The organism is Pseudarthrobacter sp. TRD_SC_9 (genome assembly GCF_055361265.1).
Genome location: NZ_CM143956.1, coordinates 1,878,022 through 2,108,707, shown reverse-complemented (window position 1 = coordinate 2,108,707; position 230,686 = coordinate 1,878,022). Strand labels below are relative to the sequence as shown.

General features: G+C 63.2%; 208 protein-coding genes, 1 tRNA gene and 1 pseudogene (2 of these 210 running past the window's edge). 132 read left to right on the top strand and 78 right to left on the bottom strand.

Going from position 1 to position 230,686, the window contains the following annotated elements:
- The 5 genes from ACWA13_RS09815 to pdxS all read left to right on the top strand — a co-directional run.
- Positions 1–1,700, top strand: partial view of a DNA polymerase III subunit alpha gene (locus tag ACWA13_RS09815; protein WP_463933653.1) — the 3' end only. 1,801 nt of this gene lie to the left of the window's left edge; the window shows 1,700 of its 3,501 coding nt (coding positions 1,802–3,501); its start codon lies beyond the left edge, outside the window; the stop codon is at positions 1,698–1,700.
- 75 nt (positions 1,701–1,775) lie between these two features.
- Positions 1,776–3,791, top strand: a complete 2,016-nt coding sequence (gene thrS, locus ACWA13_RS09810) for a threonine--tRNA ligase (protein ID WP_463933651.1) — start codon at positions 1,776–1,778, stop codon at positions 3,789–3,791.
- A 15-nt stretch (positions 3,792–3,806) separates the two neighbouring features.
- Positions 3,807–4,388 carry an HIT family protein gene (locus ACWA13_RS09805; protein WP_463933649.1) on the top strand — a complete coding sequence of 194 codons (582 nt, stop codon included), beginning with the start codon at positions 3,807–3,809 and terminating at the stop codon, positions 4,386–4,388.
- On the top strand, positions 4,378–5,007 hold the full coding sequence (pgsA, locus tag ACWA13_RS09800; protein WP_463933647.1) for a phosphatidylinositol phosphate synthase: 630 nt from the start codon (positions 4,378–4,380) through the stop codon (positions 5,005–5,007). Before ACWA13_RS09805 ends, pgsA begins: the two co-directional genes overlap by 11 nt.
- Positions 5,008–5,143: 136 nt before the next feature.
- Positions 5,144–6,070, top strand: coding sequence for a pyridoxal 5'-phosphate synthase lyase subunit PdxS (pdxS, locus tag ACWA13_RS09795; protein WP_463933646.1), 927 nt, complete (start codon positions 5,144–5,146; stop codon positions 6,068–6,070).
- Between the two features lie 214 nt (positions 6,071–6,284).
- Here the strand turns inward: pdxS and ACWA13_RS09790 are convergent.
- Positions 6,285–8,311, bottom strand: a pseudogene (locus ACWA13_RS09790) (M3 family metallopeptidase).
- 127 nt (positions 8,312–8,438) lie between these two features.
- Entirely contained in the window at positions 8,439–11,114 is a 2,676-nt protein-coding gene (gene asnB / locus ACWA13_RS09785) for an asparagine synthase (glutamine-hydrolyzing) (RefSeq protein ID WP_463933644.1), read from the bottom strand.
- Positions 11,115–11,220: 106 nt separating this feature from the next.
- Between asnB and pdxT the strand changes: the two genes are divergently transcribed.
- From pdxT to ACWA13_RS09740, 9 genes are all read left to right on the top strand, one after another.
- Positions 11,221–11,910, top strand: coding sequence for a pyridoxal 5'-phosphate synthase glutaminase subunit PdxT (pdxT, locus tag ACWA13_RS09780; RefSeq protein ID WP_463933642.1), 690 nt, complete (start codon positions 11,221–11,223; stop codon positions 11,908–11,910).
- Between the two features lie 3 nt (positions 11,911–11,913).
- Positions 11,914–12,669 carry a YebC/PmpR family DNA-binding transcriptional regulator gene (locus tag ACWA13_RS09775; protein WP_463933640.1) on the top strand — a complete coding sequence of 252 codons (756 nt, stop codon included), beginning with the start codon at positions 11,914–11,916 and terminating at the stop codon, positions 12,667–12,669.
- A gap of 31 nt (positions 12,670–12,700) precedes the next feature.
- Positions 12,701–13,279: a crossover junction endodeoxyribonuclease RuvC gene (gene ruvC / locus ACWA13_RS09770; protein ID WP_463933639.1), complete on the top strand. Its 579-nt coding sequence runs from the start codon at positions 12,701–12,703 to the stop codon at positions 13,277–13,279.
- 90 nt (positions 13,280–13,369) lie between these two features.
- A complete protein-coding gene (ruvA, locus tag ACWA13_RS09765) occupies positions 13,370–14,014 on the top strand; it encodes a Holliday junction branch migration protein RuvA (RefSeq protein WP_463933637.1) in 645 nt (214 codons plus the stop codon).
- Positions 14,007–15,092, top strand: coding sequence for a Holliday junction branch migration DNA helicase RuvB (gene ruvB, locus ACWA13_RS09760; RefSeq protein WP_463933635.1), 1,086 nt, complete (start codon positions 14,007–14,009; stop codon positions 15,090–15,092). Before ruvA ends, ruvB begins: the two co-directional genes overlap by 8 nt.
- A 170-nt stretch (positions 15,093–15,262) precedes the next feature.
- Positions 15,263–15,667, top strand: a complete 405-nt coding sequence (gene yajC, locus ACWA13_RS09755) for a preprotein translocase subunit YajC (protein ID WP_463937898.1) — start codon at positions 15,263–15,265, stop codon at positions 15,665–15,667.
- A 46-nt stretch (positions 15,668–15,713) separates the two neighbouring features.
- Positions 15,714–17,468, top strand: coding sequence for a protein translocase subunit SecD (gene secD, locus ACWA13_RS09750; protein WP_463933633.1), 1,755 nt, complete (start codon positions 15,714–15,716; stop codon positions 17,466–17,468).
- Entirely contained in the window at positions 17,469–18,485 is a 1,017-nt protein-coding gene (gene secF, locus ACWA13_RS09745; RefSeq protein ID WP_463933632.1) for a protein translocase subunit SecF, read from the top strand.
- Positions 18,486–18,629: 144 nt separating this feature from the next.
- Positions 18,630–21,020 carry a RelA/SpoT family protein gene (locus ACWA13_RS09740; protein ID WP_463933630.1) on the top strand — a complete coding sequence of 797 codons (2,391 nt, stop codon included), beginning with the start codon at positions 18,630–18,632 and terminating at the stop codon, positions 21,018–21,020.
- Between the two features lie 714 nt (positions 21,021–21,734).
- Here the strand turns inward: ACWA13_RS09740 and ACWA13_RS09735 are convergent.
- Both ACWA13_RS09735 and ACWA13_RS09730 read right to left on the bottom strand, forming a co-directional pair.
- The gene (locus ACWA13_RS09735; RefSeq protein WP_463933629.1) at positions 21,735–23,324 is read right to left on the bottom strand and encodes a DUF349 domain-containing protein; all 1,590 of its coding nucleotides are present in this window, start codon (positions 23,322–23,324) and stop codon (positions 21,735–21,737) included.
- 70 nt (positions 23,325–23,394) lie between these two features.
- Positions 23,395–24,213, bottom strand: a complete 819-nt coding sequence (locus tag ACWA13_RS09730) for a peptidylprolyl isomerase (RefSeq protein ID WP_463933627.1) — start codon at positions 24,211–24,213, stop codon at positions 23,395–23,397.
- 272 nt (positions 24,214–24,485) lie between these two features.
- Between ACWA13_RS09730 and hisS the strand changes: the two genes are divergently transcribed.
- Entirely contained in the window at positions 24,486–25,829 is a 1,344-nt protein-coding gene (gene hisS / locus ACWA13_RS09725) for a histidine--tRNA ligase (RefSeq protein WP_463933625.1), read from the top strand.
- A 137-nt stretch (positions 25,830–25,966) separates the two neighbouring features.
- Here hisS and ACWA13_RS09720 read toward each other — a convergent pair whose 3' ends face one another.
- Positions 25,967–27,226 carry an APC family permease gene (locus tag ACWA13_RS09720; protein WP_463933623.1) on the bottom strand — a complete coding sequence of 420 codons (1,260 nt, stop codon included), beginning with the start codon at positions 27,224–27,226 and terminating at the stop codon, positions 25,967–25,969.
- Between the two features lie 96 nt (positions 27,227–27,322).
- Between ACWA13_RS09720 and aspS the strand changes: the two genes are divergently transcribed.
- Both aspS and ACWA13_RS09710 read left to right on the top strand, forming a co-directional pair.
- Positions 27,323–29,113: an aspartate--tRNA ligase gene (gene aspS / locus ACWA13_RS09715; RefSeq protein WP_463933621.1), complete on the top strand. Its 1,791-nt coding sequence runs from the start codon at positions 27,323–27,325 to the stop codon at positions 29,111–29,113.
- 76 nt (positions 29,114–29,189) lie between these two features.
- The gene (locus ACWA13_RS09710; RefSeq protein WP_463933619.1) at positions 29,190–29,981 is read left to right on the top strand and encodes a GNAT family N-acetyltransferase; all 792 of its coding nucleotides are present in this window, start codon (positions 29,190–29,192) and stop codon (positions 29,979–29,981) included.
- Positions 29,982–30,006: 25 nt separating this feature from the next.
- On the opposite strand, the gene ACWA13_RS09705 is transcribed toward ACWA13_RS09710, so the two are convergent.
- Both ACWA13_RS09705 and ACWA13_RS09700 read right to left on the bottom strand, forming a co-directional pair.
- On the bottom strand, positions 30,007–32,316 hold the full coding sequence (locus ACWA13_RS09705; RefSeq protein WP_463933617.1) for a sialidase family protein: 2,310 nt from the start codon (positions 32,314–32,316) through the stop codon (positions 30,007–30,009).
- 135 nt (positions 32,317–32,451) lie between these two features.
- Positions 32,452–33,099 (bottom strand): acVLRF1 family peptidyl-tRNA hydrolase, encoded by a 648-nt coding sequence (locus tag ACWA13_RS09700; RefSeq protein WP_463933615.1) that lies wholly within the window; start codon positions 33,097–33,099, stop codon positions 32,452–32,454.
- A 42-nt stretch (positions 33,100–33,141) separates the two neighbouring features.
- On the opposite strand from ACWA13_RS09700, the gene ACWA13_RS09695 reads away from it, so the two are divergent.
- From ACWA13_RS09695 to ACWA13_RS09600, 20 genes are all read left to right on the top strand, one after another.
- Positions 33,142–34,575 (top strand): replication-associated recombination protein A, encoded by a 1,434-nt coding sequence (locus ACWA13_RS09695; RefSeq protein WP_463933614.1) that lies wholly within the window; start codon positions 33,142–33,144, stop codon positions 34,573–34,575.
- Positions 34,576–34,765: 190 nt separating this feature from the next.
- On the top strand, positions 34,766–35,392 hold the full coding sequence (rpsD, locus tag ACWA13_RS09690; protein ID WP_463933612.1) for a 30S ribosomal protein S4: 627 nt from the start codon (positions 34,766–34,768) through the stop codon (positions 35,390–35,392).
- Positions 35,393–35,535: 143 nt separating this feature from the next.
- Positions 35,536–35,910 carry a DUF948 domain-containing protein gene (locus tag ACWA13_RS09685; protein ID WP_463933610.1) on the top strand — a complete coding sequence of 125 codons (375 nt, stop codon included), beginning with the start codon at positions 35,536–35,538 and terminating at the stop codon, positions 35,908–35,910.
- 21 nt (positions 35,911–35,931) lie between these two features.
- Positions 35,932–36,162: a hypothetical protein gene (locus ACWA13_RS09680; protein ID WP_463933608.1), complete on the top strand. Its 231-nt coding sequence runs from the start codon at positions 35,932–35,934 to the stop codon at positions 36,160–36,162.
- 99 nt (positions 36,163–36,261) lie between these two features.
- Positions 36,262–38,940, top strand: a complete 2,679-nt coding sequence (alaS, locus tag ACWA13_RS09675; protein ID WP_463933606.1) for an alanine--tRNA ligase — start codon at positions 36,262–36,264, stop codon at positions 38,938–38,940.
- A gap of 10 nt (positions 38,941–38,950) precedes the next feature.
- Complete coding sequence (gene ruvX, locus ACWA13_RS09670; protein WP_463933604.1) at positions 38,951–39,511, top strand: Holliday junction resolvase RuvX; 561 nt, start codon at positions 38,951–38,953, stop codon at positions 39,509–39,511.
- Complete coding sequence (gene mltG / locus ACWA13_RS09665) at positions 39,508–40,980, top strand: endolytic transglycosylase MltG (protein ID WP_463933602.1); 1,473 nt, start codon at positions 39,508–39,510, stop codon at positions 40,978–40,980. Before ruvX ends, mltG begins: the two co-directional genes overlap by 4 nt.
- Positions 40,977–41,837 carry a shikimate dehydrogenase gene (locus ACWA13_RS09660; protein WP_463933601.1) on the top strand — a complete coding sequence of 287 codons (861 nt, stop codon included), beginning with the start codon at positions 40,977–40,979 and terminating at the stop codon, positions 41,835–41,837. Before mltG ends, ACWA13_RS09660 begins: the two co-directional genes overlap by 4 nt.
- Positions 41,838–41,863: 26 nt before the next feature.
- On the top strand, positions 41,864–43,063 hold the full coding sequence (aroC, locus tag ACWA13_RS09655) for a chorismate synthase (RefSeq protein WP_463933599.1): 1,200 nt from the start codon (positions 41,864–41,866) through the stop codon (positions 43,061–43,063).
- Positions 43,064–43,122: 59 nt separating this feature from the next.
- A complete protein-coding gene (locus ACWA13_RS09650; RefSeq protein ID WP_463937897.1) occupies positions 43,123–43,626 on the top strand; it encodes a shikimate kinase in 504 nt (167 codons plus the stop codon).
- Positions 43,623–44,714: a 3-dehydroquinate synthase gene (gene aroB, locus ACWA13_RS09645; protein WP_463933597.1), complete on the top strand. Its 1,092-nt coding sequence runs from the start codon at positions 43,623–43,625 to the stop codon at positions 44,712–44,714. The genes ACWA13_RS09650 and aroB overlap by 4 nt, the downstream gene beginning before the upstream one ends.
- The gene (locus tag ACWA13_RS09640) at positions 44,714–45,232 is read left to right on the top strand and encodes a tetratricopeptide repeat protein (RefSeq protein WP_463933595.1); all 519 of its coding nucleotides are present in this window, start codon (positions 44,714–44,716) and stop codon (positions 45,230–45,232) included. The genes aroB and ACWA13_RS09640 overlap by 1 nt, the downstream gene beginning before the upstream one ends.
- A gap of 131 nt (positions 45,233–45,363) precedes the next feature.
- A complete protein-coding gene (gene efp, locus ACWA13_RS09635) occupies positions 45,364–45,927 on the top strand; it encodes an elongation factor P (protein ID WP_275214236.1) in 564 nt (187 codons plus the stop codon).
- Entirely contained in the window at positions 45,927–46,337 is a 411-nt protein-coding gene (gene nusB, locus ACWA13_RS09630; protein WP_463933593.1) for a transcription antitermination factor NusB, read from the top strand. Before efp ends, nusB begins: the two co-directional genes overlap by 1 nt.
- A 121-nt stretch (positions 46,338–46,458) precedes the next feature.
- Positions 46,459–47,193 carry a GntR family transcriptional regulator gene (locus tag ACWA13_RS09625; RefSeq protein ID WP_463933591.1) on the top strand — a complete coding sequence of 245 codons (735 nt, stop codon included), beginning with the start codon at positions 46,459–46,461 and terminating at the stop codon, positions 47,191–47,193.
- A gap of 149 nt (positions 47,194–47,342) precedes the next feature.
- Complete coding sequence (locus ACWA13_RS09620) at positions 47,343–48,347, top strand: sugar phosphate isomerase/epimerase family protein (protein ID WP_463933589.1); 1,005 nt, start codon at positions 47,343–47,345, stop codon at positions 48,345–48,347.
- A gap of 47 nt (positions 48,348–48,394) precedes the next feature.
- Positions 48,395–50,155 carry a dihydroxyacetone kinase subunit DhaL gene (gene dhaL / locus ACWA13_RS09615; protein ID WP_463933588.1) on the top strand — a complete coding sequence of 587 codons (1,761 nt, stop codon included), beginning with the start codon at positions 48,395–48,397 and terminating at the stop codon, positions 50,153–50,155.
- Complete coding sequence (locus ACWA13_RS09610) at positions 50,152–50,634, top strand: ribose-5-phosphate isomerase (RefSeq protein ID WP_463933586.1); 483 nt, start codon at positions 50,152–50,154, stop codon at positions 50,632–50,634. The genes dhaL and ACWA13_RS09610 overlap by 4 nt, the downstream gene beginning before the upstream one ends.
- Before the next feature lie 2 nt (positions 50,635–50,636).
- Positions 50,637–51,605: a 3-hydroxyacyl-CoA dehydrogenase family protein gene (locus ACWA13_RS09605; RefSeq protein ID WP_463933584.1), complete on the top strand. Its 969-nt coding sequence runs from the start codon at positions 50,637–50,639 to the stop codon at positions 51,603–51,605.
- Between the two features lie 37 nt (positions 51,606–51,642).
- Positions 51,643–52,461 carry a triose-phosphate isomerase family protein gene (locus ACWA13_RS09600; RefSeq protein ID WP_463933582.1) on the top strand — a complete coding sequence of 273 codons (819 nt, stop codon included), beginning with the start codon at positions 51,643–51,645 and terminating at the stop codon, positions 52,459–52,461.
- On the opposite strand, the gene ACWA13_RS09595 is transcribed toward ACWA13_RS09600, so the two are convergent.
- Positions 52,433–53,704 carry a PrsW family intramembrane metalloprotease gene (locus ACWA13_RS09595; RefSeq protein WP_463933580.1) on the bottom strand — a complete coding sequence of 424 codons (1,272 nt, stop codon included), beginning with the start codon at positions 53,702–53,704 and terminating at the stop codon, positions 52,433–52,435. The genes ACWA13_RS09600 and ACWA13_RS09595 overlap by 29 nt on opposite strands.
- A gap of 133 nt (positions 53,705–53,837) precedes the next feature.
- Here ACWA13_RS09595 and pyrR point away from each other — a divergent pair, with 133 nt between their 5' ends.
- The 13 genes from pyrR to ACWA13_RS09530 all read left to right on the top strand — a co-directional run bounded on the left by pyrR (position 53,838) and on the right by ACWA13_RS09530 (position 69,081).
- Positions 53,838–54,422: a bifunctional pyr operon transcriptional regulator/uracil phosphoribosyltransferase PyrR gene (pyrR, locus tag ACWA13_RS09590; RefSeq protein ID WP_463933578.1), complete on the top strand. Its 585-nt coding sequence runs from the start codon at positions 53,838–53,840 to the stop codon at positions 54,420–54,422.
- Complete coding sequence (locus tag ACWA13_RS09585) at positions 54,419–55,489, top strand: aspartate carbamoyltransferase catalytic subunit (RefSeq protein ID WP_463933576.1); 1,071 nt, start codon at positions 54,419–54,421, stop codon at positions 55,487–55,489. Before pyrR ends, ACWA13_RS09585 begins: the two co-directional genes overlap by 4 nt.
- Entirely contained in the window at positions 55,490–56,842 is a 1,353-nt protein-coding gene (locus tag ACWA13_RS09580; protein WP_463933575.1) for a dihydroorotase, read from the top strand.
- Entirely contained in the window at positions 56,842–57,363 is a 522-nt protein-coding gene (locus ACWA13_RS09575) for a PH-like domain-containing protein (RefSeq protein WP_463933574.1), read from the top strand. The genes ACWA13_RS09580 and ACWA13_RS09575 overlap by 1 nt, the downstream gene beginning before the upstream one ends.
- Positions 57,344–58,699 (top strand): glutamine-hydrolyzing carbamoyl-phosphate synthase small subunit, encoded by a 1,356-nt coding sequence (carA, locus tag ACWA13_RS09570; protein WP_463933573.1) that lies wholly within the window; start codon positions 57,344–57,346, stop codon positions 58,697–58,699. The genes ACWA13_RS09575 and carA overlap by 20 nt, the downstream gene beginning before the upstream one ends.
- The gene (gene carB / locus ACWA13_RS09565) at positions 58,699–62,028 is read left to right on the top strand and encodes a carbamoyl-phosphate synthase large subunit (RefSeq protein ID WP_463933572.1); all 3,330 of its coding nucleotides are present in this window, start codon (positions 58,699–58,701) and stop codon (positions 62,026–62,028) included. The genes carA and carB overlap by 1 nt, the downstream gene beginning before the upstream one ends.
- A complete protein-coding gene (gene pyrF, locus ACWA13_RS09560; RefSeq protein ID WP_463933570.1) occupies positions 62,021–62,929 on the top strand; it encodes an orotidine-5'-phosphate decarboxylase in 909 nt (302 codons plus the stop codon). Before carB ends, pyrF begins: the two co-directional genes overlap by 8 nt.
- Positions 62,930–63,016: 87 nt before the next feature.
- A complete protein-coding gene (gene mihF / locus ACWA13_RS09555; protein ID WP_463933569.1) occupies positions 63,017–63,334 on the top strand; it encodes an integration host factor, actinobacterial type in 318 nt (105 codons plus the stop codon).
- A 49-nt stretch (positions 63,335–63,383) separates the two neighbouring features.
- Positions 63,384–63,956 (top strand): guanylate kinase, encoded by a 573-nt coding sequence (gene gmk / locus ACWA13_RS09550; protein ID WP_463933567.1) that lies wholly within the window; start codon positions 63,384–63,386, stop codon positions 63,954–63,956.
- Between the two features lie 39 nt (positions 63,957–63,995).
- Positions 63,996–64,256 carry a DNA-directed RNA polymerase subunit omega gene (gene rpoZ / locus ACWA13_RS09545; RefSeq protein ID WP_463933565.1) on the top strand — a complete coding sequence of 87 codons (261 nt, stop codon included), beginning with the start codon at positions 63,996–63,998 and terminating at the stop codon, positions 64,254–64,256.
- A gap of 10 nt (positions 64,257–64,266) precedes the next feature.
- Positions 64,267–65,520 carry a bifunctional phosphopantothenoylcysteine decarboxylase/phosphopantothenate--cysteine ligase CoaBC gene (coaBC, locus tag ACWA13_RS09540; protein ID WP_463933563.1) on the top strand — a complete coding sequence of 418 codons (1,254 nt, stop codon included), beginning with the start codon at positions 64,267–64,269 and terminating at the stop codon, positions 65,518–65,520.
- A 79-nt stretch (positions 65,521–65,599) separates the two neighbouring features.
- Positions 65,600–66,835 (top strand): methionine adenosyltransferase, encoded by a 1,236-nt coding sequence (gene metK, locus ACWA13_RS09535; protein ID WP_463933561.1) that lies wholly within the window; start codon positions 65,600–65,602, stop codon positions 66,833–66,835.
- 95 nt (positions 66,836–66,930) lie between these two features.
- Positions 66,931–69,081, top strand: coding sequence for a primosomal protein N' (locus ACWA13_RS09530; protein ID WP_463933559.1), 2,151 nt, complete (start codon positions 66,931–66,933; stop codon positions 69,079–69,081).
- 11 nt (positions 69,082–69,092) lie between these two features.
- Here ACWA13_RS09530 and ACWA13_RS09525 read toward each other — a convergent pair whose 3' ends face one another.
- The 4 genes from ACWA13_RS09525 to ACWA13_RS09510 are packed head-to-tail and all read right to left on the bottom strand — an operon-like array spanning position 69,093 to position 72,948.
- Positions 69,093–70,175, bottom strand: coding sequence for a glycosyltransferase family 4 protein (locus ACWA13_RS09525; protein ID WP_463933558.1), 1,083 nt, complete (start codon positions 70,173–70,175; stop codon positions 69,093–69,095).
- A complete protein-coding gene (locus ACWA13_RS09520) occupies positions 70,172–71,080 on the bottom strand; it encodes an alpha/beta fold hydrolase (protein ID WP_463933556.1) in 909 nt (302 codons plus the stop codon). Before ACWA13_RS09520 ends, ACWA13_RS09525 begins: the two co-directional genes overlap by 4 nt.
- A gap of 13 nt (positions 71,081–71,093) precedes the next feature.
- Positions 71,094–71,963 carry an aldo/keto reductase gene (locus ACWA13_RS09515; protein ID WP_463933555.1) on the bottom strand — a complete coding sequence of 290 codons (870 nt, stop codon included), beginning with the start codon at positions 71,961–71,963 and terminating at the stop codon, positions 71,094–71,096.
- A gap of 10 nt (positions 71,964–71,973) precedes the next feature.
- Positions 71,974–72,948, bottom strand: a complete 975-nt coding sequence (locus ACWA13_RS09510) for a sugar-binding transcriptional regulator (RefSeq protein ID WP_463933553.1) — start codon at positions 72,946–72,948, stop codon at positions 71,974–71,976.
- 140 nt (positions 72,949–73,088) lie between these two features.
- Here ACWA13_RS09510 and ACWA13_RS09505 point away from each other — a divergent pair, with 140 nt between their 5' ends.
- The 8 genes from ACWA13_RS09505 (at position 73,089) to holA (ending at position 85,009) form a co-directional block, all read left to right on the top strand.
- On the top strand, positions 73,089–74,837 hold the full coding sequence (locus ACWA13_RS09505) for a glycerol-3-phosphate dehydrogenase/oxidase (RefSeq protein ID WP_463933552.1): 1,749 nt from the start codon (positions 73,089–73,091) through the stop codon (positions 74,835–74,837).
- 97 nt (positions 74,838–74,934) lie between these two features.
- The gene (locus ACWA13_RS09500) at positions 74,935–75,684 is read left to right on the top strand and encodes an MIP/aquaporin family protein (protein WP_463933550.1); all 750 of its coding nucleotides are present in this window, start codon (positions 74,935–74,937) and stop codon (positions 75,682–75,684) included.
- Between the two features lie 53 nt (positions 75,685–75,737).
- Positions 75,738–77,252 (top strand): glycerol kinase GlpK, encoded by a 1,515-nt coding sequence (gene glpK, locus ACWA13_RS09495; RefSeq protein WP_463933548.1) that lies wholly within the window; start codon positions 75,738–75,740, stop codon positions 77,250–77,252.
- 322 nt (positions 77,253–77,574) lie between these two features.
- Positions 77,575–80,097 (top strand): leucine--tRNA ligase, encoded by a 2,523-nt coding sequence (gene leuS, locus ACWA13_RS09490; RefSeq protein ID WP_463933546.1) that lies wholly within the window; start codon positions 77,575–77,577, stop codon positions 80,095–80,097.
- Between the two features lie 57 nt (positions 80,098–80,154).
- Positions 80,155–81,153 (top strand): DegV family protein, encoded by a 999-nt coding sequence (locus ACWA13_RS09485; protein ID WP_463933544.1) that lies wholly within the window; start codon positions 80,155–80,157, stop codon positions 81,151–81,153.
- Between the two features lie 48 nt (positions 81,154–81,201).
- Complete coding sequence (locus tag ACWA13_RS09480) at positions 81,202–82,074, top strand: ComEA family DNA-binding protein (RefSeq protein ID WP_463933542.1); 873 nt, start codon at positions 81,202–81,204, stop codon at positions 82,072–82,074.
- Entirely contained in the window at positions 82,071–84,206 is a 2,136-nt protein-coding gene (locus tag ACWA13_RS09475; RefSeq protein WP_463933540.1) for a ComEC/Rec2 family competence protein, read from the top strand. The genes ACWA13_RS09480 and ACWA13_RS09475 overlap by 4 nt, the downstream gene beginning before the upstream one ends.
- Complete coding sequence (gene holA, locus ACWA13_RS09470; protein ID WP_463933538.1) at positions 84,116–85,009, top strand: DNA polymerase III subunit delta; 894 nt, start codon at positions 84,116–84,118, stop codon at positions 85,007–85,009. The genes ACWA13_RS09475 and holA overlap by 91 nt, the downstream gene beginning before the upstream one ends.
- A gap of 107 nt (positions 85,010–85,116) precedes the next feature.
- Here the strand turns inward: holA and rpsT are convergent, their stop codons facing one another.
- Positions 85,117–85,377, bottom strand: a complete 261-nt coding sequence (gene rpsT, locus ACWA13_RS09465) for a 30S ribosomal protein S20 (protein ID WP_463933537.1) — start codon at positions 85,375–85,377, stop codon at positions 85,117–85,119.
- A gap of 173 nt (positions 85,378–85,550) precedes the next feature.
- Entirely contained in the window at positions 85,551–86,129 is a 579-nt protein-coding gene (locus ACWA13_RS09460; protein ID WP_463933535.1) for a type II toxin-antitoxin system PemK/MazF family toxin, read from the bottom strand.
- 140 nt (positions 86,130–86,269) lie between these two features.
- On the opposite strand from ACWA13_RS09460, the gene lepA reads away from it, so the two are divergent.
- Positions 86,270–88,123, top strand: a complete 1,854-nt coding sequence (lepA, locus tag ACWA13_RS09455) for a translation elongation factor 4 (protein WP_463933533.1) — start codon at positions 86,270–86,272, stop codon at positions 88,121–88,123.
- Positions 88,124–88,168: 45 nt separating this feature from the next.
- Entirely contained in the window at positions 88,169–89,395 is a 1,227-nt protein-coding gene (gene hemW, locus ACWA13_RS09450) for a radical SAM family heme chaperone HemW (RefSeq protein WP_463933531.1), read from the top strand.
- A 34-nt stretch (positions 89,396–89,429) separates the two neighbouring features.
- Here the strand turns inward: hemW and ACWA13_RS09445 are convergent, their stop codons facing one another.
- Positions 89,430–89,849 (bottom strand): DUF4870 domain-containing protein, encoded by a 420-nt coding sequence (locus ACWA13_RS09445; protein WP_463933529.1) that lies wholly within the window; start codon positions 89,847–89,849, stop codon positions 89,430–89,432.
- A 77-nt stretch (positions 89,850–89,926) separates the two neighbouring features.
- On the bottom strand, positions 89,927–90,787 hold the full coding sequence (locus ACWA13_RS09440; RefSeq protein ID WP_463933527.1) for a DUF3097 domain-containing protein: 861 nt from the start codon (positions 90,785–90,787) through the stop codon (positions 89,927–89,929).
- A 170-nt stretch (positions 90,788–90,957) separates the two neighbouring features.
- Between ACWA13_RS09440 and hrcA the strand changes: the two genes are divergently transcribed.
- The 3 genes from hrcA to ACWA13_RS09425 are packed head-to-tail and all read left to right on the top strand — an operon-like array spanning position 90,958 to position 93,920.
- Complete coding sequence (hrcA, locus tag ACWA13_RS09435; RefSeq protein WP_463933526.1) at positions 90,958–91,971, top strand: heat-inducible transcriptional repressor HrcA; 1,014 nt, start codon at positions 90,958–90,960, stop codon at positions 91,969–91,971.
- A gap of 51 nt (positions 91,972–92,022) precedes the next feature.
- A complete protein-coding gene (gene dnaJ, locus ACWA13_RS09430) occupies positions 92,023–93,150 on the top strand; it encodes a molecular chaperone DnaJ (RefSeq protein ID WP_463933524.1) in 1,128 nt (375 codons plus the stop codon).
- Positions 93,151–93,152: 2 nt separating this feature from the next.
- Entirely contained in the window at positions 93,153–93,920 is a 768-nt protein-coding gene (locus ACWA13_RS09425) for a 16S rRNA (uracil(1498)-N(3))-methyltransferase (protein WP_463933522.1), read from the top strand.
- Positions 93,921–93,934: 14 nt separating this feature from the next.
- On the opposite strand, the gene ACWA13_RS09420 is transcribed toward ACWA13_RS09425, so the two are convergent.
- On the bottom strand, positions 93,935–94,885 hold the full coding sequence (locus ACWA13_RS09420) for a GerMN domain-containing protein (protein WP_463933520.1): 951 nt from the start codon (positions 94,883–94,885) through the stop codon (positions 93,935–93,937).
- Positions 94,886–95,228: 343 nt separating this feature from the next.
- Here ACWA13_RS09420 and ACWA13_RS09415 point away from each other — a divergent pair, with 343 nt between their 5' ends.
- The 5 genes from ACWA13_RS09415 to ACWA13_RS09395 all read left to right on the top strand — a co-directional run bounded on the left by ACWA13_RS09415 (position 95,229) and on the right by ACWA13_RS09395 (position 100,735).
- On the top strand, positions 95,229–96,314 hold the full coding sequence (locus tag ACWA13_RS09415; protein WP_463933518.1) for a PhoH family protein: 1,086 nt from the start codon (positions 95,229–95,231) through the stop codon (positions 96,312–96,314).
- On the top strand, positions 96,311–96,784 hold the full coding sequence (ybeY, locus tag ACWA13_RS09410; RefSeq protein WP_463933517.1) for an rRNA maturation RNase YbeY: 474 nt from the start codon (positions 96,311–96,313) through the stop codon (positions 96,782–96,784). Before ACWA13_RS09415 ends, ybeY begins: the two co-directional genes overlap by 4 nt.
- Positions 96,781–98,112 (top strand): hemolysin family protein, encoded by a 1,332-nt coding sequence (locus tag ACWA13_RS09405; protein ID WP_463933515.1) that lies wholly within the window; start codon positions 96,781–96,783, stop codon positions 98,110–98,112. The genes ybeY and ACWA13_RS09405 overlap by 4 nt, the downstream gene beginning before the upstream one ends.
- Positions 98,096–99,055, top strand: a complete 960-nt coding sequence (era, locus tag ACWA13_RS09400) for a GTPase Era (protein ID WP_463933514.1) — start codon at positions 98,096–98,098, stop codon at positions 99,053–99,055. Before ACWA13_RS09405 ends, era begins: the two co-directional genes overlap by 17 nt.
- 213 nt (positions 99,056–99,268) lie before the next feature.
- Positions 99,269–100,735, top strand: a complete 1,467-nt coding sequence (locus ACWA13_RS09395; protein ID WP_463933512.1) for an LCP family protein — start codon at positions 99,269–99,271, stop codon at positions 100,733–100,735.
- Between the two features lie 29 nt (positions 100,736–100,764).
- On the opposite strand, the gene ACWA13_RS09390 is transcribed toward ACWA13_RS09395, so the two are convergent.
- On the bottom strand, positions 100,765–102,717 hold the full coding sequence (locus ACWA13_RS09390; RefSeq protein ID WP_463933510.1) for a M13 family metallopeptidase: 1,953 nt from the start codon (positions 102,715–102,717) through the stop codon (positions 100,765–100,767).
- A gap of 252 nt (positions 102,718–102,969) precedes the next feature.
- Here ACWA13_RS09390 and leuA point away from each other — a divergent pair, with 252 nt between their 5' ends.
- The 3 genes from leuA (at position 102,970) to ACWA13_RS09375 (ending at position 106,423) form a co-directional block, all read left to right on the top strand.
- Positions 102,970–104,712 (top strand): 2-isopropylmalate synthase, encoded by a 1,743-nt coding sequence (leuA, locus tag ACWA13_RS09385; protein WP_463933508.1) that lies wholly within the window; start codon positions 102,970–102,972, stop codon positions 104,710–104,712.
- Between the two features lie 131 nt (positions 104,713–104,843).
- Entirely contained in the window at positions 104,844–105,596 is a 753-nt protein-coding gene (gene recO, locus ACWA13_RS09380; RefSeq protein WP_463933506.1) for a DNA repair protein RecO, read from the top strand.
- A 2-nt stretch (positions 105,597–105,598) separates the two neighbouring features.
- On the top strand, positions 105,599–106,423 hold the full coding sequence (locus tag ACWA13_RS09375) for an isoprenyl transferase (RefSeq protein WP_463933504.1): 825 nt from the start codon (positions 105,599–105,601) through the stop codon (positions 106,421–106,423).
- A 9-nt stretch (positions 106,424–106,432) separates the two neighbouring features.
- Here the strand turns inward: ACWA13_RS09375 and ACWA13_RS09370 are convergent, their stop codons facing one another.
- Entirely contained in the window at positions 106,433–107,416 is a 984-nt protein-coding gene (locus tag ACWA13_RS09370; RefSeq protein WP_463933502.1) for an alpha/beta hydrolase, read from the bottom strand.
- A 52-nt stretch (positions 107,417–107,468) separates the two neighbouring features.
- Here ACWA13_RS09370 and ACWA13_RS09365 point away from each other — a divergent pair, with 52 nt between their 5' ends.
- Positions 107,469–108,545 carry a quinone-dependent dihydroorotate dehydrogenase gene (locus ACWA13_RS09365; RefSeq protein ID WP_463933500.1) on the top strand — a complete coding sequence of 359 codons (1,077 nt, stop codon included), beginning with the start codon at positions 107,469–107,471 and terminating at the stop codon, positions 108,543–108,545.
- A gap of 77 nt (positions 108,546–108,622) precedes the next feature.
- Here ACWA13_RS09365 and ACWA13_RS09360 read toward each other — a convergent pair whose 3' ends face one another.
- On the bottom strand, positions 108,623–109,222 hold the full coding sequence (locus tag ACWA13_RS09360; protein ID WP_463933499.1) for a DUF3043 domain-containing protein: 600 nt from the start codon (positions 109,220–109,222) through the stop codon (positions 108,623–108,625).
- Between the two features lie 61 nt (positions 109,223–109,283).
- On the opposite strand from ACWA13_RS09360, the gene ACWA13_RS09355 reads away from it, so the two are divergent.
- From ACWA13_RS09355 to ACWA13_RS09335, 5 genes are all read left to right on the top strand, one after another.
- Positions 109,284–110,714 (top strand): M20/M25/M40 family metallo-hydrolase, encoded by a 1,431-nt coding sequence (locus tag ACWA13_RS09355; protein ID WP_463933497.1) that lies wholly within the window; start codon positions 109,284–109,286, stop codon positions 110,712–110,714.
- Between the two features lie 151 nt (positions 110,715–110,865).
- On the top strand, positions 110,866–111,252 hold the full coding sequence (locus ACWA13_RS09350; RefSeq protein ID WP_463933495.1) for a HesB/IscA family protein: 387 nt from the start codon (positions 110,866–110,868) through the stop codon (positions 111,250–111,252).
- Positions 111,253–111,438: 186 nt separating this feature from the next.
- Entirely contained in the window at positions 111,439–112,311 is an 873-nt protein-coding gene (gene ctaC / locus ACWA13_RS09345; RefSeq protein WP_463933493.1) for an aa3-type cytochrome oxidase subunit II, read from the top strand.
- 10 nt (positions 112,312–112,321) lie between these two features.
- Positions 112,322–114,040 carry an aa3-type cytochrome oxidase subunit I gene (gene ctaD, locus ACWA13_RS09340; RefSeq protein WP_463933491.1) on the top strand — a complete coding sequence of 573 codons (1,719 nt, stop codon included), beginning with the start codon at positions 112,322–112,324 and terminating at the stop codon, positions 114,038–114,040.
- A complete protein-coding gene (locus ACWA13_RS09335) occupies positions 114,037–114,438 on the top strand; it encodes a cytochrome c oxidase subunit 4 (RefSeq protein ID WP_463933489.1) in 402 nt (133 codons plus the stop codon). Before ctaD ends, ACWA13_RS09335 begins: the two co-directional genes overlap by 4 nt.
- Positions 114,439–114,555: 117 nt before the next feature.
- Here ACWA13_RS09335 and ACWA13_RS09330 read toward each other — a convergent pair whose 3' ends face one another.
- The gene (locus ACWA13_RS09330) at positions 114,556–114,861 is read right to left on the bottom strand and encodes an HPr family phosphocarrier protein (RefSeq protein ID WP_463933487.1); all 306 of its coding nucleotides are present in this window, start codon (positions 114,859–114,861) and stop codon (positions 114,556–114,558) included.
- Positions 114,862–115,020: 159 nt separating this feature from the next.
- Between ACWA13_RS09330 and ACWA13_RS09325 the strand changes: the two genes are divergently transcribed.
- On the top strand, positions 115,021–115,809 hold the full coding sequence (locus ACWA13_RS09325; RefSeq protein WP_463933486.1) for a GntR family transcriptional regulator: 789 nt from the start codon (positions 115,021–115,023) through the stop codon (positions 115,807–115,809).
- A gap of 68 nt (positions 115,810–115,877) precedes the next feature.
- On the opposite strand, the gene qcrB is transcribed toward ACWA13_RS09325, so the two are convergent.
- The 4 genes from qcrB to ctaE form a co-directional block, all read right to left on the bottom strand.
- Positions 115,878–117,548: a cytochrome bc1 complex cytochrome b subunit gene (gene qcrB / locus ACWA13_RS09320; protein ID WP_463933484.1), complete on the bottom strand. Its 1,671-nt coding sequence runs from the start codon at positions 117,546–117,548 to the stop codon at positions 115,878–115,880.
- Complete coding sequence (gene qcrA / locus ACWA13_RS09315; protein WP_463933482.1) at positions 117,526–118,602, bottom strand: cytochrome bc1 complex Rieske iron-sulfur subunit; 1,077 nt, start codon at positions 118,600–118,602, stop codon at positions 117,526–117,528. Before qcrA ends, qcrB begins: the two co-directional genes overlap by 23 nt.
- 99 nt (positions 118,603–118,701) lie before the next feature.
- Entirely contained in the window at positions 118,702–119,490 is a 789-nt protein-coding gene (gene qcrC / locus ACWA13_RS09310; protein WP_463933481.1) for a cytochrome bc1 complex diheme cytochrome c subunit, read from the bottom strand.
- 87 nt (positions 119,491–119,577) lie between these two features.
- Positions 119,578–120,216, bottom strand: a complete 639-nt coding sequence (ctaE, locus tag ACWA13_RS09305) for an aa3-type cytochrome oxidase subunit III (protein WP_463933479.1) — start codon at positions 120,214–120,216, stop codon at positions 119,578–119,580.
- A 172-nt stretch (positions 120,217–120,388) separates the two neighbouring features.
- On the opposite strand from ctaE, the gene trpD reads away from it, so the two are divergent.
- Positions 120,389–121,423 (top strand): anthranilate phosphoribosyltransferase, encoded by a 1,035-nt coding sequence (gene trpD / locus ACWA13_RS09300; RefSeq protein WP_463933478.1) that lies wholly within the window; start codon positions 120,389–120,391, stop codon positions 121,421–121,423.
- 30 nt (positions 121,424–121,453) lie between these two features.
- On the opposite strand, the gene ACWA13_RS09295 is transcribed toward trpD, so the two are convergent.
- Complete coding sequence (locus ACWA13_RS09295) at positions 121,454–121,735, bottom strand: Lrp/AsnC family transcriptional regulator (RefSeq protein ID WP_463933476.1); 282 nt, start codon at positions 121,733–121,735, stop codon at positions 121,454–121,456.
- 69 nt (positions 121,736–121,804) lie between these two features.
- On the bottom strand, positions 121,805–122,218 hold the full coding sequence (locus ACWA13_RS09290) for a DUF3054 domain-containing protein (RefSeq protein ID WP_463933475.1): 414 nt from the start codon (positions 122,216–122,218) through the stop codon (positions 121,805–121,807).
- A gap of 90 nt (positions 122,219–122,308) precedes the next feature.
- On the opposite strand from ACWA13_RS09290, the gene ACWA13_RS09285 reads away from it, so the two are divergent.
- From ACWA13_RS09285 to manD, 7 genes are all read left to right on the top strand, one after another.
- Entirely contained in the window at positions 122,309–122,773 is a 465-nt protein-coding gene (locus tag ACWA13_RS09285; RefSeq protein WP_463933474.1) for a VOC family protein, read from the top strand.
- A gap of 26 nt (positions 122,774–122,799) precedes the next feature.
- Entirely contained in the window at positions 122,800–124,344 is a 1,545-nt protein-coding gene (locus ACWA13_RS09280) for a Re/Si-specific NAD(P)(+) transhydrogenase subunit alpha (RefSeq protein WP_463933473.1), read from the top strand.
- Positions 124,341–125,744: a Re/Si-specific NAD(P)(+) transhydrogenase subunit beta gene (pntB, locus tag ACWA13_RS09275; RefSeq protein ID WP_463933472.1), complete on the top strand. Its 1,404-nt coding sequence runs from the start codon at positions 124,341–124,343 to the stop codon at positions 125,742–125,744. Before ACWA13_RS09280 ends, pntB begins: the two co-directional genes overlap by 4 nt.
- Positions 125,745–125,843: 99 nt before the next feature.
- Entirely contained in the window at positions 125,844–126,947 is a 1,104-nt protein-coding gene (locus ACWA13_RS09270; protein WP_463933470.1) for a LacI family DNA-binding transcriptional regulator, read from the top strand.
- On the top strand, positions 126,937–128,331 hold the full coding sequence (uxaC, locus tag ACWA13_RS09265; protein ID WP_463933468.1) for a glucuronate isomerase: 1,395 nt from the start codon (positions 126,937–126,939) through the stop codon (positions 128,329–128,331). The genes ACWA13_RS09270 and uxaC overlap by 11 nt, the downstream gene beginning before the upstream one ends.
- Positions 128,332–128,333: 2 nt before the next feature.
- Positions 128,334–129,770: a mannitol dehydrogenase family protein gene (locus tag ACWA13_RS09260; RefSeq protein ID WP_463937896.1), complete on the top strand. Its 1,437-nt coding sequence runs from the start codon at positions 128,334–128,336 to the stop codon at positions 129,768–129,770.
- 37 nt (positions 129,771–129,807) lie between these two features.
- The gene (gene manD, locus ACWA13_RS09255; protein WP_463933466.1) at positions 129,808–131,037 is read left to right on the top strand and encodes a D-mannonate dehydratase ManD; all 1,230 of its coding nucleotides are present in this window, start codon (positions 129,808–129,810) and stop codon (positions 131,035–131,037) included.
- A gap of 75 nt (positions 131,038–131,112) precedes the next feature.
- On the opposite strand, the gene ACWA13_RS09250 is transcribed toward manD, so the two are convergent.
- Positions 131,113–132,489: an MFS transporter gene (locus ACWA13_RS09250; RefSeq protein WP_463933464.1), complete on the bottom strand. Its 1,377-nt coding sequence runs from the start codon at positions 132,487–132,489 to the stop codon at positions 131,113–131,115.
- A 192-nt stretch (positions 132,490–132,681) separates the two neighbouring features.
- Here ACWA13_RS09250 and ACWA13_RS09245 point away from each other — a divergent pair, with 192 nt between their 5' ends.
- From ACWA13_RS09245 to ACWA13_RS09220, 6 genes are all read left to right on the top strand, one after another.
- Complete coding sequence (locus ACWA13_RS09245; RefSeq protein ID WP_463933463.1) at positions 132,682–133,083, top strand: RidA family protein; 402 nt, start codon at positions 132,682–132,684, stop codon at positions 133,081–133,083.
- 329 nt (positions 133,084–133,412) lie between these two features.
- Positions 133,413–134,009 carry a hypothetical protein gene (locus ACWA13_RS09240; RefSeq protein WP_463933462.1) on the top strand — a complete coding sequence of 199 codons (597 nt, stop codon included), beginning with the start codon at positions 133,413–133,415 and terminating at the stop codon, positions 134,007–134,009.
- 61 nt (positions 134,010–134,070) lie between these two features.
- Positions 134,071–134,928 (top strand): class I SAM-dependent methyltransferase, encoded by an 858-nt coding sequence (locus ACWA13_RS09235; RefSeq protein ID WP_463933460.1) that lies wholly within the window; start codon positions 134,071–134,073, stop codon positions 134,926–134,928.
- 628 nt (positions 134,929–135,556) lie between these two features.
- Entirely contained in the window at positions 135,557–136,240 is a 684-nt protein-coding gene (locus ACWA13_RS09230; protein ID WP_463933459.1) for a hypothetical protein, read from the top strand.
- Between the two features lie 229 nt (positions 136,241–136,469).
- Complete coding sequence (locus ACWA13_RS09225; protein WP_463933457.1) at positions 136,470–136,907, top strand: hypothetical protein; 438 nt, start codon at positions 136,470–136,472, stop codon at positions 136,905–136,907.
- A 60-nt stretch (positions 136,908–136,967) separates the two neighbouring features.
- Positions 136,968–137,303: a hypothetical protein gene (locus ACWA13_RS09220; RefSeq protein ID WP_463933456.1), complete on the top strand. Its 336-nt coding sequence runs from the start codon at positions 136,968–136,970 to the stop codon at positions 137,301–137,303.
- A gap of 1,317 nt (positions 137,304–138,620) precedes the next feature.
- On the opposite strand, the gene ACWA13_RS09215 is transcribed toward ACWA13_RS09220, so the two are convergent.
- The 4 genes from ACWA13_RS09215 to ACWA13_RS09200 all read right to left on the bottom strand — a co-directional run bounded on the left by ACWA13_RS09215 (position 138,621) and on the right by ACWA13_RS09200 (position 142,263).
- Complete coding sequence (locus ACWA13_RS09215; protein WP_463933455.1) at positions 138,621–138,836, bottom strand: AsnC family protein; 216 nt, start codon at positions 138,834–138,836, stop codon at positions 138,621–138,623.
- A 58-nt stretch (positions 138,837–138,894) separates the two neighbouring features.
- Complete coding sequence (locus tag ACWA13_RS09210) at positions 138,895–141,291, bottom strand: ATP-binding cassette domain-containing protein (RefSeq protein WP_463933454.1); 2,397 nt, start codon at positions 141,289–141,291, stop codon at positions 138,895–138,897.
- 85 nt (positions 141,292–141,376) lie between these two features.
- Entirely contained in the window at positions 141,377–141,787 is a 411-nt protein-coding gene (locus ACWA13_RS09205) for a VOC family protein (RefSeq protein ID WP_463933452.1), read from the bottom strand.
- Positions 141,788–141,792: 5 nt separating this feature from the next.
- On the bottom strand, positions 141,793–142,263 hold the full coding sequence (locus ACWA13_RS09200; protein ID WP_463933451.1) for a helix-turn-helix transcriptional regulator: 471 nt from the start codon (positions 142,261–142,263) through the stop codon (positions 141,793–141,795).
- Between the two features lie 222 nt (positions 142,264–142,485).
- On the opposite strand from ACWA13_RS09200, the gene ACWA13_RS09195 reads away from it, so the two are divergent.
- Genes ACWA13_RS09195 through ACWA13_RS09185 form a run of 3 tightly spaced genes read left to right on the top strand, consistent with a single transcriptional unit; the run spans position 142,486 to position 145,608 of the window.
- The gene (locus tag ACWA13_RS09195; RefSeq protein ID WP_463933450.1) at positions 142,486–143,748 is read left to right on the top strand and encodes a type III polyketide synthase; all 1,263 of its coding nucleotides are present in this window, start codon (positions 142,486–142,488) and stop codon (positions 143,746–143,748) included.
- Positions 143,745–144,452: a class I SAM-dependent methyltransferase gene (locus ACWA13_RS09190; RefSeq protein ID WP_463933448.1), complete on the top strand. Its 708-nt coding sequence runs from the start codon at positions 143,745–143,747 to the stop codon at positions 144,450–144,452. The genes ACWA13_RS09195 and ACWA13_RS09190 overlap by 4 nt, the downstream gene beginning before the upstream one ends.
- Positions 144,445–145,608 (top strand): FAD-dependent oxidoreductase, encoded by a 1,164-nt coding sequence (locus ACWA13_RS09185; RefSeq protein WP_463937812.1) that lies wholly within the window; start codon positions 144,445–144,447, stop codon positions 145,606–145,608. Before ACWA13_RS09190 ends, ACWA13_RS09185 begins: the two co-directional genes overlap by 8 nt.
- A 41-nt stretch (positions 145,609–145,649) precedes the next feature.
- On the opposite strand, the gene ACWA13_RS09180 is transcribed toward ACWA13_RS09185, so the two are convergent.
- Positions 145,650–146,069, bottom strand: coding sequence for a nuclear transport factor 2 family protein (locus ACWA13_RS09180; RefSeq protein WP_463937811.1), 420 nt, complete (start codon positions 146,067–146,069; stop codon positions 145,650–145,652).
- 74 nt (positions 146,070–146,143) lie between these two features.
- Here ACWA13_RS09180 and ACWA13_RS09175 point away from each other — a divergent pair, with 74 nt between their 5' ends.
- The 6 genes from ACWA13_RS09175 to ACWA13_RS09150 all read left to right on the top strand — a co-directional run bounded on the left by ACWA13_RS09175 (position 146,144) and on the right by ACWA13_RS09150 (position 150,882).
- Positions 146,144–147,064, top strand: a complete 921-nt coding sequence (locus ACWA13_RS09175) for a hypothetical protein (protein WP_463937810.1) — start codon at positions 146,144–146,146, stop codon at positions 147,062–147,064.
- 10 nt (positions 147,065–147,074) lie between these two features.
- Positions 147,075–147,749 carry a peptide deformylase gene (locus ACWA13_RS09170; RefSeq protein ID WP_463937809.1) on the top strand — a complete coding sequence of 225 codons (675 nt, stop codon included), beginning with the start codon at positions 147,075–147,077 and terminating at the stop codon, positions 147,747–147,749.
- A 10-nt stretch (positions 147,750–147,759) separates the two neighbouring features.
- Complete coding sequence (locus tag ACWA13_RS09165; RefSeq protein WP_463937808.1) at positions 147,760–148,632, top strand: putative RNA methyltransferase; 873 nt, start codon at positions 147,760–147,762, stop codon at positions 148,630–148,632.
- 148 nt (positions 148,633–148,780) lie between these two features.
- A complete protein-coding gene (locus ACWA13_RS09160; protein WP_463937807.1) occupies positions 148,781–149,242 on the top strand; it encodes an NfeD family protein in 462 nt (153 codons plus the stop codon).
- A gap of 84 nt (positions 149,243–149,326) precedes the next feature.
- Positions 149,327–150,292: an SPFH domain-containing protein gene (locus ACWA13_RS09155; RefSeq protein WP_463937806.1), complete on the top strand. Its 966-nt coding sequence runs from the start codon at positions 149,327–149,329 to the stop codon at positions 150,290–150,292.
- Positions 150,293–150,534: 242 nt separating this feature from the next.
- Positions 150,535–150,882 (top strand): RNA polymerase-binding protein RbpA, encoded by a 348-nt coding sequence (locus ACWA13_RS09150; RefSeq protein ID WP_003802221.1) that lies wholly within the window; start codon positions 150,535–150,537, stop codon positions 150,880–150,882.
- A 105-nt stretch (positions 150,883–150,987) separates the two neighbouring features.
- Here the strand turns inward: ACWA13_RS09150 and ACWA13_RS09145 are convergent, their stop codons facing one another.
- The 18 genes from ACWA13_RS09145 to ACWA13_RS09060 form a co-directional block, all read right to left on the bottom strand.
- Positions 150,988–151,722, bottom strand: a complete 735-nt coding sequence (locus ACWA13_RS09145) for a polyprenol monophosphomannose synthase (protein WP_463937805.1) — start codon at positions 151,720–151,722, stop codon at positions 150,988–150,990.
- Positions 151,723–152,131: 409 nt separating this feature from the next.
- Positions 152,132–153,793, bottom strand: a complete 1,662-nt coding sequence (locus tag ACWA13_RS09140; RefSeq protein ID WP_463937804.1) for an amidohydrolase — start codon at positions 153,791–153,793, stop codon at positions 152,132–152,134.
- A gap of 78 nt (positions 153,794–153,871) precedes the next feature.
- Positions 153,872–156,787 carry a DEAD/DEAH box helicase gene (locus ACWA13_RS09135; protein ID WP_463937803.1) on the bottom strand — a complete coding sequence of 972 codons (2,916 nt, stop codon included), beginning with the start codon at positions 156,785–156,787 and terminating at the stop codon, positions 153,872–153,874.
- Between the two features lie 20 nt (positions 156,788–156,807).
- Entirely contained in the window at positions 156,808–157,602 is a 795-nt protein-coding gene (gene tatC / locus ACWA13_RS09130; RefSeq protein ID WP_463937802.1) for a twin-arginine translocase subunit TatC, read from the bottom strand.
- Positions 157,603–157,649: 47 nt separating this feature from the next.
- Complete coding sequence (gene tatA / locus ACWA13_RS09125) at positions 157,650–157,931, bottom strand: Sec-independent protein translocase subunit TatA (RefSeq protein ID WP_463937801.1); 282 nt, start codon at positions 157,929–157,931, stop codon at positions 157,650–157,652.
- A 31-nt stretch (positions 157,932–157,962) separates the two neighbouring features.
- The gene (locus tag ACWA13_RS09120) at positions 157,963–158,313 is read right to left on the bottom strand and encodes a hypothetical protein (RefSeq protein WP_463937800.1); all 351 of its coding nucleotides are present in this window, start codon (positions 158,311–158,313) and stop codon (positions 157,963–157,965) included.
- A gap of 10 nt (positions 158,314–158,323) precedes the next feature.
- Positions 158,324–160,315, bottom strand: a complete 1,992-nt coding sequence (locus ACWA13_RS09115) for a helix-turn-helix transcriptional regulator (protein WP_463937799.1) — start codon at positions 160,313–160,315, stop codon at positions 158,324–158,326.
- Positions 160,316–160,420: 105 nt separating this feature from the next.
- Positions 160,421–160,816, bottom strand: coding sequence for an FKBP-type peptidyl-prolyl cis-trans isomerase (locus ACWA13_RS09110; protein ID WP_463937798.1), 396 nt, complete (start codon positions 160,814–160,816; stop codon positions 160,421–160,423).
- A gap of 35 nt (positions 160,817–160,851) precedes the next feature.
- Positions 160,852–161,775, bottom strand: coding sequence for an FKBP-type peptidyl-prolyl cis-trans isomerase (locus tag ACWA13_RS09105; RefSeq protein ID WP_463937797.1), 924 nt, complete (start codon positions 161,773–161,775; stop codon positions 160,852–160,854).
- Positions 161,776–161,879: 104 nt separating this feature from the next.
- On the bottom strand, positions 161,880–163,244 hold the full coding sequence (gene pafA, locus ACWA13_RS09100) for a Pup--protein ligase (protein ID WP_463937796.1): 1,365 nt from the start codon (positions 163,242–163,244) through the stop codon (positions 161,880–161,882).
- The gene (gene prcA / locus ACWA13_RS09095; RefSeq protein WP_463937795.1) at positions 163,244–163,951 is read right to left on the bottom strand and encodes a proteasome subunit alpha; all 708 of its coding nucleotides are present in this window, start codon (positions 163,949–163,951) and stop codon (positions 163,244–163,246) included. Before prcA ends, pafA begins: the two co-directional genes overlap by 1 nt.
- A gap of 1 nt (position 163,952) precedes the next feature.
- The gene (gene prcB / locus ACWA13_RS09090; protein ID WP_463937794.1) at positions 163,953–164,771 is read right to left on the bottom strand and encodes a proteasome subunit beta; all 819 of its coding nucleotides are present in this window, start codon (positions 164,769–164,771) and stop codon (positions 163,953–163,955) included.
- 74 nt (positions 164,772–164,845) lie between these two features.
- Positions 164,846–165,049: a ubiquitin-like protein Pup gene (locus tag ACWA13_RS09085; protein ID WP_463937793.1), complete on the bottom strand. Its 204-nt coding sequence runs from the start codon at positions 165,047–165,049 to the stop codon at positions 164,846–164,848.
- 90 nt (positions 165,050–165,139) lie between these two features.
- Complete coding sequence (dop, locus tag ACWA13_RS09080; RefSeq protein ID WP_463937895.1) at positions 165,140–166,753, bottom strand: depupylase/deamidase Dop; 1,614 nt, start codon at positions 166,751–166,753, stop codon at positions 165,140–165,142.
- Between the two features lie 50 nt (positions 166,754–166,803).
- Positions 166,804–168,555 carry a proteasome ATPase gene (gene arc / locus ACWA13_RS09075; protein WP_463937792.1) on the bottom strand — a complete coding sequence of 584 codons (1,752 nt, stop codon included), beginning with the start codon at positions 168,553–168,555 and terminating at the stop codon, positions 166,804–166,806.
- Positions 168,556–168,638: 83 nt separating this feature from the next.
- Positions 168,639–169,694, bottom strand: coding sequence for a tRNA (adenine-N1)-methyltransferase (locus ACWA13_RS09070; protein ID WP_463937791.1), 1,056 nt, complete (start codon positions 169,692–169,694; stop codon positions 168,639–168,641).
- An 80-nt stretch (positions 169,695–169,774) separates the two neighbouring features.
- The gene (locus tag ACWA13_RS09065; protein WP_463937790.1) at positions 169,775–170,929 is read right to left on the bottom strand and encodes a site-2 protease family protein; all 1,155 of its coding nucleotides are present in this window, start codon (positions 170,927–170,929) and stop codon (positions 169,775–169,777) included.
- On the bottom strand, positions 170,922–171,677 hold the full coding sequence (locus tag ACWA13_RS09060; RefSeq protein ID WP_463937789.1) for an HAD family hydrolase: 756 nt from the start codon (positions 171,675–171,677) through the stop codon (positions 170,922–170,924). Before ACWA13_RS09060 ends, ACWA13_RS09065 begins: the two co-directional genes overlap by 8 nt.
- 131 nt (positions 171,678–171,808) lie before the next feature.
- Here ACWA13_RS09060 and ACWA13_RS09055 point away from each other — a divergent pair, with 131 nt between their 5' ends.
- Positions 171,809–172,714 (top strand): PAC2 family protein, encoded by a 906-nt coding sequence (locus ACWA13_RS09055; protein WP_463937788.1) that lies wholly within the window; start codon positions 171,809–171,811, stop codon positions 172,712–172,714.
- A gap of 1 nt (position 172,715) precedes the next feature.
- Here the strand turns inward: ACWA13_RS09055 and mshC are convergent, their stop codons facing one another.
- Entirely contained in the window at positions 172,716–174,038 is a 1,323-nt protein-coding gene (gene mshC, locus ACWA13_RS09050; RefSeq protein ID WP_463937787.1) for a cysteine--1-D-myo-inosityl 2-amino-2-deoxy-alpha-D-glucopyranoside ligase, read from the bottom strand.
- 15 nt (positions 174,039–174,053) lie between these two features.
- Positions 174,054–174,887: an undecaprenyl-diphosphate phosphatase gene (locus tag ACWA13_RS09045; RefSeq protein ID WP_463937786.1), complete on the bottom strand. Its 834-nt coding sequence runs from the start codon at positions 174,885–174,887 to the stop codon at positions 174,054–174,056.
- A 50-nt stretch (positions 174,888–174,937) separates the two neighbouring features.
- On the opposite strand from ACWA13_RS09045, the gene ACWA13_RS09040 reads away from it, so the two are divergent.
- Positions 174,938–175,876, top strand: coding sequence for an aldo/keto reductase (locus tag ACWA13_RS09040; RefSeq protein WP_463937785.1), 939 nt, complete (start codon positions 174,938–174,940; stop codon positions 175,874–175,876).
- Positions 175,877–175,903: 27 nt separating this feature from the next.
- On the opposite strand, the gene ACWA13_RS09035 is transcribed toward ACWA13_RS09040, so the two are convergent.
- Complete coding sequence (locus ACWA13_RS09035) at positions 175,904–176,164, bottom strand: hypothetical protein (RefSeq protein WP_463937784.1); 261 nt, start codon at positions 176,162–176,164, stop codon at positions 175,904–175,906.
- 40 nt (positions 176,165–176,204) lie between these two features.
- On the opposite strand from ACWA13_RS09035, the gene ACWA13_RS09030 reads away from it, so the two are divergent.
- Positions 176,205–176,438, top strand: coding sequence for a DUF5703 family protein (locus ACWA13_RS09030; protein WP_463937783.1), 234 nt, complete (start codon positions 176,205–176,207; stop codon positions 176,436–176,438).
- On the opposite strand, the gene ACWA13_RS09025 is transcribed toward ACWA13_RS09030, so the two are convergent.
- Together ACWA13_RS09025 and ACWA13_RS09020 are read right to left on the bottom strand one after the other, a co-directional pair.
- On the bottom strand, positions 176,435–177,592 hold the full coding sequence (locus tag ACWA13_RS09025) for an acyl-CoA dehydrogenase family protein (RefSeq protein WP_463937782.1): 1,158 nt from the start codon (positions 177,590–177,592) through the stop codon (positions 176,435–176,437). The two genes, ACWA13_RS09030 and ACWA13_RS09025, sit on opposite strands and share 4 nt — an antisense overlap.
- Before the next feature lie 18 nt (positions 177,593–177,610).
- Positions 177,611–178,915: a M20/M25/M40 family metallo-hydrolase gene (locus tag ACWA13_RS09020; protein WP_463937781.1), complete on the bottom strand. Its 1,305-nt coding sequence runs from the start codon at positions 178,913–178,915 to the stop codon at positions 177,611–177,613.
- Positions 178,916–179,110: 195 nt separating this feature from the next.
- Here ACWA13_RS09020 and ACWA13_RS09015 point away from each other — a divergent pair.
- The 9 genes from ACWA13_RS09015 (at position 179,111) to ACWA13_RS08975 (ending at position 185,219) form a co-directional block, all read left to right on the top strand.
- A tRNA-Leu gene (locus ACWA13_RS09015) sits at positions 179,111–179,193 on the top strand.
- Between the two features lie 341 nt (positions 179,194–179,534).
- On the top strand, positions 179,535–179,969 hold the full coding sequence (locus ACWA13_RS09010) for a hypothetical protein (RefSeq protein WP_463937780.1): 435 nt from the start codon (positions 179,535–179,537) through the stop codon (positions 179,967–179,969).
- On the top strand, positions 179,936–180,196 hold the full coding sequence (locus ACWA13_RS09005; protein ID WP_463937779.1) for an HNH endonuclease: 261 nt from the start codon (positions 179,936–179,938) through the stop codon (positions 180,194–180,196). Before ACWA13_RS09010 ends, ACWA13_RS09005 begins: the two co-directional genes overlap by 34 nt.
- Before the next feature lie 155 nt (positions 180,197–180,351).
- A complete protein-coding gene (locus tag ACWA13_RS09000) occupies positions 180,352–180,555 on the top strand; it encodes a cold-shock protein (RefSeq protein WP_463937778.1) in 204 nt (67 codons plus the stop codon).
- 148 nt (positions 180,556–180,703) lie between these two features.
- On the top strand, positions 180,704–181,042 hold the full coding sequence (locus ACWA13_RS08995; protein ID WP_463937777.1) for a hypothetical protein: 339 nt from the start codon (positions 180,704–180,706) through the stop codon (positions 181,040–181,042).
- Positions 181,043–181,125: 83 nt separating this feature from the next.
- Positions 181,126–181,779 (top strand): M50 family metallopeptidase, encoded by a 654-nt coding sequence (locus ACWA13_RS08990; protein WP_463937776.1) that lies wholly within the window; start codon positions 181,126–181,128, stop codon positions 181,777–181,779.
- A gap of 9 nt (positions 181,780–181,788) precedes the next feature.
- A complete protein-coding gene (locus tag ACWA13_RS08985; RefSeq protein ID WP_463937775.1) occupies positions 181,789–182,862 on the top strand; it encodes a glutathione S-transferase family protein in 1,074 nt (357 codons plus the stop codon).
- A 48-nt stretch (positions 182,863–182,910) separates the two neighbouring features.
- Positions 182,911–184,041, top strand: coding sequence for a serine hydrolase domain-containing protein (locus ACWA13_RS08980; protein WP_463937774.1), 1,131 nt, complete (start codon positions 182,911–182,913; stop codon positions 184,039–184,041).
- Between the two features lie 65 nt (positions 184,042–184,106).
- Entirely contained in the window at positions 184,107–185,219 is a 1,113-nt protein-coding gene (locus ACWA13_RS08975) for an FUSC family protein (protein ID WP_463937773.1), read from the top strand.
- Here the strand turns inward: ACWA13_RS08975 and ACWA13_RS08970 are convergent.
- Genes ACWA13_RS08970 through ACWA13_RS08960 form a run of 3 tightly spaced genes read right to left on the bottom strand, consistent with a single transcriptional unit; the run spans position 185,216 to position 188,804 of the window.
- The gene (locus ACWA13_RS08970) at positions 185,216–186,127 is read right to left on the bottom strand and encodes a MaoC family dehydratase (RefSeq protein WP_463937772.1); all 912 of its coding nucleotides are present in this window, start codon (positions 186,125–186,127) and stop codon (positions 185,216–185,218) included. The genes ACWA13_RS08975 and ACWA13_RS08970 overlap by 4 nt on opposite strands.
- A complete protein-coding gene (locus ACWA13_RS08965; RefSeq protein WP_463937771.1) occupies positions 186,124–187,464 on the bottom strand; it encodes a 3-oxoacyl-ACP reductase in 1,341 nt (446 codons plus the stop codon). The genes ACWA13_RS08970 and ACWA13_RS08965 overlap by 4 nt, the downstream gene beginning before the upstream one ends.
- Positions 187,465–187,472: 8 nt before the next feature.
- Entirely contained in the window at positions 187,473–188,804 is a 1,332-nt protein-coding gene (locus ACWA13_RS08960; protein ID WP_463937770.1) for an acetyl-CoA C-acetyltransferase, read from the bottom strand.
- 62 nt (positions 188,805–188,866) lie between these two features.
- Between ACWA13_RS08960 and ACWA13_RS08955 the strand changes: the two genes are divergently transcribed.
- The gene (locus tag ACWA13_RS08955; RefSeq protein ID WP_463937769.1) at positions 188,867–189,538 is read left to right on the top strand and encodes a TetR/AcrR family transcriptional regulator; all 672 of its coding nucleotides are present in this window, start codon (positions 188,867–188,869) and stop codon (positions 189,536–189,538) included.
- A 76-nt stretch (positions 189,539–189,614) separates the two neighbouring features.
- Positions 189,615–191,714 (top strand): acyl-CoA dehydrogenase family protein, encoded by a 2,100-nt coding sequence (locus tag ACWA13_RS08950; RefSeq protein ID WP_463937767.1) that lies wholly within the window; start codon positions 189,615–189,617, stop codon positions 191,712–191,714.
- A gap of 30 nt (positions 191,715–191,744) precedes the next feature.
- On the opposite strand, the gene glgA is transcribed toward ACWA13_RS08950, so the two are convergent.
- Positions 191,745–192,941, bottom strand: coding sequence for a glycogen synthase (gene glgA / locus ACWA13_RS08945; RefSeq protein WP_463937766.1), 1,197 nt, complete (start codon positions 192,939–192,941; stop codon positions 191,745–191,747).
- A gap of 100 nt (positions 192,942–193,041) precedes the next feature.
- Between glgA and glgC the strand changes: the two genes are divergently transcribed.
- Both glgC and ACWA13_RS08935 read left to right on the top strand, forming a co-directional pair.
- Entirely contained in the window at positions 193,042–194,427 is a 1,386-nt protein-coding gene (glgC, locus tag ACWA13_RS08940; protein ID WP_463937765.1) for a glucose-1-phosphate adenylyltransferase, read from the top strand.
- 43 nt (positions 194,428–194,470) lie between these two features.
- Positions 194,471–195,922, top strand: coding sequence for an SDR family NAD(P)-dependent oxidoreductase (locus ACWA13_RS08935; RefSeq protein ID WP_463937764.1), 1,452 nt, complete (start codon positions 194,471–194,473; stop codon positions 195,920–195,922).
- 31 nt (positions 195,923–195,953) lie between these two features.
- Here the strand turns inward: ACWA13_RS08935 and ACWA13_RS08930 are convergent, their stop codons facing one another.
- The 3 genes from ACWA13_RS08930 to ACWA13_RS08920 all read right to left on the bottom strand — a co-directional run bounded on the left by ACWA13_RS08930 (position 195,954) and on the right by ACWA13_RS08920 (position 199,369).
- Positions 195,954–196,805 (bottom strand): transglutaminase family protein, encoded by an 852-nt coding sequence (locus ACWA13_RS08930; RefSeq protein WP_463937763.1) that lies wholly within the window; start codon positions 196,803–196,805, stop codon positions 195,954–195,956.
- Positions 196,802–197,728, bottom strand: coding sequence for an alpha-E domain-containing protein (locus ACWA13_RS08925; RefSeq protein ID WP_463937762.1), 927 nt, complete (start codon positions 197,726–197,728; stop codon positions 196,802–196,804). Before ACWA13_RS08925 ends, ACWA13_RS08930 begins: the two co-directional genes overlap by 4 nt.
- Positions 197,729–197,812: 84 nt before the next feature.
- Complete coding sequence (locus ACWA13_RS08920) at positions 197,813–199,369, bottom strand: circularly permuted type 2 ATP-grasp protein (RefSeq protein WP_463937761.1); 1,557 nt, start codon at positions 199,367–199,369, stop codon at positions 197,813–197,815.
- Positions 199,370–199,482: 113 nt separating this feature from the next.
- Between ACWA13_RS08920 and ACWA13_RS08915 the strand changes: the two genes are divergently transcribed.
- Together ACWA13_RS08915 and pepN are read left to right on the top strand one after the other, a co-directional pair.
- Positions 199,483–200,538 (top strand): YeiH family protein, encoded by a 1,056-nt coding sequence (locus ACWA13_RS08915; RefSeq protein WP_463937760.1) that lies wholly within the window; start codon positions 199,483–199,485, stop codon positions 200,536–200,538.
- A gap of 12 nt (positions 200,539–200,550) precedes the next feature.
- A complete protein-coding gene (gene pepN / locus ACWA13_RS08910) occupies positions 200,551–203,163 on the top strand; it encodes an aminopeptidase N (RefSeq protein WP_463937759.1) in 2,613 nt (870 codons plus the stop codon).
- On the opposite strand, the gene ACWA13_RS08905 is transcribed toward pepN, so the two are convergent.
- Both ACWA13_RS08905 and ACWA13_RS08900 read right to left on the bottom strand, forming a co-directional pair.
- Positions 203,160–204,242 (bottom strand): lipoate--protein ligase family protein, encoded by a 1,083-nt coding sequence (locus ACWA13_RS08905; RefSeq protein WP_463937758.1) that lies wholly within the window; start codon positions 204,240–204,242, stop codon positions 203,160–203,162. The two genes, pepN and ACWA13_RS08905, sit on opposite strands and share 4 nt — an antisense overlap.
- Before the next feature lie 109 nt (positions 204,243–204,351).
- On the bottom strand, positions 204,352–204,609 hold the full coding sequence (locus tag ACWA13_RS08900; RefSeq protein WP_024365679.1) for a type B 50S ribosomal protein L31: 258 nt from the start codon (positions 204,607–204,609) through the stop codon (positions 204,352–204,354).
- A 528-nt stretch (positions 204,610–205,137) separates the two neighbouring features.
- Between ACWA13_RS08900 and ACWA13_RS08895 the strand changes: the two genes are divergently transcribed.
- From ACWA13_RS08895 to ACWA13_RS08885, 3 genes are read left to right on the top strand one after another with little or no spacing between them, the layout of a single operon-like run.
- Positions 205,138–206,538, top strand: coding sequence for an AbfB domain-containing protein (locus ACWA13_RS08895; RefSeq protein ID WP_463937757.1), 1,401 nt, complete (start codon positions 205,138–205,140; stop codon positions 206,536–206,538).
- A 32-nt stretch (positions 206,539–206,570) separates the two neighbouring features.
- Positions 206,571–208,460, top strand: coding sequence for an RICIN domain-containing protein (locus tag ACWA13_RS08890; protein ID WP_463937756.1), 1,890 nt, complete (start codon positions 206,571–206,573; stop codon positions 208,458–208,460).
- Between the two features lie 38 nt (positions 208,461–208,498).
- Entirely contained in the window at positions 208,499–209,977 is a 1,479-nt protein-coding gene (locus ACWA13_RS08885) for a family 43 glycosylhydrolase (protein WP_463937755.1), read from the top strand.
- Between the two features lie 67 nt (positions 209,978–210,044).
- On the opposite strand, the gene ACWA13_RS08880 is transcribed toward ACWA13_RS08885, so the two are convergent.
- The 3 genes from ACWA13_RS08880 to ACWA13_RS08870 are packed head-to-tail and all read right to left on the bottom strand — an operon-like array spanning position 210,045 to position 212,451.
- Positions 210,045–210,860, bottom strand: a complete 816-nt coding sequence (locus ACWA13_RS08880; RefSeq protein WP_463937754.1) for a TrmH family RNA methyltransferase — start codon at positions 210,858–210,860, stop codon at positions 210,045–210,047.
- 7 nt (positions 210,861–210,867) lie between these two features.
- Positions 210,868–211,653, bottom strand: coding sequence for a sulfite exporter TauE/SafE family protein (locus ACWA13_RS08875; RefSeq protein ID WP_463937753.1), 786 nt, complete (start codon positions 211,651–211,653; stop codon positions 210,868–210,870).
- A 12-nt stretch (positions 211,654–211,665) separates the two neighbouring features.
- Positions 211,666–212,451, bottom strand: a complete 786-nt coding sequence (locus tag ACWA13_RS08870; protein WP_463937894.1) for an ABC transporter ATP-binding protein — start codon at positions 212,449–212,451, stop codon at positions 211,666–211,668.
- A gap of 130 nt (positions 212,452–212,581) precedes the next feature.
- Between ACWA13_RS08870 and serB the strand changes: the two genes are divergently transcribed.
- A complete protein-coding gene (serB, locus tag ACWA13_RS08865; protein ID WP_463937752.1) occupies positions 212,582–213,475 on the top strand; it encodes a phosphoserine phosphatase SerB in 894 nt (297 codons plus the stop codon).
- Positions 213,476–213,548: 73 nt separating this feature from the next.
- Here the strand turns inward: serB and ACWA13_RS08860 are convergent, their stop codons facing one another.
- Positions 213,549–214,301 (bottom strand): SDR family oxidoreductase, encoded by a 753-nt coding sequence (locus tag ACWA13_RS08860; protein WP_463937751.1) that lies wholly within the window; start codon positions 214,299–214,301, stop codon positions 213,549–213,551.
- A gap of 115 nt (positions 214,302–214,416) precedes the next feature.
- A complete protein-coding gene (locus ACWA13_RS08855) occupies positions 214,417–215,142 on the bottom strand; it encodes a beta-ketoacyl-ACP reductase (RefSeq protein WP_463937750.1) in 726 nt (241 codons plus the stop codon).
- 140 nt (positions 215,143–215,282) lie between these two features.
- Between ACWA13_RS08855 and ACWA13_RS08850 the strand changes: the two genes are divergently transcribed.
- From ACWA13_RS08850 to ACWA13_RS08840, 3 genes are read left to right on the top strand one after another with little or no spacing between them, the layout of a single operon-like run.
- The gene (locus tag ACWA13_RS08850) at positions 215,283–215,771 is read left to right on the top strand and encodes a DUF3099 domain-containing protein (RefSeq protein WP_463937749.1); all 489 of its coding nucleotides are present in this window, start codon (positions 215,283–215,285) and stop codon (positions 215,769–215,771) included.
- The gene (locus tag ACWA13_RS08845) at positions 215,768–216,061 is read left to right on the top strand and encodes a hypothetical protein (RefSeq protein ID WP_463937748.1); all 294 of its coding nucleotides are present in this window, start codon (positions 215,768–215,770) and stop codon (positions 216,059–216,061) included. The genes ACWA13_RS08850 and ACWA13_RS08845 overlap by 4 nt, the downstream gene beginning before the upstream one ends.
- Positions 216,062–216,925 carry an SURF1 family cytochrome oxidase biogenesis protein gene (locus ACWA13_RS08840; RefSeq protein WP_463937747.1) on the top strand — a complete coding sequence of 288 codons (864 nt, stop codon included), beginning with the start codon at positions 216,062–216,064 and terminating at the stop codon, positions 216,923–216,925.
- A 28-nt stretch (positions 216,926–216,953) separates the two neighbouring features.
- Here the strand turns inward: ACWA13_RS08840 and ACWA13_RS08835 are convergent, their stop codons facing one another.
- Positions 216,954–218,552: an ABC-F family ATP-binding cassette domain-containing protein gene (locus ACWA13_RS08835; protein WP_463937746.1), complete on the bottom strand. Its 1,599-nt coding sequence runs from the start codon at positions 218,550–218,552 to the stop codon at positions 216,954–216,956.
- Between the two features lie 282 nt (positions 218,553–218,834).
- Here ACWA13_RS08835 and ACWA13_RS08830 point away from each other — a divergent pair, with 282 nt between their 5' ends.
- From ACWA13_RS08830 to ACWA13_RS08820, 3 genes are read left to right on the top strand one after another with little or no spacing between them, the layout of a single operon-like run.
- Positions 218,835–219,452 (top strand): biotin transporter BioY, encoded by a 618-nt coding sequence (locus ACWA13_RS08830; protein WP_463937745.1) that lies wholly within the window; start codon positions 218,835–218,837, stop codon positions 219,450–219,452.
- 2 nt (positions 219,453–219,454) lie between these two features.
- A complete protein-coding gene (locus ACWA13_RS08825) occupies positions 219,455–220,171 on the top strand; it encodes an energy-coupling factor ABC transporter ATP-binding protein (RefSeq protein ID WP_463937744.1) in 717 nt (238 codons plus the stop codon).
- Positions 220,168–220,815 carry an energy-coupling factor transporter transmembrane component T family protein gene (locus tag ACWA13_RS08820; protein ID WP_463937743.1) on the top strand — a complete coding sequence of 216 codons (648 nt, stop codon included), beginning with the start codon at positions 220,168–220,170 and terminating at the stop codon, positions 220,813–220,815. Before ACWA13_RS08825 ends, ACWA13_RS08820 begins: the two co-directional genes overlap by 4 nt.
- Positions 220,816–220,848: 33 nt before the next feature.
- On the opposite strand, the gene ACWA13_RS08815 is transcribed toward ACWA13_RS08820, so the two are convergent.
- Complete coding sequence (locus tag ACWA13_RS08815; RefSeq protein ID WP_463937742.1) at positions 220,849–222,027, bottom strand: thiolase family protein; 1,179 nt, start codon at positions 222,025–222,027, stop codon at positions 220,849–220,851.
- Positions 222,020–223,480: a class I adenylate-forming enzyme family protein gene (locus tag ACWA13_RS08810; RefSeq protein ID WP_463937741.1), complete on the bottom strand. Its 1,461-nt coding sequence runs from the start codon at positions 223,478–223,480 to the stop codon at positions 222,020–222,022. The genes ACWA13_RS08815 and ACWA13_RS08810 overlap by 8 nt, the downstream gene beginning before the upstream one ends.
- Positions 223,481–223,541: 61 nt before the next feature.
- Between ACWA13_RS08810 and ypfJ the strand changes: the two genes are divergently transcribed.
- Positions 223,542–224,438, top strand: a complete 897-nt coding sequence (gene ypfJ / locus ACWA13_RS08805) for a KPN_02809 family neutral zinc metallopeptidase (protein WP_463937740.1) — start codon at positions 223,542–223,544, stop codon at positions 224,436–224,438.
- A gap of 87 nt (positions 224,439–224,525) precedes the next feature.
- Here the strand turns inward: ypfJ and ACWA13_RS08800 are convergent, their stop codons facing one another.
- Genes ACWA13_RS08800 through ACWA13_RS08780 form a run of 5 tightly spaced genes read right to left on the bottom strand, consistent with a single transcriptional unit; the run spans position 224,526 to position 229,311 of the window.
- The gene (locus tag ACWA13_RS08800) at positions 224,526–224,858 is read right to left on the bottom strand and encodes a metal-sulfur cluster assembly factor (RefSeq protein ID WP_463937739.1); all 333 of its coding nucleotides are present in this window, start codon (positions 224,856–224,858) and stop codon (positions 224,526–224,528) included.
- 13 nt (positions 224,859–224,871) lie between these two features.
- On the bottom strand, positions 224,872–225,657 hold the full coding sequence (gene sufC, locus ACWA13_RS08795) for a Fe-S cluster assembly ATPase SufC (RefSeq protein WP_463937737.1): 786 nt from the start codon (positions 225,655–225,657) through the stop codon (positions 224,872–224,874).
- 59 nt (positions 225,658–225,716) lie between these two features.
- Entirely contained in the window at positions 225,717–227,003 is a 1,287-nt protein-coding gene (gene sufD, locus ACWA13_RS08790; RefSeq protein WP_463937736.1) for a Fe-S cluster assembly protein SufD, read from the bottom strand.
- A 2-nt stretch (positions 227,004–227,005) separates the two neighbouring features.
- Positions 227,006–228,469 (bottom strand): Fe-S cluster assembly protein SufB, encoded by a 1,464-nt coding sequence (gene sufB / locus ACWA13_RS08785; RefSeq protein WP_463937735.1) that lies wholly within the window; start codon positions 228,467–228,469, stop codon positions 227,006–227,008.
- Positions 228,469–229,311, bottom strand: coding sequence for a helix-turn-helix transcriptional regulator (locus tag ACWA13_RS08780; RefSeq protein ID WP_463937734.1), 843 nt, complete (start codon positions 229,309–229,311; stop codon positions 228,469–228,471). Before ACWA13_RS08780 ends, sufB begins: the two co-directional genes overlap by 1 nt.
- A 267-nt stretch (positions 229,312–229,578) precedes the next feature.
- Between ACWA13_RS08780 and ACWA13_RS08775 the strand changes: the two genes are divergently transcribed.
- On the top strand, positions 229,579–230,550 hold the full coding sequence (locus ACWA13_RS08775) for an ABC transporter ATP-binding protein (protein WP_463937733.1): 972 nt from the start codon (positions 229,579–229,581) through the stop codon (positions 230,548–230,550).
- On the top strand, positions 230,547–230,686 hold the 5' end (the start) of the coding sequence (locus tag ACWA13_RS08770; RefSeq protein WP_463937732.1) for an ABC transporter permease. It continues 616 nt past the right edge of the window; only the first 140 of its 756 coding nucleotides appear in the window; the start codon lies at positions 230,547–230,549; the stop codon falls past the right edge of the window. The genes ACWA13_RS08775 and ACWA13_RS08770 overlap by 4 nt, the downstream gene beginning before the upstream one ends.

The window sequence follows — 230,686 nt, the reverse complement described above, 5'->3', positions numbered from 1 at the left end:
GCGCCATGGCCTTCGCGGTGCGGGAAGTGATCCGCATCCACCCGGGAAAGGCGGAGGTGGTGGCGGCAGGCCGGCATCCCGCCGGCCAGGACGGCCGCGGTCCGGATTATATTGCAGAAGACGGCCACATCGACCTCAACGCCGTGCCGTTGGATGATGAACCCACCTACGAACTGATCCGGAGCACCCACACCCTGGGCTGCTTCCAGATTGAATCGCCCGGGCAGCGTGAACTGATCGGGAAAATGGCTCCGCGGGACTTCAATGACCTCATCATCGACATCTCGCTCTTCCGCCCCGGGCCTATGAAATCGGACATGGTGCGGCCGTTCCTGGAGCACCGCCATGGTTTCGCGCCGGAGGCCTACCCGCATCCGGACCTGAAACCGGTGCTGGAGGAAACCCACGGTGTCACGGTGTTCCACGAACAGATCCTGAAAACCCTTAACATCATGACGGGCTGCGGGCTGGCCCGGGCAGATGAATTCCGGCGTGCTTTGGGGAACGAAGCACTGGAAGGGAAGGTGGAGGAATTCTTCCGGAAGGAAGCCCATGCCAAGGGCTACTCCCCGGAGGTGGTAGACAAAGTCTGGGGCACGCTGAAGTCCTTCGGCAGCTTTGGTTTCTGCAAAGCCCATGGCGCTGCCTTCGCAGTGCCCACCTACCAGTCGGCCTGGCTGAAGACCCACCATCCCGAAGCCTTCCTGGCCGGTCTATGGGAGCACGATCCCGGGATGTACCCCAAGCGGCTCCTGGTCGCTGAGGCACGCTGGCTGGGAATCCCCATCCTGCCGCTGGACATCAACCGCAGCCAGGCGGAATACCGGGTGGAACGGGTTAAAGACGGGCCGGACCGCGGAAAGCTGGGGATCCGGCTGAGCCTGGATGGAATCTTCGGGCTGTCCGGAGCGGAACTTAAACGGATCGTGGCCGGCCAGCCCTACGACTCCCTGGCGGACCTCCGGGCCCGCGCCCGGATCACCAAACCCAGCATCAGCAGGCTTGCCCAGTTGGGCGCCTTCGATTCCCTGCACCGCGGATCCGGCGGGGAGGCCAACCGGGCAGACCTCGTCCAGCACCTGCGGAACCTTCACAACCTCCAGAGCACCTCCAGCAGCCGCAAGGGCGTGGAGGTGGTGGAAGGACAGTTGTCCCTGCCCTTGGGGGACGTTGAACTGCGGAACATCAAACCCGGACTTCCCCAGCCCACCTTGGTGGACCATGTCCGGGCGGAGCTGGACCTGATGGCCGTTGATGCCAGCGGCCACCTGATGGAGAGCCACCGCCCCCTGCTGGACCGGATGGGTGTCACTACCGCAGACAAACTGCTGGGACTGCGCAACGGTACCGAGGTCCTTGTTGCCGGCGTCAGGGTGGCTACCCAGACGCCGCCCATGCGTGGCGGCAGGCGGGTGGTATTCATCAGTATCGACGACGGCACGGGCTGTGTTGATTCGGTGTTCTTCCACGAGGCACAGGAGCAAGCCGGGCCTTTGCTGTTCGGGACCCGGTTGCTCCTGGTCAGGGGGATTACCAGGCGAACCGGGCCCCGTGGCATCAGCCTGAGCGCGTCCATGGCCTGGGACCTCAGCAAGGTGGAGACCCTGCCGTTCCCCGGGCCTGCTCCTGGCGGTCCTGATGTCCAGCATCCTCTGGAGGGCATCCGCCAGACCCTGGCGATCACCGGCTTCAGTGGTTGATAGCATGGACGATGGCTGGCTGTGGTCCCCGTACGCCACAAGCTATGAAGCCTCACCACTGAATAGGAGACACCCGTGTCAGATGCCCAGCAGATCACCCTCATCGTCGATGGCGAAGAGAACAAGGTGACTACCGGGACCACCGGGGCCGAACTCTTTTTTGAACGCCGCGATGTTGTGGTTGCCCGGGTCAACGGTGAACTCAAGGACCTGGACCAGGAGCTGCCTGACGGTGCCGAGGTCGAAGGCGTTACCATCGAGTCCCCCGACGGACTGAACGTCCTTCGCCACTCCACCGCGCACGTGATGGCCCAAGCTGTGCAGCAGTTGCGTCCCGACGCCAAGCTGGGCATTGGCCCGTACATCACCGACGGCTTCTACTTCGACTTCGACGTGGCCGAGCCGTTCACCCCGGAAGACCTGAAGACCCTGGAAAAGATGATGCTCAAGATCGTCAACCAGAACCAGAAGTTTGTCCGCCGGGTGGTCTCCGAGGACCAGGCCCGCGAGGCCATGAAGGACGAGCCCTACAAGCTGGAACTGCTGGGCAAGAAGAACGATGCCGACGCCGTCGACGCCGGTGAAGGAGTCAGCGTTGAGGTTGGCGCCGGGGACATCACCATTTACGACAACATTGACCGCAAGAGCGGCGACGTCATCTGGTGTGACCTCTGCCGCGGCCCGCACCTGCCGAACACCAAACTCATCTCCAATGCGTTCGCTTTGACCCGCTCATCGTCGGCGTACTGGCTGGGCAACCAAAAGAACCAGCAACTGCAGCGCATCTATGGCACAGCCTGGCCCACCAAGGACGCGCTGAAGGCTTATCAGGAACGTATCGCCGAAGCTGAGCGGCGCGACCACCGCAAGCTCGGCGTCGAACTTGACCTTTTCTCCTTCCCGGACGAGCTGGGCTCCGGCCTGCCGGTGTTCCACCCCAAGGGCGGCATCATCCGCAAGGAGATGGAGGACTACTCCCGGCGGCGCCACGTCGAGGCCGGATACGAGTTTGTGTACACCCCGCACATCACCAAGGGCCACCTGTATGAAGTCTCGGGACACCTGGACTGGTACAAGGACGGCATGTTCCCGGCTATGCGCGTGGATGAGGAACTCAACGCAGACGGTACAGTCCGCAAGCCTGCCCAGGACTACTACCTCAAGCCGATGAACTGCCCCATGCACAACCTGATCTTCCGGTCCCGCGGGCGGTCCTACCGTGAACTGCCGCTGCGGCTCTTCGAATTCGGTTCCGTCTACCGGTACGAAAAGTCCGGCGTGGTGCATGGTCTGACGCGCGTCCGTGGCATGACACAGGACGACGCGCACATCTACTGCACCCGGGAGCAGATGAAGGACGAACTGACCAAGACCCTGACGTTCGTGCTTGACCTTCTGAAGGACTACGGCCTGAACGACTTCTACCTGGAACTCTCCACCAAGGATCCGGAGAAGTACGTCGGCGAGGACGCCGCCTGGGAAGAAGCCACCCGGACCCTCGCCGAAGTGGCCGAAGAATCCGGCCTCGAACTGGTCGCTGACCCCGGTGGAGCCGCCTTCTACGGGCCGAAGATTTCGGTCCAGGCGAAGGATGCCCTCGGCCGTACCTGGCAGATGTCCACCATCCAGCTGGACTTCAACCTTCCCGAACGTTTCGAGCTGGAATTTCAGGCAGCCGACGGCACCCGCCAGCGGCCCGTGATGATCCACCGTGCACTCTTCGGTTCCATCGAGCGGTTCATGGGGGTGCTGACTGAGCACTACGCCGGAGCCTTCCCGGCTTGGCTGGCGCCTGTCCAGGTGGTGGGCATTCCGGTGGCGGAGGCCTTCAACGACTACATGTTCGACGTCGTGGATCAGCTTAAGGCTGCCGGTATCCGTGCTGAGGTTGATATCTCCTCGGACCGCTTCCCGAAGAAGATCCGCACCGCGAGCAAGGACAAGGTCCCGTTCGTCCTCATCGCCGGTGGCGAGGATGCCGAGGCCGGGGCTGTTTCCTTCCGGTTCCGCGACGGCAGCCAGGACAACGGCGTGCCCATCGCCGAAGCAGTACAACGGATCAGCGACGCCGTACGGAACCGCGCAAGCTAGCGAAGGATCACACAGGTGCAGGAGAACGCAGGCTATTCCGGGGACGCCGGCGTAACCGACGAATTTGAACTCGCCGGTGTACCGGACGCTTTCCAGCGCCTGTGGACTCCGCACCGGATGGCCTACATCAAGGGCGGCCAGTCACAGTTCCAGAACAAGGATGACTGCCCGTTCTGTGTAGGGCCGGCGCGAAGTGACGAGGAAGCCCTTATCGTGCATAGGGGCAGTACTTGTTACGTGGTGTTGAACCTGTTTCCTTATAATCCGGGTCATCTGCTGGTCTGCCCGTACCGCCATGTGCCGGACTACACGGATCTCACTGCCGAAGAGACCATGGAATTTGCCATGCTGACGCAGACTGCCATGCGCGTACTGCGTAAGGTGGCCAACCCGGGAGGTTTTAATCTCGGGATGAACCAGGGTGTGGTCGGCGGCGCCGGAATCGCCGCCCACCTCCACCAGCACGTGGTGCCGCGGTGGGGCGGAGACGGCAACTTTTTCCCCATCATTGCCCAGACCAAGGCCATCACCCAGACCCTGGACGAGGTCCGTCTCCAGGTCTCCCAGGCCTGGCCGGGGGAAGCCGATGCTGAATAGGTACGCAAGGGCCTTTTTCACGTCCTTGTTTTCACCCCTGGCCCGTTGGCTGCTCCGCATAGGCGTGACGCCCGACGCCGTCACGATTGTGGGTACCGCGGGGGTAATGATTGGGGCCCTGGTGTTTTATCCTCTGGGCCAGCTGTGGTGGGGCACGTTGTTCATCACTGCGTTCATATTCTCGGATGTCATCGACGGCATTATGGCCCGCCTTTCCAACGGCGGCGGACGCTGGGGAAACTTCCTCGATTCGACCCTTGACCGCCTTGCTGACGGCGCCTTGTTTGCCGGGGTTGCCATCTGGTTCTTTACCGGCGGGGCAGACCGTCCTATTGCGATCGCTGCGCTGCTCTGCCTGGTCCTGGGCATGGTGGTGTCCTACGTGCGCGCGAAGGCTGAATCGCTCGGCTTTGACGCCAACGTAGGAATCGCCGAGCGCGCCGAGCGGCTGGTATCGGTGCTTGTTGTCACGGGATTTACCGGCCTGGGCCTGCCCCCGGTAGTGCTCCTGGTGACGCTGGTGGTGCTGGCCGCAGCCAGCCTGGTCACGGTTGTGCAGCGGATGCGGACTGTCCGGCTGCAATACCTGGGCGATTCCGGTGTCGTTCCGGAAACATAAATTCAGCCCTGCCCCTGCTGGGGACTAGTATTGGTTGTGCCCGATCACGTGATCCGGCACACCCGCGGGTATAGCGCAGGCAGCGAATGCCACCTGTTTCCCGCTGACGATTATCTAGCTACCCATAGGGGTTTTTGTGTCTACACCAGATGTAAGCAACGAAGCCGGCGTGCCCGCCGCAAGCGTAACGGGCAGCAACCGTGTCAAGCGCGGCATGGCGGAGATGCTCAAGGGCGGCGTCATCATGGACGTCGTTAACGTCGAGCAGGCCCGCATCGCCGAAGATGCCGGTGCTGTTGCCGTGATGGCGCTGGAACGAGTTCCGGCTGACATCCGTGCCCAGGGCGGTGTCTCGCGTATGTCGGACCCGGACATGATCGACAAGATCATCGACGCCGTGTCCGTGCCCGTCATGGCCAAGGCCCGGATCGGCCACTTCGTCGAAGCCCAGATCCTGCAGTCCCTCGGCGTTGACTACATTGACGAGTCCGAAGTTTTGACACCGGCCGACTACATCAACCACATCGACAAGTGGAACTTCACGGTCCCCTTCGTCTGCGGTGCCACCAACCTTGGGGAAGCCCTGCGTCGCATCAATGAGGGCGCGGCCATGATCCGCTCCAAGGGCGAGGCCGGCACCGGGGACGTCTCCAATGCCACGGGCCACATGCGCAAGATCCGTGCCGAAATCGCCAAGCTCGCGGCCCTGCCCGAGGACGAGCTGTACGTCGCCGCCAAGGAACTCCAGGCTCCGTACGAGCTCGTGAAGGAAATTGCCGCCACCGGCAAGCTTCCTGTGGTGCTGTTCACCGCCGGAGGCATCGCCACCCCGGCGGACGCCGCCATGATGATGCAGCTCGGCGCCGACGGCGTGTTCGTTGGTTCCGGTATCTTCAAGTCCGGCAACCCGGCCCAGCGCGCAGCCGCCGTTGTGAAGGCCACCACCTTCTACGATGACCCGGACGTCATCGCCAAGGCCTCCCGCGGCCTGGGCGAGGCCATGGTGGGCATCAACGTGGACGAGATCCCGCAGCCGCACCGCCTTGCCGAGCGCGGCTGGTAAGTCTTCTTTTAGGGCGCCGGACGGCGTCATCCTGTGCGTGCTATTCCCCGCGCTCTGTTGGCAGCTAACGCTGTGGGCAGGGCGCGGGGCCCCTTTTATGCACGCTGCCGGATGACGCTGTCCATCGCCTTGCGCACTTTAACCGCGACGGCGGCGAGTCACCTGTTCTGGTGACTCGCCGCCGTCGTTGGTGGTTGAGCTTGTCGAAACCCCGTTATTCCAGGCCGCGGCGTTTCAGCAGTGGCTCCAGTTGGGCTTTGCGGCCCCGGAAGGCGCGGAAGGATTCGAGCGGATCGCGGCTGTTGCCCCTGGACAGCAGCTCGGTGCGGAAGTGCTCGCCGTTGGCGCGGGTCAGGCCGCCGTTTTCCTTGAACCATTCAACGCTGTCGGCATCCAGCACCTCACTCCAGATGTAGGAGTAGTAGCCGGCCGAGTAGCCGTCGCCAGCGAAGATGTGTTGAAAATAGCCCGTGCGGTAGCGCGGCGGGATCAGGGCGTGGGCCACGCCGGCCGCCGCCAGCGCCTTCGATTCAAAGGCCACGGCGTCTTCGGGGATCTCGTCCGCCGCAAGGACATGCCAGGCGAGGTCAAGCAACGCGGCCCCAAGGTACTCGGTTGTCCCGAAGCCTTCGCCCCACAGCTGCGACGCTGCCAACCGGTCGATGCTTTCCCGGGGGAGTGTTTCGGCGCTCTGGTAGTGGCGGGCGTAGTTTTCCAAAACTTCCGGCCACATGATCCACATTTCGTTGACCTGGGACGGGTATTCCACAAAGTCACGTGGCACTGCCGTTCCGGAGAACCGCGGATAGGTGACTTTGGAGAGCAGTCCGTGGAGCGCGTGACCGAACTCATGGAATATGGTGCGCACCTCGTCCAGGGTCAACAGCGTGGCCTCACCCGCCGGTGGCTTGGAAATGTTGAGGGTGTTGATCACCACGGGACTGGTGTCCAGGAGGGTTGACTGGTCCACCAACGAGTTCATCCAGGCGCCGCCGCGCTTGGTCTCCCGCGTGTAGTAATCGCCCAGGAAAAGCCCCAGGCCCGTGCCATCACTATCAAACACCTCCCAGACCCGGACGTCAGGGTGGTAGCCCGTAAGGTCTCCGCGCTCACGGAACGTAAGGCCGAAGAGCCGATTTGCGGCAAAAACACTCCGTCCTTTAGAACCCTTTCGAGCTCAAAGTACGGCCTCAGCGCCTGTTCATCGACGGCAAAGCGTTCACGACGCACCTTGGCTGAGTAGAACGCCCAATCCCATGCTTCGAGGGGATGCCCGGCGGCCTCCCCCAAAGCTGCTGCTTCGGCGTCGGCATTCCTGACCGCAGGCGCCACCAAGCGGTGCAACATGGCCTGTACAGTGGCGAAGTCGGGTGCGGTCTGGCGTTCCACGACCAGTTCCGCGTAGTTTGCGAATCCTAACAGCGCGGCCTTTTCGGCGCGGAGCCCGGCCAATGAACTCGCCAGTTTCCTGACATCAAAAGGGCCGCCGTCACTGCCTCGGGCGATGGAGGTGTTGTAAAGGCGCTGCCGGAGTCCGCGGTTCTCCAGCGCGGCCAGGGCCGGCTGGTTGCTGGGCTGGATAAGCGTCAGGAGGTACTTGCCATGGTGCCCGGAGGCACTCGCGGCTTCCGCGGCGCTGGCTATGTCATCTGCGGGCAGGCCGGCCAGTTCGGCGGCATCATCAACCAGAACGCCGGCGGCCTTCATGGCCTCCTTGGTACGCTGGCCGAACTCCGTGCCCAGCCGGGATAGCTCGGCGTTGAGCTGCCTGAGTTTTTCCTGCCCTGCCGGGTCCAGTTGAATTCCGGACTGGTGGAATTCACGAAGGTATTCGGCCACCAGGCGGTGGGATTCGGCATCCAGGCCGGAGGTGTCGATGGCCGCAAACCGTTCGTAGAGCGCACGGTTGAGGTAGATGGCGTCCTGATGCGCAGTAAGTTTGGGCATCACGTCCGTTTCAAGCCTCCGGATTCCTTCGGAGGCGTCCGCTGAAACCAGCGTGAAGAACGCGTTGGCGGTCCGCTCCAGGACCTTGCCGGAACGTTCCATGGCAACCGCGGTGTTCTCGAAATCAGCCGGCTCCGGATTGGATATGATCGCGTCAATATCGTCGAGCTGGTCCTGCAGACCGGCTTCCAGTGCCTCGGCATAGTGGCCTTCCTCAATCCGGGCGAAAGGCGGCAACTGATAGGGCAGGCTGCTGGGAGCAAGCAGCGGATTGATGCTGGGAGTGTTCGTCATGAACCAACACTTTCATGGCCGCGCAGCCTGGTATTGCCCGGTATTGCCTGTTAAAAGAAACCGGGTAGCAGTAACTGCCGTTTTGAAGCCTCAAAAGCGGCAGTTACTGCTACCCGGTTGGGGCAAATCAGGCCTGCTTGAACACGATGGACATCGGGGTGGCCTGCGCGCCCTGACCCTGTGGGTTGTCCTTGAAGATGGCCTGCACGGTTTCCTTGGCCAGGCCGGTGTCGTGGCCCATCGCCACGACACCGAGGTCGTTGGCGTCCATGATGGCCGTGCCGGCAAACGTCGCGGCATATTCGGCCGGCACCGTCTTGCGGACGAGCTCGCTGATCCGCCGCGCCACAGCTTCCGGGTCCTTCGGTGCCAGCTTCACGGAGTTGGCAGAGGAGCCCAAGCTGTAGGGGGTGGCACCATCGATGGCGTTGATGTTGTTTCCCACCACGTCGTAAAATACGCCGCTCTTGCCCCGTAGCTTGCCCACTACGCTCGCGGCGGCGGCCTTGGCGATCAGCGGCAGGCCTACCTCGTTGATGGCGATCTGCATGGACCACGGGCTGCCCAGCCCGATCCCGGCAGGGGTCCGCATCACAAACTTGCTGAGCACGCGGGCGACGGGGGAGACCTTGATCTCCCATACCGGGAAGGACCGGCCTTGGGTAATCGCGACGATCTTTTCGCTCACCAGGAGGTACCAGGGGGTGCCGGCGACGGCCGTCCGGGTTTCGTCATCGGCTGCGGGAAGGCCGTCGAAGAACCGCTTGACGTAGCCAGCCACCTCCGGATCAAGTTCCGTTTCCCGGGTGAAGACGCCTGTCTGGATGGGGTAGCGGCGGAACGTTTCGCCGCCTGCCTCTGCCGGCACGGTGATGTCCAGCTGCTTGCCCGGGTTGGCCTCGTAGTCTCTCTTGTTGAGCTTCACGTCAGCCGGAGTTTCATTCCGGTCGATGAACTCCCGGAACCACAGCTCAACGTTGAGCAGGCGCCAGAAAACCATGGTGTCGGCGTCGTTCTTTCCGTTCAGGTATTCCTCGAACGCGGTCAGGACGGCCTCGCGGTTCCAGTACGGCCGCTCGGCGAAGGAGTTGGACATGAAGATCTGGTAGATCCGCTCCTTCATCAGCGCAAACCACTCGGCTTCCGGAGTGGTGAAGCCGATCTTGTTGCGGCGGTTGCTGATCTTTTCCGGCAGCAGGCCACGGGTGGCGTCCCGCAGGATGCGCTTGTTCCAGCCGCCCTTGATGATGGATTCGTCGGAGAGGCTGAAGAGGAACTTGACCACTTCCTTGTCCAGGAACGGTACGCGGCCTTCCAGGGAGAAGCGCATGGTGTTCTTGTCCTCGTAGCGCAGCAGCGAGGGCAGGGACTTGTGGAAGAGGTCATCAATCAGCCGAAGCTTCATGTTGTCCGGGATGTTGCTGAACTTCTCGCCGCGGTGGGTCCCGGCGAAGTCCTTCTTCAGCAGCGAGGCCATGGTGACGGTCTTCCTGGCCGTCAGCTTGGAACGCAGCCGGAAGCGGCCCAGCCGGTAGAAGATATCCAGCGACTGGCCTGCCTCACGCAGCAGGGTGCTGTAATCACCCTTGGCCTTGAGCTGGCGCAGGTAGGCGAAGTAGTAAGGGATGTAGCCGGCCATCATCTCGTCAGCACCCTGGCCGTCAAGCAGCACCGTGACGTGCTTGGACGCTTCCTTCATCACGCAGTACTGCGCGTAGGGGCCCGAAGAGATAATAGGCTCCTCCATGGTGCGGACGAAGTCTTCCAGGTCCTCCGCGAAGCCCTCCGGGGTGGGGAGGATTTTGTGGGACTCGATGTTGCCGCTGCACGTGGCGATGGCGGCGTCTGCGTAGTGTTCCTCGTCGTTGATCGAGTTCGGGAAAACTGCGCTGAAGGTGTTCTGCTTCGTGCCCAGGGATTCGGTGGCAGCGGCGTTTTCCTGCATCAATTTGTTGATGGTGACCACGACGGCGGACGAGTCCAGGCCGCCGGACAACGCCGAACCAACAGGGACTTCAGACTGGAGACGGAGCCGGACCGCTTCGGTGAAACGCTGCCGGTACTCTTCGGTCACCTCAGGCGTATACGGCCGGTTGACGCTGGAGAGTTCCTCCAGTTCCTCACGCAGCCGGGTGAAGGCGGAGATGCTGTATTGCCCGGTGGCGTTGTCGATTTCCATCATTTCGCCGGGCAGCAGCTTGAAGACGCCGTCAAAGAAGGTCTCGGCTGAGTCGTCGTGGATGCGGTACTGCAGGTAGCGGTACAGAATGCGCTCGTTCGGCTTGCGGTCGATTTTTCCGCTTTCCAGCAGCGGCCGGATCTCAGAGGCGAACATGATTTTGGGGGCTTCGCTGGTGCCGGCATTGGCCCAGTAGAGCGGCTTTATGCCGAAGTGGTCGCGGGCCAGGACCAGGACGTCGCGTTTCCTGTCCAAAATGGCGAAGCCGAACATGCCATTGAACCGGTCAAAGGCGGCGGTGCCCCACTCTTCGTAGGACTGCAGCACGACCTCGGTGTCCGACTGGGTCCGGAACGTACGTCCCAGGGCTTCGAGCTCGGCACGCAGGTCGAGGTAGTTGTAGACCTCGCCGTTGTACACCAGGACGGTGGCAGCATCAGAGCTGATCATCGGTTCCTGGCCGTGCGCGACGTCGATGATGGACAGCCGGCGGTGGGCCAGTCCGGTATTGCCTTCGGTGAAGTAGCCCTCGCCGTCCGGGCCGCGGTGCTCAATGCACGCATTCATTGCCTTCAGCAGGACTTCGTCTTCTCCAAAACCGTGGTATCCGGCGATTCCGCACATACTGCTACCTCTTCAATCGTCTTTCGAGTCCCGGTCAATACTACTTGGGATGTACTGCCGACGGCCCCTGATGCAGCCCTAGCGCCTGTGCCCCTAGACTGTCACAGTGCAGAATCAGCAAGCTTCCTCCCCGATTGTGGGCGTCCTGGCCCTGCAGGGGGACGTCCGTGAACACCTCCACGCCATCGAATCCGTCGGGGCACGAGCAGTAGGAATCCGCCGCCCGTCAGAACTCGACGCCGTCGACGGCCTGGTGATTCCCGGCGGTGAATCCACCACCATGGACAAACTGGCCCGCATGTTTGAACTTGCCGATCCCATCCGGAACCGGATCGCGGACGGCATGCCGGTGTACGGTTCGTGCGCTGGAATGATCCTGCTTGCCAACGACATCGCCGATCCCGCCAAGGACCTCAAGGGCAACCCGCAGCAGACGTTCGGTGGCCTGGACATCACTGTACGGCGCAACGCCTTCGGCCGGCAGCGCGAGTCTTTCGAAACCAGCCTGGACTTCAAGGGCCTGGACTTCAGTGCGGGGGAGACCGGCGTGGAGCCTGTGCATGCAGTATTCATCCGCGCGCCCTGGGTGGAACGAGTGGGGCCCGGTGTCGAAATCCTGGCCCAGGTGGAACCTGCGGATCCCGGGCACGCGTCCCACGCGGCCGCACTGCCGGGGACCGCTAGAATTGTTGCAGTGCGTTCGGGCCAGTTGCTGGCCACCTCCTTCCATCCGGAAGTGACTGGGGAGAAACGCGTACACGAACTTTTTATCCGAATGATCAGAGGAGAAGCGTAAAGCATGTCAGGCCACTCCAAATGGGCGACGACCAAGCACAAGAAGGCCATCCTCGATAGCCGTCGTGCCAAGTCGTTCGCCAAGCTGATCAAGAACATCGAAGTAGCCGCACGCATGGGTGGCCCCGACCTTGCCGGCAACCCCAGCCTGGAACTCGCTGTCACCAAGGCCAAGAAGACTTCCGTTCCCGCAGACAACATCGACCGCGCCATCAAGCGCGGTGCCGGGCTGACCGGCGAAGTGGTTGACTACACCGAAATCATGTACGAGGCACGCGGCCCGCAGGGTTCGGCACTGCTGGTTGAATGTCTGACGGACAACAAGAACCGCGCCGCCTCCGAGGTCCGGCTGGCAATCTCGCGCAACGGCGGCACGATCGCCGATCCCGGTTCCGTCAGCTACCTCTTCACCCGCAAGGGCGTCGTCAACCTGCCCAAGAACGGACTCAGCGAGGACGACATTCTGATGGCAGTCCTCGACGCCGGGGCGGAAGAAGTCAAGGACAACGGCGACAACTGGGAAATTCACTCGGAGCCCACGGACCTCCCCGCCATTCGCGAGGCGCTCACCGCGGCCGGAATTGAGTACGAGACCGACGAAGTCGAGTTCGTGCCGTCCATGCAGGTAGAGCTCGACGTTGATGGCGCCCGCAAGTTCCTCAAGCTCGCTGATGCGCTTGAAGAGCTCGACGACGTCCAGAACGTCTACAGCAACGCCGACCTCAGCAATGACGTCCAGGCAGCCCTGGAAGCTGAGTGAGCCGCTCCACTTTTCAGGCCGAGGCCCGGAATTGACTCTCAGGGTATTGGGGGTTGATCCGGGCCTCACCCGTTGCGGCATCGGCGTGGTGGATGTGGAACGCAACCGGCGGGCAACCCTGGTGGCCGTCGGCGTCGTCGGCACCTCGCCGGACAAGTCCCTGGACCAGCGGCTTTTGGTCATTGCCGAGTCGATCGATGAGTGGCTGGACCGCTACGAACCGGAAGTACTCGCCGTCGAACGCGTCTTTTCGCAGTTGAACGTCAGCACGGTCATGGGTGTTGCCCAGGCCTCCGGGGTAGTGATCGCCGCGGCGGCACGGCGCGGTATCCCGGTGGCGCTGCATACGCCATCGGAGGTAAAAGCGGCCGTCACCGGCAGCGGCTCGTCCAACAAGGAAGCGGTCACCAAGCTGGTGACCAAGATCCTTCGCCTGGACACCCCGCCCCGCCCGGCGGACGCCGCCGACGCCCTCGCCCTGGCAATTACACATGCCTGGCGTGCGGGCAGTGGTGCTGCTGTTGCCACCACCGGGCCCGGGAGCCAATCGCTGACCCCTGCGCAGCGTGCCTGGGCAGACGCGGAAGCCAAGGCGCGCCGCGGACGATGATTGGGCGGAACTCCAGCTGACGCTTGCTAGGGTATTCGTAGATATGTTCGGATAGCCGGTGCGTGCCGGCAGTACAGCAGGAGCGCGGCTTTGATCAGTTTCCTTCGCGGCACAGTGGCGCATGTGGGTTTGTCCTCCGCAGTGATCGACCTCAACGGCGCAGGGATGAGCGTGCATGCCACCCCGCAGACGCTGAGCCGCCTGAAGACAGGGGAGGAGGGCAAACTCTTCACCACCCTGATCGTCCGTGAAGACTCGCTGACCCTCTTCGGCTTCGCTACCGATGATGAACGGGAAGTCTTCGATGTACTGCTCAGCGTGAGCGGGGTCGGACCGCGTCTGGCCCTCGCCGTCCTGGCTGTCCACGAACCCGAGGCCATCAGGGTGGCCGCCCACACCGGAGACACCAAGGTGTTCACCAAGGTCCCCGGTATTGGACCAAAAGTTGCAGGCCGGCTTGTCCTTGAACTTGCCGGCAAGCTGGTGCCGCATGGCACGGCCGTGGCATCGCCGGCCGCCACAGTTACGGAGCTGGTGTGGAAGCCTCAGGTGATGGCCGCCATGACCAGCCTCGGCTGGTCTGAGAAGGATGCTTCGTCCAGCATCGACAAGTCCCTTGCTGACAGCCCGGAAATAGCCGACCGCGGCAACGTGGCGGAAATCCTCCGTGCAACGCTCCGTTGGCTTGGCCAGGACGGAGCCCGCACCGGGGCGAGGGCGGGAAGCCGTGGCTGAACCTTCCATTGTTGCCGGTTCCGAGGAGCCGGAGGAAAGGGCCATCGAGGCCGCGCTGCGCCCACGGAACCTGGACGATTTTGTTGGCCAGCACCGTGTTCGCAAGCAGTTGTCACTGGTCCTGCAGGCATCGCGGATGCGCGGACGCAGCGCAGACCATGTGCTCTTCTCCGGTCCCCCCGGCCTTGGCAAGACCACCCTTGCCATGATCGTCGCTGCTGAAATGAACGCCCCGCTGCGCATCAGCAGTGGTCCGGCGATCCAGCATGCCGGGGACCTTGCTGCCATCCTGTCTTCGCTGTCCGACGGCGAGGTGCTGTTCCTGGACGAGATCCACCGGATGTCGCGGCCCGCCGAGGAAATGCTCTACATGGCCATGGAGGACTTCCGGGTGGACATCGTGGTGGGCAAGGGCGCAGGCGCTACCGCCATCCCGCTTGACCTGCCACCATTCACGCTGGTCGGCGCCACCACCAGGGCCGGGCTGCTGCCGGGACCGCTGCGCGACCGGTTCGGCTTCACCGGCCATCTCGAGTTCTATTCGGTCCCGGAATTGGAGCTCGTGCTTCGGCGCTCCGCCGGCCTCCTTGACCTCAAGGTCAATTCGGCCGGATTCAGTGAGATTGCCGGCCGGTCGCGGGGCACACCGCGTATCGCCAACCGGCTCCTACGCCGCGTCCGTGACTGGGCGCTGGTGCACGGCGTGGAGCAGATCGATGCCCGCACCGCTTCTGCCGCCCTCGATATGTACGAGGTGGACAAACGCGGCCTGGACCGGCTGGACCGGGCGGTCTTGGAAGCTTTGATTATAAAATTCGGCGGCGGGCCGGTAGGCCTGTCCACCCTGGCCATCGCAGTGGGCGAGGAGACCGAAACCGTTGAGACTGTCGCGGAGCCGTTCCTTGTCCGGGAAGGCCTGCTGGGACGCACTCCGCGGGGCCGGATCGCGATGGCTCCGGCGTGGACCCACCTCGGACTGGCAGTCCCCGCCGGAGCCTTCGGCCAGGGGACGCTGGATGTTTTCGCCCCGGAAGAAGATGACGAAGCCGCCGGGGATTGGTCCCCAAACGGTCACTAGCAGCCTTCTGACATGTTTTCCCTTTAGACTGGGATGACGCGCGACACGTTCGGGCCATGTTCCTGTGTGTACTGCCCGGGACGGGCCGGACGGTGCCGTACTACCAGCCGTACACCCCAGCTATGTAACGCAGCTATGAAACCCAGAATGGAACTATCCCTGTGGATCCAATGACAATCCTGCTGTTCTTGATGCTCGGAGTCTTCATCTTCATGATGTTCCGGAAGAACAAGAAGACCCAGCAGGCGCAGGCAGAACTGCAGTCCAAATTTGCTCCGGGCGTAGAAGTAATGACCAGCTTCGGACTCTTCGGCCGCATCGTGTCCATCAATGAAGAGGACAACAAGGTCGAGCTGGAACTGTCCCCGGGCAACGTGGCCACTGTCCACCGCCAGGCTGTCACCAAGGTAGTTGAAACCGTTGAAACGCCTGTTGACGAGTCCGTCGAACAGCCGGAAGCTCCCGCCGTCCCGAACGACGCCTCCTCGCTGACTACGGACCATGCCACTGCCGAGGGTGAAACCCCGGAGGAGACCCTGAGGCGCCTCAACAATGAAGGCAAAAAGGACAACTAGCCCGGGTTTGTCCTGCGCTTTCGGAAGGTTATGAGGAAGATCACCCATGGCACGTAGTGGCCCCAAACATTCAGGCATCCGGGTACTGGTCTGGCTCGGCGTTGTACTCGCCGTCCTGACCGCGGTCTTGGCTGGCGGCACCCTTGCAGGCCAGGCGAGCTGGGCGCCCAAGCTGGCGCTGGACCTTGAAGGCGGCACCCAGATGATTCTGGCGCCAAAGGTCGACGGCGGCTCGGACATCACTGAGGAACAGCTCGACCAGGCGGTGGCCATCATCCGCCAGCGCGTGGATGGTTCCGGTGTTGCCGAAGCGGAAATCAGCACCCAGTCAGGCCGCAACGTCGTGGTGAGCCTTCCCGGCACGCCGACCTCCGCAACCCGTGCCCTCATCCAGGCATCCGCGGACATGGACTTCCGGCCGGTATTGCTTGCCGGTCCCGGCGCTCCGGTTCCGGCCGAGCAGCGGGCACCGGAGGACCAGCTCCCGAAGCCAACGGCGGAACCCGCCAACGGCAGCGACATTAACTGGGTCACTCCTGAGGTCTACCGGGAATTCGAGGCGCTGGATTGCAACAATCCAGCGCAGGACCAGCAGGAGCGTTCGGATCCAGCGGCGCCGCTGGTGACCTGCGAGCCGGCCACTGCGGACACTCCTGGCATGAAGTACATTTTGGGACCCGTGGAGGTGGAAGGCAGCAACATCGTCGATTCCAGCTTCCAGCTCACCCAGGGAGCCCAGGGGGCCGTGACCAACATTTGGGGCGTCCGCATTGAGTTCGACGCGGACGGCACCCAGAAGTTCAAGACGGTCACTGAAAGACTGCACCAGTTTTACCTCGCCGCGGGCGGGGAGACAGGGGCTGACCCCAAGTCGCAGTTCGCCATCGTGCTCGATGACCAGGTCATCTCGGCTCCCCGTGCCCAGGCAGTCATCACGGACGGCCGCCCGGAGATCACCGGAAACTTCACCGAGGCATCGGCCAAGGCGCTGTCTGACCAGCTGAAATTCGGTGCCTTGCCCATCAGCTTCGAAATCCAGAGCGAGCAGCAGATCTCCGCGACCCTGGGTGGTGAGCAGCTGCGCATGGGCTTGCTGGCCGGGATCATCGGCCTGTTGCTGGTGGTGGTGTACTCGCTGTTCCAGTACCGCGCCCTGGGGCTGGTGACCATCGCTTCGCTGGTAGTGGCAGGAGTTCTCACCTATCTGGCTATCGCGATCCTGGGCTGGACTGAAAACTATCGGCTCTCGCTGGCAGGTGTTGCCGGCCTGATTGTCGCCATTGGGCAAACTGCCGACTCGTTCATCGTGTACTTCGAACGGATCAGGGACGAGTTGCGGGAAGGCCGCGGGCTGGTTTCCGCTGTCGAGAACGGCTGGAAGCGAGCCAAGCGCACGGTCCTTGCTTCCAAAGCCGTCAACCTGCTGGCCGCCCTGGTGCTGTACTTCGTGGCCGTCGGCAACGTCCGTGGCTTCGCATTCACACTCGGCCTGACCGCCATCGCTGACCTAATCGTGGTCTTTATGTTCACACATCCCACGCTGCGCCTTTTGGCAAGGACCAAGTTCTTCGGCGAGGGCCACAAGTTCTCGGGGCTGGACCCCGCCCGTCTCGGAGCCGTGCCGCTGTACCGTGGCGCCGGCCGGGTCCGTACGCCGGAAGACAGGTCGGTTGTTCGTGCAAGGAACACCGGTGCAGCCGCGGAAGCAGAACGCCGCATGACCATCGCAGAACGCCGGCTCGCCGAGAAGCAGGAACAACTCGCCGGTTCCTCCAAGAGCACCTCGAAGGAGGGCCAGTAAATGACTACCACCTTCGCCAATTTCGGTAACGAGCTTTACACCGGCAAGCGCTCCTACGATTTCGTCGACACCAAAAAGTTGTGGTTCATCATCGCGGCTGTTGCGGTGGTCCTTTCCATCCTGCTTCCCATCGCCAAGGGCGGGTTCAACCTCGGTATCGAATTCCGGGGTGGTTCTGAGTTCACGGTCTCGAACGTCCAGGCCACTGATCCGGCCCTCGGCGAACAGGCAGTCGAGGAAGTTGTTCCAGGCAGCATTCCCCGTGTCGCCAACGTAGCCGGTACCACCATGCGCATCCAGACGGACAAGCTCACCGATGACGAGACACTGCGGATCAAAGAGTCCCTGACCACTGCTTACGGTGTCACTGACGATGAGGTGACATCTACTTTCATTGGACCGACCTGGGGAGCGGATGTCACCAAGCAGGCACTGATCGGCCTGGTGGTGTTTGTCGTGCTGGCGTCGCTGTTGATGGCGTTGTACTTCCGGACATGGAAGATGTCGCTCTCCGCTATCACCGGCATGGCCGTAACCATGTTCATCACTGCCGGTGTTTACGCACTCAGCGACTTCGAAGTGACCCCTTCGGCGATCATTGGTTTCCTGACGGTCCTGAGCTACTCGCTCTATGACACCGTGGTGGTCTTCGACAAGATCCGGGAGAACACCGCGGAGATCAGCCGTTCGACCCGCCGGACCTTTGCCGAGGAAGTAAACCTTGCCGTGAACCAGACGTTGGTGCGTTCGATCAACACCATGATGGTGGCCATCCTTCCCGTTGGTGCCATCCTGTTCATCGGCGCCGGACTCCTCGGTGCCGGAACGCTTCGCGACCTGTCACTGGCACTCTTCGTGGGTATCCTGATCGGCACCGCCGCAACTATTTTCATCGCGGCGCCCATGTATGCCTGGCTGCGCCAGGGCGAGCCTGACCTCGTCAAGCAGGCCAAGCGTGTGGAACACCGCCGGCGCGAAGAGACCCTGAAGCAGTCTGGCCAGCCGGAAATGGCCTAGGGCCTCCGCCTTCCAGTTATCAACGGGCCGGGCAGCGTCGGGGAACCGGCGTTGCCCGGCCCGTTGGCATATCCGCCCCGGTTATCAAAGTCTCCGCAGGCAGGAATAGACTGGGGTCAGTAAATGCTCGTGAGGGGTGCTTCATTGGAAGAACGTTCGGCGTCGGCGCCAGTGTCAAAGGGGGACAGCACTGCCGTGCCCGGGACCGGGACGGGAGTTGCCGCACCCGGCAGGACGGCGCAGGGACCGGTGGAGAATTCCGGCGCCCGCCCAACGTTTCCCGGACGACGGGAGCGCACCCGTTCACGCCTGGCACGGCTGACCGGGCGGGGTGCCGCCACCTATTCACCCATTCTGGAACCGTTGCTGCGTACGGTCCGCGCCAACAATCCCAAAGAAGACTTTGACCTGATCCAGCGGGCTTTCGAGGTAGCTGAGAAAAGCCACCGGGGGCAGAAGCGCAAGAGCGGCGATCCTTACATCACGCACCCGGTAGCCGTGGCTACGATCCTCGCCGAGCTTGGCCTCAGCGGCACCACGCTGGCGGCTGCGCTGTTGCACGACACTGTGGAGGACACGGCCTACACACTGGAAAACCTGAAGGCTGATTTCGGTCCTGAGGTGGCCATGCTGGTGGATGGCGTCACCAAGCTGGATAAGGTGAGCTTCGGTGAAGCCGCACAGTCCGAGACCGTCCGCAAGATGGTCGTGGCCATGGCCAAGGACATCAGGGTCCTGATGATCAAACTGGCCGACAGACTGCATAATGCGCGTACCTGGCGTTTTGTCTCAGCGGAGTCATCGGCAAGGAAGGCGCGCGAGACGCTGGAGATCTTCGCGCCACTGGCCCACCGGCTTGGCATGAATACCATCAAATGGGAGCTGGAGGACCTGTCCTTCGCGGCCCTGTACCCCAAGGTGTACGAGGAAATCGTCCGGATGGTGGGCGACCGCACTCCGGAGCGTGAGAAGTCCCTGAGCGTCATCCGGGACCAGATCGCCGATGACCTGCGTACCGCCCGGATCAAGGCGACCATTACCGGACGCCCCAAGCATTATTACTCGATCTACCAGAAGATGGTGGTCCGGGACAAAGACTTCGACGACATCAACGACCTCATGGGTGTCCGGGTGCTCGTGGACTCGGTGCGTGACTGTTATGCGGCGCTGGGAACCATGCATTCGAGGTGGAACCCGCTGCCGGGCAGGTTCAAGGACTACATCGCGATGCCAAAGTTCAACATGTATCAGTCGCTGCACACTACAGTGATCGGCCCTGGCGGCAAGCCGGTGGAGATCCAGATCCGAACCCACGAGATGCACCGCAGGGCAGAGTACGGCGTTGCGGCCCACTGGAAGTACAAAGACCAGCCCAACCGGACGGCTGTAGCCCCCGGGAACAGCCGTGATGGCGACATGGGCTGGCTGCGGTCCCTGGTGGACTGGCAGCAGGAAACCTCGGATCCGGGGGAGTTCCTGGATTCGCTTCGTTTTGAGATCAATGCCCGCGAGGTCTTCGTCTTCACTCCCAAGGGCGAGGTCATGGCCCTGCCCGCAGGCTCCACCCCGGTGGACTTCGCCTACGCCGTGCACACCGAAGTTGGCCACCGGACCATCGGCGCCCGCGTAAACGGCAAGCTGGTCCCGCTCAACAGCGAACTGAACCACGGCGACTGGGTGGAGATCTTCACTTCGAAGGCCGAGGGCGCCGGCCCCAGCCAGGATTGGCAGCACTTCGTCAAGAGTGCCCGCGCCCGGAACAAGATCCGGCAATGGTTCAGCAAGGAACGCCGCGAGGAAGCCATCGACCGTGGCAAGGAATTGCTGACCCGCGCCATGCGCAAGCAGAATCTGCCCCTCCAACGCCTGATGACCCACGAAGCCTTGGCCGCCGTGGCCGAAGACCTCAAGTATGTGGACATCTCCGGGCTCTATGCGGGTGTCGGCGACGGCCACACCTCGGCGCAGTCTGTCATGGAGAAGCTGGTTGACCGCCTGGGCATTAACGACAGCCCTGATGACGAACTGAATGAAGTCAGCATCCCCACCCATGTGTCCAAGACCAAGTTTTCGGACTCCGGGGTGGTGGTCCGCGGCGTAGGTGACGTCTGGGTGAAGTTGGCCAGGTGCTGTACACCCGTCCCGCCGGACCCCATTCTTGGCTTTGTCACGCGCGGTTCGGGTGTCTCGGTGCACCGGACGGACTGCACCAACGTGTCGGACCTGAAGGACCAGCCGGACCGGATCGTGGACGTCGAATGGGCGCCTACCCAGTCCAGCGTGTTCCTGGTGGAAATCCAGGTGGAAGCGCTCGACAGGAAGTCGCTGTTGTCAGACGTGACCAGGGTGCTTTCCGAGAACCACGTGAACATCCTCGCCGCGAGCGTGCACACGTCAACTGACCGCGTGGCCATCTCGAGGTTTGCTTTCGAAATGGGCGACCCCAAGTACCTCCATCACGTGCTCAACGCCGTCCGCCGGATCGACGGCGTCTTCGATGTCTATAGAACCACTGGCAACAAGAGGCGCAGTTAGCAGGGCAAGCTTTTCCAGGGCGGCCCTTTTGTGGGGCAACCGTGGGGTGGCCTCGATGGCCAGCGTGAGCAACCTGAGCCGGACATCCTGTTGCGGCCTGGCCAGCAGTCCCCGCAATGCCGGTACTGCGCGCGTGGCATCCACGTGCAGGGCGATGTCCAACGCCGTGCGCAGCGGACTGGACACCATCAGGCCACCGATACTCACCACGTCAAATGGTCCAAGGCGGACCTCATGAAGGGTACACCCGCGGGTGGACCGCAGGCTGGAAATCCGGCGTTTGGAATCAACCAGGAGGGCGAGCCTGTCCGGTTCCGGCGAGCAGCCGTGGATCCAGGCAGCGGTCAACCGGCCGGCCACCACCCGTTGCCGGATCACCGGCGGCACCCCCAGTGCGGCCGAGCGGGCCCGCAGCTGCGGCGTTGCAGCGTGGCCCGGCGGCGCGTAGCCCCGCTGGTAGACCTGCTGCAGAACACCGTCCGTTGCCATGGCCTGGAGCTCGCTCCAGGTGAACAGCTGGCCGGGGGCGTACAGATCCATGAACTGCACTGCCGGCAGCGGTTCCCGGGCAGCTGAAGCCGGTGATGGGGAAGTCATTGCCATTCAGCAATCCTCCCGTGGACGGCAGGGACGGGACAGGCCCCGTGCCGGCTATGTGGATAACCGGCACGGGGCCTGCTCTATGCCGGACGGGAGCCCGGCGGTTGCCTGGACCTAGGAAAGTTCGCTGGCGGAACGCTGAAGCTGGTCCAACCAGGCCTCGCGGGCTTCCAGTGCTTCCTTGGCGGCCTTGGTCTTGCGCTGGTCGCCTGCCTTCTCCGCAGCTGCCAGGTCATCCTTCAGACCGGCAATAGCTGCCTCAAGCTGGGACAGTGCGCTGTTGGTCCGGGCCTTGGTCTCCGGGTTGGAGCGCTGCCACTTTTCGTCTTCAGCCTGACGGACCGCATCTTCGACGCGGCGTAGTCCGGCTTCGATCCGTCCCATGTCGGCGCGGGGTACCTTGCCGGCTTCTTCCCAACGATCCTGGATCGACTGCAGCTGCTTCTTGGCAGCGGCGATGTCCCTGACAGGCAGGATGGCATTGGCCTCCACCAGGAGTGCTTCCTTGACCGTCAGGTTGGCCGAATATTCCTGGTCGATTTCGTCATTGGCTGCCTGGCGCGCAGTGAAGAACGCGTCCTGGGCCGCCCGGAACCGGGACCAAAGGGCGTCGTCGTCCTTGCGGCTGGCGCGCGGTGACGCCTTCCATTCGTCCATCAGGCGCCGATACTCACCAGCGGCATATCCCCAGTCAGTCGATGTGGAGAGCGCCTCAGCCTCAGCGATGAGTTTTTCCTTCGCCGACTTTGCCGCGGCATTGTTGCTGTCCAGCTGTGAGAAGTAGGCCCGCCGGTGCCGGTCAAAGACCGTCCGCGCGGCACGGAACCGCTTCCAAAGTGCTTCTTCGTTGCTGCGGCCGAGCCGGATGCCGCTCTTCTGAGCCGTCTTCCAGGTTTCGAAGAGTTCGTTCATCCGTGCACTGGAGGTTTTCCACTGGACCTGGGCGGGATCAGCGCCGGCAATCGACTCCGCTTCGGCCACGATGGCCTCGCGGGCCTCGAGTTCTGCAGTCCGAATGGCTTCGTGCTCGGCCTTTTCACTGCGTTCCAGTTCAGCGATCTGGCCGCTCAGGGCGTCCAGGCGGGCTTCGGCGGACCGGATATCACCCACCATGTTCTTTTCGGCGAGCTGATCGCGCAGGTGATTGACAGTCTTCTGCATGTCCGCGCTGGGCGCTTTGGAGTTCACACGCTGTTCCAGGAGAACGATCTGGGCCAGGATGTCGTCGAATTTACGGGCAAAGTAGGCAAGAGCCTCATCATCGCTGACGCCGGGATACTGACCGGCAGGGTGCTCCTCGCCATCAATCCTGAGAAACACGTTGCCGTCGCCTTCGACACGGCCCCATTGTGCGGCTTCTGCCAGTGAAGTAGCAGAAAGCATCGGCGCCGGGGCCGCTGCTGGAGCAGCGGCAGCGGGCCTGGGCCGTGAGGCGAAAGCTGCGGGAGACGGGGCAGCCCGGTGCGGATTGGGTGCAGGAGCAGGAACAGCAGCAGGAGCCGCCGTCTCGGGTGCCTGGGTTTCCCCCGCTTCAGCGGCTGGCTCTTCAGCGGCCGCCGGTTCCTGGGCATCGGACGGTTCAGCCGCCGTCGTGTGTTCTTCAGCTGCTGCGGATGCTGCGCTTTCCGGAACAACGGGGGTCTCCACCGTAGTGTCCTGCTTGGCTTCTACTGCCGTTTCGTCGGATTTCTGACTGTCTGTCACCGCTAAAAATCTTTCGCTTGGAGGAAACTGCTTCCAACTGCCTGGGTACCGGCGCCCTGCTGGGCAGCCGTCACTCGTTCAGAGACAACGAGTCTATCGTGACTGCCTGCACCGGTGTGCCGTCGGTCTCGCTGTTCACGGGCGTGACGCCCGCTGCCGCGATTCCCGTGACGGTCTCGAGGCCCGAGGTGATCCTGCCCACCACTGTGTAGCCGCCCGCGGAATCAGCCGGGATGCGGGTGTCCTTGTAGACGATGAAGAACTGGGTGCCGTTGCCGTAGTCGTTGTTTCCGGTGCGCGCCACGGCGATAGTGCCTGCCGGGTACATGTCATCCGCCGGCGTGTTTTCCAGCGGGCCCCAGGTGTAATTGGGATCGCCGCCACCTTTGCCGTCCCCGGACCCGCACTGAAGTACCCCGAATTCGTCGGCGACGGTGAGCCGGTGGCAGCTCTTGCCGGTGTAGAACCCTTCGTCGCTCAGCGTCTTGAAGACGGCGGCCGCCTGGGGAGCGGCGGTGCCGTCCAGTTCCACGCCGAGCGGCGAGCCGTTCAGGACCAGTTCGCCCGTAAACGTCCTTCCGGCGGCGATATCCGCGGACGGGACGGTGGGACTGTTGGTTCCTTCCGATGCCGAAGGTGACGGACTGGCGGACGCCGACGGGCTGGTGAGCCCAGCCTCGGCCGCCGCGAATTCGTCTTCCGTAGGGTTTCCGGCAAAAACTGTCAGTTGGAGGACGACGGCGAGGACGACAGCGGCGGCTCCCGCACCGACGGTGATGAAGTTATCCCGCCTGCGACGCTGATCCTGGTCCCTGCGGAGTTCACGTTTCGCCTCCATCTGCTGGATGCGCCGTTTCGCATCGCGCGAGCTGCGTGGGCTGGCCGCCAAGGGTCCTCCTCTGGTTGGGCCACCGGCACGCCCGTGAGGGGCAAAGCCGGCGGTAGGTTCGAATGGCAGGCGCTGCTCCGGGCCGGAAGCCTGGCCAGGTCCTTGTCCCGCCTGTTGGAGGGCTGCCTGTTAGGGACTGCGGCGGCGAAAGCATAAACTGACTGCCGCACATAGTTTATGCATGACAAGCTGGGCAGCAGCGGTTCCTGAAGCGTTTCGGGCCGAATATTGGCAAAGTTCCAGCAGCCAACACCCTGAGGAGAAATTCCACCATGGCACGCACCGCCTCCCTGTCCGGATTCCCCGAGTGGCTTCCCGAGGAACGGTTGGTGGAGCAGCACGTGCTGGACACGCTGCGCCGGGTCTTTGAACTGCACGGCTTCGGTTCGATCGAGACGCGCGCAGTGGAAACCGTTGGCCAGCTTCTCCGCAAGGGCGACATTGACAAAGAGGTCTACGGCCTGAGCCGGCTGCAGGACGATGAAGGAAACAACGGCGCCGCCAGCCACGATCCCAACGCCCTGGCCCTGCACTTCGACCTCACAGTGCCCTTTGCCCGCTATGTGGTGGAAAACGCGGGTTACCTTGCGTTTCCCTTCCGCCGCTACCAGATCCAGAAGGTCTGGCGTGGTGAGCGCCCGCAGGAAGGCCGTGCCCGTGAATTCACCCAGGCGGATATCGATGTAGTGGGCGACGGCGAACTGCCGTTCCGCTACGACGTTGAAATTGCCCTGGTCATTGCAGAGGCCCTCAGCGCCTTGCCCATCCCGGAATTCCGGCTGCGCATCAACAACCGCAAACTGGCCGAAGGTTTCTACCGGGGTGTTGGGCTGGAAGATACTGCGGGAGTCCTCCGCAGCATCGACAAGCTGGAGAAAATCGGTGCAGCCAGGGTATCCGAGCTCCTCCGATCCGAATTGGGCGCCACCGCGGAACAGGCGGAACTTGCCCTTAAGCTGGCAAGCATCCGCACCGAAGACACCTCGTTCGTTGACCAGGTACGTGCTCTGGGTGTCACAGACCCGCTGCTCGAAGAGGGGTTGAGTGAGCTCGAACAGGTCATCGAAGCGGCCGTGCAGCGCGCCCCCGGCAAGGTAGTGGCAGACCTCAGCATCGCGCGCGGGTTGGATTACTACACCGGCACGGTGGTGGAGACCGTACTGGTCGGGCACGAACAGCTTGGTTCCATCTGCTCCGGCGGCCGCTATGACGCCCTGGCGTCCAAAGGCAACCGCAAGTTCCCGGGTGTGGGCCTGTCCATTGGCGTTACCCGGCTGGTGTCCAGGATCCTGAGCCAGGACCTCGCCAAGGCCTCGCGGTCGGTTCCCACGGCGGTGCTCGTGGCGCTGAACAACGACGACTCGTGGAGCGCCGCGCAGGACATCGCCGCAGGACTGCGTGGCCGAGGGATTGCCACCGAAGTTGCCGCCAAGGCGGAAAAGTTTGGGAAGCAGATCAAATTTGCTGACCGCCGCGGCATCCCGTTCGTCTGGTTCACGGACGACGACGGCAAGCACCAGGTCAAGGACATCCGCTCCGGTGAACAATCGGATGCTGACCCCTCAACCTGGATGCCGCCGTCAGAAGACCTGACAGTCCAGGTCGTGACGAACTAACTGCCGCTGCGCACCTGCCTTCAGGGTTTTGCTCGCCCTGGAACGGCGCGTAAGGCTTGACGACGGCGGCGCGTGAGGCTTGACGACGGCGGCACGCCACTTCCCACAGGCTACCGCAGCCGCAGGCGCCGGCAGCGCTATCGCCGCCGAAGCACCGCCCATCGGCACGCAAGGCCGACTGCCAGCACAGCCAGCATGACCATCACGGACGCCAGCGGCAGCGTCACTGCAAGGAGCAGGCAGGCGACGAAACCCACCGCATTCAACCATTTCGGTGCGTAGCGAGGGTGCGTCGGGAGTGTGAAGGCGGAAGCATTTGCGACCGCGTAATAAAGCAGTACGCCGAAGCTGGAGAAGCCAACCACAGTCATCACATCAGTGCTCAACAGCAGAACGATGACGACCGCGCAGACCGTTAGCTCCGCATTGAATGGTACGGAATGCCGCCCACCGATTTTGGCCAGCGGCCGGGGGAGATCGCCTTCGCGCGCCATGGCCATCGCCGTACGTCCAACGCCGGCCACGAGGGCCAGCAGTGCTCCCAGGCAAGCTGCAGCAGCACCGACCTGTACCAGCCAGGTTCCCTGCTCCAAACGGGAAAACCGGACGGCATCAAGCAACGGTGAGGTGGAGGTGTTCAGGACGCCGGACGGCAAATGGGATTGCAGCAGGAGCGCCAGGACGACATAGATGCCGAAGGCTGCGGCCAGGGCTGCAAGAATCGCCCGCGGGATGGTCCGTTCCGGGTTCTTCACCTCTTCGCCGAGGGTGGCGATACGCGCATAGCCCGCGAACGCGAAGAACATAAGGCCGGCCGCGGGCAGAATGCCCGTCGCGCCGGCCGCTGCCGGGCCGGACACCGCCCCGTCGGCGGGGCCCACGGAATCGGCAGCATGCGGTCCGAGCAATGATGCGAGTGCGACGAATATCAGTGTGGTCAGCACGATTCCCAGCAGGATGCGGGTGAGCAGGGCGGTCCGTGTCAGGCCCAGCAGGTTGACCCCGGTCAGTGCAACGACGGCGGCGACGGCGAGCGGAGTAGCCCAACCGGGTGCAACATAGTGGCCAAAAGTGAGAGCCATGGCGGCGCAGGAGGCCGTCTTCCCGGTAACGAAACCCCAGCCGGCGAGGAACCCCGGCCAATCGCCCAGCTGCTTACGGCCGTAAACATACGTTCCGCCGCTGGCCGGATATTTTGCGGCCAGCACCGCGGAGGCGACTGCATTGCAGTAGGCGACGACGCCTGCCACCAGCACTGCCAGGACCAGGTATTCGCCAGCCAGGGATGAGGCAGGAGCAAAGACGACAAAGACGCCGGCCCCCAGCATGGATCCCAAGCCGATCGCTGAAGCGTCGAAGACACCAAGCGTCCGCTTGAGCCGGGGTTGCGCACTCATGGCTGGGGACGGTCCTTTCCAACGGGTAAACTCGAACGGGATCGTTCCAGGAATGATCCTATATACCTTTTACTTTTCCCTTCAGGAAGGCATCCTGTGCTGCGCACACATGACCTTGGATCGCTTCGTTCCGAGCACATTGGACAGACCGTAACCCTGGCCGGCTGGGTTGGCCGCCGTCGTGACCATGGCGGGGTGGCGTTCGTGGACCTTCGGGATGCCTCGGGTGTGGCGCAGGTGGTGGTGCGTGAAGAGGAAGTTTTCCACGGGCTGCGCAACGAATATGTCCTGCAGGTTACCGGTACGGTCTCCCAGCGTCCTGAAGGCAATGAGAACCCGGCACTGGCCACCGGCGACGTCGAGGTCATTGCCGACGACGTAACCATCCTCAACACCTCGGATCCGTTGCCGTTCCAGATCGATGAGCACGTTGAGGTGGGCGAGGAAGCCCGGCTCAAGCACCGCTACCTGGACCTGCGCCGTCCCGGACCTGCCCGGAGTCTGCGCCTTCGGTCCGAGGCAAACCGCGTTGCCCGCGAGCTGCTGCACCAGGACGGCTTCGTGGAGATTGAGACGCCTACCCTGACCCGGTCCACCCCCGAAGGTGCCCGTGACTTCCTGGTCCCGGCGCGGCTTGCTCCCGGGTCCTGGTACGCCCTGCCACAGTCTCCGCAGCTCTTCAAACAGCTCCTGCAGGTGGGAGGCTTCGAGAAGTACTACCAGATTGCCCGCTGCTACCGTGACGAAGACTTCCGCGCCGACCGCCAGCCGGAGTTTACGCAGCTGGACATCGAGGCCAGCTTCGTCGAACAGGATGACATCATCGCCCTCGGCGAGAACATCGTTAAGGCACTCTGGAAGCTGATCGACGTCGAGATCCCCACTCCGATCCAGCGCATCACGTATGCCGACGCCATGGCCCGCTTCGGTTCCGACAAGCCGGACCTGCGGTTCGGCGTGGAACTGACCGAGCTTACCGATTTCTTCAGGGACACCAACTTCGGTGTCTTCAAGGCCCCCTATGTTGGTGCCGTGGTAATGCCGGGCGGTGCCTCCCAGCCCCGTCGTACCCTGGACGGCTGGCAAGAATTCGCCAAGCAGCGCGGACACAAGGGGCTCGCCTATGTACTGTTCAAGGAGGACGGCGAGCTCGCCGGCCCGGTAGCGAAGAACCTGACCGAGATGGAGCGGGCCGGTCTGGCCGACGCTGTTGGGGCCAAGGCCGGCGACTGCATCTTCTTCGCTGCCGGTGAGAAGACCGCTGCACGTGCACTTCTCGGCGCAGCCCGTGTTGAGATCGGCCACCGCACCGGCCTGATCAACCCCACGGACTGGGCCTTCTGCTGGGTGGTTGACGCCCCGATGTTCGAACCTGCCGCTGCCGCTGTTGCGTCAGGTGACGTGGCTGTTGGCGCCGGGCAGTGGACCGCCGTGCACCACGCCTTCACTTCGCCCAAACCCGAATTCATGGACACCTTTGACAAGGATCCGGAGTCGGCGCTGTCCTACGCCTACGACATCGTCTGCAATGGCAACGAAATCGGTGGCGGGTCCATCCGTATCCACCAGCGCGACGTGCAGGAGCGGGTCTTTGAACTGATGGGGCTGTCCAAGGAGGATGCCCAGACCAAGTTCGGCTTCCTGCTCGAAGGCTTTAAGTACGGTGCACCGCCGCACGGCGGCATCGCATTTGGCTGGGACCGGGTTGTGTCGCTGATGGCGGGCGTGGAGTCCATCCGCGACGTCATCGCTTTCCCCAAGTCCGGTGGCGGTTACGATCCGCTCACCGCGGCACCGGCCCCCATCACGCCGCAGCAACGCAAGGAAGCCGGCGTCGACTTCAAGCCCGAGGCCAAGCCAGCCGCGAAGCCGGATACGGCCTCCTGACTGCAATCACACCATGGGCTCCCCGTGCTGCTCTCACAGCGGCCCGGGGAGTTTTTGGCTCTACGAAAGGAGCACCGTGGCCGGGAAAGTAAACGCAGCGGACCTTGAGCTGATCGAAGCACTCATGGACCGTGCCTGGCCTGCTCCTGTCCGGGAAGACACCGGGGAATGGGTGTTGCGTGCCGCCGACGGCGTGACCCAACGGGCCAATTCGGTGTGGCCCCGCCATGAGGCCAGCGACCCCGCCGGCGCCCTGCGGGAGGCTGAACAGTGGTACCGCCTCCAGCGCCAGCCCCTCATCTTCCAGATCTTCGATGACGAGCGAAGCACCCGACTCAATGCCCTGCTCGATGAACGGCGGTTCAGCCGGCAATCCGAGACTCTGATCATGGTCCGTGACGCAGGCACAACAACCCCGTCTGCAGCCGGGACACCCGCCGTCGAATTTTCATCCTCCCCGTCGGAGGAATGGCTGCGCCTGTGGTGGTCGGTGGACGGGCGGGGCGGAGAAGCTGAGCTTGCTGTTGCGCGGGACATCCTGGAGGGCTGCCCGTCAATGTATGCCCTGGTGAGGGATGACGACGGTGGGGCTGCCGCCGTCGGACGGCTCGCGGTTCCTGAGGGTGCCGGGTGGGGCGGCCTGTATGCCATGGCCACAAGCCGCCTCCACCGCAGGAGGGGCTACGCGTCAGCGGTGCTGGATGCACTCCTGGCACGGGGCTGCCAGGCAGGGCTGGAGAGCTTCTGGTTGCTCGTGACCGCGGGCAATACAGGTGCGCAGTCCTTGTACGCGAAGGCCGGCTTCGGCGAGCATGGCCGCTACGTGTACCGTCAGGCGCCGCTCAAGCGGGCGCCCGGCGGCTGCTGACTGAGCCCCGCCTTGATTCCAGGCCTTACGGCTCCAGCGATGGCATTCCCACCTCGAACGCGAACGATTTCCGGGACGCGAGAGGCCCGGAAAGCCCCGCCACCAAGAGTTTGCCATCCGCGGCTCCGATCGCCGTGATGGTGAGCTCAGGGGCCGTCAGGGCGTTATGAGACAGGTCCTTGGCTGCGAAGTCCTTGCCGTTGCTGCTGACCAGCATCATGGCTTCCCCCGCACCGGGTGCCCCAAGGGTAGCCAGCAACACGTAGCCATGGTCTACCGCTACGACGTGGGGTGTGTCCATGTGCTGTCCCTCCGCCGGCGCCGGAAGGGTGGTTCCCTTGCTCCAGCTCTTGCCTTCGTCGGAACTCAGGTACGTGGCGAATTGCTGACCGACTCCGGGCTTGGAGGCTGCTACCACCGCGACTACTCCGGAAGGACCTGAGCTCAGGCTGGTGATCCAGGCCTCGTCGTAGCCTTCCGGTATCTCCAGCGTGACCGGAGCCCAGACTTTCGTGTCGCTCGAGGCCCAAACTGCTGGAGCGGTGTCGCCAGAGGACTCGAGATATCCACCGGCGAATACTGTGCCTGCTGAGGTTCGGACCAGCGAGTAGATGCCCCGGCTGTTCCCGGGGGTGCCCAGCAACGAGGCATCCTTTACTGCTGCCCACGTCCTCCCGTCACCGGACACGGCGAGGCCGGCGCTTATGCCGGTGTCATCGCGATTGACGTAGCTGCCGCCCACAATGAAGTCGTTCTCGCCTGCGAGGGCGGCCTGGACAGGAGTGTTATTGCCGGAAGCTGTGCCGCCGAAGACGTCACCGGAAAATGATTCCCACTGGCCATCGTCGCGGCGGCTCCAGGTCACCGAAAGGGGATTACTTTGGGAAAGGTCAGTCCCAAAGGCAATCTCGGCGTCGGCCGCAGCGTGGAAGCCCTTCAGGTTCTGGTTGCCATTGAGGGCCAAGGTGGTGACTGAGGAAAAGTCCCGGCCGCCGTCGGATTCCCAGATGGCCGGCTGGCTGCCGGCGTTGCCGAAGACCCGGATCCGGCCATCTGCTGATGTGATACCCGCGATGTTGACCGATCCGGTTGGAATTTTGGGCAGGAAAGGTGTCCTGTCGGTGATGGTTCCGGCGGGGTCGATGTGCCAGATCTTTTCCAGGTTATTGCCCTTGTCGGTGACCACCGCCGCGGCTAGGGCACCATCGGCGATGATGGCGGTCGCGTGGATCGAGGTATTTTTCTGTGGCGATTCCGGGGGCAGCGTCACGCGCTTCCAGGGTTCCCCGGGTTCTCGGATCAGAAGCCGGGACTGCCCCACGCGGTCCTTACCAAGGAAGTGGCTGGCTGCCTGCATTGTTTCGGAGCCGCTGGTGGTTGAGTTCGTGGGGAAGTAGCTGGTGCCGTCGGACCAGGATTTGTCCAATGCCAGATCCCAGGCCCCGCCAGGGAGCCATGAGGCCTGCAGTCCGTGGGGTACCGGATTGGATCGGTCAGTTACCGGCCAGCCAAATCCTGTGAGCTGGAACCGGGAACCGTCCCAGATCACCGTCCGGAAGCCGTTGTTGCTGGGGGCAATCCTGGACGCGTCAGGGGAAATGTCCGTCCAGGTCAGGCCGCCATCTTCCGAAGCGTAAGCGGCCGTCCGGATACCGGTACCGTCTTGGCCGGATGGGCTTTCATGTTGCCCGGCAAGGAGGAGCGTCTCACCGTTCGACGCTGCGGACACGATTTTAAGGCCGGCATCTGAATAGCGGAGGCCGTCAGGGCTCTGGGTTTCTGTCCACTGGCCGCCGTCCGTGCTGTGGTGGACGGTGAGCTGGGGTGCTCCCGATCCTGAGCTGCCGGACAAGAGAGTCCATTCGCTGTGGGCGAAAGCGAGCAGCAAGGGATAAGTTCCGCTGGTGAGCAGCAGGCCGTCACCCGCCTGCTCAAAATCCAGGCCATTGCCGCTCAGGTAGGGAAACAACTCGTCATTACGGCTGACCAGGGCCAACCAGGATTCCGGACCGCGGGTCACCGCCGTTATGTAACCCCGAGGATCCTCATCGCCATCGAACCGCGCAGCTGTCCAGGAACGGCCAGAGTCCTTCGAATGCATAAGTCGGTCCAGGGACATGGCGGCCGCGCCGCCGGAGGCCACGGCCATGACCTCTTCCCCGGTGGCGGTCAGGGAATCAAAGTGCAGCAGCGAAGCGGGTGTTTTCGCGAGTTCCGTGTCTACGGCACGGAAGGTGAGCCTGCTCTGGTCCAGGAAGCTTCCGTCCGTGCAGGAGGTGCCGAAGAAAAGGAAGGCTGCCAGGAAGGAGATAGGCAGCAGGCGTCTAAATTTCATAGGTTCCCCCGGGAGGCAAGCGGTGCCTGGTGCGGCTCCGTGGTCTGAACCGAGTCTAGGAAAGGAACGGTGCAGCTGTTGTCCCGCATCGGTGGGTTGTGGATAACTCTGGCGAAACCACTGGACCGCAGGACCTCAGGACGGCGGGTCCGTCACCAGCACGCGTACGGCGCTTGCATCCATGGCGGCCTTGGCCAGGACTGCCGCCTTGGGGTCGGGGACGTCAAGGAACTCAAGCCGTGCCCTGGAGGCGACGCCTTTCAGTACAGGCTGGACCAGGACCTGTTCCACCAGGGCCCTGTCACCGCCGGGCACCAGATATTCCACCCGGTGGTCCGCAAAGACCCTTGCGGCGTGCTCCGCCGCAGATTCCGCCAGAGCCTCCGTCTGGTTGCCGCGGCGCCGGGCAAAGCGACTCTGGGATTGGCCCCCGGCCGCCGTGCGCGACTGGACATAGCGGTTGCCGGTCTTTGACGACAGGAGGCGGCTGCCGCTGGCGACGCCAATTGCGTATCCGCCGCGCCGCACCAGGACCAGGCCGAACGTGCGTTCCTGGGTTGCGAGCGACGCCAGGCGTTCCAACGGTCCTGCACCGGTTCCGGGGCGTCCATCAGGGGGCCATGGGGCGCGTAACAAGGCGATGGCACCGTCGGCCGCCCGCAGCAGGAGGCCGCCGTCGTCGGGCTCTTCCACCAAAGGACCGTGACTCGCCGCGAAGCGCTCGGTCCAGCCGGCAAGCCGGTGCCCGGCGACGAACGCGGTGCGGCTTACGGGGCGGTCCACGTCGATGTCTCCTTTGTCGGTAGCTATGAGTAGCCTAGCTGTGTGGATGATCTCTTTGGTTCGGGCGTGGACGGCGATGTCGAAAGCGGTGCCGAGGCCGGTGCCGAAGGCGAAGTCCAGGCGCGCGGCCAGGCCAGTGCGCCCGGCTCGACGCAGCGAGGCCCGCTGGCCGTGCGGATGCGGCCGAAGACCCTTGATGAAGTGGTGGGCCAGCAACATCTTTTGGGCCAGGGATCGCCGCTGCGGCAACTGGCCGAAGGCAGCAGCGCCGGGGGACCGGCAGGACCCAGTTCGGTGATTCTTTGGGGTCCGCCCGGGACCGGGAAAACCACCCTGGCGCACGTTATCGCCAGAGGTCCGGGCCGCAAGTTCGTTGAGCTGTCAGCCATTACGGCAGGGGTAAAGGACGTCCGGCGGGTGATGGACGAGGCCCTGACGGCCCGCGATCTGTACAAGACCACCACAGTCCTGTTCCTCGACGAGATCCACCGTTTTAACAAGGCTCAACAGGACGGACTGCTCCCCGGCGTCGAAAACCGCTGGGTGGTGCTGGTGGCTGCCACCACCGAAAACCCCTCTTTCTCGGTGGTCTCGCCGCTGCTGTCCCGTTCTTTGCTGTTGACCCTCCGCCCGCTCACTGACTCGGACATTGAAGGACTGATCCTGAGGGCCGTCGAGGACGAGCGCGGCTTCAACGGCACCGTCGTCCTTGACGATGAAGCACTGGAGCACCTGGTGCGGCTGTCCGGAGGAGACGCCCGCCGCGCCCTCACGGCACTCGAGGCGGCGGCCGGCGTCGCGTTCGGTGACCCGGGTGAAGAAAAGTCCGACGGCGGCCGGATGCGGCTGCAGTTGCGCCACACCGAGCAGGCTGTGGATACCGCCGCCGTCCGGTATGACCGGGCAGGGGACCAGCACTACGACGTCATCAGCGCCTTCATCAAGTCGATCCGTGGGTCCGATGTTGACGCTTCCCTGCACTACCTCGCAAGGATGCTGGAAGCGGGGGAAGATGCCAGGTTCATCGCCCGCCGGTTGGTGATTTCGGCATCTGAAGACGTGGGCATGGCCGACCCCACAGCCCTGCAGACCGCCGTGGCCGCAGCCCAGGCCGTGCAGCTGATCGGCATGCCCGAGGGTCGGATCATCCTGGCTGAAGCTGTGGTGCATCTGGCAACGGCTCCAAAATCCAATGCCGCCTACATGGGGCTGAACAAGGCCGTGGCCGATGTCCGGGCCGGCCTGGGCGCCGGCATTCCTGCGCATCTGCGCGACGCTCACTATCCGGGAGCCAAACAGCTGGGCCACGGCAAGGGCTATGTCTATGCCCACGATGCTCCCCATGGCGTGGCCCCGCAGCAGTACCCGCCGGACGATTTGGTGGGCAAGGACTACTACACGCCGACGTCCAACGGAGCTGAACGGGAGATCGCGCCCCGGCTGGAACGGCTGCGCAGGATTATCCGCGGCAAGTAGCCGCCATGGTAGGATTGATCCTTGTCTGGCAAGGCACAGGCGCACATTTCCCCACTTTGTTTCGGTGTTCAACCGGATTGCAGTGGTGGACGTATGCCCTGCGCCCAGTAGCAAAAGGCAGCGGTTGGCCCATGCTCTCCATCGTGGAGGCCAGTAACACTGACACACCGCAGATATTGGAAGGACACAAGTGGCTAACAACACTCGTGCTCGCCGTACCGCACGCCTCTCGCGTGCACTCGGCATTGCTCTGACCCCCAAGGCCGCCAAGTACATGGAGCGCCGTCCGTACGGCCCCGGTGAGCATGGCCGTGCCCGTAAGAAGCAGGATTCCGACTACGCCGTACGTCTGCGCGAAAAGCAGCGTCTGCGCGCCCAGTACGGTATCCGCGAAGCACAGATGACCCGTGCCTTCGAAGAAGCCCGCCGCACCAAGGGCCTCACCGGTGAAAACCTGATCGAACTGCTTGAGATGCGTCTTGACGCCCTCGTGCTGCGTGCAGGCTTCGCCCGCACCATCGCCCAGGCCCGCCAGTTGGTTGTCCACCGCCACATCATGGTGGACGGCGTCCGCGTGGACCGCCCGTCCTTCCGCGTTGGCGAAGGCCAGCTCGTGCACGTGCACAGCCGCAGCGAGTCCATGGCCCCGCTGCAGGTTGCTGCTGCCGGCGCACACCGCGATGTCCTGCCTGCCGTTCCTGCTTACCTGGACGTCAAGCTCGAAGCCCTGCAGGCCCGCCTTGTGCGCCGCCCCAAGCGCTCCGAGGTTCCGGTGACCTGCGAAGAGCAGCTCGTCGTCGAATTCTACGCACGCTAAGCATCAGCAGCGTCTGCAAAGAAGCCCGTGGCAAGCGCCGCGGGCTTCTTTGTATGTAAGGTACTTGGGGGACACCTTCGGGAGGCATCGTTGCGTCCGTGGGGAATGACAGGAACACCAAGGTTTCAAGGAGAAGAACGTCTATGTCTGGTGGCGATATCGCCGGCCTGATTGCTGCCGGAGTATTTGCGATCCTGGTGCTGCTGCTCGCTGTGCCCATCCTTAAGCTAGGCCGTGTGCTGGATGAAGTCCGGACTTCCATCCGTTCTCTCAGCGACGGCGCAACGCCCCTGATGGACGAGGTCACAGCGACCGTCTCCACCACCAACCAGCAGTTGAAAAAGGTGGACGGCATTGCGTCGAACGTTTCGGATGCCTCCGCCAACCTGTCGGCCCTGTCTTCCCTGATGGCCGCCACGGTAGGTTCGCCGCTGATCAAGGTCGCCGCCTTCAGTTACGGAGTCCGCTCGGCCCTGGGGAACCGTAAGAAACCCGCCGCCGGCCGTCGCAGCCGCTGAGACCTTCCCGGAGGATCCGCAATGAAGAGAATTATCTGGATGGGCATTGGCGTCACCATCGGCGTTATCGCAGTCCATAAAATTAATAACACCCGTGCCACGCTTGGGCCCCAGGGGCTCAACAGGGCTGCAGCAATGGTTGCCGATGGCCTCTATGAGTTTGCTGACGCTGTCCGCGCCGGCATGGACCAGCGCGAAGGTGAGCTCCGCTCAGCGCTTGGCATCGATGCCCAAGATTCTGCCCGAGGCTGACCTGCCCGTAGTGGGATTCCGGAACCCCATCAGGGTTCCACGTTAGAAACATGCTCGCGCGGCACCACGCGTGAACCGAGAAGGGTAAGTAATCAGCTCATGAAGTCGCAGGAGATCACCAAGCGCTGGATCGACTTTTTTGTCAGCAAGGGCCACACCGCGGTGCCTTCGGCGTCGTTGGTCTCCAGCGATCCTTCCCTGCTGTTCACCGTCGCCGGCATGGTGCCGTTCATTCCGTATCTGACAGCCCGGGAGGAAGCACCCTACTCCCGGGCAACCAGCGTGCAGAAGTGCATCCGCACCGGAGACATTGAGGAAGTGGGCAAGACCGCCCGCCATGGCACGTTCTTCCAGATGTGCGGCAATTTCTCGTTCGGTGACTACTTCAAGGAAGACGCCATCAGGTTCGCCTGGGAGCTGCTTACCAAGAGCACGGACGACGGCGGCTACGGCCTGGCGCCTGAACTCCTGTGGGTGACTGTCTACGAAGAGGATGACGAAGCCAAGGAACTCTGGTTGAAGAACACCGGAGTCCCCGCGGAGCGCATTCAAAGGATGGGCAAGTCGGACAACTACTGGCACACCGGCCAGCCGGGACCTGCCGGCCCCTGCTCGGAGATCTATTACGACCGCGGCCCGGCATACGGCGTAGAAGGCGGCCCGCTGGCCGACGAGACCAGGTACATCGAAATCTGGAACCTGGTGTTCATGCAGTACCAGATCGAGAACGTCCGCTCCAAGGAAGACTTCGATGTTGTGGGCGAGCTGCCCAAGCGCAACATCGACACCGGCCTTGGCATGGAACGCTTGGCCATGATTCTGCAGGGCGTCGAGAACATGTACGAGACGGACCAGGTCCGTCCGGTCATCGACAAAGCAGCCGAACTCTCTGGCAGGGAATACACTTCCGCTGAAACCCCTGAGGATCCGCACCACACAGATGACGTCCGTATGCGGGTTGTAGGGGACCACATCCGTTCGGCACTAATGCTCATCGCGGACGGCGTGACGCCCTCGAACGAAGGCCGCGGTTACGTGCTGCGCCGCCTGATCCGCCGCGCTGTCCGCTCCATGCGGCTCCTCGGCGTCGAAGAGGCCTGCCTTCCGCACCTGCTTCCGGCTTCCCGAGACGCCATGAAGGGTGTCTACCCGGTGGTCGAGACGGATTTTGCCCGCATCAGCCGCATTGCCTACGCCGAAGAGAAGGCGTTCCTGCGCACCATTGCCTCCGGTACGGCAAGACTGGAAGACGCAGTCAAAGAATCGAAGGCGGCCGGTCAGCCGCTTTCCGGTGCCGATGCCTTCGCGCTCCATGACACCTACGGTTTCCCGATCGACCTCACCCTGGAGATGGCCGAAGAGGCCGGCCTCAAGGTTGACGAGCAGGGCTTCCGCTCGTTGATGCTCGAACAGCGCCAGCGCGCCCAGGCTGATGCCAAAGGCAAGAAGGGTGCACACGCGGACGTCACCGCCTTCCAGGAACTCCTGGCAAAGGGCGAAACCGTCTTTACGGGGTACACGGAATTGGAAGGCGAATCGCGGGTGCACGGCATCGTCAGCGGCGGCCGCCCGGTCCAGCAGGCCTCTACAGGCGATGAAATCGAGCTGGTCCTTGCCGAAACCCCGTTCTACGCGGAAGCCGGCGGCCAGGCCGCAGACACCGGGTTAATTACCGGCGACGGCTTCGTTGTCGAAGTCCTTGACGTGCAGCGGCCCATTAAAGGGCTCAGCGTCCACAAGGCCATTGTCCGTGAGGGCGAAATCGCATCCGACGCTGTAGTCCGTGCCGCTGTGGACCGGGAGCGCCGGCATGCCGCCGAGCAGGCCCACACGGGCACCCACATTGTGCACGCGGCACTCCACCAGATCCTGGGCCCGGACGCCACCCAGCGGGGCTCCTTCAACAAGGCAGGCTACCTGCGCTTCGACTTTGCCTGGGGCGAAGGCCTGAGCACCGCCACCCGTTCGGAGATCGAGGAGGTCTCCAATATCGCCATCCGGAATAACTACGGGGTCAAAACCAAGGTCATGGCCCTGGCTGAAGCCAAGGCGCTCGGCGCCATGGCGCTTTTCGGTGAAAACTACGGAAATGAAGTCCGGGTGGTGGAGATCGACGGCGCGTGGTCCCGCGAGCTGTGCGGTGGAACCCATGTGGCCAACACGTCACTGATCGGCAGCCTGTCGCTGCTGGGCGAGCAGTCTGTCGGATCCGGAAACCGGCGCCTGGAGGCATTTGTTGGTATGGAGGCATTCCGCCACCTGGCCGCCGAGCGTGCCCTGGTAACGGAACTGACCGAGATGCTGAAGGTGCCTTCCGGCCAGCTCACGGACCGCATCGCAGCCACGTTGAGCAAGCTCAAGAGCGTGGAGAAGGAACTGGAACGTCTTCGCAAGGAACAGCTCGCCGGCGCAGCCGTCAGGATCGCGGAAACCGCAAAGGACGCCGGTGGGATCCGGGTCATCGCGCACGATGCCGGCCAGGTTGGCGGAGCGGACGATCTCCGTGGCCTGGCGCTTGACCTGCGCAACAGGCTGGGCTCAGAAGCCGCAACCGTGGCCGTTGCCGGCGTCAGCAATGACCGCCCGGTCATCCTGGTTGCCACGAACGAGGCCGCCCGTGCTGCCGGCGTCAAGGCTGGTGCATTGGTACGGCTCGCAGCCGGGATTCTCGGCGGTGGCGGCGGCGGCAAGGATGACGTCGCCCAAGGTGGCGGCACCGACGCATCAAAGGTCGGACAGGCCCTGACCGCCGTCGTAAGCGCCATCAGTGGACGCTGACGGAGGCCTGATGACTCTACCCCCTTCGGCTTCAGCTGCCCCCGGGAACTTTCCGCGGGGGGTAAAGCTCGGTGTTGACGTCGGCACCGTGCGGGTTGGCGTAGCCATCTGTGACCGGGACTCGATCCTCGCCACTCCGTTGCGAACGCTGCAACGGAATCCCAAAAAGAACATCGACGTGCGGATACTGGCCGGTCTCGCAGAGGAATATGCGGCCGTCCAGATTATCGTTGGCCTGCCGCGTACCATGAAAGGCGAGGAACATGCTTCAGCCCGAATGGCCGGAGAATATGCTGAACTGTTGGTCCGTGAACTCCAGGGCCGTGGACTGGACATCCCGGTCCACCTCGTGGATGAGCGGCTCAGCAGCGTCACCGCCCATCGTAAACTGCACGAGGCCGGAATGAGCAGCAAGGACCACCGCCAGGTGGTGGACCAGATGGCTGCAGCAGGGATACTGCAGCACGCCATCGATATCCAGAAAGCCCGGGGAGCCGACATCGGAGAACGCGTTCGCGTTTCCGGCGTCACCGGGGCGGACCCGACTTCAGGAACGGGAGGGCCTGTATGAGCCCCGCAAGCAGCCAGAACGACGGCGAGAAGCTGACGCGCAAGGAGATCCGGGCACGGGAGCGTATCCGGCTTGAAGCGGAGGCCAACGCAGCCGGCGCAGCGTCCGCCGCTCCGGAGCGGGAACCGGAGCCGCACGTTGAGCCGGTCCATCACGTTGAGCAGGAGCAGTACTACGATTCCGGGCACGTCGTGCCGGAGCCGATCCACGCCCCGGCGGATTACTACGTTCCCGCCCATCAGGGCGAATACTACGTTCCCGCCCATCAGGGCGAACAAGAAGCGTATTACGTGCAGGACGGTCACTACGGGCAGCCTGTCCACGCGGATGCCGGCCACTACGTCTATGACGATGCCCCTCACCACGAGGACCAGGGAGCTTTCCTCGGTGCGACGGCCGTGCCGGCACCCTCACGGAAGGTCCGTGTCCGCCGTCGTTTGCTTGCCTTGCTGCTGACGCTTGCAGTATTCGTGACCGCGATCGTTGTGGGCGTGCAGTTCCTCAAGCCACTGCTGGGTATGGATAAGGTAGCCGACTTCCCCGGCCCGGGAACCGGCCAGGTGCAAGTGGCAGTGGATGCCGGGGAAGGCACCCGCTCGTTTGCAGCAAAGCTGGAAGCTGCGGGAGTCGTTGCTGACGCCGGTACGTTCGAAGGCGCTTTCACGGCATCAGGACACACCCTCAGCCCCGGTGAGTACACCTTCCGCCAGGAAATGAGCAATAAGGATGCTGTCCAGGTGCTTGCCGGTGAAGGCAGTGCCGGCGTCGTGTACTTCGCGCTGAATGCCGGGCTTCGCATCAATGAATCCCTTACCCAGATCGCAGACGGCGCACGGGTGAACTTCTCCGAACTTGAGGCTCTCAGCAACGACCCAGCGCAGTTCGGGCTGCCGGCCTCTGCCAAAAACCTTGAGGGATTCCTGGCTCCCGGCGAGTACCGCTTTGAGGTTGGCACGCCGGCCAAGGACATCCTCCAGGAGTTGGTAAACGTCACTGTGAATGAGCTGGTTGCCCAGGGAATTACCGATCCCGCGAAGCAATACGAGGCAGTCATCGTCGCCAGTATTGTGCAGGCGGAGGGCGGACTCGCCGACTACAGCAACGTGGCGGGTGCTATCTACAACCGGCTTGAGCCCAATGACGAAACCAATGGCTACCTGCAGGTCGATTCAGCAGTCACCTACGGCCTGGGCACCAAGAGCTTTAACTTCACCGATGAACAGCGTGCGGATAAGTCCAATCCGTACAACACCTACGCGAACCCGGGCCTGCCGCCTGGGCCCATCGGGTCGCCGGGCAAAACCGCCATTGACGCTGCAGCAAAGCCTGCCGCCAATGACTACCTGTACTGGGTCACGATCAACCTCGATTCGAAGGAAACGAAGTTCTCCAGCACGCTTGCCGAGCACAACCGCTACGTGGAGCAGTACAACACGTGGTGCCGTGCCAATGCGGGACGCTGTACGTGACCCGATTTGCGGCTGTCCTTGGGCATCCGGTCGGCCACTCGAAATCCCCGGCTATGCATCAGGCGGCCTACCGCGTGCTCGGAATGGACATCGACTACGCCGCTGTTGACGTCACGGAGGAAGCCCTCCCGGCGTTCATGCGCCGGGTAGCTGAGGAACCCGACTGGACCGGCTTGTCCGTGACCATGCCCCTGAAGACCGCGATTATTGCGGAGGTTCACGAGGTCCGTGGCATAGGCAGGACCCTGGGCGTCGTGAATACCGTTGCCTTCGAAGGCAGTGCCGCAGGAGCCAGGAGGATTGCCTACAATACTGACGTTGATGGCATCGTTAACGCGGTTCGGCATGCCGGAGTTGAAAACGCCCGGGAAGCCGTGGTGATTGGAGCCGGGGCCACGTCCGCCGCGGCGGTAGCAGCCCTCAACGCCCTCGGTGCACGCTCCGTGCAGGTATTTGCCCGCGATATCGGACGGGCCGCTGAAGCACGCGCGGCCGCGGCAGCACTTGGCCTGGCTTTGGAAGTACGCCCGCTGGCGGCTGCGGCGCAGAGTACTGCGGCAGCCGACGTCGTGATTTCCACAGTGCCGCCCAGGGCCGCAGACGACCTTGCCGTGGAACTGGAACAGCAGGGTATTGCCACTCCGGGAGTGCTCCTGGATGTCGCCTACGATCCGTGGCCGAGCCGAATGGCCGAAGCCTGGGGCAAAGGCGGCGGAGCAGTGGTTCCAGGACTGGAAATGTTGCTGTACCAGGCAGTTGAACAGGTGCGTCTCTTCACCGGCCGAGGCGAGGACGTTAATGCGACTGTCATAGATGTGATGTGTGACGCAGTCGGCCTACCCCGACGGGCGAACTGACCGCCATACATGGCAGGATGGAAATTATGTTGCGTTGGTTGACTGCCGGTGAATCCCATGGCCCGGCTTTGATGGGAATTATCGAGGGCGTCCCCGCAGGTGTGGAGCTTTCGAGCAAGCAAATTGCGGACTCACTGGCCCGGCGCCGCCTGGGCTACGGCCGTGGTGCCCGCATGAAGTTTGAACAGGATGCCGTTACCATCCTTGGCGGCGTCCGCCACGGCATCACCCAGGGTGGACCCGTAGCCATCCAGGTCGGCAACACCGAATGGCCCAAATGGGAGCAGATCATGTCTGCTGACGCCGTGGATCCCGCGCTGTTGGCCGAACAGGCCCGCAACGCCCCGTTGACCCGCCCCCGGCCTGGCCACGCCGACTTCACGGGCATGCAGAAGTATGGATTTGACGAAGCCAGGCCTGTCCTGGAGCGCGCCAGTGCCCGCGAGACGGCCACCCGCGTTGCCCTGGGCACGGTGGCGGCGCAGTTCCTGAAGCAGTTGGGCATCGAGTTGGTAAGCCACACGGTATCCATCGCCAGTGTCACCGTTCCCGAAGGGCGCCCACTGCCGCTTCCGTCCAACGTCCTGGCCCTGGACGCGGACCCCTTGCGCTGTTTCGACCGCGAAACCTCGGATGCCATGGTCGCCGAGGTGGACGCCGCCCACAAGGAAGGCGAAACCCTGGGCGGCATCGTGGAGGTCCTGGCGTACGGGCTGCCGCCGGGACTCGGCAGCTACGTGCATTGGGACCGCCGCCTTGATTCCAGGCTTGCTGCCGCCCTGATGGGCATCCAGGCCATCAAGGGAGTGGAGGTTGGCGACGGCTTCCTTACCGCGGCCCGCCGTGGTTCCGCTGCCCACGATGAGATCGTTAAGGACGCGGACGGCCGGATCATCCGGACCAGCAACCGTGCCGGCGGCATCGAAGGCGGGATGAGCATCGGCGATGTCCTGCGCGTCCGGGCTGCCATGAAACCAATCGCTACCGTTCCACGCGCTCTCAAGACCATTGACGTCAGCACCGGTGAACCCGCCAAGGCCCACCACCAGCGGTCAGATGTCTGCGCAGTCCCGGCAGCCGGGGTGGTGGCCGAAGCCATGGTTGCTCTGGTTCTCGCGGACGCCGTCAAGGAGAAGTTCGGCGGCGATTCCGTCGCGGAGACCTCACGCAACATGAAGGGGTACCTCGAAAACATCCCCGCGGCACTGGACTCGATCGGCCTGTAGTGTCTTTCAGCAACAGTGCCGGCGGGTCCGGAGCAACGCCCGTTGTGCTGATCGGGCCCATGGCCGTTGGCAAGAGCGCCATCGGGTATCAGTTGGCGCAGCGCCTGGGCCGGGCGTTCGTGGACACGGACGTACTGATCGTGGCAGCACATGGCAGTATCCCCGGGATATTTGCGGCCCGGGGGGAGCGTGGCTTCCGGGAAATCGAGGCCAAGACTGTCGCTGCAGCGATTGAGGAAGGCGCCGACCGGGTTATTTCCCTTGGCGGGGGAGCCGTGCTTGATTCAGGGACGCAGCAACTGCTGGAACCATGCACCGTGGTGTACCTCGAAGGCGATGTCGACACCGTGTCGGCGCGGATCGCCAGGTCTTCCGGGCGCCCGTTGCTGGCCGGTGATGCCGTGGAGAACTGGAAAGCGTTGTTTGCTGCCCGCAAGCCGGTCTACGAACGGCTGGCGGACATCGTGATGGACGTCCGGCAAGGCACGGTGGCAGAGCTGGCAGGCCGCCTTGAAGACGCGCTACGGAAGTATGCAGCGGCCCAACAGGAAGTGGAACATTGAACAAGCCATCGACAGTCATCAAAGTCACCGGTGACGGTGCGGGACAAAATTACGACGTCGTCGTAGGCAACGGTCTGCTGGGCAGCCTTTCCGGTGTGCTGGGGGAGCGCGTCCGGCGTGTGCTTGTTGTCCACCCGCGGGCACTGCGCCTGACCGGTGATGCCGTCCGCGCATCCCTTGAGGCGGACGGCTTCACGGCCCTGACGGCCGAAATTCCGGATGCCGAAGAAGGCAAGCACATCCAGGTAGCCGCGTTCTGCTGGCAGGTCCTGGGCCAGAACGACTTCACGCGCTCGGACGCCATTGTCTCCGTGGGCGGCGGGGCTGTTACCGATCTGGCGGGATTTGTGGCCGCAACCTGGCTGCGAGGCGTCAAAGTGGTCCACATGCCCACCAGCCTCCTTGGCATGGTGGACGCCTCCGTTGGGGGCAAGACCGGAATCAACACGGCGGAAGGCAAAAACCTGGTAGGCGCATTCCATCCGCCGGCCGCCGTGCTGGCAGATCTGGATACGCTGTCTACCCTTCCCAGGAACGAGCTCATCTCAGGCATGGCCGAAGTGGTCAAGTGTGGATTCATCGCCGATCCAGCCATCCTGGAACTGGTCGAGAAGGACCCCGCAGCCGTCACCGACCCTGAGTCCGCTGTACTCCGTGAGCTTATTGAACGGGCCATCAGCGTCAAGGCAACTGTGGTTTCACAGGACCTCAAGGAGTCCGGCCTGCGTGAGATCCTCAATTACGGCCACACGCTGGGCCACGCGATTGAACTTGTAGAACGCTATTCCTGGCGCCACGGGGCCGCGGTCTCCGTGGGGATGATGTTCGCGGCGGAACTTGCCCGCAGTGTTGGCAGGCTCAGCGACGCGGACGCTGACCGGCACCGCAGCATTCTTGAATCGCTGGGGCTGCCCGTTACGTACCGTCGGGACCGGTGGCAGGGACTCCTTGACGGGATGAGGCGGGACAAAAAATCACGCGGCGACCTCCTGCGCTTTGTGGTCCTGGACGGCATCGCGCGCCCGGGAATCCTCGATGTCCCGGATACCTCCCTCCTGTTCGCGGCCTACCAGGAGATCGCCTCCTGATGTGGGATTCCGCTGCAGCCACCATTGAATGGCCGGACGCCGGATTCCCGGGCGTCCGGATCAACCCGCTCACCCTGGTTCCGGAGATTACCAACGAGGAAGAATGCCAGGCGGCCCTTGAGGCCAGCAGTGATCCCTCCGACCGGATTTTTGTGCTCCTGGTACAGGGGGACGCTGCCAATGCCGCCGAACTCCTCGCCGAGGCCCGCTACACGGATCCGGAGTCTCTCCGGCTGAGGACTTATGAAGCCGAAGTGCTGCGGATCTCGCACCGCTATGACAGGGCCATCGGGTTGTACAGGCAACTTCTGGCGGAGGTCGCAGGGACCGCCCGGGAAGCACTGATCCTTCAGTACCTCGGCACCACCCAGTATGCCGCCGGGCACGTGGGTGCCGCCGTTGAAGCTTTCACCCGGGCCTTGGACCTGCAGGTCGCCGGAGCGGCGGAAGCCGCCCAGATTTACACCTCCACCATGGCGCTTCAGCGCGCCAGGGACGTCCTGGAACTTGCATCCTGACAGGCTCCCCGAATTTACCGGTAGAATGGTCCTTGGATTTTTGACAAAAACAGACTGGCGGGCCGTGCGCACGCCTGCCTGGCATAACCAGCTGGCAGCGCAGACCAGTCAGAGAAACCCAGAGGGAACCAGTGGCAACCACTAACGACATCAAGAACGGAACCGTCCTTAAGCTTGAGGGCCAGCTCTGGAACGTCATCGAGTTCCAGCACGTAAAGCCAGGCAAGGGCGGCGCATTCGTCCGCACCAAAATGCGCAACGTGATGTCCGGCAAGGTAGTGGACAAGACGTTCAACGCCGGACTCAAGATCGAAACCGCCACCGTGGACCGCCGGGATTACCAGTACCTGTACCAGGATGGCGCCGACTTCGTTTTCATGGACACTTCGGATTTCGACCAGATCACCGTCTCCGGCGCCACCGTTGGTGATGCCACCAACTTCATGCTCGAAAACCAGATGGTCAACATCGCCATCCACGAGGGCAACCCGCTCTACATTGAGCTGCCGCCGAGCGTAGTCCTCGAAATCACCTATACAGAGCCAGGCCTGCAGGGCGACCGCTCCTCGGCCGGCACAAAGCCTGCCACCCTGGAGACGGGCTATGAGATCCAGGTGCCATTGTTCGTCGAGAACAACACCAAGGTCAAAGTGGACACCCGTGACGGCAGCTACCTCGGCCGGGTCAGCGAGTAGTGAGCGCACGCGGTAAAGCCCGTAACAGGGCGCTGGACATACTTTTCGAAGCGGAGCAACGCTCCCTTTCGGCGTTCGACGTGCTCCGGTCGCGCCGGGAAAAAACTGACCAGGTCATCAACCCCTACACCGTGGATATTATTGAAGGCGTTGTCTCGCAGCAGACTGCCATCGACGAATTCCTGGAAACCTACTCGCAGGGCTGGTCGCTGGAACGGATGCCGTCGGTAGACCGCATCATCCTGAGGATCGGAACCTGGGAACTTCTGTTCAATGACGACGTCCCGGACGGCGTGGCCGTCAGCGAGGCAGTGGCACTGGCCAAAACGCTGTCAACTGATGAATCGCCGTCTTTCATTAACGGCCTTCTGGGCCGCCTGCAGCAGCTGAAACCGTCACTGTTGGCCTAAGACGTTTTCGGCATCCGATTTAGCCCCGACCAGGGATCATCGACCTGGGCGGGGCTTCTTCGTGTTGCGGGGGTGTAAGGAAGATGCGACCGCCGGCACCGCATCCCTATAGGATCTGAACATGCAAAACCAGTCCGACGGCACACGCGCCGGCAACAGGCCAGACATTCCGGATGCTGGCCGCAAGGCCGGCAGGGCGGTGAGCCGCCAGGTGTTGGCAGACCACGTGTACACGGAGCTCCTGGCTTCCCTCATGGACGGCAGGCTGGCGCCCGGCGCGGTGGTCAGCATCGATGGAACGGCGCGGGAGCTGGACGTTTCGCCGACTCCTGTCCGCGAGGCACTGGCTCGGCTGGAGCACACCGGAATGGTCCGGAGGGTGGCCTTGAAGGGTTATCGCGTGGCCCCTGTTTTTACGCAGGAAGATTTTGCCGAACTGATGGAGGCCCGCCTCGCTATCGAGCCGGTCAATGCGCGGCTCGCATGCACCAGGATCGATCAACGCGGCCTGGCTGAGCTGGAAAAGGCCGTGGAAGATCTCAGGTCTGCCCCCAGGGGTCCGTCTTTCGCTGAGTTCAAGGACTATCTCGAAGCCGACGAACGCTTCCATCAGCTGATTGCCCGGCAGACGGGAAACCAGTTCATGGAGGCAGCCTATTCGGCGCTGGGCGGGCAGGTGCAGCGGTTCCGGCTCTTCGGGGGAGTGGGAATCACAGACGCTGAATTCGCCATCGCCGAGCATCAGGCGGTCCTGGACGCGGTGTCCACGGGAGATCCTGACAAAGCCGGGGCCGCCATGGCCGAGCACATCCACAAGGTCCGTTCGCGGGCCATTGCCGACGCTCCGGAAGGCTGACTCGCCCAACGAAGCAGTACTAAGTGCCGTTTTGAACGCCAAGACGGCACTTAGTGCTATGCACGCATTTACAAAACCACTGTGATCTTGACAACCTTCTCGCATTAGTAAATCCTATAGGAAACATGATTACGAAGGAGTGAAGCAACGTGGCTTACACAGCTGAGACTTGGCCCATCACTGCGGCACTGCTGCAGTTCCCCGGAACTGATGTCCAGGGCAAGGAGATTAACGACGCCGACGCCTCCGTATGGGCGGATGTCCTGACTGAGGTCAAGGAGGCCGGCTTTGCCAACGCTGACCTGACGGACAGCTGGATCCGTCCGGGGGACCTCAGTAAGGAACGCCTCGAAGAGTTCAAGCGCACCGCCGCGAACGTCGGAATTGGAATTCCGGTTATTTCCGCCATCCGGCGCAGCGTGATTGAGGAGGCAAATTGGGAAAGCAATCTTGCCTACAGCCACCGCACCATCGACGCCGCCGCCGAGCTCGGTTGCGAGGTAGTCTCCTTCGGATTGCACCAGGCACTCACTTCCGAGCAGCAGAAACAACTGTGGTTCTGGACGGTTGAAGGCCACAAGGACCCGGTGGGGGACAAGGATGCCTGGAACAACGCCGTCTCCCGGTTGCGGGAACTGGGCCGCCATGCAGCAGAAGTCGGCGTCCTCCTCTCCCTGGAAATGTACGAGGACACGTACCTGGGTACGGCTGATTCCTCAGTACAGCTGGTCCAGGACATCGGACTCAGCAATGTGGGCCTGAACCCCGACCTGGGCAACCTGGTCCGCCTGCACCGTCCCATCGAGGACTGGCGCGAGATGGTGGCCAAGACATTGCCGTACTCCAACTACTGGCACGTGAAGAACTACATCCGGGACGAGGATGTGGCGCGCGACAGCTATATCACCATGCCCGCCCCTATGGAGAGCGGCCTGATCAGTTACCGCGAGGCCTTCAAAGTGGCACTGGCTGCCGGCTACCAGGGGATCATCTGTGTCGAACACTACGGCGGGGACGGACTCAGCGTGGCGGCCAGCAATCAGGAGTACCTCCGCCGGCACGTGTTGCCCAAGAAGGACGGCTACGCTCTGGGCCGGAGCCAGGTGGCCCAGGGACGGCAACGGCCCGCCGCCCTCGAGTTGGCAACTTCCTGACCAACCTGACCCATCCTGATTCAACCAACTGGATTCAATGAGGAACCATGACCCAGATCTTCGACAATCCCGCTGATTTCGCGGATGAGGCACTGGACGGCTTTGTGGCTGCCAACCGCGGCTACGTCACCCGAGTGAACGGCGGCGTCGTCCGCTCCACAGAGGTGCCTGCCGGCCAGGTGGCGCTGGTAGTAGGCGGCGGCTCCGGACACTACCCCGCGTTCGCCGGCCTTGTGGGACCAGGGCTTGCAACGGCATCGGCATGCGGCAACATGTTTGCCTCGCCCGCTGCCGGGCAGGTCTACCGGGTGGCCAAGGCAGCCAACGCCGGTGGCGGAGTCCTCCTGAGCTACGGAAATTATGCCGGCGATGTGCTGCACTTCGGCCAGGCCCAGCTGAGGCTGAACGACGAGGGCATCGAAACCCGCACGGTGCTGGTCACGGACGACATCGCCAGCGCCCCGCAGGATCAGATCGAAAAGCGCCGCGGGATAGCGGGTGACCTCACGGTGTTCAAAATCGCCGGCGCGGCAGCCGAAGCAGGCTTGAACCTGGACGAGGTGGAGCGGCTTGCCATCAAAGCCAATGACCGTACCCGCTCCCTGGGCGTTGCCTTCGACGGTTGCACCCTGCCCGGAGCGGACGAACCCCTGTTCCACGTGCCGGCCGGCCAGATGTCCCTGGGCCTGGGCATCCACGGGGAACCGGGCATCTCAGAACATCCCATGCCAACGGCATCGGAGCTTGCCGATCTCCTGGTTACACGCCTCCTCGCGGACACGCCGGAGAATCCGGGGAATCGGGTGGTTGTGATCGTCAACGGCCTGGGGACGATCAAGTACGACGAACTTTTCCTGCTGTTCGGAAAGACAGAAAAGTTGCTGACCGAGGCCGGGCTGACCATTGTTGAACCAGAATGCGGTGAGCTGGTGACCAGCCTGGACATGTCGGGACTGTCCCTGACCCTCTTCTGGCTGGACGAGGAACTCGAACAGCTGTGGGCAGCCCCGGCCGACACCCCGGCGTACCGCAAGGGAAACCTTGCCCCGCGCGCGCCCCGCACAGCAGCACTGATCGCCGAAGCCGCCGTTGAGGAAACCGAAGCGCCCTCGGCAGCGTCCGCTGAACTGGGCAGGAACGCTGCCGAGGTGCTCGCCCAGGTGCGTGACGTCGTCGCACATCATGAAGAAGAGCTTGGTCAGCTGGATGCAGTTGCCGGCGACGGCGACCACGGCATCGGGATGCGCAGGGGTGTCGAGGCAGCGGCGGAGGCGGCCGCGCAGGCCGCTGCTGCCGGCGCTTCAGCGGGCCGGGTACTCGCAGCGGCCGGAGAAGCGTGGAGTGAACGCGCGGGCGGTACCTCCGGCGCGCTGTGGGGATCGGCCGTGATAGCCGCCGGCCTGGCCCTGGGAAACAAGCCGTCCTACGAAGAGAAGGATGCCGCGCCCGTGGTGGATGCATTTGTCAACGCCATCACCACGCTGGGCAAAGCAGAACAGGGGGACAAGACGATGGTGGATGCCCTCCTGCCGTTCCGGGAAACCTTTCACCGCGAGCACGACGCCGGGACCGCCCTGGGGGCGGCCTTCACCATCGCGGCCGATGCTGCCACGAAGGCCGCGACAGAGACTGCGAGCCTGCGCCCCCTGAAAGGCCGGGCCCGTCCGCTGGCAGAAAAGAGCCTTGGTCATCCGGATCCCGGGGCAATCTCGTTGGCCTTGATCGCCGAACGCGTCGCCACTTTCATCGAATCGCAACTGACCCATTCTGAACTGGCCGCCGCGGCCGGAAACGGAGCAAAACCATGAGTGCAAACCCAGGATGGCGCATCATCATCGGCAACGATGAGGCCGGTGTCGAGTACAAGGAAGCCTTTAAAAAACTCCTCACCGCGGACAGCCGGGTGGCCTCGGTGGTGGACATCGGCGTCGGCACCAACGATTCCACCGCCTACCCGCACATCGCGGTAAACGCAGCCCGCAAGGTAGCCGAGGGTGAAGCCGACCGGGCGCTGCTCATTTGCGGAACGGGGCTGGGGGTCGCCATCGCGGCCAACAAGGTTCCCGGCATCCGTGCCGTAACCGCCCACGACAGCTATTCCGTGGAACGTTCCGTCCTCAGCAACAATGCCCAGGTCCTCACCATGGGTCAGCGCGTCATCGGACTGGAACTAGCCAAGAAGCTCGTAGGCGAGTGGCTTGAGCACCGCTTCGACGAAACGTCAGCGTCCGCCGGCAAGGTAGACGCCATCTGCTCCTATGAACCTGAATACACGAAGGCAGTCTGATCATGACCACAACACCCGGTAACACCCGCAGGATCGCCGTCGTCGGATCCGGATACATGGGCGGCGGCATCGCCCAGGTCCTGGCACTGGGCGGAGCCCGCGTGGCCCTCGCCGATGTGTCAGCCGAAGTTGCGCAGAAGAACTACGACCGGCTGCTGGCTGAATCGGACCAGTTTGTGGCCGATGGCTTGTTCCCCGAGGGCGCCACGGCCATCCTTAAGCAGAATCTTTGGGCTGCGAGGGACATCGAGGAAGCCGTGGCTGATGCGGACTTCATCGAAGAGGCCGTGCCTGAGGTTCTGGCCATCAAGCACCAGACTTTGGCCCGAATCAGCGCTGCAGCCAGGCCGGATGCCATCATCGGTTCAAACACGTCCACCATCTCCATCGCCGAACTCTCCGAACCGGTCAGCAACCCGGAGCGGTTCCTCGGTGTGCACTTCTCGAACCCGTCACCCTTTATTCCTGGTGTGGAAGTCATTCCCCATGCCGGAACCTCCGCGGCAACTGTAGGTGCCGTCCGCGACCTGGTCCACGCGGCCAACAAGCAGACTGCCGTGGTCAAGGACGTGACCGGCTTCGTCCTGAACCGCCTGCAGTACGCCCTCTTCCATGAAGCGGCCCAGCTGGTGGAGCAGGGGATCGCAACCGCCGAGGACGTGGACACGCTGGTTCGCACCACGTTCGGGTTCCGGCTGCCGTTCTTCGGTCCGTTCGCGATCGCCGATATGGCTGGCCTGGATGTGTACAACTTCTGCTACAAGTCCCTCCAGACCGAATTTCCGGAGCGCTTTGCCACCCCGAAGATCCTCACCGACCTGGTCGAAGCGGGCAAGCTGGGCACCAAATCCGGCGCGGGCTTCCTCAACGTTCCCGCGGACCGCACCCCCGAGCTCATCGCTTACCGCAACAAAGCGTACGTGGCCATGCAGAAACTCATCGAAGAGCTGGGTCCGGCCCCCATCAGCTGAGAGCCCTACCTGCTCGAGGAGAAGTGATCGAGGACAAGTGAGCAATCCGCAAGTGATCTATGTGGGTGTCAGCACCAAGATGTACCTGGGGTACCGGGAGAGCCTGGACTGGTTGGCTGGAATACGGCACGAAGTGGACTCCCGTCCGGCCCTCGCGGCCGGCCGGGTGGTCCCGTTTGTCATTCCATCCTTCCCGGTGCTTCCGGCGGCCGCCACCATCGTTGCAGGATCACCGCTCGTGCTGGGTGCGCAGGATTGCGGATGGGCCGATGGTCCATGGACAGGTGAGGTCTCGCCGTCGCTCCTGGCCGAACTGGGTGTGGGCCTGGTAGAGATCGGGCATGCCGAACGGCGGCAGCATCTCGGCGAAGACAATGCCATGATCGCCCGGAAGGTTCGGGCAGCCGACAAAGCCGGCATCACGCCGCTCCTGTGTGTTGGCGAGGACACTGTGGATGCTGACGGCAGCGAAACGGGAGGGGCGGAAGGCGCGGCCAATTTCGTCCATCAGCAGATTGAGGAAGCCGTAGACGGCGACTGGGCGCTGGCGTCCCGGGCAATCATCGCTTACGAACCCGTCTGGGCCATCGGCGCACCGGAACCAGCCGGCGCAAGGTATGTCACCGCCGTCGTTCATCACCTCCGTGACTTGCTTGACGGTCACGGCGAGGGTGCGGGCAGCGCATCAGAGTCACCGATCATCTACGGCGGCTCGGCAAAGCCAGGGCTCCTGCCAACGCTCGACGGCGTCTCCGGACTTTTCCTGGGCCGCTTCGCCCACGATCCGGCGAACTTCGGCAAGGTGCTGGACGAAGCCCTCGCCGGCGTCAGTGGGCTACGGCCGCCCGCAGCCTGAGGATCTCCTGCAGTGCACGTTGTTCATCGAGCTGGTGGACGGCCACATCCCGGCCGGCCAGGATCCGCTGGCGGGTAAAGGCCAGCTGGGTGGCGGCCCGGATGAACTCCTTCATGTAGCCACGGCGGTTGGAACCGCCGGCCCAGGCAAGCGCAGCCCGCCGGCCGGCCCCTGTGGCGAGCATGTCCACCTCGGCGGGAGTGAACCAGCCCGCGGCGGCATACTCGCGGAGGCGCTGCCGGGTCAGCCGGTTTTCGGCAAGGCGGACGAGGACGACGACGACTGCCACCAGCAGGAACATCGGCACCTGGAACGTGAGGTACTGCAGCAGGAAGTCTTGGCCCATGCTGTTCCAACGGTTGTGCAGGAACATGGCCGGCAGCAGTCCCACAAAAAAGGCCGCCACTGACAGGCCGTTGTGCCAGCGCCGTGCGGCGAAGCCCATGATCAGGCCTGTGGTGCCGGTAAAGACTGCATGGGCAAAGGGAGACATGATGCCCCGCAGGAAGAAGATCGAGACCAGGTCCGTCGCCGGGCTGCTGGAGTCGGCGACTGCCCGGCCGAAGTACAGAATGTTCTCGGTGAATGCGAAACCACCGGCGATGGTGAATGCGAAAACCACGCCGTCCACGGGGCCGTCGAAGTACTTCCTGGCAAGGAGGAGGAGCATCAACAGCCCGAGCGACTTCGCAAACTCCTCGACGATGGGCGCCTGGATTGTGGCCATGAAGGTGAAGTATTCCGCGTCCGAGGAAAACTCCCGGGACATGGCGAACAGCGGCTGGATCAGCAGCGTCACAGCGATGGATACTGCGGCTCCCCAGGTGAAGGCAAAAAGCAACAGCCGCTTGGGTTCAGGCTCCCAGCGGTCTATCAGGAAAACCGTGAGAAGCACCACAGACAGTGGAACTAGGGAGGCGATGAAACCGATCAGGAATCCCGCCGCTCCAGTGCTGGAGAGCAGGAAAGGAACCACCAGGAACAAGCTGAGGAACGCCAGGCCGGCGCCCCCCAGGACGAGTACCAGCACTCCGGCGCTCCGCCCGGTCCGGGCCGCCACCGCAGGCGGAATCATGGACTGTACGCCGCCGGACGGGCCACCGGGCGCGGGCCGGTAGTCTCCCGGATCGACGTGCCCCAGCCAGGTCGGGTTGGCCTGGCCTCCGCCGGGACCGGCAGGCCCACCCTGCCGGTGCTGTCCGCCACCGGAAGGATCGGGGTACTGTGATTGATTTGTCGGCATGCCGAAAGCCTATGGGGCTGCAGGCCGGGCGCCAAGAAACCGCGCGGGCGTCCGGTGTGCGTGTGGTAATTTGAAGAGTCAAATATTCCTTTTTTAATTCCGTCCTGTGAGGCGGGGAAAGGGGAGACGAGCGTTGACTTCTGTCACCAATGTGCCTGTTCCGGCCAGGGTTGTACTCAACCAGGCGGACATTGACCGGGCACTGACTCGTATCGCCCACGAGATCCTTGAGGCTAACAAGGGCTCCCAGGATCTGGTGTTGCTGGGCATTCCGCGGCGGGGTTATCCGCTGGCCCTCCGGCTCGCCCGGAAAATTGCTGAGGCCGATCCCACTGTTGATGCTGCCGCCATTGTCGGCCAGCTTGATGTCACCATGTTCCGGGACGATCTTTCCCACCAGCCCACCAGGCCGCCGCACCCCACCCAACTGCCGGCGTCCGGCATTGACAACAAAGTCGTGGTGCTCATCGACGACGTCCTGTACTCCGGCCGGACCATCCGTGCTGCCCTTGATGCCCTGGTGGACCTTGGCCGCCCCCGCATTGTCCGGCTCGCCGTCCTGATCGACCGCGGCCACCGTGAGCTTCCCATCCGGGCGGACCACGTCGGCAAGAACCTGCCCACCGCTTCCTCGGAAAAAGTCAGGGTGCACCTCGCCGAGACTGATTCCGTCAACGGTGAACCCGTCAACGAAGTGGTCATCGAGGCAGGCGCGTGAAACACCTCCTCTCCACCCAGGACCTCAGCCTGGCCAATGCAGTACGGATCCTCGACACCGCCGAGGAAATGGCGGCGGTAGGCGAGCGTGAGGTCAAGAAGCTTCCCGCCCTCCGCGGCCGCACGGTGGTCAACCTCTTCTTCGAGGACTCCACCCGCACCCGGATTTCCTTCGAGGCGGCCGCCAAGCGGCTCTCCGCGGACGTTATCAACTTCGCGGCCAAGGGTTCCTCGGTGTCCAAGGGTGAGTCGCTGAAGGACACCGCCCAAACGCTGTCCGCCATGGGCGCCGACGCCGTCGTCATCCGGCACTGGGCCTCCGGGGCGCCGCACCGCCTCGCGGCTACTGACTGGATCGACGCTGCCGTCATCAATGCCGGCGACGGAACCCATGAACACCCCACCCAGGCCCTCCTGGATGCGTTCACCATGCGCCGCCACTGGGCAAAACTCAGCGGTGTGGCTTCCATCGGCGCCGATCTGTCCGGCATGCGCGTTGCCATCGCCGGTGACGTCCTGCACTCCCGCGTGGCCCGCTCCAATGTCTGGCTGCTTCGCACTCTAGGTGCCGACGTGACGCTGGTGGCACCACCCACTCTGCTGCCGATCGGCGTCGAATCCTGGCCCTGCAGGGTCAGCTACAACCTGGACGAAGTGATTGAAGGGGGAGTGGAAGCTGTCATGATGCTCCGCGTCCAGGGCGAGCGGATGAACGACTCCTTCTTCCCCTCCACCCGTGAATACTCGCGGCGCTGGGGATTTGACGACAACCGGCTCCGCTCACTGGACACGCTTGGCCTCAAAGACACCATCATCATGCATCCCGGTCCCATGAACCGCGGGCTGGAGATTTCCTCCGCTGCAGCGGACTCGCCGCGGTCCACGGTGCTCGCGCAGGTGCGTAACGGCGTGTCGGTACGGATGGCTGTCCTGTACCTGCTGCTCTCCGGGGACACCCGGGAGCCGGCCATAGCGGGCGCTGCCCGCACCGATACTGCCCGGACCGACGCTGCCCGCACCGATACTGCCCGGACCAGCGCAGCCCCTTCCACTAAGGAGAGCAACTAAATGGCTGAGAACAACGGAACCTACCTGATCCGCGGTGCCGCAATCCTGGGTGCGGGTGCCGAAGACCTCCTGATCCGGGACGGCTTGATTGCCGCCCGTGGTGCCGACGCCTCGTCTGCTGAGGACGCCGAGGGCGCCACCGTCATTGACGCTGTTGGCCTCGTTGCGCTGCCCGGCATGGTGGACATCCATACCCACCTCCGCGAACCCGGCCGCGAAGACGCCGAGACGGTGGAGACCGGTACCCGCGCGGCCGCGCTGGGCGGCTATACAGCTGTCCATGCCATGGCGAACAGCAATCCGGTGGCCGATACCGCCGGCGTGGTGGAACAGGTACACAGCCTGGGCCGGGCCTCCGGCTGGGTGGACGTCCGTCCGGTTGGTGCCGTCACCGTTGGTCTGGCAGGGGAACAGCTGGCCGAACTCGGTGCCATGGCTGACTCCCGCGCACAGGTCCGCGTCTTTTCCGACGACGGTATCTGCGTCCACGATCCCGTCCTCATGCGCCGGGCCCTGGAATACGTCAAAGCCTTCGACGGCGTCGTAGCCCAGCACGCGCAGGAACCGCGCCTTACCGCCGGTGCCCAGATGAACGAAGGAACCGTGTCCTCAGTGCTCGGCCTGGCCGGCTGGCCTGCCGTCGCAGAGGAAAGCATCATTGCCCGCGATGTCCTGCTCGCGCAGCATGTGGGCTCCCGCCTGCACGTCTGCCACGTCTCCACGGCCGGTTCGGTGGAGATCATCCGCTGGGCCAAGGGCCGCGGCATCAACGTCACCGCGGAAGTGACTCCCCACCACCTGCTCCTCACCGACGAGCTGGTGCGCAGCTACGATCCGGTCTACAAGGTCAACCCGCCGCTGCGCACCGACGCGGACGTCCAGGCCCTTCGGGAAGCCCTCGCTGACGGAACCATCGACGTCGTCGGCACCGATCACGCTCCGCACCCCAGCGAACACAAAGAATGCGAGTGGGCGCAGGCGGCGATGGGCATGACCGGCCTGGAAACCGCGCTTTCCGTGGTCCAGCAGACCATGATCGACACCGGCCTGATGGACTGGGCCGGTTTCGCCCGGGTCACGTCCACTACTCCGGCAGCTATCGGCAGGGTCGCTGACCAGGGCCGGCCACTGGAAGCCGGCGAACCGGCAAACGTCATTCTTGTAGATCCGGCTGCACGCTGGACCGTGGATCCTTCTAAGATGGCAACCATGGGCCGGAATTCACCTTTCAAGGGCAGGGAACTGCCCGGCAAGGTGGTGGCTACTTTCTTCAAGGGACATCCCACGGTCCTGGAAGGCAGCCTGAACACCCCCTTCCGGCACGCTGCCGAAGCGGCAGCAGGTGCTTCCTGATGGACACACGGCTTCTCTCGCTCGTTATCACGCTCGCCCTCATTGCCGTTGCCTTCGCCCTGATCGGCATCGGCTGGCGGAGCCGGCTGAGGCGGCAGGCCGACGTCGGGGTGTTGCCTGAGTTGCCACCGGCACTGGGCGAGCCGGCAGCGGCAGCCGAGGGCCAGTACGTCTCCACCACCACCTCGGGTGACTGGCTTGACAGGATTGCGGCGCATGGCCTCGGCATCAGGACCAATGCTGAACTGGCCGTTTACCCGCACGGCGTGGTTTTTGACCGCTCCGGGGCCCCGCCGCTGTACATCCCGGCGGCCAGCCTGGTGGACGTACGGCAGGACAGCGGCATGGCAGGGAAGTTCGTCGAGAAGGACGGACTCCTGATTGTCAGTTGGCAGCATGGTACCCGCGGCCTGGACACGGGTTTTCGCACCCGGCGTGCAGCGGACAATGAAGTCCTCTTCGAGGCCCTCCAGGAATTGATTTCGTCAGCCCCCTCGGCTGATGCCCATAGTGGAAAGTAAGACAGTGACGGAAACCCGCACAGCGCAAACGACAGCGACAGACACAGCAGCGAAAGCGAACCCAGTGACAGCAACCTCCGCTCCGGCACGGCCCGCAGCATCCGCCCCGGCCGCCCTGGTACTGGAAGATGGCAGGATCTTCCGTGGCCAGAGTTACGGCGCCATTGGCACCACCCTGGGCGAAGCCGTCTTCGCCACCGGTATGACCGGCTACCAGGAAACCATCACGGACCCCTCCTACGCCCGCCAGTTGGTGGTGCAGACCGCGCCGCACATCGGCAATACCGGTGTGAACGACGACGACGCCGAGTCCCGCCGCATCTGGGTGGCCGGCTACATTGTCCGGGACGCCGCGCGGCGCCCGTCCAACTGGCGTTCACTGCGCAGCCTCGACCAGGAACTGGTCGAGCAGGGGATCGTCGGGATCCAGGGCGTGGATACCCGTGCCATCACCCGTCATCTGCGCGAGCACAAGACCATGCGTGCCGGCATTTTCTCCGGCGACGCAGCAGCGGCAAGCGACAAGGATCTCGTCGACGCCGTCCTGGCCAGCGCACCCATGGAAGGTGCCCGCCTGGCCGAGGAAGTCAGCGTCACTGAGGCCTACGTGGTTGAGCCCAAGGACTACGGATGGGACGGCGACGCCCGATTCACCATCGCAGCGGTAGACCTCGGCATCAAAGCCATGACCCCGGTCCGTTTCGCCGAACGCGGCGTGCGGGTCCACGTGCTCCCTGCCACCGCCACGCTGGAAGACGTCAAAGCGGTGAATCCGGATGGCTTCTTCATGTCCAACGGCCCCGGCGACCCTGCCACCGCCGACGCCCAGGTCAACCTGCTGCGCTCAGTCCTGGATGAAAAGCTGCCATACTTCGGCATCTGCTTCGGCAACCAGATCCTGGGCCGGGCCCTGGGATTCGGCACGTACAAGCTGCGCTACGGCCACCGCGGCATCAACCAGCCAGTCATGGACCGCCGCACGGGCAAGGTGGAAATCACCTCGCAGAACCACGGCTTCGCCGTTGACGCACCGCTCGACGGCGCCACCCAGGCTCCCGAGGAACGGTACGGCCGCGTGGAGGTCAGCCACATCAGCCTCAACGACGACGTCGTCGAGGGCCTCGCCTGCCTGGATATCCCGGCCTTCTCCGTCCAGTACCACCCCGAAGCGGCGGCCGGTCCGCACGACGCCGCCTATCTCTTTGACCGCTTCATCGACCTGATGGAAGGCACCCGCGATGGCCGGACGGCCAACCTGTCCGGTGAGCCCGTCGATTCCGTACACCCTGCCGGCGCAGAACACAAAAACGCCAACAAGACTGAGGACAAGAAGTAATGCCGAAACGTACAGATCTCAAAAGCGTCCTCGTCATTGGCTCGGGCCCGATCGTCATCGGCCAGGCTGCCGAGTTCGATTACTCCGGCACCCAGGCGCTGCGAGTGCTCAAGGAGGAGGGCCTGCGGGTCATCCTGGTGAACTCCAACCCGGCAACCATCATGACGGACCCAGAGTTCGCCGACGCGACCTACATCGAGCCCATCACCCCTGAAGTGGTGGAGAAAATCATTGCCAAGGAGCGGCCTGACGCCATCCTGCCCACCCTGGGTGGCCAGACTGCGCTGAACACCGCCATCGCGCTGGACAAGAACGGCGTGCTGGAGAAGTACAACGTGGAGCTGATCGGCGCGAACATCGCGGCAATCGAACTCGGTGAGGATCGGGAGAAGTTCAAGGGCGTGGTGGAACGCTGCGGCGCCGAGTCTGCCCGCAGCCACATCATCCACACCATGGACGAGGCGCTCACGGCCGCCGAGGACCTCGGCTACCCCATGGTGGTCCGGCCCTCCTTCACCATGGGCGGCCTGGGATCGGGCCTGGCCTACAACGAAAACGACCTCCGCCGCATCGTGGGCCAGGGCCTCCAGTACAGCCCCACCAGTGAGGTTTTGCTCGAAGAGAGCATCCTTGGCTGGAAGGAATACGAGCTTGAGATGATGCGGGACAAAAACGACAACGTCGTGGTTGTCTGCTCCATCGAGAACTTCGATCCGGTAGGCGTCCACACGGGCGACTCCATCACGGTGGCACCGGCACTGACCCTGACCGACCGTGAGTACCAGCGCCTCCGCGACATTTCGATCGCCGTGATCCGTGAAGTCGGCGTCGATACCGGTGGCTGCAACATCCAGTTCGCCATCGATCCCGCCACCGGCCGCGTCGTCGTGATCGAAATGAACCCCCGGGTCTCGCGCTCCTCGGCGCTGGCGTCCAAGGCCACGGGATTTGCGATTGCCAAGATCGCCACCAAGCTTTCGCTGGGCTACACCCTCGACGAGATCCCCAACGACATCACGCAGAAGACTCCCGCTTCCTTCGAGCCCACGCTCGACTATGTCGTGGTCAAGGTTCCACGGTTCGCCTTCGAGAAGTTCCCGGCTGCGGACAACACCCTCACCACCACCATGAAGTCGGTGGGCGAGGCCATGGCCATGGGCCGCAACTTCACCGAAGCCCTTCAGAAGGCGCTCCGGTCCCTGGAGCAGAAGGGCTCGCAGCTGGACTTCACCAGCGTTCCCGAATGGGAGGTCGCCGAGCTCATTGAGAAGTCCAAGCGTCCCACGACCGAGCGTCTGCACCAGGTGCAGCGCGCCATGCTGGGCGGCGCCACCGTGGAGGACCTTTTCGAGGCCACCAAGATCGATCCCTGGTTCCTTGACCAGTTGCAGCTGCTCAACGAGATCTCGCACGAGATCCGCCAGGCCCCGGCACTGACCTCCGAGATGTTGAAGCGGGCCAAGCGTCACGGCTTCTCCGACGAGCAGATCGGCGCCCTGACCCACAACTCCGAGGCCGTGGTCCGCGGCGTGCGGCAGGCCCTTGGAATCCGCCCGGTCTATAAGACCGTGGACACCTGCGCCGCCGAGTTCGCCGCGTACACCCCGTACCACTACTCCGCCTATGACGAGGAGGACGAGGTTGCGCTGCACGCCAAGCCCTCCATCCTGATCCTGGGCTCCGGTCCCAACCGCATCGGCCAGGGCATCGAGTTCGACTACTCCTGCGTGCATGCCTCCATGGCGCTGCGCAAGGCCGGCTACGAGACCGTGATGGTCAACTGCAACCCGGAAACAGTCTCCACGGACTACGACGTCTCCACCAGGCTCTACTTCGAGCCACTGACCCTCGAGGACGTCCTGGAGGTCATCGCGGCCGAGGAACGCACGGGCGGCGTGATGGGTGTGTTCGTCCAACTGGGCGGCCAGACCCCCCTCAAGCTGGCCCAGCAGCTCGCCGACGCCGGTGTCCCCATCCTGGGCACCTCCCCGGAAGCCATTGACCTGGCCGAACACCGTGGCGCGTTCGCCCGCGTGCTGGACCAGGCGGGCCTCATCTCGCCCACGAACGGCACTGCGGTGTCCTTCGAGGACGCGAAGAAAATTGCCGATGAAATTGGTTACCCGGTCCTGGTCCGCCCGTCTTACGTGCTGGGCGGCCGGGGCATGGAAATCGTCTACGACGAACCCAATCTTTCCCGCTACATCGCCAACGCCACGGAGATCACCCCGGACCACCCGGTGCTGATCGACCGGTTCCTTGAGGACGCAGTGGAGATTGACGTCGACGCCCTGTTCGACGGCAAGGACATCTACGTCGGTGGCATCATGGAGCACATCGAGGAGGCCGGCATCCACTCCGGCGACTCCGCCTGCGTCCTTCCTCCGATCACCCTCGGCGGCAACGTCCTGGAGCGGGTCCGCACGGCCACCCGTGCCATCGCAGAAGGTGTTGGCGTGCGGGGCCTGATCAACATCCAGTTCGCCCTGGCCTCGGACGTGCTGTATGTCCTGGAAGCAAACCCCCGGGCATCACGGACTGTGCCGTTCGTCTCCAAGGCCACCGGCGTCCAGATGGCGAAGGCTGCGGCCCTGATTGGTACCGGCGTGACCATCCACCAGCTCCGCACCGCTTACAAGATGCTGCCGGAAACCGGCGACGGCTCCAGGTTGCCCTTGGACGCGCCTGTCTCCGTCAAGGAAGCTGTCCTTCCGTTCAGCCGCTTCCGGACTCCGGAGGGCAAGGTTGTGGACTCGCTGCTGGGCCCGGAAATGCGCTCCACCGGCGAGGTCATGGGCATCGACAAGCACTTCGACACGGCCTTCGCCAAGAGCCAGGCAGCCGCCAACAACGCGCTGCCCACTGAGGGCAAGATCTTTGTCTCCGTGGCCAACCGCGACAAACGCTCGGTCATCATGGGCGTCAAGCGGCTCTCCGACCTTGGGTTCGAAATCATTTCCACCGGTGGTACCGCCGACGTCCTGCGCCGCAACGGCATCCAGGCCACGCCGGTCCGCAAAGTGGCTGAAGGTTCCAGCGCCGAGGGCGAAGGCACCATCGCGGACCTCGTCATCGCCGGCGACATCGACATGGTGTTCAACACTCCCTCCGGCGGCGAGGCCCGCAGCGACGGATACGAGCTGCGCGCCGCAGCTACGTCGATCGGTATTCCCTGCATCACCACCGTTGCGGAGTTCAACGCCGCCGTGCAGGCCATCGAGGCCATGCGGACCTACGAATGGTCCGTCACCAGCCTGCAGGAACACGCTGCCGCCCTGGCCGCTTCGCAGCTGGCGGATGCACAGAAAATTGCCCTGCAGAATGCCTGAGGGTACGCCTGGCAATGCTGAAACGGCCGGCCGGGAGCCCTTCGGTGCCCGGCTGGCCGCGGCCATGGCCGCCCGCGGCCCGCTATGCGTGGGTATCGATCCGCATCCCGCGCTCCTGAAGCACTGGGGGATGAACGACGACATTGACGGGCTGAGGCGTTTTTCGCTCACCGCCCTGGGGGCCGTCAATTCCCTCGCTGCCGCCGTGAAACCTCAGGTCGCCTTGTATGAGCGCCACGGTTCGGCCGGGATGGCGGTCCTGGAAGAGGTCCTGGCCGCCAGTGCCGATGCCGGCGTCCTCAGCATCGCCGACGCCAAACGCGGCGACATCGGGTCCACCATGGCTGCTTACGCTGATGCCTGGCTTCGCGACGGTTCCTCCCTGGCTGCGGATGCCGTGACGCTCAGTCCCTACCTGGGCTTCGAATCGCTCCGTCCGGCGCTGGACCTCGCGGTGGAGTACGGCCGGGGTGTGTTTGTCCTGGCACTGACCTCCAACCCCGAGGGTGCTTCAGTGCAGCATGTGGGTGCCGAAGATTCCGTCGCCCGCCGCATCACCGAGGCTGCTGCTGCCGAGAACCACCGCGCTGCTGCGTCAGCGGCAAAGACAGCAGGAACCCCGGGAGGGGCAACCCTGGGTTCTGTAGGACTGGTGGTAGGTGCCACGGTGGGTTCCGCCGTCGAACGCCTCCGCCTGGACCTGACGGCCATGGGCGGTCCTATCCTGGCACCGGGCCTTGGCGCGCAAGGTGGCACGGCACGGGAAATGCGCTCAACCTTCGGAGCGGCGTATCCCCAAGTACTGGGAACCTCCAGCCGGGAGATCCTCTCCGCGGGGCCAGAAGCCGGTGCCCTGCAGGAGGCATCCAGGCGCACCTTGGATCTGCTGCGCATTGATTAACCGGCCCCGGCGGGGGTAGGTTCAGGAGCAGTCGAGGGCGCTGGTCCTGGACGCTTCCTGACCCTACAAGCACGGGGAGAGCAAACAGTGAGCCTTCGACCCCTGACTGCCGAACAACGCACTGAGGCCCTGAACAAGGCTGCCGCCGCCCGGGCAGCGCGCGCTGCGGCAAAAGAACGACTGAAAAACGGTGAGTTGAGTGCTGCTGAGCTGCTGTCCGCAGCGAGCGAGGATGACGCCCTGGCCCGGATGAAAGTGGCCGAGCTTTTGGAATCAAGGTCAGGGATCGGCAAGGTGCGCGCTGCAGCAATTATGAAACAGCTGGGGATTGCGGCATCACGGCGGCTGCGGGGGCTGGGCGTCCACCAGCGCCGGGCACTGGTAGATTTTATAGACGAAAAGTAGTGGCGGGGCCTAAAAGCCCTTCCACCCGCATACCGCCGCAAAGGAATACGTGAGCAAGAAACCCGGACTGACAGTCCTCGCCGGCCCGACGGCCGTCGGCAAAGGCACCGTATCCACTTATATCCGGGACAACTATCCCCAGGTCTGGCTGTCAGTTTCAGCCACTACCCGTGCCCCACGGCCCGGTGAGCAGGACGGAGTGCACTACTTTTTCAAGTCGAAGGAAGAGTTCGAGTCGCTGGTGGAGGCCGGTGAATTCCTGGAATGGGCCGTGGTCCACGGGCAGAACACGTACGGCACCCTGAAAAGCACGGTAAACCAGGCCATCGCGGAAGGCCGTTCGGTGCTCCTTGAAATCGACCTGCAAGGCGCCCGGCAGGTAAAAGAGGCTGTTCCGGACGCCCAGTTCGTCTTCCTGGCCCCGCCCAGCTGGGAAGAAATGGTTCGCCGGCTGGTGGGCCGTGGCACCGAAACTCCGGAAGAACAGCAGCGCAGGCTGGAAACCGCTAAACTGGAACTTGCTGCTGAGCCGGAGTTCGACCACACAGTCATCAATGACGACGTTCGCCGGGCAGCGGACGAGCTTGTTTCACTCATGGGGCTGGCACCGAACCCGCGCTGAGCGCCGGAACGTACCCGCCCGTTAGAATTTGGAGAATTCGTGTCCACGAACCTTGAAGGCATCATCAACCCGCCGATCGACTCCCTGCTTGAGGCAGCGGATTCCAAGTACGGTCTGGTCATCTTCGGTGCCAAGCGTGCACGCCAGATCAACGCCTACTACGCCCAGCTGCACGAGGGCCTGTTTGAGTACGTTGGCCCGCTGGTAGACACCAAGCTGAACGAGAAATCACTCTCGATCGCACTGCGTGAGATCAACGAAGGCAAGCTCGTTTCCACGCCAGTCGAAACCGCAGAGTAGCCTCCGTTCCGTGCGCATAGTCCTGGGAGTCGGGGGAGGGATAGCTGCCTATAAGGTGGCATCCCTCCTCCGGCTTTTTACTGAAGCGGGCCATGACGTCACGGTGGTACCCACCGAGGCGTCCACACGTTTCGTTGGCGTCGCTACGTGGGAGGCGTTGTCCGGGCATCCGGTCACCAACAGCGTGTTCGATGACGTCGATCAGGTCCGGCATGTCCGGCTGGGTCATGAGGCGGATCTGATAGTCGTCGCCCCTGCCACGGCGGACCTGCTGGCGCGGGCGGCGTCCGGCATGGCCAACGACCTCCTGACCAACACTTTGCTGATGGCCCGCGGACCGGTGGTTTTCGCGCCTGCCATGCATACGGAGATGTGGCAGAACGCAGCTACCCGGGCCAACGTCGAGACGTTGCGCAGCCGTGGCATCACGGTCCTGGAGCCTGCCAGCGGCAGGTTGACCGGCTCCGATTCCGGCCCCGGACGACTGCCCGAACCCGAAGCGATCTTCGAGGCAGCGCTGGCACTTGCCGCACCGCCGTCGGACTATTCAGTGGCCGGAGCGCTGTCCAGTGGCTCCCTGTCAGGGAGAACAGTCACCGTCAGTGCAGGCGGTACCCGCGAACCCCTGGACCCCGTACGTTTTCTGGGCAACCGTTCGTCCGGCAAGCAGGGGGCGGCGCTGGCCGCAGCAGCCCGCGACGCCGGGGCCATCGTGACCCTGGTGGCCGCATACATGGAAGTCCCGGCACCCGTTGGCGTGGAAGTTGTCCGCGTGGAGACCGCGCTGGAACTGCGCAAGGCCATGTTGTCCGCCGCTGCTCAATCAGACGTCATCGTGATGGCGGCCGCCGTGGCCGATTTCAGGCCGGCAGCGGTTTCGGACACCAAGATCAAAAAGCGGGACGACGCCGATGACCCCGTGATCACCCTGGTCCGTAATCCGGACATCCTGCATGAACTGGTTCAACAGCGCACGGAATCCGGCAGGTCGCAGCTGATCGTGGGGTTCGCCGCGGAAACTGGCGACGAGCACGGCGATGTCCTGGCTTACGCCAGGGCGAAACTGGAGCGCAAAGGCTGCGATCTGCTGGTGGTTAACCAGGTGGGCCAAGGCAAAGTCTTTGGCCAGGATTCAAACTCCGTGGTCATCCTTTCAGCGGCAGGCGACGATCCCGAATCTGCATCCGGAAGCAAGGATGAAGTTTCGGCAGCGGTGATCGATCGCATTGGCTCTGAACTGAGCCGTGTCGTTCCGCACATCTGAGGCTCATGGCTGGTCCTTCCCCGGTCGCCGGGGGACATCTGCTGCCGCTCCCGCGAATTCCAACCAGTAAGGTAGTTGAGTGACTTTACCCCTGCATATTCCCCACACCACCGGGGATGCCCCCGCCGCGCTCCGACTGTTCACCTCGGAGTCGGTTACTGAGGGGCACCCGGACAAAATCTGCGACCAGATCAGCGATGCGATCCTCGATGCACTGCTCGCCGCTGATCCGGAATCACGCGTTGCCGTTGAGACCATGGCCACCACCGGCCTGGTCCACGTCGCCGGGGAAGTCACCACCGACGCCTACGTCGAAATTCCGCAGATCGTCCGCGAGACCATCCTGGGCATCGGCTACGATTCCTCGGCCAACGGCTTCGACGGTGCCCGGTGCGGTGTTTCCGTCTCTATCGGCCAGCAGTCCAACGACATCGCCGGTGGCGTCTTCAACTCGCTGGAAGCGCGTGAGGGCCGCCAGGAAGACGACTACGATCTCCAGGGTGCCGGGGACCAGGGCCTGATGTTCGGCTACGCGAGCGACGAAACTGCCTCCTTCATGCCGACGCCGATCTGGCTGGCACACCGCCTGTCCGAGCGCCTGACCGAGTTCCGCAAGAACGGACAGCTGCCTTACCTGCGGCCGGACGGCAAGACCCAGGTCACCGTTGGCTACGATCGCGACACCCCTGTTTCGGTTGAGACAGTGGTCATTTCCAGCCAGCACGCCGAAGGCGCAAGCCTCGATCAGCTGCGGGCAGACCTCGCCACGTTCGTGATTGATCCGGTGCTTGCCGCTGCCGAACTGGATATTTCAAGGGCCCACAACATCCTCAACCCGGCCGGTGAGTTCGTGATAGGCGGGCCGGTGGGTGACGCCGGCCTGACCGGCCGCAAGATCATCGTAGATACCTATGGCGGCTTTGCCCGCCACGGCGGCGGTGCCTTCTCCGGCAAGGATCCCTCCAAGGTGGATCGTTCGGCAGCCTATGCCATGCGTTGGGTAGCAAAGAATGTCGTGGCCGCCGGCCTTGCCAAGCGCGCCGAGATCCAGATTGCCTACGCTATTGGCCAGGCCCGCCCGGTGGGCACCTACGTTGAGACTTTCGGCACCGAGACCGTTGACCCCGCACGGATCAGCCAGGCCATTGCGGAAATCTTCGACCTCCGCCCCCGCGCCATCATCGACGCCCTTGACCTGAAACGGCCAATTTATGCGAAGACTGCGGCGCACGGCCACTTCGGCCGGGACGAGCCTGACTTCACCTGGGAACGCCTGGATCGGGTGGAAGACCTTAAGGCCTTCTTCAACGCCTGAGTCCATGTCGGTGGTTCCTGGTTGACTGGCTCTGTGGCCGGGTTCCGGCCGGTTGGCGGCAGTGGAAGTTCGGCAAGGAGAAGGAGGCGGTCACTGTGGTCAGCTCACGGGCAGGGCAGGGTGACAGTATTCAGCCGTCCCTTCTCCAAGGCTTCCCGGTAAGTGCGGTCTCGACTCCCGGCATTGCCTTGGCGCCTGTGAATCCAGTGGCCCGCGTCCTGGTGGAATCCGGGGTACCGCACCTGGACAGGCCCTTCGACTACAGCGTTCCGGCGTCATTGGATGCCACAGCGTTGCCGGGCGCGCGGGTGAAGGTCACCTTTAACGGGCAGGAACTGCCCGGCTACCTGTTGGAGCGCCGGGTTACTACCGACGCCGGGCACACCCTGGTTCCGTTGCACAAGGTTGTCTCCGCAGTGCCGGTTTTGACTCCAGCCATCCGCCGCCTGGCAGAGTCCGTGGCCGCGCGCTACGCCGGCACAGTCAGCGATGTTATTCGCGTAGCTGTTCCGCCCCGGGTCGCGCGGCTGGACAAGGAATTCCTGGCGCGGCATGCCGGGGCAGGTGCCGCGTGCGTTGCTGCTTCCGAGGCCGGCACGCCGGAAGACGGCGGACACGCCCCTTCTGCATCAGCCGGCTCCGTCTGGGCGGGTTACCGCAGCGGCAACCCATTCCTGCTGCACCTGGCGGCAGGTGGCTCGCCGCGTGCCGCCGTCAATGCACTCCAGGGCTACGGGCCCAAGGGCTGGCCGGTTCTCCTGGCCGAGGCGGTAGCTGCGGTCCGCGCATCGGGCCGCGGCGCCGTCGTCGTGGTTCCCGACTACCGCGACCTTGACCGCCTGGAAGACGCATTGTCCGCCGTGCTCCCGGCGGCGGACGTCGTCAGGCTCTCAGCCGACGACGGCCCGGCCGTCAGGTACGCCAATTTCCTGCGGCTCGTGGAAGGTTCGGCGCGGGTGGCAATCGGTACCCGGTCCGCATCCTATGCGCCCGTGATCCGGCCGGGACTCTTTGCCTGCTGGGACGACGGCGACGACCTCCACATCGAACAACGCGCGCCGTACGCGCACACCCGTGAAGTCCTCCTGCTGCGTGCGGAGCAGGAAGACGCTGCCTGCTTGCTGGCCGGCCATTCCCGCAGTACAGAGGTCCAGCGCCTGGTGGAACAGGGCTGGGCCGTTGCCGTCGAACCCGATCGTCCTGCCACCCGCGCAGCTGCACCCCGGGTGGTGAACACTGCTGACAGTTTTGAGCAGGAACGTGACCCCCTGGCGCGCATTGCACGGCTGCCCGGGGCCGCCTGGAAGGCTGCCCAGGATGGCCTGCTGCGCGGACCCGTGCTGGTGCAGGTGGCCAGGGCAGGCTACGCTCCATCCCTGGTGTGCGACTCCTGCCGCGAGCCCGCACGCTGCAATTCGTGCCAGGGCCCGCTTGCGGTGGCCGGCAGCACCGGCTCCGCGTCCGTCCCGCAGTGCCGGTGGTGTTCCACACCTGCACCCACCTGGGAGTGCGGGCACTGCGGGGGCCACCGTTTGCGGCGTGGTGCCACGGGTGTAATCCGCACCGCCGAGGAACTGGGAAAAGCCTTCCCGGGCAGGCCTGTCATCACGTCTTCGGGTGATCATGTCAAGGCATCGGTGGGCGATTCCGCGGCCCTGGTGGTAGCCACAGTAGGAGCAGAGCCCGTGGCGGCCGGCGGCTATGCGGCTGCACTCCTGTTGGACGGCGATTCGCTGCTGCGCCGGGAGAACCTGCGCGCGGGCGAGGACACCGTGCGGCGTTGGTTCAATGCTGCGTCCCTGGTGCGCCCGGCCAAAGATGGCGGCCTGGTGGTGGTCACGGCGGCGGACACTGCCGCCGTCGGAGCACTGCTGCGCTGGGACCCTTCCGGCTATGCCGAGCGTGAGCTGGCGCTGCGGCGGGAACTCCACCTGCCGCCTGCGGTCAGGATCGCCTCGGTCACCGGGCCCGCAACTGATGTGGCGTACTACATGGATGCTGTGCAGCGGCAGCTCAAGGCTGCCGGCATCAGCCTTCGCACGGCCGGACCTGCGCCGGTGGTCCTGGGGCGGCCAGCAGGCAAGCAGACAGCTCCCGGCGAGGCTGACGCCAGGACATTGCTGTTCATTCCTTATGCCGACGCGGCCGAGGTAACCAGGATCCTGCGGGCAATCAAGGCCTCCAGTGCAGCGAAGCGGAGCGCCGGCCCGGTCCAGCTCCGGCTCGACGGCACCGACGTGCTCTGAGTTCCTGCCTTCTACCGTGCCGCTGAACGCCGGGCCACGATTGCCTCGGCGAGCGCCACAAGCTGGTGGGCAGAGTGTTCCCAACTAAACTGGCCTGCGCGCTTAACTGATTGCAGGGATGCCTCCCGCCAGTGTGAGTCGTCGTCGAGCTCCCGCACGGCGGCTGCGAAGGCTGCCGGTGAGCCGGGATCAACGTAGCGCACAGCATCGCCGCCCACTTCACGGAAAATCGGGATGTCGCTGGCAATTACCGGGGTACCCACTGACATGGCTTCCACCAGCGGCAGCCCATAACCTTCAGCGCGGGACAGGCTCACCAGCGCGGTGGCCCGGTGGAGCATCTGCGTGTATTCGGGGTCCGAGACTCCGTTGTGGAAGATGATGTCCGCCCCGGGTGGCACCAGCGCCTCCAGCTCGGCCAGGCGCTGGGGAGTGATCCTGCTGAGCAGGTGCAGTGTATAGCCGGGCAGCGAGGCCATCCCGGCAATCATGGTCTCCACGTTTTTGTACGGCATAAAGGATCCCATGTACAAGAGCGAGCGGTCAGCACCGTCATCGGGACTACGGGGTTCCTGGTCCGGCTGCGGGGCATTGCTCACGATCCGGACAGGACGGTGCGTCAGCCGGTACTTGGCCATTAGCGCCTGGGTGGTGTGGCTGATGGTAGCGACGGTATCCGCGCGGTTCAGCAGCATTCGCTGCGGCCAATATGCCTTGTGGTACAGCCTCCATAGAAGCCGCACCGGGGCGGGGAGGAAGCCCGGAGGTGTGGGGTTCTCATAGTAGATGAGATCGTGCAGGGTCAGCACCAGGCCGTACTTGCGCCCCCAGCTGCCCATCGTCTGCATAGGGCAGACCACGACGTCGGCGCCCAGCCTGTTCACTTTCCGCGCCACAAAAAGTTCCAGTGGGGACAGGGGGCTGTTGATCAACGTGTACGGCACATCAGGGAGAAGGGCCAGCTGCCGGGGATCGCTGATTAACATGGACACATCCGCCAGCTTGGCGGTGGCCGCAATCAGGCTGGCGCCATAGCGGCTGATGCCGTCGTGGTGATCGGTACGGGTGAAGCGTGCGTCGATGACGATTTTCATGCGGTGGGACCTGCCAGAAAGTCGTTGATGTATTCTGCGGCAGCCTGAGGTGTCTCGTAATGGATCAGATGCCCGACGCCCGGGATGACCTTCAGTGTTGCGTCCGGGAGCCGGGAGTGCAGCCGGTGCTGATCCCTGAGTTGGGCGATTTCGTCCATTTCGCCGGCAATAAGGAGAACCGGCAGTTCCAGGGCAGGCGCAACGTCACCAACATTTGAACTGACGGACGCCCGGAAGGACTCGAGCAGGCTGTTCCGGTCCGCGAAGGCGCTGAAGTAGGAATGGTGCTGCCCGTGGATGAAACGCCGCAGATCAGGATCACGCGTTTTGGCCATGGCTTCGCTCATCACCCTGACGATCACGGAATTTCGCAGCACTGCCAGGCCCACCCGCTCAGGGAGCCGGGCGGACAGTTGATAGTAGAGGACAGCCAGCCGGGTCATCAGGCCCTTGGGTCCTTCCAGCGCCGGCGCGGCAATCGGATTGATGAGGATGAGGCGCTCCACCGCCCCCGGATGCGCTGCGACGAAGTGGGAGGCCACGATCGAACCGAAAGAGTGGCCCAGCAGTACCGTGTCCGTCCCCAGCCCCAGGATGGCCATGAAGCCGCTGATGAACAGGCCGTAGGCTGGTACGTCGTGGGCCCTGGTTGGGAAAGCTTCTGAACTGCCAAAGCCGGGAAGGTCCGGCATGATGATGCGGTGTCCCGGAAGCTGGTCCGCCACCCGCAGAAGCCCATGGTGGTCTCCGCGGAAGCCATGGATTACCAGGATGGTCCGGGTCTCCGGCCCAGGGCTGGCTGGTTCATACGTCCAGTACGCGATACCGGTGCCTTCTACGCGTACCGTCGAGGCGCTGGTGCGTGCTGCGAGTCCGTTGCTGTACCAGGATGTTGATGATGTCATAGGGCAGGCGCTCCTAATGGACCTGGTCAGGATGGGAACCTGTGCGTTCGCCGCGGTCCAGGGATTCAAGTGCGGCGAGGTCCTTGGGCGTCAGTTCGAAGTTGAACACGTCGATATTCTCCCGCAGCCGAGCCTCGGAACTGGCTTTTGGAACGAGGATGTTGCCCGTTTGCACGTGCCATCGCAGAATGATCTGGGCAGCAGTCCTCTGGTGTTCGGCAGCACAGGCGAGCACTACGGGATCTTCCAGCACCCGGCCCCGGCCAAGCGGGCTCCACGCCTCGGTCCGGATGCCCAGTTCGTCATGCCTTGCCCTGAGTTCGTGCTGCTGAAGCCATGGGTGGAGCTCGATCTGGTTGACGGCCGGCACTACTTCTGCCGTATCCAGCAGCTGGTCCAGGTGCTCCGGCTGGAAGTTGGAAACCCCGATGGCCCGGACCTTCCCCTCCCGGTAGAGCGTCTCCATGGCCTTGTACGTCTCCCCGAATAGTCCACGCCCGGCACATGGCCAGTGGATCAAATACAGGTCAACGTACTCCAGTCCCAGGTTCACCAGTGAGGTGTCGAAGGCACGCAACGTGGAATCGTAACCCTGCTGGTCGTTCCAGACTTTGGTGGTGATGAAAAGATCTTCGCGCCCGTTGCCCGGAGGCGTCTCACCGGACCCGCCCGGCTGCCGTGGCGACCCGGCAAAAGCACTGACGGCACGTCCCAACGCGCTCTCGTTGCCGTACATCGCCGCCGTATCGAAGTGCCGGTAGCCGGTGGCCAGGGCCATGCTCACAATATCTGCCGCCTTGGCTGGCGGAACCTTGTACAGCCCCAGCCCCAGCTGCTCGATCAGTACACCGTTGTTCAGATGGATCCGGGGCGGGTTTTTCATACCACTGACTCTACCGATTGGATGACGGCAGTCCATCCAGGCTGACCAGGCGTCGCGCGGTGCCTTCATCCAGGATGAGATCGGTGGCCAGGCCGGCGGCAAGCGTCCCCTGCAGTCCGTTGATTTTCGAGGCACCGGAAACCACGCAGATCCGGCGTCGGGCCTGGCGCAGCTGGGCCAGCGACGGGCCGGTGGACCGCTGGTTCAGTGTAATGCCGTCAGTAGAACCGTCACGCCGGAAGAACACCGTTGCCACGTCACCCACCACGTCCGAGGTGGCCAGGGTGCTCAGATCGTCCTGGTCCAGATAGCCTCCGGCGTACACGTGACTGGGATAATCGGCGTCCACCGAGCCCACGCCAAAAATAGCGATGGACATCCTGGCCTGGAGATCCAGGATCCGTTGAACGCTTCGTTCGTTCCACATCGCCTGCTTGGTGGCGGCATGGTCAAAAAAGGCCGGTACGGGGAACTGCTCCACCCTGGCGCCGTAAGCGCTGCCAAACCTCCGCATAATGTCGCTTGCATACGTAATGCCGGTGGTATGCATGTTCCCGGCGCCGTTGAGCTGGACAATGATGCTGTCGTGGGTGATCTTCCGCGTGAGGTGACGGCTGACCGCGCTGAGGGTGGATCCCCAAGCCACGCCGATAATCGCGTTCGAATCAACCAGCGGCCCGATGGTCCGTGCTGCCTGGATGGCCACACGGTCCAGCGTCTCTGCCTCGTTCAGCGTGTCGAGCACCGGCACAACGTGAACGTCCACGTTGTAGCGGTGCCGGATAATCCCCTCAAGCTCAGGCCCGGTGTCCGTGGGGTTCCTGATCTGAACCTGGACCAGTCCGGAATCCCGGGCCGCGGAAAGCAGCCTGGATACTGTTGACCGGGACGTCCCCAACTCGCGGGCGATGGCATCCATGGTGAGGTCCTGCAGATAGTACATCTGTGCAGCTCGAAGCGATTGTGAGGACGTTGAACGCGGCATATCCGATCCGTTCTGCACGTTTGTGCATAGCGCTTGACTCCATTTTCCATTACTCCAAAGAATAGTTGAAGAACTTCGGCCTCCCGTTGGAGCGGTGGCCGCAGTGAGACACGTCGGATCGGCCAGGCAAGGGAGAAGTTTTGAGTTCCACACACCGAAATTCCGTTGAAGAGCTGCGCAGTCGGCCCACAGCGAAGGTGCTGATCATCGGAGGCGGGATCAACGGCGTCGGAACTTTCCGCGATCTTGCCCTCCAAGGCGTCGACGTAGCCCTCATTGAACGGGGAGACTATTGCCAGGGTGCCAGCGGAGCATCGTCGCACATGATCCATGGAGGCATCCGTTACCTCGAGAACGGTGAATTCCGTTTGGTGCGTGAATCGGTGGTGGAACGCAACCGGCTCCTGAACATTGCCCCGCACTACGTCAAGCCGCTGCAGACCACCATTCCGATCTTCAGCACGTTCTCCGGCATCCTCTCCGCGCCGGCCCGCTTCCTGACACACAAGCAGGGCAAGCCGAAGGAGCGCGGGGCGTTCCTGATCAAGCTCGGCCTGTCCATCTACGACTCCTTTTCGCGTGACGGCGGCAGCGTGCCGCGTCACCAGTTCAGGGGCCGGGACAAGGCTCTGGCCGAGCTGCCGAAGCTGCATCCCGGGATCAAATATGCAGCCACGTACTTCGATGCATCGGTGCACAACCCCGAACGACTCACGCTCGATGTCCTGCAGGACGGCGAAAAGGCAGGCCGCAGCGGTGGCACCGCGCTGGCACGGGCCAGCAACTACGTCTCTCTGGTGTCCAAGGTGTCCGCCTCCGAAGCCAGCAGCCGCCCCACCGTTGTGCTGCGTGACGAGCTGACCGGCGAAACCTTCGACTTCAGCGCCGACGTCATCGTCAACACCACCGGCGCCTGGGTGGACGACACCAACACCGCCATGGGTTCGGCGTCGTCCTTTATGGGCGGCACCAAGGGTTCGCACATCGTGCTGGACCACCCGGAGCTTCTGGCAGCCTGCAACGGCCGGGAGATTTTCTTTGAGCACACGGACGGCCGCATCGTCCTGATCTACCCGCTCGGGGACCGCGTATTGGTGGGCACCACCGATGTCGATGCCGATATGGCCCAGGACGCCGTGTGCACCGATGCCGAGATCGACTACTTCTTCGAGCTGATCGGCCATGTTTTCCCCACCATCCCGGTGAACCGGGAGCAGATCGTCTACACATTCTCCGGCGTCCGCCCGCTGCCGCGCCACGACGACACCCAGCCGGGCTTCGTTTCCCGCGACTACCGCATCGAACGCCGCAGTGCCGGTGACGCTGAAGGAACGGGTGCCGTGCTCAGCCTGGTTGGTGGCAAGTGGACAACCTTCCGAGCCCTCGCCGAGCACCTCAGTGATGATGTCCTCACGGAACTTGGCCTGGAACGCAAAATTTCGACAGCGAAGCTCCCCATCGGCGGCGGCGCGGGCTTCCCCTCCGACGAGGCAGGGATCCAGCAGTGGATCAAGTCCCATATGGTCCCTGGCCGGGACGCTGACCGGACGGCTGTCCTCCTGACCCGTTACGGTACCCGGGCGGTCGACGTCATGGCGTACCTGGACGAGGGCGTGGACCATCCTCTCCGGTCCACCAGGGAACTGTCAGTCCGCGAGCTCCAATTCATGGCGGTCCATGAACAGATCGGTCACCTCGTTGACGTCCTCATCCGCCGCACTTCGCTGGCGTTCCGCGGACTGGTGACCGGTGAGCTGCTCAACGAGGCAGCCGAAATCCTCGCCGGACCACTCGGCTGGGACCGCAACCGTTGCGCCGCCGAAATCAAGCATGCCCAGGAAGTGCTCCAGCGCCTCCACCGGGTACAGATCGACAGCCTCGTGGCCTAACGGCGCGCTGGCTGCGGCTGCCTCCGGTTCGCCGGCGGCAGCCAAACGGTTCTTCGCATCGGGCAGAACCGATCCAAATAAATAGATGGAGTCAAAGATGTCTCTTGGAATAGTGTTTCTTTCCGAGGTGTTCGGCACGGCGATGCTGACCCTCCTGGGTTGCGGCGTGGTAGCCAACGTGGCGCTGAAGGGGACAAAAGGCAACAGCGGCGGGTTCCTAATGGTGACCTGGGGCTGGGGTATTGCAGTCTTCGCGGGCGTTTACGTCGCGGCACAGTCCGGGGCCCACCTCAACCCGGCAGTAACGCTGGGCCTCTTGGTCAACGGCAAATCCGAATACGCTCCGGGTGTCGCCGTTGATTTCGCTTCCACCCTGACGTATTTCGGTGGCGAGCTGCTCGGCGCCTTCCTTGGTGCCGTTGCCTGCTGGCTCGCTTATAAGCAGCACTTCGATGCCGAGCCCGAGCCCGCCAGCAAGCTGGGCGTCTTCTCCACAGGCCCCGCAATCCGTTCCACGCCGTGGAACCTCGTCACGGAAATCATCGGAACCTTCGTACTGGTGTTCGTGATCCTCACCTTCGGCGGGACACCCTCGGGCCTGGGGCCGCTGGCGGTGGCGCTCCTCGTCGTCGGTATCGGTGTTTCCCTGGGTGGACCCACCGGCTACGCGATCAACCCTGCCCGTGACCTCGGCCCCCGCATCGCCCACGCTCTCCTGCCTATCAAGGGCAAGGGGGCCAGCGACTGGAGCTACTCGTGGATTCCGGTCGTCGGACCGGCCATCGGCGGTACACTGGCCGGCCTCGTGGCCGTTACCGTTCCCATCGTCGCCACCGCGGCCTCGTGAGCCTGCCGCAGCGTTCCAAGCAAAACTACTTGAGCACAGACAAGGACGTCACCATGAACCAGTACGTAATCGCCATCGACCAGGGAACCACCAGCAGCCGCGCAATTGTTTTCGACCACAGCGGCAGCATCGTCTCCACCGGCCAATTGGAGCACGAGCAGATCTTTCCACAGGCCGGCTGGGTGGAGCACAACCCCGCTGAGATCTGGAACAACACCCGTCAGGTGATCGGTACGGCGTTGTCCAAAGCCAACCTCACCCGCCACGACATCGCGGCTGTTGGCATCACCAACCAGCGGGAGACCGCCGTCGTCTGGGATAAGACCACCGGCGAGGCCGTGTACAACGCAATCGTCTGGCAGGACACCCGGACCCAGCCGATCGTTGATGAACTGGCTCAGGACGGCGGTGCCGACCGCTTCAAGCAGAAGGTTGGCCTCCCGCTGGCCACCTATTTCTCCGGAACCAAGATCAAATGGATCCTGGACAATGTGGAAGGTGCCCGGGAAAAGGCCGAGGCAGGCGACCTCGTGTTCGGCAACACGGATGCTTGGGTCCTGTGGAACCTGACCGGCGGTATTGATGGCGGCGTTCACGTCACGGACGTCACCAATGCTTCGCGCACCCTGTTCATGGACCTGGAGACGCTGCAGTGGGACGAAGAGATCCTGGGCATCTTCGGGGTTCCGCGGTCCATGATGCCGGAAATCAAGTCCTCCTCCGAGGTCTACGGCACGGTGCACACCTCGCAGCTGCTGCGCGAAGTGCCGGTTGCCGGCATCCTCGGTGACCAGCAGGCGGCGACGTTCGGCCAGGCGGCTTTCCAGACCGGTGAGGCGAAGAACACCTACGGCACCGGCTGCTTCCTGATCTTCAACACCGGCGAAGAAATTGTGCACTCGAAGAACGGTTTGCTGACCACTGTGGGCTACAAGCTGGGCGACGCGGCACCGCACTACGCGCTGGAAGGTTCCATCGCCGTCACCGGTTCGCTGATCCAGTGGCTGCGCGACAACCTCGGCATGATCAGCACAGCGCCCGAAGTGGAAACCTTGGCAGCTTCCGTCAAAGACAACGGCGGCGTCTACATCGTCCCGGCGTTCTCCGGCCTCTTCGCGCCGTACTGGCGTTCGGATGCCCGCGGCGCGATTGTGGGGCTGACGCGGTTCGTCAACAAGAGTCACATCGCCCGGGCAGCCCTGGAAGCCACAGCGTTCCAGACCCGCGAAGTCCTCGACGCCGTCAACGCGGACTCGGGCGTTCCGCTCACCGAACTGAAGGTCGACGGCGGTATGGTCGCCAACGATGCGCTGATGCAGTTCCAGGCAGACATCCTCGGCGTTCCCGTCATCCGTCCGAAGGTGGTGGAAACCACTGCCCTTGGTGCCGCCTACGCCGCCGGCCTGGCCGTGGGCTTCTGGAAGGACCTGGGCGAGCTGTCCGCCAACTGGTCTGAGGACAAGCGCTGGGAACCGCAAATGGACCAGGCCGAACAGGAACGGCAGATGCGGCTGTGGAAGAAGGCCGTGACCAAGTCCATGGATTGGGTCGATGAGGACGTGAAGTAGTCCTTCGCTGTTATGGGGGCCCGCCCGCTTCGCGGACGCCCGATGCCGCTCCCGGGCCCCCATAACAGCTCGACCTCTGCCGGGTTTGCCATTCAGTGGCTCCATGGCGACGTGGGGCCAGGGGAGTGCGCTAAAGTAGGTTCATGCGTGCGATCCTCCTGCTTAGCTAGCCGCCCGGTGTCCGGATAACCGGATTGCCGAGCGGCCGCCCCTCCATTGTGAGGGGCTTTTGTGTGTCCGGGCCGTATGGCCGGGACCGCAGCAAACAATGAGCAGGAGCCAGGGCCGCACCAGGTGCGGTACAGAACAGAAGAGGGCAGCAGTGAGCGTTCAGCCGGAGACCGAAACCGGAGCAACAGCAGGGGCCGGCGTCCCTGAAGAAGGTACCTACAGCTTTGCGGCGATGGAGGCCAAATGGCCGCAGGTGTGGGAGGACCTCAAAGTGTTCACGCCCGTCGACGACGGCTCGCGCGAACGGCGCTACGTGCTGGACATGTTCCCCTACCCCTCCGGTGACCTGCACATGGGCCACGCCGAGGCGTTCGCCATGGGAGACGTGGTGGCGCGCTACCTCCGCCAGCAGGGCTACGACGTGCTGCACCCGATCGGCTGGGACTCCTTTGGCCTGCCCGCAGAAAACGCTGCCATTAAACGCAACGCCCACCCCAGCGAGTGGACCTACGCCAACATCGACACCCAGGCTGCGTCCTTCAAACGCTATGCGATCTCTGCTGACTGGTCCCGGCGCCTGCACACCTCCGATCCCGGCTACTACCGCTGGACTCAATGGCTGTTTAAGCGGTTTTACGAGCGCGGTCTCGCGTACCGTAAGGACTCGCCCGTTAACTGGTGCCCGAAGGACCAGACCGTGCTGGCTAACGAGCAGGTAGTCAACGGCGCCTGTGAGCGCTGCGGGACGCCTGTGACCAAGAAGTCGTTGAACCAGTGGTACTTCAAGATCACCGACTACGCCGATCGCTTGCTGGATGACATGGAGCAGCTCCGCGGCCACTGGCCGGAGCGTGTGCTCGCCATGCAGAAAAACTGGATCGGCCGCTCCGAGGGTGCACACGTCACTTTCGCGATCGAAGCCGAGGGCGGCCGTCCCGCCAAGGATGTCACTGTCTTCACCACCCGCCCGGACACGCTGTACGGAGCGACGTTCTTCGTGGTGGCAGCCGACGCGCCCCTCGCCGTCGAACTCGTCACGGAGGAGCACGCAGCCGCGCTGGATGACTACCGCGAGCAGGTCAAGGCATTGTCCGAGATCGAGCGCCAGTCCACCGAGCGCGAAAAGACCGGTGTCTTCACCGGCCGTTACGCCATCAACCCGCTGAACGGGGAGAAGCTGCCGGTCTGGGCTGCAGACTATGTCCTCGCTGACTACGGTACCGGCGCCATTATGGCGGTCCCGGCCCATGACCAGCGCGACCTCGATTTCGCCCGCAAGTTCGGGCTCCAGGTCCGCGCCGTGCTGGACACCGGGGAAGAGGACCCTGCAGTTTCCGGTAAGGCCACCACCGGCGAAGGTACCCTGATCAACTCCGGCGAGCTGGACGGGCTCCCTAAGGCGGAAGCCATTCCGGCCGCCATTGGCATCCTGGAACGCCAGGGGACCGGCGAGAAATTCGTGAACTTCCGGCTGCGGGACTGGCTGCTGAGCCGCCAGCGTTTCTGGGGCACACCTATTCCCATCATCCACTGCCCGTCCTGCGGCGAAGTTCCGGTACCTGACAATCAGCTCCCGGTGACACTGCCTGCGGACCTCCGCGGCGAGGACCTGTCCCCAAAGGGCACCTCTCCGCTGGCCGCGGCCGAGGCCTGGGTCAACGTCGAATGCCCCGAATGCCACGGTCCTGCCAAGCGTGATACGGACACGATGGACACCTTCGTGGATTCGTCCTGGTATTTCCTCCGGTTTGTCTCGCCGCAGTACACCGAAGGTCCCTTCGATCCGGTCAAGATCAACGACTGGATGCCTGTTGGCCAGTATGTGGGCGGCGTCGAGCACGCCATCCTGCACCTGCTGTACTCGCGCTTCTTTACCAAGGTCATCAATGATCTCGGCCTCATCGAGGCTAACGAGCCCTTCAGTGCCCTGCTGAACCAGGGCCAGGTCCTCAACGGCGGCAAGGCCATGAGTAAGTCCCTCGGCAACGGCGTGGACCTGGGGGAGCAGTTGGACAAGTACGGCGTCGACGCCGTCCGGCTGACCATGATCTTCGCTTCGCCTCCCGAGGACGACGTCGACTGGGCGGATGTGTCGCCGTCGGGCTCTGCGAAGTTCCTGGCGCGCGCCTGGCGCCTCGCGCAGGACGTCAGCAGCGGGCCGGGTACGGAGGCTGCTGACGGGGACCGGGCACTGCGTTCCGTTACCCACCGAACCATTGCCGAATCTGCCGAGCTGCTGGACCACAACAAGTTCAACGTCGTGGTTGCCAAGCTCATGGAACTGGTCAACGCCACCCGCAAGGCGATCGACTCCGGCGCAGGCGCGGCGGACCCCGCGGTGCGTGAAGCGGCGGAGGCGGTAGCCGTAATCCTGAGCCTCTTCGCCCCCTATACGGCGGAAGACATGTGGAACGTCCTGGGCCACCCGGCTTCCGTTGCCAATGCTGGCTGGCCGGCGCACGACCCGGCGCTCCTGGTCCAGGACACTGTTACTGCCGTCGTCCAGGTCCAGGGCAAGGTGCGGGACAGGCTCGAAGTTTCGCCGGGGATTACGGAGGAGGCGCTCCGGGAGCTGGCGTTAGCGTCGGAGAACGTGCAGCGTGCCATGGATGGCCGCGGCATCCGGACGGTTATCGTCCGTGCGCCTAAGCTGGTCAACATCGTTCCGTCTTAGAACGGCACGGCCGCCGGGGTAGCCCCGGCGGCCGTATGAGCACCAGGAGGCGATTCCATGCCCGAGCGTGACACTGCTGCATGGCTGTGGCTCAGGGAGCGCCTGGCTTCGGTGCGCGTCGGCCGCCAGGGCAAGCCGCCTGCCGCGGGCCCCGTCCAGTTGACGACGGCGGTAGTCACCGATTCCGCATCAGCGCTGCCGTCCGCCTGGGTTCAAAGCTGCACAGCCGATGGGCTCCTGACTGTCGTGCCGATGCCGGTCATGGTGGGTGATGAGATTTACGGCGAAGGCGAAGACGATATCTCGGAGACCATCGCCGTTGCCCTCGCCACAGGGAGTGCGGTCAAGACGTCCAGGCCCTCGCCCGGGCAGTTCGAACAGGCGTACCTTGCTGCGGCAAGACGTGGATTCACCGCCGTGGTGTCAATCCATATTTCCGGTGAACTGTCAGGAACTGCGGAGGCTGCGCGGCTTGCGGCCTCGCGTGTGCCGTTGCCAGTGGAGGTTGTGGATTCGCGGACCGTGGCCATGGCGCAAGGTATGGGCGTGCAGTCAGCGGTGCTGGCCGCCGCGGCAGGCGCCGGCCCCAAAGAGGTGGCCGCCGCCGCGGCGGCCACACTCTCGGACGCCCGCGTGTACTTCTATGTGCCAAGCCTGGAACAACTTCGCCGTGGCGGCCGCATCGGTGCTGCGGCATCCCTGCTCGGAACGGTGTTTGCCATCAAGCCCATCCTGGCTGTCCAGGGAGGGCGGATAGTACCGCTGGAAAAGGTCCGTTCCACGGCTAAAGCCATTGCGCGGCTTGAAGAACTCGCTGTGACCGACGCAGCCTCCCGCCCGGATGGCCGCGCCCGACTGGCCGTGCACCACTTCGGGAACCCGGAGCAGGCGGCTGGGCTGGCCCGGCGGTTGGGCGTCGCCCTCCCCGGCTGCCCACCGGCACAGGCCAGCGCGTTGCCGGCAGTCCTGGCGGCCCACGCCGGGCTGGGCGTGCTGGCCGTCATTGTGGGGGAAGAGAAGGCCGCGGTATCCGGCATCACGGAAGTTTCCACATAGCCCAAAAGCTCTCTTCCGGTGGCCCGGCAAGCTGCCTAGCCTGAGGTCATGTCACGTCGGAGAACAGGAGACGCCGGAGGCCGGCACGCCGGCGAGCGGCTGTTGTCCACCCTCGGCGGCCGCGTGGAAGAGTCCGTGGAACAGCCGGGCGCTCAGGCCCAGGCCGTCTTCGTCTACACAGATCCTTCCGGGGCGCCCGCACCGGCACGGTCCCTGCCTCGCACCTCGGCACTCAGGTTCCGGACCGGTCTTCGTGCAGCGCTGCTGATCGCTGTGCTGTCCCTGGTGGCTGCAGGCTGCTTTTGGTGGCAGGCCCTCGCCGCCCGGACGGATGTTGTCCCCTTAAGCGTTGGCCAGGCCCAGGAAGACGCCCTGGAAACAGCGGAGCCGGTGGATCCTGCTTCAATGCAAACGCTCCCCGTTGTTCCGGGGGCGCACCCCAGCTCCGGGGGAACGGCCGACGCTCAGCCTGTGGCGGTCGTGCACGTGGCAGGCGCAGTAAATTCTCCCGGCGTAGTGACGCTCCGCGCGGGAAGCCGCATTAACGACGCCATCGCGGCCGCCGGTGGTCCGTCAGCTGCGTCGGATCCCGGAGTTTTGAATCTGGCGGCGCTGGTGACCGACGGCCAAAAGATATACGTGCCGCGTCCGGGGGAGGGACTGCCGGCAGAACCCGCAGGGGCACCGGCGGCGGGAACTTCCGCGCCACCCGGCGGCGGCGCGGGCGGCGCCAAAGTGAATCTCAATACTGCCACTCCTGCCGAGCTCGCCACCTTGCCGAAGGTGGGTCCCGTCCTCGCCCAGAACATTATCAGCTGGCGGCTGGAGCACGGACCTTTCGCCACAGTTGAAGAGTTGGATGCCGTGGATGGTGTTGGTCCCAAACTGCTGGAAACGCTCCTGCCGCTGGTGACGCTATGACGCGACGCGCACCCTGGCAGGGATTTATTGACGCGGCGGTCGGCGCGGAGGCCGCCGCGCATTCAATGAATAACCTGCCGTCACCACAAGCACCGACAGAGCCCCAACGAAGGCGGATCCGCTGGAAGGGAGCCCTTGCGGATCGGTTGGCGGAACAGCTCACCGCAAGGGCCGGGGCGGCCGAGAACACCCTGCCTGTTCGAAGGGCTGACCTTCGGCTCGTGCCGGCGGCCGGTCTCGTCTGGGGTTCTGCCGCCGCCGGGGGATACCTTCCGCCTGCCGTACTCGCAGCCGTGTGCGTTGGTCTGCTCGGGATAGCCGCGGTCCTGATCCATGCCAGGATGCGTCGCTTCCGCCGGCCGCAGGGGAATCATTCCGGCCTTGGATCGCCCCTGCCCCGACCTCGGAGCCTGGGCCTGACTATAGCTGTTGCCTTGCTGCTTGCCGCGGCTGCTGCGGCACATTCTGCTGTGGCGTCCAGCGCACGGAGCGGGACGCCCTTCGCGGCACTGGTGGATCAGGAAGCCGGCGTTGTCGCGATCGTCGAAGTCATGGGAAGTCCGCGCCAGCTCGGCAAGGATCCGCCCGGAGGGACACCCGCAGGGGGAAGCTGGGCGGTGGCTGCCACCATCAAGGAAGTGTCAGCTGCCGGCAGCACACTCCGCAGCGTCTCCGGGACGGTTCGAATCACGGTAGTTGGTGGTGACGCCTGGAGTACTGTTGGGCCGGGTCAAGTGGTCCGTGCAACCGGCAAACTGTCCGCCTCCAGACCAGGTGACGCCGAAGCCGGCATCCTGTCCGCAGCAACCGCCGTACCGCAGGCGGGAATGGGTCACGAAGCGCGCTGGACATCATGGGCGCCGCACCTGCAAGCGGGGCTGCAGGATATCCGGAGCAGATACGTAGCCTCCGCCAGCTTCCTGCCGCCCGATGCGCGCGGCCTCCTTCCGGGCATGGTCACCGGGGATACCAGCGCTTTGGACCCGGAGCTCAAGGAAATCATGCGCACGGTTGGCATGTCGCATCTAACGGCCGTTAGCGGGGCGAACTGCAGCCTCGTGATCGGTGCATTGTTGATGTTGGCACGCACCCTGCGCCTGGCCAGGCCCGCTGCCGCCCTGTTCTCACTGACCGGCCTCGCTGTGTTCGTTGCGCTGGTAGGCCCGGAACCCTCCGTCATGCGGGCGGCTTTCATGGGCTGCATAGCGGTAGCGTCGCTGGCTGGGGGCAGGCCCGGCAGGGGCCTTAGCCTGCTGTGCTTGGCGGTGCTGGCACTGCTGCTGCTTGTTCCATCACTTGCTACAGACCTGGGCTTTCTCCTGTCCGTGGCCGCAACGCTGGGAATCGTTCTTCTGGCAGGCCCGATGATGCGCTGGGCGTCCGCCTGGGTGCCGCAATGGCTCGCCGCGGTGGTGGCCGTGCCCTTGTCCGCGCAGGTGTTCTGCGGGCCCATCGTGGTGCTTCTGCAGCCGGCGTACTCCACCTATGCCCTTTGTGCCAACATCCTGTCCGCACCCCTGGTAGTACCGGTGACGGTGCTGGGTACCGCTGCCGTCCCCTTCTCCCACGCAGCGCCCTGGCTGACCGGCGTGCTGAATGTGCCGGCGGGCCTGTGCAGCCTCGCAATTGCAGCGATTGCCCGCTTTATGGCCGGACAGGCCGGCGCCTCTCTTCCCTGGCCTGAAGGCCCGGTGGGGGTCGCCAGCATGTGCCTGTTGTCAGTTCTCTCGGTGCTGACAGTCTGGGCGGTGCTGCATCCCGGCAGACTTGCCCGCAAGGTGCTAGTTATCCATGCCCGGATCGCGGTCCTTCTTGATGGACTGGAGAAGCTCTGGCGGGCATCGCGGTCCGGCTTGGTGGCGGCTGCCGGTCGTGGCAGTCTTGATACCTGCACATTTACTTCCGGAAGGAACCAACCGTGGCTGGAGCATCGTCAAGGACGGCAAAAGGGCAGGCACAGAACCTGGTTTCATGGCGCGACGTCGAACCGGCCTCCGTCGTCCTCATCGGTGGCCCGGAAGAATATCTGGGAATCAGGGCCATGGACTCCGTCAGGGCACACGTCCGGGCGGCCACGCCGGACGTCGAGATTACCAGGCTCAACGCCGCCGCCTACGAGCCTGGGGCCTTGAGGATGCACGTGAGCCCGTCACTGTTTGGCGAACGGAAACTCATTGAGGTCGAAGCCGTGGAGGGGATGAATGATGCCTTCCTGGCTGACGCCCTTTCCTATCTGGAACACCCCGAACACGACGCCGTCCTTGTGCTGCGCCATGCCGGCGGCACCCGGGGGAAGAAACTGTTGGATGCGGTGAAGGCCGGCGGCTGGCCTGTAGTGGATTGCCAGCCACTGAAGAAGGACGCGGATAAAGCCGCCCTGGTCATGCTTGAATTCAAGGCGGCCGGGCGGAGGATTGAGCCTGACGCTGTCCAGGCCCTGGTCAGCGCCGTCGGAGCCAGCCTTTCCGAACTGGCGGCGGCGTGCAGCCAGCTCATCGCGGACGCCACCACAGCTGTAGATACTGCCATGGTGGATAAGTACTACGGCGGCCGGATTGAGGCCACCGCTTTTAAGGTTGCTGATGCCGCGATGGCCGGGAACGGGCCTGTAGCACTATCCACGCTCCGCCATGCCCTGGCCACGGGGGCAGATCCCGTGCCGCTGGTTGCAGCGCTGGCAGCAAAGCTTCGGACCGTTGCCAAGGTGGCAGGCGCCCAGGGCTCGTCGGCGCAGATTGCCCGTGAGCTGGGACTCCAGCCCTGGCTCGTGGAACAGGCCCAACGGGATGTTCGACGCTGGACTCCGGAAGGCCTGGTCCGTTCCATCCAGGCAACAGCGGAGGCTGATGCGCAGGTAAAGGGTTTGGCCAAGGACCCTGTTTATGCTGTGGAGCACGCCGTCAGGGTGATCGCCACCTCTGTCAAGCAAAAGTAGGCAGCGCCGGCAAGGGGTAGCGGCGGCGCTGCCGGGACAGTGGGCTTAAACGCGTGTGGCCGGCTCCGAAGAGCCGGCCACAACATCAGTTCGTGGAACTGGAAACCTTACAGTGCGTTGACCTTCTTGGAGATCGCCGACTTGCGGTTCGCTGCGTTGTTCTTGTGCAGAACACCCTTGCTGACAGCCTTGTCCAGCTTGCGGCTGGCGGCAACAAGAGCAGTAGTAGCAGCTTCCTTGTCGGTGGACTCAACGGCGGTGTTGACGGCGCGGATGGCCGTCTTCAGCTCGGACTTGACTGCGTTGTTGCGCAGGCGTGCCTTCTCGTTGGTGAGGATGCGCTTCTTCTGGGACTTGATATTAGCCACGTGTGAACTCTCTTTTTAATGCGGAAATGGTCTAGAGGGTTTTTCCGGCTGGCCTTGACTGAGCGGCGTGGGGATACCTATGGCGGCCAACCTTCAGTGGCCGTCGACCTGCACGGACACACAGCTATAAATATTAGCAGAGTTGGTTGCTCAGTGGCCAGTTTCGGGTCTTATCACCGTGGAGCAGCCCAGCCATACCGCTTGGCAAGGGCTGCGGCAACCGCCTGGAACCCCGCCTTAGCCAGTACCGCGCCTTCGCGCCGGACGTCACTCTCCCGGATCCGCAGCACCCGGTCCAGCTTTACTTCGCTGGGCCGGCCTTGCTTGTCCCACGCCCCGGCACCCACGTCCACATAGTCCCCGGATGCCGCCCTGCCGCCGTCGTGGTCCTTGCTGGTCAGCATGAGTGCCAGGAGGTAACCGTCGTTGGATCCGATGATCAGCACAGGCCGGTCCTTCCCCCGGGAGAAGTCTTCCTCGTAAGGGACCCACGTCCAGACGATCTCACCAGGGTCCGGGTTGCCGTCCGGGGAGGGGGCGTACCGCAGGTGCAGCCGGTCCGGCCCGGTCCGGTAGTCCCCGGGGTAGGGGGAGGCGGGACGGGAGGGAATGTTCGACGCCGGGACCGCCGAAGCAGGGCGTCTGGCCTTACCGGCGGGTTTACTGCCGGCGGACCTGCCTTGGTTGGGTGCCGTCAGGACGCGGAGGGCCGATCGGGCGACGCGGGCCAGGGACTGCAAATTGAACACCATGCTGCCAGCCTAATGCTGCACCGTTCCGGCGGCACCTGCCTGCAGACTGCCCGTTGGCCATGCTTCCGAATGCGCACAGCGGCCTTTGACGTGGGACACTTGAAGTTCACAATCAGAGCAGCCAACAGTAAGGACCCTGCGTGTCTCCCATGGCCCGCACCGCCCCGGTGCCCGCCGCGACAGATCCGGCCATCATTCGGAATTTCTGCATCATCGCGCACATTGACCACGGCAAGTCCACCCTGGCAGACCGCATGCTGCAGTTCACCGGGGTGGTTCAGTCGCGCGATATGAAGGCCCAGTACCTGGACCGGATGGATATTGAACGCGAACGCGGCATCACCATCAAGTCCCAGGCCGTCCGGATGCCGTGGGAACTGGACGGCACCAGCTACGCGCTGAACATGATCGACACTCCGGGGCACGTTGACTTCACCTACGAGGTCTCGCGGTCGCTGGCTGCCTGCGAAGGGGCCATCCTGCTGGTTGACGCTGCGCAGGGCATTGAAGCCCAGACGCTCGCCAACCTGTACCTTGCGATGGAAAACAATCTCACCATCATCCCGGTACTCAACAAGATTGACCTCCCCGCCGCGCAGCCGGAAAAGTACGCGGCAGAATTGGCCAGCCTGATCGGCGGCGATCCGGAGGACGTCCTGCGGGTCTCAGGCAAGACCGGCGCAGGCGTCGAGGCACTGCTGGACAAGATCGTCCGCGATCTTCCGGCACCAGTAGGCGACGCCGAAGCTCCAGCCCGTGCCATGATTTTCGACTCTGTCTACGACACTTACCGCGGCGTCATAACCTACGTCCGGGTTATGGACGGCATGTTGCATCCGCGCGAGAAGATTCAGATGATGTCCACCCGCGCCACCCACGAGCTCCTGGAGATCGGCGTCAGCTCACCGGAACCCACTCCGTCAAAGGGACTTGGTGTTGGCGAAGTGGGGTACCTGATTACCGGAGTGAAGGACGTCCGGCAGTCAAAGGTGGGCGACACCATCACAAACCTTGCCAAGCCGGCGACGGAATCCCTCGCCGGTTACTCCGATGCCAAGCCCATGGTGTTCTCTGGCCTGTACCCGCTGGATGGCACGGACTATCCTGTGCTTCGTGATGCGCTCGAGAAACTGATGCTCAACGATGCCGCGCTGGTCTACGAGCCGGAAACGTCCGCAGCACTGGGGTTCGGCTTCCGTGTTGGCTTCCTGGGCCTGCTGCACCTGGAAATCACCCGTGAGCGGCTCGAACGTGAATACAACCTGGACCTGATCTCCACCGCTCCCAACGTGGAGTACCAGGTGACCCTGGAGGACAAAAAGGTCATCCATGTGACCAACCCCAGCGAATACCCAACCGGCAAAGTCGCCGAGGTCCGTGAACCCATGGTTTCTGCCACCATCCTGGCTCCCAGCGACTTCGTAGGCGCCATCATGGAACTGTGCCAGAGCCGACGCGGCGTACTGGGTGGTATGGATTACCTCTCCGAGGACCGGGTGGAAATCCGGTACCGCCTGCCGCTGGCGGAAATCGTCTTTGACTTCTTCGACATACTCAAGTCCAAGACCCGCGGTTATGGTTCGCTGGACTGGAAGGCCGACGGCGACCAGGTGGCAGACCTGGTGAAGGTGGACATCATGCTCCAGGGCGAGCAGGTGGATGCCTTCAGCGCCATCACCCACCGGGAAAAGGCTTATGCCTACGGTGTGATGATGACCGGCAAGCTCCGGGAACTCATTCCCAGGCAGCAGTTCGAGGTGCCCATTCAGGCCGCAATCGGGTCCAGGATTATTGCCCGCGAGAGCATCCGCGCCATCCGTAAGGACGTGCTGGCCAAGTGCTACGGCGGCGACATCACCCGTAAGCGCAAGCTGCTGGAAAAGCAGAAGGAAGGCAAGAAGCGCATGAAGATGGTGGGCCGCGTCGAGGTTCCCCAGGAAGCGTTTATTGCCGCCCTGACCACCGACGAATCCAAGGACAAGGCAAAGAAGTAGTGTTCCTGCTGTATCCGCTCCCGGACTCCGGGCAGGCCGGCCGGCATGCCTAGCGCCCTTCCGCTCGGAGACCCGGCACCTGCTGACGGACTGCTGCCCGCGCAGGTGCTGGACGGCGTCGATACCCGCAGCTTCGGGCTGTACGTTCACATCCCGTTCTGCGCCGTCCGCTGCGGCTACTGTGACTTCAACACCTACACGGCTACCGAGCTGGGCGGCGGTGCGTCCCAGGACGCCTACGCTTCCACGGCCATGTCGGAATTGGAGTTTGCTTCCAGAGCGCTGGCGGGGTCGGGGCTGCCGGCCCGGCCGCTCAACTCCGTGTTTTTTGGCGGCGGAACCCCCACGCTGTTGCCTGCAGAGGACCTCGCACGCATCCTGAAAGCCGCCGTTGCCCATTGGGGCCTGGTCCCCGGGGCCGAGGTCACCACCGAAGCCAACCCGGATTCCGTATCGCTCGAATCTCTGCAGTTGCTTGCCGATGCCGGCTTCACCCGGGTGTCGTTCGGCATGCAGTCGGCTGTTCCGCACGTCCTGAAGGTCCTGGATCGGACCCACACTCCCAGCCGAGTCCCGCTTGCTGTGCAGTGGGCCCGCCAGGCGGGGCTCGCTGTCAGCCTTGACCTGATCTATGGCACGCCGGGGGAGTCGCTGGCGGACTGGCGGCTCTCGGTCGAAACTGCGCTCTCCTACGGCCCGGACCACATCAGCGCCTATGCCCTGATTGTGGAGGAGGGGACGAAGCTCGCAGCCCAGATCCGGCGCGGCGAGGTTCCCGGAATCGACGACGACGACCACGCAGCCAAGTACGAACTCGCGGATGAGCTGATCACTGCCGCAGGCCTGGGCTGGTACGAGGTCAGCAACTGGGCGCGCGGCCCGGAGCAGCAATGCCGGCACAACCTCGCGTACTGGCGTGGTGATGACTGGTGGGGGATCGGGCCAGGTGCCCACTCGCACGTCGGTGGTGTGCGCTGGTGGAACGTCAAGCACCCCACCGCCTATGCAGGCCGGCTCGCTGCTGGTTCCTCGCCGGCCGCCGGACGGGAAACGCTCGACGCCGGAACCAGGAACGTCGAGCGCGTCCTCCTGGAGGCGCGCCTTGCATCAGGGCTGGAGATCGAATCCCTGGGCAGCGGACGGCAGGCGATTGCCGGGCTCATTGCCGATTCACTGATCGACCCGGCCGAGGCTTTTGCAGGCAAGCTGCTACTGACGCTTAAAGGCAGGTTGCTGGCTGACGCCGTCGTCCGCCGAATTTTGCCCGACTGACACGTTGCCGGCTGAAATCGGCCGGGGTTGATTACTACTTGATCAGGCGCAGGTTGTACTGGTAGCGGTGCGGCTGGCCCCGGTTAACGTGGATGCCGGCGGAAACCGAGAAGCATGTCAGGGTGATCCAGATCAGCGTGGCGATGACGGCAAAGAGGTTGCCGATTCCCGGAATGAACAGCAGCAGGTTGGCCAGAACGGCAGCGACTGTGGGCGGAAGCGTAAAGTTGAGGGCTTCTTTGGACTCCTGCGCCGTAAAGGGCCCACGGTCCTTGAAGATCAGGTAAATCACCAGCGACGGAATGCAGCCCAGGATCCCGCCGAAGTGGGCGAGCGTTGCCCACTGGCGGTCCTCGTTCGCGGTCAGCGGGAGGGCGTTCGCGGGCACGCCGTGATACTCGGGACTGCCACTGGCGGGCTGGGTGTCCCTGTTGTCGCGCGCGTTCTCTGCCACGGTTATGTCCTTTTCGGTGCTGCGGAGGGTGTTAGTGCAAGAATACTTGGTGATTCACGGTTCCCTTGCAGCGGCCATCAGGGTGCCGTGAGGAAATCGATGACTTCTTCCACCCGCCCGAGCAGCGACGCTTCAAGATCGGCATAGCTGGTCACCGCGGACAGCAACTTCTGCCAGCCCAGCCCGATGTCCTCCTTGGTGGAATGCGGCCAGCCGAAAGCTGCGAGAATGCCGGTCTTCCAGTCCTGGCCGCGGGGCACCACCGGCCACGCAGGTATACCCAGGACCGCCGGCCGGATTGCCTGCCACACGTCGACATAAGGGTGGCCAACAATCAGTACGTTGCCAGCCGCGCCGGGGGAGCCCATCACGTCACTTGCGATCCGCGATTCCTTGGAGTCCGGAACCAGATGGTCCACCAGGATGCCGAGCCGGCGGCCGGGGCCGGGGCCAAAGGCCGTGACAGCGCCCGGGAGATCGTCGATGCCATGCAGCGGTTCGACGACGATTCCTTCCGCCCGGAGGTCATCGCCCCAGACCTTCTCCACGAGTTCGGCGTCGTGCTTTCCCTCGACCCAGATCCGGCTGGCCTTTGCCACCTGGGCGCGTTGTCCGGCAACGCGCACCGAACCGGAAGCGGTTCTTTGGCTGCCGGTTCTTGCTCCTGCTGTTCCCGCAGTGCGGGGAACCGGCGGGTCGAGCCTGATGGGCTGGCCCTCCAGGAGGAAGCCGTAACCCAGCTTGAAGGATCGAGGCTTGCCGCGCCGGTCCTCCAGCACCACCAAGTGCATCCCGCCGGATTTTTCCACCCGCGTTACGGCTCCCACCCAGCCCGATTGCACTTCCTCAAGGACCATGCCCCGTTCCACCGGGACGGCGGGAAGTTCTGTCCGCGCCGGCGCGGACAGATCCTGCGGACCCCAATTCTGGTACTGCATCCTGGTTTCCAGCCTCACGCCACATACCGGGCGGATTTCGCCCGGAGCGGTACCAATGCTAACAACGCGGCGAGTCATATTAGACTGGCACTTGGGCATGTCGAGTGCTAACACCCTCGCAGCCATCAGCAATACACCAGTCATGAGCGACCATCGAACGGAGGTAGACAATGAGCGATCCACGCAAACTGGAGGTACTGCGGGCCATAGTGGAGGACTACGTCCACTTCCGCGAACCGGTGGGATCAAAAGCGCTGGTTGAACGCCACCACCTTGGCGTATCCAGCGCCACCATCCGCAATGACATGGCGGCGTTGGAGGACGAAGGGCTTATAACGGCCCCTCATACCAGCGCAGGCCGCGTACCCACGGACAAGGGCTACCGGCTCTTCGTCGACCAGATTTCGGCGGTTAAACCGTTATCTCCGGCAGAGCGCCGGGCCATCCAGACGCTCCTTGAGGGCTCGAACGATCTCGACGACGTTCTGGACCGGACCGTGCGGCTGCTGTCGCAGCTGACCAACCAGGTTGCAGTGGTCCAGTACCCTCAGCAAAGCCGGGCGCAGGTGAGGCACATTGAATTTGTGCTGCTGGCCCCGCGCCGGGTGCTGGTGGTCCTGATCGCCACGACAGGAAAGGTGGAACAACGGGTCATCGATGTCGGTTCCGATATCGGTGAGGAGGGCCTCGCAGCCCTCCGGGCCGGTTTCCTTTCGGCCACCCACGGCACGCTGCTCAGTCAGCTCCCGCAGACGCTGCCTGCCGCCGTCGCTGCGGCTGCTCCCGTCCACCGTGCTGCCGCCAATACGCTGGCGCAGGGACTGGAAGCACTCGCGCAGGGCAGCAGGGAAGAACGGATGGTCATGGCCGGAACAGCGAACCTCGCCCGTTCCAACGTCGACTTTCCGCTGAGCATCGGGCCGGTCCTGGAAGCCCTGGAAGAGCAGGTGGTCATGCTCAGGCTCCTCAGCGAGATGGCCCAGGATCCCCGCGGTGTCGCCGTCAGTATCGGACGGGAGAACCCTTACGACGGCCTGGCAGAGGCTTCCGTGGTCGCCACGGCGTATGGACCTGACAGTTTGGCAAAAATTGGCGTCCTGGGACCCACCCGCATGGATTATCCCACCACCATGGCTGCCGTTCGGGCCGTGGCGCGCTATCTTTCGCGCATTCTTGGACCGTAGGGTCCGCAGCATCTTCGAAGTAAAGCTTGACAACAGGAAGAGAAATCAGACTTGAGCAGCCACTACGACGTCCTTGGGGTTTCACCGGAAGCCACCGGGGAGGAAATCAAGAAGGCTTACCGAAAGCTGGCACGGACACTTCACCCGGACGTCAACCCGGGTGAGGACGCCTCTGACCGGTTCAAGGCCGTCACGCACGCCTACGAGGTTCTTTCCGATCCGCAGAAGCGCCGGGTCTACGACACCACCGGTAACGAGAACGGCACCGACAACGGCTTTGGCGGAGGCCAGTACGCTGGCCAGGGCTTCGCGTTCCAGGACATTTTTGACACCTTCTTCGGTGCCGGTGGCACGGCCGGACCCGCCTCCAGGGTGCGTCGTGGTCAGGACGCCTTGATCAGCGTCCGCATTGACCTCCGGGACGCCGTGTTCGGCGTCAACAAGAAGCTGGAAGTGGATACCGCCGTCGTGTGCCCCACGTGCGATGGCAGCTGCTGCCGCGAGGGCACCTCCCCGGAACGCTGCGACGTCTGTGGCGGCAGCGGCCAGATCCAAAGGGCGGTCCGGTCCATCCTGGGTCAGGTTATGACGGCGGCACCGTGCGGCAGTTGCGAGGGCTTCGGTACCGTGATCAAGGATCCCTGCAACGAATGCAACGGCCAGGGGCGGATCAGGAGCCGCAGATCCATCACCATTAAGGTTCCGGCGGGTGTAGCCACCGGTACCCGCATCCAGCTCTCAGGGCAGGGTGAAGCCGGGCCGGCAGGCGGTCCGGCCGGTGACCTTTATGTCGAGATCCGCGTAAATAGCGATTCCACCTACGTCCGGGATGGCGACGATCTCCACGCCACCCTCAACATCCCCATGACCGCTGCGGCCCTTGGGACGGAAATCAGCCTCGAGACCTTCGACGGCCTGCAGGAGATCGACGTCAAGGCCGGCACGCAGTCCGGTGAAATCATTACGCTTCGTGGACTCGGCGTCACGCACTTGCGCGGCTACGGCCGTGGCGACCTGAAGGTGCACCTCCAGGTAGAGACTCCAACGAGGCTCGATGCCACCCAGGAGGACCTCCTGCGCCAGTTGGCGAAGCTTCGCGGCGAGCAGTTCACTGAGGGGAAACTCGCGGCCAGTGGAGGCGTGTTCGCTAAGCTGCGTGACCGGCTGGGCAACCTCTAGCAATGACCAATCCTGTCTTCTTCACCCCCAAGGGTGCTCTTGCGGACGTCCGGCCAGGTTCTACGTTCGTCCTGGAGGGCCCGGAGGCAAGGCATGCGGTGACCGTCAAGAGACTTGCCGTAGGCGAGCCGGTTGACCTCGCCGACGGCAGTGGCAACCGCATCAGCGGAACAGTGGCCACTGCCGCCCCCGGGGAGTTGAGCGTCGACTGCCTCACGGTGACCGTTGAGCCCGAACCAGCACTCCGGTTGGTGTTGGTGCAGGCACTTGCCAAAGGAGACCGGGATGAGCTTGCCATCGAGATGGCCACTGAACTTGGTATCGATGGTGTGATCCCCTGGCAGTCCGAACGTTCCATCGTCCGCTGGAAGGCGGATCGTGCGGCAAAGGCTCATGCCAAGTGGGAGTCGGTGGTAGCAGCCGCGGCCAAGCAGGCGCGTCGTGCCTGGATTCCGGGCGTGGAATCAATCGTCGACACCGCCGGACTGGCCAGGCAGGCAGCGGCGGCAGACCTTGCGGTGATCCTGCATGAGGATGCCGTCCGGCCGCTACGCTCAGTTCTTGAGGACTGGACCAGCCGGACCGGGCCGTCCCCCAGTGGCAGGATCCTGTTGATTGTTGGACCGGAGGGCGGGATCGCTGCCCGTGAAGTGACCCGGTTGTGCGGCGCCGGTGCCGTGACTGCACTGCTGGGCCACCACGTGCTGCGGTCCTCGACGGCAGGGCCTGCCGCTGCCGTAGTGGCCAATGACATTCTGGGCCGCTGGTAGGCCCTGGGCCGCCGCTAACCTACGTTGAACTTTCTGGTGTCCGTATACAGGGAAAGCTCCGCCGATTCGGCAGCAATGCGCGAGACCCGCAGCTGGTACGTTCCCCGTTCCAAGGCCAGGTCCAGCGTGAACACCCCGGCCGAACCGGCATCCGCCGCGCTGGTGGTTTCGCCGCTCAGATAGATGCTGGATTGTCCGTTGCTTTCCCGGAGCAATTGCCAGCGAAGGCGGTCGCCCTGGTCCGTGCTTCGGCCCGTTACTTTCACGGTGCCGCTGGGGACGTTGACGTTTTCCTGCGGATCAGTGATCCAGATTGGCGCAACGAGGCCTGCCGTCCGGGCCATCGGCGCGCCCAGCCGGATGTGGCCGAAGGCCTGATAATCAGGGTGTCCGTCAACCAACACCACGACCTGGATCTGCTGGCTGGTGTCCACCAGGCCGGAACTTGCCGCGGCCGCTGTCGCGGTGTGCACCAGTTGTTGAACGGCGAGTTCGGCCATTCCGGCATCCAGGGTGCTGTTGAAAGCGTCTTCCGAGACGTCAACGGTAATGATGTTCTGGCCGGAAATCGAAGTTTCCAGTTCCTTCGGATTTTGCCAGGAGGTGAAGAAGTCCGGGTCAAGGGGCGTCTCGGACATCATCGCCCTGAGCGCCCGGGTCACGGGATTGTCCTGTTCGGGGACATCACGGAATTCCCTGTACAGGAAGACATGCTCACCGCTTCGGCCGATCCAGTAGATGGGCGCTTTGTTGGACGATTGCGTCGTTTCCAGCGGGGCGTTCGACGCCGGCACGGACAATGAGGAATAGCCCGGACCGGGAGCACCCGGGGAGGTGGCCGATCGTGAGGCGGGACCGGCCACACAGGAGGACATGGCCAGGGCAAGCGGGATCACGACAACCAGCGCGGCGGCGCGGCGAAACAGGCCCGGGGGCTGCGTCCTGCCGGTTGCCGCCACAGGCACAGCGATGTGTCGATCCTTGATGGGAGTGCCTTTCGTTCTGCTCGCTGGTTCGTCCAGATTCGTCCAAGTCCGTTCACGGTGCGCAGCGATGTCCGCTCGGCCGGAAGAGACGCTTTCCAGCATTACATACACCGTCGGCTGGGGCTCGTGGATTCCGGGCTCTGCCAACAACTGCAACGGGAACGATATGAGGCTGATACGAAGTTGATACCTGATCACCGAATCATTTCGGCACCGGGCCGGTTGCTTCCAGGGGCCGCCGGGCCGGCTCACTGGCGTAAGATGGAGGAACATTCAGAGTCAGTATTCAACGGGAGGAACCCAAGGCCTGCTGGCCGTCACCATGACTGAATCATCCAACGGAAAACGCCGCAGCGTCAGCCCCGGCGAGCCAAGCACAGGGGAATTCCCGCACACCTTGCCCGGTATTCGCACGGAAGTGGTCTACTTCGAGGATTCCGACCAGATGGTCCAGTCGTTGGGCAGCCATGATGAGGCGCTCCGTTTCATCGAGGAACAGTTCCCGTCCGTCAACTTCCATGTCCGCGGCAATGAGCTCACCATTGCGGGCCCCACAGCGGACGTTCCGCGTATCATGCGCCTGCTTGAGGAGGTCCGCGGCCTCGTTGCGCGGGGGACCACCATCAGCCCTGACGTGCTGCAGCAACTGGTTGCCCTGTTGAAGTCGCAGTCCACGCAGAACCCTGTGGACGTCCTGACGCACGACATACTTTCAAGCCGCGGCCGCACCATTCGGCCAAAAACCCTGAACCAGAAGAATTACGTAGATTCCATAGATGCCAACACCATAATTTTTGGCATCGGTCCGGCAGATACGGGAAAGACATACCTCGCCATGGCCAAAGCGGTGCAGGCGCTGCAGCAAAAGGAAGTCAGCCGTATCATCCTGACCCGGCCTGCAGTCGAGGCCGGCGAGCGGCTTGGCTTCCTGCCAGGCACCCTGAGCGATAAGATCGACCCCTACCTCCGGCCGCTCTACGACGCCCTGCACGACATGATTGATCCGGAATCCATTCCCCGGCTGATGGCCGCAGGCACCATTGAAGTCGCCCCGCTGGCCTACATGCGCGGCCGTACGCTCAATGACGCCTTCATCATCCTGGATGAAGCGCAGAACACCACCCCGGAGCAGATGAAGATGTTCCTCACCCGCCTTGGATTCGGTTCGAAGATGGTGGTCACGGGCGACATCACCCAGGTGGATCTTCCCACCGGTAGCCGGTCCGGGTTGCGGATCGTCCAGGAGATACTCACTGGCATTGATGACGTCAATTTCTCCATCCTTGATGCGGCCGACGTCGTACGCCACCGGCTGGTGGGCAACATCGTCAAGGCGTACAGCGACTGGGACGACGTCCAGGAGCAGAGGGCGGCGCGGTCCAGGGAGACCGGAGGAGCCAAAGTATGAGCATCGAAGTTAACAACGAATCCGGGATTCCTGTCGAGGAGAACGAGCTTGTCGCCTTGGCGCGCTACATCTTCGAACAGCTTTACATCCACCCCCAGGCAGAGTTGTCCGTCCTGCTGGTGGACGAGACCGCCATGGAGAAGCTTCACCTGGAGCTCATGGACGAGCCAGGGCCCACCGACGTGCTGTCCGTCCCCATGGACGAGCTGACGCCTGGTGCTCCCGGGCGGCTGACGCCGCAAGGCATGCTGGGCGACATCGCCATCTGCCCGCAGGTAGCGGAAGACCAGGCGCGCAATGCAGGACACTCCACCCAGGATGAAATGCTGCTCCTGACTACACACGGCATCCTCCACCTGCTTGGCTACGACCATGCCGAGCCGGAGGAGAAGGCAGAAATGTTCGGCCTTCAGCGGGAACTGCTCGCCGGATTTACGGGCAAGGAAGCGCCGGCAGAGACTACACAATGACCATTCTTTTCCTGGTCGTCATGGCGCTCGTTTTTCTCGGCGCCGCAGCAGTTCTTACCGCGGCAGAGGCGGCCTTCAATTTCCTGCCCCGCCATGATGCCGAGGCGTTCCTGACCAATGGCCGCGGCAAGGCAATGAAACGCATCCTGGCCCAGCCTGTTGCCCACATCCGGGCCCTGCGTTTCTGGCGGATCTGGTTTGAAATGGCCTCCGCTGTCGCAGTTGCCGTGCTTTTGCACAGCGTCCTGGATAACGTCTGGCTCGCAGGCCTGGCAGCTACGGGCATCATGGCGCTCCTGGGCTTTGTGATTGTGGGAGTTTCGCCCCGCCAGATCGGCCGCCTGCATGCGGTGGGCGTTGCCCGTTTAACCGCCCCGCTGATCAGTTCGCTGACCATGGTCCTGGGCCCTGTCCCGGGTTGGCTGGTGAGCATTGGCAGTGCTGCCGCGCCAGGCGCACCAGGCGGTGATGAAGCTTTCTTCAGTGAGCAGGAGTTCCGTGAGCTGGTGGACCGGGCCACAGAGTCGGACGTCATCGAGGACGATGAAGCGGAGATGATCCAGTCCGTGTTCGACTTCGGCGACACCCTCGTCAGGGCTGTCATGGTGCCGCGCACGGACATTGTGAGTATTGAGGCCGGCGCAGACCTGAAGGACGCCATGTCGCTTTTCCTTCGCTCAGGCTATTCGCGGGTACCGGTCATCGGCGAAAACAACGATCACATCCTGGGGATCGTGTATCTCAAGGATGTGGCCGCCGTACTCCACCACAGCGGGGCAGGGGATGCCATTCCGCCTGTCGAGGCGCTGGCCCGGGAGGTGCGCTACGTGCCGGAATCCAAGCCGGTAAGTGATCTCCTGAAGGAACTCCAGAAGGAATCAACGCACGTCGCCATTGTCATCGACGAGTACGGAGGCACAGCGGGACTGGTGACGCTGGAGGACCTCATCGAGGAAATCGTCGGCGAGATTGTTGACGAGTACGACACCGAGTCTGCCGAGGCCGTGGAACTCGAGGACGGTTCCTACCGGGTCAGCGCCCGCCTGGGCATCGATGACCTTGGTGAACTGTTCGACATCGAACTTGAGGACGATGAAGTGGATACCGTTGGCGGGCTCCTCGCGAAATCGCTGGGCCGCGTGCCAATCGTTGGCAGCTCCGTGGAGGTCGGCGGAATCTCCCTGCGGGCTGAGCGGCCGGAAGGCCGCCGTAACCGGGTCAGTCATATAATTGCAGCCCGGGTTCCCGAATTTGATGCCGAATTGACCGAACACCTTTACAAGACAGCATTAACCCAGCAGGGAGTTCCACATGAGCAAGAAGAATAAGCCCACCGAACCCGATGATTTCGGTGGCTACCGGGCGGGATTCGCCGTGCTCGTGGGACGCCCGAACGCCGGCAAGTCCACGCTGACCAACGCCTTGGTGGGCAGCAAGGTAGCCATCACCTCGGCCAAGCCGCAGACCACCCGGCACACCATCCGTGGCATTGTCCACCGTGAGGATGCCCAACTCATTCTGGTGGATACGCCGGGACTGCACCGTCCGCGGACATTGCTGGGAAAACGCCTGAACGACCTCGTGGCGGATACCCTCTCCGAGGTGGACGCCATTGGGTTCTGCCTGCCGGCCAACGAGAAAATCGGGCCCGGCGACAAATACATCGCCGCCCAGCTGGCAGCTGTTGGCAACAAGCCGATAGTGGCAGTCGTGACCAAGGCGGACACCGTCGACAGGCAGGCGCTTACTGAGCAGTTGCTTGCCGTCGCCGGGCTTGGCCGCGAAGTCCTGGGCGAAGAGGGCTGGCGGGACATCGTGCCCGTCTCCGCTACCGATGGCTTCCAGGTCTCCACCGTTGCCGACATCCTGATCGGTCACATGCCGCCGTCGCCGCCGTTGTACCCGGACGGTGAATTGACTGATGAGCCTGAGGCCGTGATGGTGGCAGAACTCATCCGTGAGGCAGCGCTGGAAGGCGTCCGGGATGAGCTTCCGCACTCTCTGGCCGTGGTGGTGGAGGAAATCCTCCCCAGGGAAGGCCGCCCGGAGGACAACCCGCTCCTGGACGTCAGGGTGAACCTGTACGTTGAACGGCCGTCGCAGAAGGCGATCATCATTGGCAAGGGGGGCAGCCGCCTGCGCGAGGTAGGCACCAACGCCAGGAAGGGAATCGAAGCCTTACTGGGGACCCGCATCTACCTTGATCTTCATGTCAAAGTGGCCAAGGACTGGCAGCGGGACCCGAAACAGCTGGTGAAGCTCGGCTTCTAGCAGGGGGCCGACGCGGCCGGGCTTACGGCATTCTCCCAGCCTTGAAGGCTAGGATAGGCCGAATTTGGTTTTGAAGAAAGGGACGTACACGTGGGGCAAGGCCGCGCAACTGGCGATGACGGTGCCGACATATCGAAGGACACCGGACAGTTCTCCAAGCACACGGAAACAACCGCCGTCGGGGCTGCCAGGCATCTCGGGAAGAATCGGGGAATGCCTGGTTGGCTCAAAGTTGTTACTTGGGTGGCGTCCCTTGCCCTGCTGTCAGCTGTGGTGTTCGCCGGGTACTGGTTCATCCGGCTGCAGTCCAATCTCAGCACAGCCCCGCTGAACGCGGGAGGTGCGCCAACGGACAAGATCGATGAGGCCACCGACCGTATGCAGATCCTCATTCTCGGATCGGACACCCGGGACGGTGCCAACGCTCAATACGGCAGCGTTGAGGACTCAACAGGCTATGGCCAGTCCGACGTCATGATGATGATGGACATCTCGGCAGATAATGCCCGGGTGAGCGTCATCAGCTTTCCCCGGGACCTAATGGTGAACATCCCTGAATGTACTGACCACAAGACGGGGACCACCTATCCGGCGCGCACCGGAGCAATGATCAACGAGGCCATGGCCCAGGCAGGTATCGGCTGCGCGGTGGACACCGTGAACAAACTCACCGGCCTGGAAGTGGACCACTTCATGATGGCCGACTTCAAGGCCGTCACGGAGCTTTCCAATGCGGTCGGCGGCGTCGAGGTCTGCGTCAGCGATCCTGTCTTCGATCCGGATTCCAGGCTGCAGCTGCCGGCAGGAACGTCATCGGTCCAAGGCGAGATGGCACTCTCCTGGCTCCGCAGCCGCCATGCCTTTGAAGACGGCAGTGACTTGGGCCGGATCAAGGCCCAGCAGGCCTTCCTGTCATCCTTGACCCGTAAGGTAAAGGATGACGGCACCTTGTCCGATCCGGCAAAAGTGTTGAACATTGCAGACGTTGTCACGAGGAATCTCACCCTGGACGAAGGCTTTGCTTCTCCGGCAGCCTTGGTCAAGGCCGGCACCCGCCTCAAGGATATCGACATCAGTAAAGTCGCCTTCGTGGCCGTACCCACTGGTCCAAGTGTCTTGGATCCGAACCGCCTCGATCTGGCTCAGCCGGCAGCGTCGCAGCTGTTTGCAGCTCTGCGTGAAGACGTTGACCTGACCGATCCCACGGGTTCGGAAAGCCCGACGCCGACTCCCACCGGTGAGCCCACCTCCGGTCCCACTGCAACGGAGTCTGTTCCGGTCGAACAGCCCGCAGAGGCCGCGTACGACAAGGCGCTGCAGCCTGTGTCGGTCGCCAATGGATCCGGGGTGCCCGCCCGCTACCAGGAAATTGCGGGCGCGCTGATTGCTGACGGGTTTACGCAGCTCACTGAAGCTGCCGCCGCCCCGGTTGAACAGACTGTGGTTTATTACGGCGCCGAATTCGCTGATGTTGCGGCAGACATAGCCGCCCTGTTCGGTATTCCGGACGCGCAGCTCATCGCATCCACCAGCGTCTACGGCGTCCAGCTGTACGTAGGCACGGATTTTGCTGCCGGCCCGCAGTATGGGGCCGTAGCCCTGCCACCGGACGTCGTTAACCAGACCGCCAGCGATGTGGTCTGCCAGCAGGTCAACCCCTTCCTCATCGACCGGGGCTGAGCCGATCAATGAGGAAGGACCGGGGCCGGCTACCAGATGCTGACGCGCTCTTCGGGCGGCATCCACATGCCGTCGCCTTCCATAACGTCGAACGCGTCGTGGAATGGGTCGAGGTTTTTCGCGATGGCGTTGGTGCGGAATTCGTTGGGGGAGTGCGGGTCCGTGGCAAGCCGGCGGATTGCTTCCTCGGTCCGGATGACCTGGCGCCAGCCGGCCGCCCATGAAGCGAAGAACCTCTGCTGGCCGGTCAGCCCGTCCAGGACGTCCGGTTCCTTGCCTTGGAGACTGATCAGGTAGGCCTTGTACGCGATGGTGAGGCCGCCTAGGTCGCCGATGTTTTCACCGAGGGTGAGTTTGCCGTTGACATAGTGGCCGGGCGCAGCATAAGGGGACAGCGCATCGAACTGGGCAACAAGCCGGGCAGTCAGTTTCTCGAACGCCGCCCGGTCCTGCTCTGTCCACCAGTTGCGTAAGGCCCCATCGCCGTCGAACTGGGAACCCTGGTCATCAAAACCGTGGCCGATCTCGTGCCCGATCACAGCCCCGATTCCGCCGTAATTAACGGCGTCGTCGGCGTCGGCGGTGAAGAACGGCGGCTGCAGGATGGCGGCCGGGAAGACGATCTCGTTAAGCATCGGGTGGTAGTAGGCGTTGACGGTCTGCGGCGTCATGAGCCATTTCTTCCGGTCCACCGGCTTGCCTACCTCATCGAGGTGGCGGTCGACGTCGGCATTGTGGGCCCGCTCCACGTTCCCCAGCAGGTCGCCGGGATCGATGTCCACATCGGAATAGTCGATCCATTCGTCCGGGAAGCCAATCTTGGGGCGGAAGGCATCCAGTTTTCGCAGCGCCTCGGCTTTGGTTGCGTCACCCATCCACGTCAGTCCGGTAATGCTTTCCCGGTATGCCTCGATGAGGTTGGCCACCAGGGTTTGCATGCGGGCCTTGTGCGTTTCCGGGAAATGCCGTGCCACGTAAATCTGTCCCACGGCCTCACCGAGGGCGGCCTCCACGACGGCGACTCCGCGCTTCCAGCGGTCCTTGTTCCTGGGTGTGCCGCTCAGTGTGGTGCCGTAGAAGGCGAAGTTCTGCTGCACGAATGCCGCCGAAAGATAGGGCGCGGCAGAGCCGATGACCCGCATGGCGAACCACTCCTGCCAAGCCTGAAGGGGCTCAGACTGCAGCAGCGATGCTGCCCCGGAGAAGAAATCGGGAGTGCTGACCACGAGTTCCTGCCGCTTGTCCCGGCCGACGCCGGCGGCGCTGAACCAGGAATCCAGGGGCGGGAAGAGGCCGGCGGCGGCGGCGGCCGTCAGGAGGTTGTAGGTCTTTTGCGGATCGCGGAGCGTCACGTTATCCCAGTGATGTGAAGCGAGCTGTGTTTCCAGCGCGACGATGCGGGCAGCGGCGTCCTCCGGATCCGGGAGGGAGGCGAGCCTGAACATTGCCGCGATGTGCGTCTGGTAGGCGGCAACAACCTCGGCAAACTTCGATTCCCGGTAATACGATTCGTCGGGCAGGCCCAGTCCGCCCTGTCCGATGTAGAGCAGCACCCGGTCGGGATTCCCGGCGTCGGGGGCAGGATAGAGGTGGAACAGCCCGGAAACGTCCGAACGGAACAGCTTGCCTGCCAGCGAGATGACTTCATCGATATCGTTCGTGGCGTAGACATCGGCCAGTCGCTGGCTGATGGGAGCCATGCCCTTGGCTTCGATAGTGGCCTCATCCATGAAGCTGTTGTAGAGATCTCCGATCTTGCGCTCAATGCCGGTGGCTTCAGCCGCTTTGGCTGCAGCGTCAAGGATGATCTGCTTCACCGCCAGTTCGGCACCATCACGAAGTGCGGTGAAAGTGCCTTCCAGCGGCCGGTCATCGGGGATGTCAGTGCCTTTCAGCCATGTCCCGTTAACGTGCTGGTAGAGGTCGTCCTGGGGCCTGACGCCATAGTCGATGTTGGCGAGGTCGATTCCCGAAATGGGCACTGAAGCTCCTTGGAGGGACGGGCTGCGGCCGGGTCTGGGCCGTGCAGCGTCTGAAGGGTGGACGTTGCGGTGAACCTGCCCCTTCATCTTACGCACGCGTGCTACTCTCGAAATGTGCGCGCAGACCTGCTCCTTCTTAGCTGCCGCGGCGAGGCCTCAGACGCTATCTAGCTCAGGCCCACCCTCGCTGCGGAGTTTGTGTTGCCCGGCCACCCTTTCAAAGTTGAACCAGAGAAAAGGCCACACATAACCATGCGAAACGCACAAAAGCCCTCAGGAATGCCTGCCTACCGGTACCAGCCGTTCCAGGACCAGATCACTGTTGAGCTGCCGGACCGTACATGGCCGGACAAGCTCATCACCAAGGCGCCCCGCTGGTGTGCGGTGGATCTCCGGGATGGCAACCAAGCCCTCATCGACCCCATGAGCCCGGCCCGTAAAATGAAGATGTTCGATCTGCTGGTCCGCATGGGTTACAAAGAAATTGAAGTGGGCTTCCCGTCCGCGTCGCAGACCGACTTCGACTTTGTCCGCCAGCTGATTGAGGGCAACCACATTCCTGACGATGTCACCATCCAGGTGCTGACGCAGGCCCGGGAGCACCTCATCGAGCGAACGTATGAATCCCTCGTGGGTGCCAAGCAGGCCATCGTGCACCTCTACAACTCGACGTCGGTCCTGCAGCGCCGGGTGGTCTTCAACCAGGACGAGGACGGCATCCTGGACATCGCACTGCAGGGGGCGCGCCTGTGCAAGAAGTATGAAGAGACGCTGGTGGACACCCACATCACCTACGAGTACTCACCGGAATCCTTCACGGGAACCGAGCTCGCGTACGCGGTCAGGGTGTGCAACGCGGTAGCTGATGTCTTTGAGGCATCGGCTGACAGGCAGGTCATCATTAATCTGCCTGCGACTGTGGAGATGGCCACCCCCAACGTCTACGCCGACTCCATTGAGTGGATGAGCCGCCACCTGCACCCGCGGGAAGGCATCATTCTCTCGCTGCACCCGCACAACGACCGTGGCACCGGTGTGGCGGCCGCGGAACTCGGTTACCTGGCCGGCGCGGACCGGATCGAGGGCTGCCTGTTCGGCAACGGTGAGCGCACCGGCAACGTCGACCTGGTCACTCTGGGCCTGAACATGTTCGTCCAGGGCATTGACCCCATGATTGATTTCTCCGATATCGATGACATCCGCCGAACGGTGGAATACTGCAACCAGCTGCCAGTTCCGGAACGTGCTCCTTATGGCGGAGACCTGGTGTTCACGGCGTTTTCCGGATCGCACCAGGATGCCATCAAAAAGGGTTTCGAAGCGCTGGAGAAGGAGGCGGCGGCAGCAGGAAAGGACGTCGCCGACTTCACCTGGGCGGTACCGTACCTCCCCGTTGACCCCAAGGACCTGGGCCGGAGCTACGAGGCCGTGATCCGGGTGAATTCGCAGTCCGGCAAGGGCGGGGTGGCGTACCTGCTCAAAAACGAGCACAGCCTGGACCTGCCCCGCCGCGCGCAGATCGAGTTCTCCGGTGTGATCCAGAAGCGTACGGATACCGTTGGCGGCGAGGTCAGCGGTGCACAGCTGTGGCAGCACTTCCAGGATGAGTACCTGCCGTCCAGTGATCCGGATACCCAATGGGGACGCTACTCGCTGGGAGCCATCAGCACCGAAACAGATGAGGACGGCGGCATGACCCTGAGCACCAACCTGGGCGTGGATGGCGCGCAGGTCCGACGCACCGGAAAGGGAACCGGCCCCATCGCCGCACTGCTGGACATCCTCGGCCAGGACGGCGTGGACGTCAGAGTCCTCGACTACAGTGAGCACGCACTGTCCGAAGGCGGCAACGCGTTGGCCGCATCCTACGTCGAATGTGCCGTGGGGGAGCGGGTCCTCTGGGGCGTGGGTATAGATGCCAACACCACGACGTCGTCCCTGAAGGCAGTGATTTCTGCGGTGAACCGCGCCGTCCGCGATGCCCAGGCCGGTTAACGCCTGATATCTCCAGAAAGTCGGGAACCGAAAACCGAATACAGCCGCAAGCAACAGCGTGCCACCGGATGCTTCCGGCGGCACGCTGTTGTCCAGTCGGCCTTCAGCCCCGGAGAGTGCGAAGATTAAGCGTGGCCCAACAATCCTTCGCTTCCCGCGCCTACCGTGACGACGGCGTGGTGCTGCGTACCCATAAGCTGGGCGAAGCTGACCGGATCATTACACTGCTCACCAAGCACCACGGCCAGGTCCGGGCGGTAGCCAAAGGCGTGCGGCGGACCAGCAGCCGGTTCGGCGCCCGGCTTGAACCCTTTATGGTGGTGGACCTCCAACTGGTTTCCGGCCGTTCCCTGGATATTGTGACGCAGGCCGAGGCCAAGGGCGCCTATGGCGGGGCCATCGCAGCCGATTACGGCCGGTACACAGTGGCTGCCGCCATGACGGAAACCGCGGAGAAACTGACGGACGTTGATGGTGAGGCCGGCACCGCGCAGTACAACCTGCTGGTGGGTGCATTGGCGACTTTGAGCCGCGGGGAACATACCCCCGGGCTGATTCTTGATTCCTACCTCCTCCGTGCTTTGGCAACCGGCGGCTGGGCTCCCAGCTTCACCGACTGTGCACGGTGCGGGCTGCCCGGCCCGCACACCGCCTTTGCCGCGCCGTTGGGAGGAATGGTGTGCCACGATTGCCGCCCTCCGGGATCGCCCTCGCCGGCTCCGGAAACAGTCCGCCTGCTCGGTGCCCTGCTGACGGGGGACTGGGCGACGGCCGATTCCTCCGAGGCTATCAACCGAAGGGAATCGGCAGGCATTGTGGCCGCTTACCTGCAGTGGCACCTGGAACGGGTGCTCAAATCCCTCAAACATGTGGAGCGTAACTGAAAGTGGCGTTAGGAAAAAATAAAAACGTACGACGCCGGGACACGCCAGTGGTGGCTCCGTATCCGCATCCTTCCGGTACCGTCGCACCGTCCATCCCTGCCGAGTTCATTCCCCGGCACGTGGCCATCGTGATGGATGGCAACGGGCGTTGGGCGAACCAGCGCGGCCTGCCCCGTGTGGAAGGCCACAAGGCCGGGGAGCCGGCGCTGCTCGACGTCGTTGCCGGTGCTATTGAGCTCGGCATTGAGTATGTAACGGTCTACGCCTTTTCCACCGAAAACTGGCGCCGTTCCCCCGAAGAGGTCCGCTTCCTGATGGGATTTAACAAGGACGTGTTACGACGCCAGCGGAACCAGCTGGACGAATGGGGTGTCCGGGTCAGGTGGTCCGGACGCCGCCCCAAGCTTTGGGGATCCGTCATCAGGGAGCTTGAGGAAGCCGAGGAATATACGGCGGGCAACAGCACCTGCACGTTAACCATGTGTGTTAATTACGGCGGCCGGGCCGAAATAACCGATGCCGTAGCCGCCATCGCAGGAGAGGTGGCCGCGGGTCGGTTGAAGCCCGGGGCCATCAGCGAGCGCACCATCCAGAAGTACCTTGATGAGCCGGACCTGCCTGATGTTGACCTGTTCCTGCGGAGCAGCGGCGAGCAGCGCCTCTCAAACTTCATGCTGTGGCAGTCGGCCTATGCCGAGTTTGTCTTCATGGACGTGCTCTGGCCTGATGTTGACCGCCGGACACTTTGGGACGCCGTCGAGATTTACGCCCAGCGCGACCGCCGTTATGGCGGGGCGGTGGATGCTGCCGTACCAGAGGGGCAGTAGGCGCGGAGTCTAATACGCCCGCAACCACCGGGCAACGCGGTCGAAAGCATCAGCCCGCACCGCGGGTGCGGACAGGAAGACGTCGTGCAGGGCGCCCTCCACCCGTTCCAGAGTCACCGAGTCGCCCAGGTTTGCTGCCTGTAGGGCAATGGCATTGACGTCCAGCACTGCATCGGTGCGCAGCATCTGCTCGCTCCAGACCATCCCGTTGCGGCTTGCCGCGGACAGGAGTACCAGCACAGGGACAGGAAGCCGCAGTCCGCTTGCCACCTGGGACTGTCCTGCAAGAACGGCCTTTAGCCAGGCCGCGCGGACAGGGAAAGCCTGCGGCGGCCGGTACCGCGGGTCCAGGGTCCATTCACCATCCGCATCTGAGCTGATGCTGCGCCAATAGAACTGGCGTTCCGGGAGCCGCAGCACGGCATCCGGGCGGAACCTCGCCATCGGACCCACCATGGTGTTAACCAGCCGCCGTGTCCACGGTCCGCGGTGCATTTCCAGCCACGGGCTGTTCAGGACCAGCCGGTTCACCCGCCCCGGATTGCGTTGGACCCAAAGAACGGCTACCAGCCCTCCCAGCGAATGACCCATCAACGTCACGTCTGCTCCGGGTGCACCGCCGGTGACGATCTCCAAAGCGGCGTCGATCTCGGCGTCGTAATCCCTCAGGTCTGCAACGAATCCCGGAGGAACGCCGTCCTGGAGGCTGCGCCCATGGTTGTGCATGTCCAGCGCATAAAAGTCGCGGCCGGACTCAGCCCAGAAGCCGGCCATGTCTGTATTGAAGAAGTAGTCGCTCCAGCCATGCAGGAAAAGCACCGCTTGACGGCCCGAGGTCCCCGCGGTTCCGGCAACACGGCCGGAAGGACTTGTTGCGGGGTTCTCCGGCACGTACCGGATCAGGGTTGCTGTCCTGGTAACGCCGTCCGGGCCTGTTGCACTGAGGGGGCGTGCTTCAAAACCGGTGCCGAGGATGTCCTCTGTCCACTCCATGGCACCAGCCTAGCCATTTGGTTTGTGACCCCCGAGGCGGAAAACTTGAGCCATGCGCATTTATCCCACCTTCTTCCGGCTTGCCTTCTCCTGGATGGACGCCGAACGTGCCCACAAAATTGGCTTCCGTGGCATCCGGCTCGCCCACGCCAGCGGCGTGGGCAGAATCCTGGAAAAGTTCACGGCGCCAGACCCGTCGCTGCAGACGACGGCATTCGGACTGACCTTCCCGTCCCCTTTCGGCCTCGCTGCCGGCTTTGACAAGGAAGGCCACGGCATCGAGGCCCTGACAAAGCTTGGTTTCGGCCATGTGGAGGTTGGAACCATTACCGGCCTGGCACAGCCCGGCAACCCACAGCCACGACTGTTCCGCCTGATCGAAGACCGGGCCGTGATCAACAGGATGGGTTTCAATAATGACGGCGCCACCGCTGTGGAGCCCAGGTTGAAGGCCGCCAGGGCAGCCCTGCAGCGCAGCCACCCCGGTGCCCGCCCGATCATCGGCGTCAACATCGGCAAGAGCAAAGTGGTGGAACTCGATGACGCCGTGTCCGACTACCTGCTAAGCGCACGGAGCCTTGCCCCGGCCGCGGATTACCTGGTGGTAAATGTGAGCTCACCGAATACTCCCGGACTGCGCCTGCTGCAGGACGTGCAGTCCCTTCGGCCGTTGCTGGAAGCTGTGGGCCGCGAAGCGGATGCGTCTGCCGGACGCCACGTGCCGCTGCTGGTCAAAATTGCGCCTGACCTCAGTGATGAAGACGTCGACGACGTCGCGAACCTCGCGCTGGACCTGGGCCTTGACGGCATCATCGCCACCAACACCACCATCAGCCGCGAAGGCCTGCTGGCCTCTCCGGAAAAAGTCGCGGCCTGCGGGGCCGGCGGCTTGTCCGGTGCGCCGGTGAAGCAGCGCTCATTGGCCGTGCTTCGCCGCTTGAAGTCGATCGTGGGGGACAGACTGGTTCTGATCGCCGTAGGCGGCGTGGAAACTGCCGACGACGTACTGGAACGGTTGGACGCCGGAGCCACTCTGGTTCAGGGCTACACGGCCTTCCTGTATGAGGGCCCATTCTGGGCCGCGAGGATTAACCGCGAGCTGGCCCGGAAGTGGAAGTCCGCCAGATGACCCGCTGGAACTAAAGCGAAACCCCCGGCCGTCCTAGTTCATAGGGCGACCGGGGGTTTCGTGTACAGCAAGTAAAATCAGGAAGGGTACTGGCCCCGGGAGACCAGGGGCTTGGGCAGCCGCAGCTTGCGGAACTGCAGGGAGCGCATGGAGCCATACCAGACAGTGCCGCGCTCCACGTCGCCGAACTTGGCGGTCAGCCGTTTGCGCAACTGGCGCGAAAGAATGAAGACGTCAACGAATACCGCCAGGAACATCACCCAGAACCCGCCCAGCACATAAATCATCTGTTCGCTGGTTGAAGGCACGAGCAGGGAAATGATCACGAAGACCAGTGCGCCGAACATCAGGAATTCGCCGAGGCTGAAACGTGCGTCCACGTAGTCGCGGGCGTAACGCTTCTGCGGTCCCTTGTCACGCAGCGGCAGGAATCTCTCATCACCGGTGTCCAGCGCCCGGCGCATTTTGAGCCGCTGCTCCTGGATGGCAGCCCGTTCGGCAGCTTTGGAGGCCTTCCGGTCCTCCGGCACCAGGGGACGCTTGCGGGCGGCTTCCTGGGTTTTGCGCTTGGGCGTTGGCGCGCCTTTACCCAACTGGGTCTCGGCCGCCGTCATTGCCTCAGCCTGCTGGTCTATGATTTCCTGCGCCGTCGGCGCTTCCTTTTTACGTCCAAACACCAGTACAGAATACCCTGCGGTCAGGGCCTTTCCTTGCCCGCTTGGCTGTAGGGTTTTGCCCATGACTTCACCAGTAGCGGACACCCCGCGCACTCCTGGACTGCCTCTCCGGCCCGTCGACCTGCAAGAACTGCGCGACACCGTCGGTACAGCTTTTCCCACCACTGTCGAACGGCTGAAAGAGCTCGTGGCCATCCCGGGAATCGCGTGGCCAAGCTTTGACCCGGCGCAACTTGACCGCAGCGCCGAAGCGGTCGCGGAACTGGTCAGGGCGGCTGGCCTGGAGGATGTCCGTATTCTTCGGAGCCCCAAAGAAGACGGCACCCCCGGCGGACCCGCAGTAGTGGCCCGGCGCGAGGCTGCTCCGGGAAAGCCCACCATCCTCCTTTACGCCCACCACGACGTCCAGCCGCCCGGCGATCCGGCGTTGTGGGAATCAGAACCCTTTGCCGCCGTCGAACGCGATGGCCGCCTCTACGGGCGCGGCGCGGCTGACGACAAAGCCGGAGTCATGGCCCATCTCGGCGCCTACGCGGCCGTCACCGAAGTGCTCGGCGAGGATTTCGGCGTCGGCGTCACCTTCTTCTTCGAGGGGGAGGAAGAAGCGGGTTCGCCCACCTTCCGGCCTTTCCTGGAAGCACACCGCGACCTGTTGCAGGCTGATGTCATTGTTGTCGCCGACTCCAGCAACTGGCAGGTGGGCGTGCCGGCGTTGACCACCAGCCTGCGCGGCCTGGTGGACGGAACGATTGAAGTCAGGGTCCTTGAGCATGCTGTCCACTCAGGAATGTTCGGCGGGCCGGTACTGGATGCACCCACCTGCCTGGCCCGTCTCATTGCAACCTTCCATGACGCCCGCGGCGAGGTTGCCATCCCCGGCCTGGTGAGCCGGGATGAAGCCATGGTGGACATGACTGAAGAGGACTTCCGCAGGGACGCCTCCGTCCTGGACAGCGTCCGGCTTGCCGGCACCGGCAGCATCGCCTCCCGGCTCTGGACCAAGCCCGCGCTGTCCATTATCGGAATTGACGCCCCCGCCGTGGACGTTGCGTCCAATACGCTCATTCCCACCGCCAAGGCCAAGTTCAGCCTGCGGCTCGCGCCCGGCCAGAATCCGGCAGCGGCAATGGAGGCCGTGAGGCAGCACGTGATGGACAACGCACCTTTCGGTGCCAGCGTCGTCTTCACTCCCGGTGAAACCGGTGAACCGTTCAGCACCGACACAGGATCTTCCGCGGCCGGCGCCGCCATGTGGGCCTTGGGGGAGGCCTGGGGGGTGCCGGCCGTGGAGACCGGAATTGGCGGTTCCATTCCCTTCATCGCGGACCTCCTGCAGGTGTACCCGCAGGCCCAGATCCTGGTGACGGGCGTCGAGGATCCGGATTCGAGGGCGCACAGCGCCAACGAGTCCCTGCACCTGGAGGATTTCCGGAAGGCCATCGTGGCCGAAGCGTTCATGCTGGCCAAGCTGAACGAGTCCGGCCTCAACTGAACCGGGAACAAGCAACGAGCCGTATCAGTTACGTCTGAAGTTAGAGCAATACCTCTGACCGACGTAGCATATAGCTATAGCCCATACCGTATCCGCAGGGTCAGGCACCGCATTGGCGGCGCCGCCGGGACCATCCTAAGAAGGTAGGCCAATGAGCACCACCACCAACGAGAACAGCACCGCCGCCGCCGAGGCAAGTGCAGAGCTGCCCGCGCATGAGGTCGCTCTGACCGACGTTGCCGCCGGCAAGGTCCGCAGCCTCCTGGAACAGGAAGGGCGCACCGATCTCCGCCTCCGCGTGGCTGTCCAGCCGGGCGGCTGCTCGGGCCTCATCTACCAGCTGTACTTTGATGAGCGGATCCTCGACGGCGACGCCGTCCGCGACTACGACGGCGTCGAAGTTGTGGTTGACAAGATGAGCGTGCCGTACCTTAGCGGCGCCAGCATCGATTTCGAAGACACCATCTCAAAGCAGGGCTTTACCATCGACAACCCCAATGCGGGCGGCTCCTGCGCCTGCGGCGATTCGTTCCACTGACGCGGACGCTTCGCCCGGTGCCGGCACCGTGCGTCTGTTGCGGGTGATTGCAACGGACGCACGGTGCCGGCATGTGGGCGAAATGCCCGGGGGAGTTGTAAGCTCTACACCGAGTAGTAAAACTTTTTAGTGTGTCCCGGGAGCCATCGGCCGACGGGTGACAGCAACAAGTAGGAAGGGCCGTCTGTGAGTTCGCAGAACCGAACCGGCAGCCGACGCAAAACGATCACTACGATCACTGGACTGGCAATGGCCGGCGCGTTGGTTTTGACTGGATGTTCGCCAGAGGTAGAGAAGGGGTGGCTGCCTACCGAACGGGGCACCACCAGCAACACTGACCGGATCATGGACCTCTGGGTCAACTCATGGATCGCAGCCCTGGCAGTTGGCATCATCACCTGGGGCCTGATGGTCTGGTGCATAGTTGCCTACCGGCGGCGCAAGGGAACTGTCGGGTTCCCCAAGCAGATCAGCTACAACCTGCCGATCGAAGTTTTTTACATCGTGATTCCCGTTTTCATGGTGCTGGTCTTCTTCTACTTCACAGACCGTGACCAGCAAGCGATCGATGACCGCTCCCAGCCCGCGGAGGTCGTCGTCGACGTCCGCGGTAAGCAATGGGCATGGGACTTCAATTACAAGTCCGGCGACGTTATCTCCGAAGATGTTTACGAGTCCGGCGTACAGGCACACCTGACCGGTGACGTCATCGACAAGGAAGAGCTGCCCACTCTCTACCTGCCGGTCAACCGGTCCGTAGAGCTGGAGCTCAACGCACGGGACGTCATCCACTCCTTCTGGGTCCCTGCCTTCCTCCAGAAGCGCGACATGATTCCCGGCAAGACCAACTATCTCCGGTTCACTCCCACAGCAGAGGGAACCTTTGACGGTAAATGTGCAGAACTTTGCGGCGAATACCACTCCGAAATGCTGTTCCGCGTGAAGGTTGTCTCCGAGGCAGAATTTGACGCCCACATCGAGGAACTTCGCGAGGCAGGCAACACCGGAGCCCTCGGCGCGGAGTACGACCGCAACCCGAACCAGATCGAAACGGAGTAAGGGCAGCGACGTGGCAACTTACACAGCATCCCCGGGTGTCCTTGAGACTCCCGTAGTACCAAAATCCAAGGGGCGCGTTGTCGTCAATTGGATTACCTCCACAGACCACAAGACCATCGGGTACATGTACCTGATCGCGTCCTTTGTGTTCTTCTGCTTCGGCGGCGTCATGGCCCTGCTGATCCGCGCCGAGCTCTTCGAGCCCGGCATGCAGATCCTGCAGACCAAGGAACAGTACAACCAGCTCTTCACCATGCATGGCACCATCATGCTGCTGATGTTCGCTACACCGCTGTTCGCTGGCTTCGCCAACGTCATCATGCCGCTGCAGATCGGTGCCCCGGACGTCGCATTCCCGCGCCTGAATGCACTGGCTTTTTGGTTCTTCCTCTTTGGTTCAACCATCGCGGTCTCCGGCTTCATCACCCCGCAGGGTGCCGCCTCGTTCGGCTGGTTCGCCTATGCGCCGTTGTCCAACACCACGTTCAGCCCGGGCGTGGGTGGTGACCTCTGGGTGTTCGGCCTGGCACTGTCCGGCTTCGGAACCATCCTTGGTGCGGTCAACTTCATTACCACCATCATCTGCATGCGTGCCCCGGGCATGACCATGTGGCGGATGCCGATCTTCACCTGGAACACGCTGGTCACGGCCATCCTGGTCCTGATGGCTTTCCCGCCGCTGGCTGCCGCACTCTTCGCCCTCGGCGCTGACCGCCGCTTTGGTGCCCACATCTTCGATCCTGAGAATGGTGGGGCCATCCTTTGGCAGCACCTGTTCTGGTTCTTCGGCCACCCTGAGGTCTACATCATCGCCCTGCCGTTCTTCGGCATCGTGTCGGAGATCTTCCCCGTTTTCAGCCGCAAGCCGATCTTCGGCTACAAGGGCCTCGTCTACGCGACCATCGCCATTGCGGCGCTTTCCGTGACCGTTTGGGCACACCACATGTACGTGACGGGATCAGTACTGCTTCCGTTCTTCGCGTTTATGACCATGCTGATCGCAGTTCCAACAGGTCTGAAGTTCTTCAACTGGATCGGCACCATGTGGCGGGGCTCGCTGACGTTCGAAACCCCCATGCTCTGGAGCATCGGCTTCCTGGTGACGTTCCTCTTCGGCGGCCTGACCGGCATCATCCTGGCCTCCCCGCCGCTGGACTTCCACGTCTCGGATTCCTATTTCGTGGTGGCTCACTTCCACTACGTGGTGTTTGGCACGGTTGTCTTCGCCATGTTCGCCGGCTTCTACTTCTGGTGGCCGAAATGGACCGGCAAGATGCTCAACGAACGCCTGGGCAAGATCCACTTCTGGATGCTCTTCCTCGGATTCCATGGAACGTTCCTCATCCAGCACTGGCTGGGTGTCGAGGGTATGCCTCGCCGGTATGCTGACTATCTTGTGGAGGACAACTTCACCTGGATGAACCAGTTCTCTACGGTGTCATCGTTTGTCCTGGGTGCCTCGTTGATCCCGTTCTTCTGGAACGTCTTCGTCACCGCACGGTCGGCACAAAAGGTCGAGGTTGATGATCCCTGGGGCTTCGGTGCTTCGCTCGAATGGGCTACGTCATGCCCGCCGCCGCGGCACAACTTCAAGTCGCTGCCCCGTATCCGGTCGGAACGTCCTGCGCTGGACCTGCACCACCCGGAACTTTCCCAGCGGTACACTGCTGAGTCGCCCGAGCCTGTTGCCCATGCCCTGGGTAACGCGGACCAGAAGGACGAGAAGTGAAAATTGAAACTTGGCTCTTTGGCACCGGGGTTTTCTTCTTCTTCCCCGTTGCGGCAATCTACGGCTTCCTAACCGACTGGAACGAATGGGTTGGCTTCCTCGGGATTATGCTCGTGGGCGGTCTTGCAGGAATGATCGGCGCGTATCTCGGCTTCACAGGGAAGCGGATCGGGCTGCGTCCCGAAGACCGTAACGACGCCGAGATCCATGAAGGTTCCGGCGAACAGGGACACTTCAGCCCCTGGAGCTGGTGGCCGCTGGTCCTGGGCCTGGCCTGTGCAGGCGGGTTCCTTGGCATGGCTGCTGGCTTCTGGATTACGTTTATCAGTGCCGGCCTTGCAGTTATCGCCCTTGTTGGCTGGGTTTACGAATACAGCCGCGGAGATCACGCGCACTAGATTCTCCATGTCAACAATAAAGCGGGCCCCACCAGATGGTGGGGCCCGCTTTGTCGTTAAGACCCCGGCATCCCGGCCGCCTGGACCGTAAAGCCGCACGGACAGTACCTAAGGCCGCTAACTGCCGCTGTGGGACTCCAACAGCTCAACAAGCCCTTCCAGTGCCGCCACGGCCTGTTGGGCCGCTAGATCGTCCGCCAGGGCTGTTTCGTCAACCACCAGCTCCACCCTGCAGCCATAACCGAAGTCCGCTGTCATTACCTCGAGAAGAGAGCGGGCATCGACCCCCTCGGTGGACCCCATCTTCCGGATGACAACAGGCAGGCCCGTCTCGGTGACGGCACGGACGAATAGCGCCGCCGGACGGGCGTGCAGCCCAATACGGGCGGCCACGGTGCCACTGCGGACTGGCAAGGGAAGCATCCTCCTGGATCGATGAAGCGGACTGAAAAAAGTCTTGTCCAGAATACCGGCCATAGGCGATGCTTGGCAGCGGAAACGGGGGCGGCTGCGGGTGTCAGGTTGGTCTAGACCGGACCCATTAAGATTGAACTGTGGAATCGATAGCAGAAGTTCGCCGCCATGCCCACTGATGCCTACAAGGTGGCCGGCGCGATTGACCGGAACAGCGGCGTGGCCATTTACGTCCAGTTGCGTGAAATCCTCCGTGCGTACATCGTCGCCGCGTGCCCTCCCGGAGCGGCGTTGCCTTCCGAACGCGACCTGGCGGAGCGTTTCGGCCTGGCGCGGATGACAGTGCGTCAAGCTATCGACGCACTGGTGGGTGAAGAAGTTGTAGAGCGTGTGGTGGGCCTGGGTACGTTCGTCCGCAAACCCAAGCTCGATCTCCAGGTGAAGCTCACTTCCTATAGTGAGGAGATGCAACGCCGGGGGATGGTTCCGGCTGCCAGGGTCCTGAGCTTCGAGCAGACCGCTGCCAGCGCCTTTTTGGCGCGCGAACTGCAGCTCGAAGAGGGGACGCCTCTAGTCCGGTTCAGGCGCTTGCTTCTGGCTGACGGGGAGCCCATGAGCGTGGATGAGAACTTTATTCCCGCCCACCGCGTCCCGGGACTGTTGGACGGCGAGCCGCCTACATCGCTGTACAACGTGCTTAGTGAGCAATACGGGCTCGTGATGGAGTGGGGCGAGGACATGATTGAGGCAACCGCGGCTTCACCGTCCACAGCCCGGCTCCTCAACGTGGATGTGGGCGCACCGTTGCTCAAGATCCAACGTCACGCTTTCGTTGCCAGGGCGATGGTGGACTACTCGGTGTCCTACTACCGTGCTGACCGTTACAAACTGTGGGTTCCGCTGCAGCGGCCCGGCGCGCGTACTGCCCGGAATTACGGCGGAAACCGTGAGCGTTGAGCACCGGGGACGCAAAAGGCGGGTGTCGGTCCTGATGGACCGGCACCCGCCTTTGTATCTATTGTTCCTTAGTGGCTAAGGCTCTTGGTTTCCTCGGCGGACTCCACGGCATGGTGGCCGTGGCTGTGGGCGGCCGCCAGTTCGGCGGGGGTCACGGGTGCAACCCGATCCTCGAAGAACCACCTTGACAGGAGAGCGCGGCGCTTTTCCTTTTTGGTCACAATGCCGTGGTCGTTAGGAACGGCCGGCAAGGGTGCGGGGGACTCGAAGCCCACCAGCTTGTACAGCTTGTAGTCGTCAAGCGGAGCGTGAATTTCTTCAAACTCACCGTGCGGCAGGCGCACAATGCGTCCGGTCTCCCGGCCATGCAAGGCGATTTCGCGGTCCTTCAGTTGCAGCGCCAGGGCTACGCGCTTGGCGACTACGAAGCCGATAACCGGGCCGATGAAGAAGAGCACCCGGAGCCAGTACGTGACATCGTTCAGTGACACTGAGAAGTGAGTGGCAATGAGGTCAGAACCTGCCGCTGCCCACATAACGCAGTACCAGATGAAGCCGGCAACGCCAATGGCAGTACGCGTCGGTACGTTGCGGGGCCGATCAAGTACGTGGTGTTCGCGGTCGTCCTTGGTAACCCAGCGCTCAATCCACGGATACATGAACATCACGGTGAACAGGATGCCTGCAGGTACCAGTGCCGGAAGCAGAACGTTAAGCGTGAGCGTGTAGCCAAAGATGACGTATTCGAAGTGGAAGTCACCAATAACGCCGGGCATCAGGCGCAGGGCGCCGTCAACAAAGCCGATGTACCAGTCAGGCTGCGTACCCGCAGATACCGGGGAGGGATCATAAGGGCCGTAGTTCCAGATCGGGTTGATCGTGAAGAAGGCCGCCATCAGGGCAATAACGCCGAAGACGATGAAGAAGAATCCACCCGCCTTGGCTGCATAAACGGGCCCCAGGGGGTAGCCGACCACGTTGCCGTCGTTACGTCCCGGGCCGGGGTACTGGGTGTGCTTGTGAACAACCACCATAAAGAGGTGCAAAACGATCATCAGCAGAATCAGCGCAGGTACCAGGAGGATGTGCAGAACGTACAGGCGGCCGATGACGGCTGTGCCCGGGAACTCACCACCAAAGAGGAAGAACGAGATCCAGGTTCCGACTACCGGAATGGACTTGATGACGCCGTCGATGATGCGCAGGCCGTTGCCGGAGAGCAGGTCATCCGGGAGCGAGTAACCGGTGAAGCCGGCTGCCATGGCGAGGATCAGCAGTACGCCGCCCACCACCCAGTTCATCTCACGGGGCTTGCGGAATGCTCCCGTGAAGAACACTCGCAACATGTGCACGGCAATGGAGGCCACGAACAGCAGCGCCGCCCAGTGGTGTACCTGGCGCATGAACAGGCCGCCGCGGATATCGAACGAGATGTTCAGCGAGGAGCTGTATGCTACCGACATTTCGACGTTGCGCAGTTCCATGTAGGAACCCGTGTAATGCGTTTCCGCCATGGACGGATCAAAGAAGAACGTCAGGAAGGTGCCGGACAGCAGGAGGATGACGAATGAGTAGAGCGCCACTTCACCGAACATAAATGACCAGTGGTCAGGGAAGACCTTACGGCCGAACTCCCGCAGGATGCCTGATCCGCCGACGCGTTCGTCAACGAAGTTGGTGAGGCGCCCGGCTTTAGTTGTGGCGACGAATGCCGGTTCAGCTGTTGATTGCGCGCTCATGCTCATCACGCTCCCAGTAACTTGGTCCTACGGGTTCTTTGAAGTCGCTCGTGGCAACCAGGTAGCCTTCGTCGTCAACCGCGATGGGCAGCTGGGGGAGAGGGCGGCTGGCGGGCCCGAAGATGACCTTGCATTCCTGCGTGAGGTCGAAGGTGGACTGATGGCACGGGCACAGCAGGTGGTGTGTCTGCTGTTCGTAAAGTGCCACCGGGCAACCAACATGGGTGCAGATTTTGGAGTAGGCAACAATGCCGTTGTAACCCCAGTCTTCACGGCCTGTGGATGGGTTGAGCGAAGCGGGATCAAGGCGCATGAGCAATACCACTGCCTTGGCCTTCTCGTTCAGCTTGCCCTCATGGAGGTCGTTGAGACCTTCCGGAATCACGTGGAAGGCCGAGCCAATGGTGACGTCCGAGGCCTTAATGGGGGTGCCATCGGGGTCACGGGCAAGGCGTTTGAGGGTGCCACCTTCCGGTGCCCACATGGTATGCGCCAGCTTGTTGTCAGGACGGGGGCCGAGATCCCCGAAGATAGCCAGGGCAGGAAACGGGGCCAGGGCTACGGCACCCAAAAGGGTGTTGCGGATGAGGGGGCGTCGCTTGATGCCGGTTTCCTCGGCGATGTCGTCGACGATCCGGACTGCGGCCTGGCGGTCATCCTCAGTGCGGATTGCATGGCGCTCTTCCGACACTTCATGGTCCGGCATCAGGGCCTTGGCCCAGTGGACAATACCGGTTCCGATGCCAAGCATCGAAAATGCAGTACCCAGACCCAGCAGCATGTTCTGGAGGCGGAGGGCTTCGAGGTTCGACTCTTCGCCTACCCCAAGATCGATGGCAAAGTACGCCACCAGGAACACCAGGGTGCCAACAACAGAGGCACCGAAAAGGAGGGCCACCTGCCGTTCCGCCCGCTTTGCCGCTTTCGGGTCCGTGTCAGCCAGGCGCAGACGATGCGGAGGAAGCCCAGGATCCTGGAACTTCGCCACCTCATCCTGACCAGCCGTAGCTACGGTGCCCGAGTGGTTCGGACTGCCGTCACTATGGTTGCCCATAATTCGCCTCATCCTTCTCTCGTCCCGGCTTGTGCCGGGTTAGTTTTTTAATTCCAATACTGCTGGCATGCAGCAGAAGTTCTTGTTGGTGACGCGCACTTAGGAGGTGCGGGACGTCAGCCAGATAGTAAAACCAATGATGACGCCGAGGGCTGCAGTCCAGACGAACAGGCCTTCAGCAACCGGACCCAGCGAACCGAGGGCCAGACCGCCCGGAGTGGGGTTGGATTCAATGTTCTTGAGGAACGTGATGATGTCCCGCTTGCCCTCAGGGGTAATGTTCGAGTCGCTGAAGACGGGCATGTTCTGCGGGCCGGTAACCATGGCCTCGTAGATGTGCTTTTCGGAGACCCCCGCAAGGGCCGGGGCGTACTTGCCGCGGGTCAGCGCTCCGCCGGCAGCGGCAGCGTTGTGGCACATGGCGCAGTTCACGCGGAACAGCTCGCCGCCAGCGGCGGCATCGCCTTCGCCGTCGAGAAGAGCTTCTTCGGGGACGGCCGGACCGGCACCCAGCGAAGCCACATAGGCGGCAAGCTGCCTGGTCTGTTCGTCATTGAACTGCACAGGCTTCTGCTGGGCCTGCGGACCGTTCATCTGCATGGGCATGCGTCCGGTGCCAACCTGGAAGTCGACGGAGGCAGCGCCGACACCAACCAGTGACGGGCCGTCCTGTGTGCCGCTGGCACCCATACCGTGGCAGGTAGCGCAGTTGGCTTCGAAAAGCTTTCCGCCTTCTTCGGTATCTTTGGCGCTGTAGGTGGTGGTTTCCGCCTTGGCCTCATTAGCGGTGGTGGCTACTGCGTAGAGCCCACCAGTGACCAGGAGTCCCAGTAAGAGCAGCGCGATCGCTGCCAGAGGGTGACGTCGCTTCTGCGAGAGTGCCTTCACGTGGTGGTTCCTTTATTCGATCCTGCGTCGGCCTGTGGAGCCGCTTCTTGAAATTCTGCCTCTTGTAGAAAAAGAATCAAAGCTTGACTACTTGAGTACGTAGATGACCAGGAAGAGGCCAATCCACACTACGTCCACGAAGTGCCAGTAGTACGACGTGACAATTGCCGAGGTGGCCTCGAAGTGACCGAACTTCTTTGCTGCGAACGAGCGTCCGATGATGAACAGGAACGCGATGAGCCCGCCGATGACGTGCAGGCCGTGGAAGCCGGTGGTCATGTAGAAGGCCGAGCCGTAGGCATTGGAAGACAGGGACACGTGCTCGGAGACGAGCATGGCGTATTCCATCGTCTGGCCTGCCACGAAGAAGGCGCCCATGAGGAACGTCAGGGTGAACCACTCGTTCATGCCCCACCGGGCGAGCTGGAAGACTCCGCCCGTTTTGCGCGGCTGCAGGCGTTCGGCGGCGAAGACACCCATCTGGCAGGTGAAGGAGCTCGCCACGAGGACGATGGTGTTCACCAGGGCAAAGGGGAAGTTGAGCTTCGCTGTCTCATCAGCCCACATCTCGCCCGAAGTAGAGCGGAGGGTGAAGTACATGGCAAAGAGACCGGCGAAGAACATCAACTCGCTGGACAGCCACACTACGGTTCCAACAGAAACCATATTGGGGCGGTTCAGCGTGGGGTGCGCCGGGGTACTGGGGGCATGGGTCGCAGATGTCACATAGACATTATGTCTATAAAACTCCGTCCTGCCCAATGCGAACCGCCTTTTCGGGGGACTTTTTCTACAAAGACGCGAAATCGCGCGGAAAAGTTCCGAAGGGGGTGTGCATTGGTCAGGCATGCCTGCCCGTAGATAGCATCAGACTGTGATCTCACAGGCATCTACATCTATGACGGACAACACATGGCCGCGCCTTATTTCGGCGCTGATCAGTGGAAGCGACCTCACGTCGGATAACACTGCCTGGGCCATGGACAAGATAATGTCCGGCGAGGCCAGCCCGGCGCAGATTGCCGGTTTCCTGGTGGCATTGAGCGCCAAAGGCGAGACAGTCAACGAGATTTCGGGGCTGGCGGAGGCCATGCTGCTGCATGCCAACAAGCTGGAGATCGCAGGCGAGAAGCTGGACATCGTTGGTACCGGCGGCGACCAGCAGAACACCGTCAATATTTCGACCATGGCCGCACTTGTCGCAGCCGGCGCCGGGGCCCGGGTAGTCAAGCATGGAAACCGTGCCGCTTCCTCGTCGTCAGGGTCCGCAGACGTGCTTGAGGCATTGGGCGTCAGGCTGGACCTGCCAATTGACCGTGTTGCCCGGAATGCGGAGGAAGCGGGAATCACCTTCTGCTTCGCGCAGGTATTCCATCCCTCCTTCCGGCACACCGCAGTGCCACGCAAGGAACTTGCCATTCCTACCGCTTTCAATTTCCTTGGCCCCCTGACCAACCCGGCGCGGGTGCAGGCCTCGGCTGTCGGCGTCGCGAATTCCAGGATGGCCCCGCTGGTAGCCGGCGTCCTGGCCCAGCGCGGCAGCAGGGGACTTGTGTTCCGCGGTGACGACGGCCTGGACGAGCTCACCACCACAGGTCCGTCCACTGTCTGGGAGATCCGGGGCGGCCAGGTGACTGAATTGGCTTTCTCACCTGCCGACGTCGGAATTCCACTGGTGCGTCTGGCAGACCTTCGCGGGGGGGACGCCGCGGCGAACGCCGCCGTGGTCCGGGACGTACTGGCCGGAAAACCCGGCGCAGCCAGGGACGCGGTGATCTTGAATGCGGCGGCAGGCCTGGTTGCCTATGATCTTGACGCCGGAGGGTCCTTCATTGACCGCATGAGAAACGCCCTCGCCCGGGCAGCGGAATCCATTGACTCCGGTGCCGCCGAGGGTGTCCTCCAACAGTGGGTCGAGCTCAGCAGGGGCTAGTCCGGGAAGTCCACTGTGGCTCGAACCGTCCTACTGTTCGAAGCCCAGTGCGAAGGCGGCATCCAGATCGTGCTGTGAATATGCCCGGAACGCAATGTGCGTACTGGTGTGCACCACTGCCTCCACTTTCGACAACTTGTCCGCGATGACATCCGCGAGGTCCTCATGCCGGGCCACCCGCGCTACCGCAATCAGGTCCCACTCCCCGGTGACGGAGTACACCTCGCTGATCCCCTGAATGGCGGAGATCTCCTCTGCCGTCTCCGGTATGCGCGAGGCGTCGGTCTTGATCAGGACAAAGGCGGTGATCACAAAAAATCCCTTCGGATCAGTTCGCCGGCGGCCGCCGGTGGGTGTGCTTCCTGCAGCCAGCCTATTACATCAGGCCCGCGCACGGCGGTTGGCAAATCGGGCCAGCCCGGCCAGCAATATGCGGTAGCCGACAAGCAGGAGTCCGAGGGAAACCAAAGCGACGATGACGAATGCCGGAACGACGCTCTGGCCCGTCAGGAGGCGCAGCACCATGCCGATGACGACGCTGCCCAGCCAGACCGGAATGCCCGCAGCCACCACCGCGAAAGGGCGGTGCCACAGCCGCAAGGCCAACCAGCCGACCGCCGCACCAACCAGGAACGGCCAGGCTGTGAGGAATACGCCGGTCACCACATCACCACGTTCATGCGCGTCCCGTCCGATGGCTGCGAACACCAGGATCAGGACGAAATCCACGACGGCGGCAATCGCCGCGGGCGCGCGGCCGGTGGTTTTGGTGGCGGCTGATGTTGGCGTGGTCATGGCCTTGAGTTTAATGCCCGTCACCCGAGGCGCAGATACCGTTGTGTGGTCAGTCACAGCGGGATAGTCTCAAGCCGGGAGGAGCCGACCATGGAAAAGATCACCACGTGTCTCTGGTTTCAGCATGAGGCAGAAGAGGCAGCCGGTTTTTATACGTCAATATTCAGGGACTCGGAGGTCCGACACGTGGCGCGCATGCCGGACGGCGGGGTCCTGACTGTCGATTTCGAGCTTGCCGGCCGGAGTATCCTGGCGCTGAACGGGTCACGCGGGGCGGACTTCACCGAGGCGTTCTCGCTGGTGGTCCACTGCGAGTCCCAGGAGGAACTGGACCGCTACTGGGCCTCGTTGCTGGCGGGCGGGGGTCAGGAGAGCATGTGCGGCTGGCTCAAGGACAGGTTCGGGTTGTCGTGGCAGATTGTCCCTGAGGTTCTGGGGTCGCTGATCGGTGGGCCCGACCCTGAAGGGGCGCAGCGCGCGGTGCAGGCAATGCTGGGGATGCGGAAGATGGACATCGCAGCCCTCCAGAAGGCATACGACGGCAGGCAGGATTGACGCCCCACGTTGATGAGGGGGAGGGCATGACCCGGATCGGGATAGTGGCCGAAGTCAGCGGAGAGACCAGGGTTGCGGCCACCCCCGCCACCGTCAGGCAGTTGGCCAAACTCGGCTACGACGTAGTGGTTGAGGAGGGTGCCGGTGCCCGGGCGTCTTTTCCGGACAACGCCTACGCGGAGGCAGGGGCGCTGATAGTCGGTGGCGCAGAGGCATGGGCGAGCGGGGTGGTACTCAAGATCAACCCGCCCACTACCGCAGAAATTGACCGGATCGCGGCGGGGGCCACCCTCATCGGACTGCTGACTCCGTCACTTCGCCCCGATCTTGTGGATGAGCTGGCGGCACGCCCCATCACTGCACTGGCGCTGGATGCCGTACCGCGCATTTCCCGGGCCCAGTCGATGGATGTCCTGAGCTCCATGGCGAACATCGCAGGTTACCGGGCCGTTATTGAGGCTGCCCATGAATTCGGCCGGTTCTTCACGGGCCAGGTCACCGCGGCAGGCAAAGTGCCACCGGCGAAAGTCCTGGTTGCCGGGGCAGGAGTGGCAGGCCTCGCAGCAATCGGCGCCGCAAGCAGCCTTGGTGCGATCGTGCGGGCAACTGATCCCCGGCCGGAGGTTGCTGACCAGGTGAAGTCCATTGGCGGCGTCTATCTCAAGGTTGAGGTGGATGAAATAATGACCTCCTCGGATGGCTACGCCAGGGCCACCAGCGAGGATTATGACCGGCGCGCTGCGGAAATTTACTCGGAGCAGGCCCTCGATGTGGACATTATTATTACCACCGCGCTGATTCCCGGCCGTCCGGCTCCTAAGCTGCTGACCGCTACAGACGTGGCAAGTATGAAGCCGGGCAGTGTCATCGTGGATATGGCCGCGGGTCAGGGCGGAAACGTGGAAGGTTCCGTGGCCGGTGAGCGCGTGGTTACCGCGAACGGCGTCGTTATTCTGGGTTATACCGATCTTCCCGGCCGGTTGCCGGCCCAGGCCTCGCAGCTGTACGGCACCAACTTGCTGAACTTGCTGAAACTCCTGACAAAAAACAAGGACGGAAAGCTGGCCATTGACTTCGACGACGTTGTCCAGCGTTCGGTCACCGTTGTCCGGAACGGGGAAAAAACCTGGCCACCCCCGCCGGTCCAGGTTTCCGCCGCGCCTGCGCAGGCATCACAGCCGGTCCACTCCGGCACGGCTGCCGCGAAGAAACAAAGCCTTGGGCCTGTTGGGAAGGGCGTCCTTTTGGCCGCAGGGGCCGCCGGACTTTTCGGAGTCAACGTTGTGGCGCCGCCGCCGCTGCCGCAGCATTTCACGGTCCTCGTACTGTCCGTTGTCGTTGGCTTCTACGTCATTGGCAAGGTCCACCATGCCCTGCACACTCCGCTGATGTCCGTCACCAACGCCATTTCAGGAATCATCGTGGTGGGAGCATTGCTGCAAGTGACATCCGGCACCCCTGCTGTCCAGGTCCTGGCCGCCGTGGCAGTCCTCCTGGCCAGCATCAACATCTTCGGCGGCTTCGCCGTTACCAGGCGCATGCTCGCCATGTTCTCCAAGGCAGAGAAATGATCAACGCGGGCTCCGTTGCAGGTGCCTCATATATTGTGGCCGCCGTCCTTTTCATTTTTAGCCTTGCCGGCCTGAGCAAGCATGAGACCGCCCGCGGGGGAGTCAACTACGGCATCTCAGGCATGGCAATAGCGCTGGCCGCCACAATCTGGCTGGCTCTCGAAGGTGCCGGGGACTCAGAGGGCGGGCGGACCGGGATAGGCCTTCTTGCAGGCGCCGTGCTGGTAGGCGCTGCCATCGGGTTGTGGCGGGCCCGAAAGGTGGAGATGACCGGCATGCCGGAGCTGATTGCCCTCCTTCACAGCTTCGTAGGCATTGCAGCCGTCATCGTGGGCTGGAACGGCCACCTTGAGGCTCCGCAGCTGTCTGCGGAACTGGCCGCGGTCCACCATGCCGAGGTGTTTATCGGTGTTTTCATCGGTGCTGTGACTTTTACGGGCTCGATTGTGGCGTTCCTGAAGCTGTCCGCACGGATGAAGTCAGCGCCCTTGATGCTGCCGGGGAAGAACGCCATCAACCTCGGCGTGCTCGTGGCGTTTGTGGTGCTTACCGTCTGGTACGTCAACGACTCGCAGCTGTGGCTCCTGATACTTGTAACACTTCTGGCGCTGGGGCTGGGTTGGCACCTGGTTGCTTCCATCGGCGGTGGTGACATGCCCGTTGTCGTCTCCATGCTCAACAGTTACTCGGGCTGGGCCGCAGCTGCTGCCGGCTTCCTGCTCAACAACGACCTGCTCATAGTTACCGGAGCCCTCGTGGGTTCCTCCGGTGCCTACCTTTCCTACATCATGTGCAGGGCAATGAACCGTTCCTTCCTGTCGGTCATCGCCGGCGGCTTTGGTATTGCGGGGCCGAAGAGCGGCGAGTCCGATTTTGGCGAGTACCGTGAAATTTCGGTACAGGACGCGGCCGATATGCTCTCTGGTGCGTCCAGCGTGGTGATCACTCCTGGTTATGGCATGGCTGTAGCGCAGGCGCAGTACCCCGTGGCGGAATTGACGCAGAAGCTCCGTGAGCGCGGCGTCGACGTGCGCTTTGGTATTCACCCGGTGGCCGGACGCCTGCCCGGACATATGAACGTGCTCCTGGCCGAGGCCAAGGTTCCCTACGACATCGTCCTGGAGATGGACGAAATCAATGATGACCTCAAGGGGACCTCGGTGGTACTGGTCATCGGAGCCAACGACACCGTGAACCCGGCCGCGGCCGAGGACCCGGGCAGTCCCATTGCCGGAATGCCGGTGTTGCACGTGTGGGAGGCAGAGAACGTCATCGTCTTCAAGCGCTCGATGGCTGCCGGATACGCCGGCGTGCAGAACCCGCTGTTTTTCCGCGAAAATTCGCACATGCTCTTCGGCGATGCCAAACAGCGCGTCGAGGACATCCTGCGGGAGTTTTGACCCGCGGGCTATTGCAAACGTTCGATTCATCTGACAGAGTCGTCCAATAATGACAACCGGTTGCCAAAAATTGGCAAATTTGTTTCCGTAAGGACGGGCATGAGCAAAGCCAGCATTCGTCCGAACCCCACTATCTACGACATCGCAAAGGTCGCCGGGGTGAATCCTTCCACGGTTTCGAGGGCACTCAATAAGCCGGACCGAGTCAGCGCCAGGACCCGGGAGCTCGTGCGGGACGCGGCGGCCCGGCTTAATTTCCAGGCGAACCCGCATGCGCGGGCCCTGTATACAGGCCGGACAGAAAACCTGGGACTGATCCTGGCGGATATTACCAACCCGACGTTCTTCGACGTCATCCGCTCCGCCCAGTCGATGGCCAACGGGCGCAACTACACGATGATGGTGGCCGAATCCGCAGAGTCGCCGGACCTGGAGCTCACCGCTGCCACCAGAATGCAGTCCGTCGTGGACGGTTTGATCCTGGCCAGCCCCCGCATGGACGATGACCACATCAGGGAGTTGGCAACGATCAAGCCACTTGTCGTCATCAACCGAGACGTCGAAGGCATTCCATGCGTGGTCCCCGATGTTGACGGCGGCATTGGTGCCGCTGTCCGCACCCTCGCAGAAGGTGGACACCGCAAGCTCGCCTTTGTGGCAGGCCCTGCCCAATCCTGGATGTCCATCCGTCGATGGGAAGGCGTGCTTACGGCCTGCGAATGGTCCGGAATCCAAGCCGTCCGGCTGGGATCCTCAAAGCCAACAGTCGACGGCGGCAGGAAGGTCGCCCGCCAGGTCCGGGACAGTGAGGCAACGGCCGTTATCGCCTACAACGACCTGCTGGCCATCGGTCTTATGCAGGAGCTGCAGGCCGCGGGGGTGTCCATTCCCGGCGACATCAGCATCGTCGGCTTTGACGATATTTTCGGCGCTGACTTTACGACTCCACCGCTCTCCACCATCCGCTCACCGTTATCCTCCTGCGGCACCATGGCAGCGACGATGCTCCTCGAGCTGCTGGACGCCACACCCGCACGCACCCGGACACTATACGTCGACACGGAGCTGATTCTCCGGGGTTCCAACGGACGGCTGTCTGACGCTGAGCGGCCCCGCATGCCTAGACCCGCGGTGCCTAGACCGGCAGCGCCAATGCCGGGAACCAACCTATTTCTCCACCGAAAGGACAACGATGCCTGCTAACCATGATCGCCTCCTGCCGGCAGACCCTGGAACGCGGGGCATTGCACGCGATCTTCTCCACCGTGTCCAGGACCTGCCGATCATTTCTCCGCACGGCCACGTCGCTGCCGCAGTTATCGAGCAGAATTGCCCTTTCCCTGACCCGGCGGCGCTGCTGGTCAGCACGGACCACTATGTAACCCGGTTGATCCATTCCAGCGGGGTTCCCCTGGACAGACTGCTGTCCGCCAATGGTTCTGCGCCCGAGCCGCGTAGTGTGTGGCAGGAATTCTGCAAGGCCTGGCCGCTCTTTGAAGGCACGGCCTCCGGCTACTGGATCCGCAACCAGCTCCAGGAGGTATTTGGGCTCCAGGAGGAGATCAGCGCCGAAACGGCGGACGCCAGCTACGACGCTATTTCCAGCCGGTTGCAGGAGCCCGGGTTCCGGCCACGCCAGCTGTTCAAGGACTTTAACATCGAGGTGCTGGCTACCACTGACGATCCCTTGGACTCATTGGCCAGTCACGAAGCAATCACTGTGGATCCCACTTTCCACGGCCGCGTCCTGCCTACCTTCCGGCCGGACGCGTACCTCAATACTGCCGGCCCCGACTGGTCCGAGAACGTGGACCGCCTCATCGCGGCAGCGGGCGACGGCGCCACGGGTTATGCCGGCTACATTGCGGCACTGGAGAGCCGCCGTCGATATTTCAAGGAGCACGGCGCCGTCTCCGCCGATCATGGCGTCCGGACCCCTGCCACGCTGAAACTTCCCGTGGCCGATGCGGCCAACCTCTTTGACCGGGCGCGCTCCGGGCGGGCCACAACCGAAGACCGCAATGCGTTCGAGGCGCACATGATGTACCAGATGGCGCGCATGTCGGTGGAGGACGGCCTGGTTATGACCATCCATCCCGGTTCCTACCGCAACCACCATGGGCCGTCCTTCGAAACTTTCGGCCCCGACACCGGACACGACATTCCCGTCGCCACAAGCTACACGGAGGCCCTCAGGCCGCTGCTGCAGGATTTTGGCACCACCAAGGGTTTCCACCTGGTGCTGTTCACCCTCGACGAGACAGCGTTCTCCAGGGAACTGGCGCCGCTCGCAGGCTTCTACCCGTCTGTCTACCTCGGCGCCCCATGGTGGTTCCTGGATGCACCGGATGCCATGCTGCGGTTCCGCTCCGCCGTCACGGAGACCGCCGGTTTTTCCAGGTCCTCCGGATTTATCGATGACACCCGTGCCTTCTGCTCCATCCCCGCCCGCCATGACGCCTCGCGCCGAATCGAAGCAGCGTTCCTGGCCCGCCTGGTGGCAGAACACCGCGTCAGCGAGGAACGGGCACACGATATCATTGTCGATCTGGTGGATGCGGCCCCCCGGCGGGTCTTCAAGCTGTGAGCATTAAACTGGACCGCGAGGTGCCACAACTGAGCCGGACTTTGCATCCCTCGACCACGGCGCCGGTGCGCATTGTCCACCTTGGGCTGGGCGCGTTCCATCGTTCACATCAGGCCTGGTACACCTCCCGTGCCGGTGACGCAGGGGAGTGGGGAATCGCTGCCTTCACCGGCCGGCGTCCGGACGCCGCCCTGGCTCTTGCCCCGCAGGATGGCCTGTTCACGGTGGTGGAACGCGGCAGCAGCGGCGACTCTTTCGAAGTCGTGGACAGCATTGTTGAAGCGGTCGACGGTGCAGATGTGCGGCGACTGGCGGAACGGGTGGCCGCCCCGGCCACTGCAGTCGTCACGCTGACCATCACGGAAGCCGCCTACCCTTTGGGGCCGGACGGCGAGCTGGACAAAAACGCGTCCGACGTCGGAACCGACCTGGCGCTGTTGGCCGCCGGGCGGGAGTACCCGAGGACGCCGTTGGGACGTCTGGTGTTTGGCCTTGCAGCACGCCGGGCCGCCGGTACAAATCCACTTGCGGTTGAGTGCTGCGACAACCTGGCCAATAACGGTGGTGTGGCCCGGCGGACTGTCACCGGGCTGGCGGAGGCGTGGGACCCCGCACTGGGCGATTGGATCCGCGGCAACGTCAGCTTTGTGAGTACTTCCGTGGACCGGATCACGCCGCACGCAACGAGTGCGGATGCCGCCGTCGTACGCGAGACCTGTGGTTACCTGGACAACGCCCCGGTTGTGGCCGAACCCTTTTCCAACTGGGTACTCAGCGGCGACTTCCCGGCGGGACGGCCCCGCTGGGAGGATGCGGGCGCGGTGTTCGTGGACCGGATCGAGCCTTACGAGAACCGGAAGCTGAGACTCCTTAACGGCGCCCATTCTCTCCTCGCGTATACGGGGCAGTTGATGGGCCACACTACGGTGGCGGAGGCATTGGCAGAACCTGTCTGCCGGCGGGCCGTCGAGGAATTCTGGGACGAGGCTGGGCGCAGTCTCTCCACTTCGGGGGAGAACTCCGGGGACAGCGGCGCAAACCTACACCTCCCGGAGTACCGTGCCGCGCTGCTGCAACGCTTCGGCAACACCCGGATCGCCCACCACCTGGCCCAGATCGCCAGGGACGGGAGTACCAAGCTGCGCATGCGCGCGCTTCCGGTCCTGACGGCAGAACGCTCAGGAGGCAGGGCCGGGCTGGCCGGGGCCCTGATGGTGGCGGCGTGGATGGACTACACCTTGATGACCTCCGCGTTCCAGGATTCGCAGGCATCTGAAGTGAAGGCCACGCACCGTCTCCCGGAGGCCGAGCAGACCCGCAGCCTGTTGGCTTTGCTTGACCCTGCGTTGGCACTGGACGACGCGGTGGTCCGATTGATCGTAAACCTGCGCGGAACGTTCCGTCCGCCGGTATTTGCCTCCCAGACCAAAACTTTTTGAACCAGCACCCTGTGCACCAGCCCTGAAAGGATCTGCCGTGAAGATTATTGCTGCGGAAGTTTTTGTGACGAGTCCGTCGCGGAACTTTGTGACCCTGCGCATTACCACCGAGGACGGTGTGACCGGTATCGGCGACGCCACACTCAACGGCCGCGAACTGGCCGTAGCCGCCTATTTGAAGGAGCATGTTGCGCAGCTTCTTATCGGGAAGGACCCGCACCGGATCGAGGATACCTGGCAGTTCCTCTACCGCTCCTCCTACTGGCGGCGTGGCCCGGTAACCATGGCCGCCATCGCAGCCGTGGACATGGCCCTGTGGGACATCAAAGGCAAGATGGCCGGGATGCCGGTATACCAATTGCTGGGTGGGGCATCCCGGACCGGCTTGCGTGCCTACGGACACGCGTCAGGTGCCGATATTCCGTCGCTGTTCGATTCAGTCCGCGAACACCTGGAACTTGGCTACAAGTCGGTACGGATCCAGACCGCAGTTCCCGGGATCAAGGCGTTGTATGGGGTCGCCGCGCAGGCGCAAGCCTCCGGCGAGCGCTATGACTACGAGCCCGCCGGCAGGGGCGCATACCCCCAGGAGGAAGACTGGGACACCCGAGCGTATCTGCGGCATCTGCCCTCGGTATTTGAAGCGGTCCGGAACGAGTTTGGACCTGAGCTGCCGTTGCTTCATGACGGGCATCACCGGATGACGCCCATCCAGGCCGCGAAGCTGGGCAAGGCATTGGAGCCCTATGACCTGTTCTGGCTGGAGGACTGCACCCCGGCGGAAAACCAGGAAGGCCTGCGCCTGGTCCGCCAGCACACCACCACGCCGCTGGCCATTGGCGAAATCTTCAACACTGTGTGGGACTTCCAGACCATCATCAGGGAACAGCTGATCGACTATGTCCGTGCAGCTTCGACACATTTCGGTGGTATTTCGCCGCTGAAGAAGGTCATGGATTTCGCAGCGCAGTACCAGATCAAGTCCGGCTTCCACGGACCCACTGACATCTCCCCTGTGGGGTTCGCCGCGCAGTTGCACGTGGGGTTGGCGATCCACAATTACGGGATCCAGGAATACATGCAACACTCACCGGCCACCAATACGGTGTTCGAACAATCCATGACTTTTGTGGACGGCTACCTGCACCCGGGCGATCAGCCTGGCATCGGCGTCGAATTTAACGAAGAAGCCGCTGCCGCGTACCCCTACCAGCAGGCATACCTTCCCTACAACAGGCTGGTTGACGGCACCGTCCACGACTGGTGATAGGACGGGCGGACCGCACGGCGCGCTGCCGGCAGTCCGCCCGTTAGTCCTGCCTACTGCAGCCGTTCAGGCTCGTTAGCTCTTGACTGCTCGCGATGGAGCCTTGTGAGCTTCGAGGTCCTCGAGTGACTTGCCCTTAGTGTCCGGGGACAGGAAAGTGGCAACCGCCGCGATGAGGCAGATTCCGAATGTGATCGATCCGATGACGATCGGAACGTTTGAAGTCCCCGGAGGAGCCACCAGCGTGAAGATGCTCGGGAAGAACGATGCGATCATGAGTCCGATGTTCTGGGACACCGCGAACCCCGTGACGCGGATCCGGGTGGGGAACTGCTCCTGGAAGAACGTGGCGAACGTGGCGTTCCACATCTGGAAGAAGATGCCCTGGACAATGACGACGCAGACGAACACAAGAACAAGGCTCCTCTGGTCGATGGCCCACAGGTAACCGCACGTCAACAGCCCGCCGCCGAGTCCACCAGCCACCATGAGGGTCCGTCGGCCGATCTTGTCAGACAGGGCTCCAAACATGGGGATCGTTGCAACTGCAGCCAGGTTTGCCACGAGCGTCACCCATAGGAAGTCGCTGCTGGTGAAGCCGATGCCATAACCCTCCTGCGTCGCGTAGGAAACGCCGAAGATGAGGGTTGCCATGCCGATGACGTTGGTGAAGGTCATCGTGACACAGCGGACCAGGACCCAGGGATGGGAGCGCAGGAGTTCAACAAGAGGGAACCGGCGCTTGGGGGCGTCTGCTCCGGACTGCGCCAGGTACGCCGGGGGCTCCTGGACGCGACGACGGATGATGTAGCCGGCCAGGATGACGAAGGCGCTGAGCAGGAACGGGATGCGCCAGCCCCAGGACTGGAACTCTTCCTCGGGAAGGAGTGCCGCCAGCGGCAGCAGGACGGCGGTGGCCAGGATCGAGCCAACCTGTGTGCCTTGCAGGCTGAAGCTGGCAAAGAAGCCGCGGCGGGCATCGGGGGAATGCTCGACAATCATCGCGCTGGCGCCGCCGAGCTCGCCTGCAACCGCAAAGCCCTGGATCAGGCGGAGGATCACCAGCAGGATGGGCGCCAGGATTCCGACCTGTCCGTAGGTGGGCAGGAGCCCCACAGCGAAGGTCGCGAAACCCATGAGCAGCATGGCGGCGACGAGGACCTGCTTGCGGCCGTGCTTGTCTCCGTAGGCACCTAGGACAACGGCACCCAGCGGGCGTGACACATACCCGACGGCATAGGTCGCCAGCGAGGCGATGATGGCGACGGTGGTGTTCTGGCCCGGAAAGAAGATAGCCGGAAAAACGAGGGTTGCGGCGAGTCCGTACAACGCGAAGTCGTAGTACTCGAGGGCTCCTCCGATCCAGCCGCTCATGGCGGCCTTTTTCGGGTCCCTGCCTCCTGCACCGGTTTCGAGGTTGGAGAGCTCATGCCCTTGGGTCGTGCTGGTCATTCGCTGATTTCCTTCGTCATCATTGGCAAGGAGCCGGAATCATTAGTACCGAACGGTCTTCGTGATTTTGACTGGTCGAAACCCAGCCGCCACGGAGTTTGAATCGATTCACAAGCATAGGTAGTGATGAGGCTTACGTCAAAGCGCCAGGAAAGTGGCGCCACGGCGCTCCGGCTGTGAGAGCATACCGGCATGGCATCCATCCAGCGCATCCGTCCCGCAGGTCTCGTCTCAAGCCCGGCCTTCAGCCACGTCGCCATTGTGCCGCCCGGCGCCACCACGATCTACGTGGGTGGCCAGAACGCCGTCGACTCCGAAGGGTCCCTGATAGGGGAGGGGGACGTTGGAGTTCAATCCGCAAGGGCACTGGAGAATGTCAAGACCGCACTGGCCGCTGCAGGCGCCTCCTTGAATGATGTTGTGCAATGGAATGTGCTTTTCGTGGACGGCGTTGACATTGGCTCCGGGTACGGTGCAATCGCGTCCGAATTGGCGTCTGATGAACCAGCCCTGGTAACGGCGGCGCGGGTGGCCGGACTGGGAGTACCCGGCGCCCTCGTCGAGATCAGTGCGGTGGCGGCCGTCCTGCAGTAACTCAACCGTCAAAGCTTCCGGATTCAGCCACACTGAGCGGATATTTGGAGGTCCATGCACGCTCCTGAGCCAACGTAACTTCCTCGACGCCGAGTGCAGCCATCACCTGTTCGCGAAGGCATACTTGAGGCATGGTCACAGCACCGAAAATTCCCCCGCCCACGGTGCTCGAGGCCTTTGACGCGTTGGAGACACCGGTGCGGATACCCGGGGGGCGAGGGCTGACCTGGCGGTCCGGGCGGGTCGTGCTGCGTCCTACAGCTGACCGCGTGGAAGCGGCATGGAAGTCTGAAGTCCTGGATCGTATCGGCAGTTCCCCTAGGTTTACAGTGCCGCGGCCTATCAGAGACCATCGCGGAGAATGGGTCCACGACGGTTGGCAGGCAAGCGAGTGGATACCGGGCGCCGCAAACGAGACGCGGGTGGGGGATGTCATCCGTGCAGGAGAGGAGTTCCACCGTGCCATTGCCGGACTGCCGTGCCCGGCCTTCATCGCGGTCTCGGATGACCCGTGGAGCAATGCTGACCGGATTGCCTGGGGCGAGGCGGATCGGCCTGCAGGGGAGCTTCTGGCGCGGCTGGTGGGGGAGTATCGGTCGCTTAGTGCGTCCTCGCAGGTTATCCACGGCGATCTTTTGGGCAACGTACTGTTTTCTGGGGCACGTCCGCCTGGCATCATCGACTGGGCACCGTACTGGCGTCCAGCTGGACTCGGATCAGCAATAGTCGCGGTCGACGCAGCGTGCTGGCACGGGTATCCGCTTCAGGTGCTCGCTGGGCAGCAGGGCATTCCGCACTGGCGTCAGTTGCTGCTCAGGGCCCTTGTTTTCCGGATAGCGACTCTCGTCCTGCTGGGGTCTTGGGACGACTCGCAAATTCACAGGCACGCACCGGTAGCGGCCGCGGTTATTGCGCTGGCGGATTAGCGCATCAACGGCGGCGTATGTCGGAGAGCGGCGGGGAGGATGCGTATGCCAGACTCGGCTCATGACTAACGAGCCGTTGGCGATCGAATGGCACTCTGCCCGTTCCAGCAACCGTGATAACTGGGAAGACCGGGTTCCACTGCACGAAGCGGCCTACCCGGTCAGCGCTCTGGACGATCCTGGCCATCTGACCGGCGTGGTCCGTACAGACCTGTCTGCTCTGGCCCCATTCCTCCCTGACCGCACCGTTTCGGGTTTGGATGTTTGCCATCTGCAGTGCCACATCGGTACCGATACGTTGTCCCTAGCGCGGGCGGGGGCCCGGGTCACCGGTGTTGATTTCTCTCCGGCAGCCCTGGAATCCGCGGCTCGGCTTGCAATGCGGCTGGGGATCGAAGCGAAGTGGGTAGAGGCCGACGTACTCGAAGCCCGTGCCGCGGTGGAAGGCGATTTCGACCTGGTTTACACCAGCATCGGCACGATCACTTGGCTTCCGGACCTGGAACGCTGGGCCGGGCAGGTGGCGGCGTTATTAAGAACTGGCGGCACGTTCTACATTCGGGATGGGCATCCTTCCCTCTACACGATTGATGAGAACGCGGAGGGACTGCAGGTCCGCTACCCATACTTCGGCGACGGTCGTGCGCTGGTTTGGGACGACGATTCCACTTATGCCGGAGACGGCAAGGTGGAACACTCCAGGACTTATGAATGGGCGCATCCGATCTCCGAGATCCTCAACTCGCTAATCGGGGCCGGACTGCAAATTCTGCGCGTTGACGAGGGCAAGACGTTGCCGTGGAAATTCAGTTCGCGGATGGTTGAAGTCCCCGCCGGGTTCGCCTGGCCCGAAGCTGAGCGCGCGCTCGTGCCCTGTACCTACACGATTGTGGCAAGGAAGACGCAGAAACAGGCATAGGTGGTCCGGGAGACTGACGATCTTCCTCGGGTTCATCGCTAACGTGGCAGGCAGCGATGCCGAACCGTCCGGTCCGGTTGGCCGACGGCAGAGGAGACGACGCAAAACCAGAACGACGGCGATTGCGGCGTCCAAGTGGCGTGGCAGTAGATCGATCACGGTGAGCTTCACTCATGGAACTTACGGTGGAGCCATGGAACGCAGTTCCTACGCGCGGGTCCTCGAAGATCACCGGTGCCAACTGCCTTGTTGTGAGTGAAATTCACAAGGGGGACTCCCGCTGCTGCTGGTGCGGACAGGAATGGTCTCCTGGGATGCTGCGTCTTTTCTCCCTCGCGGTCGCCTTCTTCGGGATGCTTTGCTGTCCGACCTGGACGGCTCCTATGACGAGTTTGCCGCAGTGATCCGGCGTGCTCGCGATTCAGAAGCGCACTTCGCAGGGTGGCTGATCTGGCCCGTTACTAGCGCCGTTGCAGAGCGTGCCATCCGGGACGGGTCACCGGAGGCTTTCGATGATGCGCTGGCAATCTTAGCCTCGTTGACGGGCCGACTCTCGTCCGAGTTCGCCGTACGCCCACTGCTTCGTCATAACCTCGATCGTGCCTTATCGATTATAGGAGCGGAATGGGTGGCGTCGCGGGATGCAGATGTTCACAGGCTCGCCAGTGAGGGGACCCGGCCTTACCTTCCGTGGGCGACCAGGGTGCCGGGACTGACCGAGAAGCCCGCCGCGACGCTCGGAATCCTGTCCTCCCTCTACAGGGACGACAGCGAGTACGTGCGCCGCTCGGTGGCGAACCATCTCAATGACATCAGCCGGCACGCCCCGGATGCGGCTATCGCCACGGCGCGTACCTGGCTCGATGATGCTGATCACCAGACGAGCAAGCTTGTACGGCGTGCCCTACGAACTCTCATAAAGAAGGGGCACCCCGAAGCCTTGGCATTGATGGGTTTCCATTCTGCAACCCTGGATGTCAGCGCTCCTATCCTCGACTTCGACCAGGTCCCCATCGGGGGTGAGCTTCGTTTCACTGCCCGGATTATGAACGTTGGAAAGGAGGCATCGCGCCTTTCGATTGACTATGCAGTGCATCATCGCAAAGCGAACGGGACAACGACGCGGAAAATCTTCAAGTTGGCCGTCAGGACGGTTGCGGCCGGCGAACGGATTGAGCTGGATCGGCGGCACTCCTTTCGAGTGCTGACGACACGGTCGTATCACCCTGGCGTCCACGCTATCGAGTTACTCATTAACGGCATCAGCGCAGGGTTTACGGAGTTCTCCCTGACGCGGGGGACGCCCGGCTGAGCATGGAGGGTCTAGGCGCGGGGGACTCCTGGGACCGGCCGGTGCGACTAAAGTACTCGCCCAGGCTCGCAGGGCTCGCACCTGGATGCTCCTATGTGTGTCAACAAGGCAATCGAGCCGAGGACATGCTGCCAGCGCTCAGGCAGTTTGAGCATTGGGGAGGCAGGCAGCTTAGCGAAACATCGCGTTCGGGCCTGTCTCGAGGTGTATGGAGGCTAGACTGCCGATCATGTTGTTGGAAACCGGTACGACGCGGTTCGTCAGTGAGTCCGAATCTTCAGTACTGCGGTTCGGTGAAGAAAAACGATCGGATGGTCAGGGGGCCGGACGACGCCTGCTGTGGCAGGGGTCGGACCCCGCGTTTGAACTCTCTTGGTGGTGCGGAACCTGCCCGCTGCTGTTCAAACGTCTGGAAGGTGCAAACGAAAGATTATCGCTGCCAGAAATGCAGCAGATCCTAAACTCGGGCATCGACAGAATCGACGACGGTGTGCTCGATGCATTCACTGGACTGCTGCCCGGTGGATCCTACATTCCCATGCTTCTAAGAGTGCAGCCCGAGTTGGTCTATCCGGGCCGTAAAGGAGATTACTTCAGCGAGGAACAGGTCGATACCTGGGGCATGTCAGGATTCTGGGGTCTCCCCGAGTATCCACAAACTCCGTAGTACCGAACGTGGCAAGCACCGGTCGATCCGTCGACGCACGCATTCGAGTTCGTCGTCCCGATGGTGCCTCCTACTTGGAATGACGCCGATCGGGTGGAAGCGTACGCCCAGGAACTTTTGGGCTCGTCTGAGCTCACGGCCGTTGCAGTGTCGATCCTTGACGTTCGTCAGCCGGCGATGGACCACGGCACCGACTACTACGCCCACTGGGGTATTACTCATTTTCTACTCGATGGACACCACAAAATGCAGGCCGCCGCAGAAGCGCAGCGTCCGCTGCAGCTGCTGTCATTGCTCTCGGTTGAAGGCAGTCTCGCTGATGCGTCCGATGTAGAACGGATTGTCGAACTACGGGCCAAGCCTCCCGCACGTAGGAATGCCGCAGCGCCTCGTTGAACTGTATGAATGGAGTGCTCGGCCACTCATCAAGACGGGAACTTGGCAGTTTGTTCAGTCAGCCATTGGCGGTAGGTCTTCGCGAGATTGTCGTTCCGGATGAGGCCTCGTTCGAGGCGGGATATGACGGAGGGCCACTGGCTCAGAGCGCCGGCCGCACTGGCTAAGGTAACGCCTATTTCGTTGCGCCTCTGGCGCAAGTCCGCGTTGTTTGGCGCTGGTTGAGAGAGGCATTCCCGCAAGACTTGGGGGAGCCCCCTAGCGACTACTGGCACCTCTGCGTATCAAGCTTGGTCGTGACCAGCCTTGAAGGAGCAGCTCCTCATCCCGGCCAGCACCGGATCCTCAGGCGGAGGTGACGGCTTGGCAGGCCCGGGCGAGAGAACGTGCCAGGTGTAACCTTTGCTTCATGAATCCCTTGGGCCCCCGAAAGGTCAACGCCGAGCTTGAAAGACTCCTGCAGGGACGTCCTAACTTCAGATTTCACTTTTCCAAGAGCCAAGTGGCAGCGAGCCTTTGGGACTACGGGGAAGACGAACTCGCCAAACAGGCACTCGCGATGTCCTGTGAAGATCTCGCTGATATCCAAGCCATAGCTGCATGGTTCGAGGATCCTTCGTATCCGCTCCCGCTTAGCGGACAGCAAATTTCCCACAATCACGTGGTCGCCTTCGCGGCAATTACCCTATATCAAGGCAGTCCGCGGCCACTCATCCGCACCCGCCGTCGGCCCGAGAGGGACCGGCCGGAAATGTATCGGTCAGAGCCGCCTGACCCTTCTTCCGCCTAGTTACCGGTGATGATCGTCAAAGATCATCGGTGGGCAGCATTATTCGCTTCAAGACTACTCAGCGTCATGCCGACTACTCGCGATAGGGCGTCAACGCAGCGTAACGAGAACACCCTTCTCCTGTGTTGTCGGTGTGGAGGAATGCGACTTGGTAGCTGTAGCCGAGTGCGTCGGCGACAAGTGGCGGCGGCGTGACGGCGAGGTGTTCGTCCAAGGCGGCTCAGCGCGTTGGCGCGGCACGACGCGCCGTGGCTGCTCGGTCGGCGCTTGAATGCCCCGCCACAAGGGCTCATTAGAGATACAGCCCAGAGCGTAGTGGGAGAGGGCCTGGTTGTTTCATCTGATGAGATATGCAGAATGCAACTTTACATAATGTAGATTATCGGCGTTGAAAGTAGGACGAGTTCAAACAGATGAGAGAACCCGTCCATAGGCGTTTTCCTGTGTTTTCGCAGGTACCAGCCATTGGTGCTTCTGCGCTAAATGCCTGTCCCTGAGATGGGTCCTGATCTAGCTGGCGAAGACGCTCATTGTTTGCCGTATTTGCGGTGGACTGCCTGTTTGCTCACGCCCAGGCACAACGCAATCGCTTCCCAGGAAAGGCCGGCCTGACGCGCCTTCCGAACCAAAGAAGCTTCAGTCCTGCCGACTTCCTTGTGCAGTTCAGCTACGGCGTAGAGTGCCTCGGCAGGTCCTTTTCCATCCATTGACGCAACGAGTGTTTTCATGCGTTCCACCTCCATGCGTCAACACTAGTTGACGAGATCCCGGGCGTCAATATTCGTTGACGCCCGGAAGTGGTCACCCGCCGACGTAGGCGGCAAGGTGCTCGCCGGTGAGTGTCGGCTTGGTGGCCACCAGCTCCGCCGGCGTTCCCTCGAAAACGATCCTGCCGCCGTCGTGCCCCGCTCCCGGGCCCAGGTCGATTATCCAGTCCGCATGGGCCATCACGGCCTGATGGTGCTCTATGACGATCACTGACTTCCCGGAATCCACCAGCCGGTCCAGCAGGCCGAGGAGCTGTTCGACATCGGCCAGGTGCAGCCCTGTGGTGGGTTCATCCAGAACGTAAACCCCGCCCTTTTCAGCCATCTGGGTAGCCAGTTTGAGCCGTTGGCGTTCACCGCCGGACAGCGTGGTGAGTGGCTGGCCGAGGCTTAGGTAGCCGAGTCCGACGTCCGCCAACCGCTCGACGATTTTGTGGGCAGCGGGAACGCGCGACTCCCCCGTATTGAAGTAGTCCAGGGCTTCAGTCACGGGAATCGAGAGGACCTCGCTGATGTCCTTGCCGCCCAGCTTGTACTCCAGCACGTCGGCCTGGAAGCGTTTGCCGTCACACTCCACGCAGGTGGTGGCAACGCCGGCCATCATCGCCAGGTCGGTGAAGGTGACACCGGCACCATTACACGTCGGACAGGCGCCCTCGGAGTTGGCGCTGAACAATGCGGGCTTGACACCATTGGCCTTCGCGAAAGCCTTGCGGACAGGTTCCAGGAGGCCGGTGTAGGTTGCCGGGTTGCTTCTACGGGAACCCCTGATGCCCGTCTGGTCCACCGTTACCACGCCTTGACGCCCCGATACCGAACTCCTGATCAGCGAACTCTTGCCGGAACCGGCCACCCCGGTCAGAACGCAGAGCACACCCAACGGGATATCTACGTCGACGTTCTGCAGGTTGTTGGCGTTGGCTCCCCGGATTTCCAGTTTGCCGCTGGACTTCCTGACTGTCGCCTTAAGTGCTGCCCTGTCGTCGAAATGACGGCCGGTCAGCGTGCCGCTCTCCCGCAGCCCCTCCACCGTGCCTTGGTAGCAGACGCTGCCTCCCGCGGTGCCGGCGCCCGGACCAAGGTCGACGACGTGATCGGCAATCGCGATGGCCTCTGGTTTGTGCTCGACCACCAGAACCGTATTGCCTTTGTCACGAAGGCGTTGCAGGAGCCCGTTCATCCGCTGGATGTCGTGCGGGTGCAGCCCGATCGTCGGTTCATCGAACACGTAGGTGACGTCGGTGAGCGAGGAACCCAGATGGCGGATCATCTTGGTTCGCTGGGACTCGCCGCCGGAAAGCGTCCCGGAAGGCCGGTCCACACTGAGGTATCCCAAGCCGATCTCAACGAATGAATCGAGGGTCTCCCCCAGTGCCTCAAGCAACGGCGCCACCGACGGCTCGCTCAGACCCCGCACCCAAACGGCGAGGTCGCTGATCTGCATGGCGCAGGCGTCCGCAATGTTGATGCCCTTGATTTTCGAGGAGCGTGCTGCCTCGCTGAGCCGGGTGCCATTGCACTCCGGACAGGTGGTGAAGGTAATGGCCCGGTCCACAAATGCCCGAATATGCGGCTGCATCGCTTCGCGGTCCTTGACCAGCATCGACTTTTGGATCTTCGGGATCAGCCCTTCGTACGTCAGGTTGATGCCCTCGACTTTGATCTTGACCGGCTCCTTGTAGAGGAGATCGTGGAGTTCTTTCTTGGTGAACTTCGCAATGGGTTTGGCCATGTCGAAGAAGCCGGAACCGCTAAAAATACGGCCGAACCAGCCGTCCATGCTGTAGCCGGGGATAGTGAGTGCGCCTTCACCCAGTGACTTGCTGTCGTCATACAGTGCGGACAGGTCAAAGTCAGTCACTGAGCCCATTCCCTCGCAGCGGGGACACATGCCTCCCGTGATGCTGAAGCTGCGCCGCTCCTTGGTGGTCTGGCCGGCCTTTTCGATGGTGACGGCCCCGGCGCCGCTGATCGATGCGACGTTGAACGAGAAGGCCTGCGGCGATCCAATGTGCGGCTGGCCCAAGCGGCTGAAGATGATGCGCAGCATGGCGTTGACGTCTGTAGCCGTGCCAACGGTGGACCGCGGATTGGCACCCATCCGCTCCTGGTCCACGATGATTGCCGTGGTCAGACCTTCCAGCAGGTCCACGTCCGGCCGGGCCAGCGTAGGCATGAAGCCCTGCAGGAAGGCGCTGTAGGTTTCGTTAATCATGCGCTGCGACTCCGCGGCGATGGTGTCAAACACCAGGGAGCTCTTTCCTGACCCCGAAACGCCAGTGAATACAGTAAGCCGGCGCTTCGGGATCTCGATACTGACGTCCTTGAGGTTGTTCTCACGTGCCCCCTGCACACGAATCAGGTCGTGAGTATCTGCAGTGTGGACCGTTTGCTGCCCCGTGTTCGTGTCCGTGCCCGTCGCCGTGCTCATCGTGTCTCCATCTGCTAAATGGGCCCGCCAACGCCGTCGCCGGCGGGCCCGCTGGCTCTATCTAAACAGTCTTTGCCTTTTCGGATCAGGAGAGCTCATTGATTCGGATCATGTTGCCGGCGGGATCCCGGAAGGCGCAGTCGCGAATCCCGTATGTCTGCTGGGTCACTTCCTGCACCACTTCAGCACCGCTGGCTGCCAGGCGTTCGAACGTGCCGTCCAGGTCAGTGGTCCCCAGGACTATGCGGGCATAGTTGCCCTTGGCCATCAGCTCGGCGATAGTGCGGCGTTCGTCATCGGTCAGTCCGGGATCGGCTGCAGGTGGTTCCAGGACAATGGCCGTCTGCGGCTGGTCCGGTGGACCGACGGTGATCCAGCGCATGCCGCCATATCCGACGTCGTTGCGCACCTCGAATCCGAGGGTGTCCCGATAAAACGCCAAGGAGGCATCGGGGTCATTGTGCGGGAGGAATGTCCAATGGATTGAAAGGTTCATGCGGCTCAGTCTAGGTGGGCTCCAACAGCCGGTACTTCTTGATTCCTGACCGGTCTGGTGACCAGTTTTACTACGCACGATGGCATGCCTTGCGTGGCACGCGCCCGGCGCTTGTAGACACTGGGCGGGACGCCCACCAGCTCAGAGAACCTGGTACTGAAGGTTCCGAGTGAGGAACAACCGACGGCGAAGCACACGTCTGTGACGGACAAATCGGTCTGCCGTAAGAGAGACATCGCCCGCTCGATCCGCCGGGTCATCAGATAGCTGTACGGCGGCTCCCCGTAAGCACTACGGAACTGCCTGCTGAGATGTCCCGCTGACATGTTTATACCGCGGGCGAGCGCGTCGACGTTTAGCGGCTGCGCGTACTCCCGGTCTATCCGGTCCCGGACCCGCCGCAGCAGTGCCAGGTCGCGTAGGCGCTGGGCATCAACGGGAATTGTGGGCACGTGCGCGATACTGCCACTCGTCATGCACATTGTCCAGCATGTTGAACGCGGGCTAGTACCGCCAAAACGCAGCACCATGAGCCAGTCGCGGGTAACGGTCGACGTGAAAAGTGCCCGCGCAACTCCGGGTCAGCTGTACCGGGTCGCGGAGACACTTTCGGTGAAAAGGTGCGGCAGGGGCGCCTGAAATGGGGTTTTGCCCGTTCAGGCATTGTCTTCCGGCCGATGCTGGCCAAGAATGAAGCAATGACTGTTTACGTGAGGTCGCTCGAAACCGCAGTTCCGGCAACGGTGTTGATCCAGCACGAGGCGCGCGACGTTTTCGCTGCCCAGCCCGGGCTGACCCGGTTGGGGACGAGGCTTGTTTCCACATGTTTTGACTCTGCTGCCATTGATACCCGGTACACGGCTGTCAGGGAACTCAGCATGGATCACCGGACCGACCATCCGCAGTTCTTCGATCCGGCCACGGGGCTGCTGCTCAACCCAAGCACCAAGGTTCGCAACGATATTTTCGCGACGGAAGCGACCAAGCTTTTTATTCAAGCGGCACGCAACGCGCTTGACGCTTGCGCCGGTGCCGGTCCGCAAGACGTCACCCACCTGGTCACGGTGTCCTGCACCGGATTCTTTAACCCCGGCCCCGACTACAAGATCGTCCGCGAGCTGGGCATGAAGCCGTCGGTGCAGCGCTTTCATCTCGGTTTTATGGGATGTTATGCGGCGTTTCCGGCCCTGCGTGCAGCCAAGCACTTCTGCGAGGCAGATCCTGATGCAGTGGTACTGGTGGTGTGCGCCGAACTCTGCTCGCTCCATGTCCGTGCCTCTAACGATCCTGACACCATCATGGGATCGGCTCTTTTTGCGGACGGCGCAGCAGCCGCCGTGGTCAGCGCCCGCGACTTCGACGGCGAGCCCCCGCTGTTGAGCCTTGACCAGATGGAGACGGTCCTGACGCCGGTGGGCGAAGAATCCATGGCCTGGAACATCGGTGACCACGGATTCGAGATGATCCTGGGGAACTACGTACCGCACATCATTGAAGAACACATTACCGGCGCCCTGGAGCCCTACTTCGGCCCTGGTGGCAGGTTGAGCGGCACGCCCTACCAGAGCGTTCCGCACTGGGCCATCCACCCCGGCGGGAGAAGCATTCTGGACAAGGTTCAGCACCGGCTGGAGCTGACAGAGGAACAATTGGTTCCTGCGCGTGAAGTGCTGAGGAACTACGGAAACATGAGCAGCTCAACTGTGCTGTTCGTCATCAGGAACATCCTGGAACAGCCCGGCGGTGCGGGTGAACAGATGTGTTCCATGGCGTTCGGCCCCGGCCTTACGGTTGAAACGGGACTGTTCACGAAGCTTCGGAGCCTCTCCCCTACCCTCGAAGCATCCGGCCGCGATGCCGCCGCACCCGCGGCGATCAGCAAAACAGTCGATGAAGATGATGCTCGAGCCATAGCGGGCACCGGGCACCTGTCCCCGGCAACGGTTGACTCCTACCCATGATGCTGGACCACCGCGCGGTGAACGATCGCGAAAGGATGGACAGTCCGGACTGCGATTTGGCCACGCTGCGCAGGACCTATCAACAATTTCCCCTGGTCAACAGGGCTTTCGCGGGGTGGTCAGCGGTGTACCGCAGGTATCTTCGTCCGCGGTTGTCCGCGGACGTTCCCACCACACTCCTGGACCTTGGCTGCGGCGGTGGCGATGTTGCGCTGCATCTGGACAGCCTCGCCCGGCGGGACGGGTTACGGCTCAGCGTTACCGGTGTCGATCCCGATCCCCGGGCCATGGATTTCGCCCTGGGCCGTCCGGGCCGCGAGCGCGTGACCTTCCGCCAGGCGGCAGGCCGGGAGCTGGTGGCGGAGGGGAAGACCTTCGACCTGGTGATTTCCAATCACGTCCTCCACCATTTAGGTCCCCGGGAGTTCGGGGACTTCCTGCGGGAATCGGAGCAGCTGTCCCGGCAGCTTGTTGTGCACAACGACCTGCGCCGCCATCCGGCCGCCTATGTTCTTTTCGGCCTTGCCGCACTGCCCCTGCGGGGCTCGTTCATCCGCGAAGACGGGTTGACGTCCATTCGGCGGAGCTATACGCCGGGCGAGCTCGCGGCAGTCGCGCCGTCGTCGTGGCAGGTTGTTCCCATCCGGCCGTTCCGTCAGTTGCTGCTCACCGCCCGTGATGCCCCTGCGGACGTCCATGATTGACGTCGCCATTGTTGGTGGCGGTCCGGTGGGCCTCTATCTGGCGAGCCTGCTGCTGCAGGAGGGCATTAGCGTCAGGGTATTCGAACAAAGGCTCGAACGCAGCGGCCACTCCCGGGCTATCGGAATTCATCCCCCGGCGCTGGAAGCCCTGGATCGGATTGGCTGCTCGGACGCCCTGATCCGCGGGGGCGTCGCTATCAGTTCGGGACTTGCTTTCAGCAACGGCCGCCGGCTCGCCAACATGGACTTCTCGGTATTGCCGTCCCGCTATCCGTTTGTGCTTTCCAGTCCACAGGTGCAGACCGAGGCAGTGCTGGAAGCGCGGGTGGCAATGCTCGACGCCGGCGCGTTGCGGCGCGGTGCCCGGGTGGTCGGTTGCGTGGACCGCAGCGGCCGCGTGGACATTGCAGTGACCGTCACCGATGGTGCTCGCGGAGGGGAAGAGCAGACGGAACAGGTTCAGGCCCGCTGGTGTGTTGTGGCGGCAGGCGCCCGGTCATCGCTGCCACAGGAAGGACCTGCCGCCCAGGAAAGGATTCGGCAGCGGGAGTACAGGGACTCCTACATCATGGGCGATTTCGCCGATTCCACGGGCTTTGGCAGCACGGCCGTCCTGTTCCTGGAACCTAACGGGATTGTGGAATCGTTCCCGTTGCCTGGAAACATCAGGCGGTGGGTAGCCCGGGTGGATGACTACACACCGGAGCCTACCGCCCACTGGCTGGCCGGCGTCGTGAATGCCCGGACAGGGGCGGCGCCGGACGTGGGGTCATGTTCCATGGTCAGTAGCTTCCGCGTCCGGAGCGGCATACTTCCCAGGCTCCTGAACACACGCACGGCCATGATTGGCGACGCCGCTCACGAGGTTAGTCCCATTGGCGGGCAGGGCATGAACCTGGGCTGGCTTGATGCAGCGGAGCTTGCCCCCATCATCGCGCTGGACCTCCGCGGCTCCGCCACGGATACTGCCGCCCGCCACTTTGAGCATTCCCGCCGCCGGGCGGCACGCCGTGCCGCCTTCCAGTCAGAGATCAACATGATGCTGGGCCGTCCAGGTCCCGTTCCTTTGCTGGCCCTGCGGAACAGGATCATTGGCGGGCTGGCCGGCATTCCGGCAGTGAACAGGTACATGGCTCAACGGTTCACCATGCAGTAACAGTCCGCTACGCCAGGAAGGAAGCGGCTGCCACAGAGTCTTCAGTCATCCTGGTGGTAGCAGTCATAGCTGCTCTGGCGGTAGATCAGGCCGTCCCGGACGCCGAACACCGAGCAGGTCTTGGCCCGGATCAGCTGGCCGCGGTCCCAGTAGCGCAGGTCCATCAGGGACGTGGCGGACCAATCGACCTCCAACACCACGTTGACGCCGTCGGAGGTGCTGCCGGTGACATCAAACCGCTGGTCCTTGACCACTTCCCGGCTTGCGTCCGCTCCTTCCAGTACCTGTTCGAGGGACCGGACGGCGCCTTCGGGCGAGAGGAGGTTCGGTGCCTCGGTCAGCTGGAAATCCGAGGCCAGGAACGGCCGGATGTCAGCAGAACCTCCCCCGGCTTCTATGGTCCTCACAAATTCCAACACCCGGCTGAGGGCATCATCAGGCGAGCTCAAGTGTTCCGTCATAAACCCGACACTAGCCGATCCGGAGGCCGCAATTCCTCTGGCCCGGCCCCTCCCCTGGGCCTAGACTGCGCTGTATGCGGGTCTCTGCGGCGGAATCAAAAGCTGCGACGACGGGCCGGCGGCTAATGGCACGGGCGGCTGCCGCAGCGGCCTGTGTTGCGATAGCCTCCTGCTCGCCCGCTGCAGGCCCCCCGGACACCGGGCAGACCGGCACGGCGCAGCATGCTTACACGATCGAAGTTAACCAGTCCCGCTCCGACTACGGAACGCGGGTCATAGAGCTGTTAGCCACGAATAATGGTGCCGGTCCCGTGACGGTTGCGTCCCTCTCCCTGGACAGTGGTCTTTTTGCCGCTCCGGTGACGTGGACGGCCGACGGCGACGGCACAGTCCTGCCGCCCGGCCAGCCCAAGAGTCTGGTCACGGAGCTTCCGGAACCTGAGTGCGTCGAGCCTGAACGGGACCCGCCGCAGTCGGCCTTGTCTGCCCGCCTTGAATTGAGGGGCCACGGTACGGTGGCCGCAACCTCCGTGACAGATGCCTTCGGCGTCCTGGAGCGGAACCGGGCGGAACAATGCCTCACCGAAACCGTAAAGGCGATTGCCGCCGTCGAACTCCTCCCGCAGCTCCAATCTGGAACAACAGGGACTGCAACGCTCCTGCTCGCCATCACACCCGTCGCGGAGGGTGCTGCCCCAACAGGCGATGAATTGGTGATAGAGCGGATTCTTGAAACCACCCTGCTGGCTGCCGATCCTCTGGCACCGTGGCCGGAAGGAATTTACGTCCGGCCGGGGGACGCACCCCGGACTGTCCTGTTGCGGGTTCGCCCCGCACGCTGCGATCCGCACGCCGTAGCAGAAGACAAAGTGGGCACCCTGATCCCACTGGCAGTGTCCGTGGGTGGCCAGAGCGGCACCATCAAGGTGGCGGCCGGACAGCAGCTCAAGGGTGCCATCCACGACTTCGTCAGCATGGCCTGCACGCCCGGATAGGATATTGGCCATGAGCCAGCCCGCCGAATTCCGCGATTCACCTTTCAGTCCCAGTGCAGCGGGCATCCGGGAATCGATCCTTGGTTTGCTGGACGCCGGGGTTCTTCCGCCGATCGTCCAGGCAGGTCATCCGGCTCTGCGGCAGCCAGCCGTCGAATTTGACGGACAGCTCCCGGACACCGAGCTGGCACGCTTTATAGAGCTGATGCGAGCGGTCATGCATGAGGCCCCTGGTGTGGGGCTGGCTGCTCCCCAACTGGGTATTCCCCTGCAGTTGGCCGTTCTCGAAGACCTTTATCCGCTTGACCCGGAGGTTGCTGCAGCACGGAGCCGGCACCCGCTGGAGTTCTTTGCCATGCTCAACCCGCGGTATCAACCCTTGGGCCCGGCAACAGCGGCCTTTTACGAAGGGTGCCTATCGCTGAACGGGTTGCAGGCCGTCGTTGTCCGCCCCGAGCGGGTGGCGCTGGACTACCTGACCCCTGATGGCACGGCCCTTCACCGCGAGTTCGAGGGCTGGCAGTCCCGCATCGTCCAACATGAAACAGACCACCTGGCCGGAGTCCTGTACATCGACAAGGCCGAACTCCGATCGTTGAGTACCAATTCCGAGTACGCAGCCCGCTGGGCAGAGCCGGGCATCGGCCGCGCCAGCGAGGCCTTGGGCTTCATCCGCGAGGCCTAGGATTGAAGCCATGCCTGCCCACCCCAAGCTTGCCCTGCTGTGCCCGGTCTGCCGGGAGCCCCTCGCCTTTTCTGCAGCAGGGGACGCGGGTGGACCAGCCTCCCTGCACTGCCAGGCGGGCCACCGTTTCGACGCCGCCAGGCAGGGCTATTTCAATTTCCTGGTAGGTAAGGGAACGGTTTTTGAGGCGGACTCTGCTGCGATGGTGACCGCCCGCCACGACTTCCTGGCCAGCGGACACTACGACGCACTGGCTGAAGCTGTTGCCGCGGCCGTTTCCCCCGCCCTGACGCGAGAATCCCCGCTGATCCTCGATTCCGGTACCGGCACCGGGCACTATCTCCGCAGGGTCCTGGACAGTACGCCCGCTGCTGCCGGCCTAAGGGCCCTGGCCATGGACATTTCCAAGTTTGCCGTCCGGCGGGCTGCCCGGCTCAACCCGGAGGCCATGAACATGGTGGCAGACATCTGGCAACCCCTTCCAATTGCTGACCGGACCGTAGATGCAATCATGGTGGTCTTCGCGCCACGCAATGCCGCAGAATTTGCCAGGGCACTACGGCCGGAAGGACTCCTGGTGGTGGTCACTCCGAGGCCGGGCCATCTTTCGGAAATAGCCACAGCCATGGGAATGCTTGGGATAGAGCAGGGCAAGGACGATCGGCTGGCCGGACAGTTGGCCGGCCGGTTCGAAAAACTGGGCTTCGAGGACCTGGATGTGGCTATGGACCTGGCCGTCAGCGAAATAGCGGACCTTGCATATATGGGTCCGGCAGGCCATCACCTGAACCGTGCTTCCCTGAGTACTGCGTTGTCCGGGGATGGCACCACCCGGGTGACAGCTCAGTTCAGGATCACGACGTTCCGGCCGCTCCCTGCCTGAAGTCGTGCATTAGGATCCAGGGCGCTGGAGGTCACAACTTGGCCACGTTCAGCCTGGTTCCAGGACTGCCCTGCCCTCTCCGGCCGTGGCGCATTACGATGAATATGCCGCGGTTTCCTTATGGACGCGGAATTGCAAGGGGGAAGAAATGTTTGAATGGATTGGTCAAAACTGGTGGGCCCTCTGGCTCACCCTGTTCCTGGCGTTTGCCGTCATCGAAATGCTCACCCTCGACCTGTTTTTCATCATGCTCGGAGCTGGTGCCCTGGCTGGCCTGGTTACTGAACTGGCGGGCGGGGAGTTCTGGCTCCAGATCGTCGCCTTCTGCGTCGTCTCGCTGCTGATGATCGCCTTTATCCGTCCCGTAGCGCTGGCGCACCTGAAGAAGGGTCCAGCGGAGCAGCGCAGCAACATCGACCGGCTGATCGGTGAGACAGCGCTGGTGCTGGAACCGGTGACCGCCAACGGTGGCCGGGTGAAAATCGGCGGGGACGTATGGAGTGCCCGCTCCGCCGCCGGAACCATCGCTGCCGGCGAAGGCGTGATCGTGGCAGCCATTGATGGGGCCACGGCAGTTGTCACGGCTCCAACGGACCCTGCGGTCAACTAATCATTGTTCTGCCCGCCGGGCAGGATTGTTGAACAAGCTACGGCTACAGCTTCACTTATCAAAACTGGGGAATGAAGGAGATGTATGGATAACGCCGGAGGAGTCGCCGCAACAGTGGTGCTGCTGGTTCTGATTGTATTCGTGATTATTGTTTTGGTCCGCTCGGTGCGGATCATCCCTCAGGCGAGGGCCGGCGTCGTCGAACGCCTTGGAAAGTACCAACGCACGCTTCTCCCGGGCCTGACCATCCTCATCCCGTTCGTTGACCGGCTGCTGCCGCTGCTGGACCTGCGCGAGCAGGTCGTGTCGTTTCCGCCCCAGCCCGTTATCACCGAAGACAACCTGGTGGTCTCCATTGACACCGTCGTCTACTTCCAGGTCACGGACCCGCGCGCAGCCACCTATGAGATCGCCAATTACATCCAGGCGGTTGAGCAGCTGACCACCACGACGCTGCGTAATGTGGTGGGTGGGCTCAACCTTGAAGAGGCTCTGACATCGCGTGACCAGATCAACGGCCAACTCCGTGGAGTCCTGGATGAAGCCACCGGCCGGTGGGGTATCCGTGTTTCACGCGTGGAACTCAAGGCCATTGACCCGCCCCACTCCATCCAGGACTCGATGGAAAAGCAGATGCGCGCCGAACGTGACCGCCGTGCAGCCATCCTCACCGCCGAAGGCACCAAGCAGTCCGCCATCCTGACGGCCGAGGGCCAGCGGCAGGCTTCCATTCTGGCTGCAGAGGGCGACGCGAAAGCCGCGATCCTGCGCGCCGACGGCGAAGCACAGGCCATCCAGAAGGTCTTTGGCGCCATCCACGCCGGCAACCCGGACCAGAAGCTTCTGGCCTACCAGTACCTGCAGACCCTGCCGAAACTGGCCGAGGGTACCTCCAACAAGTTGTGGATCATTCCCAGCGAAGTTGGCGAAGCGCTCAAGGGTATCGGCAGCGCCCTTGGAGGCGTCGCGGCCGAGGACAAGTCCGGTCAGGGAAAGTCCGGCCAGGGCATCTTCGGCAGCGGTTCGGGATCGGAGACGACCGCTCCGTAACCACTGCTCCGCTGATCCGGGTCTCTGCGCGCTCCGCGTAGGGGCCCGGATTTTGCTGTGAGGACAGGTTTTCCGTATAATGAAATATTTGTCCGGTTCGGTCATTCGAGCCGGAACAAGAACGCTTCGCAGGACGTTGAATCTAGCATGATGCAGCGTTGTGCACATCATAGCCCGGCGATGATTTCGGTTGCCGGCTAGCGCGGGGTTATAGCCTCGCGAACCGAACAGAGGGAGAAATCATGAGCGATCGCAGCCTGCGGGGAATGCGCCTGGGCGCGCAGAGCATGGAGACCGAATCCGGCGTTGAACCGGCTCCGCGTCAGCGTGTCGAGTACCGGTGTGAAGACGGCGAACAGGTGTTCGTCACGTTCTCTTCCGAGGCCGAAATTCCCCCCGTTTGGGTTTCAAAGACAGGCAAGGAAGCCCTGCTCGTTGACGGTGAGCGTCCTGACACCAGCAACGAAAAAGCTGTGCGCACCCACTGGGACATGTTGCTGGAACGCCGGAGCCTTCCGGAACTTGAGCAGATCCTCGAGGATCGCCTGACCATTCTGCGCGAACGCCGTGGAGAGCGTCGCAGCGCCTGATTGCCCCCCCCCTTTTTCAGAGGGACACAAAAGCGGGCCTGCCGTAACAACCGTTACGGCAGGCCCGCTTTTTCGTTCCAGCCTGCTTTGGTCCCTTAGACCGGACTACTTGGCTGCCTTACCTGTCAGCTTGTTCCAACGTGCTGCCAGACCCCATCTGGTGACGTTGAGCATGGCCTCGACCACAATGTTGCCGCTCATCTTCGACGCCCCGAGTTCACGCTCCACGAAGGTGATGGGCCGCTCTACGATGGTCAGCCCCAGCTTGGCCACCCGCCAGGCCAGGTCCACCTGGAAGCCGTACCCCACGGACTCGACCTCCGACAGGTTCAACTTTTCAAGCGTGGTGCGGCGGAACGCGCGGTAGCCGCCAGTGACGTCCTTGATGCTCAGCCCCAGCATGAGGCGTGCATACAAGCTTCCCGTCCGGGAAATAAGCTGGCGGTGGAACGGCCAGTTGACGACGCTGCCGCCGCTGACCCACCTCGAACCCATGGCGAGGTCAGCGCCGTCCTCGATGGCATCGAGCAGCAGCGGAAGCTGCTCCGGCTGGTGCGAACCGTCCGCATCCATCTCCACCAGGACGTCATAGCCAGCCTCAAGACCCCACTGGAATCCCGCGATGTAGGCCGCGCCCAGGCCTTCCTTACCCCTACGGTGCAGCACATGGACCTGCTGGTCTTCCGCGGCGATGCTGTCCGCAAGCTGGCCGGTACCGTCCGGGCTGTTGTCGTCAACGACCAACACATCCGACTCCGGAACGGCCGTCCTCAGGCGGCCAAGGGTCCGCGGCAGCGACTCCAACTCGTTATAGGTAGGGATGATGGTCAGGACGCGCACAGAGGGCCTTTCCGAAAGGGGACGATCAACACGGCAGGAACCGGAACAGCCGGGTCCAAGCACAAATCCCCATTATAGGGCCACGAAGGCAGGCCCACAGGCGCGGGCCGGTTCCGTGGTGCCGCGCTGCACGGCCTTCGAAACTGTTCTCTGCGCCTGTGGACCTGCCCCGGTAGCTACAGCTTGCTCCCCGGCCCGATCGGTTTGGCCGAAACGTCCTGGTCTGGGCCCAAGCCCGCCGTAGCCGGGCGGAAACCGGTATTGTCCCCCACCCGTTGAGGCACAATGCTACGTGCTGCAGGACAGCTGTCAACCGGTCCCCCACCAGCCGCGACAGGCGTCGCTGCAGCTCAGCGAGCCGTCTCCGGTGGAGAAGTTTCTTGACCCGCGGCAAAGATGACGAGTCCTGTCAGCCCTTGGGAAGGTCCCCGGAGGAATAGATCTCAACGCCGTCGCGTACCGTCTGCAGGCAGACCGGATCACTGCCGGTATCCAGGGCCGGCAGCAAAGGGGTCCGGGCGCGGGGATCGGTACTCCAGGACTGCACCCTGCCATCGGAAACCTGGACCATCAGTTCCTCCACCTCCCAGACGGCGAAACTTGCAGGTGCTCCCGGCACCAGCTGTCCCGCCATGGGGTTTGAGTAGCGAGCAGCCCGCCAGCCTGCCCTGGTATGGCCCAGGAACGCGGCGCGGGCGGAAACCTGTGCCTCCGGGTTGTGATGCTCCACGCACGCCCGGACACTGGACCAGGGCCGCAGTGGCGTGACGGGGCTGTCACTGCCGAAAGTGATGGGCACCCCTGCGGAGTAGAAGGATGCGAAGGGGTTCATAGACTTGCTCCGGCCGCCAAGGCGTTGTTCGTACAGGGCCCCGGTGCCGCCCCACAACGCATCGAAAGCAGGTTGCGCACTGACGGACACGGAGTAACGCGCCAATCTCTTAACGGCGTCGTCATCGGCCATCTCAACGTGCTCAAAGCGGTGGCCCGCCGCCCGGACGCGGCTCTCACCCACCTGGGCTGCAGCACCGTCCAGGGCTTCCAGGGCGACATCCAGGCCGGCGTCGCCAATCACGTGGAAGCCGCCCTGAATGCCCAGCAGCGAGCAAACAGCCAGATGTGTAGTGGCCTCATCCACAGAGAGGTATAGCGAGCCACGGTGTCCTGCCGCATCCGAATAGTCCGAGCGGAGGGCTGCCGTGCGCGATCCAAGTGAGCCGTCAATGTTCAGGTCACCGGCAAGACCGCGGACCGGAGCACCCAAGCTGGACAGCAGGGCACGGGCCTGGTCTTCGGAGGTGGCGAGTTCGGCCCAGTACGCCAGGATCTCGGGCCCGGTGACAGGCGCGTTGTTCCAGTCCACCGCCAGGCGCAGGTCTTCGGGGCTGGAGATGTTCGGCCCGGCCATCTCGGCAAGGGCCACGTAGCCCTGTGCGCCGGCTTCCCGGAGTGCGTGTTCCTGGAAGGCCTTCCGCGCGGACTCCGGCAGGTCCCGGGTGAACCGGCGGGCAGCCACGTGGGCGTCCCTGACGACCGTTGAGCCTCCGGAGTAGCCATCGAGCCCTTTCAGGTGGGCAGCCGCAGCCAGTGACGGTGACACCAGTGCCGAATGCACATCAATCCGCGCCAGATAGAGGGGCCGCCCCGCAGCGGCACGCTCCAGTTGTTCCGGCGTCGGAAGTTCCGGGCTGGGCCAGGTGGATTCATCCCAACCGTGTCCCAGGATAATTCCCTCACCTGCCGCAGCCCGCACTGACACGGCGTCCAGGAGCTCTGCGGCCGACCTGACCTGCCCCAGTTGCAAGCCCGACAGGGCGATGCCGGTCTCAGTCAGATGGATGTGCGAATCTACGAAACCGGGCGCAACAAGGGCGCCCTGGAGATCAACAATGTCCATGGAAGCGTCGGCAATCGAGGAGGCCGCCTGCTCCGACCCCACCCACGCCACCTGGCCGTCGTCAACCAGCATCGCGGAAGCGAAGGGATCAGCGGCGGTGTAGACCGAACCGTTCCGGTAGAGGACCACGCGTCGTTCTGGACGGGCGGCAGGGCTGTGTTGGGTGGCTGTCATGGCAGGCGGACTCCTTGGATTGCACACACCGGGGTGGTGGCTCTGTGGTTATGCGTTGGGCGGCTGGGTGCAGGCCGGTCAGGTCACGGCTGAATACGCCACCACTCCCCTGCGGATCTTTCTGATGGCTTCGGTGCAGAGCCGGGCCAGCCGTGGTTCGAGCCCGGGAATGCCGGCCAGCTGGTCCAGGAGGTCGATAACCTGCTTCACCCAGCGGACAAAGTCCCCCGCCGCCAGATCGGTTCCGCGCAGCACCTCCTGCAGGTGCTTGCCCTTGGCCCACTTGTAGAGCGGCCAAATCAACCCCAATTCAGGCTCGCCCGTCAGCGGCAGTTTCTTCTGTTCCTCGAGGTCCTCCAGGGCGGACCACTCCTGGACCATGATGTCCACGGACGTTTCGAGGGAGACGCTGGGCATCCGGGGCCGCAGCCCGCCCTCCTCCCGCCGGGCCTGAAAGACCAGGGCGGAGGCAACGGCTGCGAGTTCGACGGCGTCGAGGTCGTCAAAGGCGCCCAGCCGCAGCGCCTGTGAAATCAGCAGGTCCTTCTCACCGTAGATGCGACGCAGCCGTTGGCCGTCCCGGCTGATGGACAGCTCGCCGTCGTCCCGCGTTTCAAGGTAGCCATAGGCTGCCAGGACATCACAGACCCTATCGAAGGTCTTGGCGATGGTGTTGGTCCTTGACTGGATCTGCCGGACCAGGCCGTCCGCCTCGCGGCGGAGTTTCCACCAGCGCTCGGACCAGCGGGCATGGTCCTCCCGTTCGCTGCAGCCATGGCAGGGATGGGCGCGAAGTGCCTTTCGGAGCTCCACGATGCGCTTTTCCTGGTCGGCAGAGCCTGACCCGCCGGCGAATGCGTTGTTGCGTGCGCTGGCCGGCGATGGCGGCCGGTTCTCACGAAGCGCATCACGAACGGCCGAGGCGAGGTCGCGCCGGGACTTGGGGGTCTTGCCGTTGAAGCCTTTGGGAATCCGTACGCGGGTAATAGGGGCGATTGGTCCATCCAAATCATCGTTGCCCACGCGACGCAGCTGGCCGTCGAGGGTCAGCACGGCCGGCCTGGGTTCACGGCTGTGATGGTCCGCCGCCAGGACCACTACCGTCCCGGGGGCGCGGCCCTGCGGGACTTCGATCACGTCTCCGGGCAGGAGCCTGGCCAGGGAATCGTCAGTAAGTGACTTCCTCGCCTTGGTGAGCGTACGCGAGGAGGCTTTTTCGGCGTCGGACAGTTCTCTGCGCAGGCGGGCATACTCCGTGAAATCCCCGAGATGACAGGTCATGGACCTGGCGTAACCGGCCAGCGACTCCTCTAGAGCCCGCACTTGCCTGGCGAGGCCCACCACGGAACGGTCAGCCTGGAACTGTGCGAAGGAGGACTCAAGGATTTCGCGCGCCCGGGAACGGCCGAACTGCGCCAGCAGGTTGATGCTCATGTTGTAGCTGGGACGGAAGCTGGAATTCAGCGGATAGGTCCGGCGGGAGGCCAGGCCTGCAACGGCGGCGGGATCGGTGCCCGGCTGCCACAGCACAACGGCATGTCCTTCGACGTCGATGCCGCGCCGTCCGGCACGGCCGGTCAGCTGGGTGTATTCGCCTGCAGTTATGTCCACGTGGGATTCGCCGTTGAATTTATCCAGCTTCTCCAACACCACTGTCCGGGCCGGCATGTTGACGCCGAGAGCCAGGGTTTCCGTGGCAAAGACGGCCTTGACGAGCCCTTCCGCAAACAGCTTTTCCACCACTTCCTTGAAGGTGGGGAGCATGCCGGCATGGTGGGCGGCAAATCCGCGCACCAGGCCCTCGCGCCACGTCCAGAAGCCCAGGACGTCAAGATCGTCCGGCGGGATGTCCTGGCCGGCCTCGTCCACGCGCTGCGCGATGATGCGTTGTTCTTTTTCCGAGGTGAGCCACAATCCGGAGGATACACATTGGGCTACGGCGGCATCGCAACCGGCCCGCGAGAAGATGAAAGTGATGGCCGGCAGCAAGTCCTGCTTGTCCAGGCTGGCAATGACCTGCGGGCGGCTGGCCTTGCGGATGGCACCGTTGTCCTGCCCATGACCCTGGCCGCGGCCATTGGAGTCGATGCGGCGTTGCTGGCGCCGGTGGTTGCGGCCGCTGTGGGCAGCGCGGGCGCGGCTGTGCGCCGGTGTCTCGTTGCGTGCCAGTGCCGCCAGTTCAGGGTTGACCTCGTAGCCGGTGCGCGCCTTAACCGGCCGTGCCACCGTGGCCTCGACAGCACTGCGGTCCGCAGGCGGGGCGATCTCATCAAAGGTGGTTTGATCGGCGAAGAGATCAATAATTTCCCTGCCGACCATCACGTGCTGCCACAGCGGCACCGGCCGGTGCTCCGAAACTATGACGTCGGTGTCGCCGCGCACCGTGTCGAGCCAGGCGCCGAACTCTTCAGCGTTCGACACTGTGGCGCTGAGCGAAGCCACCTGCACCTCGCTGGGCAGATGGATAATCACTTCCTCCCAGACGGCCCCGCGGAACCTGTCAGCCAGATAATGGACCTCGTCCATGACAACGTAGCCGAGGTCGATCAAGGCGTCCGAGTCCGCATAGAGCATGTTGCGCAGAACCTCGGTGGTCATCACGACTACCGGCGCGTCACCATTGATGCTGGTGTCACCGGTCAACAGTCCGACGTTCTCCGGGCCGTATTTCTCGGTGAGTTCAAAAAACTTCTGATTGCTGAGGGCCTTGATGGGCGTGGTGTAGAACGCCTTTAGGCCGCGTTGCAGCGCCAGGTAGATAGCGAATTCGCCAACGATGGTCTTTCCTGCACCGGTTGGTGCTGCCACCAGGACCCCACGCCCTGCCTGCAATGAACGGCAGGCCTGTAGCTGGAAATCATCCAGGTCGAAGTCGAGCGTCCGGCGGAAACGGCCCAGGAAGCTTGCCGCTTCCGCCGCCCGGTCAACGCTGGCTCGATAGGCTTCAGAGGGTGAAAGGGATCCAAAGGAATCGGACCCGGCTGTAGTGGACATACCTCCAGCCTAATGGCCGCCTAAAGATTCTTCAGTTCGCTGCTGGGCGTTGCCACATTGGCCGTGGCATTGGTTTCGGCGGCGATTTTGGCGGCACGCTTGTCGCGGCGGTTGTCGTTGAGGATGCACAGGCCAATGGCCGCAAAGAACAGCACCAGCAAGGGACCCGCCAGCATGATCATGGACAGTGCATCGGTGCCGGGGGCAGCAAGTGCGGTCAGGACAAATACGAGGAACACGATGATGCGCCAGGCCTTGAGGATGGTCCGTCCGCGGACAATCCCGGCCATGTTCACTCCCACCAGCAGGACCGGCACGAGGAAGGAGATACCGAGGATGAGGAACATCTGGGTGACAAAGGTCAGGTAGTCCCCAGCCAGGACGTTGTTGGCGCCGTCGGTAGGGGTGAACTGCAGCAGGGCGCGCACGACCGTAGGAAAAACCAGCCAGCCGACGTACACCCCGGCGAGGAACAACGGCACGCCGGCCACCATGTATCCCAGGGTGTACTTTCGTTCCTTGGACGTTAGGCCGGGGGTGATGAAGGCCCACACCTGGTAAATCCAGATGGGGCTGGAAATCACCAGGCCGATCTGGATGGCGATCTGGATCTTGAACGCGAAAGGGTCCGCAATCGTCGCGAAGTTCAGGACGGCTGTGCGTCCCGTTTCCGCAGCGATGGTGATCAGCGGCGTGGAGAGAGCGTTAACAACGGGATCGTAAAGGAACCAGCCGCCAACCGCCGCCACCAGAATGCCGATGGCCGACTTGATGAGCCGGTTCTTCAGCTCCCTGATGTGATCCCAGAGAGCCATCCTCCCCTCGGGGTTGGACTTGCGGCCTTTCGTCAATGCCACTGGAATCAGATGCGGCTGGACGGCGGAACATCATTTCCACCGGTCGTGCCGTCGGCGTTCCGCTGCTCATTCTGCGGGTGGTTCACCACTTTGCCTTCGACGGGGCCGGTGGTGTCGTCTGCCTCGGGCTTGCCGTCGTTCTTCATCTCCTTGACCTCGGATTTGATGATGCGCATGGACTGGCCAAGGCTACGGGCCATGCCGGGAAGCTTCGGAGCGGCAAAAAGCAACAAGGCCACGATGATGAGGATGAGAATGGGCCAGGGGCTATCAAACAGTCTTCCCACGGGAATTCCTTTCTAGGGGATACATCTACGTCTATGTTAAATCGAGGTCGCGCAGTGACTGCGGTTGGTTCCGGAGTCTCTTACGCTGCATGCGCCGCTGACGGCGCAACTCCCGGCGGGACGACTTGGCGGTGTGGTAATCATGTCTTACCTTCGCTGGCGAGGCAAAAACAGCCCACCCGGGTTCGGGTTGGGAGCCATCCGCCGGCGGGCCGACGTCCGGCAGGGCTGCCGGCGTTTGCCCCAGCTTCTCTCCGGCGGCACCAAGATCCCGCATGACGGCTATGAACTGCCTGAAGAGCCGGATTCCAAGCAGCACAAAGAGCAAGAGGGAAAGCGCTATCAGCGCGATCCAGATCACTATCCAGGACCACCAAGGCATGATGTCCAGTCTATCCTCCGTACCGGCCGAGGGCGGACTCCACCCAGTCCCGGGCGGCAAGGGCAAGCTCTTCAGGGGCAAGCACCCGGACCTGGCCTCCGTGCTGGGCCACCAGCATGGGAAGCCAGTCGGCATTGGCGATCCGGATCTCCGCCACCAGACCGCCGTCGGGAAGGCTGGCAGTACGCTCCGCGAAGTATTCGTCGGCAAGGCCGGAACCCTGGCGGGTCAGCTGCACAGTAACCACGGTGTCTTCATCGTGCGGCGTGTAAGGCCGGGCCGGGCCTGTTGCCAGCTCCTGTGCGCCGTGCTGCACTGCACGGCCATTGGGTTCAAGGAACGCCATCCGGTCCAGGCGGAAGTTCCGAATACCGCCTGCTCCGTGGCACCACGCCTCCACATACCAGATGGTGTCACGCGAAAAGAGCCGCAGCGGATCAATATCCCGTTCACTGACTTCGTCACGGAGCGGCGAGACGTACCGCAGATGCAGTTGGGAACCAGAAGCGATAGCCGAAGCAATAATGTCCATGGCGGTGCGGTCTGCGGGCACCACATCAGGCCCGCTCAGGGAAGCCGCACGGAGTCCCTCTTCCCCGGCCGCTGCAAGGAGTTTCAGGGTGACCGACTCAAGGGCTGAATCTTCGGTGAGTTCAGGAAGCCCGTTCAGTACGGAAAGTCCCGTCAGCAAGGCGCAGGCTTCCTCGACCGTGAAACGGACCGGGCGGGTCAGCTCCAGGTCCTCGATGATGTAGACGTGGTCGTCCTCCCACTGAATATCAAAGAGGTCCCCCGGATAACCCTCAGGCAGCCCTGTGCAGATCAGGATCCGCAGGTCGTCCTCGAGCTGGCGCCGCGTGACACCGAATTTGTCGGCGATTTCCTCGATGTGCAGACCTTGGTTGTGCACAAGGAACGGCACCAGTTCGAGCATCCGGCGCAGCTGGTCTTCGGAGGTCCGCGCCCGGACGTTGCGCGATGCCCGTTCATCGAACGTGTACTCGGGGACGGGCGACGCTGCCAACAGCGTAGCCGCCCGCAGTCTTCGCTTGACTGAGGCAACCAGCTCCTCAGGTTCCAACACGCGGACCTGCGGGCCGTAGGAGGCGAGTTCTTCGGCGAGTACCTCGGGGTCACGGAACGGCAGCTGCAGGACGTCGGTGCCGGCGTCGTGCATTCCTTCGGTTTCTCCGGCGTTGACCCGCTTCGAGACCGCTTCTGCACGCTTGCGCAGCTGCAGCAGGCGGCCCGCCGGCACTTCCACCAGGGCACGCGCCAGCGGGAGTTCGGGGAGTTTTGCCAGTTCCGCGCGGATGTCAAAATCCGACGGCGGCTCGAACCTCTGATCCTCCAGTACCGATACCTCGCTGGTGAAGCGTGACAACCGGAAGTAGCGCAGGGCGTTACGCTGACGGTCCCGTCCGGCCAGGTACCAGTGGCCGAAACGACTGCCCAGGCCCCAGGGTTCCACCGTCCGAAGCTCTTCCAGCCCCGTACTGCCGGCAAGGTAGCGGAATGTCACGGCGTAGCGGGCATGCATGGCAGTCACGAGGAGATCAAAGGCCTGGCCCGCCGGCTTGATGCGAGGCTGGATTCCCGAAGATACGTCGACGTCGGCCTGGCCGCCGGCCGCCTGCAGCTTGCGGAGGGCATTCGCTGCGGCTGTACCCAGCGCCTCCTGCTCCCACAGCTGGGCTGCCAGCAGGAGGACCGCCCACTCTTCGCGGCTGAGTTGGACATCGGGCAGCCGGTTGGATTCCTTGCCGATCCGGTACCGGGTGGTGGCCGGATCGTCCGAGCCCCACCCCGTGTCCGTGACGGTTTCGACGTCAAAGCCGAACTGCCGGAGGTCGTTTTTGTCGCGCTCGAACATCCTGCCGAACGCGGCATCGGAGCTCGTCTGGTAGATCTTTTCCCGAAGCTCGCTGCGGCGCAGCCCATAGCGGGTATTGAGCAGTGCCATCAGGAGGTTCAGGAGGCGTTCAGTACGGGTTGCGGACACTCTGGCTACGTTACTAAATACAGGGGTTTAACGCATGAAGCGCGGCAACAGGCAGGGAAAGAAGTCCCTGATTGTTACCGCGCTCCATCCGTGTGGTTATTGAACCTAGCGGACGGCTACCAGGTCCACAACGAAGATCAATGCCTCGTTGGGGCCAATCGCTCCGCCTGCACCACGGGAACCGTAGGCCAATTCGGAAGGAATTTCCAGGCGGCGCCGTCCGCCTACCTTCATGCCCAGGAGGCCCTGGTCCCAGCCTTGGATGACCTGGCCGACACCCACACGGAAGTCCAGCGGTGCGCCGCGGCCCCAGGAAGCGTCAAACTCTTCGCCGGTGGACCAGGCAACGCCCACGTAATGGGTGGAGACGGTGTCGCCCTTTTTGGCCTGGGCGCCGTCACCTTCGATCAGGTCGGTGATGACCAGTTCGGTGGGGACATCGCCTTCCGGGAAGTCGATCTCGGGCTTCTGGCGGTCAAATTCACGCTGTCCAAATGACATGTTGCTCCTTCAAAATCGATTGGTATTGATGCTTGCTACTTGGCAGCGAGGATATCCACAACAAACACCAGGTCGCCCTTGGCCTCGCCCTGTCCCGCCTCACCATAAGCGAGGTCCTGCGGGATTACCAAGAGGACCCTGGAGCCGACCGTTTTGCCGGCCAGGCCCTGGGTCCAGCCGGGGATGACATTCGTCAGCGGGAACGAGGCAGGTTCGCCGCGGTCGAAGCTTGAGTCGAATTTGGTGCCACCGGCCAGGGTTACGCCGACGTAGTTGACGGTGAGTGTGTTGCTTTCCTCCACCACTGCGCCTGTGCCCTTGATCAGGTCCTGGGAGATGAGCTCGGTGGGGACGGCAACGCCTTCTACCGCGATTTCCGGAATCCCGTTGTTTTCGGTAACCGTGGGGAGCCCAGCGGGGGGCGTGACGACTTCACCCTCCGGTTTCTCAAGGGCCGGTACGGAGTCGCGTGCAGCGAGGACCTTGATGATCAGCAGCTGGGTGGGTGTTGCGGAAGCGCCTTGGGCGGCGGGCGCACCGGGCGCTGCCAGTGCCAGGTATGAGCCAACCTTGGCCCCCAGAAGGGCGTTGTAAACCAGCTCTCCAGTAGTTTTCAGCTCTTCGTTAACTTCAACTGGCTCGGGTTCGCCTGCGAAGGTGTCGTCAAGAGTTGATCCGTCTGATCCGCTAACAGCCAGAATGGCGATGTCAGCTACCTGGTTGGCCTTAACGGCGTCGCCGGAACCCTCAGAAACAACCTTGATAGTGGGCTCAGCTACTTCCAGCGGCTGGGTGAACTCCAGGCCCGGCGTTGCCTTGTCACCGTTATCCGTGACTTTGACGGAGTCCAGCTTGGCCACCTCTCCGGCGGACTGGCTGGTGGGCTCAGGTTCACCGGACCCACCACAAGCGGTCAGGAGCAACAGCGCGGGAAGGATTATTGCGAGTATTCGGCGCACTTAAAAACTTTCGTCGGGGCTGGATGGACGCAGCACCCGCCTGGCAGGCAGGTACGTCGAGGGCTGAATAACGCCCAGTCAAGGATAACGGCTGAAGCTGGGAGTCAGCCCATAGAATCCAGGAGGGCGTTGACGCGGGCGTCAACGCTGCGGAAAGGATCCTTGCACAGTATGGTCTGGTGTGCCCGGTCATTGAGTTTCAGATGAACCCAGTCCACGGTGTAGTCACGGCCAAGCTCCTGGGCCCGCCGGACAAAGTCTCCACGGAGCTTGGCCCTGGTGGTTTGCGGTGGCCCGTCAACAGCGGCCTTCACTGCGGGATCGTCGACCAGCCGACGTACCGCTCCACGGGACTGCAGCAGGTAGAAGAGTCCGCGAGTCCGTGAAATGTCGTGGTAAGTCAGATCGAGCTGGCTGATCCGTGGTGCATCCAACTCCAGTCCATGGCGCTCCTGATAACTGTCCACCAGCTTCTTCTTAATCGCCCAGTCAACTTCGGTGTCAATTGCCGCAGTGTTGCCGGATTCGATGGCATCGAGGGTGCGTTCCCAGAGGTCCAGGATCAGCGGTACGTGCGGATTGTGCGCGCCGTGATCCTTGACGAAGGCGGTCACCTTGGCGAGGTACTCCCGTTGGATCTCCAAGGCGGTCAACTGCCTGCCGTTGGCCAGGCGCACCAGGGCACGGCCGGTGAGGTCGTGTGAGATCTCCCGGATACTGCGGATGGGATTCTCCATCCGCATGTCCCGCATGATCACGCCGGCCTCAACCATACGAAGGATCAGGTCCACGGTGCCCACTTTCAGCAGCGCTGTGGTCTCGGACATATTCGAGTCCCCCACAATCACGTGCAGGCGCCGGTAAAATTCCGCGTCAGCGTGCGGTTCGTCGCGGGTGTTGATGATGGGCCGGGACCTGGTGGTGGCTGAGGAAACGCCTTCCCAAATGTGGTCTGCCCGCTGCGAAAATGCGAACGTGGCGCCGTGAGGCGTCTTGAGTATCTTTCCGGCACCTGCAATAAGCTGCCGGGTTACGAGGAAGGGGATCAGGATCTCGGCGAGCCTGGAGAACTCTCCGCGGCGGGGAATGAGGTAGTTCTCGTGGCTTCCGTAAGAGTTCCCGGCCGAATCGGTGTTGTTCTTGAAGAGGTAGACAGTTCCGTTGAAGCCCTCGGCGGCCAGCCGGGACTGGGCCTCATCAACGAGGTCGTCAAGGATCAGCTCACCGGCTTTGTCATGGGCGATCAACTGGGCGAGATCATCGCACTCGGCGGTGGCGTACTCAGGATGTGATCCCACGTCCAGGTAGAGCCGAGAGCCGTTGGTGAGGAAGACATTGGACGACCTTCCCCAGCTGACAACCTTCCGAAAAAGGTAACGGGCAACCTCTTCCGGCGCCAGCGGACGCGAGTCCGGGCTTGAGTACGAGATACCGAATTCGGTTTCGATGCCAAAGATTCTTTTGTCCATCAGTTCTTCCCCCGTAACAGCGGTTCCACATCGGCGGCAGTGAGCCTGCGGAACGCGCGCCGCGTTCCCCTGGTCGACTCGGAATCGCGGTGCAGCACCGCGACTTCGACAACGGGCAGTGGCTGCGGATCCGTGTCAGTCTGCGGAACCAACCCCTGGACAGCCAGCCTGATTGCGTCAGCAAAGGTCAGCGTGGGCTGCCAGCCCTCTCTGATGGCGGCTGAGACAGTGTCCGCCTGTCCGCCCATCACGATGAAGCCGTTCTCGTCAGCGATAGATCCGTCAAAGGTCAGGCGGTACAGGTGGTCGGACTCCTGCCGTGGGCCTACTTCCGCCACAGCCAGTTCAACTTCGAAAGGTTTCTGCTCGGCGGTGAACACGGCTCCGAGGCTTTGCGCATAGACACTGGCCAAGCCACGGGCGGTAACGTCCTCACGGTCGTAGGAGTAACCCCGGACATCCGCATACCGGACTCCCGCTTGGCGCAGGCTCTCGAACTCGTTGTATTTCCCCACGGCCGCGAAAGCGATTTTGTCGTAGATCTCGCCGATCTTATGCAGTGATGGGGAGGGATTCTCGGCTACCAGCGCGATGCCTTCCGCGCAGCTGATGACGGCAACAGAGCGACCCCGGGCAATGCCTTTGCGCGCAAAATCGGCGCGGTCTTTCATCAGTTGTTCAGGCGAGACATAGAACTGCTGGCTCATGTTACGCCTCCCGCCGGGCGATGGCCCGTGCCTCGATGATGGAGCCTGCCACTGCGGCCAGATCCTGCTCCGGGATCCGCTTGGCGCCTTCCGACGTCACCACGTAGACCACAGGCCACAATTGGCGGACGGCGTCCGGACCGCCGGTGGCGGAGTCGTCGTCGGCAGCGTCATAAAGGGATTCAACGGCAACGGCTACAGCTTCTGCGGCTGTGAGGCCGGGCCGCCAGAGCTTCTTCAGTGCACCACGGGCGAACTGTGACCCGGAACCAACCGAATGGTGTTCGTGTTCCTCGTACCTGCCACCAGTGACGTCATAGGAGAAAAGCCGACCCACGCCCGCAACCGTGTCGTAACCCGCAAACAGCGGGATGACGGCGAGACCCTGCATGGCCATGGCCAGATTGCCCCGGATCATTGCGCCAAGCCGGTTGGCTTTGCCGTCCAGGCTCAGCAGTGTGCCTTCGATTTTCTCGTAGTGCTCCAGTTCAACCTGGAACAGGCGGGTCATGTCCAGGGCGATGCCTGCGGTTCCGGCAATGCCCAGGACGGAGAAGTGGTCGGCCGGAAAGACCTTTTCAATGTGCCGGCTGGCGATCACGTTGCCCATTGTTGCCCGACGGTCACCCGCCATGAGTACGCCGCCGGCAAACGACAGGGACACGATGGTAGTGGCGTGGGGTGCCTGCAGCGGCTGGCTTTGGCTCCCCTGCCCTGCTGCCAGATTGAATGGCAGCAGTTCGGGGCGGTCCCGCTGAAGGTGCTCAGTAAAGGACGAGGTGGCGTTGGCAGCTATCCGGTTGGCGGTTCGCTCCTGCAATGGTGCACTCCTTCATGTAGAAAACCCTTTTCCAGCCTGGTGCCGCACAGCGCCCTCCGGCGCCGCGGACTCCCTTATTGGCCACCCTTTTGCACGAAGGCCCGGACGAATTCCTCTGCATTTGATTCCAGGACACCGTCGATCTCGTCCAGGAGGTCATCCACGCCCTGGGTTGCTGCCGAGGCCTGTGCTTCAGGCGCTGCGGGGGGAGCGTCGGGGACTTCGTCCTCGACAACGTTGTCCCGCGACTGCGGCTGCTGCTGTTCCTGCGCTGCCATTGTTCTCTCCCTCTGTCAGTTCCAGCGGGCTGTTAAAGCTGGAACATCCGATATCCCCCATATTGCCACGCTGCCGGTCACCCCGAGCGCTTAAGCCCCTGGCGGAGGGCTGTTCTGGCCCAACAGTTCCGCCAGGAAGGACTCCGTATCCCGGTGCTTCTCAAACAGGCCCCCGGTCAAGGCCTTTGTGCCGCGCAGCGGCTCCCGGGTGGGAACCCGCTGCAGCCTTCCGTAACCAGGGATGTCAAAGATGACCGAGTCCCAGCTGGCACCCACCACATGCTTTCCAAAGCTGCTGACGCTCCGGCCGCGGAAGAAGGCCCTGGTGTCCGACGGCGGATCGGTCACCGCAGTCGCGATCGCGGCGTCGTCAACCAGTTTCCGGATCCGGTTCCGCGCCGCCAAGCGGTAGTAGAGGCCCTTTTCCGGGCGGATATCTGCCCACTGAAGGTCGATGAGGCCCAGCCGGGCATTGTCCCAGGCCAGCCCGTCACGCTGGCGGTACCCCTCAAGGAGGGAGAGCTTGGCCAGCCATTCAACGGAGCCGGCAGCGGCCGCCCGGTCCGTCCCCAGCTGGGTCAGCGTTGTGGACCAGTGCTCCAGCACGGCGTGGGTGTGTCCGTCGCCGTCCACTGCATCTCCCACACCGCTCTCCTGGGCAAGCTTGGCCGCGGCTTCGTAGTACATCCATTGCAGGTCAAGGGCCGTGACCTTGCGTCCATCCGTCAACGTCAACGTGGCAGTGAGGGAGGTGTCGTGGCTGACAGCCTGCAGGGCCGCAACGGGTTCGTAAACCTCCACTTTGGGGGCCAGCCCCGCCTCGATGAGACTCAGTACCATCGCGGTGCTGCCGAACTTGAGGTAGTTGGAGGCCTGGCTCAGGTTCGCATCGCCAATGATCACATGCAGACGCCGGTACTTTTCCGCCGTCGCGTGCGGTTCGTCCCGGGTATTGATGATGGGCCTGCGGATGGTGGTCTCCAGTCCCACCTCCGCCTCGAAGAAATCGGCCCGCTGGCTGATCTGATAGCCGGGCCTTCCGGCGTCCTGCCCGATGCCCACGCGGCCTGCACCACAGATAATCTGGCGGGTAACAAAGAAGGGGGTCAGGCCCCTGATGATGTCCCCAAACGAAACAGAGCGGGGCATCAGGTAATTCTCGTGGGAACCGTATGAGACTGACTTGTTGTCAGTGTTGTTCTTGTACAGGTTCACCTGCGGCAGGGTTGGGTCGCTTGCGATCCGGCGCACGGCCGCCAGGGCCACCAGGTCACCTGCCGCATCCCAGACGACGGCGTCGCGGGGGTTGGTAACCTCCGGGCTGGAGTATTCGGGGTGGGCATGGTCCACGTAGAGCCGGGCGCCGTTCCCCAGGACCATGTTCATCAGCAGGGATCCGGACTCGTCCTCACCGTCCAGTTCATCCCGGCCGTATGCCAGGGCAATGGCCTCGGCGTCGAGCACGGGCGGTTGGTCCGTGAGCTGGCTGGGGTGCGCCTGGGACCGTTCGAGCGTCCAGCCCCGGGCGTCGTGGAGCGGCTCCTCATCGGTGTAGTCCCACCGCGTCTCAGCGCCACCGGCCGCTCGTTGCTTCGTGACCTGGGCGTAGGCCTGCACCACCCGGGCAGACATCATCGTGGCATTTGCCCCCGGGGACGAAGGTGCATGGATGCCGTATTCGGTTTCCGCCCCCATGACCCGCATGGCCCCGCCAACCGGCAGTCCCTCTGTCCCGGCGGGGTGCTGTGCAGCCGTCACAGGTACTGCCCCGTGGTCGGCGTCGTCTCAATCGATTTGCCCGGTTCCTGGCCGGCCTTGCCCTGAACGATGGTGCGGATGTACGTGATCCGTTCACCCTTCTTCCCGGAAATCCGCGCCCAGTCATCCGGGTTGGTGGTGTTGGGCATGTCCTCATGCTCGCGGAACTCGTCGATGACGGCACGCAACAGGTGGTCGATCCGCAAGCCTTTCTGGCCCAGGGTCAGCAGGTCCTTGATTGCGTACTTCTTGGCCCGGTCTACCACGTTTTGGACTACTGCGCCGGAGTTGAAGTCCTTGAAGTAGAGCATCTCAGTATCCCCGTTGGCATATGTCACCTCAAGGAACTCATTGGACTTTTCCGTGGAGTACATGGCCTCAACGGTTCGTTGGATCATGTCATCCACAGTGGCCGGAACGTCGCCGTCGTGTTCTGCGAGGTCGTGCTCGTGGAACGGGAGGTCCTCGGTGATGTACTTCTTGAAAATGTCCGCCGCGGCCTCGGCGTCGGGCCGGTGGATCTTGACTTTCACGTCCAGGCGCCCGGGCCGCAGGATTGCCGGATCGATCATGTCTTCGCGGTTGGAAGCACCAATAACAATGACGTTGTCCAGGCGCTCGACGCCGTCGATCTCGCTCAGCAGCTGCGGGACGATGGTCGTTTCGACGTCGGACGAGACACCGGTGCCGCGGGTGCGGAACAGCGAGTCCATTTCGTCGAAAAACACCACCACGGGGCTGCCATCTGATGCTTTCTCCCGTGCCCTGGCGAAGATCAGCCGAATATGCCGTTCGGTTTCGCCAACGTACTTGTCCAGCAGTTCCGGACCCTTGATGTTAAGGAAGTAGCTTTTCAGGTCAAGATTGCCGGCCCGCTCCGCTGCCCTGGCAGCCAGGGAGTTGGCAACCGCCTTGGCGATCAGCGTCTTGCCGCAGCCCGGAGGGCCGTACAGCAGGATGCCCTTGGGGGCCTTCAGCCCGTGCTCGCGGTACAGGTCAGGGTGCAGAAAAGGAAGCTCGACGGCGTCGCGGATCTGTTCGATCTGTGGACCGAGTCCGCCAATGTCCTGGTAGGTGATGTCAGGAACTTCTTCCAGCACGAGGTTTTCCACCTCGGAGCGTGGAACCTTCTCCAGTGCATATCCGGTCCGGGAATCAATGGACAGGGCGTCACCCACGCGCAGATGCTCCGCCTGCAGCGCGCCGGACAGGCGGATCACGCGTTCCTCGTCCGCTCGGCCCAAAACCAGGGCACGGTCTGTTCCGAGCTTTTCCTTCAGGGTGACGAGCTCGCCGGCGCGTTCATAACCCAGCCCAGCCACCACCAGCAGGGCCTCATTGAGCAGCACTTCCTGGCCAGGGGCCAGCTGGCTGATGTTGACGAGCGGACTGACGCCCACCCTCATCTTCCGGCCAGCATTGAAGATGTCCACCGACTCCTCGGTGACGGACTGCCGGCTGTCCCCCGGTTGCGGATGCCGCCGCAGGTTGATCTGGAGGATAGTGCCAAAGCTGTAAGGAGGCTGCCCCTCCTGATCGAGCGCATTCTTTAGCCGGACGATTTCCGCCTTGGCCGCCTCCAACATGCTGACAAGCTTGGAGTTATTCTGCGCGGCCGCCACGAGTTGACGGTCGATGTTCCGCAATTTGTCCCGGAGAATGTTGATTTGCCGGTCTGCTGCGGAGATTCCATTGACGGAAGCCTGTTCTGCCGGCGTTCCTGCCGAACCCTCATTGGGAGTTTCCATGATGCCCCAGCCCCTTCCTGCGCTTCTCTTAAGACCTTAACCCCAAGATGGCAGGAACTGCTGGCAACTTCGTAGAATGCAGGCTAGTTCGTGATCTCCGGTTCGTCCTTGACATTGGTGCCCGCGATGGCGTCGCGGGCGGCACGGCGCAGCTTTTTGTCAGAAACAGGGCGTTCTCCCACGGCACCCGGAGTCCACGCGTTGACGTCTTCTTCGTTAAAATCCGTTTTGGAGGGCCGGCGCTTCACGGAGATTCCGGTGACGCCGTCCGCAAGCCGCCGGGTGACCAGCAGGAATCCCGTATGGGCAACCATTCGATGGTCCGGCCTGACTGCCAGTCCCTCAAGGTGCCAGCCGCGCACCATGGATTCCCACGCGTCCGGCTCGGTGAAGCGGCCGTCGGCGCGGATTGCCTCCGCCGTGCGGGAAAGCTGGGTGACGGTTGCAACGTAGTTGATCCATACGCCACCGGGGGCAAGGACTGTAGCTACGGCGTCGAGGCACTCCCACGGCGCCAGCATGTCCAGGACGACACGGTCCACAGAGCCGGGCTCCTCAGTCCGGATAACCTCGTCCTGGAAGTCGCCCAACGATATTTTCCAGGCCGGATGCGGACCGCCGAAGATCGTTTCGACGTTTCCGCGGGCAATATCGGCAAATTCCTGGCGCCGCTCAAACGAGTGCAGGTAGCCGTTGTCGCCGACTGCGCGGAGCAGCGAGATGGACAGTGCGCCGGACCCTACGCCGGCTTCAACCACCCGGGCACCGGGGAAAATATCGGCCATGGTGACAATCTGGCCGGCGTCCTTGGGATAGACGACGGCGGCGCCCCGGGGCATTGACAGCACGAAATCGGAGAGCAGCGGGCGCAGGGTCTGGTACTGCTGGCCTACGTTGTTCATTACCACCGAGCCGTCCGCGTGGCCGATGATGTCGTCGTGATTCAGGAATCCCCGATGGGTGTGGAAGGCTCCGCCCGCTTCCAGCGTGATGGTATTCATCCGTCCGCGTTCGTCCGTCAACTGCACGCGCTCGCCTTCGCGGAAAGGACCCCGACGGCGTGCGGCACCGACGGCTTCTCCCTTCCCGGTCTCCGCGTCCTCAGCCGTGTCCCGGATTGCGGCAGATTCGCTGCTCATGACGTGATTTCCTCGCTCCTGTAAACCTTGGCCGCAGGTGGGGCCAGCATGTAACTCTACCGGCCGGTCCGCCCGGGTAACTATTTGCGTGCCCCGGGCCTGCCGATAAGGGCTGACAAAACGGCCGCCTGGCCGAGGAGGCCGGTCACCTGGCCGTGTTCGTTGATGACTGCATATTCCTGCCCGGCCAGCCCTGAAAGGTACTGAATGAGCTCCGGCCCGTTCGCCGTCTCAGGAACGTAGGCGCCGGGCGCAAGCGGATAGCTCACTGCGGTTACTGGAGTGGATTCCAGGACCGAGGGCGGCACGGCTGATAGAGCTCCCCGGTCCACCACCGCCTGCGGCCGCCCGTCCGGCCCAAAGATGACCACGGCAGCGCCGCTTGCCGCAGCCGCACGGGCTTGTCCCGCAGTTGCTGACGCTGCCAGCCCGCTGGCCGGGATGGCGAGTGCTCCGGCGCTGACAAGATTGAGGCGTCCGCGCAGGGTGCCCTGCCGGACAGCTGCGGATGCCCCCATCCAGAGGAATCCGCCCACCAGTACGGTAACTACCACCAGAGTCATGTCCAGGGGTCTGCCGCTTCCGTAGGGAAGCGCAATGAACCACACCACGAGGCCGATAACGATGATTCGGCCAGCCCAGCCGGCGGCTACGGTGCCCTTCGCCTGGCTGCCCGTGATGGTCCAGACCAGGGACTCGACCAGCCGGCCGCCGTCCAGAGGCAGGCCGGGGAGGACGTTGAAGACGGCGATCAGGAAGTTTGCCCACATGAAGATATTCGTCAGCAGTTCTGCAACGCTGGGCAGGTCTGTAGTGGAGAGCACCAGCCAGGCGCCGCCGGCCAGGACAAAGTTGGCCGCGGGACCAGCCATCGCCACCAGGACGGAGCGCCCCGGACTGGCCGTAAAATTCTCGAACTGTGTATGACCGCCCCACAGCGTGAGGACGATCTTCTGCGTGGGCCAGTCAAAGACCTTTGCCGTCAGTGCGTGGGACAGTTCATGGACCAACACGGAGACAAGGAGCAGCAACGCGTAGGCGAACGCTACGTAGTAAGCCTGCACGCCGAGAGCCGGGTTGTTTGCCTGCAACACCGGCCCGTAGGCGATAACCGTAAAGGCGGCAATGATGAACCACGAGTAGGCCAGAATCACGGGGATGCCGGCGATCCTTCCCAGTGAAATGCCTTCGCGTTTTGCGGCAGGCGCGGGATTGTCGGGCCTGGTCTCAGCCACGGGAGGAGCCCCCGGACAAGGTGGCAGCGGCCTGACCGGCCGGGAAGACACGCGCTACGGCGGCGGCCTCAAGGTCTGCCACTGTCCGGCCGGCAAGCGTGTCCCAGGTAATTCTTCCGGCGTCCGGCGGCAGCGGGGTGATATGGGGAACCGCGATCGTTGTGACGCCTGATGCCATGGCCGCGGCCACACCCGGAACGGAGTCCTCCAAAGCAATGCAATGTTGGACACTCAGGTCAGGGTCAGCAACCTGCAACTGCTCCACGGCGCGCAGGTACGCCTCCGGATGGGGCTTGCCCTGGGCAACGGTGTCTCCGGTGACCAGGAACTCGAAATATGGTTTGTCGAGGCTGGCAACAACTTCGCGGGCCAGGGGCGCCTCCGACATCGTCACCAGAGCGCAGCGGATGCCCGCGCCGTGAAGTTCGTCAAGAAGCTCCCTGGCACCCGGACGCCAAGGCACCTCCTTGCGGACATTGGCAATCACCGAGGCTGTCAGGGTGTCAATGATTTCGCGGATCTCCAGGCGGACTCCGGCCCTTTGGAGGAGCCCCGCAGAATAGTCAAGGGACTGCCCAACCAGTTGCATGGCCTGTTCGTGGGACCAGGTTCCGCCGTGCGCGGCAACGAGGGCACGTTCGGCTGCCATCCAATACGGCTCCGTATCAACGATGGTCCCGTCCATGTCCCACAGGACGGCACGGAGGGTATTGCCGGACTGGACAGGATTCTGAGCAGACGGATGCATATGGTCCACTTTACGGGGGCACAACCCTGCGAGCCGTCCGGTGTACGCCCTCGGCGTACACCGCCGCAGATCAACATCAGTCTTGACTCAATCCTGTGCATCCGGCGCCGTCTTGGACGTAGGGTGTTGGAATGAACAGCTTCGACGGAGACACCGTAGATCCCGGCACCCCGCCCGAGCCTGAGCGTCTCTTGCAGCCGGTAGCGGATGGTGAGCGCATTACGGTCATGCTGGCCGCTTTTGAAGGCTGGAATGATGCAGGAGAGGCCGCCAGCGACGCCCTCCGCTACCTGAACAAGCTGTGGGACGGCAAAAAGATTGCTTCGATCGATGCCGATGAGTACTACGACTTCCAGTTCACCCGTCCCACCGTGCGGCGCAATGCTGCCGGCCAGCGGAAGATCAAGTGGCCCTCCACCCGGATTTACAAGGCGACCGCCCCCGGCACGAACATCGATGTAATTTTTGTGCAGGGCACGGAGCCTTCCTACAAATGGCGGGCCTACACGGCGGAACTGCTGGTCCAGGCCGAGGCACTGAACGTTGACTACGTCATACTGGTGGGCGCGCTCCTTGCGGATGTTCCGCACAGCAGGCCAATCCCCGTCAGTACCTCCAGCGACGATGCCGCCCTGCGTGAGCGCCTCAACCTGGAAGCATCGCAGTATGAAGGGCCGGTCGGGATTGTTGGCGTGCTCGCCGAGGTGGCCCTGCTGGCAGGTCTGCCGTCGTTGTCGCTGTGGGCAGCAGTCCCCCACTATGTGGCGCAGGCGCCTTCGCCCAAGGCCCAGCTGGCTTTGCTGCATCGCATCGAGGAATTACTCCAAGTGCCTTTGGACACCACAGAACTGGCTGAGGAAGCTGAGGCTTGGGAACGCGGGGTCGATGAACTTGCCACCGAAGATCCCGAAATTGCCGCTTATGTCCGCCAACTGGAAGAGGCGAAGGACACTGCCGATCTCCCTGAGGCCAGCGGCGAGTCCATTGCGCGTGAGTTTGAGAGGTACCTCAAGCGCCGCGGCAAGGATAAGCCGTAGGTTAAAGCTCCACGCCCAAGAGCGCGCTCAATGCGTCATAAACCAACGCCTCGTCCGTTCGGCTCGGCGTGACCCCAGCGCCGACGAGCATGCCTTTGGCTAGGGCTGCCACATTCCCGGAATCACTGGCAGCATTCTCCGCCCAGTGATCCACGGCGGCCAGCGCGGCCGGAGCGTTAAGATCGTCAGCAAGGGCCAATCGCATCTGTTCAATCAAGGGCGCTGCAGAGCCTGCGGGAGCACAGGAAACAGCTTCGCGCCAGCGCTTGAGGCGGGCCTTGGCCTGCAGGAATGCTTCGTCAGTCCAGGACCAGTCGCTGCGGTAGTGGTGCGCCAGGATGGCCAAGCGGATGGCGGGGGGTTCCTCGCCGGCGGCTCGAAGCCTTGAGACGAGGACCAGGTTACCCTTGGACTTGCTCATTTTCTCGCCGTCCAGCCCTACCATTCCTGTGTGGGCGAAGTGGGTGGCCAGCGGGACTCCGGCGAGCGAGTAGGCGTGCCCTGCCCCCATCTCATGGTGCGGGAAAACGAGGTCGGAGCCACCCCCTTGAACCGTGAAAGGCGCAGGCAGATACTTTTGGGCTATGACGGTACATTCAATGTGCCAGCCGGGACGCCCCTCGCCCAGCGAAGCGCCGGGCCAGCTCGGTTCGCCTTCGCGGGCAACACGCCACAGCAGCGGATCCAGGGCGTTCCTCTTCCCGGATCGCTCCGGGTCCCCGCCGCGTTCGGCGAACAGCTCCAGCATTTCGCTTTCCGGAAGGTTGGAGACCGTCCCCAGCTTCCACGCCTCAGGATGTTCCGGATGGTCGCCGGCAGCTACGACGTCGTAATAGACATCCCCGGCGGGCTCACTCGCGGAGGCCCCAACACGGTAGGCGATTCCGGCATCAATGAGCCTCTCAATTTCCGGAACGATATCCGGCACAGCCTCGACGGCGCCGACGTAGTTGTCCGGGGCGAGGACGTTGAGGGCCTCCATGTCCGCGTGGAACAGTTCAATTTGCTCAGCGGCCAGATCCCGCCAGTCCACTCCGGTAGCGGTAGCCCGCTCCAGCAGGGGATCGTCAACGTCCGTGACGTTTTGGACGTATTGGACCGACAGGCCCGCATCCCGCCAGGCTCTGTTGAGAAGGTCAAAGGCCACGTAGGTGGCGGCATGGCCCATGTGGGTCGCGTCGTAAGGGGTGATGCCACAGACATACAGCGACTGCCCGCCATCCTCCGGCAGCGTCACTTCACGGCGCAACGCAGAATCGAAGATCCGGATGGCCGGCATCTTGCCGGGGACTTCGGGAACAGGGAGGGATGACCATGACTTCACATATCAAGCGTAGACCTAGGCGGTGATGACGTTGAAACCGAGCAGCAAATACAGGGCGAGGCCCAGCAGGATCCGGTACCAGACAAACAATCTGTAGCTGCGGGTAGAGACGTATTTGAGGAACCAGCCAATGATGATGTAGCCCACAACGAACGCGATGATCGTGGCCAGCGCTGTCTCCGGCAGGCCATATGGCCCGGTGATACCTTCAGCGGAGACAACCTTGTAGAGCTGGTACAGGCCACTGCCGAAGACGGCCGGGATGGCGAGCAGAAACGAATAGCGGGCAGCAGCCTCCCGGGTGTAGCCCATCAGGAGGCCGGCCGTGATGGTGCCACCGGAACGGGAAACCCCTGGAATCAGCGCCATGGCCTGCGCAAGCCCGTAGAAAAGCCCATGCTTGTAGGTCATCCGGGAAAGCTCCCGTTCCTGCTTGCCAACGGCGTCAGCCACTGCCAGCACCAGGCCAAACACGATAAGGCTGGTGGCTACAATCCAAAGACTTCGCAATACTGATTCGATCTGGTCCTGGAACAGTAGCCCCAGCACAATGATCGGCAGGCTTCCGAGTATTACCAGCCAGCCCATGCGTGCATCGGGGTTGTTACGCTCGACCTTTCCGAACAGTGATCCCCACCACGCTCCAACGATCCTGACGATGTCGCGCCAGAAATAGACCACAACGGCAGTCTCCGTGCCCAGTTGGGTAATGGCTGTAAAAGCAGCCCCGGGATCTTCAGCGTTGGGTAGGAATTGCCCCACAATACGCAGATGCGCACTTGAGGAAATCGGCAAAAATTCTGTCAGTCCCTGCACGAGGCCCAAAAAGGCCGCTTCAAACCAGTTCACGCTAAGACCCTACGTCATAGGACCGGCTGTTCAGCCGTAAGCTTGCTGCTATGCAGCAGCGCTATGTCGGAAACAGCGGATTAAGGGTATCCGCTTTGTCCCTTGGAACCATGTCCTGGACTCCGGATACTGATACCCAGGACGTGGCAGACATGCTGCGGATGTTCCTCGATGCGGGCGGTTCAATGGTGGATACCGCGGCCTGGTATGAGGGAGGTGGCACAGAGGCGTTGCTCGGTTCCCTGATCGGCGACGTCGTCTCCCGCACCGAGGTGTCCATCTCTACCCGGGCGGGGCTGCTGACGCGCAGTGGCCGGCAATCCGTGGATACCTCCCGGCACGCCATGCTGTCAGCGCTTGATGCCAGTCTTGCCCGCTTGGGAACCGACTATGTGGATGTATGGTTCGCCCAGGCGTGGGACCCGAACGTGCCCTTGGAGGAAACGCTGGGAGCCTTGGACTATGCCGTCCGAAGCGGCCGTGCCCGGTACGTGGGAGTTGCCAACTTTTCCGGCTGGCAGACCGCCAAGGCTGCGGCCCTGGCCAACTTTCCGCTCGTCGCCTGCCAGGCGGAGTATTCGCTGCTGAACCGGGCGGCCGAAGCCGAGCTGGTTCCCGCCGTGGACGACGCCGGCATGGGACTGATGGCATGGGCACCGTTGGGACGAGGTGTGCTGACCGGAAAGTACCGCGGGCACATCCCTGCCGGATCCAGGGCAGCCCGGGACGGTACGGCATCCTACGTCGAGGCGTACCTTTCGGAGCGCTCCTCAAGGGTTGTGGAAGCTGTGGCCATGGCTTCCAAGGGCCTGGGCAGAAGCTCCGCCGACGTTGCACTGAGCTGGCTTTTGGCGGGGGAAGGCGTGGCTACGGCAGTCGTCGGAGCGCGGAATCCTGTACAGCTCAAGGAGATCCTGGATTCCAGGCTTACCGCTTTGCCGGCCGAGATCCATACGGCCCTACGGGACGTTTCCGCAGTCTCCGCCTAAGCGCAGCGGCGCACAAAGGAGGTACTGCTACTCGACGATGTCGAGGTCCTCTTCGTCAACTTCATCGACATCGTCCTCGTCTTCCTCATCCTCAAAGACCTGGAGAGGGGTGACTTCGTTGTAGGCCTCGTACAAGGCGTCCTCGTAAACCTCAAAGGCGTCGGCAACAGCAAAGAATGCCGTTTCCACTGCCGGGTCGCCGTCACCACGGCGGTTTGATGCTGCTATAAGGTGTTCTTCCAAGGCGGAAGTCAGGGACTGAAGCGCGACACGCGGATCGATGCTCATGACTTCACGTTAGCCGGAAAAGGACGAGAATGGAGAGCAAATGAAGGAACAATTTCTCACCAGCTCGGTCCAGAGGGAACGGGATTACCTTCGTCAGTACGAGTACCTCGTGCTGACGGTCAGCCCTGACGATTCCCTCCACGAAGCGCGGCGCCGGCTCGTGGAACACTCCGAATATGGCAAGTGGGAACTGGAGCGGAGCATTCTTTATATGGGCGGCGGACGGCGCTTCTGGCTGCGCCGGCGAGTAATGCAGGTCCAGCGGACGGTCTAGTCCAGCGGGCCCAGCCAGGCGCTTGCGACTGTATTGTGGGCTGATTCGTCGTCCGATGGATGGAACATTCCCGCCAGCACGTCCCGGTAGAGACGTTCCAGCTCGGACCCACTGAAATAACTGGATCCGCCAGCCACCCGGATGGCCAGGTCCACGACCCGCCGTGCGGTCTCTGTTGCATTAACCTTCAGTCCCACCAGCTTGGAAAACCACAGCGGCCCGTGATCGGCCAATTCGTCGACGTCGCGGGTTACCTGGGACAGCTGTGGATAGAGGTTTTCCATCGCCATTGCAGCCTCTGCCACTTTCCAGCGGATATCCGGATCCTGAGCATAGCTGCGGCCGCCGTTCTTGAATGACGTGCGTTTTTGGGCAGCATCGATGCCGAGGGCCAGCGCCCTCTCGCCGATGCCTGCATAAACCGCCGCCAGGAGGGACTCGAAGCAGGCGAAGATGGCGAAGATCAGCGGATCGGCATTCGGGCCAACCGGCAGCCTGCGGAAGATCCGGTCGGGCGGAACGATGGCATTCTCCAGGACCGTGGTGTTGGACTGGCTGGCCCTCATGCCCAGGGTGTCCCAGTCCTCCAGGATCCGGTAGCCGGGCGAATCCCTGGTGATGAAGCCGTGCACCAGCTCCCCTGCGCCGTCGCGGCCCGCCGGGTCCTTGCCGAAGATTCCCAGCCGGGTCCAGGCCGGCGAAAGGCTCGTGAAGATCTTCGTACCCGTGAAGCTGAAGCCGCCATCCGGAAGGGGCGTGGCCGTGGTCCTGGAATCAAACAGGACAGAATCATTGCCGGCCTCCGAATTTCCGAAGGCAAAGATCTCACCCCGGGCGGCCTCCTGCAGCACGTATTCCAGGGAATGGTCACCCCGGGCTGCCAGGACATGTGCGACGCCGGTCCACACCAGATGCATGTTGACCGCCAGGGCGGTGGCAGGGGCGGCCGTTGCCAGCCTTCGCTGGCACCGTGCTGCCGCTTCCAGCCCAAGCCCCCGCCCGCCGTCGGCTTTCGGAACAAAAAGCCCGAGGTATCCCGCCTCCGCCAACTCAGCTAGATCCTCGTGGAAGAAGGTGTTTTCCCGGTCGTAGCCGGCAGCGCGTGACCGGATCCGGTCCAGGAGGGCGTCAGGCAGGACTTCTTCGGGGGACATTGCAACAAACTCCGTGGGCTAGTAGTTGGTCAGGAGTGTATTGAGCACCCGGGCGCCGAACTTCAGCGAGTCTGCGGGCACCCGCTCGTCGACGCCGTGGAACATTCCTGTGAAGTCCAGGTCATCGGGCAGCTGCAGCGGGGCGAAGCCGTAGCCGGTGATTCCGAGCCGGCTGAGGGACTTGTTGTCCGTGCCGCCCGAAAGTGTGTACGGCAGGACTTTGGCACCAGGGTCCTCGGAGTGGAGTGCATCGATCATGGAATCGACCAGGTTGCCAGCGAATGGAACCTCCAGTGACACGTCGCTGTGTACGTAGCTCACATCGACGCCGCTACCGGCCAGCTCGCGCACCACTTCCAGGACATGCTCGGCCTGACCGGGCAGCGTGCGGCAGTCGATCAGCGCTTCCGCGGACTCGGGGATGACGTTGTGTTTGTAGCCGCCCTTTACGAGCGTGGGGTTGGTGGTGTTCTGCAGGGTGGCTCCGACGAACCGGGCCACTGTGCCCAGCTGATTGAGCAGGATGTCGGGATTATTGGCGTCGAACTCCACGCCGGTGAGTTCCGTCACTCCGTCCAGGAACTGCTGGGTGGTTGGCGTCAACTCGATCGGCCATTTGTATTCGCCAATGCGGGTGACTGCCGCTGCGAGACGGGTTACGGCGTTGTCCGTGTTGATCTGTGACCCATGGCCGGCCCTGCCGTGAGCCACGAGCCGGAGCCAGGAGATGCCTTTCTCCGCAGTCTGGAGGAGATAGGTGCGCTGGCCGCCGATCGTGGCGGAGAAGCCGCCGACCTCGGAGATGGCCTCGGTGGCACCTTCGAAGAGCTCCGGCCTGTTGTCCACCGCGTACCGTGCACCATACTCGCCGCCTGCTTCCTCGTCGGCAAAGAAGGCAAAAATGATGTCGCGCTTGGGCTTGCGCCCGGTCCTGGCAAAGTCCCGCAGCACGGACAGGATCATGGCGTCCATGTCCTTCATGTCCACGGCGCCTCGCCCCCAGATCAGCCCATCACGGAGCTCGGCGCCGAAGGGATCTACTGACCACTGCTCCTTGAGGGCGGGAACGACATCCAGGTGCCCGTGGACCACCAGGGCGCTGGCAGTCGGATCCTGGCCGGCCATCCGGGTGACAACGTTGGCCCGGCCAGGTGCAGATTCGAAGATTTCCGCTTCCAGGCCCACTTCGGTGATCAGGCCTGCCGTGTATTCAGCAGCCCTCCGCTCCCCCGGCCCGCTTCCATCACCGAAATTGGAGGTATCGATGCGGATCAGGTCCTGGCAGATCTGAACAACTTCATCCTCAGGGCGGATGTCAGACATGATCACTCCTCGGTGTGGTGGTACGCGCGGCAGGGCGGCGGACGATCTTTCAGTCCGGCAATTGCGGGCCCTGACACTCAGCCTACCCATTAGGCCCGATTCCATGTTTACCGAAACTTCGTGTTAGAGTTTTTCTCGCTGCTTCGGAGAAATGCGAAACGCTGCAAAGCAAAATCGTTGTCCGAATTACCACCTGCGCGGGTGGCGGAATGGCAGACGCGCTAGCTTGAGGTGCTAGTCCTCGAAAGGGGGTGGGGGTTCAAGTCCCCCTCCGCGCACAAGTAAAAACCCCTGGAATCCAAAGATTCCAGGGGTTTTTCTGTCCTCCCCCGCGTCCGCCCGGTACTGCCAGGCGAGCGTGAAGACATTCCCGGCGGCGCGAACCCGAAACCGGCACCATGGTGCAATAGGACCTATGACAGCCATCATTCTCGGGTGGAATCCTGATCGTTGGAATGCCTGGAATTACGACGCGGTCGTGGGACAGGTTAGCGAAACCGGCCAGGTCCGGGAGCGATGGAGGGTCGGCAGACGACGCACCATTCTGCCTGGCAGCGACGCATGGCTGTTTCTGCAGGGTAGAAGCCAGCATGGCCGGGGCCTCATCGGGCATGGCATCGTGACCTCTGAGACATACGAGTCCAGCCATTATTCCGATCCAAACGAGACACTGCGGTACGTCAGTGTGGCGTTTGATGCACTGCTGCCCCTTGGCTCACAGCTCCCCTGGGACGTCCTTGCCGAGGCGGCACCGGGGGTTCCTTGGAGCAGTTTCCGCGGTTCGGAGAGGTCCGTTCCTCCTGCTGAAGAGGCGAACCTCAGGCGCCTGTGGCAGGACGAGGGCCCCAAGGCCGACGGTGATCCGATCAGCCTGATGCCGGGAACCTATCCCGAAGGCTCCATCGCCCGTGTAGAAGTCAACCGGTATGAACGGACCCGGAGGCCCGGCGCGTCTGCCTGGCTTTCCATGGAACCGTCTGTGCGGCGTGCGGGTTCTCTTTCGAGATCCATTATGGCGAGGTGGGCAAAAATTTCATCCACGTCCATCACGTAGTTCCGGTCTCACAGCTTGGCCCCGGATACCAGCTGGACCCGGTCACCGATCTCGTTCCCCTGTGCGCCAACTGCCACACCGTTGCCCATTTGGGCGTCAGTACACCAAGATCCGTCCCGGAAGTTCGGGAACTGATCGCCGCTGCTGGTCACCTAAGCGGCCAACTGGTGGACCAAACCGCCGTGGATGCCCAGCATGATGCGAAACGGATTCTCGAACAGCAGTAGAGATTATCCGTTCACACGTCCGCGACCGGGAACGTTGCATATTCGTGACGCAATCCCTTGCCCCGGCCGCTTATGGCACATAGGCTCGTTCTGTGAGTGGCGGGGACGGTAATCCGACAAGCGGAGCCGACTCGCGACCCGTGAAGGAAAACAGCATGGCTCAAGGTACTGTCAAGTGGTTCAACGCCGAAAAGGGCTTCGGATTCATCGCCCCCGACGACGGAAGCGCTGACGTGTTCGCACACTATTCCGCAATCGCGTCCAGCGGTTACCGGTCCCTCGAAGAGAACCAGAAGGTTCAGTTCGACGTCGTACAGGGTCCCAAGGGGCCCCAGGCGGAGAACATCCAGCCCCTCTAAAGGCTCTACTTAAGGCTGGCCGGCAACACGCCCGGCCAGCCTTTTGCCATGTCCGGGCACGGGCATCAGCCGCAGCAGGACACGTTCCGGCATCGACGTACAGAATCTTCTGCCTACAATCGAATGTCAATCAACGTGTGAGGGAATCATGAAGAAAATCACCACGGCCGTATTTGCCGCCGGACTTTTGCTGAGCACCAGCGCCTGTACAGCCACCACGCAGCTGAGCACGAAGGAAACCTGCGAGCGGGTGCAGACCGTGCTGGCCAATCCGGGCAACAACGTGGGTAAGACCGGTGCCACGCAGCTGGCCAACCAGATCCGCCCCATCGAAACGGTGGCGTCGGATGAGCTGAAGCCAGCTCTCGCCTCCATCATCGAATACACCGATGAGGCCTCCAAGGCAGAGCCCAACGAGGACGTCCTGACGGAGCTCTCAGAAGCTTACGCAGAAGCCACCAGCACCTTCTCAGCATCCTGCAGCTAACCCCGCCGCAAACCCTGGGTGATCGGCTGCTGACGGCCTTCACCCAGGGGCCAGCACCTGAGTTCAGTCCAGGCGTTGTTCTGATGATCGTTGCGGCCGTCGCCGCACTGTCCCTGCCCCGCGGCAGCTGGCGATACGTAGGCCTGTTGACCACTGTGGTTCACGAACTGGGCCATGCGTTCGCCGCGCTGATGAGCGGGCAGCGCCTGCACAGCATCGTTCTCAGGGGCGATCATTCGGGCACCACGACGTCCCTCAGCCGCGGCCGATGGCCGGCAGTATGGTCAGGGTTCTGGGGCTACCCGACGCCGGCTGTTGCGGGTGCTGCCTTCGTTACGTGCGGTTTCGCCGGCTGGGGCAGCGCCGCGATCGCCGTTTCCAGCGCTGTAGTCCTGGCGTCCCTGCTGTTCATCCGCAACGTCGCCGGAGCGGCCATCACCCTTACGACGGCGGCACTGGGCACGGGGATCGTCCTGGCGGCACCAGCAGTGTCAACCGGCTACATCGCGGTAGTCCTGGGGCTCGTGCTGCTGGTGGGCTCCGTTCGCGCCCTCGGAAACCTCATCCATCTTCATGTGCACCGCCGAACCTTATTGCGAACGTCTGACGCCCACCTGCTGCACCGGGCAACGGGAGTTCCTGCGGTGTTTTGGATCCTGCTCTTTGCGGTCATTATCAGCGCCTCCTGGTACATAGCCTGGTTCCCGGCTGCTGCAGTCACCCTCCGCGGAGCATAGGCTGGACGGATGAAGGACAGCAGCCAAAATAATGCCGTAGCCGAACACAGCACCCGTGGCGCTTACGTCACCGGCGGCGAAGAGTTCAACCGCGACACCAATTACATCGAAGACCGCATCACCCGTGATGGCCGTCCCGGAGACAATGGTGAGCCCGGTTGGAAGGCCGAGCCGGGCAAATACCGGCTTATCGCCGCACGGGCGTGCCCCTGGGCCAACAGGGCTGTCATCGTGCGCCGGCTGCTCGGCCTGGAAGACGCCATCTCGCTGGGCCAGCCCGGCCCCACCCATGACGTGCGTTCCTGGACCTTCGACCTAGACCCGGGAGGGGTGGATCCCGTGCTCGGCATCGAACGCCTGCAGGAGTCGTACTTCCGCCGTTTCCCGGATTACCCGCGAGGAATCACCGTTCCGGCCATTGTGGACATCGCCAGCGGTGCCGTCGTCACCAACAACTTTCCCCAGATCACCCTGGACTTTTCCACTGAATGGACCGATTTCCACCGCCCCGGTGCTCCGCAGTTGTACCCGGAGCACCTCCGCGATGAAATTGACACCGTCAATAAGCGCATTTTCACGGAGGTGAATAACGGCGTGTACCGTTGCGGATTCGCTGGGTCCCAGGCAGCTTATGACGCCGCATATTCACGGTTGTGGGCCGCTATGGACTGGTTGGAGGAACGGCTCGCCGGCCAGCGTTTCCTCGTAGGGGACACCATCACCGAAGCCGATGTCCGGCTCTTCACAACGCTGGCCCGCTTCGATGCCGTCTATCACGGCCACTTCAAGTGCAACAGGCAGAAGCTTAGCGAGATGCCTGTGCTGTGGGCCTACGCACGGGACCTTTTCCAGACGCCCGGGTTTGGGGACACCACCGATTTCGTCCAGATCAAGCAGCATTACTACATCGTTCATGAGGACATCAACCCTGCAGGGATAGTCCCCCGGGGTCCGGAGCCCGGCACCTGGCTGTCACCCCACGGCCGCGAGGAATTGGGCGGGCGTCCGTTCGGTGACGGCACTCCCCCGGGCCCGGTCGCCCCAAATGAAAAGGTGGCCGCCGGCCACGGCGCCGACGGTTAGGCCGAAAACGCTTACTGCCTGCCGCCCTCCTGGATATAGTCTTGGGCCATGCGCACTTCCAGAGGCACAGCCGTGCCCGAATTCTCAGCCGTTCAGGAACTCTTCGAATCCTTCCTGGCGGACGATCCCGACTACAGCGCCCAGGTTTCTGTCTATCACCACGGCCGCCGGGTGGTGCACCTGGATGGGGGCCCGAACACCACCAGTGAATCGATCACCGGCGCGTACTCATGCTCCAAAGGGATTGCGGGCATGGTTATCGCCCTCCTGGTGCAGGATGGTGCCCTCGATCTTGACCTGCCGATGGCTCATTACTGGCCGGAGTTTGCCCAGGGCGGGAAGGGCAACATCCTGGTCCGCGAGGCCTTGTCGCATCAGGCGGGTGTTTTGGGGGTTCCCGGCGGCATCCCGCTGGACCGTATCCACACCGCGGAGGCTGCAGCCATGCTCGCTTCAGTGGCACCGCTGTGGCGGCCCGGCAAGGCTTTTGGATACCACGCGCTGACCATTGGCATCATGATGGAAGAACTCTGCCGCCGTATCACCGGGCTCTCCCTCCAGCACAATTACGATGAACTGCTGCGGATTCCCTACGCGCTGGACTTCTTCCTGGGACTTCCGGAAGATGAGGAACCCAGGTACCGCGATGTACTCTACGACGCCGGAGATCAGTGGGTGGATCCGCTCAGTTTCGAGGGCCTTAACTCCAATAGCGCCGTCAGCAGTGTCATGGAACTCCCCAACCGCCGCGATGTCCGTGCGGGTGGAATGAGTGCAGCCGGTGGCGTGGGGTCCGCTGATGGCCTGGCGCGGGCCTATGCTGCTGTAACGACCGGCGTCGAGGCGCCATCAGGCCTGCTTGCCCCGGCACTGGACCACAGCACCCTCGGCGTTGTGACCCAGGAACAGGTATGGGGCCTGGATCGGAGTTCAGGGCTGGACAACGCGTTTGCTGTCGTATTCATGAAACCGCATCCGTCGCGCAACTTCGGAAGCCATGTTGCTTTCGGCCATGAAGGAGCCAACGCTGCCCTTGGTTTTGCCGATCCTGCCTACGGTTTGTCCTTTGGTTACATTCCCCAACGGGCCGAAGAAGGCCGGACGCAGGGGCGGGCGCACGTGCTGGCAGCGGCGGCCCGCCGGGCAGCTTCGGCGGTGCAGTCCGTTACTTCCTCATGATTGCGGCCTCCTGATTCAAGGCGGCAAAACTTGTACAGGCGTTGCCCGGCCCCTAGTGTGGGCGGATGCGTAACAGCGAACCGGAAGCCCGGCGGGCCATCGCTACCGGACTCCTGAAGCGGGCCGTGGCAGGTGTCTCCGCAGCATTCAGTGCCAACCGGCTTCAGCTGGCAGCCAAGGCTGGTTTGGCGGCAGGCCTTGCCTTCCTGGTTGCCCCCTTGATGCCAGGTACGGCTCCGGACTACCCGTACTATGCTCCGCTTGGTGCACTCGTTGCGATGTATCACAACGTTGCGGGTTCGGTCCGGCAGGGCCTGCAGGCGCTGGCCGGCCTGGCCATGGGCGTCGGGCTCGCCTTCCTGCTGATCAACCTTGGTGATCCTTCTCCGCTGACGGTAGCGATTATGATGGGCCTGGGCGTCCTCTTGGGCGGATTTCCACGCCTGGAATCGGCCCGGGACTGGATTCCGACGGCGGCACTGCTGGTGCTGCTGGTGGGCGGGAACAACCCGGACGACTTTTCCTTCGGCTACCTCATCCAGATGGGTGCCGGAGTGGTGGTGGGCATTGCAGTGAACTTCCTCATCTTCCCGCCACTGAATTTCAGTGCAGCCGCCGCCAGCCTGGACGAGCTTCGGATGGCCTTGGGCAGGCAACTGACGGATATGGGAAAGGCGCTGAAGGAGAAGTGGCCACCGGAAGACGAGGATTGGGCCCGACGCTCTGACGAGCTTGCCGCGGCGGCCCGGACTGTCCGTCATCTGGTGCAGGAAGCGGATGAAAGCCGCCGGGCCAATCCGCGCCGGAAACTTCATCCCCGTGACGTTGATCTCGACTACCGGAATCTGAGGGAACTCGAACGGGTGACGTTCCACGTCCAGGACATGACCGAGGTGTTGGCCGACGTTATCTGGGAGGAAGACGCGCCTTACACAGTGCCCTATGCAGACAGCGGTCCCCTGGCCGACGCCGTGTTGGCAACGGGTGAGCTCCTCTCCTCGTTCCGTGGAGAGGACATCCAAAGGCAACGGGAGCTCTTGGCTGAGGCCGAGGCCGCGGTGGAGGCGTGTATGGCGGCGCCTGCAACGGGCGAGTCTGGCGATTCGGCAGTGACCGCCACGAAATCCATTCTCCTCAGCCTCCACCGCATACTTAGGGCTGTGCGGCCCGCGTCCTAGAGCCTTCCCACAACCCCACTGAAATGACGGCGTCCGGACCGGGGATTCCAGGCGACAAACGCAGACCGTTGCCACCCGCCGTCGTCCGGAGCTTCCGTGGTGATTTTCAGAGCAACTTTGGCAGGCAGGTACACCGGAGCCTCAAAGGCGACCTCCCACCTGAACGGTGCCTCCCGCGGAACTCCGATATCGGCGAGCGCCCGCGAAGCCAGGTACATGCCGTGGGCGATGGAACGTGGCATACCCAGGGCCTTGGCAGACAGCAGGCTGAGGTGGATCGGATTGTAGTCACCGGAAACGGCGGCGTAACTGCGCCCTGTTTCCACTCCCAGTTGCCAGAGCGCCGTAGGGTTGGGCGGCACGAAGTCCTCCTTCGCCTGCCCCTGGGCAGTCTTGTCTACTGCGGGCAGGTACACCCCCTTGGCAAGATACGTAGATGTTCCCGTCCAGCGGAGGATGCCGTCCGAGGCGCCGCGGACTTCCGCCACAACATCCACTTGTGTTCCCGCCCGATGGCCTCGCAGACCCTGCACACCGGCTGTGATGTCCACGGGTTCATCGAACCTGATGGGGAGGCGCTGTTCGATGGCGTTCTGCAGGTGGATCATGCCCAGCAGGGGCAGCGGGAAGTCGTCACGGGCCAGGACGCTCATGGCCACCGGAAATGCCATGGCGTGGACGAAGCCGGCCGGCAGCACGTCACTGGCCGGCTCGCCCAGAAGGTGCTGGAACGACGTCAGGGTCTCAACGTCGCACCGGACGTTCCGCACCTCGTGCTGCTCGCCAGGCAGGCGCGCGGCGCCGTTGCTGCCGCCCAGCCTGCGTCTGGCGGCCATGGCAGCAGCGTTGACATAAAGCCTGGACAGCGATGGCAGTTCGGCCAACACTACGTTCCCGGGTGTACTCATGCCCCCACCAGGTTCTGTCCGCACACCCTGAGCACGTCACCGGTGATTCCGCCGGCTGCGTCACTGGCCAGGAAAGCAATGGCCTCGGCGACGTCGATCGGCTGGCCGGCCTGCTGCAGCGAGTTCAGGCGCCGGGCTACTTCGCGGGTAGCGAAGGGCATCCGTGCCGTCATCTCTGTTTCGATGAAGCCCGGGGCTACGGCATTGATGGTGCCCCCCGCCGAAGCCAGCAACGGCGCGGTTCCGCGCACCATACCGATCACGGCGCCTTTAGACGCTGCGTAATTCGTCTGGCCACGGTTGCCGGCGATGCCGCTGGTGGAGGCTACAGAGACAATCCTGGGCGAATTCTGGAACTCCTTCGACGCCAGCAGCACTTCGTTGATCCTCAGTTGCGCTGCGATGTTGATGTTGATCACCGAACTCCACTTTGCCTCGTCCATGTTGGCCAACAGCTTGTCCCTGGTGATGCCGGCGTTGTGGACGACAACGTCAAGGCGGCCGTGCCGGCCAATCGTGTGCTCCAGGATCCGGCTGCCGGCGTCATCACTAGTGATGTCCAGCTGCAGCGCCGTGCCGCGGATACTATTCACCACCCGGGCAAGCTGCTCACCTGCTGCAGGCAGGTCGACGGCCACTACGGTGGCGCCGTCACGGGAAAGAGTACGTGCGATGGCTGCGCCGATTCCGCGGGCAGCCCCGGTGACGACGGCCACCTTCCCTGCCAGCGGCTGCTCGAAGTCCTCAGGCAGGGAACCGTCTGCTGTTGACACCGTCAGGAACTGGCCATCCACGAATGCCGACCGGCCGGACAGGTAGAAGCGCAGAGCTCCTAGGGCGGCCGGGCTGGTGGTCGCGGTTTCGCCGGCGAGGAGAATGCCGTTTGCGGTTGCACCCGAGCGCAGTTCCTTGGCCAGCGAACGAACAAAGCCGTCAACTGCCTGCCGCGCCGCGGCCTCAGCGGGACCATCCGAGTCGGCAGATCTCCTGGACAGTGTGACGACGCGGCCATTGCGTGCCAGGTCGCGAAGCGCGGCCCCGGCGGCCAGCACGGGTTTTTCAAGGTCTGCCGGAGAGGAAACGCTGTCCATTACCAGGATGATGGCGCCCAGCTTTTCCCTGGGAACGGCGTGACGGCGGACATCGAGTCCCCAGCCCAGCAAAGTTGATGCAAGGTCTTCGGCGCCTCCTCCGGTTCCCTCCACCAGCACTGGCCCTTCCACCAGCGGCTGGCCCGGCCTGTAGCGCCTGAGTTCCACGGGCTGTGGCAGGCCCAGTCTCCGGGCAAGGTCCCGCCCGGTTCCATGGCTGACGAATTTGGGGTACTTGTCAGTCATCAGTCCCCCTACGCTGCTTCCAGTAGTGCGACGACACCCTGGCCGCCTGCTGCACAGATGGAGACCAGGCCGCGGGCGGGGCGCCCTTCCACAGTCCCCTTCGCGGCCAGCATCTTGGCCAGCGACGCCACGATGCGGCCACCCGTGGCGGCGAAGGGGTGCCCGGCGGCCAGCGATGAGCCATGAACGTTGAGGCGGCTCCGGTCCACCTTTCCGAAGGCCCCATCGAGGCCCAAGCGGTCACGGCCGAAATCCTCGTCTTCCCAGGCGGCCAGGGTGGTGAGCACGGTACCGGCGAAAGCCTCGTGGATTTCGACGAAGTCCATGTCATCCAGGGTGAGGCCGTTGCGGGCCAGCAGGCGGGGGACGGCGAAGGCGGGCGCCATCAGGAGGCCGTCTTTGCCGTGCACAAAGTCCACCGCAGCCGCTTCACCGTCCACTACTGTGGCGAGCTTGGGCAAGCCGTGGGCGTCGGCCCACTCCGCAGAGGCCAGCAGTACGGTGGAGGCACCGTCTGTCAGAGGAGTGGAATTGCCGGCGGTCATCGTCGCCTCGGCGCCGAGGTTGCGACCAAACACGGGCTTGAGAGACGACAGCTTTTCCATGCTGGTGTCCGGGCGGAGATTCGAATCCTTGCTCAAGCCCCGGTAGGGCGTGATCAGGTCGTCAAAGAATCCTGCGTCGTAGGCAGCAGCCATGTTGTGGTGGCTGTTGAGAGCCAACTCGTCCTGGGCTTCCCGGCTGATCTTCCATTGAGCAGTGGTGAGCGCCTGATGCTCGCCCATGGACAGGCCGGTCCTGGGCTCACCGGTTCCTGGCGCGTCCGGTGCCAGGTCCTTTGGCCTAAGGCGGCTCAGCACCTGCAGGCGCTGCGGCAAAGTCTTGGCCCGGTTGAGGTCCAGCAGTACCGAGCGCAGGCCCTCACTGACGGCGATGGGAGCATCAGAGGCGGAGTCGACGCCACCGGCGATGGCGGATTCAATCTGGCCAAGCTTGATCTTGTTGGCCAGCCCCAACACCGTCTCAAGACCGGTGGCGCAGGCTTCCTGCACGTCGTAAGCCGGGGTTTCGGCCGAAAGAGCCGAGCCCAGGACGGCCTCGCGCGTCAGGTTGAAGTCTCTGGAATGCTTCAGAACTGCACCGGCAGCGACGTGGCCAATCCGCTCGTTTTGCAGGCCAAAGCGGGCAATAAGCCCGTCCAGGGCGGCCGTGAGCATGTCCTGGTTGGAGGACTTCGTGTAGGCGCCGCCGGAGCGGGCAAAGGGAATCCGGTTCCCGCCAACGATCACTGCCTGGCGGAGTCCGGACGCGGGGGCGGGTGAGAGTCCTTCTACGGACATGGGAGTATCTCCTCTTTTTGGCTGGGTTACCAGTACCCAGCGTACCTGATACGCTGGGTATCGTGAACACAATTTCCACGGAGATCCCCGATGGCCGTGCCACACGCTGGCAGAGCCACCGCGAGGAACGGCGCCGCGACCTGATTAAGGCGGCCAGAAAGGCCGTGCACGCCCTGGGCAGCGATGCCTCCATGGACGAGATCGCGGCCGCGGCCGGCACATCGAAGTCCGTGTTCTACAGGTACTTCGGGGACAAAGCGGGGCTGCAGCAAGCGGTGGGTGAGGTTGTGCTGCTGCAGATGCAGCGAAAGATTGCAGAAGCAGCGCAAAGTGCCCAGACGCCCAGGCAAGGACTTTTCGCAATGGTTTCCGCCTACCTCCAGATGGCCGAAACCAGTCCCCATGTCTATGCCTTTGTCACCCAGAACGCCGGCGCCGACGCAGGCACACCGCAAACACTGGCCACAGCGGGGGCCCTGGGCCATTTCTTCGACGCCATCAGGGACATGATTGCAAGGCCCATGCGTACCCACCTCAAGGTGGAGCCGGCTCGGGATGCCGTCCTGGGCTATTGGCCCACAGCCGCAATCGGCCTGGTCCGCAACGCCGGTGAACTGTGGCTCAACTCCCCTCCGGCACCGGGCAAGCCGGCACAGGAAGCCATGGCCCGGCAAATCACCGCCTGGCTGTGCGTCGGCATCGCTCCGGAAATGGATCCCGCGGCCATTGAATAAGGAACTGAATGAAGAGCCGTTGAATAAATGGCTTGCCGCCCGTAGAGACCTCCACCAGCAACGAAGGATAATTCCAATGACAGAAGTCGTGGCCCCTCCCGTCAGCGCCGCTCCCGGCTCCCCTGCCCGCAACCAGTCCTCCCCCGCCGTCGATGTAGCGGCCCTGGGCGAGCAGCTGCTCGGCAAATGGGCTGATATCCGCCGGCAGGCACGGGACCTCGCAGCCCGTCCCGAATTGCACAAGATCGAGGGTCAGACGCACCTTGACCACCGCACAAGGACTTTTGGCCAGCTGAAGTTCCTGGTGGAACATGGCGCCGTCCACAGGGCCTTTCCAGCAGCCCTCGGCGGCAACGACGACCACGGCGGCAACGTAGCCGGCTTCGAGGAACTGGTCACGGCTGATCCGTCGCTGCAGATCAAAGCCGGAGTGCAGTGGGGCCTCTTTGGCTCGGCCGTTATGCACCTTGGCACGGCCGAACACCATGCCAAGTGGCTTCCCGGCATCATGAACCTTGATATTCCCGGCTGCTTCGCCATGACTGAAACCGGACATGGTTCGGACGTTGCGAGCATCGCCACGACCGCCACTTATGACGAGGCCGCCGAAGAGTTCATCATCAACACCCCCTTCCGTGCCGCCTGGAAGGACTACATCGGCAATGCCGCCAACGACGGCCTCGGCGCGGTGGTGTTTGCCCAGCTGATCACCAAGGGCGTCAACCACGGCGTCCACGCGTTCTACGTTGATCTTCGGGACCCGGAAACCAGGAAGTTCCTGCCAGGCATCGGCGGTGAGGACGACGGCGTCAAGGGCGGGCTCAACGGGATTGACAACGGCCGCCTGCACTTTACGGCCGTCAGAATTCCCCGTACCAACCTCCTGAACCGCTACGGCAACGTCGACGCTGACGGCACTTACACCTCGTCCATTTCCAGTCCCGGACGCCGGTTCTTCACCATGCTCGGCACCCTGGTGCAGGGCAGGGTATCGCTGGACGGTGCGGCCGTGGCAGCTTCGAAGATCGCCCTCAAGACCGCTATCCAGTACGCCAGCGAACGCCGCCAGTTCAACGCCTCTTCACACACCGAGGAGGAGGTCCTGCTCGATTACCAGCGCCACCAGCGCCGGCTCTTCACCAGGCTGGCCACCACCTACGCGGCGACCTTCGCGCACGAACAGCTCCTGCAGAAGTTCGACGACGTCTTTTCAGGTGCGCACGACACCGACGAGGACCGCCAGGACCTTGAGACCCTGGCCGCTGCCCTTAAGCCTCTAAGTACCTGGCATGCCCTGGACACCCTGCAGGAATGTCGCGAGGCGTGCGGCGGTGCCGGTTTCCTGATCGAGAACCGCTTCGCCTCGCTGCGCGCCGACCTGGATGTGTACGCGACATTTGAAGGCGACAACACAGTACTGCTCCAACTGGTGGCTAAACGCCTGCTCTCCGACTATGCACGCGAGTTCCGCAACGTGGATGTCGGCGTGCTGGCCCGTTACGTGGTTGGACAGGCCGCCGGCGCTGCCATCCACCGCACAGGGCTGCGGCAGGTGGCGCAGTTTGTGGCGGACACCGGACTGGTTCAGAAGGCGGCACTCGCCCTGCGCGACGAAGCCAGCCAGCGGGCGCTGCTCACCGACCGGGTGCAGACCATGGTGGCCGAGGCCGGATCGGCCCTCAAGGGCGCCAGTAGACTGCCCCAGGACCAAGCTGCCGCCGTGTTCAACCTGCATCAGGACGAGTTGATCGATGCCGCACACGCCCATGCCGAGCTGCTTCAGTGGGAAGCCTTCACCGAAGCCCTCGCCGAGGTGCAGGACCCGGGTACCCGTAAGGTCCTGACCTGGGTCCGCGACCTCTTTGGGCTTTCCCTGATCGAGAAAAACCTGTCCTGGTATCTGATGAACGGCCGGCTGTCCATGCAGCGGGCACGCACCGTTGGCGATTACATCAACAGGCTGCTGGTCAAGATCCGGCCCCACGCGATTGACCTGGTGGACGCGTTCGGCTACGGCCCGGACCACCTGCGGGCTGCGATCGCCACCGGTGCGGAGAGAATCCGCCAGGACGAGGCGCGTGCCTATTTCCGGGCGCAACGCGCCAGCGGAACGGCGCCCGTTGAGGAGAAAGTTCTGTTGGCGCGGAAGGCAGCCGCAGGCAAACCACAGCGGTAACGGGAAAACCCGGTCGGTGCTGCGCTGGGCTCAGCGCAGCACCGACCGGTAGACGTCCAGGGTTGTCTCGGTGATGGTCTGCCAGGAGAAATGCTCCTCGGCGCGACGGCGGCCCGCCTCACCCATAGCGCGGGCACGGGCGGGATCGTTGACAACCTCCACCAGCGCCTCGGCGAACTGGCGAACGAATTTTTCCGGATCCAACGGGGTGCCGGTGCCGTCTGTCATCTGCTCCAGCTCCACCAGCAGGCCGGTAACGCCATGGTCCACTACTTCCGGTATGCCGCCGGTGGCACTGGCCACCACAGCCGCCCCACAGGCCATGGCCTCAAGGTTCACAATTCCCAGGGGCTCGTAAATGGAAGGGCAGGCAAAGGCGGTGGCGTGGCTGAGGACCTGGATGAGCTCATGGCGGGGCAGCATCCGTTCAATGAGGACGACGCCGGTCCGCTGGCTCTGCAGCTCGGCAATCAGACGGGCGGTCTCCGCGGCGAGTTCGGGTGTATCCGCCGCTCCCAGGCAAAGCACAAGCTGCACGTCCGGCGGCAGTTGGGCGGCAGCCCGCAACAGGTAGGGCACCCCCTTCTGCCGGGTGTTTCGCCCTACGAAGACCACGCTGGGAAGGTCAGGGTCGATGCCCAGGGCCCGGACGGCGTCGTCGTTTTCATCCCTGGACCAAAGTTCAACGTCTACTCCGTTGTGGACTACCCGGACCTTTGCCGGATCCACCTCCGGGTAGCTGCGCAGGATGTCCTGGCGCATACCCTCCGACACCGCGATGATGGCGGCCGCTGCTTCGTAGGCTGTCTTCTCTACCCACGACGACAGCGCATAGCCGCCGCCCAGCTGTTCCGCTTTCCAGGGGCGCAACGGCTCGAGGCTGTGCGCGCTCAGCACGTGCGGAATGCCGTGGAGCAGGGACGCCAGATGGCCCGCCATATTTGCGTACCACGTGTGCGAGTGGACCAGGTCCGCCCCTGCCACATCAGGAACAATCCGAAGGTCGACGCCGAGGGTCTGGACAGCTGCATTGGCACCGGCCAGGTCTTCGGGGACCGCGTAGGAGGTGACCTCCGCCCCGTGATAGTCAGCATCGCGGTGTGCCCCGAAGGCACGGACCCGCAGGTCAACGTGTTTGCTCAACACCCTGGCCAATTCCGCCACATGGACGCCGGCGCCGCCGTAGATCTCCGGCGGGAACTCTTTAGTCACAATGTCTATTCGCACGGTACCCAAGGTAGTCCTTCGGCGGGAACTGTTCTAGTGTGAAGGCATCCGGGCCCTCTGGGCTGTTGGGGAGAAACGAAGACGTGCAGGGAGTTCCATCATGGCTATCAAGAAAGTTTTGGCTATTGTCCTGGCTGGTGGCGAAGGGAACCGCCTGATGCCGCTGACGGCGGACAGAGCCAAACCGGCCGTGCCGTTCGCCGGCAGTTACCGCCTGATCGACTTTGCACTGTCAAACCTGGTGAATTCGCGCTACCTGCAGATCGTCGTGTTGACCCAGTACAAGTCCCACAGCCTTGACCGCCATATCTCCGAGACCTGGCGGATGTCCACCCAGCTGGGCAACTACATCGCCTCGGTGCCGGCCCAGCAGCGGGTGGGCAAGAGCTGGTTCCTGGGCAGCGCGAACGCCATCTACCAGTCCCTGAACCTGATCCGTGACGCCAACCCGGACATTGTGGTGGTGGTGGGAGCGGACCACGTCTACCGGATGGATTTTGCCCAGATGGTGGATCAGCACGTTGCCAGCGGAGCCAAGGCCACGGTGGCTGCCGTCCGCCAGCCGCTGCACATGGCCGACCAGTTCGGCGTCATCGAAGTTGATCCCAACGACGCCGGGAAGATTGCGGCCTTCGTTGAAAAGCCCGCCACCACCCCGGGCTTGGAAGCTGACCCCACCCAGTTCCTTGCCTCCATGGGCAACTACGTCTTCGACGCAGACGCGTTGGTTGCCGCACTGCACGTGGACGCCGAACGGCTGGATACCAAACACGACATGGGCGGCGACATCATCCCCTACTTCGTCAACAACGGCGAAGCGGGCGTGTACGACTTCACCCTGAATGAAATCCCAGGCTCCACCGAACGGGACCGCACTTACTGGCGCGATGTCGGCACCATCGATTCCTTCTATGACGCGCACATGGATCTCATCTCACCGCTACCCGTGTTCAACCTCTACAACTCGGCCTGGCCCATCTACACCCGGCAGAGCATCTCGCCGCCGGCAAAGTTTGTCCGCGGCGAGGACAATACAGTGGGCACCGCGCTGGACTCGATCGTCTCCAGCGGCGTGGTGATTTCCGGCGGTGTGGTGGAAGGCTCTGTCCTTTCCAACGACGTGTATGTCGACAAGGCCAGCCGCGTGCTGGACTCGGTGCTCATGGACAATGTGATAGTCGGTCCCGGCGCCGTGGTCCAGCGGGCCATCATCGACAAGAACGTCAAGATCCCCGCTGGTGCAGCGATCGGCCTGGATCCCGACCTTGACCGGGCCCGCGGCTTCAAGGTCACGGACTCCGGCATCACCGTGCTGTCCAAGGGCCAACTCGTTCCCGAGCCCGACGCCGATGAGCTCGCGCTGTCGGCTGCCAACATGCACAAGGTGCCCAACGCCGTCCGGGCGGCGACCGAGACCAACCCTGAATTACGAGCGGCTGTCACGAAAGTCGCCAACGCCCATGCGGCCTCGGTAGCCCGCGCCTAGCCTGTAGATCGGCAGCCCCCGCCCAACGGGTAAAATGGGGGCAATGAGCTCCCCCGATCTGACTCCCGAGGAAATTCAGGCCTGCCTGAAAGTCCTGAATACCATCCACGTCTATGACGAGGAGCATCCCGACTACGTTTCCGTGCGTCGCGCCACCGGCAAGATGTTTAAGGCCGTGAAAAGGCACCGGCGTGTCACCAAGCGGGATGAAATCGCAGAATCGGACCGGGCGGTGCTTGCCCGTACCGCCACAGCGGCCCCTGACCGGATCGATGATGAAACACGTGGCAACAAGCTGGAGTCATCGGCCAGTGGTGCAGTTGCGGGTCACCTCATCCGGGCCCGGCCGTGCTACATCTGCAAGCAGCACTACACGCAGGTTGACGCCTTCTATCACCAGCTGTGCCCAGAGTGTGCAGCGTTCAGCCACAGCAAGCGCGATGCCCGCACAGACCTAACGGGCCGCCGGGCGCTGCTCACCGGCGGGCGGGCGAAGATCGGCATGTACATCGCCCTGAGGCTGCTTCGCGATGGTGCGCACACCACCATTACTACCCGGTTCCCCAAGGATGCAGCGCGTCGGTTCGCCGCCATGGAAGACAGCGGGGAATGGCTGCACCGGCTGCGCATCGTCGGGATCGACCTCCGTGACCCGTCCCAGGTGATGGCGCTGACCGACTCCCTGGACGCCGTCGGCCCGCTGGACATCATCATCAACAACGCCGCGCAGACGGTCCGGCGCAGCGGCAATGCGTATAAGCCGCTGGTGGACGCGGAAGATGAGCCGCTTCCCGCTACGTTGGAGGCCGCGAACGGTGGCCCGGAACTGGTAACTTTCGGCCATGCCCACGACAAGCATCCGCTGGCCCTGGCCAGCAGTGTCACGGACCACCCGGTTCTGGCCGGCGATGCCATCACTTCGTTGGCTCTTTCCACGGGATCGGCGTCGCTGGAGCGGATCGCGGCAGGGAACGCCATCGACGCCGGCGGCCTGGTGCCGGACCTCGCCGACATCAACAGCTGGACCCAGGTGGTGGATGAGGTGGACCCCCTTGAGATGCTGGAAGTGCAGCTCTGCAACGTCACCGCTCCGTTCCTGCTGGTCAGCCGGCTGCGCGCGGCCATGAAGCGTTCCACAGCCCGCCGCAAATACATCGTTAATGTTTCCGCCATGGAAGGCCAGTTTTCCCGCGCCTACAAGGGTCCCGGCCACCCCCACACGAACATGGCCAAGGCCGCCTTGAATATGATGACCCGCACCAGCGCCCAGGAGATGCTGGAGTCGGACGGCATCCTGATGACCGCCGTCGACACCGGCTGGATCACAGACGAACGGCCGCACTACACCAAGGTCCGGCTCATGGAAGAAGGCTTCCACGCCCCGCTTGACCTGGTGGATGGCGCCGCGCGTGTCTACGATCCGATCGTCCGTGGCGAGGATGGCGAAGACCAGTACGGCGTCTTCCTGAAGGACTACAAGCCCAGCCCCTGGTAGACCCTTCCCGCACGTCCTCCGCTACATACAGCTAGGCCAACCGGGTGATCTCAACAGAGACGCTCAGCGCCGAGCCGCCACCACCGGAGAGTATCCCCTTCAGCGGCGGCACGTCGCGATAGTCGCGGCCACGGGCCACTGTGACGTGGAAATCTCCGGCCGGCTTGTGGTTGGTGGGATCCCAACTGCGCCAGGCCCCGTCCCAGAACTCCAGCCACGCGTGCGACTGGCCCGCGACCGTCTCGCCGAGTTCCGCCGTCGAACGCGGATGCAGGTAACCGGACACATACCGCGCAGGGATCCGGCAGCTGCGGAGGGCACCGATGGCAAGGTGTGCCAGATCCTGGCAAACCCCCTGGCGCTGTCCCCAGGCTTCCTCGGCATTGGTGGTGACGGCGGTGGATCCGGACATGTAGGTCATTTCCCCGCGCATCCATTCAAAAATAGCCATTGCGGCATCGTGGGGGGCCTTGCCCGCCACGACGCCTGGAACAATGGCAAGCACCTCTTCACCCGGGGCGCTCAGCCGTGACTGCGGTATCCAGTCGCTGAATTGGTTTGCGGTTTCCGCCGAATGGATGACGTCCCAGTCCACCAGATCCGCCGGGGTGGGCGCCTTCTCGGTACGGTGCACCTCGACGGTAATGCTGGAGAGGACGTCCAGGTGGTCGTGCGGCATCTGCATATCAAAGGTGGTGACGCGGCTGCCCCAATAGTCCTTGAAGCTGCTGACGGCCGCCTGCGTCGGTGAAACTTTCACCTGGGACTCAAGCACTACCTGCTGGGCGTCCGACAACGGTGTCATGCGGGCCTCGTTGTAGGAAAGCGTGACGCGCTTATTGTAGTTGTACGTGGTCCTGTGCTGGATACTCAGCCGGGTCATGAAACTTCTCCCACCCAGGCAAGCTCGTCGGCCTGATTGAAGTACTTACGGGAAATGGCGTCGGACGCCTGCGACACTGCCTTCTGCACGCGCTCCATGTGCTCTGGCAGCTCGGACATGAGGTCGTCCGTCCGGTGGAACTCCAGGAAGGTCCGCGCCTGGCCCACAATCCGGCGGGCGTCATTGATGAACCCGACGCGTTGGGCGGACGGATCGAGCTTGGCCAGGCATTCGTCGGCATCGCGCAGCGCGTACACGATGGAGCGCGGGAACAGCCGGTCCAGCAGCAGGAACTCCGCAGCGTGCTGGTCGCCAAAAGCAGCCCGGCGGGTCCGCAGGAAGGACTCGTACGCTCCGGCACAACGCAGCATATTCACCCAAGACATGCCCGCGCTGAGGACGTCCCGGGTGCTGAGCATGCGTGCTGTCATATCCGCGCGCTCCAGTGACCGGCCCAAGACCAGGAACAGCCAGCTCTCGTCATGGCTGACCGTGGTGTCGGCCAGGCCACTGACCATGGCCGTGCGTTCCAGTACCCAGTTGCAGTAGCGGTAGGTGCCCACCACATCCTTGCGGTGCTGGTTCAGGCCGTAGTAGGTGGTGTTGAGGCTCTCCCAGAGGCCGGATGAGACAGTTTCCCGCGCCCGGCGGGCATTCTCCCGGGCGGCCCCAAGGGAGCCGGCGATGGAGGTGGCACTGGTTTTGTCATAAGCCAAGGCGTGGAGCAGTTCAGGTAACCCGAAATCTGCGCTGTCCGGGCGCGCGCCCATCACAGCCAGGAGCTCCTGGGCCACTGCCCGGCGCTCTTCCAGGGGGAGGTGGTTCAACCGTTCGAGGTGGACGTCCAGGATGCGTGCAGTGCCATCCGCCCGTTCGACATAACGGCCGATCCAAAAAAGGGACTCGGCGATACGGCTAAGCATTCCTGGCAACCTCCTGCGTGTCCGCAACTGCACCGAATGGTGCAGAAAAATTCGAAAAGGGAACGATCCGGCCAAAACAGCGCATCACTGCTGCTGCTCCGACTGGCGGTCGCGCCAGTTGCTCTCCACAGGCCAGACGGAGACCCGCTCACGGACAGCTATGGATTGGCGCGGCACCGTTTCGACCGGCACCTGCGGCGAGCCCGCCAGGACCCAGGTGTCCTTTGAACCACCGCCCTGACTGGAGTTTACGATCAGCGAACCTTCCTTCAGTGCCACCCGGGTAAGGCCGCCGGGTAGCACCCAGACGTCGTCGCCGTCGTTCACTGCAAAGGGCCTCAGGTCTACGTGGCGCGGCCCGAACCTGTCTCCGCCAAGCGTTGGAACCGTGGAAAGCTGGAGGACGGGCTGGGCAATCCAGCCACGGGGATCGGCGATGATCCGCTGACGCAGCTCATCAAGTTCGGTGCGGGAAGCGTCGGGACCAATCACCAGGCCCTTGCCGCCGGAACCGTCCACAGGCTTGACGACAAGTTCGGCAAGGTTGTCCAGGGTGAATTCCCGGGCCTCCTTCTCCTCGAGCCGGTAGGTGTCCACGTTGGCAATCACCGGCTCTTCATTGAGGTAGTACCTGATGAGTTCCGGCACGTAGCTGTAGACGAGTTTGTCATCTGCCACGCCATTCCCGACGGCATTGGCGATAGTCACTCCCCCGGCCCGGGCAGCGTTTACCAGCCCCGGACAGCCCAGCATGGAGTCGGAGCGGAACTGCAACGGGTCCAGGAACTCGTCATCGATGCGCTTGTAAATGACGTCTACGCGTTGCTCGCCCGCTGTGGTGCGCATGTAGACGCGGTTGCCGCGGCAGATCAGGTCACGCCCTTCCACCAGCTCCACGCCCATCAGGCCGGCCAGCAGGGTGTGTTCGAAGTAGGCGCTGTTGAACACACCCGGGGTGAGGACCACCACTGTGGGATCGTCGACGCCGGACGGCGCGGTCTTGCGCAGGGCGGACAGGAGCCGGCGGGGATACTCTTCCACGGGACGGATGAGCTGCTGGCCGAAGGCTTCCGGAAGGCCCTTGGCCATGGCGCGCCGGTTTTCGAGCACGTAGCTGACGCCGGACGGTACCCGCACGTTGTCTTCAAGGACCCGGAAGGTGCCGGCAGCATCGCGAACGACGTCGATCCCGGAAATATGCACCCGAACGCCACCTGCGGGTTCGAAGCCGTGCACCTCACGGTGGAAGTGGGCGCTGGTAGTGATCAGCTGCCGCGGAATGACGCCGTCGCTAACCACGGCCATCTTGTCGTAGACATCGTTGAGGAATGCCTCAAGCGCGCGGACGCGCTGCGCGACGCCGCGTTCCAGCACATCCCATTCGTCGGCGGGAATGATCCGCGGCACAATGTCCAGCGGAAAGGGCCGTTCCTCGCCGGCAAAATCAAAAGTCACACCACGGTCCAGGAAGGTCCGCGCCATCGAATCGGCCCGGGCAGTCACGTCCGACAGGGACAGCTTCTGCAGGGCATCCGCAACCTGGGTGTAGGAGGGCCGGGCCTGCTGTTCCGCGGCGAACATCTCGTCATAGGCGCCGCTTTTGCCGGCGGCCTCGGAGTAATCCTGGAAAAGGTCTGACATGCCTCTTAGCCAATCATTCTTTTGTTTCGAAATCATTACCCTCGCCCCTTGTGGCGTGTTGGCCGTTCCTCCCGGAGTTCGTGATTACGCCCGCGGTACTGCAAAGTAGGTGAGTGCGCCACCAAGGAACCCCCCGACTGCTGCCTGGCCTTGCCTGCGCGGCGCTGTCGTTGGTGGCGGCATTTGCCGTCCACGCGGCGGTGCCGGCCCTGCCCGCCATGACCGTCGCTGTTGCCCTGGGTCTGCTGGCAGCAAACGTGCCCCCCACGGCTGGGCTGATTGCAGGCCGGGCCCGGCCGGGCCTGGATTTCGCCGGAAAAAGCCTGATGCGCGGCGGGATCGTGCTGCTTGGCCTCAAAGTCGGAATCGTCGATGTGCTGAATCTCGGTTGGGCATCCCTGGGCCTGATCACCGCCATCGTCCTTACCGGGTTTGGCGGTACCTACGTCATCGCCCGGCTGTTCCGGCTTGCTCCTCCGGTGTCCCTGCTCATCGCTACAGGCTTCTCCATCTGCGGTGCTTCCGCAATCGGCGCCATGGCCGATGCCCGCAGGATGAAGCAGGCTGACACCGTGCTCCCCGTCGCCCTCGTGACGCTTTGCGGTACCCTCGCGATCGGAGCGCTGCCGCTGCTGATGCACCCCCTGGGCCTGGACCCCGCGACGTTTGGCGCCTGGGCGGGCGCCTCCGTTCATGATGTGGGACAGGTAGTCGCCACGGCGCAAACAGCCGGTACAGCGGCGCTTGCCGTCGCCGTCGTCGTCAAACTCACCAGGGTGCTGCTGTTGGCACCCGTGATCGCTGCCGCCGGACTGGAACAGCGGCTTATGGCCAGGCGTGCGGCCCGGCATCATCAACAGCTTCCGGACGCAGCCGTGCTGTCCGGGCCGGTAAAGCTGCCGCCCATCGTGCCGTTGTTCATCGTCGGCTTCCTGCTCATGGTGGCGCTGCGGTCCTCCGGGGTGCTGGCTGCCGGCTGGCTGGAGGCCGGCGCCATCTTGCAGGACATCCTCCTTGGCGCCGCGCTCTTCGGCCTGGGCTCAGCTGTCCGGATCCGCACCCTGCTGCACACCGGATTGCCCGCGCTGGCCGCGGCGCTGCTGTCCTGGCTGCTGCTGGCGCTGTTGGGACTGGCCGCCGCCCTGGGTATTACAGGTCAGGGCACATGATTAGATAGCGGGGTGTCATCTGAGAATCTGCGGCGGGATGAAGCCGCGCACCGGTCCACCCTGATCACCACGCACAGCTACGACGTCTCCCTTGACGTCCGTAACGCTGAGAATCCGGACGTCACCGGGTATGCAAGCCGGACGATCATAGACTTCTCCGCAGCAGAGCCGGGCGCTGAAACGTTCCTCGATTTCATCAACGGGGACATCCACAGTGTCTTTCTCAACGGTAAGGAACTGAACTTGGCGGAGGCCGTAGACGGGGCCCGGGTCCGGCTGGCCAACCTGCAAACTGACAACCAGGTGACCGTCACCGGAACGGCCCTCTACAGCCGCTCAGGCGAGGGCATGCACCGGTTCTTCGATCCCGCGGACGGCCAGTGCTACCTGTACACCCAGTACGAACCCGCTGACGCCCGCAGGGTGTTCGCCAACTTTGAACAGCCGGATCTGAAGGCAGAATTCACCTTCCACGTCACTGCCCCGGCCGGCTGGGAGGTTGCCTCCAACGGCGCTGCAGTGAAGCGGACTCCCCTAACCAGCGATCCGAACGCCACACGCTGGGATTTTGAGACAACGCTGCCAATGTCCACGTACATCACTTCCGTGCTGGCCGGGCCGTACTACAAGGCAGAGGACTCCTGGAGCGTCACACTCGACGACGGCACCCGGCTGGAGGTGCCTCTGGCCCTGTATTGCCGAACGTCCATGGCCAAGCATTTTGACGCCGACGAACTCTTCAGCCTCACCAAGCGCGGGCTCGCGTTCTTCAATGAATTGTTCGACTACCCCTACCCCTGGGGAAAATACGAGCAGGCCTTTGTTCCCGAGTACAACCTGGGCGCCATGGAAAATCCGGGACTGGTAACTTTCACCGAAAGCTACGTCTTCACGTCCAGGGCCACCGATGCCCAGTACCAGGCGCGTGCCAACACCCTGATGCACGAGATGGCACACATGTGGTTCGGCGACCTCGTGACCATGCAGTGGTGGGACGATCTCTGGCTCAAGGAATCGTTCGCCGACTACATGGGAACCCTGGGCGTGGACCGCGCCACGGACTGGGATACCGCCTGGGTTAACTTCGCCAACAAGCGCAAAGCCTGGGCGTATGTCCAGGACCAACTGCCCACGACGCATCCCATCGTCGCGGATATCCCGGACCTGGAAGCGGCCAAGCAGAACTTCGATGGCATCACGTACGCCAAGGGCGCGTCGGTCCTGAAACAACTGGTTGCCTATGTCGGCTTTGATGCCTTTATATCGGGCGCCCGACAGTACTTCCGCGACCACGCCTACGGGACCACCACGCTGACGGACCTGCTGGAGGCGCTCAGCAAGTCCTCGGGCCGCGACCTGGCCGGCTGGTCCCGGCAATGGCTGCAGACGTCCGGGATTTCCACCCTCCATGCAGAGATCACGTCCGACGCCGGGACGTACCGTGAAGTGGCCATCGTCCAGGACGCCGTGGACCCGGTCACGGGACGGGATGAGTTCCGCCCGCACCGGCTGCGCATCGGGCTGTACAACGCCGACGCGAACGGCGCGCTGGTCCGGACGCGAAGCATCGAAACGGATGTTACCGGTGTGCGGACTGTCATTCCGGAACTGGCGGGTGCAGCACGGCCTGCCCTGCTCTTGGTCAATGACGACGATCTCAGCTATGCCAAAGTCCGACTGGACCCGCACTCCGAGGAGACGGTACGGGCGTCCCTGGACCGCCTGCAGGACCCAATGGCCCGTGCCCTCTGCTGGACTGCCCTCTGGAACTCAACCCGCGACGCCGTCTCCCCCGCCGGTCTCTACCTGGATGCTGTAGCCCGCTTCGCTGCGTCCGAGTCCGGCGTGGGAGTCCTGCTGAACGTCCTCGACAACGCCTCCGCCGCCGTCGAACACTATGCTTCAGCTGCCAACCGGCCGCAGCTCCGTGCAGACCTTGCTTCTCTAGCCGCCAGCCGGCTCCGAGAGGCCCGGCCGGGATCAGACCAGCAGCTTGCCTGGGCGCGGGCCCTAGCCACAGCCAGCCGGCACACAGCAGCGGAACTGCCGCTGGTGCGCAGCCTGCTGGACGTCGAGGACACCGTTGACGGGCTCACAGTTGACGCAGAGCTGCGATGGGCTTTGCTTCACGCACTGGCTGCGCAAGGAGAAGCCAGCGAGGAGGAACTTGATGCCGAGCTCGCCCGTGACAACAGCGCATCCGGCCGCGCAGGGCACACCACGGCGTTGGCGGCCCGCCCTAACCCCGACGTCAAAGCAGCGGCCTGGCGTGCCGCCGTCGTGGAAACCGAACTGTCCAACCAGCTGCTGAGCGCCACGATCGCCGGATTCAACACCGCTGTTCCGGAGCTGCTGGCGCCGTTCATCGGCCCCTACTTCGCGGCCATCGCGGACATCTGGGAGCAGCGGAGCATCGAGATCGCCAGCCGGATTGTCCGCGGGCTGTACCCGTCCGGACCTTCGCTGCTGCCCGGTCAGGATCCCCTGGAGCATGCGGTGGTCCAACAGACGGACGCCTGGCTGGATGAGCACCGTTCCGCCCCGGCCGCCCTGCGCCGCATCATCGTGGAACAGCGCAGCCACCTGCTGCGTGCACTCCGGGCCCAGGCGCGGGACGCCGCTTAGGGAATCCTGTGCAGCCACTCCTCGGTGGCAAACTTTGACTGGACCCGCTGCCGGGCTGCCGCCAGCTCCGCTTCACCCAACGTTGTCTCCACTGCGCCGTAGCGTTCGGTGAACACCTGTTGCAGGGCGGCGATGATCTCGGCCCTGGAGCGACCCGACTGCCGGCGCAACGGGTCAACGCGCTTCTTCGCACTGCGGGTCCCCTTGTCTGAGAGTTTCTCCTTGCCGATCCGCAGAACCTCGACCATCTTGTTCGCGTCGATGTCGTAGCTCATGGTGACGTGGTGCAACATGCCGCCGTTGGCCAACCGCTTCTGTGCGGCACCGCCGATCTTGCCCTGCTCCGTAGCGATGTCGTTGAGCGGCACGTAGAAGGCTGTGATGCCGAGCTCCTTGAGGCCTGCCATCACCCAGGCGTCCAGGAAGGCGTAGGAGTCCGCAAAGCTGATGCCGTCAACGAGCGTCTGGGGCAGGTAGAGCGAGTAAGTAATGCAGTTGCCCGCCTCCATGAACATGGCGCCGCCGCCGCTGATCCGGCGGGCCACCGTAATACCGTGCCGCGCCACGCCGTCGGGCTGGACTTCGTTGCGGTAGGACTGGAAGCTGCCGATCACCACGGATGGCTCTTCCCAGTCCCAGAACCGCAGAGCGGGATTGCGCCGGCCTGCCCCGACCTCCTCTGTGAGGACCTCATCCAGGGCGACGTTCAAGTGCGTGGGAAGGACCGTGGGCGGGATGACTTCCCATTGGTGGTCAGCCCAGCCGGTAGCCTTCGCCAGGCCGCGCCGGATGGCCACAGCCACAGCCTCGGGCGAGAACCCGAACATCACGGTTTCGCTCCCCAGGGAACCGGAGATTGCCGCCGCGATCTCTCCCGGGGCGGATTCGGCGGGCAGTCCTTCCAGCGCGGCGTTGATGGCGGGCAGCGCTTCGTCCGGCTCCAGGAAAAAGTCGCCACTGATGGAGACCCCCGCCAGCCGTCCGGCAACGACATCGAAATCCGCTACCACCAGCTTGCCGCCGGGGACTTTGTACTCACCGTGGCGGGCCGGGGCGTTTTCTGGAACTTCAGGAATCATGTCTCCATCCTGCCCCATGTGCACAGCTGCATCGCATCGTCCACGTTAACGAAGAAAGCCCGCACCGGGGACGGTGCGGGCTTCTTTAAAAGCTTGGAGGAGAAGTAACTTACTTCTTGCCGCCGAAGCCCTTGAAGCGAGCGTTGAAGCGCTCGACGCGGCCTGCGGAGTCCATGATGCGCTGCTTGCCCGTGTAGAACGGGTGGGACTCGGAAGAGATTTCGACGTCGATGACCGGGTAGGTGTTTCCGTCTTCCCACTCGATGGTCTTCTTGGAAGACACGGTGGACTTGGTCAGGAACTTGACGCCGGAAGCCAGGTCGTTGAAAACAACAGCTTCGTACTTCGGGTGGGTATCAGACTTCATAATGGGGCCTTTGCTCGCACAACTGGATTTTGCCAGCTGTCAGGTATGAATGGGATGGCCTGCCCGCACCGGAAGAATTCCTCCGGAACCACAGCACGGCCAGCTATCAATACTAGCGGATGGGCCGCGCCAAGACGAACCGCCGTCACGGCACTCCCCGCGCCCTCCTCAAGCGCGTGAACAATGCCCACTGACGTGCACCCGTCGACTGAGGATTCCCGCCAATACTTCCTCATCTGGGGTTTGTTGTGCTGATTTTTGTTCGCAGATGGTCAAGTCTGTTGACAATAAAATCCGCGCGAAAGTGACCCTTGACACATCGTTCAAAGCGTCCGTAAAGTTCGGGGAACACCAAGATGTGAGCGTTAACAATTTTCGGTATCTCGGACAAAGAAGTTCAGATTCTATTTGAGGAGCGGTTTCGTTGCCGCCCCTATCCGGGACGTCGCCCGTAACCAACCCGCTGCATCTGAGCAGTGAACACACACCCAGTCGCGCCACTTTTCGGCAACCTCTGAGAGGTACAAATTGTCTGCTAATTCCACACCCCTGTCCCGCCGCGCTTTCGTTCTTCTCGCCGGTGCTGCTGCTGCGGTCGCGCTGCCAACACTGGCGCCGTCAGTTCATGCAGCAGCGGCCCCAGGCGACGCCTTCGTCATGGGCTATTTCACGGAGTCGCCGATGGGCCTGGGCAATGACTACGGCCTGCATCTGGCGGTCAGTTCTGATGGCCTGGAGTGGCAGCCGCTGAATCAGAATGCTGCCGTCGTCTATCCAACAGATGGCACCCGGGGCCTACGGGATCCGTTTATTTTCCGGAAGCAGGACGGTACCTTCGTCGTACTCGCTACAGACCTGAACGGACTTGATTTCACCCAGCAGAACCAGTTCATCCACATCTGGGATTCTGTCGACCTCCGCAGCTTCACGGGATACCGGCGTGTGAGAATGCACAGCCTTCCCACACATTCCTGGGCTCCAGAAGCATTTTGGGATGCGGCGCGCGGACAGTATGGCTTGGTCTATTCGGCCCACGACGGAACTCAGGACGTGATTCTCGTCAACTACACGACGGATTTCCGCACGTTTTCTTCCCAGGAGAAGTGGTTCGACGGCGGCGTCCCCATCATTGATGCCACTCTGCACATGGATGGCACCACGCCCTATCTCTACTACAAGCGGGACAACAAGCTTTTCGGTGCCAAAGGAACCCTCGCGCCGCGTGGTTTCGAAGGCGGGACATACACGCGAGGCTATGCCGGTCCCGGACTCACCGAAGCCCCTATCATCGTCCGATCCGTCACAAGCCGTACCTGGTACCTATGGGGCGACGTGTACACCCCGGTCAACGGAACGTTCATCGTGTGGGAGTCTCCAGACATCGCGCAGGACCTGTGGACACCTCTTTCCCGCCGCCTCTACACGCAGCCGATCAATTCCAAGCACGCCACCATCCAGCCCATCTCGGCCGTTGAATACACAAACCTCGTCGCTGCCTGGGGCCTTCCGCAGTGGAACCGAATGAAGTCGTACAACTTCCCTGACCGGTTTATCCGGCATCGCGATTCAGTGGCACGTATCGACGCCTACCCTCTGGACCCGTTCACCGACTCCCAGTTTGTCCTCGCTCCGGGGCTGGCCGACAGCTCCGCCGTATCCTTCCGCTCCGTCACAGACGCCGGCCTTTTTCTTCGCCACTCCGGATTTGGGCTGGTCCTGGCCCGCAACGACGGATCCTCACTGTTCGCCCGCGACGCGACCTTCACCAAACGCGCCGGGCTGGCAGATCCAGCCTGGACCACGTTCGGATCCTTCAACTTTCCGGACCGTGTTATCCGGCACCGGAACTTCCAGTTGTACGTCGAGCCGGTTTCGACGTCGTCATCCGTTGCAGAGCGCGAAGACGCGACTTTCCGCATCACTTCCTAGCCCGTCCCGCTAAAAGATCAAAGGAGTTCTTTATGTTACGAGCCCGCCACCTCACGCTGTACGCCCTGGCGCTGATCCTACTGACCGTTTGCGGTGTCATCACAGCCCCAACGCAGCAAGCGTCCGCAATAGGTGAGGCGCAATTCACCAATCCGCTTGTCCCAGACGCCGCAGATCCCACCATTGAGTTTTACCAAGGCAACTACTACATGGTTGCCACCACCTGGAACAACCGCGTTGAGATGCGCAAGGCGCCCACTCTCGACGGGCTTCGGACTGCCAAACCCGTCACCGTGTATTCAGACAGTACTCCGGGCCGCAACGGCACCATGTGGGCCCCTGAACTCAAACTTCTCAACGGACCAAATGGGCCACGCTGGTATCTCATGTACACGATGGGCAGCAACGGACTCCAGCAAATACAGGTCATCGAGAGTGCTTCCACCAACCCGATGGGCCCCTACAGCTACAAGGGCAAGCCCATCCCAACCGATGCCTGGAACATCGACGGATCCTACATGGAGCTCAATGGCGAACTGTTCGTGACCTGGTCCATGTTTGCTCCGGACGGATTGCAGAGCAACTACATTGCGCGGATGTCAACGCCGTGGTCAGCTACGGGCCCACTGAACGTCCTGTCCCAGCCCACCGCCGATTGGGAGAGGATCGGCATGCCCGTAAACGAGGGCCCGGTCCCGCTGCAAAAAGACGGAAAAACCTGGATCGTATTCTCCGCCAGCTCCTGCAACACTGAGGACTACTCCTTGGGTACTTTGCGCTACACCGGTGGCGACCCCGTGCTCTCCTCATCCTGGAACAAAAGCTCCGGCCCTGTCTTCTCCAAGGCAAACGGCGTCTTCGGGCCGGGCCACAACGACTTCTTCACCTCACCGGACGGCACCCAGACCTGGAACCTCTACCACGGCAACGCCCGTGCCGACGGCGGATGCGGCCGCGAACGTTCCGCCCGCGCCCAGCAGCTGACCTGGGACGCGGCCGGGGAACCGGTTTTCGGCCAGCCTGTGGCTACGGGAACTGCCCTGAGCGTGCCCTCCGGCGAACGCGGACCCATCACGGCAGCTGTGGAAGGTGCCTCATTCGAGGTGGTAAACCGCAACAGCGGGCTCTGCTTGGGCGTGGCCGGCGGATCCACGGCCGACGGTGGAAACGTGGTCCAGGAGACATGCGGGCCCGTCGGCGGCGCCACCAACTGGACCCTCGATTCCACTGCTGACGGGTACTACCGGGTGGTGAATGCCGCCACCAGGAAGGTGCTTGACTCTGCAAATTGCGGCACCGCAGACGGAACTGATGCGCGGCAGTGGTCCTGGCTCGCCAACGCGTGCCAACAGTGGCTGCCCACCGAAACGGCAGACGGGTTCCTGACGCTCGGCAACCGAGCCAACGGCAAGGTGCTCGACGTGTCAAACTGCAGCACAGTTGCCGGCGGCGACGTCCGCCAGTGGAAATCACTCGGCAACGCCTGCCAGCAGTGGTCCATCCGGCCCGTGGGTCAACGCGCTGTCCTCAGCGCGCACAGCGGAAAATCCTTCGACATCCCCTTCTGCAGCACAGCCGCCGGGGAAGTCCTGCAGCAATGGCAATACCTTGGCTCCAACTGCCAGGCATATACATTCTCAGCGGCGGCCGCCGGCACGGTCCACATCCATCCCCGGTCCGCCCCCACCCTTTGCCTTGGCATCCGCGGTGGCTCCTCGGCTGATGGCGCCGACGTCATCCAGGGCCCGTGCGATCAGACGGCATCGTGGCGACTGGTCCCGCTTGCAGATGGCACTACCCGCATTGTCTCGGCTCTCACGGGAAAGTCACTGGACCTGGACGGCTGCCAAACCGCCGATGGTGCCAAGCTGCGCCAGTACAGCACCCTCCAGAACGACTGCCAGAAATTCCGGATCGCCTGATGACGGCCCCATTCACTTCCACCGAAAGGACTGCCGACATGAATGAGATCACTGACCGGATGCGCTTCGAGGCAATCATGGGTCGGCGCACCCTGTTTCTCGGGGCCGCGGGTGCCGCTGCCCTCACCGCTGTGGGCCTCGCCGGCGGGCCACTGCGTGCACCCGCGGCCCAGGCGGCCGAGCTGACACTCACCAATCCACTCGCCCAGCAACGGGCAGACCCCCACATCGCCCGCGGGTCGGATGGTACCTATTACCTCACCGCCTCGGTTCCAGCCTATGACCGGGTGGTACTGCGGGCATCGGCGACCCTTGCCGGGCTCGCAACCGCCACGGAAAAGACAATCTGGCTGCGCCCTGCATCCGGAACAACAGGCGGCTACATCTGGGCGCCCGAGATGCACCTGGTGGACGGGGTCTGGCACATCTACTTCGCGGCAGGCGACGCCGGAGACATATTCCACATCCGGCCCTACGTTCTGCGCGCCAACGGTCCCGATCCGATGACGGCGACGTGGAGCGTGCTGGGGAGGATCACCACAGCCTGGGATACCTTCGCGCTCGATGCCACCACCTTCGTCCACAACGGCACACGCTATCTGGTGTGGGCGCAGGCGGAACCGGGCATCAACACCAACAGCAATCTCTACATCTCGGCCATGTCCGGGCCAGCTACCCTGACAGGACCGCAGGTCCGTATCGCAGTCCCCACGTTGGCCTGGGAGACCGTCAAGTACAAGGTCAATGAGGGACCCTCCGTGATCCAGCGGAACGGGCGCGTGTTCATCGCGTTCTCGGCAAATGCCACCGATGCGACGTACTGCATGGGGCTGCTCACCGCCTCGGCCGGCGCGAATCTGCTTGACGCGGCGTCATGGACAAAATCAAACGGTCCCGTTTTCCGCACCAACGAGACCACCGGCCAGTACGGCCCGGGCCACAACTGCTTCACCACGGCGGAGGACGGCAGCGACGTGCTGATCTACCACGCACGCCCGTACCGGGACGTTGGGGATCCCCTGACAGATCCGAACCGGCATGCCCGGGCCCAGCCGCTGTGCTGGCGCACGGACGGAACACCCGACTTCGGCACCCCGGTACCGGATGGTATACCGCCCGTCCGCCTCAAATCAGCGAACTTCCCCACCCGCTACGTACGGCACCAGGACTTTGCGGCGAGAATCGATGTGGATGTCACTCCGCTGGAAGATTCACAGGTCCGCCTTGTTGCCGGGCCTGCGGGCAACGGGTCCGTGGCAATGGAATCAATCAACTGGCCGGGGTGGTTCCTGACCGACTCGGCCGGGGCAGTTGCCCTTGCCCGGAACGACGGCACCGCGGGGTTCGCAGCGCGGGCGTCGTTCCAGCGGCGGGCAGGGCTCTCCGGCACCGGGACGGTCTCCTTCGAATCGGTGGCTCGACCAGGAGCGTGGCTTCGTCACCGCAATTTCGTACTGTACGTAGAACCTGCAGCCGGCTCGCTCGGCGCGGCTGACGCGTCCTTCACCGTCGTCTAGGAAAGAGCGGATCCGCCGTCGTTTCCCCGGTGGGAAGATGGCGGCGGCTCCGCTCTCCAGACGCTTGTTACCTCGTCGCATAGAACGCAACTGCCGACGAAGCAGCGACATTGAGCGAATCCACGCCGTTCATCATCGGAATCGTCACCCGCGCGTCGAGCAATTGATCAGTTTCGGGCTTCAGGCCATCGCCTTCGGTTCCGAAAACCAGCACCAGGTTTTGATGATCCTGGGCCACCAGCTCATCAAGGGTGATGGCGCCCTCCCCCAGGGACATGCCTGCCACGAAGTAGCCCGCCGCCTTCAACTGCTCAATACCAGCCGGCCATGGGTCCACCCTTGTCCACGGAACCTGAAAAACGGTGCCCATGCTGACGCGTATCGAGCGCCGGTACAACGGGTCAGCACACTGCGGCGATATCAGCACAGCGTCGACACCGATCGCCGCCGCCGACCTAAAAACGGCGCCCACGTTGGTGTGGTCGGTCAGATCCTCCAGGACCGCGATCCTTGAACGATTCGCTGTTTCACGACCAGTCAGCAGGGTTGGCAACGGCACCGATTCCGGGCGGTGCATGGCCGCCATGGCACCCCGATGCAGATGGAATCCGGTGATCTCTTCAAGGAGCGCTGCACTGCCGATGTAGGCGGGAACGTCCGGGAACTCCTCGAAGACATCCTGGAGGTCCGCCAGCCATTTCTCGGCCAGGAAGAAGGAGCGGGGCCTGTGCCCTGCCGCTAGCGCCCGCCGCAGCACCCGGGAGGACTCTGCGATGTACATGCCCTCGGCAGGCTCGCGGAGCTTACGGAGGTGCACGTCGGTCAGCTGGGTGTAATCGGCCACGCGGGGATCCTGCGCGGATTCGAGATAGTGGAAGTTCACCGGCTGATTATTTCAGCAGATTGGCGATCATAAAGCCGAGTGCCATCAAGCCCAGGGCAAAGATCACCATCCGAAGGACGGTGGGCGGGAGCTTCCTTCCCACTTTTGATCCCATCAGCCCCCCGATGGTGGAACTCACCGCGATCAGGAGGACCACCTGCCAGTTGATCCTGTCGAAGGCAAACACCATGTAGGAAACGGCCGCTACCAGGTTCACCCCCAGCACCAGGATGTTCTTCATGGCGTTGGCGTTCTGGATGGTGCCGGTCAGGAACACACCCAGGATTCCGACCAGGAGAATCCCTTGGGCTGCCACGAAGTAGCCACCATAGACGCCGGCCAGGTAGACGAGCACCACCAGCAGGACGCCGTGGCTTTTATCACGGATGGCATGCTCCGGGTTGGACTCCCGCTGGCGGACCCAGGACTGCAACCGGGGCTGGAAGAGCACCATTAACAACGCAAGGACCAGCAGGACCGGCGCCACGTAATGGAACACTTCTTCAGGCAGGTGCAGGAGGAGCCAGGCACCCGTTATGCCGCCAAGAAGGGATGCCGGAAGAAGCTTGACCAATTGCCTGCCCCTGCCGGCCAACTCGCGCCGGTAACCCCAGGCCCCGGCGGCGTTGCCGGCTACGAGCCCCATGGCATTGCTCATGGAAGCCACCACGGGGGTGACACCGAGTGCGATCAGGACCGGGAAGGTGACCAGGGTTCCGGACCCGACAACTGCATTGATGGTGCCGGCCCAGAGACCGGCAAAGAACACAAAGATACTGCCCAAAAGGTCCACTGCAGCTGCCGCCTAGCGGCGGGCGGTGGCGGTGTAACGGCCTGAGTTGACGCTCACGTCCAGGGGCAGTCCGAACGTGGTGCTTAGGTTCTCGGCGGTGAGGACATCGGCAATCGGTCCGGAGGCGACGACGCTGGCTTCACGAAGCAGCATGGCATGGGTGAATCCGGGCGGGACCTCTTCGAGGTGGTGGGTGACCAGGACCATGGCCGGAGCGGTTTCGTCGCGCGCCAGCTCGCTGAGCCGGTGCACCAGGTCCTCCCGGCCGCCGAGGTCCAGTCCGGCACCGGGCTCGTCCAGCAGCAGGAGCTCCGGGTCCGTCATCAGTGCCCGGGCGATCTGGACACGCTTCCGTTCACCTTCGGACAGGGAAGCAAATGGGCGGTTGAGGAGCATCCCCATGCCCCAGTCATTGAGCAGGGCGAAGGCGCGGCGCTCGTCATCCTTTTCGTAGCCTTCCCGCCAGCGGCCAGTCACTCCGTAGGCGGCGGTGACCACGACGTTCAGGACCTTCTCATGCTCGGGAATCTGGTTTGCCAGCGCTGCCGAGGAAAGGCCGATGCGGGGCCGGAGCTCAAAGACGTCCACGGCGCCGAGGACCTCTTCCAGCACTCCCGCCATACCGGAGGTGGGGTGCAGCCTGGCCGCGGCAATCTGGAGCAGGGTGGTCTTGCCGGCACCATTGGGCCCAAGAATGACCCAGCGTTCGCCTTCCTTGACCTGCCAGTCCACCTTGTCCAGCAGGGTCTTGGACCCACGGACGACGCTGACTTTGGCCAATTCAAGAACATCGCTCATAGGAGTAGACATTAGGTCAAAATGCGGGCGGACTGATAACCGGCGCCGGTCACGGGACGTGTCCTTAATCAACCATGGTGGGTTCTTAACCAGCTTCTGGCACCGCCGCCGGCTGGATAGGATGGCAGCCATGACGTCGAACGTGACTGCGGTCAGCTATGCCTTGAAACTCTCCCCTGCCGACCTTGCCTCCCTCCGTGCGCTGTACTCGGATTCCGGGGCGGAAATTATCAGCGAATCGCAGGCAGGAGATGACCGCTACCAGGTGTCCATTACCGAACTCCTGATCGACACCGACGCTGAATCGGCCGTGGCCGCACTTCGCTCGGAACTGGACCGCCGCGGACCTGTTGGGATTGAGACAGCGCTCGTACCGTCCGGGCTGCGGGATGCGGAACGGAAGCTGCTGATCATGGACGTTGATTCAACGCTTATCCAGCAGGAAGTAATTGAGCTGCTGGCCGCTTATGCGGGCAAGCGTGAAGAAGTTACTGCCGTCACCGAGGCCGCCATGCGGGGCGAATTGGACTTCACCCAGAGCCTGCACGCCCGGGTTGCCGTGCTGGCCGGGCTGCCCGTCGACGTCGTTGATGCCGTCCGTGCGGAAGTCCGGCTCAGTCTTGGGGCTGCGGAGCTCGTGGCCTCTTTCAAAGCAGCCGGCCATGTGGTAGCCGTAGTGTCCGGCGGATTCAACCAGATTCTCCAGCCGATCGCCGATGAACTGGGCCTGGACTACTGGCAGGCCAATGAACTGGAAATCGTCGACGGCGTTCTGACCGGAAAGGTCCTTGGCGACGTTGTGGACCGGGCAGCCAAAGAAAAGTACCTCCGCCAGTGGGCAGCTGCGGAGCGCATCGACCTGGCCCACACGATCGCCGTCGGGGATGGCGCCAACGATCTGGACATGCTGGGAGCAGCGGGGATCGGTGTGGCGTTCAACGCAAAGCCCGCAGTCCGGGCTGTAACTCCCGCCGCCATCAACTTCCCTTACCTGGACGCGGTCCGGCACATCGCCGGCGTCTAAGCGCGCCGGCAGGGCGGCAACGTCCCGCTGGAACATCGCCGCCCTGCCATCCCGATACTTCTTGCAGGAGCTGCTAGACCGCGCTCTTGCCGAAGTAGTCTGCTCCGCCAACGTAGTGCGTGTAGCCGGTTTCGACGTCCGTAGTTGCCATCTTGACGATCTCTGCCGCGAACTCTGCCACGGAATACAGCTTCCCGGCCTCGGCCCGGCGGGCCTCGATGGCACCAGGGTTGGACCGATCCAGCAGGGTAGCGGTGACGGTTCCTTCGATCATGTCGCCGGAGACCACCACCAGGGAGATACCCTGATCGGCAAGGTTTGGCACCAGTTCCCTCAAGGCGTCCTCGCCGGCACGTTTGCTGCGGGCCACGGGCTCGTATTCCGGCATGGTGGGCACGGTTTCGATGAAGTGTGCCTGGTGGCTGGTAACAAACACCACCTTGGAGCCCTCCGGCATCAGCGGGGCAGCAGCGTTAAGCATGTTGACCTGGGCGTCGCGGTTGAGCTTAAGCGCGTAGCCCTCCTCCATGCCGGACTCCATTCCGCCTGAAGCGTTGAGCACCAGGAGATCCAGCGAACCGAAGTTCTCCATAGCGGCACTTGCCAGGGCCTGCACACCCTCGGCAGTGGTGAGGTCGGCGCCGACCGCGACGGCACGACCTCCCGCGGCTTCGATCTCCGCCACGACTTTGTTCGCGCGGGGGGCCTTCTGCCGGTAATTCACGACGACGGCGGCGCCCTCGGCAGCAAGGAACTTCGCGACGTCGGCTCCGACGCCCCGCGAAGAACCTGTCACTATCGCAGTCTTGTTGTCCAGCAGTCCCATTCGAGCTCCTTCTTGTTGAATACGTCCAAACGCAGTGGGTTCGCCCTTTATCATGCCAGCGGCAGCGGCGAAATCAGTTGTATGACCCCTCCAAAGCTGGGCCCGAACTGCTGGGTCAGTGACCCATGCCCAGGCCGCCGTCCACCGGAATGACCGCGCCAGAGATGTAGCTGGCCTCATCGCTGGCCACCCAGCGCACCACATTCGCCACCTCGGACGCCTCAGCAAACCGTGCCGCCGGCACCTTGGCCAGGTAGTCCTTTTGCGTCGCCTCCGGGAGTTCGGCGGTCATGTCTGTGTTGATGAACCCGGGTGCAACAACGTTGGCCGTGATGCCGCGCGAACCGAGTTCACGGGTCAGTGAACGGGCAATTCCCACAAGCCCCGCCTTGGACGCGGAGTAATTAATCTGGCCCGGAGCGCCATAGAGTCCGGAAACGGACGAGATCAGCACAACCCGTCCCTTGCGCAGCTTCATCATGCCCTTGGTGGCACGCTTGATGACGCGGAAAGCGCCGGACAGGTTGGTATCGATGACGGAGGTGAAATCTTCTTCGCTCATACGCAGCAGCAAGGTGTCCCTGGTAATGCCCGCGTTGGCAACCAGCACTTCAACCGGCCCGTGGGCAGCTTCCACCTCGGTAAAGGCCGCGTCCACAGCGGCCTGGTCGGTGACATCGGCTTTCACGCCCAGGATGCCCTCGGGCAACGGTGACTCGCTCCGGTAGGTCACGGCCACCTTGTCGCCGTTGGCCAGGAAAGACTCCGCTATAGCCAGTCCGATTCCGCGGTTTCCACCGGTGATGAGGACACTGCGGGCGCTCGAAACTGCTTCAGTCATGGGGGTGCTCCGGATCTGCGGCGCAGTGGCGCCGCCGTCGAGGGTTGGGATTGCCTGCCAACGATCTTAGCCCGGGTTTGGGGCGGCACCTCGGAAGGTGAGAGAATTGTAGGAAGCCTTGGGAGCGTGATCCGCCACTAATGACCCCCTTAAACCCCTTCGGAAAGTCCATACCCGCAGACCATCACAGCCGCAGCAATAACCTCACGGACGCGGAGGTGCACAGCATTTCCAATGCTGCCGTAGCGCACTCCACTGACATGCGCAAGCGGATGATCCAGTACGGGTTGGCCATGGGAATCCGCATGGTCTGCCTGGTCCTGATCTTCGTTGTCGACGGCTGGTTCAAGTTGGTTATGGTGGCCGGTGCCGTGTTCCTGCCGTGGGTGGCCGTAGTCATCGCGAACGGCAGCGACCAGGCAGCGATCCACAGCGACACTCTCCTGGACACGGCCCCCTACGTGGAACTGGAAGGCCCGGCTGCGCAGTCAGCGCCGGAAGCCGCCGACGGCAATGGCTACGGTGGCGGGAGCAGCACAGGGACTTCGGACGGCGGGCCAGTGATCCTGCAGGGCGAAGTGGTGCCGGATGACGACGGACCCGAGGAACAGGAAAAGCGCGCCTCATGAGTATCTTTGACCTGGCCGGCGGCAGTGGAAATGTCGACGGCCCCGCCGAAGCCCGCTGCTCCCGAAAGGGCTGCCGGGCGCCGGCACGGTGGCAACTGTTGTGGAACAACCCCAAGATCCACACCCCGGACCGCCGCAAGATTTGGCTTGCCTGCCCCGAACACCACGGCTGGCTTGAGGAATACCTGCAGCAGCGTGGCCTCTGGAAAGAGACATTGCCCCTGCTGCCCGACAATGGGATTTCAACTGCCCACCAGGGGAACCTGCCGGCTTACGGGCAGGATCACTGAATGTACCGCTTTCTTTTCTCCAGCAAATGGCTGGGTTACCTTCTGCTCGCAGCCATCTTCGCAGCGGCCTGCGTCTTCCTGGGCCGATGGCAGATGGACCGGCGGGCAGAGACGCTGGCGGAGATCAACCGGGTAACGTCCAACTATTCCGCCGAGCCACTGGACTTCAATGCTGCCCGCGACCAGTTCATCAGCCTTCAGCCGGAGCGCGAATGGACCCAGGTACGGCTGCATGGCAGCTATGACGTTGAGGGCCAGCGGATCGTGCGGAACCGGCCCCTTAACGGGCAGCCGGGCTATGAAGTGGTGGTGCCTTTCCGCCTCAATACCGGCGAAACAGTCATCGTGGATCGCGGCTGGCTCCCTATTGGCAACAACACGGCCGGCCATCCGGACAGCATCCCGGCTCCGCCTTCCGGTGACGTTACCGCCGTCGTCCGCCTTAAGGCAGGCGAACCGCAGCTGGACCGGACTGCGCCGCCGGGACAGTTGGCTTCCATTGACCTGCCAACGTACGCGTCCGAGCTCGGCTACCCGGTCCTGACCGGCGCTTATGGCCAACTGGCCGGCGAGGATCCGGCGCCGGCAGACAAACCCGTAGGATTCCCCATGCCATCTGTTAACGAGGGAACACACCTGTCCTACTCGCTGCAGTGGTTTGCGTTCGGTGTCCTGATGTTCGTGGCCTTCGGCTATGCCGCCAGGCAGCAGGCACGGAACGCAGCCATTGACGCTGAGGATGACGAATCCCAGCCCCGCTATGCGGCAGTCCACGGCGCCCGCCCGGGTCCGGCGCCACGGAAACGGAAAACCCCGACGGCCGAGGAAGAGGAAGACGCCATCCTTGACCGTCAGGGTTTTTAGCCCTCGCGGCTTTTAACCGCAGCCCCGGCTAGGCCAGGGTGATGAGGTCCAGGTAGTCCTCGTTCCAGTGGTCCTCAACGCCGTCGGGCAGGAGGACCACCCGTTCCGGGTTCAACGCCTCGACTGCGCCTTCATCGTGGCTGACCAGTACGACGGCGCCGGAATAGTTGCGGAGCGCACCCAGGATTTCGGCGCGGCTGGCCGGGTCCAGGTTGTTCGTGGGTTCGTCCAGGAGCAGCACGTTGGCGCTGGAGGCAACGATCGTGGCCAGGGCCAGGCGGGTCTTCTCGCCACCGGAGAGAACCCCGGCCGGCTTGTCGACGTCGTCGCCGGAGAACAGGAAGGAACCCAGGATCCCGCGGACCTCTGCGTCCTTCATATCCGGTGCGGACGAGCGCATGTTTTCCAGGACCGTGCGGTTCACGTCCAGGGTGTCGTGTTCCTGGGCGTAGTAGCCCACCTTGAGCCCGTGCCCCGCGATGACGTCCCCGGTGTCCGGCTTGTCAACCCCAGCGAGCATGCGCAACAGTGTGGTTTTGCCGGCGCCGTTCAGGCCCAGGATGACCACCTTGGAGCCACGGTCGATGGCCAGGTCCACATCGGTGAAGATTTCCAGCGAGCCGTAGGACTTGCTGAGGCCCTCAGCCGTGAGCGGCGTCTTGCCGCAGGGCGACGGGTCAGGGAACCGCAGGGCTGCCACGCGGTCGTTTTCGCGGACGGCCTCCAGTCCGCTCAACAGCCGTTCTGCGCGCTTGGCCATGTTCTGTGCCGCCACTGCCTTGGTGGCCTTGGCCCGCATCTTGTTGGCCTGGTCGAACAGGACCTGGGCCTTCTTCTCGGCGTTGGCCCGCTCGCGTTTGCGGGCACGTTCGTCCGTTTCGCGCTGCAGGAGGTAGCGCTTCCAGTCCATGTTGTAGAAATCGATCTGGGCACGGTTGGCGTCCAGGAGGAAGACCTTGTTGACAGTGGCTTCGAGGAGCTCGGTATCGTGGCTGATCACGATCAGGCCGCCCTGGTGGTTCTTGAGGAAGTCACGCAGCCAGGCGATGGAGTCGGCGTCGAGGTGGTTGGTGGGCTCATCGAGCAGCATGGTCTCGGCGTCGGAATAGAGAATCCGGGCCAGCTCGACGCGGCGGCGCTGGCCACCGGAGAGCGTTTTCAGCGGCTGGTTCAGGATCCTGTCCGGGAGGGCCAGGTTGGAGCAGATAGCGGCGGCCTCGGCCTCGGCCGAATAGCCCCCGGCCGCCAGGAACTCAGATTCCAGGCGGTCGTACCTGTTCATGGCCTTGCGCTGGACCTCTGAATCCTCGCTGGCCATTTCCTCGTGGGCCAACCGCAGTTTCCCCACGGCGACGTCCAGGCCCCGGGCAGCAAGGATGCGGTCGCGGGCCAGTTGTTCCATGTCCGGGGTGCGGGGATCCTGCGGAAGGTAGCCAATTTCGCCACTGCGTGTGACCTTGCCTCCGGCGGGAAGTCCCTCGCCCGCCAGGACCCGGGTGAGAGTCGTTTTCCCGGCACCGTTGCGGCCCACCAGCCCGATCTTGTCACCCTTGTCGATGCGGAAGCTCACCTGGTCCATAAGGAGCCGGGCGCCGGCGCGCAGTTCAAGATCCTGGACAGTAATCACAGCAGGTAAGGCCTTTCACAAACAGGGAAGCCGCAGCATGGGTTCAACGCATCGGACTGGACCGATGCCGGGTTTCACCATGGCTGCCAGGCAGAGTGGCCAAAGACGGCCTAGACCAGTCTACCGGCAGGAGAGCTTGTGCAACGCCTGCAGGATGTGACCTCGGCTTTAGTGGCAGGGCTACAAAAACGCCACCGCAGGGGGCACGTATCGTCGAAACCACATCATCATCCCCGCACCTCCCGCTGCAACAACAGTTGCAGGAACCCACAGGAAAGACCCATGAGCCAAGCAGACACAGTAGTCACCAATCCCCCTCCCCGCCGCCAGCGATGGAACGCCACGGACCTCGGCCTGATCGCAGTCTTTGCAGCCATCGTCGCGGGCGCCGCCCTGGTACCGGGCATTCCCCTGGCCGTAGGCGTCCCCATCACCCTCCAGACCCTGGCTGTGATGCTCACGGGCATGGTCCTTGGCCCCGGCCGCGCATTTGCCGCCGTCGGGCTGTACACGTTGCTGGGACTTGCCGGACTGCCCATTTTCTCCGGCGGCCGCAGCGGACTCGGCATACTGGCGGGCCCGTCCGCCGGTTACATTGTGGGCTTCACGGTCGCGGCCACCCTGGTGGGCTTCCTGACCGTCCAGTTCCTGCGCCGGACCAGGCGGCTTCGCGCCGTGTGGCTGTTCGCTGCTGCCATGGTCACCAGCATCCTCACGATTCACAGCCTGGGCGTGGCCGGCATTGCCCTTAATACCGGTGCCACCATCCAGCAGGCCTTCCTTGCGGACCTGGCGTTCTATCCGGGGGACGTGGTGAAGAACATCCTGGCAGCCCTGATTGCCGTGTCCCTCCACCGGGCGTTTCCGGACATCCTGGTGCGGCGCGCGGCCCGGCAGTAATTATGGCCACTATCTCTTTCACCGGAGCTACGGTCCGGGCACCAATCGACGGTACCGACCATTACAGGACACTCCTGGACCATATCTCCCTCACCATAACTGAGCAGCGGATCGGGGTTATCGGATCAAACGGCTCCGGCAAATCCACTTTCCTCCGCCTCATCAACGGTCTGGCCCAGCCAACTTCCGGTTCAATCACCGTCAATGGAAAGGACACCATCCGCGACGTGCGCGCCGTCCGCCGCTCGGTTGGTTTCGTCTTTACGGACCCGCTGTCCCAGCTGGTGATGCCTACGGGCCGGGAGGACGTGGAGCTGTCGCTGCGCCGAACGGTCCGCAACGGACCCGAAAGGCGGCACCTGGCCGAGGAAGCGCTGGACAGGTTTGGCCTCCTGGGCCTGGCTGAGCAGAGCATCTACGAACTGTCCGGCGGTGAACGGCAGCTAATGGCGCTCGCGGCCGTCCTGGCGGTCGATCCGGCCATCCTGGTGCTCGACGAACCGTCCACCCTCCTGGACCTCCGCAACCGTGAACTGCTCCGCCGGACCCTGGACAGTCTGGACCAGCAGATCATTATGTCCACCCACGATCTTGAACTGGTCACCGGCATGGACCGGGTGTTGGTGATCGACGCCGGCCGGGTAGTTTTCGACGGTGGTCCGGAAGCCGCCGTCGAGCATTACCGTGCGCTGGCGCTGGGTGTTTCGGGGATGGGATGAGGGGGCACGGTTTCCTGCTGGCCAATTACGTGCCCGGCGGGTCCCTTCTTCACCGCTGCCCGCTTTGGCTGAAGTTCCTGGCAGTGGTGGGCGCCGGTTTTGCATCGTTCCTGATTACCGACTGGCTGGTATCCGGCACCGTACTGGCTGCCATGGCGGCGCTGTTCCTGCTCAGCGGCGCGGGAGCGCGCAGGCTGTTCCGGGCAGTCCGGCCGCTGCTTCCCGTGCTGGCGGTGATCGGCCTCTTCCAATGGTGGCAACTCGGTGGGCCAACTGCCGCCCGGATCGTCCTGAACATCCTGGTGTGTGTGGTGGCGGCGTCGGTCCTGACGGCAACCACTCCCCTGCAACGGCTGCTCGACGGCGTAACCTCCCTGGCAACACCTTTCCGGCGCTTCGGGGCGGACCCGGAGCGCTTCGCCTTGACCATCGCCATAATGCTGCGCAGCATTCCCTTTATCGCCGGAACGTTCTCCGACGTGCGGGATTCTGCCAAGGCGCGGGGACTGGAACGGAATCCGCGGGCGCTGGTGCTGCCGGTATTCATCACCACGGTGGCCTACGCGAGGCAGACGGGTGAAGCGCTCGCCGCCCGCGGCCTTGGCGAACCTGAAGACCCCACTGAGCAGCAGATAATGCACTGAAAAGCGGTTTTGAGTGCGTTAGCTGCGAGCCAGTTAGGAGATGCGGGCGTACCGGAAGAGGGCCGCAGTACCCAGGCCCCCGGCGCCGCTGATCATCGCCAGCGCCAGGGATTCGCGGCCGGGACTGGTACGGGCCTGGGCAAGCAGCCTGGTGACGAGGACCGGGCCCGACGCGCCGTAGGCATGGCCCATGGCCAGCGCCCCGCCGTCGAGGTTCGCCCGGGCCGGATCGATACCGAGCCGGGTCAGGCAGGCGACGGTCTGCGACGCGAACGCCTCGTTGAATTCCACCAGGTCCAGCGCGTCGGCTGAGAGCTGCCGCTTCCGCAAAAGCCTTTCCGCCGCGGCGGCCGCCCCTATGCCCAGCAGCCTTGGTTCGACGCCGGCCGTTTCCGACCCTTCCACCAGTAATCCGTCAGTTGCCCCCAGCTCACGGGCACGCGCCAGCGAGGTGATAACGACGGCGGATGCGGCGTCTGCGTCGAAGCACGAGTTCCCGGCGGTGACTGTTCCTCCGGGGACAAACGCTGGCGGGAACCGTGCCAGGATTCCTGCAGTCAAGGCAGGCCTGGGTCCGTCGTCGATGGCGACAGTCCCGGGGTTTGCGGGCACCGGAACAATTTCGTGAGCGAAGGCTCCGGTGGCCAATCCCCGCAGGGCACGGGTATGGCTTGCCAGGGCGAAATCGTCCTGCCGTTGGCGGCTGATGCCGTGTTCCCGGGCAACGTTCTCTGCCGCCACACCCATATCCGGATCGCCGAGGCTGTCCGGCGAAAACCGGGCCCGGGCGTAAAACTCGGGTTCGCCGTCGTGATTCTTGATGGCACGCAGTGGCGCCGTGCTGACGCTTTCCGCTCCCCCGGCCAGATACAGAGGGTTTCCGCCGGCCCTCACCAGCCGGCTGGCCAGCACTATGGCGTCCAGGCCGGAGCCGCATTGCCGGTCAATAGTGATGCCGGGCACGTGTACAGGCAGCCCGGCTTCAAGAAGGGAGAGCCTGGCCGCGTTGCCGCCGCCTCCCACAGCGTTACCGATCAGGACGTCGTCAACGGTGCCACCGGACAGGGCCAGTTCCGCCAGCAATGCCTCCAGCACCGGTGCCAGAAGCCGCTGTACCGGCACATCGCGAAGGGCGCCCTTGGCCCGGACTACCGGCGTACGCCGGGCAGCGATGATGACGGGCTGACGCTCCTCGGTGCTTCCGTCAGCCAAGGTGCTTAACCCTGCCGTCGCCGGCCTCGATCCACTCCCGCAGAAGTCCGCGGCTGACTTTCCCGCGGTCCGTCACAGGCAGCCCGTCCAGGAGGTAATACTGCTGCGGCCGCTTTTCCCTGGCTAAAGCCGCCGACAACGCGGTCCTGATCTGGGTCACGGTAATCGCTCCGTTGGCGGGCACGATCCCCGCCACAACTTTCTGGCCGCGGAGATCATCGGGCATGCCCACTGCCACGGCCGACGCCACACCCGGAATGGAGGTCAACGCCAGCTCCACCTCGTGAGGGTAGACATTGCGGCCGGCTGCCAGGATCATGTCTGAGCGCCGGCCAAGGATATGCAGCGCACCGTCCTCCAGGTAACCCTGGTCCCCCACGGTGTACCAGCCGTCCATGGTACGCAGGGCCTCGCCATCATCGCCCCACAGGTAGCCGTTGCTGACCATGCCGCTGCGAACACAGATCCAGCCTGCCTCGCCGTCGGGAAGTTCCACGCTGCGTGGTCTTGCGTCATCAGGCGCACCATCAGCGTCGGTAGCCGTATCGGCCAGGATCCTGATGTCCACCCCGGGAAAAGCCCTGCCGATCCTGGTGTTCCCGGCAGCTGCCGGTTCTCCGGGCGCAAGCCCCGAACCGGCCACGAAGCTGAGCTCTGAGGCACCGTAATACTCGAAAATAGTTGCCGCTGGAGCCCAGCGTCGCGCGGCTTCCAGGGTTCGGGCGTCCAGCTTGGAACCGGCGCAGATGATGCTCCGCAGCCCTGACGCGTCCACTCCCCCGGCTAATCCACGCTCGCTGAGGAGCCGGAGCATGGTGGGCACCACCACCAGCCGGGTCACGCCATCGAACGCGACGGCTGTGTGGACGTCAGAAATATCGAACGATTCGAGCGTATTGAACTGCGCGCCGGCATACAGGCACTCAGCCAGGGCATACAGATTCAGGCTGGCAGCCAGTGGGCCCGGGGCCAAGGTGATGTCATCCTGGCGCAGGCCGAAGAATGCGATCGACGCTTCGAAGGACAGCTGCCAGGATTGCCGGGAGCGGGTGAAGGCTTTCGGGACCGAGGTGGTACCTGAAGTGAGCCCGATCAGGAAAGGCGTGTCCGGCGGCCCATCCGCCAGTTCCTCTGCCAATGGATTGGCAGGCTGCACCGCCAAGGCTCCGGGGTGGGACTCAGCCAGTTTTTCACCGATGCCGTCCCGGACAGCTTCCGGCCAGGTCGGATCGAGCACCGCGCACTGGCGCGTTCCGGCAATGCCTGCCGCGAACGAGACGGCGAAATCGACGGAGTTGGGCTGCGCGAGCACGCTCAGTGCCGCCGTCTGCGGGAGGGCGGCCGTAGCCGCTTCACGAAGATCCGACCAGCTGAGGTAACGGCCGGCAACCACAATAGCGGGGGCATCGGGGCGGTCGTCGGCCCAGCGCTGGAGTCGGTCAAGGAATGGCATCAGGCCAATTTTAGCGGCCGCCTGCCTGCACTCCGCATTGTGTAGCGTCTAAAGTTTCATTATGAGCTTCAATGACAACGTTCGCCTGGATCCCTCGCAGGTGCAGGACCGCCGCGGCCGCGGTATAGGACGCGGCACCAAGATCGGCGGTGGCATTGGCGGAGGCATTGTGGTGCTCCTCCTGGTGCTGCTCGGCGTCGATCCGTCCATGCTGAATGGCCTCACCGGGACGGGCACGGATCAGGGCCAAGGGCAGGAGCAGGCCACCGGTCCCGCCTGCGCCATCGGGGCCGATGCCGACGCCCGCCTTGATTGCCGCATTGTGGGGACCGTCAACAGCCTCAACGCCTTCTGGCCGGACTATTTGGACGATTACGGCGTGCAGTATCCCCGGCCGGAAACCGTAATTTTCGACGGCGCCACCAGCACCGGGTGTGGTAATGCTACGTCCGCCGTGGGACCTTTCTACTGCCCCGCCGATTCCACGGCCTACTTTGATCCGGGGTTCTTCCAGGAGTTGGTGGACCGCTTTGGTTCCTCCGGCGGCCCGTTGGCCCAGGAGTATGTCGTGGCCCATGAATTCGGACACCACGTGCAGAGCATCATCGGCACCCTGGGCTATGCCCAGCAGGATCCACAGGGCCCCGAGTCCGGCGCCGTCAGGGTGGAGCTGCAGGCCGATTGCCTTGCGGGACTGTGGGTCCGCTACGCCACGGAGCAACCCGATCCGCAGACGGGCCAACCCTTCCTTGAACCGCTGACCCAACAGGACCTCAAGGATGCCCTGTCCGCGGCGTCGGCGGTGGGCGATGACCGCATCCAGGAAGCAGCCACCGGACGCGTCTCCCCGGAAGCCTGGACCCACGGCTCCAGTGAGCAGCGCCAGAAATGGTTCTCCGTGGGCTACGAAGGCGGCGACATCAACCAGTGCGACACCTTCGCGGTGGCCACGCCGTAGGGTTCACTCCCCTTAAGACTGGACGACGGCGGCCGGTCACCTTCGCAATGAAGGTGACCGGCCGCCGTCGTACTCAGATAGTGGAGATCAGATGTTGAAGCCGAGGGCCCGCATCTGGTCCTTGCCGTCGTCGGTGATCCGTTCCGGACCCCACGGCGGCATCCAGACCCAATTCAGGCGCCAGTCGTCCACGACGCCGTCCAGCGCCTTGCCTACCTGCTCCTCGAGCACATCCGTGAGAGGGCAGGCAGCCGTGGTGAGCGTCATGTCGATCAGCAGTGCGCCGTCGTCATCGGAATATTTCAGACCGTAGAGCAGCCCGAGGTCAACGATGTTGACGCCCAGTTCGGGGTCGATGACATCCTTGAGCGCCTCCTCGACATCCTCGAGGCTGGTGCGGGCCACATTTGTTTCGGTCATGAGGCGATCCTAACTAGGCCTGCACGGCGGGTGCAACGGCAGCGCCGGCACCGGCCGCGTAACGGTCGTAGCCTTCTTCTTCCAGGCGGTCGGCCAGCTCGGGCCCGCCTTCTTCCACAACCTGACCGTCAACGAAGACGTGAACGAATTCCGGCTTGATGTAGCGCAGGATCCGTGTGTAGTGGGTGATAAGCAGTGTGCCCATCTTGCCTTCGGACTGGGCGCGGTTGACGCCCTCGGAAACGACCTTCAGTGCATCCACGTCAAGGCCTGAGTCGGTCTCATCCAGGATCGCAAACTTCGGCTTGAAGAGTTCCAGCTGCAGGATCTCCACGCGCTTCTTTTCGCCGCCGGAAAAGCCCTCGTTGACGTTGCGCTGCGCGAAGTCGGCGTTGATCCGGAGCTGTTCCATGGCCGACTTAACTTCCTTGGTCCAGGTACGCAATGCCGGAGCCTCGCCATCAATGGCGGTCTTGGCAGTGCGCAGGAAGTTCGTCATGCTGACCCCGGGAACCTCAACCGGGTACTGCATGGCCAGGAACAGGCCGGCCCGCGCGCGCTCGTCCACGCTCATTTCCAGGACGTCTTCACCGTCAAGGGTGATGGAACCGCTGGTCACGATGTAGCGCGGGTGGCCGGCGATGGTGGAAGCCAGGGTGGACTTGCCCGAACCATTCGGACCCATGATGGCGTGGGTTTCACCGGTGCGGATAACCAGGCTGACGCCCTTCAGGATCTCCTTGGTGCCCTGCTCCGTCTCAATGCTGACGTGCAGGTCCTTGATCTCAAGAGTTGACATGCTCTTCTTTCTGGTTGTTCTTAAGTCTTATGCAACAACAGTGCTGATGGCCTGCAGTATCAGTGCTCGCTGGCGGCGAGTTCGCGCTCAACAGCTTCGGTCAGCCGCTCTTCGAGGGCCGGAATCCTGATCTGCTGGATGATCTCGTTGAGGAACCCGCGCACAACGAGGCGGCGGGCAACCTTCTCCGGGATGCCCCGGGCCATGAGGTAAAACAGGTGCTCGTCATCGAAACGGCCGGTTGCGCTGGCGTGGCCTGCACCTGCGATAAGCCCGGTTTCGATTTCCAGGTTGGGCACGGAGTCTGCGCGTGCCCCGTCGGTGAGGACCAGGTTGCGGTTTGCCTCATAGGTATCGGTGCCTTCGGCCTCTTTACGGATGAGGACGTCACCCACCCACACGGTGTGCGCGTTTTTGCCCTGCAGTGCGCCTTTGTAGAGCACGTTGGACTTGCAGTTGGCCACCGCGTGGTCAACGAACAGGCGCTGCTCCAGGTGCTGGCCGGCATCCGCGTAATAGAGGCCGAACATTTCGGCTTCCGCGCCAGTTGCGGTGAACCGTGTCGACGGCGTGATGCGCACCAGGTCTCCGCCGAGTGAAACGGCGATGTGCTTGAACTTGGAGTCCCGGCCCAGGCGGGCCTGCTGCGAGGATGCGTGAACCGCGTCGTCATTCCATTCCTGGAGCGAGATGACGGTGAGCTCTGCGCCGTCTTCAATCAGGATTTCGACGTTCTCGGACACTACTGCGCTGCCCCGGTGTTCCAGGACAACTGTCGCCTTGGAGAACCGCTTGGCGATAATCACGATGTGCTGCGCGGAGGCCTCGGTGCCGGATCCCTCGATGACTACGGATACCTCTCCGCTGACCTGCAGCTCAGCGGGAACCGTGATGACGGTGGCCTCTGCGAAGTTTTCCCAGGCGTTGGCGGAGACACGGTCCTCCGGGATGGCGGCGGAACCGATGCGGGCATCGTCGCGTCCCACCGTTTCGAGGACTACACCCGACGGTGCAACAACGTGCACGGACGGTGCCGCACCGTTGAGGACCTCCGTGTGCAGACCGCGCAGCCGCTTAAGCGGGGTGAAGCGCCAGTCCTCTTCCATGCCGGTCAGTGGCTTGAAGTCTGCCAGCTTGTAGGAGGTGAGCCGCCCGGCACGTGAGCTGTCCGGTACGCCTACGCCCCCGCCGTGGGAGTGGGCCTTGACGGCCTCTCCTGCGAGCGGGGCCTTGGAACCAGCGGCGTTGATCGGGGAAAGGCTTTCGCCTTCCTCGGTGAAACCGTTGATGAACGGCTGGGCTGAGGGCGCGCCGATGCGCGCTTTTTCGGTGGTGATTTCAGTCATCGTTATCCGACGGACCCTTCCATCTGCAGTTCAATCAGGCGGTTCAGCTCAAGTGCGTACTCCATCGGGAGTTCGCGGGCAATCGGCTCGATGAAGCCACGGACGATCATCGCCATGGCCTCGTCTTCGCGCATGCCGCGGGACATCAGGTAGAAGAGCTGTTCTTCGCTGACCCGGGAGACGGTAGCTTCGTGGCCCATCACAACGTCATCCTCGCGGATGTCAATGTACGGGTAAGTGTCCGAGCGGCTGATGGTGTCCACCAACAGCGCGTCACAACGCACGGTATTGGCGGAGTGCTTGGCACCTTCGCGGACCTGGACCAGGCCGCGGTACGCTGCCCGTCCGCCGCCACGGGCCACAGACTTGGAAATGATGGAGCTCTTGGTGTTCGGCGCGATGTGGACCATCTTTGAGCCGGTGTCCTGGTGCTGGCCTGCGCCGGCAAAAGCGATGGACAAGGTCTCGCCCTTGGCGTGCTCACCCACCAGGTAGACGGCTGGGTACTTCATGGTCACCTTGGAGCCGATGTTGCCATCCACCCATTCCATGGTGGCGCCAGCTTCGCAGATGGCGCGCTTGGTCACCAGGTTGTAAACGTTGTTGGACCAGTTCTGGATGGTGGTGTAGCGGACGCGGGCGCCCTTCTTCACGATGATCTCAACCACTGCGGAATGCAGGGAGTCGGATGTGTAGATGGGGGCGGTGCAGCCTTCGATGTAGTGGACGTAGGAGTCCTCGTCGGCGATGATCAAGGTGCGCTCGAACTGGCCCATGTTCTCCGTGTTGATACGGAAGTAGGCCTGCAGCGGGATGTCCACGTGGACGCCCTTGGGAACGTACACAAAGGAGCCACCGGACCAGACGGCCGTGTTCAACGACGCGAACTTGTTGTCGCCAACGGGGATGACGGTGCCGAAGTACTCCTGGAAGATCTCCGGGTGTTCCTTCAGTGCAGTATCGGTGTCGAGGAAAATAACACCCTGCTTCTCGAGGTCCTCACGCAGCTGGTGGTAGACGACCTCGGACTCGTACTGGGCGGCGACACCGGAAACCAGGCGCTGCTTTTCAGCCTCGGGGATGCCGAGCTTGTCGTAGGTGTTCTTGATGTCCTCCGGCAGGTCCTCCCAGCTGGTGGCCTGTTTCTCAGTGGAGCGCACGAAGTACTTGATGTTGTCGAAGTCGATGCCGGACAGGTCCGCGCCCCAGGTGGGCATGGGCTTGCGGTCAAAATACTTCAGGCCCTTGAGGCGAAGGTCCAGCATCCACTGCGGCTCGCTCTTCTTGGACGAGATATCACGGACTACCTCGTCGTTGATACCGCGACGGGCGTTGGCGCCGACGTCGTTCTTGTCAGCCCAGCCGTACTCGTAGGTGCCGATACCATGGAGCTCAGGATTCTTCTCCAGAATCTTTGAGATCACGGTGTCTTCAGCTACCGGCTTCTCTGATAGTTGGTCCGTCATCACGGCCTTCCTTGCTGGCTGGTGGATACTGGTGTCAGGTTGCCGGGAACAGGGCCAGAAGCTTCGGGCTTCGGGACCGCCGGACGGCCTGTTGGAATGTGGGTGGTGCAGACATGTCCGCCGCGGGCGAGCGTGGACAACCTGCGGACATCAACACCGACCAGCCTTGAAAATACTTCGGTTTCGGCGTCGCAGAACTCCGGAAACCGGGCGGCGAGGTGCTGGATTGGGCAGTGTCCCTGGCAGAGCTGAACGCTGGAGAAGGCGGCGGGCAGGGGTGCTTTTGCATCCACGGATGCCGCGGACGCTGCAAATCCGTCGCGGGTCAACGCGGCGGAAAGAGCACGGGCACGGGCGGTGACGTCCTCGCCGGCCTGCTCCATCTCCGGCGCATAGCGGCTCTCCATCTCTGCGAAGCGTTCGGCAGCGAACCGGCGGACAGCTTCTTCCCCGGCCAGGCCCTGGAGCTGGCTGAGCGCCGATACGGCAATATTGAGGTAGTCGTCACCGAGGGAAGACTGGCCCCGGGAACTCAGCACATAGCGGCGTGCCGGACGACCGGCGCCTGCGCTTCCCCTGGCTGCACGTTTCACTTCGATAAGACCATTGCGGGAAAGGCGGTCAAGGTGCCGACGGACCGCCGCGGGGGTAAAGCCCAGCATGTCACCGAGTTCGGCGGCGCTGACCGGGCCGTGCTCCAGGACCGCGCTCAGCACGCGATCGCGGGTGCGCTCATCCGTCTCTGCAGCACTTGGCGCGGCCGGACGCACGGAACCGCGGACGGCACCATTCGTCCCGGGCCCGGCCAAAGGCGCGGAAGCAGTCTTAGTCACGGAATACACAACACAATCATGTCGTAATTTGTTCCAAGCCTCCAGTAAGGCAAGGCTGACCTCAAGCGGTACCAGTGCCGCGGTGGACCATGGGCAACATCCCGCGGTCGGCGGCGACGTCACGGTGATTTACCGCGAACAGAATCCCGGGCAGGCACCGTGAATGATGCGGAATCCGGTGAGCTTTGGGTGATGTGGCAAGTACTGGGCGTGAGGCTGAGCCCGGACGGCTGCTTGAAACGGGTGGACAGCTACTACATCACGTAGAATGCTGGGGTGCGATCCCCCAATTCCCCTGTCCTGGCCATCGATGGGCTCATCAAGGATGTCGGCCCGCTGGCGGCCCTGGACGGCAAGATGCTACGGGTGGTCAGTGACGTATCCATGACAGCGCACGCAGGTCAGGTGACTGCACTGTTGGGAACCAACGGCGCAGGCAAAACCACCACCATAGAGTGCGCCCAAGGCCTGCAGCAACGCTCCGGCGGTCACGTTTCCCTCCTGGGGAGCGATCCGGCCACGGCCAGTGCAGCTTTGCGGTCCAGGGTCGGCGTGATGCTTCAGGACGGCGGACTGCCGCCGTCGGCCCGGCCCATCCCGCTGCTGAAACACATCGCCGGTATGTACCGTAATCCATTGCCCATGGCCGGCCTGGTGGAGCGGCTGGGCATTGACGCCTTCAGTAAGACGACGGTCCGCCGGCTGTCCGGCGGGCAGAAACAGCGACTGGCCCTTGCGGCAGCACTGATCGGCAATCCCGAGGTCTTGTTCCTCGACGAACCAAGCGCTGGCCTTGATCCGCAGTCGCGCCAGCTGGTGTTCGACTACATAGCCGAACTGCGTGATGCCGGCATGGGGATCATCCTGACCACGCACCTGATGGACGACGCCCAGCGGCTGGCCGACTACGTCTACATCATCGACGCCGGCCGCAATGTTGCCGAGGGCACCGTCAGCGAGCTCCTGCAGCACGGCGGATCCACCCAGCCGTCCGGCGAAAGCGTACGGACGCTATATTTCGAGGCCGCCCCAGGCCTGAAACTCGACGGCGTCCTGCCGGAGGTCATCGAAGTCCGTGAAACCCGCGCCGGAAGTTACACCGCCACCGGCTACCTCACACCGGCCCACCTGGCCGCCCTGGCTGCCTTTTGGGAAAGTAAGGACGTTATGCCCGTGTCCATGAGCCTCCAGGCCCGCAGCCTGGAAGATGTATTCCTCGACGTTTCAGCCAGGGATGACGCCCGGTGACCGCCGCAACCCGGCTGCCCGCACCCCTGCTGCGACGCATCCTCCTCCAGGGCAGGTATGAAGCCCAAGCCATGTTGAGCAACGGCGAGCAGCTCATCCTCGCGGTGTTCCTCCCGCTCCTGGCCCTCATCGGACT

Coding starts and splice junctions, on each gene's coding strand:
- pgsA (WP_463933647.1), top strand. CDS start 4,378: ATGCTGAATAGGTACGCAAGGGCCTTTTTCACGTCCTTGTTTTCACCC.
- asnB (WP_463933644.1), bottom strand. CDS start 11,114: ATGTGCGGAATCGCCGGATACCACGGTTTTGGAGAAGACGAAGTCCTG.
- ACWA13_RS09775 (WP_463933640.1), top strand. CDS start 11,914: ATGTCAGGCCACTCCAAATGGGCGACGACCAAGCACAAGAAGGCCATC.
- yajC (WP_463937898.1), top strand. CDS start 15,263: ATGACAATCCTGCTGTTCTTGATGCTCGGAGTCTTCATCTTCATGATG.
- secD (WP_463933633.1), top strand. CDS start 15,714: ATGGCACGTAGTGGCCCCAAACATTCAGGCATCCGGGTACTGGTCTGG.
- secF (WP_463933632.1), top strand. CDS start 17,469: ATGACTACCACCTTCGCCAATTTCGGTAACGAGCTTTACACCGGCAAG.
- hisS (WP_463933625.1), top strand. CDS start 24,486: ATGGCACGCACCGCCTCCCTGTCCGGATTCCCCGAGTGGCTTCCCGAG.
- ACWA13_RS09720 (WP_463933623.1), bottom strand. CDS start 27,226: ATGAGTGCGCAACCCCGGCTCAAGCGGACGCTTGGTGTCTTCGACGCT.
- ACWA13_RS09705 (WP_463933617.1), bottom strand. CDS start 32,316: ATGAAATTTAGACGCCTGCTGCCTATCTCCTTCCTGGCAGCCTTCCTT.
- ACWA13_RS09685 (WP_463933610.1), top strand. CDS start 35,536: ATGTCTGGTGGCGATATCGCCGGCCTGATTGCTGCCGGAGTATTTGCG.
- ACWA13_RS09680 (WP_463933608.1), top strand. CDS start 35,932: ATGAAGAGAATTATCTGGATGGGCATTGGCGTCACCATCGGCGTTATC.
- alaS (WP_463933606.1), top strand. CDS start 36,262: ATGAAGTCGCAGGAGATCACCAAGCGCTGGATCGACTTTTTTGTCAGC.
- ruvX (WP_463933604.1), top strand. CDS start 38,951: ATGACTCTACCCCCTTCGGCTTCAGCTGCCCCCGGGAACTTTCCGCGG.
- mltG (WP_463933602.1), top strand. CDS start 39,508: ATGAGCCCCGCAAGCAGCCAGAACGACGGCGAGAAGCTGACGCGCAAG.
- aroC (WP_463933599.1), top strand. CDS start 41,864: ATGTTGCGTTGGTTGACTGCCGGTGAATCCCATGGCCCGGCTTTGATG.
- ACWA13_RS09650 (WP_463937897.1), top strand. CDS start 43,123: ATGGCCGTTGGCAAGAGCGCCATCGGGTATCAGTTGGCGCAGCGCCTG.
- ACWA13_RS09640 (WP_463933595.1), top strand. CDS start 44,714: ATGTGGGATTCCGCTGCAGCCACCATTGAATGGCCGGACGCCGGATTC.
- ACWA13_RS09625 (WP_463933591.1), top strand. CDS start 46,459: ATGCAAAACCAGTCCGACGGCACACGCGCCGGCAACAGGCCAGACATT.
- dhaL (WP_463933588.1), top strand. CDS start 48,395: ATGACCCAGATCTTCGACAATCCCGCTGATTTCGCGGATGAGGCACTG.
- ACWA13_RS09610 (WP_463933586.1), top strand. CDS start 50,152: ATGAGTGCAAACCCAGGATGGCGCATCATCATCGGCAACGATGAGGCC.
- ACWA13_RS09605 (WP_463933584.1), top strand. CDS start 50,637: ATGACCACAACACCCGGTAACACCCGCAGGATCGCCGTCGTCGGATCC.
- ACWA13_RS09595 (WP_463933580.1), bottom strand. CDS start 53,704: ATGCCGACAAATCAATCACAGTACCCCGATCCTTCCGGTGGCGGACAG.
- ACWA13_RS09580 (WP_463933575.1), top strand. CDS start 55,490: ATGGCTGAGAACAACGGAACCTACCTGATCCGCGGTGCCGCAATCCTG.
- ACWA13_RS09575 (WP_463933574.1), top strand. CDS start 56,842: ATGGACACACGGCTTCTCTCGCTCGTTATCACGCTCGCCCTCATTGCC.
- carA (WP_463933573.1), top strand. CDS start 57,344: ATGCCCATAGTGGAAAGTAAGACAGTGACGGAAACCCGCACAGCGCAA.
- carB (WP_463933572.1), top strand. CDS start 58,699: ATGCCGAAACGTACAGATCTCAAAAGCGTCCTCGTCATTGGCTCGGGC.
- pyrF (WP_463933570.1), top strand. CDS start 62,021: ATGCCTGAGGGTACGCCTGGCAATGCTGAAACGGCCGGCCGGGAGCCC.
- ACWA13_RS09525 (WP_463933558.1), bottom strand. CDS start 70,175: ATGAAAATCGTCATCGACGCACGCTTCACCCGTACCGATCACCACGAC.
- ACWA13_RS09520 (WP_463933556.1), bottom strand. CDS start 71,080: ATGACATCATCAACATCCTGGTACAGCAACGGACTCGCAGCACGCACC.
- ACWA13_RS09515 (WP_463933555.1), bottom strand. CDS start 71,963: ATGAAAAACCCGCCCCGGATCCATCTGAACAACGGTGTACTGATCGAG.
- ACWA13_RS09510 (WP_463933553.1), bottom strand. CDS start 72,948: ATGCCGCGTTCAACGTCCTCACAATCGCTTCGAGCTGCACAGATGTAC.
- ACWA13_RS09500 (WP_463933550.1), top strand. CDS start 74,935: ATGTCTCTTGGAATAGTGTTTCTTTCCGAGGTGTTCGGCACGGCGATG.
- glpK (WP_463933548.1), top strand. CDS start 75,738: ATGAACCAGTACGTAATCGCCATCGACCAGGGAACCACCAGCAGCCGC.
- ACWA13_RS09485 (WP_463933544.1), top strand. CDS start 80,155: ATGCCCGAGCGTGACACTGCTGCATGGCTGTGGCTCAGGGAGCGCCTG.
- ACWA13_RS09480 (WP_463933542.1), top strand. CDS start 81,202: ATGTCACGTCGGAGAACAGGAGACGCCGGAGGCCGGCACGCCGGCGAG.
- ACWA13_RS09475 (WP_463933540.1), top strand. CDS start 82,071: ATGACGCGACGCGCACCCTGGCAGGGATTTATTGACGCGGCGGTCGGC.
- holA (WP_463933538.1), top strand. CDS start 84,116: ATGGACTCCGTCAGGGCACACGTCCGGGCGGCCACGCCGGACGTCGAG.
- ACWA13_RS09460 (WP_463933535.1), bottom strand. CDS start 86,129: ATGGTGTTCAATTTGCAGTCCCTGGCCCGCGTCGCCCGATCGGCCCTC.
- hemW (WP_463933531.1), top strand. CDS start 88,169: ATGCCTAGCGCCCTTCCGCTCGGAGACCCGGCACCTGCTGACGGACTG.
- ACWA13_RS09440 (WP_463933527.1), bottom strand. CDS start 90,787: ATGCAGTACCAGAATTGGGGTCCGCAGGATCTGTCCGCGCCGGCGCGG.
- hrcA (WP_463933526.1), top strand. CDS start 90,958: ATGAGCGATCCACGCAAACTGGAGGTACTGCGGGCCATAGTGGAGGAC.
- ACWA13_RS09425 (WP_463933522.1), top strand. CDS start 93,153: ATGACCAATCCTGTCTTCTTCACCCCCAAGGGTGCTCTTGCGGACGTC.
- ACWA13_RS09415 (WP_463933518.1), top strand. CDS start 95,229: ATGACTGAATCATCCAACGGAAAACGCCGCAGCGTCAGCCCCGGCGAG.
- ybeY (WP_463933517.1), top strand. CDS start 96,311: ATGAGCATCGAAGTTAACAACGAATCCGGGATTCCTGTCGAGGAGAAC.
- ACWA13_RS09405 (WP_463933515.1), top strand. CDS start 96,781: ATGACCATTCTTTTCCTGGTCGTCATGGCGCTCGTTTTTCTCGGCGCC.
- era (WP_463933514.1), top strand. CDS start 98,096: ATGAGCAAGAAGAATAAGCCCACCGAACCCGATGATTTCGGTGGCTAC.
- ACWA13_RS09395 (WP_463933512.1), top strand. CDS start 99,269: ATGCCTGGTTGGCTCAAAGTTGTTACTTGGGTGGCGTCCCTTGCCCTG.
- leuA (WP_463933508.1), top strand. CDS start 102,970: ATGCGAAACGCACAAAAGCCCTCAGGAATGCCTGCCTACCGGTACCAG.
- ACWA13_RS09370 (WP_463933502.1), bottom strand. CDS start 107,416: ATGGAGTGGACAGAGGACATCCTCGGCACCGGTTTTGAAGCACGCCCC.
- ACWA13_RS09365 (WP_463933500.1), top strand. CDS start 107,469: ATGCGCATTTATCCCACCTTCTTCCGGCTTGCCTTCTCCTGGATGGAC.
- ACWA13_RS09355 (WP_463933497.1), top strand. CDS start 109,284: ATGACTTCACCAGTAGCGGACACCCCGCGCACTCCTGGACTGCCTCTC.
- ACWA13_RS09350 (WP_463933495.1), top strand. CDS start 110,866: ATGAGCACCACCACCAACGAGAACAGCACCGCCGCCGCCGAGGCAAGT.
- ACWA13_RS09330 (WP_463933487.1), bottom strand. CDS start 114,861: ATGCTTCCCTTGCCAGTCCGCAGTGGCACCGTGGCCGCCCGTATTGGG.
- ACWA13_RS09325 (WP_463933486.1), top strand. CDS start 115,021: ATGCCCACTGATGCCTACAAGGTGGCCGGCGCGATTGACCGGAACAGC.
- qcrB (WP_463933484.1), bottom strand. CDS start 117,548: ATGAGCGCGCAATCAACAGCTGAACCGGCATTCGTCGCCACAACTAAA.
- qcrA (WP_463933482.1), bottom strand. CDS start 118,602: ATGGGCAACCATAGTGACGGCAGTCCGAACCACTCGGGCACCGTAGCT.
- trpD (WP_463933478.1), top strand. CDS start 120,389: ATGACGGACAACACATGGCCGCGCCTTATTTCGGCGCTGATCAGTGGA.
- ACWA13_RS09290 (WP_463933475.1), bottom strand. CDS start 122,218: ATGACCACGCCAACATCAGCCGCCACCAAAACCACCGGCCGCGCGCCC.
- ACWA13_RS09285 (WP_463933474.1), top strand. CDS start 122,309: ATGGAAAAGATCACCACGTGTCTCTGGTTTCAGCATGAGGCAGAAGAG.
- ACWA13_RS09280 (WP_463933473.1), top strand. CDS start 122,800: ATGACCCGGATCGGGATAGTGGCCGAAGTCAGCGGAGAGACCAGGGTT.
- pntB (WP_463933472.1), top strand. CDS start 124,341: ATGATCAACGCGGGCTCCGTTGCAGGTGCCTCATATATTGTGGCCGCC.
- ACWA13_RS09270 (WP_463933470.1), top strand. CDS start 125,844: ATGAGCAAAGCCAGCATTCGTCCGAACCCCACTATCTACGACATCGCA.
- uxaC (WP_463933468.1), top strand. CDS start 126,937: ATGCCTGCTAACCATGATCGCCTCCTGCCGGCAGACCCTGGAACGCGG.
- ACWA13_RS09250 (WP_463933464.1), bottom strand. CDS start 132,489: ATGACCAGCACGACCCAAGGGCATGAGCTCTCCAACCTCGAAACCGGT.
- ACWA13_RS09245 (WP_463933463.1), top strand. CDS start 132,682: ATGGCATCCATCCAGCGCATCCGTCCCGCAGGTCTCGTCTCAAGCCCG.
- ACWA13_RS09235 (WP_463933460.1), top strand. CDS start 134,071: ATGACTAACGAGCCGTTGGCGATCGAATGGCACTCTGCCCGTTCCAGC.
- ACWA13_RS09225 (WP_463933457.1), top strand. CDS start 136,470: ATGTTGTTGGAAACCGGTACGACGCGGTTCGTCAGTGAGTCCGAATCT.
- ACWA13_RS09220 (WP_463933456.1), top strand. CDS start 136,968: ATGGTGCCTCCTACTTGGAATGACGCCGATCGGGTGGAAGCGTACGCC.
- ACWA13_RS09215 (WP_463933455.1), bottom strand. CDS start 138,836: ATGGAGGTGGAACGCATGAAAACACTCGTTGCGTCAATGGATGGAAAA.
- ACWA13_RS09210 (WP_463933454.1), bottom strand. CDS start 141,291: ATGAGCACGGCGACGGGCACGGACACGAACACGGGGCAGCAAACGGTC.
- ACWA13_RS09205 (WP_463933452.1), bottom strand. CDS start 141,787: ATGAACCTTTCAATCCATTGGACATTCCTCCCGCACAATGACCCCGAT.
- ACWA13_RS09200 (WP_463933451.1), bottom strand. CDS start 142,263: ATGACGAGTGGCAGTATCGCGCACGTGCCCACAATTCCCGTTGATGCC.
- ACWA13_RS09195 (WP_463933450.1), top strand. CDS start 142,486: ATGACTGTTTACGTGAGGTCGCTCGAAACCGCAGTTCCGGCAACGGTG.
- ACWA13_RS09190 (WP_463933448.1), top strand. CDS start 143,745: ATGATGCTGGACCACCGCGCGGTGAACGATCGCGAAAGGATGGACAGT.
- ACWA13_RS09185 (WP_463937812.1), top strand. CDS start 144,445: ATGATTGACGTCGCCATTGTTGGTGGCGGTCCGGTGGGCCTCTATCTG.
- ACWA13_RS09180 (WP_463937811.1), bottom strand. CDS start 146,069: ATGACGGAACACTTGAGCTCGCCTGATGATGCCCTCAGCCGGGTGTTG.
- ACWA13_RS09175 (WP_463937810.1), top strand. CDS start 146,144: ATGCGGGTCTCTGCGGCGGAATCAAAAGCTGCGACGACGGGCCGGCGG.
- ACWA13_RS09170 (WP_463937809.1), top strand. CDS start 147,075: ATGAGCCAGCCCGCCGAATTCCGCGATTCACCTTTCAGTCCCAGTGCA.
- ACWA13_RS09165 (WP_463937808.1), top strand. CDS start 147,760: ATGCCTGCCCACCCCAAGCTTGCCCTGCTGTGCCCGGTCTGCCGGGAG.
- ACWA13_RS09160 (WP_463937807.1), top strand. CDS start 148,781: ATGTTTGAATGGATTGGTCAAAACTGGTGGGCCCTCTGGCTCACCCTG.
- ACWA13_RS09155 (WP_463937806.1), top strand. CDS start 149,327: ATGGATAACGCCGGAGGAGTCGCCGCAACAGTGGTGCTGCTGGTTCTG.
- ACWA13_RS09150 (WP_003802221.1), top strand. CDS start 150,535: ATGAGCGATCGCAGCCTGCGGGGAATGCGCCTGGGCGCGCAGAGCATG.
- ACWA13_RS09140 (WP_463937804.1), bottom strand. CDS start 153,793: ATGACAGCCACCCAACACAGCCCTGCCGCCCGTCCAGAACGACGCGTG.
- ACWA13_RS09135 (WP_463937803.1), bottom strand. CDS start 156,787: ATGTCCACTACAGCCGGGTCCGATTCCTTTGGATCCCTTTCACCCTCT.
- tatC (WP_463937802.1), bottom strand. CDS start 157,602: ATGGCTCTCTGGGATCACATCAGGGAGCTGAAGAACCGGCTCATCAAG.
- ACWA13_RS09120 (WP_463937800.1), bottom strand. CDS start 158,313: ATGCCTTGGTGGTCCTGGATAGTGATCTGGATCGCGCTGATAGCGCTT.
- ACWA13_RS09110 (WP_463937798.1), bottom strand. CDS start 160,816: ATGTCATTTGGACAGCGTGAATTTGACCGCCAGAAGCCCGAGATCGAC.
- pafA (WP_463937796.1), bottom strand. CDS start 163,244: ATGGACAAAAGAATCTTTGGCATCGAAACCGAATTCGGTATCTCGTAC.
- prcA (WP_463937795.1), bottom strand. CDS start 163,951: ATGAGCCAGCAGTTCTATGTCTCGCCTGAACAACTGATGAAAGACCGC.
- ACWA13_RS09085 (WP_463937793.1), bottom strand. CDS start 165,049: ATGGCAGCGCAGGAACAGCAGCAGCCGCAGTCGCGGGACAACGTTGTC.
- dop (WP_463937895.1), bottom strand. CDS start 166,753: ATGCGGGTCATGGGGGCGGAAACCGAATACGGCATCCATGCACCTTCG.
- arc (WP_463937792.1), bottom strand. CDS start 168,555: ATGGAAACTCCCAATGAGGGTTCGGCAGGAACGCCGGCAGAACAGGCT.
- ACWA13_RS09070 (WP_463937791.1), bottom strand. CDS start 169,694: ATGAGCAGCGAATCTGCCGCAATCCGGGACACGGCTGAGGACGCGGAG.
- ACWA13_RS09060 (WP_463937789.1), bottom strand. CDS start 171,677: ATGCATCCGTCTGCTCAGAATCCTGTCCAGTCCGGCAATACCCTCCGT.
- ACWA13_RS09055 (WP_463937788.1), top strand. CDS start 171,809: ATGAACAGCTTCGACGGAGACACCGTAGATCCCGGCACCCCGCCCGAG.
- ACWA13_RS09040 (WP_463937785.1), top strand. CDS start 174,938: ATGCAGCAGCGCTATGTCGGAAACAGCGGATTAAGGGTATCCGCTTTG.
- ACWA13_RS09035 (WP_463937784.1), bottom strand. CDS start 176,164: ATGAGCATCGATCCGCGTGTCGCGCTTCAGTCCCTGACTTCCGCCTTG.
- ACWA13_RS09030 (WP_463937783.1), top strand. CDS start 176,205: ATGAAGGAACAATTTCTCACCAGCTCGGTCCAGAGGGAACGGGATTAC.
- ACWA13_RS09025 (WP_463937782.1), bottom strand. CDS start 177,592: ATGTCCCCCGAAGAAGTCCTGCCTGACGCCCTCCTGGACCGGATCCGG.
- ACWA13_RS09020 (WP_463937781.1), bottom strand. CDS start 178,915: ATGTCTGACATCCGCCCTGAGGATGAAGTTGTTCAGATCTGCCAGGAC.
- ACWA13_RS09000 (WP_463937778.1), top strand. CDS start 180,352: ATGGCTCAAGGTACTGTCAAGTGGTTCAACGCCGAAAAGGGCTTCGGA.
- ACWA13_RS08995 (WP_463937777.1), top strand. CDS start 180,704: ATGAAGAAAATCACCACGGCCGTATTTGCCGCCGGACTTTTGCTGAGC.
- ACWA13_RS08990 (WP_463937776.1), top strand. CDS start 181,126: ATGATCGTTGCGGCCGTCGCCGCACTGTCCCTGCCCCGCGGCAGCTGG.
- ACWA13_RS08985 (WP_463937775.1), top strand. CDS start 181,789: ATGAAGGACAGCAGCCAAAATAATGCCGTAGCCGAACACAGCACCCGT.
- ACWA13_RS08980 (WP_463937774.1), top strand. CDS start 182,911: ATGCGCACTTCCAGAGGCACAGCCGTGCCCGAATTCTCAGCCGTTCAG.
- ACWA13_RS08975 (WP_463937773.1), top strand. CDS start 184,107: ATGCGTAACAGCGAACCGGAAGCCCGGCGGGCCATCGCTACCGGACTC.
- ACWA13_RS08970 (WP_463937772.1), bottom strand. CDS start 186,127: ATGAGTACACCCGGGAACGTAGTGTTGGCCGAACTGCCATCGCTGTCC.
- ACWA13_RS08965 (WP_463937771.1), bottom strand. CDS start 187,464: ATGACTGACAAGTACCCCAAATTCGTCAGCCATGGAACCGGGCGGGAC.
- ACWA13_RS08960 (WP_463937770.1), bottom strand. CDS start 188,804: ATGTCCGTAGAAGGACTCTCACCCGCCCCCGCGTCCGGACTCCGCCAG.
- ACWA13_RS08950 (WP_463937767.1), top strand. CDS start 189,615: ATGACAGAAGTCGTGGCCCCTCCCGTCAGCGCCGCTCCCGGCTCCCCT.
- glgC (WP_463937765.1), top strand. CDS start 193,042: ATGGCTATCAAGAAAGTTTTGGCTATTGTCCTGGCTGGTGGCGAAGGG.
- ACWA13_RS08935 (WP_463937764.1), top strand. CDS start 194,471: ATGAGCTCCCCCGATCTGACTCCCGAGGAAATTCAGGCCTGCCTGAAA.
- ACWA13_RS08930 (WP_463937763.1), bottom strand. CDS start 196,805: ATGACCCGGCTGAGTATCCAGCACAGGACCACGTACAACTACAATAAG.
- ACWA13_RS08925 (WP_463937762.1), bottom strand. CDS start 197,728: ATGCTTAGCCGTATCGCCGAGTCCCTTTTTTGGATCGGCCGTTATGTC.
- ACWA13_RS08920 (WP_463937761.1), bottom strand. CDS start 199,369: ATGTCAGACCTTTTCCAGGATTACTCCGAGGCCGCCGGCAAAAGCGGC.
- ACWA13_RS08905 (WP_463937758.1), bottom strand. CDS start 204,242: ATGATTCCTGAAGTTCCAGAAAACGCCCCGGCCCGCCACGGTGAGTAC.
- ACWA13_RS08900 (WP_024365679.1), bottom strand. CDS start 204,609: ATGAAGTCTGATACCCACCCGAAGTACGAAGCTGTTGTTTTCAACGAC.
- ACWA13_RS08890 (WP_463937756.1), top strand. CDS start 206,571: ATGTTACGAGCCCGCCACCTCACGCTGTACGCCCTGGCGCTGATCCTA.
- ACWA13_RS08885 (WP_463937755.1), top strand. CDS start 208,499: ATGAATGAGATCACTGACCGGATGCGCTTCGAGGCAATCATGGGTCGG.
- ACWA13_RS08870 (WP_463937894.1), bottom strand. CDS start 212,451: ATGAGCGATGTTCTTGAATTGGCCAAAGTCAGCGTCGTCCGTGGGTCC.
- serB (WP_463937752.1), top strand. CDS start 212,582: ATGACGTCGAACGTGACTGCGGTCAGCTATGCCTTGAAACTCTCCCCT.
- ACWA13_RS08860 (WP_463937751.1), bottom strand. CDS start 214,301: ATGGGACTGCTGGACAACAAGACTGCGATAGTGACAGGTTCTTCGCGG.
- ACWA13_RS08855 (WP_463937750.1), bottom strand. CDS start 215,142: ATGACTGAAGCAGTTTCGAGCGCCCGCAGTGTCCTCATCACCGGTGGA.
- ACWA13_RS08850 (WP_463937749.1), top strand. CDS start 215,283: ATGACCCCCTTAAACCCCTTCGGAAAGTCCATACCCGCAGACCATCAC.
- ACWA13_RS08845 (WP_463937748.1), top strand. CDS start 215,768: ATGAGTATCTTTGACCTGGCCGGCGGCAGTGGAAATGTCGACGGCCCC.
- ACWA13_RS08840 (WP_463937747.1), top strand. CDS start 216,062: ATGTACCGCTTTCTTTTCTCCAGCAAATGGCTGGGTTACCTTCTGCTC.
- ACWA13_RS08830 (WP_463937745.1), top strand. CDS start 218,835: ATGAGCCAAGCAGACACAGTAGTCACCAATCCCCCTCCCCGCCGCCAG.
- ACWA13_RS08825 (WP_463937744.1), top strand. CDS start 219,455: ATGGCCACTATCTCTTTCACCGGAGCTACGGTCCGGGCACCAATCGAC.
- ACWA13_RS08820 (WP_463937743.1), top strand. CDS start 220,168: ATGAGGGGGCACGGTTTCCTGCTGGCCAATTACGTGCCCGGCGGGTCC.
- ACWA13_RS08810 (WP_463937741.1), bottom strand. CDS start 223,480: ATGCCATTCCTTGACCGACTCCAGCGCTGGGCCGACGACCGCCCCGAT.
- ypfJ (WP_463937740.1), top strand. CDS start 223,542: ATGAGCTTCAATGACAACGTTCGCCTGGATCCCTCGCAGGTGCAGGAC.
- ACWA13_RS08800 (WP_463937739.1), bottom strand. CDS start 224,858: ATGACCGAAACAAATGTGGCCCGCACCAGCCTCGAGGATGTCGAGGAG.
- sufC (WP_463937737.1), bottom strand. CDS start 225,657: ATGTCAACTCTTGAGATCAAGGACCTGCACGTCAGCATTGAGACGGAG.
- sufD (WP_463937736.1), bottom strand. CDS start 227,003: ATGACTGAAATCACCACCGAAAAAGCGCGCATCGGCGCGCCCTCAGCC.
- sufB (WP_463937735.1), bottom strand. CDS start 228,469: ATGACGGACCAACTATCAGAGAAGCCGGTAGCTGAAGACACCGTGATC.